The sequence below is a fragment of the Streptomyces sp. NPDC051578 genome, from assembly GCF_044454045.1.
In the GTDB taxonomy this organism is placed as follows: domain Bacteria; phylum Actinomycetota; class Actinomycetes; order Streptomycetales; family Streptomycetaceae; genus Streptomyces.
In genome coordinates this window covers 1-186,443 of record NZ_JBITDH010000003.1, presented here as the reverse complement: position 1 = coordinate 186,443, position 186,443 = coordinate 1, and the positions used below count along the sequence as shown (strand labels likewise).

Here is a 186,443-nt window from a genome sequence, read left to right as displayed (position 1 = left end):
GGCAGCGCCCGAAGCGCTCGACCGCGCCGTTCCGGTCGGCGAAACAGGGACCGAGCCGTTCGACCGCGCCGTGCCTGCCGGCGGGACAGCCGTTGAGCCACCGGCCGCGCCGTACCTTCCGGCGGGGCAGGGAGTGAGCCGTTCGACTGCGCGGTGCCGGCCGCCTTCGGCCGAGTGCGTGCGCGGGACGACGCGGGACGCGGGCTCCCGGTCGCACCTGCGCGGTGGGTAACAGCGCTTTGGGCCGTTCGGGGGGCAACCCGGTCTTTGCTGGCCCGCCTTCGTCCCGAACGCCCCGGCCGATGGCAGGAAGGAGTGATGAGTCTCCACCGCCGTCTGGTCCTGATAAGCGCGGCCGCCGCCGCACTCTCCACCGTGGGGGCGGCCGCCCGGGCCTCCTCCCGCGGGCCTTCGGGCGGCCCCGGCTTCGGGGCGCTGGCCCGGGCGATCGACGGCCGGCTGATCGTCCCGGGCGACCGGGATTACCCACAGGCCCGGCAGCTGTTCCAGCCTCGCTACGACGCCGTCGCCCCAGGCGCCGTCGCCTACCCGGCCCACGCCGGTGACGTGGCCGTCTGCCTGGAATTCGCCCGGCGGTGCGCCGTACCCGTGGTGCCGCGCGGCGGCGGCCACAGCTATGCGGGCTGGTCCACCACCGCCGGACTCGTGGTCGACGTCGGCGCCATGGCCGCCCTGGCCGTCGAGGGCGGCGGGGTCCGGATCGGCGCCGGAGCCCGGCTCGGCGACCTGAACACCGCCCTCGCCGCCCGGGGCCTCGGCATCCCGACCGGCCTGTGCCCTTCCGTCGGGATCGCCGGGCTGGCGCTCGGCGGTGGCATGGGCCTCGCCTCGCGGGCCTACGGGACCACCTCCGACGCCCTGACCGGGGTACGCGTGGTCACCCCGGACGGGGTGATCCGCGACGCCGACGCCGACCGGGACCCCGACCTGTTCTGGGCGTTGCGCGGCGGCGGGGGAGGCAACTTCGGCGTCGTGACCGAGTTCCGCCTGCGCACCCACCCGGTCGGCGACGTCGCCTGCGCGGAACTGCGCTGGCCGGGCGCGGACTCGGCGGCGGTGCTCGACGGCTGGCAGCGCTGGCTGGGCGGGCTCCCGGACCCGTTCTGGAGCCACCTGGAGTTCACCATCGAAGCGGGCGGCGACGACGCCCCGGCCGTCAGGGTGCTGTGCTTCGACGGACGCCACGCGCTGGAGCGGGAGTTGAACCGGCTGTCCGACCTGGTGGGCAGCGAGCCGCGGGACGGCTCGGTCACCGTACGCGGCTACGGCGACACCGTCCGGGCCATGTCGGGATGCGCCGACGGCGACCGGGCCCAGTGCCACCTGCCGGGCACGCTGCCCGGCCGGGACCCGCGGGGCCGGGTCGGCCGGCACTCCTACGCGGCCCGCTCCGACTTCTGGGCGGAGCCGGGGCTTCCGGAGGCGGCCGTCCGGGCGGTGCTGGCCGCCGTACGCCGCTACCGGGACGCGGTCCCCCGGGGCGGCCGCGGGGTGGTGCAGTTCCTCGGTGAGTGCGGCGGCGCGCTGAACCGGCCGGCGGCCACGGACACCGCCTTCGCCCACCGCGACCACGCGTTCCTCGCCCAGTACCTCGCCTACTGGCCCGACTCCGCGCGGCCCGCGGAGGTGGCCCGCCACCAGGAGTGGCTGGACGGGCTCTGGCGGGACCTGCGGCCCTGGGCGAGCGGCAGCGCGTACCAGAACTACGTCGATCCGAAGCTCACCGGCTGGCGCGAGGCCTACTACGGCCCGAACCTCGCCCGGCTGGAAGAAGTCCGGCGCGCCTACGACCCCGCCAGGCTGTTCCGCTTTCCCCAAGCCATCTAGGGAGCCCTTGCATGCGACGTACGTTGACGATGGCGGCGGCCACGGCCGCGCTGGCGCTGGTGGGCGGCCCGCTGGCGGTCACCGAAGCGCGCAGCGCCCCCGTCCTCGGGCGCTGGTCGGCGGTGGAGGCGCAGGCCTTCTGGACGCCCGAGCGGATGGCGTCGGCCGTTCCCGCTCCGCCGCTTCCCGGGGCGGCCTCCGAACCGGAGCCGTCCGCGGATCCCGCCGCGAACCCCGCCGTCCCTGATCCGTCCTCCTCCCCCTCCTCCGCCCCGTACTCCTCCGTCCCGTCCTCCTCCGCCACAACGGCCCCGACGCCGACGCCGACCACCAAGCCGACGCCGACCCCCGCCCCGGCATCGACCGTCACCGTCGTCAAGCCCGTCCGGGCCCCGGACCCCGCCTACGCCGCCGCGGCCGCCCACCCCGGCGTGGGACGCGACTTCGACGGCATGCCCGTCGTCGGACGGATGTTCGTCATGACGGGCGGCGGCGCGTACTTCTGCACCGCGAGCGTGGTCTCCTCCCCCGGCCGCGACCTGGTGGTCAGCGCTGCGCACTGCCTGCTCGGCTCGGACGCCCGCCAAGTGGCCTTCGTACCGCACTACAGGGCCGACAAGCCCCAGCCGCACGGGATGTTCCCGGTGCTGCGCGACTCCGCCGGGCGCGCGAAGGTGTGGATCCACCCGCGCTACCGGCGTGAGGGCGCCGACCGCGCGGCCACGCTCGACGTGGCCTTCGCCCAGGTCGGACCCAACTCCTCGGGCGCCCTGGTGGAGGACGTCGTCGGCGGGAACCGGCTGGTGACCGGGGCCTCCTACGCACAGCCCTCGGTCACGCTCGTCGGCTACCCGGCCTCCGCGGCCCGGCCGCGCCTGTGCGTGAACCGGACGACGAAGTTCACCAGTTCCGATCCGAAGATCCCGGGGTCCTTCCAGCGGATCGACTGCACCGGCTACCCCGGCGGGACCAGCGGCGGGCCCTTCCTGACCCACTTCGACACGCGGAGCCTGACCGGGGACGTGATCGGGGTGATCGGCGGCTGGAAGACCGGCGGCGACACCGACGACACCTCGTACAGCTCCTACTTCGGGGCCGAGATCAGGGCGTTGTACGAGACGGCAGTCGCCTCGGCCCGGATGACGCGGGCGACGCGGGTGACCCGGTCCGGGTGAGCGGCCCCGGCTGCGCGTGGACCCGTACCCAGCGGGTCCGGCGCGGATTGCCGACGGTGGGCGGGGTCGCCGGGACCTCCTCGGCGCCCAGCCCGTCCGCTGGGGCCAGGGTGAGCTGGCGGCGCAGCTCGGCGAGGGCCGCGTGCACGGGGGCGAGGATGATCTCGGCGCGCGGGTGGATGCGGGCCAGCGCGTGCGCGGTGGTCTCGATGGTCTCGGCGGCGTCCTCGGCGGCGGTCCGGCTCCAGCCGCCGGGCCCGCCGGCGTCCCAGGGGGCGACGGCGTCGTAGAGGTGGCAGGCGGCATCGGCCGCGGCGTCGGCCCGTTCACCGACACCCGGCGCCGCGTTCATCGGCAGCAGCTCCATGCCGGGTCAACGACCGGGGGCCGCCCGGGGAACGAACGCACGGCCATCGGATCAGCGGGCCACGGCAGTACGGGGCCCCGGGCCGGTCAGGAGACCACCGCCTGCAACCAGAGGGGCAGCAGCAGGATGGAGACGACGGAACTCTTGATCACGACGGCGGCCGAGAGGCCGACCCCCACGTCGTAGCGCTGCGCGAAGATGAACAGGTTCTGCGGGGTCGGCATGGCGGCGATCAGCACGAGATAGGCGAGCCAGTCGCCGCGGACGCCGAACAGGGCCCCGCAGACCAGCCACGCCAGCAGCGGGAAGCCCAGGCACTTGACGGCGATCAGCGCCAACTCCTCACGCGTGGTGTCCCGCAGGCCGAGGCCGGTACCGCCCAGGTGCAGCCCGAGGGCGAACAGGGCGACGGGGGACGCGCTGTCGCCGACGAAGGCGGCTCCGTCGAGCACCACCTTGGGCAGGTGCACCGACAGCAGGTTGAACGCGATGCCCGCGTTGCAGGCCAGTACGAGCGGGGTGACCAGGGAGGCGCGGACCGCCCGGGCGAGGCGGGTCCCGGGGCCCGCGGCGCCCGCCCCCGCACGGCCGAGTTCCATGATGGCGATGACGACGAGGGACAGGACGCAGACCTGGAACAGCAGCACCGGGAAGATGGGCGCCGCCGTCCCGAACACGGTGATGAAGACGGGGACGGCGAAGTAGGCGGTGTTCACCTGGACCCCGGCCATGACGCGCAGCGCGATGGCGCGGGGCTCGCGTATGCCGTAGGCGACCGCGCCGAGGGCCACGCACAGCACCGCCACGGCCGCGCTCGCCGCGTAGCCGCCGATCGCGCGCCAGTCGAACAGGGCGGCGAGGTCGCTGGCGTAGATGTTGCCGAACAGGTAGCAGGGAACCGCGAAGAGGAACGCGTAGTCGGCGAACGCCTTGGACGCCTCGGACGGGACGGTCTTGCGGCGCGCGAGAAGCACCCCTCCGCCGAAGGCCAGCAGTACCGGCACCAGCTTTTCGAGTGCGGCTGCCCCGCCCATGGATACGGTCCTCCTTGATCGCCCGGACGCAGCCTACTCCGTACCCCCGCGGCGCGGCGCGGCCGCTTAGCCTGGTGTGATCATGAGCGACGCATCAGGGCCGACGGCCCCTCCCACCGCCCCCGTCCGGGGGCCGCGCAAGGCCACCCGGTTCGCCGTGGTGCTGCGGACGCCGGCCCGGCCCGGAGAGCCTCTTTTCGCGCGGGCGCCCCGGCGTTGGCAGCGGTGGACGCCGCTGGTCGTCACCGGTGTCTTCGTCGTGTCGCTGCTGCCGATCACCATCGCGGTGCTGACCAACGACTACAAGGCGGGCGGCGGCTGGGCGGGGGCGCTGGGCGTGGCGCAGACCGTGCCGCTGCTGCTCGCGGTCACCCGGCCGCTGCCGGCCTGGGGCATGGTGCTGCTCGCGGACACCCTCGGGGCGATGCTGCTGATCCACGCCGACGAGGTGGCGGGGCACGCCTGGCCGTGGACGCCGATGGCCATCATCGGCTACCTGCTGCTGATGGTCTGCCTGGGGCTGCGCGAGTCCGTCCGGACCCTGGTCGGTGTGTGGCTGGCGACCGGCGCCGTAGGGGTGGTGCTCGGCTTCTTCGCGCCGGCCGGGGTGATGAATTCGGTCGCACTCCTCTTCGTGCTCGCCGGCACGTTCCTCGCGCTGACGGGCGCTCTGCGCCTGCTGGGCGACGCGCAGCAGCGGATCACCGAGCAGGAGCACATCAGCGAGGCGGAGCGGTCGCGGCGCACCCTGCTGGAGGAACGCGCGCGCATCGCCCGGGAGTTGCACGACGTGGTGGCGCACCACATGTCGGTGATCACGGTGCAGGCCGATTCCGCGCCCTACCGGCTGCCGGGCATGGCGGAGCCGGTGCAGGAGGAGTTCGCGGCGATCGCTGCCAGTGCCCGCGAGTCGCTGGGCGAGATGCGGCGGCTGCTGACGGTGCTGCGCGGCGACGGCGGCGACGGACCGGCCGGGGAACGGGCGCCGCAGCCGGGGATCGAACGGATCCAGCAGCTGGTGGAGGCGACCGTGCGGGCGGGTCAGCCGGTGGAGCTGTCCCTCGCGGCGGGGGCGGCGCGGGACGTGCCCCCGGCGGTGGACCTGTCGGCGTACCGGATCGTCCAGGAGGCGCTGGCCAATGTGGTGCGGCACGCGCCGGGGGCGACGACCCGCGTCTCGGTGAGCCGGTCCCCCGGCGAGCCGGACGAGGTGCTCGTGCTGGTCGTCAACGGCCCGGCGCGCGACGCCCTGGTGGCGGTGGAGACCTCGGGCACGGGCCACGGTCTGGTGGGGATGCGCGAGCGCGTACGGTTGACGGGCGGGACGCTCGACACCGGCCCGCTGTCGGGGGGCGGCTTCCGTGTCGCCGCCCGACTGCCCGTGAACCCCCCGGCCGAGGAGTCCAGTTGACCATCCGTGTGATCATCGTCGACGACCAGGCGATGGTACGCGCCGGATTCGCCGCCCTGCTTTCCGCGCAGGCCGACATCGACGTGGTGGGTGAGGCACCGGACGGCCGGGAAGGCGTGCGGGTCTCGCGCACCGTGCACCCGGACGTGGTGCTGATGGACGTACGGATGCCGGAGATGGACGGACTCGCCGCGGCGCGGGAGATCCTCACCCCGCCGGCGGGCGTCGTCCACCGGCCGAAGGTGCTGATGCTGACCACCTTCGACATCGACGACTACGTGTACGAGGCACTGCGCGCGGGCGCGTCCGGCTTCCTCCTCAAGGACGCCCCGCCGGCCGATCTGATCGCGGCCGTCCGGATCGTCGCCTCGGGCGAGGCGCTGCTGGCACCGTCGGTGACGCGCCGGCTGATCGCGGACTTCGTGGAGCGGCGGCCGGCGCCCCGCAAGGACCCGGCGCTGCGGCTGAACGGGCTGACTCCCCGTGAGACCGAGGTACTGGAACTCATCGCGCGCGGACTGTCGAACCAGGAGATCGCCGGACACCTGGTGGTGGCGGAGCAGACGGTCAAGACGCACATCGGGCGGGTGCTGGCCAAACTGGACCTGCGGGACCGGGCCCAGGCGGTGATCTTCGCGTACGAGGCGGGTCTGGTCCGGCCCGGCGACGGCGCCTGAACGGCCCGCCCCGCCCCCTCCCCCACCCCCTACCCAGGTAGGGGGTCCGGCTTGGCTCCACGGTCTGACGCAGCGGCCGGTACCGCCTTCCTACCTTCTGCCTCACCACGAGGAGAGGGGAGGAGCGGATGCGCCGCTTCGGAAGGACGCTGGCCGCCGCCGCACTGACGGCGACGCTCGTCGCAGGGACCGCCGGATGGGCGGGCGCGGACGGCGTCACACCGGTCACCGGTCCGCCGCCGGGCACCGCCGCCTGGCTGGCCGACCCGCTGCCGGGGCGGCCGCTGCCCGACCCGGCGACCGCGTCGGCCTCCGAGGTCGCGCGGTTCTTCGCGGGCCTCGACGACACCGCGCGGGGGGAACTCCTGCGCCGTCACCCGCTGGTGGTGGGCAATCTGGACGGGGCGCCGCTCACCCTGCGGTACGAGGCCAACCGGCTGGCGATCACCGCCACGGGCGAGGCCCGGTACGCCTCCCTGGCCCGCCCCGCCCGGCAGATCCTGGCCTTCGACCCGCGCGGGCGGGGCCAGGTCGCCGAGGTGTTCGGGGACCTGGAGCACGCGGCGCACGTGGCGGTGGTCGTCCCCGGCTCCGACAGCGACGCCACCGGCCACGACACCGCGCGCCGGCCCGCCACCGGTCCGGCCGGGATGGCCCGGGCGCTGCGCACCGCGACGGACGGCTCCGGCACCGCCGTGGTGGCGTGGACGGGCTACACCACTCCCGTCGGCGTCGGCCTGGACGCGGCCGGCGGGCGGCTGGCTCAGGCGGGCGCCGTGCGCCTGGCCCGGTTCACGGCAGGGCTCGACGCGGTCGGCGCCCCCGACCCGGCGCTGTTCTGCCACAGCTACGGCTCGGTGGTGTGCGGGCTCGCGGCCCGGCACACGGACGCCGCCGACATCGTCGTGTTCGGCTCGCCCGGCATGCGGGCCGACAACGCCGCGGCGCTGGGCACCGGCGCCCGCGTCTGGGCGGCCCGGGGGCCCTCCGACTGGATCGCGGACATCCCGAACGTCGAACTGGCCGGCCTCGGTCACGGCGCCGACCCCACGTCCGCCGCGTTCGGCGCCCGCCGGGTGCCCGCCGCCGATGTGGAGGGCCACACCGGCTACTTCGCTCCCGGCACCCGGTCCCTGGCGGCCTTCGCCGCGATCGCGACGGGGGACGTGCGATGAGCGCCCTGGCCGCACTGCGGGCCACGGCCGCCGGGATCGAGCGGCGGACCCCCGCCCACCGGGACCGCGCGGTCGACGGGCTGCGCGCCCTCGCGCTGCTGGCGGTGCCGACCGGGCACTGGCTGCTCGGGGGCTTCACCCTCGACTCCGAGGGCGCCCTGCACAACGCGAGCCCGCTCCCGGCCTTCGGCGCTCTGGCCCCGGCGAGCTGGGTGTTCCAGATGCTGGGCATCTTCTTCCTGGTCGGCGGCTACGCCTCCGTGCTGTCCTTCCACCGCCGCACGGGTTCGACCGGGCAGTGGTTGCGGGGCCGGATCGCCCGCCTCGGACGGCCGGTGCTCGGAGTGACGGCGGTGTGGGCCCTGGCGGCGCCGGTGCTGTACGCGCTGGGCGTGCCGGAGGCCACGCTGCGGACCGGGGCGACCCTGGTCATCCAGCCGCTGTGGTTCGTCGGGGTGTACGTGGTGGTCACCGCGCTGACCCCGTACTGCGTGCGCGCGTCGCGCCGGCTCGGCGGCTGGGCGGCGGTCCCGTTGGTGGCCTCCGTCGCCGTGGTGGACGTCCTGCGCTACGGGCCGCTCGCCGGCTCGGTGCCGGGGTGGCTGTCGCTGCTGAACATCCTGCCGGGCTGGCTGTTCGCGTACCAGCTGGGCGTGGACTGGGGCGAGGGCCGGATCGGACGCCGCGGGGCGTGGGCGCTGCTGGTGGGCGGGGCCGCGCTGTTCGCGACGCTGCTCGCGGTGTTCCACTACCCGGCGTCGATGGTCGGGGTGCCGGGCGCGGCGCGGACCAACTCGCATCCGCCGTCGCTGCTGGTGCCGGCGCTGGCCGCGGCCCAGTCGGGTGCGGCGATGCTGGTGCGCGACCGGCTCGCGAAGCTGCTGTCGCGGCCGGCGCTGTGGGCGCCCGTCGTGGTCGTCAACCTGTGCGCGATGACGATCCTGTGCTGGCACCAGAGCGCCATGCTGGCCGCCGCCGTCCCCGGCTCGTTCGTCGGGGAACTCGCGGGGCTGACCACCGCCCCCGACAGCCTCGGCTGGATCGCGGCCCGGCTGGCCTGGATGCCGGTGTTCGCGGCGCTGCTGGTGGGCATCGCCCGCTACGCGCGCCGCTTCGAGGAGCCGTGGACCCGGGCGACGGCGGTCCGCAGGGCCCTGGCGGGCGTACTGGCGGCGGGGTTCGCGGTGTTCGCCCTGGGCCTGGCGTGAAGGTGGACGTTTCCGGACCTGCCGGACGGTCAGGCGATGGAGGCGGCGACGATGGCGGCGACCGCCAGGTTGCAGGAGGCCGTGACCCAGACCGCGGGGTGCGGCTCCGGGTCGACCACGATCGCGCCGAGCTTGCCCGGGGTCACCAGGTCCAGCACGAGGAAGGCCGCCGCCATCAGTACCAGGCCGAGCACGCCGAACGCCGCGGTGGACACCAGGCCCTTGCCGAAGTCCTCGTACGTCGTCCAGATCGAGGTGAAGACGATGCCGCCTACCCCGAGCAGCGCGGAGCTGAGCATCACCGCGGCGTTGCGGTTGCGCTCCTCCCAGATCTGCCGCGGGAGCTTCCCCGGCGTCAGTACGTCCACCAGGACGATGCCGAGGACCAGCAGCACCAGGCCGAGGGCGCCGAAGGCGCTGGTCCGGCCGAGTCCGTCGAGGATGTCGCTCATGGGAAGCCTGTCTGCGCGTGGGGAGGAAGGCGTGGGCAGGAAGGGGTTGCACCCCGCCGTGGGCCGGGCGAATCTATCGCACGTCCGGGCGGCGGACCATGGGGAGGCCGGTACGTGGAACAGCTCAGGGCCGCACGGGCCGATGAGGCGGGGGCGCTGACCGCTCTCGTCCTGCGGTCCAAGGCCCACTGGGGGTACGACGCACGGTTCCTTAAGGCCTGTGCACCGGAGTTGACCCTGGAGCCGCACGAGGTGACGGCCCGGCGGGTGGTGGTCGCCGAGGACGGGCGCGGCGCCGTGGTGGGCCTTGCCTCCCTGGAACCGGAGGGCGAGGGGGTACGGGCACGGCTGGGGCTGCTGTTCGTGGAACCGGCGGCCATCGGCCGGGGCGTGGGGCGGCTGTTGTACCGGGACGTGCTGCGCCGGGCGGTCGGGCTGGGCGTGCGCAGACTGCTCATCGACGCGGATCCTCATGCGGCCGGCTTCTACCGGGCGATGGGCGCCGTCGCCGCGTCGGGCGCCCCGCAGGGGCTGGTGCGGTTCGAGGTGGCTCCGGTCCCCCTCGCCGGGTGGGCACGGGCGTGGACGGGCGGGGGCCGCGCGGTGCACGTGGGCAACGTGGCGGAGTTCAACGCGCAGTTCGCCGACGCCTCCCTGGACCGGGAGCAGTCGGCCGCACACCACTACGCCGCTCTGGCCGCCTTCTACAGTCCCGAACCGGCGGCCCTGGTACTGCCGCGCCCGGTGCCGGCGGGCTGGCCCGCGCTGGTGGGGCGGCAGTTGGGCTGGGGCGAGGTGGAGGTGTTCGACGGCCTGGTGGGGGCCGGGCCGGGCCTGTCGCAGGCGGTACGGGGCCGGCCGGCACTGGCCGAACGGCTGGCGGGGGCCGGGCTGCCCCTCGTACCGTGGGGGCTGACGGAGCCCTTCGGGCGGCTGGCGGGCCGACCGTGGCAGCCGCGGGAGCTGCGTTACGAGTCGAAGGCGGCCTCGCACGCCCTGTTCGCCCGGATCCTGGCGGGCGGCGGGCACCCCGCGATCAGGCTGCCCGCTCAGTGGCGGGCCCCGAGCCGGCGTGCGGCGCAGCGGATGGTGGCGCGGCGGGCCGCCGCCGGAGCGGCATCGGTACTCAAGTCGGAGTACGGCGTGGGTGGTTCGGGGGTCACGGTCGTCACCCCGGAGCGGTTGCGCAAGGCCGGCGGGGCGCGGGCGCTGGTGCGGCGGCTGCCGCGCGGCCCGCTGCTCGTGGAGGAGTACGTGCCCGGTCCCGCGGCGGGGGAACCGGGCGGCGGCCCGCGGGACCTCACCTACGACGGGTTCGTGGACGGCGCGGGCCAGGTCCACGAGGTCGGGGCGGCGGTCATGGACGTGGCCGAGGGCGGCTACCGGGGGGCGACGGCCGGGCCCGGGGTGGTGCCCGCCGAGGCGGAGGGGCCACTGCTGGCCTTCGGCGCGGCCGTGGGTCGGGAGCTGGCGCGGGCGGGCTACCGCGGCTGGTTCGACGTGGACTTCGTCGCGGACGGGACGGGCCGCCTGGCACCGACCGAGACGAACCTGCGCCTGACCGGGCCGGCCGTCGCCTTCATGGTGGCGGCCCGGTTGGACGCGCTGCGGGGGGCGGGGCACCTCGTACGGATCGCGGACCGGGTGGACCTGGGGGCGCGGCTGCCGGACGGGCAGCTCGACGAGCTGTGCGGGGAGCTGGCGCGGGCCTGCTCGCGGCTCGGGGCGGTGTTCGTCCCGGCGATCCCGACCGCGGCGTTCGAGCCGGCGCCCTGGCTGGGCGTCCTGGTGGCCGCGCACAGCAGGAAGGTGCTGGACGCGGCCGGGGCACTGGTGCGGGCGCGGGCGCTCGCGGTCGGGCGGCCGTTCACCGAAGGGCGGTCGCCTCAGTAATCCCCGAAGGGCGAGGCCGGCTTGCGGGCGAGGTAGAAGGCCACGACGGCGCCCGCGATCATCAGCGGGATGTTGAAGGTGTAGACGAGGGCGGCCTGGCGCGGCCAGTCGTGCTTGGCGGCGAGCCGGTAGAGGTTGTCCTGCGGCCACCAGGCGACGAGCAGGTAGACGACGGCCAGGTGGGCCGCCCTGGTCAGGGCGCGGCCCCGGCCCCGCATCCGGGAGCGTCCGCCGAACAGGAAGACGATCCCCACGGCGAAGGCCAGCGCCTCACATACGTAGAGGACGAAGAAGAGCCCCGCCCAGGGGCCCGGTACCCCGTTGAGGTCGGTCGAGCCGGGCCAGAACACGCCGGTGAGGGCGAGCGCGAGGAGGGCCAGCACGAGCACCGCGCAGCCGGAGGCGAACGCGGGCGAAAGTTGCGCCCCGCCCGCGCCCGCGTACTTGCCCGCGCCGCGGGCGGTCCGCGCGGGGCCGTCCGGCAGGGGCGGCAGGGGGAGGCCGGAGCGGTCCTCGCGGCCCGCCCGGTCCCGGGGCAGGGTGCGCAGCGGGACCACGGTGTACGGGAGGTGCTCCGGGGGCACCTCGTCCGCCAGGTGGGCCCTGAGCGCGGCGGCGTCGGGCAGGTCCGCGCGCGGGCCGGTTCCGGGCGGTGGCGGGGCGAGGTAGGCGACCAGCCCGCGGTACCCCGCCCGGGGGCGCTTGCCGGGGCCGCCGTCCGCGTCGCCGTCGCCCCGGACGTCGGCGACGAGCGCCGACCCGACGCCGTCGTGGGACCGGATCAGGGATTCCAGGTGGTGCGGGTCCAGGTGGGGGCCGTGGCCGGTGATCCGGTCCCGGATCCGGCCGCGGAACTCCAGCAGCCCGTCGGGGCCCGGCAGGCCGAGGTCCCCGGTGGGTATCGCGTCCCCGCCGTCGGGCGGGGTGAGCAGGATCTGCCCGTCGCGCAGTTCGGCGCGGCAGCCGGGGAAGGGGCCGCCGATCAGCGCGAGCCGTGCGGGGTCGGCGGGCGGGGCGGGCAGCCGGGGCAGCTCGAACCAGGTGCCGATCCCGGCGCTCTCGGCGGTTCCGTAGAGGCAGAGCACGCGGGCGCCGGGCCTCAGGCGGGCTTGCAGGGCGGCGTGTTGGTCGAGGTGGAGGCGGTCTCCGGTGACGGTGACCATGCGCAGCGACCGGGCGGCGGAGTCCTGTGACACGCGGTCCCCGAGGAGCAGCCGCAGGGCCCCGCCCGGGTCGGTGTGCAGGACGGTGACCTCGTCGGCCTCGACCGCCGCGCGGATGCCCTCCGGCCACCAGGGCGTGTGCTCGGCGAGGACCAGGGCGCCGCCCGTGCACAGGGCGCGGGGCCACCCTGCGGCGAAGGCGGTCACATCGGGCCCGGCGGTGATCAGGTGCCGGTCGGCGGGGCCCGGGGCCGCGACCTCGGCCCAGCTGTCGCAGGCGGCGAGCAGCAGGGTATGGCCGACGGGAACGGGGCGCGGGTCGGCGGCCCCGGTGAACAGCAGCGCGGCGGTGCCCCGGTCGCGCGTCGCGGGGGCGGGCCGGCCGGTGGGCCGTCCCGCGATGGCGGACGCCTCGGCGCCCAGGCGGACGAACCGCAGGCCCCGGCCGTCGTCGAGCAGGGGGTGGTGCGCGGCGTGGGTGAGGACGGCGTCGGGACGGATCGCCGCGAGCTGGCGCCGCCCGGTGTGCGGGTCGGCGACGTCGATCAGTGCGTAGGCCGCGCCCGCTTTGAGGACGGCGAGGAGGGCGACGACGAGTTCCGGCTGCCGGGCGGTACCCACGGCCAGCAGAGCCCGGTCGGGCAGTCCGGCGGCGAGGAGGTGGTGGGCGAGCTGGTTGGAGCGGGCATCGAGCTGCCCGTAGGTGAGGCTGTCGGGCCCGGCGACGAGCGCGCGGGCCCCGGGGGCGTCTTGCGCCCACTGTTCGAAACGCCGGAGGACACTGCCGAGGGCCTGCCGTCCTGAACGGGTGGTCTCTGATCCCTGCGTCATGGACCGATGATGCCACCTGGCACCGACAACCAGGCGGCCCGAACATCCTTGCTGTGCAATGGAGTTGATGCCTACCGAAGGAAAACATTGACCTCAGGTTTGGTTGAGGTCGTAGCGTTCGGCCCATGGATATGGAAGTCACCGCCTGGACATCGCTGCACAGCGCCATGAACGCCCAGCAGGACCGCCGCCCCCTGTCGCGGGCGAGCCTGCGCCGGATCGCCGCCTTCGCCCGCCCGCACCGCCGGGGCCTCACCGCCTTCCTGTTCCTCAGCGTGGTGACCGCGCTGCTCGCCGTGGCGACCCCGCTGCTCGCCAGCCGGGTCGTCGACACGATCGTCGGGGGCGGAAGCAGCGACACCGTCACCCGCCTCGCCCTGCTGATCGCGCTGATCGCGGTGGCGGAGGCCGGGCTCGGCCTGCTGACCCGCAAACTGTCGGCCACCCTCGGCGAGGGGCTGATCCTGGACCTGCGGACCGCGGTCTTCGACCACGTGCAGCGGATGCCGGTCGCCTTCTTCACCCGCACCCGTACCGGCGCCCTCGTGAGCCGCCTCAACAACGACGTGATCGGCGCCCAGAGGGCCTTCAGCAACACCCTGTCCGGGGTGGCGTCCAACATCGTCACCCTGCTGCTGACGCTTGCCGTGATGCTGGGCATCTCCTGGCAGATCACCCTGCTGGCGCTGGTGCTGCTGCCGGTGTTCGTGCTGCCGGCGCGGCGGATGGGGGCGCGGATGGCCTCCATGCAGCGCGAGGCCTCGGCGCTCAACGCCGCCATGGGCACCCAGATGACGGAACGGTTCTCCGCGCCCGGCGCCACGCTGGTCAAGCTGTTCGGACGGCCGTCGGAGGAGTCCGCCGAGTTCGCGGCGCGGGCGGCCCGGGTGCGGGACATCGGCATCCGCACGGCCATGGCCCAGTCGGCGTTCATCACCGCCCTCACCCTGGTCTCGGCCCTCGCCCTCGCGCTGGTCTACGGCCTCGGCGGCTACTACGCCGTGCACGGGACCCTCGAAGCGGGTTCGGTCGTCGCCCTCGCCCTGCTGCTCACCCGGCTCTACTCGCCCCTGACCGCCCTCGCCGGGGCCCGCGTGGAGGTGATGAGCGCGATGGTGAGCTTCGAGCGGGTCTTCGAGATCCTCGACCTCCAGCCGCTCATCGCGGAGAAGCCCGACGCCCGCCGGGTGCCGGACGGGCCGGTGACCGTGGAGTTCGACCGGGTCTCCTTCGGCTACCCCTCCCCCGACAAGGTCTCGCTGGCCTCCCTGGAGGAGGTCGCCACTCTCGACGCCCGGGGCGGCACCCAGGTGCTGCACGACGTCTCGTTCCGCGCGGAGCCCGGCCAGATGATCGCGCTCGTCGGCTCCTCCGGCGCGGGCAAGTCGACCATCGCCCAGCTGCTGCCGCGCCTGTACGACGCCGACGAGGGCGCGGTCCGGCTCGGCGGGATCGACGTACGGGACCTCACCGCCGACTCGGTCCGCGAGACCCTCGGCATGGTCACCCAGGACGGCCACCTGTTCCACGAGTCGGTGCGGGCCAACCTGCTGCTGGCCCGGCCCGGGGCGAGCGAGGAGGAACTCTGGGAGGCCCTGCGCCGCTCCCGCCTGGACGGGCTCGTCGCCTCGCTGCCGGACGGCCTGGACACCGTCGTCGGCGAGCGCGGCTACCGGCTGTCGGGCGGGGAGCGCCAGCGGCTGACGATCGCACGGCTGCTGCTGGCCCGCCAGCGGGTGGTGATCCTCGACGAGGCCACCGCCCACCTCGACTCCACCTCGGAGGCGGCCGTCCAGGAGGCCCTCGCGGAGGCCCTCGCGGGCCGGACGGCGGTGGTGATCGCGCACCGTCTGTCGACCGTCCAGGCGGCCGACCTGATCCTGGTGGTCGAGGACGGCCGGATCGTGGAACGGGGCACGCACACCGAGCTGCTGGCGGCGGGCGGACGCTACGAGGAGCTGCACCGCACCCAGTTCGCCCCGGCGGAGCCCGCCGGCCCCACCCCGGACGCCACCCTGCCGGTCTCGGGCGGATGAGCGAGCGCCCCCGGTAGCCCGGCACCGCGCTGCCGCCGCTGCCGGGCATCGCCGCGGACGAAGGCCACGACGGACGGGCCCCGCCGGCGGACGACCCCGGCGCCAATCTGCCGCAGGCGCCGGGCGGGGCGCTGCCGCGGGACGGCGGGGCCGTGCCCGACGAGGCCGGTGAGCGGACGAGGCGCTGTTGCCGGACGGCGGGAACACCGCGCCCGGCGAGGCCGATGAGCGCAGGGAGCCTGACCGCCGGACCGGGGCCACCCAGGGCGCCGCCCGGCGGGCGGCCCGGGCGGGCGGGCGATCCCGCGCGGCGTGGCCCCCGGGCAGTCCGAGCCGGAGTTGCGCTTCGCGGCCCGCGACCCGGGCCCGCCCGGTGGCCGGGGCGGCTGAGCGAAGGCGCCACCCTGCCGCAGGCGCCGGGCCGACTCCCCCGGCCGGTCCGCTGAAGCCCCGGCGGAGCCGCCGTCGTGGCGCCGGAGGGGCCGGCCCTGGACCTCGTACCGCCGCAGGACGGACACGGATCGCGCCATTCGCGGCTCCCGCACCGGCAGTTCATCCGGCGGCCATTCCCGTGGCGGGGCGGACGGGGTGTACTGGGGCGCTCGCCCAGGCCACCCACCGCCGACGCCAAGGAGTCCACGTGCCCAGCGCCCCGCCGCCGATGACGAACGAACAGCCCGCGCCCCGGTACCGGCTCCGCCGGATCCTGACCGCCGCGGGCCTCGGAGCCGCATCCCTCGTTCTGACGCTCCCCACCGCCGCCGTCGCCGCCGTCATCCCGCAACTCCCGCAGAACGCCGACGGCTTGGAGCAGACCTTCTCCCCGGCCTACGACTACGACAAGGACGGCTGCTACGCCACCGCCGCCATCAGCCCCGACGGCGTCCTGAACCCCGGGCTGAAACCGGGCGGGGACGTCAACGGCCACTGCCGGGACCTCGCGCAGCTGCAGAACTCCAACACGTACTCCCGCGAGAAGTGCAACAACGGCTGGTGCGCGGTCATGTACGCGAGCTACTTCGAGAAGGACCAGGCCACCCTCGGTCCGGCGGCCATCGGACACCGCCACGACTTCGAGCACGTGGTCGTCTGGATCAAGGACAACCAGGTCGAGTACGTGTCGACGTCCCAGCACAGCGGCTGGAAGTGGTACCCCCGCTCCCAGGTCCGGTTCGACGGCACGCACGTCAAGGTCGTCTACCACAAGGACGGTGTCTCGACGCACTTCTTCCGGCTGGCCAACGGCAACGACGAGCCCGCGGAGAACCACACGGGCAACTGGTTCTACCCCCGCCTCGTCGGCTGGGACGGCTACCCGGCCGGCTTGCGCGACAAGCTCATGAACGCCGATTTCGGCTCCGCCACCATCAAGATCTCCGACTCCCGCTTCAACGACGCCCTCAACGCCGCGAAGCCGCCTGTCCCCTTCAACCCCTACGGCTGACGGCACTCCAGCGCGCTGTGCAGGTGGAGCCCTGAGCGTCAGGACGCCGATCCCGGCGACCCCGCCCTAACTCCGCGTGCCTCCCGCCTTCGCGGACGTCCATCCCTGCCCGTGGAGCTTCTCGAAGCCGTCCAGGAGCAGGTCCAGGGCGAATTCGAACTCGAACTGGTCGTCACAGCCTTGGCCCACCACCGACTCGCGGTCGTGCGCCACGGACCGGGCCAGCTCGGTGACGTGGGGATACCGCGCCGCGACCGCGGCCGACTCCTCGGCTGACGGACCGGGTTCCGGCGGGCCGGCCTGCGGCGGCGGAGCGTCGTACAGCTCCTGGGTGAAGCCGAGGACCCGGCTCCCCAGGGCGTGCATCGCGTGGTGGGTGAGGTCGAGGGACAGGCCGCCGGCGCGGAACGTCCCGATCACCGAGTCCAGGTAGGCGAGCACGGCGGGGGTCGGCCGGGTCCGGGAGCGCAGCGCCTGCAAGGCCCAGGCGTGCCCGCGCAGCGCGCTCCGCGCCGAGAGGATCCGGTTGCGGACCGCGTCCTTCCAGCCGGCTCCGTCGGGCGGGTCGCCGATTCCCCCGACGACGGCGTCCACCATGCCGTCCAGCAGTTCTTCCTTGTTGGCGACGTGCTTGTAGAGCGCCATCGGCACGACGCCCAGTTCCTGGGCCAGCTTGCGCATGCTCAGGCCTTCGATCCCGCTCTCATCGGCGAGCGCGACGGCCACGCGCAGCACCCGGTCCCGGTTCAGGGGGGACCGGCGCGCGGTCCCGGTCCGTTCCGCCATTGCGGTCAGCTCCCTTCGAAGTCGGTGCCGGAGGCCCGGCTTGACGAGTGTACGGCGTACACCTACGGTGCACCTAAGGTGTACGCCGTACACCTCGGAGGAGGTCCAGATGAGTGCAACCAGGAGAACGGCCGTCCTCGCGGGCGTCTTGTTCCTCGTCACCGAGGGGGCGGCGATCGGCGGGCTCACGCTCTACGGCCCCGTGCTGCACGGCGCGGCCTATGTCACCGGCTCCGGCGCGGACGTCCGGGTCTTCCTGGGCGCCGTGTCGGAGTTCGTCCTCGCCCTGGCCGTGATCGGTACGGGCGTCGTCCTGTTCCCGGTCGTCAAGCGGCACGGCGAAGGGGCCGCGCTGGGCTACGTCTGCGGTCGTCTGCTGGAGGCGGCCGTGATCGTCGTCGGCATCATCAGCGTGCTGTCGGTCGTGACGCTGCGCAGGGAGTCGGCAGGAGGGGGCGCCGGTGACTCCGCCTCCCTCGCCACGGTCGGTGACGCCCTGATCGCGGTCCACGACTGGACGTTCCTCTTCGGCCCCAACTTCGTCCTGGGGGCGAACACCCTGGTGCTGGCGTCCCTGATGTACCGCTCGCGGCTCGTGCCACGGCCCGTCGCCGTGCTCGGCCTGACCGGCGGGGCCGTGATCTGCGCTTCGGCGACCGCCGTGCTGTTCGGCCTCTATCCACAGGTGTCGGCGGCGGGCTCGCTCGCGGCGCTCCCGGTCTTCGCGTGGGAGGTGACGCTGGCCGTGAGGCTCATCGCCAGGGGCTTCGACCCGGCGCCGGAAGCGCGGGCGGAAGCACGGGCGGCGGCAACGGCGGGGGCAGCGGTGAGGGCCGGGTCCGTCGGATGAGGGACCCGGCCCGTGGCCCGGCGGTCGGTCAGACCCGGTCGGCCGCGATCAGGACGTACTGGAAGGAGCCGTCCTTGTAGGAGTTGATGAAGGCCTCTTCGATCCCGGTGACCAGCGAAGACGTGGCCCGCAGCTCCCAGTACGGCAGGGTCTGCGGCGTCAGGTCGATCACGGCCTGCGGTACGAGACGGTTGTCGGCCATGGCACGCAGGTACTCACGGCGGGAGTGGATGTTGCACTCGAAGTGCGCGTTGATCTGGGAGACCCACTTCGAGGGCTGGCCGTAACGCGGGTTCCAGCAGCCGGTGATGGTGACGTAGCGGCCGCCGACCGCGAGGACCCGGGAGTGCTCGGCGAAGAGGTCGTGCAGGTCGACGTACATGCTCGACTCGTTGTTCCACGAAGCCGTGGCCTGCCCGGTCTCGAAGGGCGTACCGAGCATGTTGCAGACACGGGCCCGGACGTGGTCCTCGATGCCGAGTTCGCGGGCGCGCTGGTTGGCGAACTCGGCCTGCTTGGCCGACAGGGTGACGCCTTCGACCTTGCAGCCGAAGCGCTGGTGGGCCATCACCATGGAACCGCCGCGGCCGCAGCCGGCGTCCACGAGCGTGTCGTCCCGGCCGATCGGGCCGAGGTGGTCGAGCAGGACCTCGGCCTGCGCCGACTCCAGGCGGTGGAGTTCGGCGATCAGCTTCTTCTCGTACGCGCTGTCGGCGGGGTCGCCGAGGGCGGCGTGGTCGACGTCGCCGATGCCGTAGTGGTGGTGGTACAGGCCGTCGACATCGCCGAGACGCAGGTTCACGGGCCTGGCCTCGACGTCCCAGTAGCGTGCGATGTCGCCCTGATAGGGAGTCGCCGGGCCGGGGATGAACACCGAGGGGGTGGTGGCCGCGGTGAGATCGGTGCTAGTCACAGATGGATCCAATCCTTACCAGAAGTCGGGCAGGCTGTAGCGATAGGTGTTGGTCTGGTGCCAGTAGTGGTTGCCGTCGACCCATACGGCGACTCCCCGCAGGAAGCGCTGCACGCTGGGGACGGGGCAGGCGGCGGCCAGGGCGGCGGCTTCGGCTTCGAAGTCGCGCATCAGGTCGTTGTGGACCTCGACCGCCTTCAAGTAGCCCTCGCGGTCGGATACGCCCTCGCGTTCGGCGATCACCACCGGCAGGTTCAAATGCCGGCCCGGAGTCGCGAGTTCCTTGGTGTACGAGTACAAGTCGTTGACGATCGTGGTGGCGTTGCCCGCGAGCGCGATGACCCGCTGCATCGCGGGCTGCGCGTGCAGGTCGGCCGGCAGTTCGTAGCCGCCGACGGTGTCGGTGATGGTGGGGCAGGGGCGGAAGTTGTTGAACTGCCGCATCGCCAGGTATTCCCACACCTCGGGGACGTGGTCGGTCTGCGCCCAGGCCGCCTCGGCGAGGTAGCCCATGTGCAACCGGGCCATGTCGTGCCGGAACCGGTCGGCCTGGGAGGCCGTGGACTGCTGGACGAAGTACTCCATCGCGGAGCGGTAGGCGCGCCGCGGGGCGTCCGCGCCCAGTGACTCCACCCACTGCGGCTGGTACTCCCCCGTCGTGTGGAGGGGGTCCAGGGCGGTGTGCGCCAGCAGGAGGCGCCCCCCGAGACCGATGGGCGAACCGCCGTGGTCCTCGCAGTAGCAGTCGTCGACCGCGTTCTCGGCGACCATCAGCCGGGTGGCGATCATCAGGTGGTCGATGGTCGGGGCGTCCGGATGGCAGGCGACCATGTAGCGCCCGACGGAGAATCCGTCGAACTGGTCCTCCCAGTCCTCGGGGTACAGCTGGACCTCGTCCAGGGCCCAGGCCTTGATCCTCCGGCTGACCTCCTCCACCCGCGCCGCATCGGGCTCCGGCACCGGGTGGTGGTAGAGACCGGGGACGGGACGGCCCTGCGGCGCCGGCCCGGGTGCCTCGGGAGCCGCGGGCGCGGGCGCCTGCGGGGCCGCCGGCTCCACCTGCTGGAGGGGGTAGAGGCTCGCCGTGCCCAGACCGCTGGGGCCGCGCAGGATCCGGTCCAGGGCGGGGCTCCGCCGCTCCGCCACGGCAGCGCCCTCATGCACCCGCACCGGCACGGCCACGTCCACCGCCGCATCTGCGTGTGCGGGTACGGACACGGCCCGTGCCGAGGGGGCGGGGACGGCGGGCGGGGAGGGGAGCGTGGGCCCGGAGCCGGCGGCGGCCGCCACATCCGTGGCCTTGGCCAGGACGTCGGCGAGGACATGGGCTCCGAAGCGGGCGGCGGCCGCAGGCAGGCTCGATTGCAGAGGGGAAAGCCCGGGCTCGGGCATCCGTGGCTCCTTGGTGGTGTGGGCGGGCGTCCCGGTCTCCGGGCACGCCCGGTCGGCCCGGGACGGTCCGGGCCGTCGTGGCCGGCGTGACGGCGGTCGCCGTCGGGCGGATCCCGTTACTCGGGCTTGCGGGCGATCTGTACGTTCTCCAGCACGCCCAGCGCGTCGGGCACCAGGATGGCGGCGGAGTAGTAGGTGGTGACCAGGTAGGAGATGATCGACCTTTCGTCGATGCCCATGAAGCGCACCGACAGGCCCGGCTCGTACTCCTCCGCCAGTCCCGTCTGGCGCAGGCCGATGACGCCCTGGTTGTCCTCCCCGGTGCGCATCGCGAGGATCGAGCTGGTGTTCTCCTTGCTGATCGGGATCTTGTTGCAGGGCAGGATCGGGACTCCGCGCCAGGCGGGGACCTGCTGCCCGCCGACGTCGACGTGGTCCGGGTAGAGCCCGCGGGCGTTGAGCTCGCGCCCGATCGCCGCGATCGTCCGGGGGTGCGCGAGGAACAGCTTCGTGCCACGGCGGCGGCAGAGCAGGTCGTCGAGGTCGTCCGGGGTGGGCGGGCCGGAGTGCGTCTGGATCCGCTGCTTGAAGGCGGCGTTGTGGAGCAGACCGAACTCCCGGTTGTTGATCAGCTCGTGCTCCTGGCGCTCGCGCAGCGCCTCGATGGTGAGCCTGAGCTGCTCCTCGGTCTGGTTCATCGGTTCGTTGTAGAGGTCGGCGACCCTCGTGTGGACCCGCAGCACGGTCTGGGCGATGGAGAGTTCGTACTCGCGGGGCCTCAGCTCGTAGTCGACGAAGGTGCCGGGCAGCTCGGGCTCGCCGGTGTGGCCCGACGACATCGCGATCTCTGCTTCGCCGTGCTTGTTCTGCCGCTGGCGCGGCAGCGCGCTGAACTGCCTGACGTGTTCCTGTAGATGGGGCGCAGTGGCCAGTACGGCGGAGAAGTCTGCGCGGGACAGGGTGAGCAGGGTGCCGCCCGTCTCGGCGGTGGCGGTGTGGTCCCAACTCGCGCCGCCGTCCAGCAGGGCGCTCTCCCCGAACCGGTCGCCGTCGGCGAGCACGGCCACGGTCACCTCGTCGCCGTACTTGCCGACGGAGGTCTGCCTGATCCGGCCGTGGGCGATCAGGTGGATCTGCTCGGCGGGGGCACCGCGCTCGACCAGCACCTCACCCGCGGAGAAGTCGCGCTGCACGCACCGGCCCGCGATGGCGGTCAGGACCTCCAGGTCGTCGAAGCCGCGCAGCAGGGCCAGTTCGCCGAGTTCGCGGGGGATCACCTGGACGTGCGCGCCGTCCTGGACGAACTCGATGCGTCCGTCCCCGACGGTGTAACTCAGCCTGCGGTTCACCCGGTAGGCGCCGCCCTTGGTCTCCACCCAGGGCAGCATCCGCAGCAGCCAGCGGGAGGTGATCTCCTGCATCTGCGGGGCGGACTTGGTCGTGGTGGCAAGGTTGCGTGCGGCCGCCGTGCCCAGGCTGGACCGCCGAGGGGGCTCCAGGTGCGCTTCCGGGCTGGTGTCAACGGTCATCGGGCGGGCTCTCCTTAGCAAGGGAGGTGATCGGCGTACGTGCACGTCAACCGATGAAAAGAGAAACAAGAGGGTGAACGTCACGGAATCCGGCCAGATCCATGGGGAACGCTAACGGCCGGTACCCCCACTCGGCCCTGGGAAGCCGTTGGTTTACCTCGAAGCGGTGATCTTGCCGCGCGGGGTGTTTGCGGGGGCCGTCGACGGTATTCGGCCCTTTGGCCGAGAGCACCCGCTGGGGACACGGTCTCCGCGCGCGGTACCGGTCTCCGCTTGAATACCCCGTACCCGACCAGCTTCAGTGGGAAGGACCGGCGGCGAGGGAGACGGGGAGGCACGCGACATGGGGCAGGGGGCCGGAGCCGGGCGCGTCGTCGTGGTGATGGGCGTGGCCGGGTCGGGGAAGACGTCCGTGGGCCGGCTGCTCGCGGACGCGCTGGGCCTTCCGTTCGCGGAGGGCGACGCGTTCCACCCGGCGGCGAACGTCGCCAAGATGTCCGGGGGCACGCCTTTGGACGACACCGACCGCCGCCCGTGGCTGGACGCCATCGGCGAGTGGATCGCCCGCGCGGCGGAGCAGGACGGCTGTGTGGTCTCCGCGTCCGCCCTCAAGCGGGCTTACCGGGACCGTTTGCGCGCGGCGGCGCCCGGGGTGGTCTTCGTACACCTCACCGGGGAGCGCTCGCTGATCGAGAAGCGGTTGGCGGAGCGCACGGGCCACTTCATGCCGGCCGCGCTGCTGGACTCCCAGCTCGCCGCGCTGGAACCGCTCCAGGAGGACGAGGCCGGTGCGGTCGTCGATGCGGCGGGGCCGGCAGCGCGGACCGCGGAGCGGGCCGTGGCCGCGCTGCGGGCTCTGGGCGCCGACCGCTGAGGACCCTTGCCGCTGCTACGGATCCTTGCGGCGCAGCGCCGGTCCCGCCGGGCGCCCCGATCCCCGCGGGGCGTCGAGTCGGGCGGCGGCGAGGGCGAGGCCGCCGGCCGCGACGGCGCACCGCTCGGCGAGGGCGGCGACCTCGGCGTGGAGGGGGTCGGCGTGCGGGCCCCGGCGTCCGAGGCGGGCGGCGACGGAGCGCAGCCGTTCGGCGTGTGAACGCAGTATGGCGGAGTGCGCGCGCAGGCCCTCGGCGGGACCGGGCGGGCGCGGCCGGCCCCCGGGGGCGGCGGGAAGGTGGTTCATCCGGTTCCTCCGGGGTGCATCGGGTGGATCACCTGCTGACACCGGTGCGGCGGGGGCCTCGTCCGAGGAAGGCGCGGAAGGCCGCGCCGAGCCCGAGCAGCCGTGGGACGGGCCTGCCCCGGCCGGTGGCGATCTGCCAGCCCGCGTGGTCGTTGAAGGGGTTGTCGTCGGTCAGCGCGTCCCAGGCGAGGACGTCGGCGAAGGACGGCGCCAGCAGGCCGAACGCCCGCCCGGCGCCCCGCTCCCGCAGGATCGCCCGGAACAGCCGGACGGCCTCGCCCTGACGGCCCGCCTCGGCCGCCCGGAACACCGCAGCGCAGTCGGGATCCGCCATCAGCTCGGGGTGCGCCTCGCGCGCGGCCCGGAGCCTGGTCCTGAGACCGCACACCGCGAGGCTCACGGCGAGGCTCTCGCGGCCGGCCAGGACCCCGGCGAGCCACCCGGCCCGGGCCGCGCCCCGGCCGCGCGGGGCCCAGCCGAAGCCGGCCGGGTCGGTGAGGGTGCGCAGGAGGGTGCGCCATGCGGGCCCGGGCCGCCCGCCGCGGCCGATCGCGGTGGCCGGGAGGCGGACCCCGAGGGCCAGTTGGGAGGCGTACCGGGCGGCTTCGTCCACGGCGTCGGCGGCCTCGGCCAGCTCCCGGCACAGGGCGCGCAGCAGTTCGGCGTCCTCGGTGGGGGACGCGGAGGTCGGGGTGTCGGACATGGGCACCTCGGTGGCTCGGATCCGGCGGCGGGCTCGGGCGAAGGCGTTCCCCGGCTGACTCAACGGCGGCTGGTCGGCGGGCTCTTGGGCCACCTCGTCGGCAGGCTCGACGGTGGCCGCATCCACTCGCTCATCGGCGTAGTCATCGGCCGGCGCATCCGCCCCCTCATCGGCGGACCAGTCCCAGCCGGATCCCGCGCGGGTCGAGCGCCACGGGCAGTGGCCCCATCGGGTCCAGCGCCGGCCGCCCGTCCCGTACCCGGTGCCCGCGCAGCACCTCCGCGCAGAAGGCGGACACGACGAGCAGGCCCAGCTGGTCTCCGGGACAGCGTCCCGCGCCGTGGCTGAACGGCGCCATCCGGACGTCCTGGCGCGCCCCGTGGGACGACCACCGTCCGGGTACGAAGACGTGCGCGGCCGGCATGTGTTCGGGGTCGCGCTGGTGGAACAGGACGGGCAGCAGCACGGCGGTCCCGGCGGGGTGGCGCACCCCGCGCCACTCGGTCTCGGCCCGGGTGACCCGGATCAGGTCCGGCACCACCGGGTACAGCCGCAGCGATTCCCGGACGCAGGCCCGCAGCCTGGGCAGTTCGCCCGAGGCCGCGTCGGACGCCCGGGCCTCGGCGGCGGCCACGTCCTGCTCGGCGGGGTGGGCGGCGAGGAGCAGTAGCGTGCGCAGCAGGGTCGCGGGGACCGAGTCCATGGCCTGGAGCCAGTGGCGGGCCTGGCCGGTGGAGTCGGCGTGCCGGCGCGCCCGCCCGATCAGGGTGTGCGGCTCGGCGTCGGCGGCGTACTGCCCGATGCGGGCGGCGGCCTCGTCGGCGAGCTCCCGCACGGCGCGGGTGCGGCCATCGTGCAACCGGCGCAGCCACCCGGTGAGTTCCTCGTCGTCGGCCGCCGCGTCACCGAGCACCATCCGCCGGCCGGCCCGGGCCACGGCGTGCCGGGCGCGGGCGAGCCGGAGGGTGCCGTGGGCGGTGAGCTGCCGGGCCTCCTCGGCGATGACGGAGAGGAACGGCGCACAGGAGGGGTGTACGGCGGTGCCGGAAGCGAGGACGGCGTCGTCGATCTCGCGCCGGCCCTCGCGGCTGCCGGGCGGCGCCGAGTAGAACTGGTGCAGGTCTTGCGGGTCGAGGATGATCAGCAGCGTTCCGGACAGGCCGCGCACGAGGACGGGTGCTCCGCCGTGCCGGGCGCGCATGGCCCGCAGGGTCGCGGCGGACCAGTGCGGGCGGGCGAGCGCGGGCCAGGGGCGTGTCATGTGCGGGCGGCGGGTCACGAAGCCGCGTACGAGCTCGGGCAGAGCGTGGGTCGCCGCGAAGCGGACCGTCTCGGCCCGCCCGGCCCTGGCGGGCTGTCCCGCTCCCGCTCCGGCCTCGGCCGGACCTCGGCCGGCCGTCGTGGTCGACTGGGTCATTGCCGGGACCACCTCGCCTGTTCGGTCGGTGACATCGGGATCACCGTACGTCGGGGGTGGTGGGTACGCGCCCCGGGTGCGCTACGGGGGTGGAACGGCGAACGCCGCCTCGCGGAACGCGGTGGGCGGCGGCCCTCCCGGGGAGGCGGGGACGAGCACCGCCCAACGGCGCCGGGTGGGTGAGACCCACAGCGCGGAGCCGTCGCCGTGGGCCCAGACCCCGTGGGGCGCCGGGCGCCAGAGGAGGCCGCGGGCCGGAGTCAGCTCGCCGGTCCGGATGCGCAGCGACTCGGCGGTCCAGGTGCGGGGGATCGGGTGGTCGGCGGTGGAGAGCAGGTGCCTCAGGAACCGGGCGAGGTCGGCCGCGGTGGCGTGCAGGGTGGCACCGGTGAGGCGGGTACGGGTCATGCCCAGGGGCCGCCAGATGCGGGCGGTGGCGTGCTCGGCGAGCGGTCCGCCGCAGAGGTGCTCCGCGAGCCGGGTCAGCGCCTGCACCCCACCGGGGCGGGTGAGCAGGTGGTGGGCGGTGCTCCCGTCGGGCGCCTTCGCCCCGTAGGCGGCGAGCGGGGTGTGCAGCGCCAGCTCGCCCCGGGCGACGAGGCTGCCGATGACGGGCCAGAGCGCCAGCACGGCGGCGAGCGCGCTGACATCGAGCCCGGCGTCCTGGTCCCCGCCCGCGGCTTCCACCCCGTCGGGTCCCCCGACGGCCCACACGGCCCCGCCCCCGGCGGCCTCCGCCAGTTCCCCCGCGCCCGCCTGCCCATTCCGCAGCGTCATGGTCCCCCACGCTATCGGCCTGCCACCCTGCTCCGAACCGGCCCTTCCGGCGCGCCACCACCCTCCACCCGTATGCCGGTACGACAATCCCTCCGCCGGTCATCTCCTGATCCGCCCGTGCGGCCGTGCCGATACCGTCACCGGATGGCCGAATCTCCCGAGAAGTTCAACAGCGCGATGACTGCCTGGCAGGAATGGCAGGACGCCCCCTGGGGCCGTCTGCGCTACGCGATCGCCGAGGCGAACCTGGTCCGGCATCTCGAAGGGCCGGGTGAGGGGTCGTCGCGCGTCCTGGATCTCGCCGGCGGCGACGGCGGCGATGCGATCCGCCTCGCGGCCCGTGGGCACCACGTCACCGTTGTCGACCACGCCACCGCCATGCTGGCCGCAGCGGCCGAGCGGGCTTCGGCGGCCGGTCTGACGGAGCTGATCACCTGTGTGCGGGCCGACGTCGCCGCTCTGCCCGCCGGCCTGGCCGCGGCGGATTTCGACGTGGTGCTGTGCCACAACCTCCTGCAATACGTGGACGACGTGCCGGGCACCCTCGCCACCGCCCTCGCGCCGCTGCGGCCCGGCGGCCTGCTGTCGGTGATGGCCGTCAACCGCCACTCGGCGGCCTTGAGACTCGCCGTTCGCGAGATGGACCCGGCCGCCGCGCTGGCCTCCTTCGAGACGGACCAAGCGCGGGCCGGGATGTTCGACTCGACTCTGACGCTGCACGTGGCTGACGAGATCATCGCCGTCCTGCGCGGCCTCGGCTGCCAGGACGTGCAGCACTACGGCATCCGCAGCTTCTGCGACTACATCGCCGACGACGCGCGCAAGGACGACCCGGCGTTCTACGCCGAACTCGAACGCCTGGAGCTCGCCGTCACCGCACGGCCGCCGTACATGCACACCGCCAGGCTCTTCCAGCTGACGGCGCGGAAAGGACCACGGCCGTGACCGCACCCCACGCTTCGAAACCGTCCCTCCTCGGGGTCTTCGCGCACCCCGACGACGAGTCGCTGCTCGCCGGGGGCCTGTTCGCCCGGCACGCCGCCGCCGGCGCGCGCACCGCCGTCGTCACCGCCACCTGGGCCCCGGACAGCCATCGGGCCGCCGAGCTCGCCGACGCCCTGGCCGCCCTCGGAGCCGGCCGCCCCCGGATGCTCGGGTTCGCCGACGCACGTGTCCCCGAGTCGGCGCCCAGCCGGCCGCGGTTGTGTGACGCGCCGTTCGACGAGGCGGTCGGCCTGCTCGTCGGGCACGTGCGCGAGTTCCGCCCGGACATCGTCGTCACCCATGACGCCTACGGCCAATTGACGGGTCACCCGGACCACGTCCGCACCCATCGGCTGGCAACCGTCGCAGTACAGGCCTCCGGGCTCGAACACCTGTATCCCGACGCCGGAGCGCCCTGGCAGCCGGCCGCCCTCCACCTGGCCACCCACCCGCACTCCGGGGTCGGCGAGCTGGGCCCGCTCCTGGCCCGGGTCGGCAAGAAGCTGCTGAGCGTGCCGGACGGGCACGTCACCACGACGGTCGACGTAAGCGCCTGGGTGGGGCAGAAGTGGGCCGCCATCGCCGCCCACCGCAGTGAGGCAACGCGGGAGCACTCGCTCCCCGGCATTCTTCTGCGCCTGCCGGCCGAAGCCCGGGAACGGATCCTCTCCACCGAGTACTACACCCGCCTCGACACCGCCCCCTCGGCCCCGGGCCTCGCGCCCTGTCCCGGCCGGGTGGTGTTTCCGGGGTGAGGGGGTGAGCCTGGGGGCATGACCGGAGCTGTGGAGCCGCCGCGTGAGCCGTCCGTCGGGCGGGGGGTGCCGCCGGCCGTCCGGGCAGGGGTTCCCGATGTGCCGCTGGGGTCCGCGCGGGGACGGTGGATCCTGTTCACCACCGTGCTCGGGTCGAGCATGGCGCTGCTGGACTCGACGGTGGTCAACGTCGCGCTCCCGCGCATCGGGCGGGACCTCGGCGCCGACCTCGCGGTGCTCCAGTGGACGGTGAACGCCTACCTGCTGACCCTGGCCGGGCTGATCCTGGTCGGTGGGGCGCTCGGGGACCGCTTCGGGCGGCGGCGGGTCTTCGTGGTGGGTGTGGTGTGGTTCGCAGCCGGGTCCCTGCTGTGCGGGATCGCACCGAACGCCGGTGTGCTGATCGGCGCTCGCGCTCTCCAGGGCATCGGCGGGGCGCTGCTGACACCGGGTTCCCTCGCCCTGATCCAGGGTTCGATCCGGGCCGACGACCGGGCCCGGGCGGTGGGTCTGTGGTCCGGACTGGGCGGTGTCGGCGCGGCCGTGGGGCCGTTCCTCGGCGGGTGGCTGGTCGACGGGCCCGGCTGGCGCTGGGTGTTCCTGCTGAACGTGCCGCTGGCCGCGCTGTGTGTGCCGGTGGCGCTGAGGCACGTACCGGAATCAAGCGATCCGGCCGCGCACGGGCGGTTCGACGTGGCGGGCGCCGTGATCGGGGCCGCCGCGCTCGGCCTGCTCACCTACGCGCTGATCGAGGCACGTTCCGGTACCGCGCTGGTGGTCGCCACGGCGGTGGGCGGGCTGCTGCTGGGGGTCTTGTTCGTCTGCGTCGAGCGGCGGAGGAAGTACCCGATGGTGCCGCCGTCGATCTTCGCCTCCCGCCAGTTCACGGCCGTCAACCTCGTCACCCTGTGCGTGTACGCGGCCTTCGGCGGCTTCTTCTTCCTCGTGGTGCTCCAGCTCCAGGTGGTCTCCGGGTACTCGGCGATGGCCGCCGGGGCCGCGCTGCTGCCGACCACGGCGCTGATGCTGCTGCTGTCGGCCCGCGCGGGGGCGCTCGGGGAGCGGATCGGGCCGCGGCTGCCACTGACCGTGGGGCCGCTGCTGTGCGCGGGCGGGATGCTGCTGATGCTGCGCGTCGGACCGGGCGCCTCGTACCCGTTGGACGTGCTGCCCGCGCTGGTCGTGATGGGGATGGGGATGGTGACCCTGGTGGCTCCGCTGACGGCGACGGTGCTCGCTTCGGTCGATCCCGGCCGGGCCGGCCTGGCCAGCGGCATCAACAACGCCGCCGCTCGGGCGGCCGGGCTGCTCGCGGTGGCCGCACTGCCGCTGCTGGCGGGGATGGGTCCCGACTCCTACCTCTCCGCGCCGCGTTTCGACGCGGCTTTCGGGCGGGCCATGGCCTGGTGCGCCGGGGTGCTCGTGGTGGGGGCGGTGCTGGCGTGGACGACCGTGCGCAATCCCGCGCCGGCCGTGTGCCACCCGCTGTGCCGTACGTCCTGCGGGGTGACCTCGCCGCCGCTGGAGCCACCGCGGCAACCGCCGCGGGCGACGGGGGCGCCCCTCGAACCGCCGCGCCCGGCGGAGGGGTGAGGCCTTCGTCCCGCGATGTGCTGGAGCGCGACGGCCGACCTGACGGCCGGCACCGTCATCACCGCCGTGGGGGCGGTCTGCGTGTTGCGCGTACGGCGGGCGCGCGATCTGCCCGTCGCCGCGGTGCCGCTGCTGCTCGGCGTCCACCAGCTGCTGGAGGCGGCCGTCTGGGCATCCGGCGGCCGCTGCGGCACGGCCGCCACCGCGTGGGCCGTGATCGCCTTGCCGTTGCTGCCGGTGTGGGTGCCCGTGGGGGTGCTGCTGGCCGCCGGGCCGGGGGCGGCGCGGCGGCTGTGGTGGCCGGTGGCCGCCGGTCTCGCCACGGCCGGGGTCCTCGCGTACTGCCTCGCCACCGGTCCGGTGTCGGCGGGCATCCGGGGCCACACCATCGGCTACGGCGTCGACGTCCCGTACCCCGCACCGGTCCTCGCCGGGTACCTGTTCGCCACCCTGGGCGCCCTGCTGCTCGGCGGTGACCGCCGGCTTCGGGTGCTCGGGGTGGTCCTGGCCGTCGGCGCGGCGGTCTGTGCGGGGCTGTGGCAGCTGGAGTTCGCCTCCACCTGGTGCGCGTTCGCGGCGGTGGCGTCGGTGCTGGTGCTCGGCTGGGTGCGGCGCCGGCCGGCGAGCCGTCACTGGTTGCGGGCGCCGAGGACGAACAGCATGTAGACGAAGCCGGCGAAGAGGTGGCCCACGAAGAGGTAGGCCACGAGCCGGATGACCAGCCCGCGCGGGAACTTGGACTCGATGCGCTTGAGGACGCCCAGGGGCTGGTCGGGCGGCGGGGTGTGGGACATGGGTGCGGCTCCTCGGTCAGCGGGGGCTTGCGGGGGTGGCGGGAGGGGTGCCCGCCCCGCCGAGGCACAGCCCGGCGAGGCTGCTCTGCAGCAGGGTGTGGACGAACAGGAGCTCCGTCCCGGTGGCGGTCGCCGCACCGATCCGGTGCGGGGTGAGCGAGTCGAAGTGCGCGCTGTCGCCCGGCTCCAGCCGGTACTCGGTCTCCCCCAGGTGCAGCCGCAGCGTGCCGGTGAGCACGTACAGCCATTCCTCGCCGGGGTGGACGCGGACCAGCTCGCCCTGGCCGCGGCCGGCCGGGACGTGCACGCGCAGCGCCTGCATGCCGCGGCCGGAGCCGCCTGCCTGCCAGTACGTCCAGCCGTCCGCCTCGCGGGCCCCGGGTCCGCCCGCCCGTACGATGGGATCGGCGACGGCCTGGGTCTCGCCGAGCAGCTCGGAGACGGTCGTGCCGTAGGTGCGGGCGAGTCCGAGGAGCAGCGGCAGCGACGGCTGGCGCCGGCCGGTCTCCAGGCGGGACAGGTGGGCGGGCGAGAGCCGGGCGCGGGCGGCGGCCGCTTCCAGCGTGAGCCCGGCGCGGCGGCGCAGCTCCCGCAGCTGCGGGGCGACGGCGGGCAGCCCTTCGCCTTCGGAGGGTTCGTCAGCGTCGGTGTGGGGCGCGACGCCGGGGGCGGGACCGGTAGTCATGCCCCGATTGAGCCAGAGATTTGCCTGGCTGACAATTTCTCTTGCCTCTGAGGCAAAAAATCTCCATGTGGTTACCTCAGTCCGCGCGGAGGCCTCAGGCCGGTGCGGAGGCGTCAGTCCGTGCGGTCCGCGAGCACCGTCTCCACCGTGTCCGCCTCCTGCGCGTTCTTGTCCGGGCGGTACCTCAGTACCCTGGCGAAGCGCAGCGCGACCCCGGCCGGGTAGCGCGGGGAGCGCTGCAAGCCGTCGTAGGCGATCTCCACCACCAGCTCCGGCCGCACCCACACCGTGTAACCCTCTTCGCGCACCGCGAGTTCCCGCAGCCGTGCGGTCTGCCAGCGCAGCATCTCGTCGGTGAGGCCCTTGAAGGTCTTGCCGAGCATCGCGAAGCTCCCGTCCGCGGCCCGCGCGCCCAGGTGCAGGTTGGACAGCAGGCCGGTGCGCCGCCCGTGGCCCCATTCGGCGGCCAGCACCACGAGGTCCAGGGTGTGCACCGGTTTCACCTTGAGCCACTGCTTGCCGCGCCGGCCGGCCGCGTACGGGGAGTCGAGACCCTTGACCACCACGCCCTCGTGCCCGCGGCGCAGCGCTTCGGCCGCGAACGCCTCGGCGTCGGCCGACTGACGGGCCGGGTCCTCGACGGCCAGCCGGCGCACCCGGGAGGTCTCGGGCACCAGCTCCGCGAGCCGCGCGTACCGCTCGCGGACCGGCAGGTCGAGCAGGACGTCGTCGCCGGCGGCCAGGACGTCGAAGAAGTAGGCGCTGACGGGCAGGGTCTGCCGGGCGGCCGCGACGTCCAGCCGGGACCCGACCCGGCTCGCGATCTCCTGGAAGGGCACCGGGCGGCCGTCGGCGCCCTCCCCGATGACTTCGCCGTCGAGGATGAAGCGGTCGCCGGGCAGGGTGAGGGCGAGCGCGGCCACCTCGGGGAGCCGGCTGGTGATCTCGTCGAGGGAGCGGGTGTAGACGCGTACGGCGTCGCCCTCCCGGTGGACCTGTACGCGGATGCCGTCCAGCTTCTCCTCCACGGCGCAGGGCCCGAGCGCGGCCACCGCTTCGGCGACCGACGGGGCGGTGCCCGCGAGCATCGGCTGGACGGGCTGCCCGACGCGCAGCGTGACCGCCTCCAGGGCTTCGGCGCCATCGGCGAGGACGGCGGCCCCGACCCGGGGCAGTGATCCGTCCAGCATCACGGCCCGGCGCAACGCGGCGGCGGGCACCCCTGCGGCAGCGGCCACCCCTTCCAGCGCGACGGCGTCCAGGGCGCCCTGGCGCACCTCGCCGGACAGCAGGCTCCGCAGGAACCTCTGTTCGGGCTCGGTGGCGGCGCCGAGCAGGCCGTCCAGGAGGCGGCGCCGCTCGGCCTGCGAGCCGGTACCGGAGACGGCGGCGAGGCGGGTGACGGCCTCGTCGACGGCGTCGACGGTGAGGGTGGGCCGGTCGGCGGGTGCCACCTCCCGGCTGAGGGCGCTCCAGCCGATGCCGGGGCGGCCCTGCGGGAGCCGTCCGGCGAGGTAGGCGATGACCAGCGCGGCCTCCTCCGGCGGCGCGGCGGCGAACAGCTCCGCGAGCAGGGCGGTCTTGCGGGAGCGGGCGGAGGTCCCGGCGACCTCCCGGGACACGCGAGCGACCTCGGCCAGCAGCATGCGGACCATAGTGCCGCCGCCGGGCGCCCCGCGCAGGTCGGGAGCGGGGGCGGCGCCGGCGGGGGCTCCCGCGGGCGCGCGTACCGCGAGCGCGGTATCCAGGTCCGCCGGTGTAGTCCTTGAGGACGTCCCGGGCTCAGCCTGAGGGCGCCTGGGCATCCCGGGCCGGGCCCGTAGGGTTCCGGTATGAAGCTCCGACTCCCCCGGCGCCGCCGGGACCGTCTCCTCGCCGGCGCCGCCGCGGTCGCGGTCCTGGCGGCGACCGGCACGGTCACGGCCGTGGCCTCCGCCGACGGCCCGGCGGTGCACCGCCTGGACCAGGTGGTGCAGATGCCCGGCGCCGGGATCGACGTCTCGTACTTCACCGCCGGCGAGGGAGAGCGGGGTACGGGGAAACGGCCCGCCGTCCTGCTCGGCCACGGCTTCGGCGGCAGCAAGGACGACGTCCGCGCGCAGGCGGAGCGGCTGGCCCGGGACGGGTACGCCGTCCTCACCTGGTCGGCGCGCGGTTTCGGGCGCTCGGGCGGCCGGATCGGGCTGAACGACCCCGACTACGAGGTCAAGGACGTCTCCCGGCTGATCGACTGGCTCGCCCGGCGCCCCGAGGTGCGCCTCGACGCGGCCGGCGATCCGCGCGTGGGGGTCGCCGGGGCCTCCTACGGCGGTGCGGCGGCGCTCCTTGCCGCCGGGTACGACCGCCGCGTGGACGCCATCGCCCCCCAGATCACCTACTGGAACCTCGCCGACTCCCTCTTCCCGAACGGCGTGTTCAAGAAGCTGTGGGCCGGTGTCTTCTTCACCACCGGTTCGGCGCAGGGTCTGACGCCGGGCCGGCCGCCCGCCGGGTCCCCCTCCGCCGCGCCTCTCGCCGGGGCCGCGGCCCCCTCCGCCGCCGGAGCCGCTTCCGGTTGCGGGCGGTTCCAGCCGGACCTGTGCGCGATGTACGAACGGGTCGCGGTGTCCGGGAAGCCGGACGCCGAGGCCCGCGCGCTGCTGGAGCGGCGCAGCCCCTCCGCCGTGGGCGGCGCGATCAAAGTGCCGGCCCTGATCGTGCAGGGTCAGGACGACTCCCTCTTCCCGCTGGACCAGGCCGATGCCATGGCGAGGGCCATCTCCGCGAACGGGGCTCCGGTGGCGGTGGACTGGGCGGCCGGCGGCCACGACGGCGGGATGCGCGAGGCGGGCCGGGTCGAGGCGCGGGTGACCGCCTGGTTCGACCGGTACCTCAAGGGCGACGAGGGCGCAGCCACCGGTCCCGCCTTCCGGGTCTCGCGCTCCGGCGGACTGGACTCGACCGACGGCGCCGTACGGCTGCGGGGTGCGAGCGGCGACGAGTACCCCGGCCTGTCCTCGGCCCCGCGCGGGCTCGCCCTCGCCGGCCGGGAGCAGAGCTTCCTCAACCCGGCCGGCGGGAGCCCGCCGTCGCTGTCCTCGCTGCCCGGCGTCGGCGGACAGCTCGCCGCCTTCGGAGCCGGGCTGTCGCTCGACTTCCCCGGGCAGAACGCCCGGTTCGAGTCGGAGCCGCTGGGCGAGGGCGTACGGATCACCGGCGCCCCGACCGTCAAAGTGAGGGTGAGGTCGACGGCTCCGGACGGTTCGGCGGTGCTGTTCGGCAAGGTGTACGACGTCGGGCCCGACGGGCGGCAGGCGGTGCTGCCGAGTCAGCTGGTGGCGCCGGTGCGGGTGACGGACGCCGGGCAGGGCCGGAGCGTGGAACTGCGGCTTCCAGCCGTCGATCACGCCGTCGAGGCCGGCCACCGGCTGCGACTGGTGGTCGCGGCCACGGACCTGGGCTACGCGTCCCCCGCCGAGCCGGCCACGTACACCGTGGCGGTGGAGGGGCCGTTGGCGGTGCCCGTCGCCGACGGGGTCCGGACCGCGTCCGGCGGGCTGCCCGCCTGGACTTGGGGGCTGCCGCTCGCGGCGGTGGCGCTGGCCGCGGGGCTCTTGGGGATCCGCAGGACCGGCGGGGGCCGCGGCGGGACCCGGCCGGGCGCACCGCAGCCCGAACCCGGGCAGGCCGACGTACCACTGGAAATCACCGGGCTGACGAAGCGCTACGCGAAGGCTCGCGACCGCTACGCCGTGCAGGACCTGTCGTTCCGGGTGGAGAAGGGTCAGGTGCTCGGTCTGCTCGGACCCAACGGCGCCGGGAAGACCACCACCTTGCGGATGCTGATGGGGCTGATCACCCCTGACGCCGGGGAGATCCGGGTGTTCGGGCACGCGGTGCGGGCCGGAGCCCCGGTGCTGTCGCGGGTCGGGGCGTTCGTGGAGGGCGCCGGTTTCCTCCCGCACCTGACGGGCCGGGCCAACCTGGAGCTGTACTGGCGGGCCACCGGCCGGCCCGCCGAAAACGCGCACATGGCGGAGGCGCTGGAGATCGCGGGGCTCGGTGACGCCCTGGAGCGCGCGGTGCGCACGTACTCGCAGGGCATGCGGCAGCGGCTCGCGATCGCGCAGGCGATGCTGGGCATGCCGGACCTGCTGATCCTGGACGAGCCGACGAACGGTCTGGACCCGCCGCAGATCCGGGAGATGCGGGACGTGATGATCCGGTACGCGGCCGGCGGGCGGACCGTCATCGTCTCCAGCCACCTGCTGGCGGAGGTCGAGCAGTCGTGCACGCACCTGGTGGTCATGGACCGCGGGCGGCTCGTGCGGGCCGGCGAGGTCGCGGAGATCACCGGTGGCGGGGACACGCTGCTGGTGACCCTGGCCGGGCCGGTGGACGAGGGCGCGGTCGAGAAGGTGGCGGCGCTGGAGGGAGTGGGTTCCGTGGTGGCCGCCGATGCGGGGCTGCTCGTACGGCTCGACGGTGCGAGCGCCGCCGGGCTGATCGCCGAACTCGTACGGCTGGAGGTGCCGGTGTCCGCGGTGGGCCCGCACCGGCGGCTCGAGGACGCGTTCTTGACCCTGATCGGAGGTGCGGCGTGACGGCTGCTGTGGACACGGCCCCGGGGTACCGGCCCGGGCGGACGCTCCCGCTGCGCGTGGAGGCGCTGCGGCAGTGGCGCCGGCGGCGGACGCTGGTGATGGGCGGGGTGCTGGCGGCGCTGCCCTTCGTCATGATCATCGCGTTCGCGGTGGGCGGGGGCCGGGGAGACGGCCGGGGCGGCGGGGAGGGGCGGGTCACGCTCATCGACACCGCCACCGCCTCGGGCGCGAACTTCGCCGCGACCTGCCTGTTCGTGTCGGCGGGCTTCCTGCTGGTGGTGCCGGTGGCCCTGTTCTGCGGGGACACGGTGGCGTCGGAGGCGAGCTGGTCCTCGCTGCGCTACCTGCTGGCCTCGCCGGTGCCGAGGGCGCGGCTGCTGTGGAGCAAGCTCGTGGTCGCGCTGGGGTTCAGTCTGGCGGCGATGCTGCTCCTGCCGGTGGTGGCGCTGGCGGCGGGCACGGCCGCGTACGGGTGGGGCCCGCTCAGGCTGCCCACGGGCGGCGCGCTGGCCGCCGGGGACGCGGTGCCGCGGCTGGCCCTGGTCGTCGCGTTCGTCTTCGTGTCGCAGCTGGTCACGGCGGGGCTGGCGTTCTGGCTGTCGACGCGCACCGACGCGCCGCTGGGCGCGGTGGGCGGCGCGGTCGGGCTGACGATCGTCGGGAACGTGCTGGACGCGGTGACGGCGCTCGGCTCCTGGCGGGAGTTCCTGCCCGCGCACTGGCAGTTCGCGTGGGCGGACGCGCTCCAGCCGCAGCTGGAGTGGGGCGGGATGACCAAGGGTGCGGCGGTGTCGGTGTCGTACGCGGTGGTGCTGTTCGCGCTGGCGTTCCGGGGGTTCGCCCGGAAGGACATCGTGTCCTGAGGGCGGCGGCGGCCGTACGCGCGTGCAGGAGGCCGTCGAGGACCGCAGGGGTCTTCGACGGCCTCGTACGGGGCGGCCGGGCCGCTCAGGCGACGGCGTCGATCTCCGCGAGCAGCTCCGCTTCCAGCGGGCGGTCGGCGACGGCCGCGTTCGCGCGGACCTGCTCGGGGGAGGTGGCGCCGGCGATGACGGAGGAGCAGCCGGGCTGGGCGGAGAGCCAGCCGATGGCGAGTTCGAGGACGGTGCGGTCGTACTTCTCGGCGATGGCGGCGAGGGCCTCCACGGTGTCGAGCCGCTCCTCGGTGAGGTACGCGTCGCGCCCTTCGAGGCGGGAGCCGGCCGGGACGGGCGCGCCCCGGCGGATCTTGCCGGTGAGCAGGCCGTTGGCGAGGGGGAAGTAGGGCAGGACGCCGACTCCGTAGTGGAGGGCGGCCGGGACGAGTTCCCGTTCTGCCGAGCGCTGGAGCAGCGACCATTCGTTCTGTGCCGACACGAAGGGCGTCGCGCCGGTCTCGCGGGCGACGTGGGCGGCTTCGGCGAGTTGCCAGCCGCTGAGGTTGGAGTGGCCGATGTAGCGGACCTTGCCCTCGGTGACGAGTTCGCCGAGGGCGGCGAGGGTCTCCGCGACGGGGACGGCCGGGTCCGGGCTGTGCAGCTGGTACAGGTCGATGTGGTCGGTCTCCAGGCGGCGCAGGGACGCCTCGACGGCGCGCCGGATGTAGGCGCGGCCGCCACGGGCCCCGGCGGCGGCCCCGTACCCCATGTCGACGCCGTCGTAGCCGAACTTGGTGGCGAGGACGACCTGGTCGCGCCGGCCCTTGAGGGCCTGTCCGAGGTGGCTTTCGGAGCCGCCGGCCCCGCCGTAGATGTCGGCGGTGTCGAACAGGGTGACGCCCGCGTCGAGTGCGGCGTCCACGACGGCTCGGGTGGCCTGCGCGTCGAGCCGGCCGCCGAAGTTGTTGCAGCCGAGGCCGACGGCGGACACCAGGAGCCCTGAACTGCCCAGGGGGAGATAGCGCATGCGGGTTCTTCCTCCACACTCGTCGGTCAGCTTCCGGATCAAGTCGGCAGTCTACGCAGCCGTCTTCGCCGCAGGGCCGGCAACGCCGGGGTGCGCCACACTGGTGACATGTCGAACCTCTTCCACGGCGCGCAGGGCCGCTGCCTGGACCTGAACAACAACGCGACGGCCGTCTTCGTCGACGTCCTGGTCCTGGCGGTCTCCACGCTCGCCCGGGAGCCGTGGCACTTCCGCTTCGCCGCCCTGCTGACGCTGCAGGACCAGAACGTGATGGGCCGGGGCGTGGTCGGCTTCGGCCTCGGCGACCTCGACTGGGGCGGGACGCCCGAGGAGCGGTCGGCGGCCAAGGGGTTCGTGCTCGACGTCGTCGACCTCGCGCTCGGCCGCCACCGGTGGGAGGAGCTGCCGTACGAGCCCGCGCGGGCGCGGGGGTACCTGCGGGAGTTCCGCTCGATGGTCGGGGACTTCGACCCCGATACCGCCGGATCCCCGGCGCGCAAGGTGCTGCCCGACGCGCACGAGGCGGCGTGCGCCTCGTGCGTGCGCCACCGCGTGCTGGACGCGCTGCCGTGGTGGGAGGGGTGCGTGTTCTGCACCGAGGGGTGGTGAGGCCGGTCCCTACGCGACGCGGGTCGCACCCGCCGACGGGGTGGCCGCGGTGATGCGGGGCGGGGCGTGGCCGGCGCGGGCGAACGCGTCCGTCACGGCCCGGGTCACCACCGGTTCGGCCTCCGCGTCGATCAGGGCGACGGCGGAGCCGCCGAAGCCGCCTCCCGTCATCCGGGCCCCGTGCGCGCCCGCCGCGTTGGCGGTGGCCACGGCGAGGTCGAGTTCCGGGCAGGACACCTCGTAGTCGTCGCGCAGGGAGGCGTGGCCCTCGGTGAGCAGGGGTCCCGTCTCGCGCAGCCGTCCGGCGTCGAGCAGCGCGCCGACCCGCAGGACGCGTTCGTTCTCGGTGACGACGTGCCGGACCCGCCGGCGTGCGACCGGGTCGTCGAGCCGGGCCAGTTCCCGGTCCAGGTCCTCATGCGGGAGGTCGCGCAGCGCCGGCAGGCCCAGGCGGGCGGCCGCCCGGTGGCAGGAGGCGCGGCGTTCCGCGTAGGCGCCGTCGGCCAGGTCGTGCTTGACGCGGGTGTCGATGACCAGGAGGCGCAGGCCCGCCGCCGCGCAGTCGAACGGTACGGGGTGGTGTTCGGGGCCCCGGGTGTCCAGGCGCAGGACGTGGCCCTCGGTGGCGCAGGCGGAGGCCGTCTGGTCCATGATCCCGCAGGGCACTCCTACATAGGCGTTCTCGGCGCGGCGGGCCAGGGCGGCCAGTTCGGGCCGGGTGGGGGTGAGCCCGTACAGCTCGGTGAGGGCCAGGGCGGTCGCGACCTCCAGGGCGGCGGAGGAGGACAGTCCGGCTCCGGCGGGCACGTCGGAGCGTACGTGGAGGTCCGCGCCCCCCACCGGTAGCCCAGCCTCGCGCAGGGCCCACGCCACGCCGGCCGGGTACGCGGCCCAGCGGTCGGCGCCCTGCGGGGGGTGGGCCGGGTCGAGGGCGGCGAGGTCGAGGGTGACCACGGCGGAGCCGGTCGCGGCGGAGTGGAGCCTCAGCAGGCCGTCGGAGCGCGGCGCGGCGGCCACTTCGGTGCGTTGCGGGAGGGCGAACGGCAGGGCGAAGCCGTCGTTGTAGTCGGTGTGTTCGCCGATGAGGTTGACCCGGCCGGGGGCCGCCCAGACCCCCTTCGGCTGGTGTCCGTACAGGTCACGGAACGTGAGCGCGGTCTCGTTCACGGGCTGGCCACCTCGCGCAGGCGCGCCGCCGCGTCCTCGGGCCGGATGTCGTTCATGAAGGCCTCCATGCCGGATTCGGTTCCGGCGAGGTACTTGAGCTTGTCGGCCGCGCGCCGGACGGTGAACAGCTCCAGGTGCAGTGCGAAGTCGTCCCGGTCGCGGCCCTCGCCCGTGGGCGCCTGGTGCCAGGCGGAGATGTACGGGGTCGGCTCCGGGCGCTCGAAGAGACGGTCGAAGCGGCGCAGCAGTTCCAGGTAGAGGCGGGGGAACTCGGTGCGTGCCCCGTCGCCCAGGGCGGGCAGGTCGGGGACGCGAAGGCGGGGGTAGAGGTGCACTTCGTAGGGCCAGCGGGCCGCGTAGGGGACGAAGGCGGTCCAGTGCTCGCCTTCGAGGACGACGCGGCCGGCGTCGGCCCGCTCGCGGGCGAGTACGTCCTCGAAGAGGTTGCCTCCGGTGCGCTCGCGGTGGGCGGCGACGGTGGCGAGCATGCGGGTGGTGCGGGGGGTCACGTAGGAGAAGGCGTAGATCTGGCCGTGGGGGTGGGCCAGGGTCACGCCCGTCTCCGCGCCCCGGTTCTCGAAGCAGTAGACCTGCCGGATGCCTTCGCGGGCGGAGAGTTCGGCGGTGCGGTCGGTCCAGGCGGCCAGGACCAGTGCGGCGCGCTCCTCGTCCAGTTCGGCGAAGGAGGTCCCGTGGTCGGGGGTGAAGCAGATGACCTCGCAGCGTCCGGTGTCCCCGGCGAGGGAGGGGTAGCGGTTCTCGAAGACGGCCACTTCGTAGTCGGGGGCGGGGATCTCGCTCGTACGGCCGGCTGCGGAGGGGCAGAGCGGGCAGGCGTCGGCGGGCGGCAGGTGGGTGCGGCCCTGGCGGTGGGAGGCGATGACGACGTGGTCGCCGAGGAGCGGGTCGCGGCGTACCTCGGAGGTGGTGGCGCGCGAGGAGGCGTCGAGGGCGCGGGTGTCGGGGTAGGCGCGGGCGGCGCCGTCGGGGTCGGTTCCGGTGCGGGTTTCCGTGTCGTAGTAGAGGATCTCGCGGCCGTCGGCGAGCCGGGCGCGGGTGCGCTTCACGTACGGGCCTTCGCTTTCAACTGGAGGGTGGCGGCCGTGGGGGCGTTCACTGGAGGGTGACGACCGTGGGGCGGCCGAGGTCGGGCTGGTCGCGCAGCGGCAGTCGGGCGCCGGGGCGTTCCAGTTCGAGGACGACGAGTTCGTTCCTGCCGGTCCGCCACAGGGGCGCGGGGGCGTACAGGGTGCGCTGCGGACCGCGCGGGGTGTCGTAGTGGCCGAGGAGGAAGCCGTTCAGCCACAGGAGGCCGGTGCCCCAGTCGCTGACGTCGACGAAGCCGTCCGCGGGGGCGGCGGGGAGGGTGTGGGTGAAACGGTGGAACGCGGGATGGCCCTGCTCGGGGATTTCGGACGACCACCGCAGGCCGGTGAGGTCGGTGAGCGGCAAGGGCCGTATCTCCCACTCGAACAGGTGCTGATGGCCGTGGCGGACGCCGCGCCAAATGCCCTTGCGGTCGTCCAGGAGGGGCCCGTAGTTGACGCGGCCCTGGGCGCGGACGAGGACGTCGAGGACGACGCCGCCCTCACCGACGGGGAGGTCGATGCCGTCGTCGGGCGCGTTGCGGTCGAGGGCGCCGAGGAGGCGGCCGTCCGCGAAGAGGTAGGCGCGGTCGCCCAGGCCGTCGATCCGTACGGGCACGGCGGGGCGGGGGCCGGTGACGGTGGTGCGGTAGTGGATCAGGCCGTGGTCCTGTCCGAGCTTCTCCATGGGCTCGGGCGCGGGGCGTGCGACGGGGGCGCCGCCGAGGAGGGGGAGGTGGGCGAGGAGCGGCGCGGCGCCGGCGGGGGTGGCGAGGGCGGGTGCGATGCGCGGCGGGGGTCCGGGCAGGGGGCCGTCGGGCAGCGGTACGTACTTGCCGATCACCTCGCGGAAGGCGTGGAACTTGGGGGTGAGTTCGCCCGCCTCACCGATCGGCGCGTCGTAGTCGTAGCTGGTGGTGGTGGGCTGGTAGCCGGGGTCGCCGGGGCGTGAGCCGGTGTGGTTGGCGCCGGCCCAGAAGCCGAAGTTGGTGCCGCCGTGGGCCATGTAGAGGTTGACGGAGGCGCCGGTCGCGAGCAGTTCGTCGAGCGATCGCGCGGCTTCGTCGGCGGAGCGGACGTGGTGCGGCTCGCCCCAGTGGTCGAACCAGCCGATCCAGAACTCCATGGCGGCGAGCGGGCCGCTGCGCTGGTAGCGGCGCAGGTGGGCGAGGCGCTCGGCCGGCTTGGCGCCGAAGGTGGCGGTGGCGAGGCGGCCGGGGAGCATGCCGCCTTGGAGCATGGCGTCCTCGGGGCCGTCCGCGGTGAACAGCAGGCAGTCGACGCCGCGTTCGGTCAGGGCCCGTTCGACGTGCGCGCGGTAGCGGGCGTCGTTGCCGTACGAGCCGTACTCGTTCTCGATCTGCACGGCGACGACCGGGCCGCCGCGGCTCGCGAGCAGCGGCAGCAGTTCGGGGACGACGGAGTCGAACCAGCCGTCCACCTCGGCCTGGAAGCGGGGGTCGGAGCAGCGCAGGTGCAGGCCGTCGAGGGCGAGGAGGCGGGCGGGCAGGCCGCCGAAGTCCCATTCGGCGCAGATGTAGGGGCCGGGGCGGACGATGGCGTCGAGGCCGAGGGCGGCGGCGAGGGTGAGGAAGCGGGCGAGGTCGCGGGGGCCGGTGAAGTCGGCTTTGCCGGGGGCGGTCTCGTGGAAGTTCCAGGGGACGTAGGTGTCCACGGTGTTGACGCCGAGGGCGCGCAGGCGCGAGAGCCGGTCCTCCCACAGGTCCGGGTGGACCCGGAAGTAGTGCAGGGCTCCCGAGACGATGCGGTGGGGGCGGCCGCCGCGCCGGAATCCGTCCTCGTCCCAGGTGAGGGTGTGCGGGGATCCGTCCTGGTCGTGGGCCGGCGTGCGCGAGGATCCGTCCTGGTCGTGCGTGAGCATGCGCGGGGCTCCCGGGAGGGGTTCGAGATGCTGGCGTGAGGGGCGGGTCGCCGTCGAATATATGAACGCACCGCCCGCGCCGTCAATGACCGGTTGAACGCATTCGATCGAATCGATCGTTTCCGTTCTCTATGATGGGCGGGGACCGGCCGCGGGAGCACCGCGGACGGCCGCGACCGCAGGGGGCAGCCTTGAGACCACATGTCGACCAGCGCCAGGCGCGGGTTCTCGCGCTCGTCCGGGAGCGGGGCAGCGTGCGCGTCGCGGACCTGGCCCGGGAACTCGGCATCTCGCCGGTGACGCTGCGGCGGGACATCGAGGCAATGGCGGCCAGGGGCGAGATCCACCGGATGCACGGGGTGATCAGCCGGGTGGAGCGGCGGCCGCCCGAAGCGCCGGCCGCCAAGTCCCCCGGGCGGCCCGGCGGGCGGGCGGCGCTGGTGATCGGGATGGTGGTGCCGACCACCGAGTACTACTACGCCGATGTGGTGCGGGGCGCCAGGGAAGTGGTCGAGGCGCGGGGTGCACGGCTGACGGTCGGGCTGACCCGGTACCTGCCGGGCGAGGACCGCACGCAGGCGGACCGGCTCCTGTCGACCGGCGCCGACGGGCTGCTGCTGACGCCGAACTGGGAGGCGGGTTCGCCCGACCCCGGGGAGGGCGCCTGGACGGCCGGGCTCCCGGTGCCGACGGTGCTGGTGGAGAGGTGGGCTCCGACCGGGCATCCGGCGGCCGCGCTGGACCGGGTGGGGTCGGACCACGCGCACGGGGCGGCGCTCGCGGTGCAGCACCTGGTGGAGCGGGGGCACCGGCGGATCGCGCTGGCCAGTCAGGAGACGCCGACGACCGGGCGGCTGCGGTCCGGGTACGAGGCGGCGGTGGCAGCGCTCGGCCTGGAGCCGGCTCCGCCGTGGCCGGCGGGCGGTTCCGCCGAGCAGCCGCTGACGGTGGCGCAACGGTTCGCCCGGACGCTGGACTACCTGTGCGAGGCGGTGACGCAGGGCGGGGTGAGCGCCGCCCTGGTCCACAGCGACACGGACGCCATCATGCTGATCCCGCGGCTCCAGGCGCGCGGCGTGCGGGTGCCGGAGGACCTGGAGGTGATCACGTACGACGACGAGGTGGCCGGGCTGGCCGACGTACCGCTCACGGCGGTGGCGCCGGCGAAGCGGGAGGTCGGCGCACGGGCTGCGGGGCTGCTGCTGGACCGGCTGGGGGGCGCGGGGCGGGACGGGGCTGGCCAGCACCTCGAACTGCTGCCGCGGCTGACGGTCCGTGCGTGAAGTGATTGTTTCGATCGAGTTGCGCATTCGCTCTTGACGGTGTGCGGGTTCGCGCAAAAGATGGGCGCGTTCTCGCATCCGCCGCGCCTTCTCCGCCGCAGCGGTCTCCCATCCGCCGCGTCCAGCGGTCGTCAGTAGGAGCCGAACCATGCCGCGCTGCTTCCGTTTCCGTTCCCCGTCCCGTGCGTCGGCAAGGCGCCGTCCGCCCCGCCGCCCGGGCCGTGCCGTCCTCACCTCCTCGGCCGTCGCGGTGGTCCTGCTCGCCACGGCATGCGGCGGTGGTGGGCAGGCCGCGCCGGACTCGGGTGCGGCGGGTGCGGCGCAGGGGCCGGTGACGATCACGTACTGGTCGTCTTCCGCGGGTGCACAGCAGACCGCCGACGCCTTCAACAAGACGCATCCGGGCATCCAGGTCAGGTTCTCGGCGGTTCCGGGCGGCCCTGACGGGGCGACGAAACTGGCGAACGCGGTGAAGGGCGGGAACGCGCCCGACGTTGCGACGATGGACTACTGCGCGCTCCCGGAGTTCGCGAGTGGCGGCAACCTGGAGGATCTGAGCGCGACTTCGGGCACGCTCGTCACCGAGAAGTTCCCGGCGGCCGTCCAGTCCCTGGTGAAGCTGGGCGGCAGGACGTGGGCGGTGCCGTTCGACGTGACGCCGCTCGAACTCTTCTACCGCAAGGACATCTTCGAGAAGTACGGGGTGGCCGTGCCGAAGACCTGGGACGAGTACGAGGCGGCAGCGGAGAGGATCCACCAGGCCGACCCCTCGGTGAGGATCACGAACATGGGCGGCGGTGATCCGGCGGTGCTGACCGGGTTGTCGTGGCAGGCGGGCGCCAAGTGGTACGGGACGCAGGGCGACAAGTGGAAGGTCGCCATCGATGACCCGGCGTCCAGGAAGGTGGCCGAGTACTGGAACCGGCTCATGGCGTCAGGGGTCGTTTCGAAGACCCCGCTGTGGGGCGAGGGTGAGGCGAAGGAACGTTCCTCTGGGCAGGTCGCGACGGTCATTGGCGCCGCCTGGACGGCCGGTACGTTCCTGGTGAACTACCCGGACCTCAAGGGCAAGTGGGGGATCGCCCCACTGCCGAGCTGGGACGGCGGAGCGGCGACCGGGATGTACGGCGGCACCTCGTACATCGTGCCCAAGGGCAGCAAGCAGACGAAGGCGGCCGCCGAGTTCATCCGCTGGGTGACCACCGAACCGGAGGCGATCCGGGCCCGGCTCAGCTCGCTCACGTCCCCGAGCAGCGCGTTGCCGGCCAACCCGGAGATGCGGGCGGAGGCTGCGAAGCTGTTCGACGCCTCGTACTTCGAGGGGCAGGACCCGTACGCCGTGGCGGGGGAGGCCGCGGCCGCCATCGTGCCCGGCTGGAGCTGGGGGCCGGCGCAACTGCAGGTGAACGCGGCTCAGGGTGCGGCCGGGCCGGACATGGTCAAGGCTCTGTCCGAGGGCCAGTCGGCCGCCGAGAAGGCCATCCGGGACCGCGGCCTGGGCCTGGCCGGCTGATGCCCGCCGCCACCCACCCCGAGCCCCCGGCGGACCGCCGGAAGGCCACCACCGAACGCCCGGCCCTCCCACCACCCCGGCCGGACGACCCCACCGTGCGCATAGACGTTCCGGCGTCCCGGACGGCACATCCCACCGATCGCCCAGAGGCTCCGGCGACCCGGACTGAGCCTCCCGCACACCGGGCAGAGGTTGCGGTTGTTGCGGTTGGCCAGACGGAGGATGCCGCCGGCGATGTGAGAAGTCACGCGGCCCGGGCGGAGACCCCAACGGCCCGCATCGAAGACTCCGCCAGCCCGGCGGAAACCCCGGCCGCCCGAGCAAAGGGCCCCGCCAACACCGGGAGGGATCACGCCGTTCGGGCCGAGACCCCAACGCCCCGCATGCCGGCCCCCGCCAGCCCGGCGGAAACCCCGGCCGCCCGAGCAAAGGGCCCCGCCAGCGCCCAGAGGGATCACGCGGGTCGGGCGGAAGGTCCCGCCGGCCAGGCGCGAACTGCGGCCGGCCGGGCGGACGAGACCGCCCACCGGGCGGAAACTCCGGCGGGCCAGGCGGAGGATTCTGTCGGCCGCATGGAGGTTCCGGCCGGCCGGGCAGAGGGGGCGGTTGGCCGGGCGGCGCGTGTGCGCGGGGCGTTGGCGTGCTTCGCGCGGGCCGGGACCGGGCGGCCCGGGCGCGCGGTGGGCGCCCCTCGGGGCAGCGGCCCCGGCCGACGCCGGGGCTCGGCGACCGAGCCGTCCGTCCTACCCGGCAGCGGCAACGGCAACGGCAACGGCAACGGCAACGGTGCCGTACCGGGAGCGGCCGGAGTGACCGCGCGGAGCGCCCGCCGCCGCGGGTCCGGGGCCGCCGGCCTGTTCATGGCGCCGTTCTTCCTGCTCTTCGCGCTCGTCACCGTCGCCCCCATCGGCTACGCCATCTGGCTGAGCCTCTTCCACGACCGGCAGTCCGGACTCGGTTTCGGCGGCACCGAACGCGTTTTCAACGGCGTCGGGAACTACACCAAGGCGTTCGCCGATCCGCTCTTCCTGGCCTCGTTCCGCCACATCGCCCTCTACTGCCTCATCTACATCCCCGTGATGGTCGGCGGCGCACTCGTCCTCGCCCTGCTGCTCGACTCCGCCCTCGCCCGGGCGAGGCGCTTCTTCCAGATCGCCTTCTATCTGCCGCACGCCGTGCCCGGTATCGTTTCGGCGCTCATCTGGCTCTACCTCTACACACCCGGCCTCAGCCCCGTCCTTGACGTCCTCGACCGGACCGGGCTGTCGTGGGATTTCTTCGGCCGCGACGAGGCCCTGCTGTCGGTGGTCAACGTCTCGGCCTGGCAGTGGATGGGCTACAACATGATCATCTTCTTCGCCGGTTTGCAGGCCCTCCCCCGCGAAACCCTGGAAGCCGCCACGGTGGACGGCGCCGGCGCCTTCCGCACCGCCTTCCAGGTCAAGGTGCCCAGCATCAAACCCACCGTCGTCCTGACGGTCCTGTTCACCTGCGTGGGCGCCGTCCAGCTCTTCGACGCCCCCCAGCTCCTCCAGCTCCGTGCCACCGGGATGGGAGAGTCCTGGTCCCCGACCATGTACGTGTTCAGCGCCGCTTTCAAACGCCACGACTACGGACTGGCGGCCGCGAGCGCACTGCTCCTCGCCCTGGTCGCCGGCGCCGCCTCCTACGTCGTGACCAGGCTCGGCAACCGCTGGAGGTCCGCATGACCACCCTCCTGACCCGCGGCCGCCCGCACTCCCGCCTCCGCCGCCACCCCCGTATCCTCTCCAGGACGGCCGTCAACGCCGCGCTCCTGCTCGTCGGTGCCTACACCCTGATGCCCCTGGCCTGGCTCGTGCTGGCCGCGACCAAGAACCGGCGGGACCTCTTCGCCACCGGCCCCTACGCCCCCGGCCGGTTCGACTTCCTCACCAACCTCGGCGACGTCTTCACCTACGACCACGGCATCTTCGGGCGCTGGCTCGGCAACAGCCTCCTGTACACCGTGGCCGGCTCGACCCTCTCCGCCCTGATCAGCGTGGCCTGCGGCTACGCCTTCCACGCCTACGAGTTCCGTCACAAGGAACGGCTCTTCGGTGTGGTCCTCGCGGGGGTGCTCGTACCGGCGACCGTCCTCCAGCTGCCCCTGTACCTGATGGCCTCGGCGGCCGGGGCCGTGAACACCTACTGGGCCTACCTCGTACCGGCCCTCGTCAACCCCTTCGGGGTCTATCTGGCCCGCGTCTTCGCCGAGGGCTACCTCCCGCACGAGGTGCTCGCCGCCGCCCGCGTCGACGGGGCGGGTGAACTGCGGCTCTTCGCCCACGTGTCGCTGCCGATGCTGTGGCCGGGCTTTGTGACGATCTTCCTGTTCACCTTCACGGCCATCTGGAACAACTTCTACGGGGCCCTGACCATGCTGAACGACGAGCGGCTCTACCCCGTCAGTCTGGGCCTGTTCATGTGGAACCGCAGCGTCTACCAGCAGCCCGAGCTGTACCCGCTCGTCATCACCGGATCCCTCGTCTCCGTCCTCCCGCTCGTGCTCGCCTTCCTCGGCCTCCAGCGCTTCTGGCGCTCGGGTCTCACCGCAGGAGCCGTCAAGTGACCCCTTCCTCCCCCTCCTATACCGCGCGTCGCCCGGCCACCCTCCTCGCCATGAGCCCCGGCACCCGGGCAGCCGTTCTCAGCGGCCGGGTGCTGCCCAAGCTGGTACGGGTCGCCGACCTGGATCCCGACCTGCTGCTCAGCGACTTCGGCGACGACACACCGGGGCTGAGGCACCGTCTCACCGAAGCGGAGGTGCTGTTCACCAGCTGGGGCTGCCCTTCCCTCGACGCCGACGCGCTGGAGCGGATGCCGCGGCTGCGTGCCGTCGTCCACGCCGCGGGCAGCGTCAAGCACCATGTGACCGCCGCCTGCTGGGAGCGCGGTCTGCTGGTCTCCAGCGCTGCCGCCGCCAACGCGGTGCCGGTCGCCGAGTACACGCTCGCCGCGATCCTGTTCGCCAACAAGCGGGTGTTGGAATCCGCGCACGCCTACCGGTCGGCCCGTGGGCCCATGGATCTGCTGAGCCGCTATCCGGCCGTCGGAAACTACCGCCGCACCGTCGGACTCGTCGGCGCCTCCCTCATCGGGCGACGGGTCCTTGAGCTGCTGCGCCCGTTCGACCTGCGGGTGCTGGTGCACGACCCGTACGCCGACCCCGCCGAGATCGCGACGCTCGGTGGCGAGGCCTGCGCACTCGACCAACTCCTCGGCTCCAGCGACGTGGTGAGCCTGCACGCGCCCGAGCTGCCCGCGACCCGCCACCTCCTGGACGCCGCACGGCTGGCGCTGATGCCGGACGGCGCCACGCTGATCAACACCGCCCGGGGCTCCCTCGTGGACACCGCGGCGCTGACGGAGGAACTGGTCCGGGGACGGCTGCACGCGGTGCTCGACCACACCGAGCCCGAGTTGCTGCCCGCGGGTTCGCCGCTCTTCGACCTGCCGAACGTGCTCCTCACCCCTCACGTGGCCGGCTCGCTGGGCGGTGAGCTGGACCGCCTGGCCGCGACGGCGGTAGCAGAACTGGAGCGCTACGCCCACGGCCTGGCCTTCCGCCACCCGGTCGACCCGACCCGGCTGGCCTACTCCGCCTGAGCGCTCCCGCTCCGCGAACGACCTACGGGCCCCACGGGGGCGTCGCCGGGTCGTGCGGCGGCCGCCTCCTCCAGCAGGAGCCAGCCGTCGATCTCCACCGCCCGCCGCTCCCCCGGCTGCCATCCCCGGGCCGAGGCCGCATCGAGCAGGGCCCGGACGGCACCCGGTTCGTGCAGGTTCAGCGAGCCGCCCCGGACGTAGCCCACGTCCCCGGAGCCCATGGGCGCCCCGCCCGGGACGTAGCGGTCCGGCCCGCCGGCGAAGACGATCCGCAGCGGGCTTCCGGTGCCGGAGGGCTGCGGGTACAGCGTGAGGGTCTCGCGGCAGCCGGCGGACCGGCCGCCGTCCGGCACATGGTGGTGGTGGCGGAGCGTCCATAGGTACAGGCGGCCGCCGACGACCAGCCGGCGGGGCTTCCTCGGTTTACGGGGCACTGAGCCGAGGGTACGCGGCCTGCTCTACGCCCCACCCCCCGGCAGCAGGGTGCGCACCGGGCTCCCGGCGCGGGCCCGTGCCCCGGACCCGGGACGGGACCGGGCTGAACCGGGCGCCGGCGTCCCGCCCGGCCGGGGGACGGCCGTCTGGTCATGGCGGCCCTCCGATCGGGTTCTGTGGCCCCCCGGCCGGCTCGGTGTCCGGCGCGCCCTGCTCCCGGTGCTCCCGTAGTAGCCGCGCCAGGTGCTCCCGACCTCGCGCCAGCCGGCGCGGGAGGTCCGCTGCTCGGGGGTACCAGCGTTTCTCGTACTCCCAGCACAGCCAGCCGCTCGACGGCATGCCGGCCGTCACTTCGGCGAGGGGCAGCACTCCCTCGCCGAGGCCGAGGGGTGTCAGGTCCCGGGCCGAGGCCACGTCCTTGACCTGTACGTAGCCCAGGTGGGGCGCGAGGCTCCGCCACGACTCGGCGGGCGGCTCGCCCCCCAGCCAGGTGTGGAGTACGTCCCACAGCGCGCCGGCGCCCGGATGCCCGACCCGCTCCAGCACCCGGGCGGCCGCGGCCCCGGTCGGGTGTGAGTCGTGGGTCTCCAGCAGGATCCGCACGCCGTGCCGTTCGGCGTACGGCGCCGCGGCGCGCAGTCTGCGGACGGCCCGGGTGTCCGCGTCCGCCTCGGGCAGGCTCCCGCCACCGGGGAAGACCCGGACGTTCGGGGCTTCGAGATCGGCGGCGAGCCGGACCAGGGAGCGCAGTTCGGCCAGCACCGGCCCGTCTTCCCCGGCGGCGGCCACCTTGGCGTATCCCGCCACCCCCAGGACGGTGACCCCGGCGGCGGCGAAGGTACGCCTGGCCACGGCCCGATCGCCGCTGGGGCTGCCGGGGTGCAGGGGTTCCTCCGGGTGGGCCCGCAGTTCGAGGCCGTCGTATCCGTGCTCGGCGGCGAGGGCGGCGCCGCGCGCGAGCGAGGTCCCGGGCAGGCCGAGCGTGGAGAAGGCGTACCTCACGGTCGGCTCCTCACCCGGGGCGGGGGCGCCGTCGACGCGCGCACCATCAGCTCGGTCGGCAGGGTGGTGATGCGGCCCGGGGGCGCCGGTCTGCGGCCGGTGACGAGTTGGGCCGCGAGCACGCCCGCCTCCCGCAGCGGGACTCTGACGGTGGTCAGGGCGGGCGCGGTGTCCACGCTGAACGGCAGGTCGTCGAAGCCGGCGACCGAGACGTCCTCGGGGATGCGCTTGCCTGCTTCCCCCAGGGCCGCCGCCACACCGGCGGCGACGGTGTCGTTGGCCGCCGCGACGGCAGTGAACGGCTCCCCGCGCCGCAGCAGTTCACGGGTGGCGTCATACCCGGCGGAACGTTCGAAGCCGGCGTAGACGGTGAGCGGGGCGCAGGTGTCGGGCAGGGCCGGGTCGTGCCGTCGCAACGCGGCGGTGTGCCCGGCGAGCCTTTCCCGGGTGGTGCTCAGGCCCTGGGGGCCGGCGACGTATGCGATGCGCCGATGGCCGAGGGTCAGCAGGTGCTCCGCGAGGCGGAAGGCTCCGCCGTGGTCGTCGAACATGACGGTGGCGACCGGCAGTGCGGCCGGTACGGACAGCGGCGGTCTCCCGCACAGCACCACCGGCGTGCCGGCGAGCGCCATGCGGCTGATCCGGGCGGTGAGTGCGGTGCTGTGGTGCGGTTCCTCCACGCCCCCGCCCGTCAGGACGACTCCGCCCGCCCGCTGCCCCTCCAGCAGGGCGAGGTAATCGAGTTCGGCTGAGGGAACGCCCTCGGTGTTGCAGACGACGGCGAGCCTGCGTCCGTCTCCGTGGCCGGTCGGGGCGAGGGCCTTTTGGAAGGATCCCGCGAGGATGCCGAAGAAGCTGTCCGCGACGTCGTGGACGAGTACGCCCACGAGGTCGGAGGTGGCGGCCGCGAGGGCCCGGGCCGGGCCGTTGGCGATGTATCCCAGTTCTTCGATGGCTTGTTCCACCCGGGTCCGGGTGCCTCCGGCCACCGGGTGCCCCCCGTTCAGTACACGCGAGACCGTGGCGGGCGAAACGCCCGCGTGCGCCGCGACCTCGGCGAGAGTCACCGCCATTTCGCACCCCTCCTCCTGCCCCGCACTCGATGGCCGGGCCGTCTTCATCATGTGTCCCTCGTGATGCCAGTCTGCCCCATCCGGAAAGCGCTTTCCATCACTCGTACGGGTGTTGTGCGCGAGCTGCGCCCAGATCTAGCCTGGTGCGAGTGAAAGCGCTTTCCGTGATCCGCAAGTGAAGGAGGGGAACCCCATGGCAGGAGACAGGGCAGCCGATGCGGCACGCCGCTCGGTGCGCACCATCAAGATCGCCATGAACGGCGTGACCGGACGGATGGGATACCGCCAGCACCTGGTGCGATCCGTCCTCGCGCTGCGGGAGCAGGGAGGCCTCGATCTCGGGGACGGGACCGTGCTCTGGCCCGAACCGGTCCTGATCGGACGGCGGGAGGGTGCACTGCGGGCCATCGCCGACCGGCACGGGCTCGAACACGTCAGCACCGATCTGGCGCAGGTACTGGCCGATCCCGAGGTGGAGGTCTACTTCGACGCGCAGGTGACCGGCGCCCGGGAGGCTGCCGTCCGTCAGGCCGTCGCGGCGGGCAAGCACGTCTACTGCGAGAAACCGACCGCCCTCTCCTTCTCGTCCTCCCTGGAACTGGCGCGGCTGGCGCAGGCGGCCGGAGTCAGACACGGCGTGGTCCAGGACAAGCTGTTCCTGCCGGGTCTGCTGAAACTGAGGCGGCTGATCGAAGGCGGCTTCTTCGGTGAGGTCCTCTCCGTGCGCGGGGAGTTCGGCTACTGGGTGTTCGAGGGGGACTGGCAGCCGGCCCAGCGGCCCTCCTGGAACTACCGCGCGCAGGACGGCGGCGGCATCACCGCCGACATGTTCCCGCACTGGGAGTACCTGCTGCACGAGCTGTTCGGCCGGGTCTGCTCGGTGCAGGCCCTCACCCGTACGCACATCGGCCGCCGCTGGGACGAGGAGGGCAAGCCGTACGAGGCCACCGCGGACGATGCGGCCTACGGCCTCTTCGAACTGGAGGGCGGTGCTGTCGCCCAGATCAATTCCTCCTGGGCCGTGCGGGTCCACCGCGACGAGCTGTTGGAGCTCCAAGTGGACGGGACGCACGGTTCGGCGGTGGCCGGGCTGCGCGAGTGCCGGATCCAGCACCGGGCCGGGACACCCAAACCGGTCTGGAACCCCGACCTTCCCCAGAGCGAGTCCTTCCGCTCCCAGTGGCAGGAGGTACCCGACAACACTCCGGCGGACAACGGATTCAAGGCCCAGTGGGAGCTGTTCCTGCGCCACGTGGTCCGGGACGAGCCCTGGCGGTGGGACCTGCTCGCCGGGGCGCGCGGGGTGCAGCTCGCCGAACTCGGGCTGCGGTCCTCGGCGGAGGGCCGCCGGCTCCGGGTGCCGGAGGTGGTCCTGTGAACACCATCCTCCTGCCCGACGCGCAGGGCGGGTACCGCGAGTACCGTCCGAACAGCGACCCGCTGCCGCCGCTGACCTGCGGCCCGGCGCGCAGCCGGACGTTCTACGCGGCGGCGCATGTCGTCGCCGACCCCCTCTCCGCTTCCGCCGAAGCAGGTCCCGCGGTCGACTGGGAGGCCACGCTGGCCTTCCGGCACCGGCTGTGGGACGAGGGGCTCGGGGTCGCGGAGGCCATGGACACCGCGCAGCGCGGTGCGGGCCTGGACTGGCCGACGGCGGCCGAGCTGATCCGCCGCTCGGCGGCGGATGCCCGAGCGGTCGGGGGCCGGATCGTCTGCGGCGTCGGGACCGACCAGCTCCCGGCTTCCGGGCCGCACCCGATCGCCCGGATCACCGCCGCGTACGAGGAGCAGCTCGCGCACAGCGAGGCGTGTGGGTCGGCGGCCGTACTGATGGCGTCCCGGGCGCTCGCCAAGGCGGCCCGGGGCCCGGAGGACTACCTGGAGGTCTACGGGCGGTTGCTCCGCCAGAGCTCCACACCCGTGGTCCTGCACTGGCTGGGCCCGATGTTCGATCCGGAGCTCACCGGCTACTGGGGGCACGAGGACCCGGAGGAGGCCACCGAGGTCTTCTTGAAGATCATCGCCGAGTACCCGCGGAAGGTGGCCGGCATCAAGGTCTCATTGCTGGACGCCGACCGGGAGGTGGAGATCCGGCGCCGGCTGTCGGCCGGTGTGCGCTGCTACACGGGTGACGACCTCCACTACCCGGAACTGATCGGCGGTGACGGCGAGCTGGCGAGCGACGCCCTGCTGGGCGTATTCGATCCGATCGCCCCGATCGCGGCACGGGCGGCGGACGCGCTCGACCGGGGAGACGCGGTGGCCTTCCGCGAACTGCTGGACCCCACGGTGGCGTTGGCGCGGCATCTGTTCGCCCCGCCGACCCGCTACTACAAGACGGGGGTGGTGCTGCTGGCCTGGCTGGCCGGATTCCAGGAGCACTTCACCCTGCTGGGCGGGCTCCAGTCGGCGCGCTCGCTCCCCCATCTGGCCACGGCCTACGAACTGGCCGACCGCCTCGGCCTCTTCCCGGATCCGGGGCTCGCCGCGTCCCGGATGCGGCAGCTGTTCGCGGTCTACGGGGTGGCGTCGTGAAATGGGCGCCGGCTCCGGCCCGGTTCAGTCTGAACCAGGAGACGGTCCGGCAGTGGTCGCTCCCCGACCTGGTGAGCGGCTGCACGGCGGCCGGGGTACGAGCGGTGGGCCTCTGGCGGGAGCCGGTACGGCGGTTCGGGGTACGGCAGACGGCGAAGCTGATCGCCGGGGCGGGACTGGGCGTCAGCTCGCTGTGCCGGGGCGGGTTCTTCACGGCCGCCGACCCGATAGGACGGGCAGCCGCCCTCGAGGACAACCGGCGGGCGGTCGAGGAGGCCGCCGAACTGGGAGCGGACACCCTGGTCCTGGTCTCCGGCGGACTGCCCGACGGGGAGCGCGACCTGGTCGGTGCGCGCGAGCGGATCGCCGACGTCCTCGGCGAGTTGACGCCGTGGGCCGCCGCGCACGGGGTGCGGCTGGGGATCGAAGCCCTGCATCCGATGTACGCCGCGGACCGCTGCGTGGTCTCGACGCTCGGTCAGGCACTGGACCTGGCCGAGAGGTTCCCCGCGGAGCGTGTGGGGGTGGTGGTGGACGCCTACCACCTGTGGTGGGACGAACGGCTCCCGGAGGACCTGCGCCGGGCCGGCGCGGGCGGCCGGATCGTATCCGTCCAGGTCGCCGACTGGGTGACGCCGCTCCCCGAAGGGGTGCTGCTCGGGCGGGGGCAGCTCGGTGACGGGTGTATCGATCTCCGGGGGTTCCGGGAGCTGGCCGACGGGGCGGGCTACCGCGGGCCGGTCGAGGTGGAGATCTTCCACCCCGGGCTGTGGGCCCGGGAGGGATCGAAGGTACTGCGGGAGGTGATCGAACGCTATCGCCGGCACGTGGAGTGAGGTCGGGACTCCGAATGCGGCCTGGGATCGGGGCTCCCGACGCGGCGGGGCCGGCGCGTCCAGTGGCAAATCGGCAGTGGCAGGGCCGGACGGTTGGGGCCGAGGTGGCGGCCCGGTGCCGGGCAGGACAGACGGTGAGGGTGGGAAAAGGAGAAAGCGATGACAGACCCATGGAGCCGGCGCGCCTTCCTCTCCACGGCGGGCGGAGGTGCGCTGTGGCTGGGCGTCCCGCGGGCGCGTGCCGAGGGCGGGCCGGCCACGGACACGGACGTGTACGAGACGATGCGCGCGGTCTGGCGCGGGCTCTGTCTCGGTGCCGGTTTCCCGGCGACGAGTGAGCCGTTCCGGTCGCGGCTCGCCGAACTCGGCGAACAGGCCGAGGGCTGGAGGGCCGCCATGGCTCCCGCGCCGGGAGCGCTCTGGCCCGATCTGGGATTCGCGACGGATCCCGAGAAGATGATGCAGAGCTACTACCGGCTGCGCACCATGGCGGAGGCCTACGTCCGCCCGGGCACCGGGCACACTGGTGAGACCGCGCTGCGCACGGCGCTGCTGACCGGGCTCGACCACCTGCACACGGAGGTCTACCACGCGGGCCGGGCGCCGTACGGCAACTGGTACTGCTGGCAGATCGGGGCCCCGCAGGCGTTGCTCGACCTCTGCGTCCTGCTCCAGGCGGACCTGACACCGGCCAGCATCGCCGATCACTGCGCGGCGGTCGACCATTTCGTGCCCGACTCCGTCGTCGCCTCCTACGGCGGGACGAGCACGGGAGCGAACCGGGTGGACCTCTGCCGGGTACTGGCCCTGCGCGGGGTGGTCGGCGCCGATGCGGGGAAGATCGCTCTGGCCCGGGACGCGCTCGCGCCGGTCTTCCCGTACGTCTCCTCGGGGGACGGTCTCTACCGGGACGGCTCCTTCGTCCAGCACACCTGGGTGCCGTACACCGGGACGTACGGCGCGGTGCTGCTCGGCGGACTTGGCATGCTGTTCGCGCTGTTGCGGCAGACCCCGTGGGAGGTGACGGATCCCGGCGCGCAGATCGTGTTCGACGCGGTCGAGCGGGCTTGGGCGCCGTTCCTGTTCAACGGGCTGGTCATGGACGCGGTGTCCGGGCGGGCGGCAAGCCGGGGCGTGTCCGCGCTGGACGCCCGGCGGATCCAGCAGGACGACCACGCGCGGGGGCACGCGGTGCTGGCCGGGATCCTGCTGCTGGCCCAGAGCGCGAGCAGCACCGAACGGGCCCGATGGCGGGGGCTGGTCAAAGGGTGGGCGGACCGGGCCTACTACAGCCCGCCCATGGCCGATCAGACCCTCGGGCTGGCCGCTCTCGCCCGGCTGGCGGAGGTGGCGGCGGATCCGGGTGTGGCGGGACTTCCCGAGCCGGTCGGCCACCGGCTGTTCGCTTCGATGGACCGGGCCACGCACCGGCGGCCCGGCTGGGCCGCCTCGCTGTCCATGGCTTCGCAGTGGATCGCGCACTACGAGACCGGCAACGGGGAGAACCTGCGCGGCTGGCACACCGGTAGCGGGATGCTCACCTGGTGGGGTTCCACCTACGGAAACGGCCAGTACTCGGATGCCTTCTGGCCCACGGTGGACCCCTACCGACTGCCCGGGACCACCGTTTCCCGGCTGGCACTGGCCGACGGGGCGGGAGGCGACTGGGGCGCCTCGCGGCCGGACGCGGTGTGGGTGGGCGGGACGACCGACGGGGAGTTCGCGTCGGTCGGTCAGCACCTGAGGGGCCTGGGCAGCACGCTGACGGCACGGAAATCCTGGTTCTTCCTCTCGGACACCATCGTGTGCCTGGGCGCTGGGATCCGTTCGACGGACGGAGTGCCGGTCGAGTCGGTCATCGACAACCGCAACCTGGGCGCGGCCGGCACGCACGCGCTCACCGTCGGCGGCACGGTACAGCCGGCCGCCTTGGGCTGGTCGGCGTCCTTCCCCTCCCCCGGCTGGGCGCACCTCGCCGGCTTCGGCGGGTACGTGATGTCCGGAGCGGGGACGTTCAAGGCCCTGCGGGAAGCGCGCACCGGCCGGTGGAGCGACATCAACCGGGGCAGCGCGACGACGCCGCTGACCCGGCGCTACCTCACCCTCTGGTACGACCACGGCACGGATCCGGTCGCCGCCGGGTACGTCCACCAGGTGCTGCCGGGGGCCACGGCGGCGCAGACGGCCGCCCGGGCCCGCTCCACGGACTGGCTGCGGGTGCTCGCCAACACCGGAGCGGCGCAGGGGGTGTCGGTGGGTTCGCTCGGCTTCACCGGCGTCAACTTCTGGCAGGCCGGGACGGTCGGCCCGCTGGAGGCGAGCGCCGCCTGCTCGGTCACGGTGCGGGAGAGACCCGACGGCACGGCCGTCGTGTCCGTGGCGGACCCGGCGAGGGCACTGGCCGCGCTTACCGTGGTGTGGGACCGGCCCGTGGCGGCGGTGGTGTCCCGGCCGCCGAGCGTGGTGACGGCCGAACCGGGCTCGCGCCTCCGGCTCGCGTTCGGCGACCTCACGGGGGCAGCGGGAGCCGGACAGCAGGTGGTGGTGCGGCTGGGATGACGCACCGTGCGCCTAGCTGGGCGCGGTACCCGCCGGGTGGCGGGTGCCAGAGGGGGGTGCGGTCGCGGACGGGTGGAGGGTGGCATAGCGTGCCACCCATGGAACAGGAGAAGACGGCCGGGGTGGGCGAAGGCGCGGGGAGGCGGCGGTTCCTGGCTGTCGCCGCGACCGGGGCGGCGGCCGCCGGGCTCGGAGCGCTGGCCGGGTGCGCGAACGTGGGCGCGAAGGGGAACGGGCAAGGGAGCGAGCAAGGGACCGGACCTGAGGGGACGACGGGCGGCAGGCCTGCGGCCGCGGCGCGGGGGTTCGACGTCAAGGCCGAGAACGCCCGCCCCGGCAACTCCGACTGGCACGTGACCAAGGCCGGGCCCGCCCGCGCCATCGAGGGCTTCGCGGACAAGGTCAGCGTCCTGCCCGGGGAGTCTTTCGGCCTCCACGTGTCCACCACCGCGCCCCGCTTCACCGTCTCCGCGTACCGCATGGGCTGGTACGGCGGCGCACGCGCCCGGCTGGTGTGGCGTTCGCAGGCCCTGACCGGCATCCGGCAGCCCGAGCACACCGTCGACCCCGAGAGCAGGATGGTCCGCACTCACTGGGCCCGCACCGCCACGGTCGACACCAAGGACTGGCCCGAGGGCTGCTACCTCCTGCGCCTCGACGCACAGGGCGGTGAGGGCCAGCGCTTCGTACCGCTCACCGTCCGTTCGGCGGCCACGGCCGGCCGCACCGTCGTCGTGAACGCGGTGGCGACCTGGCAGGCCTACAACCGCTGGGGCGGCTACGGCAGCTACGACGGCCCGAACGGCGGGTACGCCACCCGTTCGCTGGCCGTGACCTTCGACCGGCCGTACGAGTACGACGACGGCGCGGGCCTGTTCCTCGTGTACGAGGCACCGCTGATAGCCCTGGCCGAGCGGCTCGGCATACCCCTCGCCTACGCGACGACCACGGACGTCGCGCGGGACAAACGGCTGCTGGAGGGGGCGGCGGCCGTACTGTCGCTCGGGCACGACGAATACTGGTCGCCGGAACAGCGGGCACACTTCACCGCCGCCCGCGACGCGGGGACGAACATAGCCGTCCTCGGCGCGAACTGCTGCTTCCGGAGGATCCGGCTTGAGGCCTCCGACCTGGGTCCGGACCGCACGGTGGTCTGCTACAAGTCCTCCTACGAACAGGACCCGGGGTTCCGACGCGGCCATCCGGCCACCGTGGACTTCCGCTCTCCCCCCGCCGCCGACCCGGAGAGCTCCCTGCTCGGCGTGATCTACGACGGTTACCCCGTGGACGCCCCTTACGTCGTGACCAACCCCGGCCACTGGCTGTTCGAGGGCACCGGCGTGAAGGCGGGCGACGGCTTCGCGCACCTGGTCGGCGTCGAGTACGACAAGGTCAACACCGGTTTTCCGACGCCCCGGCCGATCGAGATCCTCGCCCACTCCCCCGTCGTGTGCGAGGGGCGGCCCAGCCACCAGGACACGGCCTACTACACCGTCGCGAGCGGCGCCGCCGTGTTCGCGACGGGGACGATGCGCTGGGTGGAGGCGCTCGACGCGACCGGCGACGGGCGCAGCGGCGCCAACCACGGGCTGGACGCCCGTGCGGGCGCGCTGACGACGCGGGTGACGGAAAACCTGCTGCGCGTCTTCGCGGCGGGGCCGGCTGGTCGCACGCATCCAGCCCAGGACAACGTCAAGGCGGTCTACGGGCGTTCCTGAACCAGCCCGCCGACGCAGGACGCCCTCAACGCCGGACGCCCGGCCGGGAGAAGGTCCCGGCCGGGCGTCCGGCGCATGCGTACTGGCAGGGGCGGCAGGAGTCGAACCTGCGACCTACGGTTTTGGAGACCGTTGCTCTGGCCGGCTGAGCTACACCCCTTCGGCGAGACCCACCATGGCACGGGCCGGCCCGAAGATCCAACGAAATCCGCGGGGAGTCCGCTGCCTGAGACGGCGAGCCGGTGGGCCACAGGAGCGGCGGGCGGCCCGCACCTCGGGAACCAGCCAGAAATTACCCCGCCGTATGTAGTGACTTACCACGCCGCCGACAGTAGAACTTGTTCTCACTCCATCGAGAGTGAGGAACGTCACATGAGTGACAAATCCCTGAACAGCAAAGTATCCCAGGGTCTATCCCGTCGCGGTTTCATCGCTGGAACCGGTTCCATTCTTGGAGCCGTGGCCCTGGCAGTCAACCCCACCCCCGCCCAGGCGAAATCCGCCAACACCTCGTCAGCACCCATCGACACCGGGGCCCATGTCAGCGCCCTCGTCATCGGCACCGGATACGGCGGCTCCGTCGCCGCACTGCGCCTCGCCCAGGCGGGTGTCGACGTCCACATGATCGAAATGGGCATGGCCTGGGACACCCCCGGCCCGGACGGCAAGATCTTCTGCAACACCCTCAGCCCCGACCAGCGTTCGTACTGGCTGCGCACCCGCACGAAGGCCCCGCTGAACTACTTCCTCGGCTTCCCCATCGACCGGGACATCCCCAAGTACACGGGGATCCTGGACGCCGAGGAGATGGGCGGCATCATCGTCTACCAGGGCCGCGGGGTCGGCGGCGGCTCCCTCGTCAACGGCGGCATGGCCGTCACCCCCAAGCGGGAGAACTTCGGTGCCGTGCTCCCGTCCGTGGACGCGGACGAGATGTACGGCGTCTACTACCCGCGCGCCAACGCCGCCCTCGGCGTCGGCCTCATCGACCCGGACTGGTTCAACACGGTGGACTGCTACCAGTTCGCCCGCGTCGGCCGCAAGCACGCCCAGCGCTCCAACTTCCCCTTCGTGTTCGTGCCCGATGTCTACGACTGGGACTACATGAAGCAGGAGGCGGCCGGCACCGCCACGAAGTCGGCGCTGGACGGGGAGATCCTGTACGGCAACAACCACGGCAAGAAGTCGCTCCAGAAGACCTACCTCGCGGCCGCCAAGGCGACCGGCAAGGTCTCCATCTCGCCCCTGCACAAGGTCACCACGGTCACCCCCACGACCGGAGGCGGCTACACCGTCGTCATCGAACAGCTCAACACCACCGGCGACACGATCGCCACCAAGACCGTCACCGCCGACCGGGTGTTCTTCGCCGCCGGCAGTGTCGGCACGAGCAAGCTGCTGGTCAAGTTGAAGGCCACCGGCGCCCTCCCTAACCTCAACAACGAGATCGGCAAGGGCTGGGGAGACAACGGCAACGTCATGTGCGGCCGCGCGAACCACCTCTGGGACCCGACTGGCAAGCTCCAGGCGACGATCCCGTGCGGCGGCATCGACAACTGGGCGGCGGGCGGGGCGTTCGCCGAGGTGGCGCCGCTGCCGACGGGCATCGAGACGTACGCCTCCTTCTACCTGTCGATCACCAAGAACCCCAACCGGGCCGAATTCAGCTGGAACGCCGCGACGGGCAAGGCCGAACTGAACTGGCAGACGGCCTGGAAGCAGCCGGCCATCGACATGGCCAAGACCATCTTCGACAAGATCAACTCCAAGGAAGGGACGATCTACCGGAGCGACCTGTTCGGCACCAACAAGATCTGGGGCGACCACCTCACCTACCACCCGCTCGGCGGCGCCGTCCTGAACAGGGCCACCGACAACTACGGGCGGTTGCACGGTCATCCCGGCCTGTACGTGATCGACGGGGCGCTGATCCCCGGAAACACCAGCGTCAATCCGTTCGTCACCATCACGGCGCTCGCCGAACGCAACATCGAGAAGATCATCGCCACTGACCTGTAGCGGCGCAGTGCCGGTGCCGGAGCCGGCCCGAAGCCCGCGAAGGGCGACCGGCCGGCCCCGGGCCGTGTCAGCTCCCCGGCAGTACGCAGACGCTGTCGAGGCCCAGCACATGGTTCAGGCGTCCGAAGGCGAGCCAGGAGCCGATGCTCATGCTCAGTTCCACGATCTCCACCTGGCTGTAGTGGGCCGTCATCCGCTCCCAGAACTCCTCGTCCAGACCGTGGTGGTCCAGCGCGTAGCGCTCCGCGTATTCGGCGGCCAGCCGCGTGCGGTCGTCGAAGGCCTTCGTGGTGCGCCACTCGGTCACCGCATCGGCGAACTCCTCCTCGACCTTCTCGCCGTCCCGGTCGGTGCGCCAGTCGAGGCAGAAGACACACCCGTTGATCTGCGCGATCCGCAGCCGGGCCGCCTCGAACTCGCGCAGGCCCAAGGTGGTGTGGGCGTAGACAGACAGGGAGAAGTTGGCCGCGGCCATCCCGATGCCGGGGACCAGGTCGCCCCATACGTACTCGATGGGGTGCTGACCTTCCGGAACGTCGATCCTCATGGCTGTTTCCTTCCGAGTTTGCCGACTGCGGGCCGCAGCGGGACGTCGAGCGCGTCGTAGATGCCCGGTGGCGCGTCCACGAGCCAGTCGATCGCCCCCACCAGCCGCCCGACGGCGGTGGCGTTGCCGCCGGCGGAGCGGTTCTCCCCCTCGTCGGTGGCCTCGATCGTCACCTCGATGCGCGGCCGGCCCTCGATGATCACTCGGTGTGCGCCGGCCCCGTCGGGCGGCTGAGGCCAGTCGGGCGCGCACGAGGGGTGGATGCGGGTGACGTGTTCGATGACGAGGCGGGCTTCGCCCTCCACGATGCCCTGCACCTCGAACCGGATCGCGCCCTGGGTGCCGGCCTGGAACTCGCCCATCGTGGGGGTGGTCACCGTCGTGTCGAGCGCGCGCCGGGCCGACGTCTCGCGGATCTCGTCGAGTTCGACGCCGAGGGCCCGGGCCATCATGCGTATCTGGCCGCCCCACACCATGGTCGGGACGGACGGCATGAGCATCATCGGCTCGAAGTCCATGGGCTGCCCCATGCCGACCAGGTAGCGGACGGAGTCCGGCTGGTCGTACGTGGAGTAGTCGAAGATCTCCTGGCAGCGGATCACGTTTACGGTGGTGCCGAGTCCGCTGATCAGCAGCGGCAGGACGTCGTTGCCCCAGCCGGGGTCGACGCCGGAGGCGAACAGCGAGCCACCGCCGGCCGCGACGGCCGCCAGCACCGGATCGCGGAACTCCGGCGGTGCGCTGCGGTGATCGTAGAGGGGGTACAGGGCGGGGCTGACGACGACGGCCCCGGCGGCGACGGCCCGGGTGATGTCGGCGAGGGCGTCGTCGGGGCGCGTGTCGCCGGAGGCCGCGTACACGACGGCGGCGGGCCGCGCGGCGAGCACCGCCTCGATGTCGTCGCTCGCCGCGACGCCCAGCGCGTGTCCCAGTCCGGCGAGTTCACCCGCGTCGCGGCCGGTCTTGGCGGGGTCGTGGACGAGGACTGCCGTGAGTTCGAGCGCCGGATGGGCCTCGACGGCGCGGATCGCCGCGCGGCCGACGTTGCCGGTGCCCCAGACCACCGTGGGAATCATGCGCGGAGAGTAGCGAGGGGGCGTGGAGGTGCCCAGTGCCGTGAAGGAGGTTTTTCGACGGCCGCCGGCCCGGGCTCGCGACGGGGCGGCTCAGAGTCCCGCCAGGGCCGCCGTCTCGCTGAACGCGGGGACGCGTCCGGTGCCGCCGCGGCCGGACACGGAGAGCGAGGCGGCGGCCGTGCCGTACGCCACCGCCCGCGCGAGGGGGTCGCCCAGGGCCAGCCGCGCGGTGGTGGTGCCGGTGAAGCAGTCGCCGGCGCCCGTGGCGTCGACCGGGTCGGGGTTGGCGGGGACCGGCCGGTACGTCGTGCGTACCCCGTCGTCCAGCAGGAGCCGGCCGGGTCCCGCGGTGACGGCGACGGCGCGGGCCCCGAGTGCGCGGTAGCGGGCGGCGGCGAGCAGCGGATCGTCGGTGTCCACGAGGGCCAGGGCGTCGGCCGGGCAGGAGCTCTTGAGCAGCCCCGTCAGCGGGGCGACGCGCGCCAGCAGCTCCCGGGCCTCCTTGCGGCCGGTGAGCCGGGGGCGGAAGTTGGGGTCGTACGTGAGGTGCCCTCCGGCGGCGTGGACGGTTTCGGCGGCGGCCAGTACGGCGTCACGGGCTCCGGGTGAGAGGGCGCCGGTGATACCGCTGGTGACCAGGGCCGTGGAGGTGGTGAGCAGCTCCCGCCAGGACTCGACGTGGCGCGGGGAGAGGGTGGAGCCCGCGCTTGCGGTGCGCCAGTAGACGAAGGCGCGGTCGCCGTCCGTGTCGGCGCCGAGCAGGTAGGCGCCGTTGGGGCGCGGGGAGCGGCGGACGTGGGAGACGTCGATGCCGAGCCCGGCGGCCCGCTCCAGCAGGGGCACGCTCAGCTCGTCGTCACCGACGACGGTGAGGAGGGCGGTGCGGGCCCCGGCGGCCGCCGCCGCGGCCGCGGCGTTGAGGGCGTCGCCGGAATAGGAGATCCGGGCGGTGGTGCCGTCGGCAGCGGCGTGCGGGGCGGTGTCGGCGTGGATCTCCACCAGGACCTCGCCGAGGACGAGGACGTCGTAGGCCGCGCCGGGACGGCCTCGGAGGGCGGGCGCGGCGATGTCAGCGGCCCTGTCGGCGGCCCTGCCCGGCGGCCTCACAGCAGCACGGCGCCGCCAGTGCGGCGAAGACGGCGGCGAGTTCGCCGGGGTCGGCGGGCAGGCCGTTGCCGATCCCGACGGCCGTCGCCCCGGCGGCGAGCCAGTCCCGGGTCTCGGCCGGCCGGATGCCGCCGGTCGGGACGATGAGGGCCTGCGGGAGGACGGTTTTGAGGGAGCGGATGAACCCGGGGCCGACCACGTGGGCCGGGAAGACCTTCGCCGCGCCCCCGGACCGTACGGCGGAGGCGACCTCACCGGGGGTGAAGGCGCCCTCGATGAACACCGCCCCGCGCCGCGCCGCGACCGCCCGGACCTCGGGGGCCGGGTACGGGGAGACGAGGAAGCCGGCGCCGGCGTCGAGGGCGCGCTCGGCCTGAGCGGCGCCGGTGACGGTGCCGACGCCGATCACGGCGGGCCTGCCGAGCGCGTCGGCGAGCGGGGCGGTACGCGCGACGGCCGCGTCCCAGCCGGGGGTGGAGGTGGTGAGTTCCACGGCGCGGCAGCCGGCGGCGAGGAAGGCGGCGGTCCGGCGGACGGCCTCATCGGCACCGGGGTCCCGCAGGACCGGCAGCAGCCGTTGGGCGGCCAGGACCGCGAAGGGATGACAGGACAAGGAACCCCCACCCGTGATGCGGGCCTGAACCCGGCCCCGTACAACGGCACTTCATTGGTCCAGACCTTACCCGCGCGAGGAGCGGCGCTGTCAACGGGAGGCCGGCGCCGGCGCCCCGATCGGGGCCGCTAAGGTCGCGGTTGATCCGACTTCCGGATAAGAGTTTCCGGATAAGTGTTATCGGGGCCCCTCTCGGCGGTCTCCCAGTCGTTGGGCATCATCGACCGCCGGTACGGACAGGGAAACTTCACATGAGTACACAGCACACGGCAGCGCTGGTGGCAGCGGCCCGGGCGGGCGACCCCCGCGCGCAGGACGAGCTCGTCGGTGCCTGTCTGCCGCTCGTCTACAACATCGTCGGGCGCGCCCTGAACGGGTCCTGCGACGTGGACGACGTCGTGCAGGACACCATGCTGCGGGCGCTCGACGGGCTGGCCGGTCTCCGTGCGGACGACAGCTTCCGGTCCTGGCTGGTGGCGATCACGATGAACCGGATACGGGCGCACTGGCAGGACCGCAGCACCGGTGCGACCGGCCTGGAGGCGGCCGCGGACGTGGCCGACCCGGGCGCCGACTTCGCGGACCTGACGGTCGTCCGCCTCAACCTGGCCGGTCAGCGCCGCGAGACGGCCCGCGCGACGCGCTGGCTGGAGCCCGACGACCGGGCGCTGCTGTCGTTGTGGTGGCTGGAGTGCGCCGGTGAGCTGACCCGCGCCGAGGTCGCGGCGGCCCTGGAGCTCTCCCCGCAGCACACGGCCGTACGGGTGCAGCGGATGAAGGCGCAGCTGGAGGCCGCGCGGGTGGTGGAGCGGGCGCTGGAGGCGCAGCCGCCGTGCGAGGCGCTGCGGACGGTGGCGGCGAGCTGGGACGGGCAGCCGTCCGCGCTGTGGCGCAAGCGGATGGCCCGGCACGCCCGCGAGTGCGTGCGGTGCTCGGGGCTGTGGAGCGGGCTGGTCCCGGCGGAGGGGCTGCTGGCAGGGCTGGCGCTGGTTCCGGTCGGCGCGGCGCTGCTGGCGGCCGTACGGTCGGCCGCCGCGGGCGCCGGTCTCGCCCCGGCGGGCGCGGCGTTCGCGGCGCCGGGCGCGGGTGCCCTGCCCGGCGCGGGTCCGATACCCGGCGCGGGTCCGATACCCGGCGCGGGTCCGATACCCGGCGCGGGTGCGATAACCGGCGCGGGTGCGATAACCGGCGCTGTACCGGGCGCCGGAGCCGGCGCGGGCAAGGGCGTCGGCACGGCTGCCGGAGCCGGTACGGGAGCCGAAGCCGGTTCCGGCGGGGTCTTCGCGGACGCCGCGACGCAGCTCGCGCCCGTGGTTGCGGGTCCCGGCCGGGCGGCCCGCCGCCGCTCGGGCGAAGCGGGTGATGCGGGCGCCGACCCGGCGGGCGGCCGCGGGGCGCAGCGCAGACGGCGCCGGCACCGCCGCCGGGTCGTCGCCGGAGCGGTGGTCGCCGCCTGCGTGGCGGGCGGCGGTCTGGCCTACCTCGGCACGCTGCCCGGTTCGGGCTCCGACCGGGCCGACGGCGCAGCGCCCGCCTCCCCGCTGGCCGCGCTGTCGGCGACCGGTGCGGGGGCCGCGTCCCCCTCGGCCCCGGGCTCTCCCTCGCCCTCGGGTTCCCCGTCCGCCCCGGCCTCCCCCTCGGCCTCCGCTTCGCCGTCCCCGTCGGCGAGTTCGAGCGCCGCCCCGACGCCCTCGCGGACCCGGAGCACCCCGCCCCCGACGCGAGCGGCGGCCCCCGCGCCGGCGCCCGCGGCGCCGAGCGGGACCGCCGCCCAGGTGGTCGCCCTCGTCAACAAGGAGCGGGCGGCGGCCGGATGCGGCCCCCTCAAGGAGGACGCGCAGCTGCGCAACGCCGCCCAGGGGCACTCGGACGACATGGCACGGCGCAACTACTTCTCGCACACCGACCCCGACGGCGGCGACCCGGGCGCGCGGACGACCGCCGCCGGGTACCGCTGGTCGACGTACGGGGAGAACATCGCCATGGGTCAGCAGACTCCGGAGTCGGTGATGGATTCGTGGATGAACAGCCCGGGCCACCGCGCGAACATCCTCAACTGCTCCTTCAAGGACATCGGCGTAGGGGTCCACCAGGGCCCCGGCGGCCCCTGGTGGACGCAGAACTTCGGCGCCCGCATGTGACACGGGAGCTTTGCCCCCTATCCCCCCAGCTGACTCAATATCCGGGCAAGATAGGGGCTGGAGCCGAAGCAGGAGATCACAGCGGGCGGGGTGAGGTACGTGGCAAGGCAGGAACTCCGCCCGCACCAGCGGGAGGCCGTGGACGCCGTCGTGCGCGCCCTGGACCTCCCCTCGACGGGCCGGGTGCCCCAGCGCGGCCTGCGCACCCAGGTGATCATGGCCACGGGTTCCGGCAAGTCCCTCGTCGCGGTGCGCGCCGCGGAGGAGCTGCGGGCGGGCCGGGTCCTCGTGCTGGTGCCCTCGCTCGACCTGCTCGCGCAGACGACGGCGGTCTGGCGGGAGGGCGGCCGGACCGGGCGGGCGCTGGCCGTGTGCTCGATGCGGCCCGAGGACGCCGGGGTGCCCACCACCACCGATGCCGGGGTACTGGCGCGCTGGGGCACGGCTGCGGCGCAGCGGCTGACGGTGTACGCCACGTACGCCTCCCTGGGCCTGGGCACCATCGAGGGCGCGCACCGGGCCGGGCTGCCGGGCTGGGACCTGATCGTGGTCGACGAGGCGCACCGCACGTCCGGGCGGATCGGCAAACCGTGGGCGGTGGTGCACGACAACGCCCGGATCCCGTCGGTCCGGCGGCTGTACATGACGGCGACGCCTCGGGTGTGGCGCGACGGGGAGCCGCCCGGGGAGCCCCTGTCCGCCGAACGCACCGGGTCCCCGGCCGACCGGGCAGAGGGCAGCCGCGCGGAGCGCAACCGCGAAGAGCGCGGCCGTGGCGACCTCGTCGCCTCGATGGAGGACGACGCGGACGGCCCGTTCGGGGCACGGTGCTACACCCTCACGCTGTCCGAGGCCATCGACCGCGGCATCTGCGCCCCGTACCGGGTGGTGTGCGTGGACGTGTCCGACCCCGAATTCCAGTCGGCGGTCCTGATCGGCCCCGAAGGCCGTTCGGACGCGGTGCGCGGGGCCCGGCTCGCGGCCCTCCAGGCGGCGCTGGTGAAGGCGGCCGCGGACCAGGGGTTCCGGCGGACGCTGGTCTTCCACCACCTGACCAAGGAGGCGGAGGCCTTCGCGGCCGGGCTCCCGGCGGTCGCGGCCCGGCTGCGGCAGGCGAGCCGTGCGCCCCGGCCGCCGTATCCGCGTACCGTCTGGGCGGACTGGCTGTGCGGGCAGCACACGGCCCCGCACCGACGGCGGGTCCTGGAGGCGTTCGCCGACGGCGGGGCCGCCGACAAGGCGTTCCTCGGCAGTGTCCGGGTCCTGGGTGAGGGCGTCGACACCAAGGAGTGCGATTCCGTCTTCTGGGCCGACGTACGTGGTTCCATGCCCGACCTGGTCCAGGCGGTGGGCCGGGCGCTGCGGATCCGGCCCGGGGAGGGAAAGGTGGCCTCGCTGGTGGTTCCGGTACTGCTGGGCCTGGGCGAGACACCGGAGACGATGCTGACGTCCAGGGCGTACGGGGACCTCGCGCGGCTCCTGGAAGCGCTGAGGGCACACGACACCCGCCTGGTCGAGGCCCTGGCCCAGCCGCAGGCGCCGGGTGGCAGGACCGGCTCGCAGGCGCACCGGCCGGGCGCGGAAGCCCTGTTGAGCTTCTCCACCCCCCGGGACCCGGCCCTGCTGGCGGCGTTCATCCGGCTGCGGGTGCTGAACCCGGAGCACGAGCAGTGGCGTCGCGGGGTGGAGGCCGCGCGGACGTACGCGGCCGTGCACGGGGACTTGAAGGTGCCGTTCGCGTACAAGGTGCCGGCGGGCGAGGCGGGGTGGCCCGCCGGGCTGGCCCGGTTCCCGCTCGGGCAGTGGATCGCGGACGTGCGGCGCACCTACCGGCGCGGCGCCCTGGGCCGGGAGCGGACGGCGCAGCTGGACGGGCTCGGCATGGTGTGGAGCCATTTCGACGTGGCCTTCGAGGAGGGCCTCGCGGCGGCCCGCGCCTGGGCGGCGGAGCACGGGCACCTGCTGCCGCCCGTCGACGCCACCTGGAGGGGTGTACCGGTGGGCGTGTGGGTCAAGAACAACCGGGCGGCGGCCCGCAGGGAGGGGCCGGGGGCGTTGTCCCAGGAGCGGCGGGAGGCCCTGGAGGAGATCGACGCGTCCTGGTGCCCTGCCTGGGACATCTCCTGGCAGCGGGCCTTCCACCTGACGCGCGTCCACCTCGACGCGGGCGGCCGGTTGCCGCTCGGTCCGGGCGAGGTGGTGGCGCAGGGCGAGGACCTGGGCCTGTGGGTGCGGGGTCAGCGGTTGTCGTGGGACCGGCTGTCCTGGGCCCAGCGCTGGCTGCTGGAACACACCCTCGGGGTGACTCCGGCGAGCGAGGCGGAGCGGCCCCGGCAGCGGCTGAGCCACGCCGCCGCCTGGGCGGCGCACCTCGCGGCCGCCCGGCAGTTCCGCTCCCGCGAGCGGCACCTACGGGTGCCGCGCACGCATGTGGAGCGGGTGGAGGGGCGCGAGGTCCGCCTCGGCTCATGGATCGCCAACCAGCGCGCCCGGGCCGCCTCCCTCAGCCCGGAGCGGGTGGCGGAGCTGACGGCCCTGGACATGGTCTGGTCGGCGCCCGCGTCCTGAACGGCCTGTCCGGGGAGAGCGGCTCAGTGGTGGAACCCGGACCGGGACTCCCCCGCCGGGACCGCCTGCGGGGCGGCCCGCAGCTGCTCCACCGACCGGCCGATGTCCGTGACCAGCAGGGCGATCTGGTCGCGGGTCACCCCGTGGCGGATCAGGACGCGCTGGATGACCGTGTCGCCGCGGTCGGCCGGCAGCGGGTACGAGGGAACCTGCCAGCCGCGTGCGCGCAGCTTGTCGGAGAGGTCGTAGAGGCTGAAACCGGCGCCTTCGGGGTCGGTCAGCGTGTAGGAGACGGCGGGCAGCGCGCCCTGGCCGTCGTAGAGCAGGGTGAAGGGCCCCAGCGCGTCGATCTCCCGGGCCAGGTACCGGGCGGTGTCGGCACAGGCCTGGTGGACGCGGCGGTAGCCGCCGCGGCCCAGGCGCAGGAAGAGGTAGTACTGGGCGATGACCTCGCCGCCGGGGCGCGAGAAGTTGAGGGCGAAGGTGGGCATGTCACCGCCCAGGTAGTCGACGTCGAAGACGAGTTCGTCGGGGAGGAGGTCGGCGGTGCGCCACACGATCCAGCCGACGCCGAGGGGCGCGAGCCCGTACTTGTGCCCGGAGGCGTTGACGGATGCCACGCGCGGCAGCGTGAAGTCCCATAAGACGTCGGGGTGGAGGAAGGGCGCGACGAAGCCCCCGCTGGCCGCGTCGACGTGGACCGGTACGTCCCAGCCGTGCTCTGCCTGGATGCGGTCGAGTTCGGCGGCGATCTCGGCGACGGGCTCGTAGACGCAGGTGTAGGTGACGCCGAGGATGGCGACGACGCCGATGGTGTTCTCGTCGACGTACGCGCCGAGCTGGTGGGGGCGCAGGCCGGTCGCGCCGGGCTCCAGGGGCACCTGGCGCAGTTCCACGTCGAAGTAGCGGGCGAACTTCTCCCAGCAGACCTGTACCGGTCCGCAGACGAGGTTCGGCCGGTCGGCGGGCAGTCCCTGCGCGCGCCGGCGGCTGCGCCAGCGCCATTTCAGGGCGAGGCCGCCGAGCATGGCGGCCTCGCTGGAGCCGGTGGTGGAGCAGCCGGTGGCGGCGCCGCCGGCCGGTGCGTTCCACAGGTCGGCCAGGATGCTGACGCAGCGGGCCTCGATCTCGGCGGTCTGCGGGTATTCGTCCTTGTCGATCATGTTCTTGTCGAGGCACTGGTTCATCAGGCGGTGCACGCCGTCGTCGGACCAGGTGGTGCAGAACGTGGCCAGGTTCTGGGCGGCGTTCCCGTCGAGGAGGAGTTCGTTGCGCAGCAGTTCGTAGACCACCTCGGTGGGCGAGTGGTCTTCCGGCATCCGGTGCTTGGGGAGGACCTGGCCGCTGAGGGCGGACGCGAACACGTCCGTTTCGGCGTCGTCGGCGTGTGCGTCCTTCATCTCATGAAGAGCCATATCGGGACTATAGGTGACGAAATGGCTCGATCCGGTCTGGGTGGATGTCATATCTTCCGGCCGAGTCGCCGATGTGACCCCGTTCATGCCGGAGCAACACGACCTCAATAATTACCGGCTAGTAGGCTTTCCGCGGCAGATCTTCCCGTGACGGACCCTCCTGCCCGCCGGGACGAAAAGATCACCCAATTCGTTCTATGCACAACTTGTCGGCCGATGTCCGGATAGCGGTCAACTGGCCCGCCCGTGCTGGTACTTCTTCGTCCATGAACAAGATCACCCGCCGGCAGGCCCTTGGCACCACCGCCGGCGCCCTCACCGTCCTCGGCCTGGCCGGTGCCACCGCGTACGCCGCAGATACCGACTCCCGCGCCGCGATATCCGCCCGCGACGCCGCAAACGCCGGACCGGCAGGAACCGCCGGAACCGCCGGGACCCTCGACGAGGTCTACCAGGGCCGCCGCATACAGATCACCCCCGCGACCGGGGGCGCCCACCACGGCGGCCACCACTCGGCCGGCCTGCCCGCCGTCCGGATAGACGGCCGCGAACTGCACGTGATGCAGAACGCCGACGGCACCTGGATCAGCGTCGTCAACCACTACGAGACGTTCTCCGACCCGCTGTCGCTCGCCCGCGCCGCCGTGCGCGAACTCCAGGGCGCCGCCCTCGTCCCGATGGGTGGCATGTGATGACCGTCCGCAAGAACCAGGCCTCGCTCACCGCCGAGGAGAGGCGCGCCTTCACCAACGCGCTGCTCGAACTCAAGCGCACCGGCCGCTACGACCGCTTCGTCACCACCCACAACGGCTTCATCATGGGTGACACCGATTCGGGCGACCGGGTCGGCCACCGCTCCCCCTCGTTCCTCCCGTGGCACCGCCGCTTCCTGCTCGAATTCGAGGCGGCCCTGCAAGCGGTCGACAAAAGCGTTTCGCTCCCTTACTGGGACTGGACCACGGACCGCACGCCCCGTTCCTCCCTCTGGGCGGCCGACTTCCTCGGCGGCACCGGACGGGCCCGCGACGGGCAGGTCCTGGACGGACCGTTCGCCTACGCGGCGGGCAAGTGGGAGGTGAACGTACGGGTCGACGGACGCGCGTACCTGCGGCGGGCCCTCGGTGAGGGCGTCGCCCAGCTGCCCACAAAGGCCGAGGTGGAGGCCGTCCTCGCCATGCCGGTCTACGACGCGGCCCCCTGGAACAGCTCCTCGAACGGTTTCCGCAACAACCTGGAGGGCTGGCGCGGCGCCAACCTGCACAACCGGGTGCACGTGTGGGTCGGCGGCCAGATGGCCACCGGGGTCTCCCCCAACGACCCGGTGTTCTGGCTGCACCACGCCTACATCGACAAGCTGTGGGCCGAATGGCAGGCCCGCCACCCGCAGTCCCCGTACCTGCCGGCCGCCGGCACGCCGAACGTCGTGGACCTGAACGACACCATGCGGCCCTGGAACAACGTCACCCCGGCCGACATGCTCGACCACCGGAAGTTCTACACCTTCGACACCGAACCGGTCGCCGCCAGCCAGCGGTAGTGCAGTTCGGGCCGGCCCACCTGACCGTAGCGGGGGGTGCGGTCCGCGCGGCCGGTGTCCACCAGGTGTTCCAGGTAGCGGCGGGCGGTGATCCGTGAGATCCCGGCCGCCCCGGCCGCCCCCGCCGCGGTCAGCCCGTCCGGGGCCGACCGCAGCAGCGCCGCGACCCGGTCCAGGGTCGGGGCGCTCAGGCCTTTGGGGAGTTCGGCGGGGGCGGGGGCGCGCAGCGCGGCGAGCGCGCGGTCGACGTCCCCCTGGCCGGCCGCCTCCCCCGCCGTCGCGCGGAAGGCCGCGTAGCGCAGCAGCCGTTCGCGCAGGGTGGGGAACGCGAAGGGTTTCAGTACGTACTGGACCACGCCCAGCGAGACGCTCTCGCGGACGACGGCCAGGTCCCGCGCGGAGGTCACCACGATCACGTCTACGGGATGTCCGGCGGCCCGCAGTCCGCGCGCGAAGCGCAGCCCGTTGCCGTCGGGCAGGGTGAGGTCGAGCAGCAGCAGGTCGACGGGGGTGCGGTCCAGGACGCGGGTGGCCTCGGCGAGGGAGTGGGCCACGCCGACGGCGGTGAAACCGGGTACCCGGCCGACGTACAGCGCGTGCGCGTCCGCCACCACCGGGTCATCCTCGACGACGAGCACCCGCACCTTCCCGGCCGCGCTCACGGCCGGGCCCCGTCCACGCCGAGCGGCGGCATCCCGGCGGCGCCCGGCGGCGCCTCACCGGCACTCGGCGGCGGCGCCTCGGCGGCACTCGGCGGCGGCGCCTCACCGGCACTCGGCGGCGGCATCTCGGCGGGGCCCAGCGGCAGCGTCACGGTGAACACCGCTCCGCCCTGCGGCCCCTGCACCGCCTCCGCGGTGCCCCCGTGGCGGTGCGCGACCTGGCGGACGAGGGCGAGACCGAGCCCGCGCCCGTCGCCCTTTCCGGACCAGCCGCGCCTGAAGACGTCCGCGGCAGCCCCCTCGGGGAGCCCCGGCCCGTTGTCGGCGACGCGGATCAGCAGCGTCCGGCCGTCGGAGCGGACGGTGACCTGGACGCGCCCGCCCGGGACCCCGGTGAGGGCGTCGACGGCGTTGTCGAGGAGGTTGCCGAGCACCGTCACGAGGTCCCGCGCGGGCGGGCTCCCGGGGCCGCCGTCCGCGCCGCTGCTGTCGGGGGTGACGACCAGCTCGACTCCGCGCTCGTGCGCCTGCGCGGCCTTGCCGAGCAGCAGCGCCACCAGGACCGGCTCCCCGACCGCGGTGACCACCTCGTCGGTGAGTGCCTGGGCCAGTTCCAGTTCGGCGGTGGCGAACTCCACCGCCTCCTCCACGCGGCCGAGCCCGATCAGGGAGACGACCGTGTGCAGGCGGTTGGCCGCCTCGTGCGCCTGGGAGCGCAGCGCCTGGGTGAATCCCCGCTCGTGGTCCAACTCCCCCGTGAGCACCTGGAGTTCGGTGTGGTCGCGCAGGGTGACCACCGTGCCACGGCGGCCGCCGCCCGCCACGGGAGAACTGTTGACCACGAGCACCCGGTCGGCGGTCAGGTGGAGCTCGTCGACCCGGGGCCGGTCGGCCAGCAGGGCCCCGGTCAGCGGCGCGGGCAGACCGAGGTCGGCCGCGCCGGTGCCCCGCACCTCCCCCGCGAGCCCCAGCAGCTCCCGCCCCGCGTCGTTGATCAGGGTGATCCTGCGCCGGCCGTCCAGCATCAGCAGGCCCTCGCGGACGCCGTGGAGGGCCGCCTGGTGGTAGTCGTACATCCGGCTGAGCTCGCCGGCGTTCATGCCGTGGGTGTGCCGGCGCAGCCGGGCGTTGACGACGTACGTACCGGCGCCGCCGAGCGCGAGGGCGGCGGCCGCGACCCAGGCGAGCGCCGTGAGCTGCTCGGCGAGGCGGGCGCTGATCGCGCGGACGGTGATGCCCGCGCTGACCATGCCGACGACCCGGCCGTCGTCCAGCAGCGGCGTGACCACCCGGATGGACGGGCCGAGGGTGCCGGTGTAGGTCTCGCTGAAGGTCTCACCACGCAGCGCGGGGGCGGTGTTGCCCATGAAGGGTTCGCCGATGCGCCGCGGGTCGGGGTGGGTCCAGCGCCGTCCGTCCGGCGCCATGATCGTCACGAAGGCCACGCCCGAGTCGGCGCGGACCCGCTGCGCGTACGGCTGGAGCGCCGCCGAGGGGTCGCTCCCGCGCCCGGCGCCCCGTACCGCCTCCCGGACGGAGGGCGAGTCCGCGACGGCCCTGGCCACGGCCCCGGCCTGGCGCCGGGCGGCGTCCTCGGCCTGCCCGCGCGCGCTCGCGTAGGCGAAGACCGCGCAGCCCACGACGACGACGGCGACCAGCAGCACCTGCATGGCGAAGAGCTGCCCGGCGAGGCTGCGGGGCGGTCGGGGGAGGCGGAACATGCCGTTCAGTGTGCACCGGGCCGTGAACTCAATGAACGCAAGGGTGACCGGGGTCACAGGGTGGGCGATGGTCTCCCGGAACGCATTCACCACCAGGAGGCATCGTGGCCGCCAGGCGCGACAGGACCCACTATCTCTACATCGCGGTGATCGCCGCGGTGCTCCTCGGCATCGCCGTCGGCTTCGCCGCACCCGGCGTGGCCGTGGAACTCAAGCCGCTGGGCACCGGCTTCGTGAACCTCATCAAGATGATGATCTCGCCCGTGATCTTCTGCACGATCGTGCTGGGCATCGGCTCGGTGCGCAAGGCCGCGAAGGTGGGCGCGGTCGGCGGTCTGGCCCTCGGCTACTTCATGGTGATGTCCACGGTGGCGCTGGCCATCGGACTGCTGGTGGGCAACCTGCTGGAGCCGGGCAGCGGTCTGCACCTGACGGAGGCGGCACGGCACGCCGGTGAGGCGCAGGCCAAGGCGGGCGGCGCGCAGAGCACGCCGGAGTTCCTGCTGGGGATCATCCCGACGACACTGGTCTCCGCCTTCACCGGCGGCCAGGTGCTCCAGACCCTGCTGGTGGCGCTGCTCTGCGGCTTCGCGCTCCAGGCGATGGGGGCGGCGGGCGAACCGCTGCTGCGCGGGGTCGGGCACCTGCAGAAGCTGGTGTTCCGGGTACTCGCGATGATCATGTGGGCGGCGCCCGTGGGTGCCTTCGGCGCGATCGCCGCGGTGGTCGGCGCGACGGGGATCGACGCGCTGAAATCGCTGGCCGTCATCATGATCGGCTTCTACGTCACCTGCGTGCTGTTCGTGTTCGTGGTGCTCGGGACACTGCTGCGGCTGTGTACGGGGATCAGCGTGTTCGCCCTGCTGCGCTACCTGGGGCGGGAGTTCCTGCTGATCCTTTCCACCTCCTCCTCGGAGTCGGCGCTGCCGCGGCTGATCGCGAAGATGGAACACGTCGGCGTCTCGCGCCCGGTGGTCGGCATCACCGTGCCGACGGGCTACTCCTTCAACCTGGACGGCACCGCGATCTATCTGACGATGTCCTCCCTGTACGTCGCCGAGGCGATGGACAAACCCCTCGCGCTGGGTGAGCAGATCTCGCTGCTGCTCTTCATGATCGTGGCCTCGAAGGGCGCGGCCGGCGTGACCGGCGCGGGCCTGGCCACACTGGCCGGCGGCCTCCAGTCCCACCGGCCGGAACTGGTCGACGGGGTAGGCCTGATCGTGGGCATCGACCGCTTCATGAGCGAGGCGCGGGCGATGACGAACTTCGCGGGCAACGCGATCGCGACGGTCCTCATCGGGACCTGGACCAAGGAGTTCGACCGCGCCCGCGCCGCCGAAGTCCTTTCCGGACGGCTGCCGTTCGATGAGAACGCGCCGACCGAGGACGGGCACGCGCCCCTGCCGGGCGAACCGCCCGCGCCCGTCCCCGTCCAGACGGGAGCCGGCAAGGAGGGGGCGGCGGCCGCCTGAGACCGGGACCGGCCGGGCGGGGTTCGCCCCCACGGTGCCCGGCCCGGCCGGCTTCCCTCACCCTCACCCGATTCCTCCCCAACCGTCGATTTTCAGCCATGCCCCTCGGAACGTCCCTGAACTGAAAGGTACTTCCGCACCGGGCCACGTGTCTGACATCTTGCGTCCACCACTCGTTTCGCACGGCCCGGCGGTGCCATCAGCACCGCCGGGCCGTCTTCGGAGGACGCATTGATACCCCACATATCCAGCCGACCTCGACGGACGCTGGTGCTCGCGGCCGCCCTCGGCGCCGCCCTCGCGTTCGGTGCCCCCGGCGCCCTCGCGGGCACGCTCCCCGTCGCCCCCTCCACCGCGCCGGCCGCCAAGGCCCACGCCCCGGCCGCCGCGCCGGCTTCCCAGAGTGCGACCTGGGTTGCCGGCACGCGCGCCTACCTCGTCATCACCGCTCCCGGTGACAGCACGGCGGTCCGCTCGGCCATCACGGCCAACGGCGGCACCGTCTTCTCCAGCTTCGACGCCATCGGCGTGATCGTCGCCCACTCGGCGTCCAGCGGTTTCGCCGCCACCATGCGCGGCGTCGCCGGTGTCCAGCAGGTGGGCGCCACCCGTACCTCGGACGTCCCGGCCGACGCCTACAACCCGGCGCTGCCCGCCAACCCGGCGCAGGCGTCCACCCCGGCCGGCGAGCCGGTCCGCGCCGACATGAGCCAGATCAAGGCGGACCAGGCCTGGGCCGTCAACCCCGGCTCCCCCTCCGTCAAGGTCGGCATCCTGGACACCGGTGTGGACGACCAGCACCAGGACCTCGCGCCCAACTTCAACGCGGCCGACTCCGTCTCCTGCGCCTACGGCAAGCCCGACACCCGTACGGGTGCCTGGCGGGACGTGGACACCCACGGCACCCACGTGGCGGGCACCATCGCCGCGGCCAAGAACGGCAAGGGCGTCGTCGGCGTGGCCCCGGGTGTGAAGATCTCCTCGGTCCGCGTCGCCGAGCCGGGCAACTCGTTCTTCTTCGCCGAGAACACCATCTGCGGTTTCGTCTGGGCCGGTGACCACGGCTTCAAGGTCACCAACAACAGCTATTACACGGACCCGTGGCAGTTCAACTGCCCGGACAACATCGATCAGGCCGCCATCATCGAGGGTGTCAAGCGGGCCCAGGAGTACGCCGAGGGCAAGGGCTCGCTCCAGATCGCCGCGGCGGGCAACGAGGACTACGACCTCGCCCACAAGACGACCGACTCCGCGAGCCCGAACGACTCGACGCCGGTCACCCGCACCATCACCAACGCCTGCCTCGACATCCCGACCGAGCTCCCGGGCGTGGTCACCGTCGCGGCCAACGGCACCGGCGTCACCAAGGCCTCGTTCTCCAACTACGGCCAGGGCGTCATCGACGTGGCCGCGCCGGGCAGCAACGTGTACTCCACGGCCCCCGGCGGCGGGTACAGCACCAAGAGCGGCACCTCGATGGCCACCCCGCACGTGGTCGGCGTGGCGGCGCTCATCGCCAGTGCCAACCCGGGCATCACCCCGGCGCAGATCCGGGCGCAGCTGGCCGCCCAGGCCAACGACACCGCCTGCCCGTCGGACAACCGCTGCACGGGCACCACGGCCAACAACTCGTTCTTCGGCGAGGGCCAGGTCGACGCCCTCAAGGCGGTCGGGTCCACCCCGCCGCCCGGCAAGTACTTCGAGAACCTCGGGGACTTCGCCATCGCCGACAACGCGACCGTGGAGAGTCCTATCACCGTCTCCGGAGTGACCGGCAACGCGCCGGCCACCCTCAAGGTGGGCGTGGACATCAAGCACACCTACATCGGTGACCTGAAGGTCGACCTGGTGGCCCCGGACGGCTCGGTCTACACCCTGCACAACCGGGCCGGCGGCAGCACCGACAACATCGCCCAGACCTACACCGTGAACGCCTCCTCGGAGGTCGCGAACGGCACTTGGAAGCTGCGCGTCAACGACAACGCCGCCTCCGACACGGGCAAGATCGACGCCTGGAACCTGACCTTCTAGGTCTCCCGGCCCCGCGGGCTCCGGAGTGCGGCCCCACCGCACCCCGGAGCCCGCCGCGTCATCTCGTCCGCAGGACGCAGTCGCCGCAGAGGCCTCCGCCGGGCACCCGGTAGTAGAGGCAGCAGCTGCGGCGGACGAAGGCCACGCCGAGGCCCTCCTCGTGGATGAAGGTGCCCGTCCCGCCGAGCGGGCCGCCGTCGGCGAGCAGGCCCTCGGCGAGCCGTACCGCCGTGCCTCCCGGTATCCGGTCCATCAGGACGCGCAGCGCTCCGACCAGGGCGGAGGCGCTGTTGCCGTGCAGCACCCGGGGCGATACGCCGAACCGTTCGCGCAGTCGGGCGTCCAGGACGGCGAGGTGGCCCGGCACGGTCTCCCCGAGGGACCCGGCGGGACCTGCGCCGCGGCCCGGATCGGGCAGCCACAGCTCCAGCGAGCCCGCCCCGGGCAGTCGCCACCACACCCGGTCCGGCCCAAGGTCGGGCACGCGACCGGAGAGCGCCGCGCATCCCAGCCCGAGCGACCACAGCCGCGAGGCGAGGCCGAACTGCGCGGTGGAGGCGGCCACCCTGCCGGGGCCGCTGCCCATCCTCCGCCCGATCTCGGCGACGTAGGGCCCGAGCCCGTCCCCGTACAGCTCCGCGAGCGGCCGGAAACCCGACCCGGGCGGCGTGTCCCCGTACGGCACGCGGAAGAACGGCCCGACGGCGGCAAGGCGCCGCAGCACGTCCTCCATACCGGTCTCCTCCATCCGGTGATGATCTCAGGCGGCCGCCCCTCGCAGGACTTCACCCCTGGACGACGGCACCCGAGGGCTCGCTTCCCCGGTGAACAGCCCCGGCCCGGCGCACCGCCGGGCCCATGGCGTACGACGCGGCCGCGAGCACGGCGCCCAGCAGCAGCCACCCCTGGGCACCCCACAGCAGGAGCAGCGAGGTCAGCAGCAGCGGCCCCACGGTCCGGGCGACCGGCACACCCGTTCCGAAGAAGCCCTGGTACTGGCCCACCCGTCCGGCGGGGGCCAGCGCGAAGCCGATCTGCCAGGACCCGGCGGACTGGCGCATCTCGGCGTCGACCTGGAGGAGGGCTCCCGCCAGGAGCAACAGGGCCGCGGCCCACCCGGCCCCGGGCAGCGCCGAGACGGCGAACACCACGCAGGAGGCGGCCATCACCAGCCCGGAGCGGCGCACGGCCCGGCCCGCACTCTCCAGGCCGGTCACCTGCCGGGCCACCCGCACCTGGAACAGCATCACGGCGGCGGTGTTGAGCACGAACAGCGCCGACACCAGCCAGCCGGGGGCGTGGGTGCGCTCCACGACCCACAGCGGGATCGCCAGGCTGAGAAGCGGCATCCGCAGCAGCAGGACCGCGTTGAGCAGCGTGACCAGGGCGTACGGCCGGTCGCGGAGCACCGCCAGCCGCGGTTCCCCGGCGGATCGCCGCCGTACGGGTGCCACCGCGGGCAACCGCAGCAGCAGCGCGGCGCAGAGCAGGAAGCCGGCCGCGTCCAGCGCGAACACGGTGAGGTAGGCCCGCTCGGTGCCGGCGCTCAGGGCGAGCCCGCCGAGGGCGGCGCCCACCGCGAGCCCGGCGTTGAGGACGGCCTGGAGGTGGGCCAGCACCCCCGTCCGGTCGGCGGGCTCGACCACTGCGGCGAGCAGTGCCTGACGGGCGGCTGCGAGCCCGCATTGGGCGGTGGCGTAGCAGACCACCGCCGGCAGGAACGCCCAGAACGAGCGGATGAAGAGGAACGACGCCACCGAGGCGGCGGTGGCGACGGCCAGGAGCACCGAGGTGCCCCGGGGCCCGCGCCGGTCGGCGAGGGCCCCGAGCGGGACGCCCGCGAGGGAGCCGACGGCCCAGGCCACGGTCAGACCGAGGCCGATCCGGGCGGGCGGCAGGCCCACCACCTGGTTGAAGTAGAGCGCCGAACAGACGTAGTAGACGCCGTCGCCGACGGAATTGCCCAACTGGGCGGCAGCCAGGCGGCGCGGGGCTCCGGACGGGGGCAGGAAGCGTATCGTCACCTGATCATTGGAGCAGCCCACTGGCCCGGTCTCATGGGCCAGTGGGAAGGCATTTCAGCGGGCCACTTGGGCAGATCAGCGGGCCGCTTGCCACCCGGACCGGTTGTCCGCGAGGAACTCCAGCAGCGCCTTGTTGAAGGCCTCGGGCTGCTCCACGCCGGGCAGGTGCCCGGCCCGGTCGATCACGGCGAGCCGGGAGTGGGCGATGAGCGCGTGCAGGGCCTCGGCCTCCGCGACGGGGGTGTAGACGTCGTCCGCGCCGACCAGCACCAGGCAGGGCACGGACGCGGGCAGCGCGGCCAGGACGGGACGGTAGTCGGGTCGCTCAGCACGGCCGCGCAGGGCAGCGGCCGCCCCCTCGGGGTCGGTAGCACACATCATGCTCATGACGGCGGCCGCGGCCTGTGGCAGCGCGGCCACGTTGTAGGGCGCCAGCATCTTGTCGATGACCTCTCCGGCGTAGGGCTCCATGCCCTCGGCGAGGAGCCGATCGGCGAGCTCGCGACGCAGCGTCCTGCCCTCCTCGGTCTCCGGAACCGGGGACGTGTCCGACAGTACGAGGCCCCCTACCCGACCCGGGTGGCGCAACCAGAGTTCCATCGCGATCTGACCGCCCATGCTCACCCCGCCGACGACCGCTTGTTCGATGTCCAGGTGGTCGAGGAGGGCGACGAGGTCGTCGGCGAACGCGGCGAAGGGCGTGACGCCCGGGCGCGCCGGATTTTCCCCGTATCCCCGCAGGTCAGGGGCGATCACGCGGTATCCGGCGGCGGCCAGCGCGGTGGCCTGGGGCGCCCACATCGTGCGGTTGAACGGGTGTCCGTGGACCAGGAGCACGGGCTCCGCGCCCCGGAGACCGAGATCGTCGAAAAACATCGTCGCGGCGTTGCCATTTTGGGGGTTCATGGGAGCACTTTAAGGAGCTACATTGAGCCACTCGCGTTCACCTGACAGCCCGTTGCCTTTCACCCGCGTTTTGCGCGGGGGGTGACGTCAGGAGCGCAGACTGTGCAACCACCCCACCGCCCAGAAGGACCGAAGGCTCCGTGCCCGTACCCGTACTCCTCGCCGGCCGCTCCGTGCGGCTGGAGCCCCTCGCCCCCCACCACGCCGAGGCCCTGGCCGTGGCCGGTGCCGAGGATCGTACGACTTACGCCTTCACTCCCGTGCCGCACGGGCTGCAGGCGTCCCACGAGTACATCGACCGCGCGCTCGCCGATCAGGCGGCCGGTCGATCTCTGCCGTTCGCGGTGGTCAGAGCCACCGACGGGCGGGTCGTCGGTTCGACCCGGTTCCTGGAACTCGACTACTGGCAGGGGCCGCTCGTGTGGCCGGCCGTGCCGGGGGTCCCGTTCGGCGATCCGGCGACGGCGGTCCCCGACGCCGCCGAGATCGGCAACACCTGGCTGTCCCCCCAGGCCCAAGGCACCGGCATCAACACCGAGGCCAAGCTGCTCATGCTCCGCCACGCCTTCGAGACCTGGGGCGTGCGCCGCGTCTCGCTGCGCGCGGACGCCCGCAACGGCCGCTCGCGGGCCGCGATGGAACGTCTCGGCTTCACCTGCGAAGGGGTGCGCCGGGCCCATTCGCGGGGGCTGGACGGCGCGGTGCGCAGCACGGCCTTCTACTCCGTCCTCGACGAGGAGTGGCCGACGGTCCGCTCGATCATCGAGCTCCGGCTGGCGCCCGCCGCGCCGCGCAGGCGGCGCCGCAAGACGCTGGTCCCGGCGTAACGGTCCTTCGCCGCCGGCCCTCGCCCCCGTCTTCCGGCTAACCGCCGAGGAAGGCGGGGGCGAGGGCCGACGTCATGAGGGGGGCCGGTGCGCCCGTGCCGTCGGCGGGCAGCGCGTACAGGTCGGCGCCGAAGTCGCCGGGGAGCGCGTAGACGACGGTCCGGTCGTCCTTCCACACCACCTGGTCGTCCACGCTGCGCTGCTCCGCGAGCGGGGTCTCCTCCATCGTGGCCAGGTCCAGGGCGTAGAGCCGCCACGGAGCGTCGGCGGACAGGCCCGGCACCCGCTTCTTGAACACCAGCCTGGTGCCGTCCGGCGACAGGGAGGGGCACTCCAGGTTTTCGCGGAGCGTGGTCACCGTACGTGCCGTGAGGTCCCCGCGGACCAGATAGGTCTGGCCACCGGTGGCGAGCGTCGCGTAGAAGGTCTGCTCGTCGGCGGCGAACGTGACGCCCCAGAAGTTGACGTCGGCGTTCCGGTACGTCCTGCCGTCCTTGACGATGGTGAAGTCCTCCAGCGACGCGTCGTACCGGCCCGTGCGCAGGTCGAGCAGCGAGGTCCGGGTGGAGAAGTTCGTACCGGCGTACGAGTCCCCGCCGACGAAGACCGTCCAGGCGGCGAGGTGCCCGCCGGGCGAGACACGGGCCCGGGTGGGGATACCGGCGAGCGGGTGCGAGGAGACCGCCTTGAGGCGGGCGTCCAGCACGACCGCGCGGTACTGCTCCTGGACGCCGCCCTTCTCGGCCTGGAGGCAGATCCCGGTGCCCGCCGCGGAGTGGAAGCGCAGGCAGCTCACCCCGGAGGCGGTACGGGCTCCGCCGGGCGAGGCGGCCGGGACCGTGACGAGTTCGTCGCGGTGCGGGCCCCACGCCATGTTCCGGAAGACGATCCGCGGGCCGCCGTCCGCCGGGGCCAAGGAGACCTCGCCGCGGGCGATTTCGGGGCCTCCCGCCTGGGCCCGGTTCTTCTCGTCGGCCCGCGACGAGGCCCGTACGACGGCGAGCACCCCCACGGCGGCGAGCAGCACGACGGCGGTGACGAGGATCAGGATCCGGCGTTGGAGGGTCATGGGGGCCTTTCGGTCGTGCGGGGGATGTGGGGGCGGGTTCAGACGGCGTCGGCGACCGCTTCGGCGTCCGCGGCCGTGTCCACGTCCGCGCCCGCGCCCGTGTCCGCGGAGTACAGCCGCGCGCAGCCGGCCAGGGCGACGGTCAGCATCACGGCGGCCGCCACCAGCGCGGGGCGGGCGCCCCAGACCGTCCAGGCGGCGCCGAAGCCGAGGGAGGCGGCGAACCGGGCGAGGGCCTGCCCGGTCTGTACGAGGGCGAGCCCGCCCCCGCGGTGCTCCCCCGGCACGACGGCGGCCGCGGCCGCCATGAGTACCCCGTCGGTGGCCGCGTAGAACGCACCGTGCAGCAGGAGCACCGCGTACGGCAGAGCGGGGTGTGCTCCGCCGGTCAGCAGCAGCCCGTAGGCGGCGAGCAGCGCGAGATGGCCGCCGAGGAAGACCCGGCGGCGGCCCACGCGGTCGGCGAGCCGGCCGAGCGGCAGCGCGAGGAGGAAGAACGCGGCGGCGGTGCCCAGTGGCAGCAGGGCGAACCAGCGGTCGGGGAGGTGGCCGGCCCGCTGGAGCAGCAGGAAGACGAACGCGTCGCTCACGGTGCACAGGCCCAGCAGCAGCGCGCACAGGGTGATGCGGCGCAGGCCCTTCCCCCGCAGCAGCCCGACGGAGGCTTTCAGCGAGACGGGGGCCGCGTCGGCGGCCGGCCGGGTCCGGCGGCCGGGCACGAAGAGCACCAGGACGAGCACGCCGAGGGCGGCCACACAGGCGCTGACGGTGAAGACGGCGTCGTAGCCGTCGGCGGCGCCGCGCAGGATCAGGAAGGCCAGCATCGGGCCGATGAGCGCGCCGGCCGTGTCCATGGCCCGGTGGACGCCGAAGGCCCGCCCGCGTTCGGCGGGGGCGGCGGCCAGCGAGATCAGGGCGTCGCGCGGCGCGGTGCGCAGGCCCTTGCCGGTGCGGTCGAGGGCGAGCACCGCCCCGATGGCGGGCAGGGTGTGCACGAGCAGCAGCAGCGGTTTGCACAGGGCGGAGAGCCCGTAGCCGATGCCCGCGAGGGCCTTGTGCCGGCCGAGGCGGTCGCCGAAATGGCCTCCGGCGAGCCGGACCAGGGCGCTGACGCCGTTGTAGAGGCCGTCGAGGAGTCCGAAGCCGAGGGGGGTGAGGCCCAGTCCGGCGACGAGGTAGAGCGGGAGCACGGCCGTGACCATCTCGGAGGAGACGTCGGTGATCAGGCTGACCGTGCCGAGGGCGAGGACCGTGGGCGCGAGCGCGGCGCGCCGCCCCGGGCGGGGGGTCCCCCCAGCGGTGGCTGGGGGGGTGCCCGGGACGACGGCCTGCGGCTCGGGGGTCACGGCGGGCGCGGGAGTACCGCGACTGTCCGCAACGTACATGGTCAGGAGGTCCAGATCCCCGTGATGTCCTTGGCGCCGGCGGCGTTCCCGGCGTGGGTGCTCAGGCCGGCCAGGCCTTCGAGGGTGCGCAGCACGTCGTAGTGGTTGTAGGTGGTGGAGGAGGTGCTGCCCGGGGTGACGGGCTGGCCGTAGAGCACCGTCGGGATCTTGTTGCCGGCGAGCCGGTTGTCCTCGTCGAAGGTGACGACGAGCAGGCTGTTGTGGGTCTTGGCCCAGTCCGCGTAGGCCTTGAGGTTGTTCTTGAGCCAGGTGTCGCCGGTGCCGACGGAGCAGTCGTGCATGTCACTGCAGAGGTTGGGGACGACGAAGGACACCTTGGGCAGGGTGGTGAAGTCCGTCGGGAACTGCGTCATGGTCTTGGCCGTGCTGGTGGGCACGTTGGAGAAGGCGAACCAGGGGTTGTGCTTGCGGGCGTACTTGCCGCTGCTGCACGTGGTGGAGCCCTGGCTGGGGAGGGTCTCGTTGTAGCTGGCCCAGCTCTTGCCGGCGGCTATCAGCTCGGAGGCCAGGTTCGGCGCGGAGCTGAACGCGGGGGTGTAGCAGCTGTCGTCGGTGACGCCCTGGTTGGAGCCCGAGAAGAGCTGGAGGTAGTTGGGCTGGCTGGGGTGGGTGACGCCGAAGGAGTTGGTGAGGTCGGCGCCACCGCTCTTGAGGGAGTTGATGTAGGGGGCGCTGGAGCTGCCGATGACCTGGTCGTAGGCGTGGTTCTCGAAGACCGCGACGACGATGTGGTCGGGGGCCGGCAGGCCCGCGGCGTGGGCGGGCTGGGCGGCGGCTCCGATGCCGGCCCACAGGGCGGCGCCGGCGACGGTGACGCCGAAGGCGGTGGCGAGGGCGGTCTTGCGGCGAGAGCGTGAAAGGGGCATGCCAAACACGGGGTCTACCTCCGGAGCGGGGGGTCTGGGCGGCGGCGCGGAGGCAACATACCCAGGGGCATGTGCATGGGCCAGGGATACTTGGCGAACAGAACGGTAACTCCGGCCTCCATCTTGGCCACGGGCAATGCCGCGGCCCGGGGAACGTCAAGAGAAGGCAAAATGAGGAACCACCAGGTAATTTCGTTCATCATTCGAACGGAAGCAGTCCACCCCGCCCCGACGGGGCAGTACCAAGCCGGAGAAGCCACCGCACATGTCGTACTCACCCGACGGGCAGCAGTACCAGCCGCCGTACCGGCCGGAAGGACAGCAACCGCAGCCACCACAACCGCCGTACGGGCAGCAGCAGGGCCGGCCCTACGGCGGCCGCCCCGCCGGGCAGCAGGGCCAGGGCGGTCAGCAGCGTCCGCCGCAGCAGTACGGCAACCCGCAGGGGTACGGCCGGCCGGACGGCCAGGGCTACGACCAGCAGGGCTATGACCAGCAGGGGTACGACCAGCAGGGGTACGACCAGCGCGGCTACGGCCAGCAGCCGCCCCCGCAGCGCGGGCCGTCCCCGTACGAGCAGCAGCCCCAGTACCGCCGGCCGGGACAGTACGAGCAGCCGTACGAGGAGCAGCACGACCAGACCCGGGCGTACGAGACGTACGGCGAGCCTCCGTACGAGGAGGAGCCCCCGCGCCGCAAGTCCAAGGTCAAGCGCTGGCTGATCGCCGGTACCACCGTCCTCGCCCTCGCGGGTGTCGCGGCCCTGGTGATGAGCCACTTCGACATACCTCCTTTCAGCGACAAGGGGCAGGCGGTCAGCTTCGGCGGGGCCAAGCCCGGCGCCGCCGGCGAGGCCCCCAAGCCGGCGGCGAACTCGAAGATGTCGATGCCGACGAACCCGACGGCCGTCTTCAAGAACGAGTCGACCCTCTCCGACGGCACCCACGTGGCCGTCACCACGCTCGACGGCAAGAAGTCGGGCTTCAAGGGGAAGGTCTGGGTCTGGGCTCCGAAGGAGTACAACGACCCCAAGTTCGCCAAGAGCGGCTTCCCGGTCATGATCGCGCTGCCCGGCGGCTCCGGCTTCCCGGTGAACTACTGGATGGGCGCCGACCTCAAGCTCCAGGCCAGCATCAGCAAGTGGTACAGCGAGGGCAAGAGCAAGCCCTTCATCCTGGCCATGCCGGTGCTCAACCCTGAGGGCGAGCAGTCGAACAAGTACTGGGACGCCTCGGACATCCCCGGCCAGCCCAAGATGGGCACCTGGCTGACCGACGACGTCCCGGACCTGATGCGGGAGAACTTCCGCACGATCAAGTCGCGCGACGGCTGGGCCTTCATGGGCTCCTCCACGGGCGGCTTCGCGAGCCTCAAGGCGGTGCTCAAGTACCCGGAGAAGTTCAAGGCCGCCATCTGCTCGGGACCGGACATCGTGCCCGACTCCTTGATGTGGAAGGGCCACGAGAAGGAGAAGGCGGAGAACAACCCGGAGCTGCTGGCGAAGCAGCTCATCGACAAGAAGGGCAGCCCGGACGTCTACCTCGCCTTCCAGGTCGGCGACAACGAGAACAACAAGAGAACCCTCCCCGACGTGCAGAAGTTCATCGCCACTTACGGCAAGGGACCGATCCACACCAGCCTGAGGGTGATTCCGGGCGGCGAGCACAACGCCAAGACCTACGTGCCGAACATGGGCGAAGGCCCCATCGAGTTCATCAGCAAGGTCATGGAGGGCCCCGTCGAATGACGGGGCCGGATCGCCGGCGGACTACGGGGTGACCCCGACGGCCCGCTGAGCGTCCCGCTCCTCCCACGACGGCCCGCCGAACACCTTCGGCGGGCCGTCGCCGTCCCACGGGGCCCACCCGGGGTCCCCGGCGGCGGCGAAGCCGACCCAGGCCGCGTGCATCTCGTCGGCCAGCGCCTGCGGCGCGTCCGGCCCCGCGAGCCAGGCGGACTCCGGCTTGTGGAGGGTGTCGAAGACGAAGCCCAGCTCCAAGGCGTGGCAGGCGCCGAGACCCGGAACACCGCTGGGCCAGCGGAACTCGTACAGGTGGGTCGGGGCGGGCCTGCGGGCTGCGGCGAGCCGGCGCAGCGGATCGCGCAGCAGCCGGTCGGTGAGCAGGTGCCCGGCGAGGTCGGCGGGGCCGGCCCCGGGCAGGTCGGCGCGCAGCGCCCGTACGGCGGCGCGGTCCTTGCCGCTGCGCACGCGGGCCAGTTCCACCGCGAGCGGGCCCATCCGGTCCAGCACCCGCATCGCCCCGGTGGGCGCGAGCCAGAGCCGGTACTCCTCGGCGGTCCAGCCGGCCAGCAGCGGTACGGCGCAGGCCACCGCCGCCGCCGGATCCTCGGGCAGCGAGTCGGGGTCGGCGACCAGGCCGAAGGCGGGCCCGCCGGTCACCGGGCCGGAGCGGCGCAGCACGGCTGCCTGCGCGGCCAGCAGGTCCGGCAGGGCGGCGGCGGTGAAGGCCTTCGCGGTGGCGGGCACCTTGAGCAGCGAGGCCATCCTGCGGACCATCGGGCGGGTCCGCTCGCGGGGCAGCACCTCGGGCGGGCCGCTCTGCATGACGGCGCGCGCGAACAGACCGGCGGCGCCGGGCGCGGCCATCAGGGCTCCGACGCTGATGGCGCCGGCGGACTCCCCGAAGACGGTGACGCGGCCCGGATCGCCGCCGAAGGCCCCGATGTTGTCGCGGACCCAGGTGAGGGCGGCGATCTGGTCCAGCAGGCCCCGGTTGGCGGGCGCGTCGGGGAAGACGCCGTAGCCGAGCACGCCGAGCCGGTAGTTGAACGAGACCAGGACGACCCCGTCGCGGGCGAAGGCCGATCCGTCGTACACCGGGACGGCGGAGGACCCCCGGGTGAGGGCGCCTCCGTGGATCCACACCATGACCGGCAGCCCGGCACCGGGCGAGGGGTCCGGGGTCCACACGTTGAGGTTCAGGCAGTCGTCGCCGGGGATCTGCGGGTCCGGGAGCAGCGACGCGTACCGGTCCGGGTAGGGCGCCTTGGGTGCGGTGGGCCCGAAGGCTCCCGCGTCGCGCACGCCGTCCCAGGCGGCCGGCGGCCGGGGGGCGGCGAACCGGAGGGTTCCGACGGGCGGGGCGGCGTAGGGGATGCCGCGGAAGACGTGGATGCCGCCCTCCTCCAGCCGTCCCTCGACCACGCCGTACCGGGTGCGGGCCCGGGGCCGGGTGCCGCCCGCTGGACTCATCGTGACCTCCTGGAGGCGTCCTCCCTCGTGGAGGGCGCCGAATCCGCTGTTCCGGGCACGGTCGCGCACCCGCCCGAAGGGTGACAAGGCGTGACCCGGCCCGGTGCGCGGCTGGTTGGACCGGTCATGCGAGCCATGTCGATCGACCGTACCCTTCGGAGCGTCGTGCGGGCGGGCGCGGTGCCCCTCCTGCTGATGGCGGCCGCCGCCCCGCTTCCCGCGGCGGCGGCCTCGGGACCCGACTTCCAGTACGTGGGCCAGGACGACAGGGTCCACGGCCTGAGCGCGCCGCACGGCTGCGTGGCGGCGGAGGGCGGCGGCGGCCGGGCGGTCACCAACCACGGCCGGGCGACCGCGGCCTTGTACCGGGAGCCGCGGTGCGCGGGCGCCCCGGTGGCCGTGCTGCGGCCCGGAACGGTGACCCCGGTCCGGCCCTACTTCGCGTCCGTGCGGTTTTCCGTCACCGGGTAGGAGCAGCGGCCGTGACCCCGCGGCGGCCACGGCGTTGTATGCCATGTCAAATGCCGCAGCCCTGCGGCGATCCAATCTCACGAGGAGATCTTGATGTCGCGTATCGCGAAGGCATTCGCCATCACCGCTGTCGCCGGTACCGCCGTGGCGGCTGGTGCGGGTCTGGCCGTCGCCGATGCCGGAGCGCACGGTGCGGCGATCGGTTCCCCCGGTGTCCTGTCGGGCAACCTGGTCCAGGTCCCCGTGCACGTCCCGGTCAACGTCTGCGGCAACACCGTGAACGTGATCGCCCTGCTCAACCCGGCGTTCGGCAACACCTGCGTCAACGCGTCGAACGGCGACGAGCACCACACCGAGGGCTACGGCGAGTGATCGTCCGCCGGACGGTATGACCGAGTGAGCGAGGGCCCCCGCCGGACGGCGGGGGCCCTTTCGTACGGGTGCGGCCGGTGTGCGCCGACCCGGTACGGGTGCCGGTGCGTCACTCGTAGCGGTACTGGCCCTGGTGTCGGAGCATCTCGCGCGGGGTGACGTTCCACGGCGGCATCGGCTCGTCCAGGGCGATGACCCGGCCGTGCTGGGGGTCGCCCAGCGGAGGGGGCTGGGCGGGCAGGTAACCGGAATCCGGGTGCTTCTGCTGCCAGCGGTCCCAGATCAGGTCCACGAAGGCGTGGTGCAGCCAGAAGACCGGGTCGTTGGGGGCGGTGCCGCCCGTCATGTGGCCGCCGATCCACTGGTGGACCTTGTTGTGGTTGCGCCAGCGCTCGCTCTTCGGCGCGGCCCAGCCCTCCAGCTTGTTGCGGAAGCCGCCGCCCCGCGCGGTGGAGTCCCAGGGCGCGGTGTCGTAGGCGGGGTCGTCGAGCGCCCACTGGAGCTCGGCCTTGGTGGGGAGTGCGATCGGCGTCTGCGGGCGGCCCAGGTTGCGGGTGAGGTAGCGGGCTTCGGAGACCCCGACGGTCACCGTCCAGTTGCCCTTGCCGTAGGCGAACGGGCCGGTCATCACCTGGTGGTCCCCCTCGCGTCCGGTACCGCCGAGGAAGTCCTCGGCCCACAGGGAGGAGGCGGGGCTGTTGTCGGTGGTCCAGTCCCAGTAGGGGATGGTGATGCCGGCGTCCAGGGAGCGCAGCTGCCTCTCGAACTCCAGCAGGAAGCGCCGGTGCCAGGGGAAGAAGGACGGCGACATGTGTCCGACGCGCAGCTTGCGGTCCCGGTCGGGGACGAAGTACTTGCCGTGGGTGCGGACGAACTGGTCGTAGGTGCCGTTGCGCTTGAGTTCCAGCACGGCCGCCGTGAAGCGCTGCTTCTGGGCGCGGGTCAGGTCCTTCTGGTTCTGCCGGGTGTACAAGGCGGGACTCCTGCCGTCAGCCGTGGTGGGGGGCGGCCATGGCCAGTTGCGTGGTGCCCAGCTCGTCCACGGCCGCGCGGGCCAGCTCCATCGGGGTGGCGAAGGACTGGAAGTGGTTGATCCCGCTCAGGTAGCTGCCGTCGGCCCGGCGCATCACGTGCAGGGGCCGCCCGTCGATGCGCACCGCGGCCAGGACGGGGTCCACGCTGATGTGGCGGCCGCGGTACGACTCCTCCACCAGCGGGGCCGGGGTGAGCGTCTGGCGGGGGCGCCGGGCGCGCAGGACGGGTGCCAGGGCCGCTGCCGTTCCGGCGAGCACCGCCGCGGTGAAGGCGCAACGGAGGACCGCGCGACGGGTGAGTGGTGCGGCGGATGCTGCGTGCATGCGTTCTCCTCGCTCGATGGCCCGTGCTACGCGGTCTAACGCGGTCCGGCGGACGAGGTCACCCCTGGGGAACGAGTACCCCAGGGGTGCGGGGAACGGGCTACGGCGCGGGGAGTTCGGCGAAGTCGGCGACGAGGCTGCGGTGGTGGCCCGCCGTTCCCAGGGCGGCCGAGTCGGCCTTGGCCCGCTTGAGGTACAGGTGCGCCGGGTGCTCCCAGGTCATCCCGGTCCCGCCGTGCAGTTGGACGCACTCCTCGGCGGCCCGCACCGCGACGTGGGAGCAGTAGGCCTGGGCGACCGCGATCGTCAGCGGTGCGTCGGCGGTGCCCGTCGCGAGGGCGTCGGCGGCCGCGCGGGCGGCGGCCCTGGCGGAGGCGACGTCGAGCCAGAGCCGGGCCAGGCGGTGCTTGAGCGCCTGGAAGGAGCCGATGGGCCGGTTGAACTGGTGGCGGGTGCGGACGTGGGCCACCGTCTCGGTCAGGCACCACTCGGCGATGCCCACCTGCTCGGAGGCGAGCAGCCCGGCACCGGCGAGCAGTGCCCCGGCGACGGCAGCCCGCGCGGTGGCGTGGTCGGCGAGCCGGGTCCCGGCGGCGCCGTCGAGGACGACGGTGGCGAGCGGGCGGGTGAGGTCCAGCGGGACGAGCGGGGTGAGCGAGACCTCCGCCACCGGCACGGCGTACAGGCCGGTGGCGGCGAGGACGAGCAGCACGTCGGCGGCCACCGCGTCGGCGACGAAGCCCACGGAGCCGTTCAGCACCCCGTCGCCCGCGTCGTGTACGGGCGCCGGCAGCGCGGCGCCGGGGGCCAGGGTCAGCGGCACCGCCGGTACGCACACCTGTCGGCCGGAGGCCACCTCCCGCAGCAGCGCGGCCACTTCGGCGGAGGAAGGGTCGCAGCCGAGCAGGATCTCCGTCGCCAGGACACCGCTGGTCAGGTACGGGACGGGCGCCACGGCCCGGCCCAGCTCCTCCAGCACCACCGCCGCCTCGCGGTGACCGGCGCCCTGGCCACCGAGCTTCTCCGGGACGAGGAGCCCGGCGGCCCCGATCCCGGCGGCGAGGGTCTTCCAGAGCCCCGGGTCGTGGGGCCGGCCGCTCTCGGCCCGGCCGAGGATCGCCGCGGGCGGGCACCGGTCGGAGAGCAGCGCCCGTACGGCGGAGCGCAGTTCCTCCTCCGCCTCGGAGTAGAGCAGGTCGAATGGTGCGCTCATCGGGCCAGGTCCTTCCAGGCGAGGTCCTTGTCGTCGCGCGGCTCGGGCGGCAGGCCCAGGACGCGTTCGGCGACGATGTTGAGGAGGATTTCGCTGGTGCCGCCCTCGATGCTGTTGCCCTTGGCGCGCAGGTAGCGGTAGCCGGCGTCCCGGCCGGTGAAGTCGACGATCTCGGGGCGGCGCATCGTCCAGTCCTCGTAGAGGAGCCCCTCCTCCGCGAGGAGTTCCACCTCCAGGCCGCTGATCTCCTGGTTGAGGCGGGCGAAGGTGAGTTTCATGCCGCTGCCCTCGGGGCCGGGCTGTCCCGCGGCGAGCTGCTGGCGCAGCCGTTCGCCGGTGAGCCGGGCCACCTCGGCCTCGACCCACAGTTCCAGCAGCCGCTGGTGCAGGGCGTGGGTGCGCAGTTCGGGGCGTTCGCGCCAGGCCGCTGCGACGGGCGCGATCATGCCGCCTTCGCGGGGGATGCGCATGCCCCCGATGGAGACGCGTTCGTTCATGAGGGTGGTGCGGGCGACCGCCCAGCCCTGGCCGACGGCGCCGAGCCGGTGGCTGTCGGGGATGCGGACCCCGGTGAGGAACACCTCGTTGAACTCGGCCTCGCCGGTGATCTGGCGCAGGGGGCGGACCTCCACGCCGGGGGCGTGCATGTCGCACAGGAAGTACGTGATGCCCTGGTGTTTGGGCAGGGTCGGGTCGGTGCGGGCGATGAGGATGGCCCAGCGGGCGGTGTGGGCGCTGGAGGTCCACACCTTCTGGCCGTCGACGGTCCATTCGTCGCTCGCCGCGTCGTGGACGGCGCGGGTGCCGAGCGCGGCCAGGTCCGAGCCGGCGCCGGGCTCGCTGAAGAGCTGGCACCAGACTTCCTCGCCGAGCCACAAGGGCCGCAGGAAGCGCCGCTTCTGCTCCTCGGTGCCGTAGGCGAGGATCGTGGGCGCGGCCATGCCGAGGCCGATGCCGATCCGGCGGGGGTCGTTGTCGGGGGCTCCGGCGGCCTCCAGTTCGCCGTCCACGACGGCTTGCAGGGCGCGGGGTGCGCCGAGGCCGCCGAGGCCCTCCGGGTAGTGCACCCAGGCGAGTCCGGCGTCGAAGCGGGCGCGCAGGAAGTCGGCGGGGGCGGTGGTGGCGGGCGGGTGGGCGGCGAGCAGGTCGCGGACGCGGGTGAGCAGTTCCTCGGTGGTGATCACCGGGTACCTCCGTCGAGGGACGGTACGACGACCAGCCGTCCGGTGGTGGTGCCGTCGGCGACGCGCTGTACGGCGTCGGCAGCCGCTGCGAGCGGGACGCGTTCGCTGACGAGGGGCCTGACGGCGCCCTCGGCGGCCAGGCGGGTGAGTTCACCGTGGCAGGCGAGGACCGCGGCCGGGTCCTTGGCGGCGTACAGGCCCCAGTGCAGGCCGAGGATGGCGTAGTTCTTGACGAGGGCGTGGTTGAGGGCGGGGGCGGGGACGGTACCGCCGGCGAAGCCGACGATCACGATCCGGCCCTCGAAGGCCACGCATTTGGCGGAGGCAGTGTAGGCGTCACCGCCGACCGGGTCGTAGACCACGTCGGCTCCGCGGCCGCCGGTGAACTCCTTGACGCGGGCGACGATGTCCTCGCCCGTGCGGTCGATGACGAGGTCGCAGCCCAGCTCCTCGGCGGTGCGGGCCTTTGCCTTGCCGCCGACGACGCCGATGACGGTGGCCCCGGCGGCCTTGCCCAGCTGGACGGCGGCGCTGCCGACCCCGCCGGCCGCGGCGTGCACGAGCAGGGTCTCGCCGGCTCGTAGGCGGGCCCGGCGGTGCAGACCGAACCATCCGGTCTGGTAGCCGATGTGCAGGGCGGCCGCCTCGGCGTCGTCGAGGGTGTCGGGGGCCGGCAGCAGGGCGTGCGCGGGCGCGGTGACGTATTCGGCGAAACCGCCGTGCGGCAGGCTCGGGTTGGCGATGACGCGGCGGCCGTCCCCGGTCTCGCCACAGATCTCGACGCCGGGGGTGAAGGGCAGCGGCGGCCGGATCTGGTACTGGCCGCGCGCGAGCAGCGCGTCGGGGAAGTTGACGTTCGCCGCGAGTACCTTGAGCCGCACCTCGCCCTCGCCCGGCACCGGTTCGGGAACCTCTTCGAGGCGCATGGCCTCGCGGGGCTCGCCGGGGGTATGTACGCGCCATGCCTGCATCCGGGGCCTCCAGCCGCCGTCGAGGAACCACACTCCGAGCGCATACTAAGCGGTCGCTTGCCTGTTTGGGAACGGTTGCGCCCGCCGTATCGAGATGATCCGCACGCCTCTCCGGGCGCACTCCGCCGCTACCGGCGCACAACCGGCAGGTGTCAGGGGGACATGACACCGGAACGCGCACCTCAGGGGGGACCCCAGCGATGAGTGACGTTCGCGTCCGACGCGGCGCGGCACGGCCGCCGCCACCATGGTCACGGCAGGACTGCCACCCAGGCAGCCGACCCTGCCGGACCGGGCGCGGCTGGGGCCGGGCGCCGGTCCCGTCAGGGCGCCGGCCCGGCTCGCGGCGGGCGGGTGCCGCATGGCCGACGGGCGGGTGGGAGGGGCGGCGGTGAACTCGGGCGGCAGGCTCAAGCCGGTCGTGTGGACGTCCGCGACCGACCAGGCCCACAACCCCGGGAGTCAGCCGCGGCAGCAGGAACCCAGGCAGCGGGGATGGTGATCTGGACGCCCGCACGCTATCGATGGGCGCGTGAAGAACCTTCCGCGCGGGCTTCCCGCGCAGCCGCCCTCCGGTGCCTCCGCCCTGCCCGCCGGGACGTACGCGGGGCAGACGGTCCTCGTGACGGGCGGCGGGACGGGGCTGGGCAAGGCGATCGCCGCGGAGTTCGCGCGACTGGGCGCGGACGTGGTGGTCGCCGGGCGCCGCCCGGCGCCGCTGGAGGCGGCGTGCGCGGAGTTGGCCGCCGTCCCCGGGGCGGGCCGGGTGACGGCCGCCGTCTGTGACATCCGGGACCCCGAACGGGTCGCGGAGGTCTTCGACGCGGCCGCGGCGGCATCCGGTCGGACACCGGACGTCCTGGTCAACAACGCGGCCGCCAACTTCCCCTGTCCGGCGGAGGACCTGTCGCCGAACGCCTGGCGGGCGGTGGTGGACACCACCCTGACCGGCACCTGGTTCATGACCCGCGAGTTCGGCCGGCGCCACCTCGCGGCCGGCGCGCCCGGGTCGATCGTCAGCGTCGGGGCCTCCTACGCCTGGACCGGCGGCCCCGGCTTCGCGCACAGCGCCGCCGCGAAGGCGGGGGTGAAGAACCTGGTGGAGACCCTCGCCGTCGAGTGGGGCCCGTACGGCATCCGGATCAACGGCCTGGTGCCGGGGCTGTTCCCGCACGAGGACATGAGCGGGGACATCCGCGACGGCCTGGACCGGGCGGAGGCCGGGGGCGGCGGGGTCGGAGGCGGCGGCGGGTTGGCCGCCCGGCAGCCGGCCCTGCGCGTCGGGGAGCCGCGCGAACTGGGCTGGGCCGCCACCTTCCTGGCCTCCCCCTACGCCCGTTTCGTCACCGGGCACACCCTGGTGGTCGACGGCGCGAACTGGCAACGCCGGTCCCTGGTGAACCCGGACGTCGTGCCGGTGCGGGAGCAGATGGGGCGCGGCCCGTTCACCGGGTGAGCCGGTGAGGCGGTCGGCGGGCGGTGGGCGGCGGTGGCCGGCGGGTGGCGCCGGCGGTTCACGTTCCGGTGAAGTGCGGCGGCCGGCGGGCGGCCTTCGCTCCGTAGCCCTCGCTCGCGTCGCGCGAGGTGAGGGTGAGGGCCGCCGTCATCGCCGCCCGGTCCAGGGCCGCCGGGAGGGCCGCGTCCGCGTAGGCGTCGACGGCCCGTTTGATGCCCTGGACGGCCAGGGGTGCGTTGGCGGCGATCTCGGCGGCCACCGCGCGGGCGGTGGCGTCGAGCTCGGCCGCCGGTACGACCAGTTGGACCAGGCCCCGGCGTTCCGCGGTCGCGACGTCGATGCGGCGGCCCGTCAGGGCGAGGAACTTCGCCCAGCCCGCGCCCGCGTCGCGGGCGATGCGCAGGTCGCCGCCCGCGTCCACCGCGACCCCCAGGCCCGCCTCGGGCAGCGCGAAGACGGCGTCCTCGGCAGCCAACCGGATGTCGGCCATCAGGGCGAGCTCGAAGCCGAAGCCGAGGCAGTAGCCCTGCACCGCGGCGACCACCGGCTGGGGCAGCCCGGCGAGGACCGCGAAGCGCTCGTGCACCCAGCGGATGCCCTCGTAGTAGTTCCGGGTCCGTTCGGCGGGGCTCTCCCCCGTGATGTGGCCGCCCGGGGCCTTGACGTCGATCCCGGCGCAGAACGCCCTGCCCTCGGCCCGGAGCAGGACCACCCGTACGCGCGGGTCGAAGCGGATCCGGTCGGCCAGCAGGCCCAGCTGGCGGGTGGACTCCCAGCTCCACCCGTTGAGCCGGTCCGGGCGGCAGAGGGTGAGGACGGCGACCGCGTCCGCCACCTCCAGCCGGATCCGCTCCTCGCCGCGCGCGATGTCCGTACTGGTGGTGTCGATCACCGCTACCCCGATCACCCTAGGCCGACCTGCTGACGGTCCGTCAGCCTAGCCGGGCGCCGGTCAGCGCGGGAAGAGCTCGAACGCGACCGCCGGCCGGCCGCCGAACCGGGGCGCCACCTGCTCGGCGTTGCCGGTCAGGAAGGTGCGGACGTATTCCTCCGGATCCTGGTCGGTCAGCACCTCGATGTACGCCTTGTGCTTGAGCAGGGACTCGACGGAGCGTTCGAGGCCGGGGCCCGCATCGGCCGCGTGGGTCGGCGTGGTGGTGCCCGACACTGCGACCCAGCGCACGCCGTTCCAGGGCTCAAGGCCCTGCTCCGCAAGGAGTTCGGGGAAGATCCACCGGTTCCCGGCGTCCCCCGCGGCGTCCAGCGCGGCCCGGCCGACGGCCTTGTGGTCGGGGGTGTTCCAGACGCCGCCGCCGTCCGCGCCGCCCCAGGTGTCCCGGTGGTTGAGGGTGATGACGAGTTCGGGACGGTGGCGGCGGATGGCCGCGGCGATGTCCCTGCGCAGGCCGAGCCCGTACTCGACGACGCCGTCCCGGTAGTCGAGGAACTCGACGGTCGACACCCCGACGACCGCCGCGCTCGCCCGCTGCTCCGCCTCGCGCACCGAGGCGCATTCGGCCGGTGCGATGGTGTCGATGCCCGCCTCGCCCCGCGTGGCCAGGAGGTAGACGACCTCCCGTCCGCCGTCCGTCCAGTCGGCGATGGCGGCCGCGCAGCCGTACTCCAGGTCGTCGGGGTGGGCGACGACCGCCAGGGCGCGTTGCCAGTCGGTGGGCATGGGCTGCAAGGGGGCGGGCTGCGGGGCCTGTTGTTCGCTCATGTCCCGCACAATAAGCGAACCCCGGGCCCGGCCCCCGTCGGCTGTGTCAGATCAGGACCACCGAGCGGAGCACCTCTCCCCGCTGCATCCGCTCGAAGGCCGCCTCGACCGCGTCCAGCGCGATCGTCTCGGAGACGAAGGCGTCCAGGTCGAGCCGGCCCTGGAGGTAGAGGTCGATCAGCATCGGGAAGTCGCGTTCGGGCAGGCAGTCCCCGTACCAGGAGGACTTGAGCGCTCCGCCGCGCCCGAAGACGTCCAGGAGCGGGAGTTCGAGCTGCATCTGCGGTGTGGGGACGCCGACGAGCACCACGGTTCCGGCGAGGTCGCGGGCGTAGAAGGCCTGCCGGTACGTCTCGGGGCGGCCCACGGCCTCGATGACCACGTCCGCGCCGTTCCCGCCGGTCAGCTCCTGCACGGCCTTGACCACGTCCTCGGTGCGGCCGTTGACGGTGTGGGTGGCGCCCAGGCCCCGCGCCCACTCCAGCTTCCGGTCGTCGAGGTCGACGGCGATGATGCGGGAGGCGCCGGCCAGCCGGGCGCCCGCCACGGCCGCGCTGCCCACTCCCCCGCAGCCGATGACGGCGACCGAGTCCCCCCGGCCGACGTTGCCGGTGTTCAGGGCGGCGCCCAGGCCCGCCATCACCCCGCAGCCCAGCAGCCCGGCCGCGGCGGGCGAGGCGGCCGGGTCGACCTTGGTGCACTGCCCGGCCGCCACCAGGGTCTTCTCGGCGAAGGCGCCGATGCCCAGGGCCGGGGAGAGCGGGGTGCCGTCCTCCAGGGTCATGGGCTGCGCCGCGTTGTGCGTGGCGAAGCAGTACCACGGGCGGCCGCGCCGGCAGGCACGGCAGTCGCCGCACACCGCCCGCCAGTTGAGGACGACGAAGTCACCGGGGGCGACGGAGGTCACGTCGGGGCCGACCGATTCCACGATCCCGGCCGCCTCGTGGCCGAGGAGGAAGGGGAACTCGTCGTTGATCCCGCCCTCGCGGTAGTGCAGGTCGGTGTGGCAGACCCCGCAGGCCTGCACCTTGACCAGCGCCTCGCCGGGGCCCGGGTCCGGCACGAGGATCGTGGTCGTCTCCACCGGCGCGCCCTTGGTCCGCGCGATGACCCCTCGTACGCGATGCGTCACTTCGTACCCCGCTCTGGTCGGCTCTGTCCGGATGATCGAACGTACACGGACGGCGCCTCGTACGGGAGTTGCGTCACCCGGTGGCGCGGGATCCGGCCGGCACGGGGGCAGGGCGTTCCGGGTACGGCGGTGGTCCAGGGCGCTTGGGCGTCGCGGCGCAGTACCTCCTCCCGGCCGGCCCGGGGGTCCCCCGGGGATCCCCGGGCCCGGCGGAGGCCGGGGCGGGGACGAAGAGGGTGATCGGTTCTCAGCGGTCGGCGCTGATGACGCGCGATCGGGGGCTCGGCATGCCGGAATAGGTCCCTGATGGGCGATTCGCGCATAACGGCCGTGTCGTCCGAATCCGGCACCCGGAGGGGGGAGTTGCCCCGGTTTGACGAAGGTCCCGTCCGCTCGTGATGTGAGTCACTCGGGGCGCGCCAACATCAATTTCGAGAAAGGCCCGATTCCCTTTCCCCGGAAAGAAAGTTGGCTTTCCGGGGAACGCATTCCCAAGGTCATTTACCCGGCATCGCGCGACAAGTCGATCACCCGGCGGAATTCACGCCTTGTTCCGGTCGCCCGGATTCGCCTACGGTCACCCTCGTTCCCAGTGGCCACCCCCCGAAACCGGTCGCCACCAGGGCTCTCCCGTACCCCCACGTGAGGAATTGCGCCATGCGCCCAAAGGGTAAGCACCGACGGCCGAAGCAGCACCCGATCGCCCGCAAGCTGGCCGTGGCCGGCACGGGCGGAGCGGCCCTCGCCCTCCCGCTGGTCAGTGCGACCACGGCCGGCGCGACGGAGACCACCGCCGCTCCCACCACGTACTCCGTGGTCGCCGGTGACACCCTTTCGCAGATCGCGGCCTCGCACTCCGTCGCAGGCGGCTGGCAGCAGCTCTACGAGGCGAACAAGAGCGTCGTCGGCGCCAATCCCTCGATCATCCGGCCCGGCATCAAGCTGACCCTCCGCACGGCGCCCAAGACGGCCGCCAAGACGGCGACGGCGGTCCAGGCCGTGGCGCGGCCCGCCACCTCCTACGCCAACAATCTCGACGGCTGGATACGCCAGTCGCTGGACATCATGGCCCAGCACGGCATTCCCGGCAGCTACAACGGAATTCTGCGCAATGTGATGCGCGAATCCTCCGGCAATCCCCTCGCGATCAACAACTGGGACTCCAACGCCGCGGCCGGCATCCCGTCCAAGGGGCTGCTCCAGGTCATCGACCCGACCTTCCGCACCTATCACGTGCCGGGAACCTCGCTGGACTCCTACGACCCGGTCGCAAACATCACCGCCGCCTGCAATTACGCGGCAGCCCGCTACGGTTCGATCGACAACGTCAACGGCCCGTACTGACGAGGCCCTTCCCCGCCCGGGTACCCGATGTACGGGTACCCGGGCGGTCTGCGTCAGCAGCGGCGGCGGTCCTGCGTGAGCACGCCCTGCGCGGTGGCGACCGTACGGTCGTAGCAGCCGGCTCCGGACCCGGACAGCCGGTAGTGCACCATCGTGGTGCCCACGGCGTGCCGCTGCTCGCGCGGGACGTTGGCGGTGTAACTCGCGTCTCCGGCGTACGTGTCCTCCAGGTGCGACCATCCGACCTGGCGGCCGCCGCGCAGGGTGGCGGTGTCGGCGCGGTCGCCGAGGGAGAGGACGGTGCGCAGCCGGTCCCCCGCGCCCAGGGTGGTCTCGCCGTCCATCGTGTACGTGCGCCGGGTCGTCGTGGCGGACTCCCCGTGGGACACGGTCTCCTCGTCGGTCCACTGCGCGGACAGCGCGTCGAGGTTCTCGCCCTCGGTCCAGCGGTGCACCGAGGTGTTGCGCACCGTCCGGGCGACCGTGGTCGTGACCCGGCCGTGGGAGGTGTCGAGGCGCCCGGCGACGGTCAGCGAGTGGCCCGCCTCGGTGTCGAGCCGGTGCTCGGTCCCGGGCGTCCAGTGGACGGAGTTGGCCGGATCGCTCTCCTCGTGCCGGGTGAGGGCGCCGGTGACCACCGCACGGCCCCGGTCCTGCCACAGCAGCAGGTTCGCCGGGGTGCTCCAGCCGCTCTGCCCGGCCGGGACACCGGCCACGGACACCTCGATGCGGTGCGGGCGGCCGTCGTTGAGGAGCGCCGCGTAGGGAGTGAGGTCGTAGCGCAGGGGCTGGACGTCGAAGGCGTGGGGGCCGGGGGTGACGTACCAGAGGAACGGGTTGGACCAGCCGCCGGTCCAGACGGTGGGGAACGGTGCGGCGAGGCCGGCCAGTTGGCCGTCGACCAGTACGCGGACCTCGCGGTAGGGGCCGTCGGCCGCCTTGCAGGAGTACGGGGCGGCGTCGGGCGTGGTGAGGTACCAGAACTCCTCGCACCCGCCGCCCGAACCGGTGGCGTACACCTCGGCGAGGAGCCGTTCGGTGTTGCGCGGGATGGTCACGGGCGGGGTGGTGAGCGGGATGACCCGGTCGGGGGTGGCGGCCGCCCGGGTGCGGCCTTCGGCGGCATAGAAGGTGAGGGTGGCCTTGACGTCGATGACACCGGTGTACGTGTCGTCGACGACGTTGCCGATCAGCATCTCCACGGGCTGCGGGCGACTGAGGGTGTCCCGGTAGTGGGTGACGTCCTTCTCGACGGACCAGGTGATGCCCTCGGGCGAGGGTTCCGGGGTGGAGGTGCTCAGGATCTCGACTCCGCCGACGCTGAGGTTGCCTAGGCGGTCGTATTGGCGGCCCTTGACCTTGCCGTCGAGGCGGAGCACCACTTCGGCCCAGTCGCCCCGACCGCAGCCGGTGGGGGGTGCGTAACTGCCCCGGTACGGGGTGAAGTCGCGGAACTGGGCCTCGGCCAGGGTCACTTGGCAGGACCTGGTCCCGGGCCGGGTCACGGGCGGGGCGGCGGTGAGGGGGTCGTGCCAGTCGGTGCCGAACTCGGCGGGCGGGTCTGCCCCGGGCCGGCCGTCGCCGGGGGCCGTGGTGGATGTGGTGGCGGCGCCCGCCGTGGCCGCGCTCGCGGGTCCCGCGGCGGCCAGGGTGCCCGCGGCGAGCGCGAGCGCGCCCAGCAGGCCCATGATCCTGTGTCGTCTCATGGGCCCGCAGTGAAACCCGGCCGGGCCCGCGGACGCCAGGGCGCGCGGTGCGGCACTGGCCGGATGTCGTCCCCCGGCTGGAGGGGCCGCGGGCGGACGCCCCGGGCGGATCAGGCGTGGGCGCCGCGGCGGGTCGGGCGGCGGGCGCGGGCGCCGCGGGCGGCGGGCGCGGGCGCCGCGGGCGGCGGGCGAACCGGTGGATCAGGCGGCGGGCGAACCGGCCGGGAGGACCGCCACCCCGTCGTCGTCGGCGTAGACGGTGTCTCCGGGACGGAAGGTGACCTCGCCGATGGTGACGGGCTCGTCGACGGCGCCCGCGCCCGTCTTGCCGCTCTTGCGCGGAATCGTACCCAGGGCCTTGATGCCGAGGTCGAGGCGGCCGAGGGCCTCGCTGTCCCGGACCGAGCCGTTGATGATCAGTCCGGCCCAGCCGTTGCGGTACGCCGCGCCGGCGATGAGGTCGCCCACGAGCGCGGTACGCGGGGAGCCGCCGCCGTCGACCACGAGCACGGCGCCTTCGCCCGGCGTGTTGACGAGCTCCCGCAGCAGGGCGTTGTCCTCGTGGCAGGAGAGGGTGCGCACCGGTCCGGCGAACACCGCGCGGCCGCCGATCCGGCGGAAGGCGGTGGTGCACAGTCCGAGGGCCTCTCCGTACTGGTCGTACAGGTCGGCGGTCGGTATCGGCATGACGGTCATCTGGCTCCGGCTCCTTCGCTGGGTACGTCGCGCGGTGACCAGCGTAGGCACCGGCCCGGCCGCGGTCAGCGGCGGGAGTTGCCGAACAGGAGGCGGTAGCCGATCAGCAGGACGAGCGAGCCGGCGATGGCGGAACCCCAGGTGGCGGCGTCGAAGAAGTGGTTCTCGATCGACTTGTCGAGGAACTTGGCGGAGAGCCATCCGCCGATGAAGGCACCGGCGATGCCGATCAGGGTGGTCCCGATGAGACCGCCCGGGTCCCGGCCGGGCAGCAGCAGCTTGGCTATGCCGCCGGCCAGCAGCCCCAGGATGATCCAGCCGATGATGCCCATGCCCGCTCACTCCGCTTCGTTCGTGCACGCTCTCTCGCGCGTTCAGGGAGGAGGACGCGAAGCGGGCGCGATCGGTTCTCTCGCGCCCCCATACCGCTCGTACCGCTCGTACCGCTCGTACCGCTCGTACCGCTCATGCCGCGACCCGGCCGGCCGGTGCGGCGGCGGCGGTCGCGGGCACCGGGTCGGCCACCCGGTCGCCGGAGCTCGTCCGGGTCAGCAGCAGCACCCCGCGCGCCGCGGCCAGCGCGCCCGCGGTGGCCAGCAGGACGCCCAGCGCGCCGCCCTGGAGCCGTTCGCCGAGCAGGACCATGCCGATGGCGGCGGCCGCGAGGGGGTTGGACAGGTTGACCACGGCGAGCGGGGCGCCGAGCCCGCCCCGGTAGGCCCGCTGTGACAGGAGCATGCCGCCGACGGCGAAGACCACGACGAGCAGCGCCACCGTGACCACCCGCAGGCTCAGCAGGGACCCTCCCCGGCCGCCCGCCACCGCCACGGTCTGGGTCAGTGCGGAGGCGGCGGCGGAGGCCAGCCCCGAGGCCGTGGCGTGCCGCAGCCCGGAACGGACGTCGCCCCGGGTCAGCAGGGTGATCACGGCGGCGGTCGCGCCGGACACGGCGAGGGCCTCGGCCAGGGTGAGGGTGTCGTCGGGGGCGGGTCCGGACGCCGGCAGGAGCAGCAGACCGAGCCCCGCGACGGTGGCCAGGGTGCCCCGCCACTCGGTGGCCGCGACCCTGCGGCCGGCCCCGCGCGCCCCGAGGGGGACGGCCGCGACGAGGGTGAGGGCGCCCAGCGGCTGGACCAGGGTGAGCGGCCCGTAGCGCAGGGCGGCCGCGTGCAGCAGCGCGGCCGCGGCGTTCAGCCCGGCCGACCACCACCAGGCGCCGTTGCCGAGCAGTGCGGCGGCGCTGCGGGCGACGGCGCGGCGGGCGAGGCGTTCCTGTGCGACGGCGGCGGCCGCGTAGGCCACGGCGGAGGCGAGGCAGAGCGCGACCGCGAGGGCGGTGGCGTTCATCGCCGGCTCCCGGCGCCCGCGGGTACGGACCCGGCCCGGCCCCGGCGCGGTCCGGGCACGGCCGCCCGGGCAGCGGACACCCCGTCGGGGACGGCGGCCCCGGAGACGGCCGCGGGCGACGCCGCCTCGGAGTACCCGGCCTCGGAGGAAACCACCTCTGAGACCTCCGAGGACACCGCCTCGGGCAGCACCGCGCCACGGGACGCACCGGCCGGGGACCCGGCGGCGATCCGGGAGCCACCCGCGACCGGCCGCGGGACGAGGAGCAGCGCGGCCCCGAGCAGGGCAGCGGCGACGATCGCGTCGAGCCAGTAGTGGTTGGCCGTCCCGACCACCACGAGCAGCGTCACCAGCGGGTGCAGCAGCCACAGGTACCGCCACCGGGACCGGGTGGCCGCGATCATGCCGAGGGCCAGCATCAGCGCCCACCCGAAGTGCAGGGAGGGCATGGCGGCGAACTGGTTGGCCAGGGTGTCGGTGGCCGGCGCGGCCCGGTAGACGGTGGGCCCGTAGACCTGCGCGGTGTCGACCAGTCCGGCGGCGTGGAGCATCCGCGGCGGGGCCAGCGGGAACGCCAGGTGGAGGGCGAGGGCGGCTCCGGTGAGGACCGCGAGCACCCGGCGGGTCCACAGGTAGTGGCCGGGGCGGCGGACGTAGAGCCAGATGAGGAACAGGGCGGTCGCGGGGAAGTGAACGCCCGCGTAGTAACTGTTCGCCGTTCGTATGAGGGTGTCGCCGTGCAGCAGCAGCCCCTGTATCGCGCCCTCGCCGGGCAGGTGCAGCGCGCGTTCGGCGTCCCAGATCCGCGCGGCGTTGCGGAAGGCCTCGTCGGTGCGGCCGGTCGAGAGCATCCGGCCGGCCTTGTAGACGGTGAAGAGTCCCGCGACGAGCAGCAGCTCGCGCAGGAGCCGGCGCCGCTCCCGCCCGCGTCCGGGTGGACCGGTGGGGGGCTCCGCGGGGGTGGTCTCGGTGGTCATCCCACGGTCTCGCTTCCTCTGCTCGGCGGGCGGCCGGGCGGAGCTCGTCCGGTCGGGCCGTCACACATCGACACGCCAGTGTATCGATACATTGGCGTATCGATACGCCGGTGTACCGATACGCTGGCGTAGCCGTACACTCGACCTACGGACCACGCCGCCGAGGAGGGCCGCACCCATGACGCAGACAGCGCCGGCCTCCGCGCGCCGCTCCAAGATCAGCCCGGAGCGGGTGCAGGAGTTCTACGACGCCGTCCTGGAGCAGCTGCGCGAGAACGGCTACGAGGCCCTGACGATGGAGGGCGTCGCCGCCCGGGCCTGTTGCGGCAAGTCCACGCTCTACCGGCAGTGGAAGACCAAGCCCCGGCTGGTGGCCGCCGCCCTGCGGGCCAACCGGCAGGGCACCCTCGCCGCCGTCGACACCGGCACCCTCGCGGGTGACCTGCGCGAGGCGGCCCGGATCGCGGCCGGCACCTCGGGCCGCGACACGCGGCTCACCCAGGCCCTCGGGCACGCGGTCCTCAGCGACGAGGAGCTCCAGGCGGCGCTGCGCGAGGCGCTGGTCGAGCCCGAGCTGGCCGCGTTCGACGCGATGGTGGCGCGGGCGGTGACGCGCGGCGAGATCACCGCGGACCATCCGGCGCTGGAGTTCCTGCCCGCCCAGCTGATGGGCGTCCTGCGGATCAGGCCGGTGCTGGAGGGCCGCTACGCCGACGCCGACTACCTCGTGCGCTTCGTGGACGCGGCCCTGCTCCCCTCGCTCGGCATCACCCCGGGCACCACCCCCTAGACCGGTGGGCCACCGTCCCCGATGACCGGACGGAGACCTGCCCGCGCTGCCTCGTGGGGACGGCGGCAGCGCGCCACCCGGACCGGGCGGCGGTCACTCGCACGGCGAGTGGCCGCCGCCCGATCTGTGCGGAGCGGCGCCCGCCTCACGGCCGGGGCGCCGCCATCAGCCGCGTGTACTGCTCGGGGTCCGCGTCGAAGCCGCGCGGGCGGGCGTCCAGGGACCAGCCGCCCGAGGGGTCCCGCAGGAACTCGGCGACGGTCGCGGCGCTGAACCCGCCGACGTCCGCGAAGTCGGAGCGGGCCAGTTCGGTGTAGCCCTCGCGGATGCGCAGTCCCGTACCGGCCACGGTGGCGAAGGTCTTCGTACGGGCGCCTTCGGGCCCGGGGTCCTGGATCACCACCCCCACGACCACCCGGCCGAGCCCCTCGGCCAGCCGGTTCAGTTCGAGGGTCATCACCTCGTCGAAGCCGAGCCCCTGCCCGGTTTCACTGTCCCGGTCGAGCGTGATCGTGCCGTCGGGTGCGCGGCTGCCGAAGTGCACGAGGTAGACGGGGTCCCCGTAGAGGGCCGCCGAGTCGTACACGGCGGCCAGTATGTCCAGGTCGTGCGCGGGCGTGCCGGCCGGGCTGGGATCCCAGCGCAGCGCTATCTCCACCTTGGCCAGGCTCTTGCGTACTCCGCTCACCGAACTCCCCCTCCGCTCACCGGTCATGGCCCGGCCATGCTGTCACGTACCGGTGATCACGGCGGAGCGAACGTCGTTACCGCCTCGATCCGCGCCGAACCCCTCGCGCCCGATTACAAGGCATTCACCCCGAACACATGCGACCCGTCATGGAATGACCGCAATGCCCATCTGACGTCACGTGCCGAGGAGTTGCGGGACGACAGGATCTGCGGCCGAGCCGGATCGTTATCCTCAAATTTCCCTCAGATGTAGTGACGGTGTGCCCGTCACCTTCCTAGCTTCCTCATACACGCGCCTTGCGGACCGTGTGGTTCCGCACGTGCTCCGCACTGCGTGCCGCCCCGTACTCCGTGCCGTACCCGGCACCGGTACGTCCCCGCTCCCGCGTGATCCGCGATCCCAGGAAAGAGTGCAGCATGAAGGTTCCCAAGGCCGGTGCGGTCGTCGCAGTGATCGCCCTCGCCGCCACCGCCACGGGCTGTGCCGGTGACAGCGCCAAGGAGCCGCTGGCGATCGGCATCAAGTTCGACCAGCCCGGGATCGGGATGCGCGAGGCCGACGGCACGTACACCGGGTTCGACGTCGACGTGGCCACCTACATCGCGAAGGAGCTCGGCTACAAGCCGAACGAGATCGAGTTCAAGCAGGTGTACAGCTCCGACCGGGAGCTGCTGATCCAGTACAACGAGGTCAAGTTCGTCGCCGCCAGCTACTCGATCAGCGACAAGCGCAAGGAGAAGGTCGACTTCGCCGGCCCCTACTTCGTCGCGCACCAGGACCTGCTCGTGCGCTCCACCGACACGTCGATCACCAAGGCCGAGGACCTCAACTCCAAGCGGCTGTGCTCGGTGACCGGTTCCACCTCGGCCGAGAACGTCCGCAAGACGCTGGCCCCCAAGGCCAGTGTCCTGGAGCTCGGCAGCTACTCGGACTGCCTGGTCGCCCTCCAGGACAACCAGGCCGACGCGATGACGACCGACAACTCGATCCTGGCCGGCTACGCGGCCCAGAAGGGCAACGAGGGCAAGTTCAGGCTGCTCGGCCTGAACCTGAGCAACGAGAACTACGGCATCGGCCTCAAGAAGGGCGACGCCGACCTCCAGCGGAAGATCAACGCCGCGCTGACGAAGATGGTCTCGGACGGTTCCTGGGACGCCGCGGTCAAGAAGAACTTCGGCCCGGCCAACTACAAGTACGAGCCCGCGCCGCAGGTGACCTCGGGCAGCTGACGCATGGTCCGGCCCCGGCGCCCACCAGGGCCGGACCCCCTCCCGACACCTGGCCTTCATCTGTTCGATACATGACAATGTGAGCCTCGATCTGCCACCTGACACCCCGCCAACCGCCCGGCGGGGACGGTGCGTGTGGAGAGGTACCCCCACGTCATGAGATTCTCCCGCCTCGCCCCCTGGGCCGCCGGTGTCACCGCCGCCGCCCTGGCACTCATACCGGCCACCGCCTCGGCCGGACAGCAGCGGACGGCGGCGATTCCCCACGCCGCAGCAGCCGCCACCACCGCCGACTACTACGCGGCGGCCCAGGGCAAGACCGGCGCGGCGCTGAAGAGCGCGCTGCACGGGATCATCAAGAACCAGTCCACGGTCACCTACGACGGCGTGTGGAACGCCCTCAAGGTCACCGACCAGGACCCGGCCAACCCGAACAACGTCATCCTGGTCTACTCGGGCCGCTCCCAGCCGAAGAACACCAACGGCGGCAACCCCAACGACTGGAACCGCGAACACGTCTGGGCGAAGAGCCACGGCGACTTCGGGACGGCGACCGGCCCCGGCACCGACCTGCACCACCTGCGGCCGGAGGACGTCACCGTCAACAGCACGCGCGGCAACAAGGACTTCGACATGGGCGGCAGCCCGGTCGCCGAGGCCCCCGGCAGCTACACCGACTCCGACTCCTTCGAGCCGCGCGACGCGGTCAAGGGCGACGTGGCGCGGATGCTGCTCTACATGGCCGTCCGCTACGACGGCGGGGACGGCTTCCCGGACCTGGAACCGAACGACAAGGTCGACAACGGTTCGGCGCCCGCGATCGGACGGATCAGCGTGCTCAAGCAGTGGAACCAGATGGATCCGCCGGACGCCTTCGAGCAGCGCCGCAACCAGGTCATCTTCGACACCTACCAGCACAACCGGAACCCGTTCATCGACCACCCGGAGTGGGTCAACTCCATCTGGTGACGCGCGGAGCCCACCATGACGTCCTCCACGGGATTGGCCCGCCCCAGACCGGGTATTCGCAGGTCAGAGGCTGCGGCCCGCGCCCGGCGGGCAGCCCGTGGAGGTACGTCGTCATGGACGGAGCCGGACTCTCCGACCGCGAGAGGCGAGCCCTCTCGGCGATCGAAGCCCAACTCAAGGGTGACCGCTCCCTGGACCGCCGCCTGCGGTCCGGACACCGCCGGCATCACGCCGTGGCGGCCTGTCTGCTCGGGGGGCTGACCGTCGCCCTGCTGGTCGCCGCCTCGGTGACCGTGTCGCAGCCGCTGATCTGGGCCTTCGCCGCCACGTGGATCGTGACCGTGGTCACGGCCCTGCCGCTCCTGGGCCAGTGGATCAGGCGGCGCTGGCAGCAACGGGACCGCACCCTCGGCCGCGAAGCCCGCGAGGCCCCCTGAACGAACGTGGACGCACGTGGATGCATGAGATCTACGTGCATCCACGAGACCCCGGCCACAAGGCCGCAACGGCCTTCCCTGCTACGGCAGCTCGGCTAAGACAGCCCGGCTACGGCAGCTCGGCTAAGGCAGCCCGGCTAAGACAGCCCGGCTACGACAACTTGCCCGCGAGGGTCTGGAAGGCGGTCCAGGACAGCTGCGGGGGCCGGGGGTCCCAGACCTTCTGGGACAGGGCCGCCAGCGGCATCCGTATCCCGTCGGCCACCTGCGCCTGGGTCTGGGCGCCGGACAGGTCGCACCAGACGGCGAGCCGGGCTCCGAGCACCTGCGGACCGTACCGCGCGGGCACCGCCGCGGTGCCGCGCAGTACGAGCGGGGTCCACTGCTCGTAGATGCGGCGGCCGGTCGGGTACGTGAACTGGTTCGGCTGGCCGAGCACGTAGTACAGGTACTCGTCGTTGAGGTTGACCACCTTGCGCCCGGCCTGCAGGTAGGCCAGCGGCGGCCGGGCGCCGTTCTCCTTGCCCGTCCAGTACTCGGCTTGGAGGTCCGGGGCGGCCGCGACCACTCCCCCGGCGAAGAAGCCGTCGTTCCACGCCTTGAGCGCCTTGCCCGAGGGACGGACGACGGCGGCCCGGTCGTTGAGCCAGCCCGTCGCCAGGTCCTGCACGCGGGCACCGGGGCCGTAGCGCTGCCGCGCCGCGGCGGCGAGCTGCGGGAAGGAGGCCTGCGGGTCGCGGACGACCAGTGCCTGGTACTCGTCGGCGCCCAGGTGCCAGGCACCGCCGGGGAACAGCGGCAGGTACTCGCGCAGCAGTTCGTCCACCAGCTTCGCCGACGCCGGGTTCGATATGTCGACGGCGCCCTTGACGGCCCGTCCCTGGACGTCGCGCAGCTGGAGTGAGGGGTGGGTGCGCAGCACCGCTCCGAGGTGGCCGGGCGAGTCGATCTCCGGGACCACGGTGATGTGCCGGCTCGCGGCCAGGGCCGTGATGCGGCGTACGTCGGCCTTGGTCAGGTGGGGGTCGGAGACGATCTCGGGGTGGGTGTCGGACTGGATCCGGAAGGCCTGGTCGTCGGAGAAGTGCAGGCCGAGCTGGTTGAGCTTGAGGTCCCCCATCTCGCGGAGCCTGGCCTCGATCCAGTCCGGGGTGAAGTTCTTGCGGGCTATGTCCAGGTTGAGGCCGCGCTGGGGCCGGTCGGGGGCGTCACGGACGGTGCCTTCGGGCGCCGAACCGGCGGTGCGTATCTCCTGCTTGAGGGTCCGCGTCCCGTAGAACACCCCCGCCTCGTCGGGGCCGCTGATCTTGACCCGGCCGCCCTGGACGGTGAGGGTGTACGACTCCGGCTTCCCGGACCGGCCGGCGTCCAGGGCGAGTTGCACGTCACCGGGGCGCGGGGCGGCGGACTCCGCGAAGCCGAGGCCGAGTTCACCGGCGAGGAGCCGGGCTTCGTCGGAGAGGGCCGAGCGGTCGGCGGGCGCGATGACCACGCGGGCACCGGAGGCGGGCTTCCAGCCGGGTCCGTGGGCCGGGACGTGCTCCCGTACGGCGGGGATGACGCGCGGGGCGGCGGACAGCGGGTAGGACGGGCTGGGCGTCGGAGGCGAGGAGGTGGGCGCCGCCGTGGCCGCCCCGGAACCGGTGGTGGCGGGTGGCGAAGGGGCGGCGCCGGCTTCGCCCCGGCCGCCGCCGGCGCATCCGGGAACGGCGAGGGTGACCAGCGCGGCGACCGTGGCCGTCGCGATGGCGTGGGCCCTCCTGTACTGCCTGTTCTCTCGCATCATGCACCGTTTTCCCCGTACCAACGTGGCACGGGGAACGGTGCGGCGCGACCGGGAGGGGCGCGCTCAGATCAGCGCGGCGAGTGCGGCGGCCGCGACGTCGTGGTCCTGGGCGGGGGCGCCGCCGCCGACGCCGATGGCCCCTACGAGGCGGCCCCCGCGGTGGACGGGCAGGCCGCCTGCGATGAACAGCAGCGGCCGGTCCAGGGCGGTGGGCAGGGTGTGGAAGGGGCCGCCGGGCAGGACGGCGTCGGTGAGGTCGGCGGTCGGCGCGTTCAGCTGGAGTGCGGTGAAGGCCTTGCGGGTGCTGGTCTCGCCGGAGATCAGGACGGCCCGGTCGTCGCGGCGGAAGGCCAGCGGGTGGCCGCCCGCGTCCAGGACGGTGACGCTGACCGCGATCCCGGCGGCTTCGGCGGCCTCGCGGGCGGCGCCGAGGAGGACCTCGGCGTCCCCGGTGGTCAGGGGGGCGACTGCGGTGGTGGCGGACATGGCGGGGCTCCTGGTGGATCGGGTGGGGGTGGGGCGGATGGGGATCGGGCGGATGGGGATCGGATCAGTGGTGAGCCGGGACGGCGGCGCTTTCGGGAGCGGCGCCCGTCACGACGCGGCTCGTGGCCGCGCGTGCGCCCGTACGCCGCTCCAGCGCGCCCGAGACGAGGGCGAGGACGAGCGCGGAGGCGGCCAGCGCGGCGCCGACCCAGTTCGGGGCGGTCCAGCCGAGTCCGGCGGCGATGACCAGCCCCCCGAGCCAGGCGGCGAGCGCGTTGCCGAGGTTGAAGGCGCCGATGTTGACGGCGGAGGCGAGCGTGGGGGCGCCCGCGGCCTGGTCGAGGACCCGCTTCTGGAGCGGCGGCACGGTCGCGAAGCCGAGGGCGCCGATGAGGACGACGGTGACGGCGGCGGCCGCCTTGTCGTGCGCGGTGAGGGTGAACAGCGACAGGGCGACGGCCAGCGCCCCGAGCGAGACGTACAGCATCGGCATCAGCGCGCGGTCGGCGAACCGGCCGCCGATGAGGTTGCCGGCGACCATTCCGAGGCCGAAGAGCACCAGCAGCCAGGTGACGGAGGTGTCGGCGAAGCCGGCGACCTCGGTCATCATCGGGGTGATGTAGGTGATGGCGGCGAACACCCCGCCGAACCCGAGCACGGTCATCGCCATGGCGAGCAGGACCTGGACGTTGCGGAACGCGGCGATCTCGTGACGGATGCGGACGCCTTCGGGCCGGGGCAGTTCGGGGACCAGCTTGGCGATGCCGAGCAGGCCGAGCACGCCGAGCGCGGCCACGATCATGAAGGTGACGCGCCAGCCGAGGGTCTGCCCGACGAGGGTGCCGAGGGGGACGCCGACCACGTTGGCCACGGTCAGGCCGGTGAACATCATGGCGATGGCGCCGGCCTTCTTCTCCGGGGCGACGAGTCCGGCCGCGACGACCGAGCCGATGCCGAAGAAGGCGCCGTGGGCGAGGGAGGCGACGACGCGTCCGGCGAGCATGACGCCGAAGGCGGGGGCGAGCGCCGAGAGGACGTTGCCCGCGATGAAGAGGCCCATGAGCAGCATCAGCATCCGCTTGCGGGGGACGCGGGTGCCGAGGACGGTCATGAGGGGGGCGCCGAGGACGACACCGAGGGCGTAGCCCGTGACGAGGAAGCCGGCCGTCGGGATGGTGACGCCGTAGTCGGTGGCGACCTCGGGGAGGAGGCCCATGATCACGAATTCGGTCGTGCCGATCCCGAAGGCGCCTATGGCGAGGGCGAGGAGTGCGAGAGGCATGAGGGGGTGCTGCCCTTCCGGGGAGGGGGTGGTGCGGTGGCGGCTGCGGCCGCGGCCGCCGGCGAGGTGCATAATTGCCCACGCCGCTTACATGCGTCCACATTAATTGCAGACGCTGGTTAATTGCAAGCGCGGGCTATTGCATGCGTCGCATATCCTGGTGGTGTACCCAGCGGAACGCACCCAAGGAGAGGCCCATGACGGCCACCGACAGCGCACTCACCGCCCTTTCCCAGGGCTGGTGCGCCCTCTCCCTCCTGCACGGCCGCATCGAGGCCCACATCGAGCGGGCCCTCCAGGCCGCCCACGGGCTGAGCGTGCGCGAGTACTCGCTGCTGGACGTGCTCAGCCGCCAGCACGACGGGCCGGGCGGCCACCTGCGGATGCACCAGGTCGCCGACTCGGTGGTGCTCAGCCAGAGCGCGACGACCCGGCTCGTCAGCAGGCTGGAGGAGCGCGGACTGCTGAACCGCTACATCTGCGACACCGACCGGCGGGGCATCTACACCGACGTCAGCGCGGCGGGCCTGAGCCTGCTCGCCGAGGCCCGGCCGACGAACGACGCCGCCCTGCGCGAGGCGCTCGACGCGGCGGCGGGGGTCCCCGAACTCGCCCCGCTGGTGGCGGCCGTGCAGAACACCCGCACGGCCACCGCCGGCTGAACCCCGAGGCTACGGCTTCCCGCTGCCGCCCCGCGAGGGCTCGCCGGAGCCCATGGGCGTCGGCGACACCGACGCCGGGCGGGTGGACGGCGGAGCGGGCCGCGACGGCGATGCCGAAGGCGCGCCCGTGCCGGGTGCGGTCGGTGTCGTGTGCGGGGGCGGGGGCGGCAGCCTGGTCGCGGACGGCGAGGGCACGGGCGATGGCTCCTCGCTCGGCCCGGGGGAAGACACCGTCGGGCTCGGCGTCGGCGAAGGGATCTCGGCGGGCGCCGCGGGCGGCACCGGCCTGACCGGCCCGTGCTCGGGCCCCAGTACCAGGTACCCGGTCACCGCGGCCGCTGCGCCGGCCAGCCCGGCGGCCGACCAGGTCAGGCGCCGCAGCCACACCGCGGCCACCGGCCGGCGCTCGGACGGGCCCGGCGGATCGGCGGGCCGCAGGTCCCGGACGGTGACCGTGTCCGCCCGCGCCCCCAGGGCCTCGCGCAGCCGGTGTTCGACCGGGCGTTCGCCGTCGTGCGTCATACCCGTCCCTCCAGAATCCGTTCCAGCGCGTCCAGGGCGCGGCTCGCGTTCGACTTCACCGCGCCGCGGCTGATCCCGAGGGTGTCGGCTATCTCCGCCTCGCTGAGCTCCGCCCAGTACCGCAGCACCAGCACCTGGCGGCGGCGCGGAGTCAGCCGGCCCAGGGCGGCCAGTACCTCGCGGTGCGCCTCGCCGAGCACGACGGATGCCTCGGCCGAGGGCACGTCCGCCGTGACGGGCGGGATCCAGGCGCGGGCCGTCCGCCTGCGGCGCAGCACCGAGCGCGAGGTGTTGACCACCGCGGTACGCAGGTAGCCCAGCGCGTTGTCCACGCCCTCGATCTGCTCGCCGTGCCGCCGGTACAGGGCGGTGAAGGCGTCCTGGACCACGTCCTCGGCCGTGGCCAGGTCGTCCACGAGCAGCACCGCCAGGCGGACCATGCCCAGCCGGTGCGCGTGGTAGAGGTCGGTGACGGTGGGCGGGGCCGGTGTGCCCGCGGGCCCCGTGCGCTCGTACGGGAACCGGTGCGCGGGGGCGGCCGGAGCGGGGACGTCGCGGCGCAGCAGGAACGACCACAGGCCCCTGCGCGCCCGGCCGGAGCCGGGCGCGAAGGGGCTCGTCGCCGGGGCGAGGTGCAGCACGGGGGTCCTCAGTTGCCGGCGCGGCGCCGCACCGTGTACAGGGCGCCGGCTCCGACGGCTATGAGCCCGGCGGCCCCGGCCCCGAGGGCCATGGTGGTCGAGGAGGAACCCGTGTGCGCGAGCTCGGAGCCGGCCGGCGCCCCGGAGGGCCCCGCCGACGGCGCGGCGCTCGGGGTGCCGCTGCCCGGCGCGACCGTCGGGGTGGCGGATCCGGCCGGGGCCGCGCTGGGGGTGGCGGTGCCGCCCGGCACCGTGGGAACCGCACTGGAGGGCGCGCTCGGGGACGCGCTGGGGGTGGCGGTGCCCATCGGCGGGTGGCTGGGCGCGGGCGTCGGCGCGGCGCTGGTGACGACGGGCGCCGGTGCGGCGGACGGCGTTCCCGCTGCGGCGAGGGCCGGGCCGCCGAGTGCGACGGCCACCCCGGCGGCGGCAGCGGTGACGAGCGCTGCCCGGCCGGCGGAGGTGGTGGCGCGCTTGAGGTTCATCACGGTGGTTCTCCCACGGTCGTGCGGTCGGGACGAGGACGCGGAACTACGCCCTACACCCCGCACGACGCGCGACTGTCCGCGAGGTTGCCGCCGTTCCGGAAAAAGTTTCACGCGACCGGAAGCGGGATCCGGCGGACCACTTCGAGGCTGAGGTTGCCATAGCCGGTGAAGAAGGGGGACGCCGCGAGTTCCGTGGCGCCGCCCGGGTCGGTGGCGAGGACCCGCGGCCGGCGGGCCGTGCGGTCCAGCTCCGGGGCGTGCCGGCGGCCGAGCCTGACGGTGCGCGTGACACCGTCGGCCCGTACGTTCAAGAAGCAGTCCCAGGTACCGGGCGCGATCGGGGCGCCCCCGGCGAGCGTGGCCAGGTCGAGCTCGGCGAGGAAACCCGCCATGGTCAGCTCGGGATCGCCCGCGGCGAGTTCCGGCGCGGGGCGGGCGAGCAGCGGGGCGGTGTGCTCGGCGCCCGTCTCCCGGGCGCGCAGCACGATCTCGCTCTCCAGCCGGTCGGTTGCGAGGGTGGGGATGTAGGCGTGCCCGGTGAGCCGCAGCACGGGCCCCTTCCAGCTCATCGAGTCCAGGTGGTGGCGTGCCTTGAGCCGGTCGGTCACGTCGTACAGGACGTCCGGGAGGCCCGCCGCCGGATCCCGGAAGAGCGGGTAGCAGCGGTACACCCGGCCGTTCTCGACCGTGTCGCGCGGCGCCGGCCCCTTCGCGGGGTCGTACTCGACCAGCTGCTCGAAGGCGGGCAGCGGGCCGCAGGCGAAGGCGTACAGCCGGATCCAGTCGATGGGGGCCAGCTCGCCGCCCATGTCGGGCGTCCAGTACGTCTCCACCAGCGCCCGCGCCCGCCGGTAGACCTCCGCGGTGAAGCCGGGGTCGCGGTGGCGCGCCACGACGGCCGGGCGCAGGGCGGTGCTCAGCAGGCTGCGGAAGTGCCGTCCCAGCATCCGGCGCCGGCCCACGGGGTCCTGCACCCGTGCCGAGACCAGGGCCATGACGCGCTCGATGTGCGTGACGGTCTCGTGTGCGGTCCGCTCGCGGGAGGTGAGGTTCTGCCCGTCGTCGCGGCGGCGCAGGTAGTAGCAGTCGTAGTCGCCGACCACCGAGATCCTGCCCGCGGCCAGGTAGAGCTCCGTCACGAAGAGCTGGTCCTCGCCGTACCAGAGGTCCTCCGGGTAGCGCAGCCGTCCCGCCTCGATGATCCGGCGGCGCACCAGCTTGGCCGAGTGCAGCGACCGGTAGACCTCCGAGGTGTACAGGTCCGCACGCTCGGTGTGCCGGTAGGGCTTCTCCGTCACGGGCCGGCCGAGACCGACCTGCTTGGCCAGGACGAGGTCGCTGTCATGGGCGTCCGCCATGGCCAGCAGCCGTTCCAGTGCCTCGGGACCCAGGTGGTCGTCGGCGTCGACGAAGAAGACGTAGCGGCCCCGCGCCAGGTCGAGCGCCCGGTTGCGCGGGGCGCCCGCGCCGCCGGAGTTCTCCTGGTGCAGCACGCGGAACCACGGGTGCCGGGCGGCGTGGCGGTCGAGTTCGGCGCCGCTGCCGTCCGTCGATCCGTCGTCGACCGCGATGACTTCCATCCGCTCCGCGCCCAGCGTCTGCCCCACGATCGATTCGAGGCATTCGCCCAGGTAGGGCATCGCGTTGTAGACGGCGATGATCACGGATATGTCGGGGTCGGACGTGCGGTGCATGCGATGAGCATAGGGTTCGCCCGCCCAGGCCCCCGGTCGAGGTCCGCTCGTGCGGGGTGGTTCAGGTGACCTGCCGCAACGCCTTCCCGAGCAGCGCGATCCCCTCCTCGACATCGCCCACCGGGCCCGCCGCGTATCCGAGGACCAGGCCCGGCGCGCCCGGCGCGACGCGGTGCCAGGACAGCGGGTGCGCTTTGACGCCGAGGGCGAGCGCGGCCGAGGCGAGCGCGGTGTCCTCGAAACCGGCGCTGTCGAAGGTGACCATCAGGTGCAGTCCGGCCGCCGCGCCGTGCACCCGGGCGCCGGGCAGCGCGGCCGCGATCGCCCGCAGCATCGCGTCCCTGCGGCGCCGGTGGCGGCGCCGGACGAAGCGCAGGTGGCGCTCCAGCTCGCCGGAGTCCATCAGCCGCGCCAGCACGAGCTGTGCGAGGACCGGGCTGCCGAGGTCGGCGTAGCGCTTCTGCGCCACCACCGCGTCCAGCAGTCGCGGCGGGACCAGCAGCCAGCCCAGCCGCAGGGCGGGGGCCAGCAGCTTGGAGACGCTCCCGGCGTAGCAGACCGCCTCGGGCAGCAGCGCGCGCAGGGCGGGTACGGGCGCGCGGTCGTAGCGGTGCTCGGCGTCGTAGTCGTCCTCGATGACCACGCCCCCGCCGGCGGCCCAGGCCAGCAGCTCCCGGCGGCGTTCGCCGTCGAGCACCACCCCGGTCGGGAACTGGTGGGCGGGGGTGAGCAGGGCCGCGGCCGCCCCGCTGCCGGCGAGGGCGGCGACATCGACGCCGGCCGCGTCCACCCGTACCGGCACGGTCTCCAGCCGCCCGTACTCCAGTTGCCGCCGGGCCCCCAGGGAGCCGGGGTCCTCCACCGCCACGCGTCGTACCCCGCTCCCGCGCAGCACGGGCGCCAGCAGGGCCAGTGCCTGGGCGACGCCGGACACGACGACCACCTCGCCCGGGTCGGCGCGGATCCCGCGGTTGCGGGCGAGCCAGCCGACGACCGCCTCCCGCAGCGCGGGCGTTCCCTGGGGGTCGCCGTAGCCGAAGTCGGCCGGGGTGAGCCCGGCGAGCACCCGGCGTTCTGCCTGGAGCCAGGCCGTACGCGGGAACGCGGTCAGGTCCGGTACCCCCGGCGAGAGGTCGATGCGGCAGGGCACCGAGCGCAGCGCGTCGACCAGAGCGGCGCCGGGCCGGGGCGCGAAGGGGTCGGCGGGCACGGCCGGGCCCTCGGGCGCGCGGGACGGCGCGGAGGCGGGTGCGGGGGCGGCGACGACGACCGTTCCGGCGCGGCCCCGGCCCGCGACCTGCCCGGCGTCCGCCAGACGCTGGTAGACCTCGGTGACCAGGCCCCGCGAGACCCGGAGTTCGGCGGCGAGGACACGGCCCGCGGGGAGCCGGCTACCCACGGGGAGGGTGCCGTCCGCGATGGCGGATCGGATGCGGGAGGTCAGCCACTCGGTCCGGCCGCGGGGCGGCGCCTGGCCGATGTCGAGCAGCAGGAAATCCGACCCGGCGGTTTTGGACCCCTTGGCCCGGTCTTCTTCGGCACTGCTCACGGGTCCAATACTGGCAGAGGCTGGGCGCATGGAAACCTCCGCACCCGATCCCGTACCCGCGCGCTCCTCCGCCTTCCGTGACCTGCTTCCGGGGGTCGTCGGCATGGTGCTGGTCGGCAGCAGCGTCACCGTCTCCCGTTCCCTCGCCGGCGCCCCGCTCTTCGCCCCGCAGGCCGTCCGTTACGCGGCCGCCGCCGTGATCCTCTTCGTCCTCGCCCGCGCCGCACGGGTGCCGTTGCCGCGTCCGCGCGGGCGCGAGTGGCTGTGGCTGGCCGGGATCGCGGCGAGCGGGCTGGTGCTGTTCAACGTGGCCGTGGTGCGGGGCGTCGCGCACGCCGAGCCGGCCGTCGTCGCGGTCGCGGTGGCCTGCGTACCGGTTCTGCTCGCCCTCGTCGGTCCGCTGCTCGAGCGGCAGCGGCCCAGCCGCCGGGTGCTGCTGGCCGCCCCCGTCGTCGTCGCCGGGGCCGTTCTGGTGGAGGGGGCCGGGCGCACCGATGCGGCCGGGGTGGGCTGGGCCGCGCTCGCGCTGGGCTGCGAGGCCGGGTTCACGCTGCTGGCGGTGCCGGTGCTGGGCCGCCACGGCGCGTGGGGGGTGTCCGTGCACGCGGTGTGGATGGGGGCGGTGATGCTGGCGGGGCTCTCGGTGCTCGTGGAGCGGCCCGGCTCCCTCGCGGTGCTCGGGCCCCGGCAGTGGGCGGCGGTCGGATACCTGGCCGTCATGGTGACGGCGGTGGCGTTCCTGCTCTGGTACCGGACGGTGGCCGCCGTGGGCGCCGGCCGGGCCGGGCTGCTGGCCGGGCTCGCCCCGCTCGCCGCGGCCGGGGCGGGGGCGGCGTCGGGCGGCGGGGTCCCCGGGCCGGCGGTGTGGCTGGGGCTCGCCGTGGTGGTCGCGGGGCTGGCGCTCGGGCTGCGGCCGAGCGGTGCGCCGGCAGCGGAGCCGGTGGCCGTCGAACGGGTGCCCGTGGCCCCTTGAGGGTGCCCGGAGCCGTGGATCACAATCCGCAGATGCCGACGCCCCCGTACGACAACGCCTCCTACAGCGCCGATCCGTACGGCGCCGAGCCGCGCGGCACCGAGCCATGCAGCCGTGCAGCGTACAGTGGCCGGCCGTGCGGTCCCGGCCCGTACCGTCCGGCCCCGTACAGCAGTTGGATGCGGTACTTCTCCCCCACCGCCAACCACCGCCGGCTCGGGCTGGTCTGCCTGGGCGTGGGGGTGCAGGAGGGGCCGCTGCCGGTGGTGGGCCCCCGGGCGCTCGACCACCACGTGGCGGTGGTGGTCACCCGCGGGCGGGGCTGGTTCAGCCACGCCGGGCGCCCGCCACAGCCCGTGACGGCGCCCGCGCTGCTGTGGCTCGTGCCCGGCGTCGAGCACCACTACGGACCGGATCCGCGGACCGGCTGGGAGGAGTGCTTCGTGGACTTCGCGGGGCACAGCGTGGAGGCCTACACCGATCTCGGCTACATCACCCCGGACCGGCCGCTCGCTCCGTTGAGCGGGACGGCCGGGGTGCGGCACGTGGTGGACGGGATCGTCCGGGCGGCCCGCACCGGCGGCCCGCTGCTGGAGGTGGAGGCGGCCGCAGCCGTGCACGCGCTGCTGGTGGCCCTGCGCTACGCCCGCGCCGAGGTGTCGCGGCACGGCGACGCCGTCATGGACGCCCTGGCCCGGGACGCCCTGCTGCCGATCTCCGTCGCCGAGCACGCCGCGCGGCTCGGGATACCGCTGCCGGAGCTGCGCGGGGCGGTGCGGCGCAGTACCGGCGAGGGCGTCAAGGAGTACCTCCTCGGCATCAGACTGAGCCGGGCCAAAGAACTGCTGGCCCGCACCGACCTGCCGGTCGCCGGGGTCGCCCGGCGGGTGGGGTACGACGACCCCGGGTACTTCAGCCGGCTGTTCAGCCGCCGGGTCGGCATGGCCCCGGGCCGCTTCCGCGCCCAGCAGTCCGTCCACGACACGGGCCGCCGGAGTTGAGGGCTGCGCCGTGGTCCCCGGCGGGCGCGCGGGGGGCCGGTCCGACCCACCGCGCCCTCAGCGGAGGCCGGGGCGCCGTGCGTAGCAGAACAGGTGCTCCTCCGGGTCGGCGAGGCCGCCCTCGGGGTGGAAGAGGCTCGTGCTGTGGTGCAGCAGCTCCAGGCCGGCCGTCTCGATCCGGGTCGCGTACTCCTGCGCGGACAGGCTGCTGACGGTGACCCGGTGGCCCATCCACTCGATGGCGAGGCCACTGATGTCCCCCGGCACCGTGGCGAGGACGAGGTACCCGCCGGGTGCCACCCACGAGGCCATCCGTTCCAGCGAGGCCGCCACGTCCCGCTGCTCCATCATCAGCAGCGGGAAGAAGGCGCACACCGCGTCGAAGCCGCCCCCGCCGGGCGTGTACGTGCGTACGTCCGCCTGCTCGAAGAGGGCGCCCGGGACCCGCTCGCGCGCGAGGGCGACCATCTCGGCCGAGACGTCGATGCCGGTCACCTCACAGCCCGCCGCGGCGAGCCGTTCGGCGGTGGGCCTGCCCGTGCCGCTGCCCACGTCGAGGACCCGCGCCCCCCTCGGCAGTCGGCCGGTGAGCCAGTCGAGGGCCTCCAGTTGTGCGGGGACGCGGCCGAACGCCTCCTCGTAGCGCTCCGCGAGCGCGTCGAACACCTCGGCCGCCGACTCGTCTGCACTCATCGCGATACCTCGTTCCCTCTCATGTCCCCGGCAGGTAGCCGACGTTGAGCTCGGCCATCGAGGTCCAGGGGTTGCCGTTCACCTCGCTCAGGGCCTTGAGTCTGACGTACCGGGCCGTCCGGGGCGAGAAGGAGACGTCCTGTTGTGCGGCGCCGTCCGCGAACCTTCCGGAGGCCACGGCCGCGCCCCAGGTCACCCCGTCGGTGGAGGTGAACACCTGGTAGTCCGCGATGCGCCCGTTGCTCTGGTTCTGCCGTGGCAGGCAGTGCAGGGCCGAGACGTTGTAGGAGGCGCCGAGGTCCACGGTGATCTCGTGCGGCATCGGCGCGGTCGCCGCGTACCACTGCGTGTGCCAGATGGTGGCGCCGTTGCCGTCCAGGACGTTGGCAGCGCTGCCGTCCTCGCCCGCCGTCTCCTGGCTGTCGACGGCTTTGACGGCCATCCGGTCCTGCGGCACGAGGAGTTCCCCGCCGCCGGTGCCGAGGTCGTCCACGGTGAGGTCGTCGAGGACGAGGTCCGCCTCGTCGTGGGAGTCCTCGCCGGTGACCTTGCGCAGGCCGATCCAGGCGTCCGCCCCCGCCGTGAACGTCTTGGTGAAGGTGGTGGCGGTACGGGCCCGGCCGAGGGCGGTGGCCGTTTCCCCGGCGCCCGAGCCGGTGACGAACCGGTAGTCGCCGTCGAAGCCGTTCTCATAGGCGAAGGACACCTTGTAGGTGTGCCCCTTCGTCAGGCGCAATGTCTGCGGCAGGGTGCGGTAGACCAGGCCCTGTCGCTCCTCGTGCGACTTGAGGGAGTTGGCTCCGCTGATCACGTCGTCCACCGCTTTCCCGTTCCAGCCGGCCTGGGTGTACGGGGCGTTCCGCTGGGCGATGTGGGTGCGCGGGTCGGTGGCGGAGCCGCCGGCGCCGCCGAAGACGAACGGGCCCCAGCCCGCGTCGACGTGCTCGAAGTCCTCGGCGAAGTAGTGGGCGCCGAGGGGGGTCCGGGCCGAGCGGACCACGCGGACGTCGTCGAGGGTGACGGTGCCCGGTCCGGCGGCGGCGGACAGGGTGAGGGTGGCGGTGGACTGGCCGGCCGGCACGTCGAAGAGCACCTTCATGCGCTGCTCGTCGGTGCCGTTCTTCTCGCTGCCGCCGAGGTTGTTCGTCAGCGGCGAGGAGTCGGCGTACACGGATGCGGGGGTGCCCGCCGCGGGGGCGACGGTGAGGGTGGCGGCCCGGCCGGTGGGGGTGGAGACCCAGACGGAGGCGGCGTAGGTGCCGGGGGTCAGGCCGGTGAGCCGCTGCGCCACGGCCGGGGCGCTTGCGGGGGCCATGGTCAGCTCGCTCTGGCCACGGGCGTTGCGGGTGACGGTGGCGCCGGTGCCGCTCACCGTCCAGGCGGCCAGGTCGCCGGAGTAGAAGGAGGGGTCCTTGACGGGGGTGCCCTCGCCCCACTCGGGGTCGGCCTGGGCGGGCGCGGTGCCGTTGGTGACCACGTAGGCGGTCTTCGCCGTGGCGTCGAGGGTGACCCGGCCCCCGGTGACGGTGAGGTCGCCGACCAGTCGGCGTCCCGTGTCGGTGAGCCGGTAGAGCTTCGGGAAGTTCCAGCCGGCCGGCAGGGTCCAGGTGGTGGAGCCGCCCGAGTCGTTCCAGTGGTAGAGCTTTCCGTCGCGCGGCAGGAGGTAGGCGCCGCCGCGCAGGACGGTGCGGCCGGCGGCGGTGATGGTGCGGGTGCCGCCGGCGGTGCTGACGGTGGTGCCGTTCGCGAGGGTGACCGTGTCGGCGGTCCACTTCACGATCGGGGACTCCTGGAGGAACTTCGTCGGCAGGTTGACGGCGAAGGTGGTGTTCAGGAAGGCCGGGTAGTCCGTCTTGCCCTGCCAGCCCTCGTAGGCGGCGAGTTCGGCGCCGCCGAGCAGCGGGTTCCGGGCGATCCAGTCGTCCTTGGTGTGGTTGGCGATGAACCGGACGATGGTGGAGTTGATGCCCTTGAGGTCGCTGCCGCCGTAGTCGACGTCGGCAGCCCAGTGGTGCCACAGCGACTGCTCGGTGAGGGTGTTGGGGAATTCGGTGGCGAGCTGGAGGCCCAGGGCGCCGATCTCCCGCTGGAGCTTGCGGGAGACGTATCCGTCGCCGTACCAGACGTCCACGTAGAGGAAGTCGAGGCCGGGGGCGGCCGCCTTGAGGTCCTGGAGGCGCTTGGCCCGCTGCCCGGACTGGCCGTCCTTGCGGGTGTCGACGTAGTACGACTGGTCGAGCCAGTCCCAGCCCGGCCCTCCGCTCTGGTGGGCCGGGTCGAAGGTGGCCGAGACCGGGTACTCCTCGGTCGCGTTGATGTGCACGCCGAAGTCGGCGTTGTAGGCGTGCCCGGCGGTGGTGAGGGTGTTCAGGTCGACCGCGCCGCCCTGTCTGGAGCCGATGTTCTTGTAGTCCATGTGCGCGGAGTCGTGGCCCTCGGAGGCGTAGCCCTTGAGCAGGACGAACTGGCCGAGGCCGTCCGTGGCGAGACCGACGCGTTTGGTTTCGTCCAGGGTCTGGGCGAAGGGGTGGGTGGCCTGGGAGGCGAAGTTGAAGGGGATGCGCTGCACGACCCGGTTCGCGGTGTCCTGCCAGCCGGTGGGCGGGGTCCAGATGTCCCGGTAGGCGACGGCGGCGTCCTGCCAGTCCACCACGGAGTCGGCGTTGCGGTCGGCGGTGATCGCGATCCGGGCGTACGGGAGGGGCTCGGTGTCGGTGTCCGCGGCGCCCGCGGCCCGGTACAGCCAGTCACCGCTCCACAGGGCGGCCCGGCGGTAGGAGCCCTTGTCGGTGACCTGCTCGGCGATGCGGCCGTTGTCCCGGGCGGTGGCGCCCGAGGGCTGGTCGTACAGGGAGTTGGAGTCGATGGCGGCGGCCAGCTGGCCGGTGTTGACCAGCCCGTACATGACGGTGTTCGCGGCCGCGTCGACGGGCGTGGCGGCGGTGACGGGGGTGAAAGTGTCGCCGGTGCCGGTGGTGGCGGTGTACATGCGGGCGGTGGAGAGGGCGGCGCCGGGCTGGTCGCTGCGGACGCTGACGAGGCTGTGGTCGGGGACGGCGAGGCTGTGCACGCGCAGCGCGGCGGTGTCCTCGATCGCGGTGACCTTGAACTCCACGACGGGACCGGCGACGGACAGACGTGACCTGATGGTCACTCCGGAGAAGCTGAGCGCGTAGTCGACGGCGGACGCCGAGGCCGTCGCGGTCACGGCGGGGGTGTAGGTGACGCCGTTGACGACGATCCTGGTGAGCGGGTCCTCGTTGCCGTTCAGCACGTCGCCGGTGGCGCGGCGGGTGTAGGCGATGACTCGGGGGAAGGCGCTGTCGACGCTCACGGAGAGCTCGGGCGAGCCGATGGTCAGGGGCCCGGCGCCGGGGGCCGCGGAGACGGGGGCGGGTGCGGACACGGTGAGGGTGGCGACGAGACCGGCGACCGCGGCTGCGGCCGGCCAGAGGGGGGTGCGCATCGGGCCTCCGGGAGTCGGTGCTTCCTTGTACGGAAGACCGCACGGCTCCGGAGCCCTGCGGTCCGCTCACTGACCTGACAGCTTGCGGACCGTGTGCGGGCCGGGCCCATGGACAAAGCGGAGCGCCGTCATGGACTTACGGGAACCCGGGATGTGGGGGCGCCGGCTCAGGTCGTCTCGGGCGCCAGTACGACGGCCGTGCCGTACGCGCACACCTCGGTGCCGATGTCGGCGGCCTCGGTCACATCGAAGCGCATGGCGAGGACCGCGTTGGCACCGCGCGCCCGAGCCTGCTCGATGAGCCGCTCCATGGCCTGGTTCCGGGTCTGTACGAGGGTCTTCGTCAGCCCCCTGAGCTCCCCGCCGATCATGGATTTCAGGCCGGCGCCGATCTGGCTGCCCAGGTGGCGCGAGCGGACGGTGAGGCCGAAGACCTCCCCGACGACCCGCTCGACCCGGTAGCCGGGAGCGTCGTTGGTCGTCACCACCAGGACCCCGGTCTGCTCGGCCCCGGGGCCTCCGCCGTAGTCGTCTATGCCCATGGCACCCACTGTGGCGCCGGGCGCCGGCGCCCGCATCCCGAGCCCGCGTCACCGCATCCCGAGCAAGCCTCACCGGGGGCGGGCGGGATGGGCGAACGCATGGCGCGGGCCCCCCGCGACTCTCTAGGATGGGCCGACCCCGACGCCGCGGGCCCCGGAGGGGCCGTCAAGGAGGGCACATGGAGTTAGGGCCGAACCCGTCCCAGCCGCCGTTCATCGACATGCACACCCCGAGCGTCGCCCGGATGTACGACTGGCTCCTGGGCGGTGTGGAGAACTACGCCAGCGACCGCGAGGCATGCGCCCGGCTGCTGGAGATCGCACCCAGCACCCAGCTGCTGGCCCGCAACAACCGGGCCTTCCTCAGCCGCGTGGTGCGGATCCTCGTGGAGGACTACGGGATCCGGCAGTTCCTCGACCACGGTTCGGGCCTTCCCACGCAGGACAACGTGCACGAGGTGGCGCAGCGCATCGACAAGGACTGCAAGGTCGCCTACATCGACAACGACCCCATGGTCCTCGCTCACGCCCAGACCACGCTGCACGACAACTCCGGCACCCTGGTGCTGCCGATGGACATGCGCGACACGGAGGGCATCCACGCGGCCACCCGGGACTTCCTCGACTGGAACCGGCCTGTCGCGGCGCTGTTCGTCTCGGTCCTGCACTGCATCCCGGACACGGACGACGACCGCTCCCCGGCCGCCGTCGTGCGCAAGACGGCGGACCTGCTGCCGCCGGGCAGCTTCATGGTGATCTGCCAGCTCGTCAGCGACGACCCGGTGGTGCGGGACGACGTGACCCGGATGATGGACGTCACCACCCACGGGCACTGGGGGCGCGTGCGCGAGACGCACGAGGTGCGGCGGTACTTCGACGGGCTGGACATCCTCGAACCGGACCTGGTCGACGTGGTCGACTGGCGCCCCGACACCGCGCCGCCGCCGCCGAAGCTCCGGCCGAAGGACTGGGTGGAGTGGGGCGGCGTGGGCCGCCTCCCCGGATGAAGTCCACGGGGTGGCACCGCGCGAAAGGAACGGCTCGATGACAATCGTGGTCACCACGCCGACCGGGCACGTGGGATCGCGCGTGGTGCGGTTGCTGCTCCAGGCCGGCGTCCGCCCGCGCGTCCTGGTCCGCGACCCGGGCCGCCTCGACGAGGGGACCCGCGCGCGGGTAGACGTATGCCGCGGGGACCTGACGGACGCCGGCTTCGTCCGTGAGGCGGTGGCGGGGGCGCGGACCGTCTTCTGGGTGGATCCCACCTCCCATGCGGCGCCGGACCCGATCGCGACCTCGCTGGAGACCGCGGCGCCGCTGGTGGCGGCCGCCCGGGCCGGCGACGTGGACCGGGTGGCGCTCCTCAGCAGCATCGGGGCGGAGAAGCGGCACGGGGTCGGGCACATCGACGCCCTGGCCGGGATCGAGACGGCACTCGACGCCACCGGAGCGGACGTGCTGCACCTGCGGTGCGCGTACTTCTTCACCAACCTGCTGCTCGACCTCGAAGGGCTCTCCCGAGGCGTCCTGACCACGGCGTTCGACCCCGGGCACGCGATGCCCTGGGTCGATCCGCGCGACGTCGCGGAGGTGGTCGCGGTCCGGCTGCTGAACGACGGCTGGCGGGGGCGGGTGGTGCAGGCCGTGCACGGGCCGGAGGACCTCACCTTCGGCCGGGTCGCGCGGATCCTCACCGAGGCGCTCGGGTACGAGGTCCGGCTCGAACCGGTCGCCGAGGACGCGCTCCGGGAGACCCTTCGCGCGGGCGGGCTGTCCGCGCCGGCGGTCGAGGGCATCGTCGGGATGAGCGCCGGATCGCGCGACCTGGTGCCCGAGCAGGCCCGCGACCTGCTCACCACCACCCCCACCCGGCTCGGCGGCTGGGCGCACGCCGAGCTGCGTCCCCTGCTCGCGGCACATCAGGGGCCGGGGGCCGCCTAGTCCGTCATGTACTGCTGCAACGCCTCTTCGATGAGTTGGCGGCTGCGGTCGCGGGAGGCCGCGGTCTTGCGGAGGTTGCTGAGGGCGTTGCGGTAGTCGTCCAGGGCGCGGGGGCGGGTGACGTAGTTGGCGCCGTTGATGTGCTCGACGTACGCCAGCTCGCCCGGTCCGCCGTCGGCGAACTTGAGGTGGGTGATGGGGTAGGGAGGGGCCGCGGAGTACCCCCAGGACATCTCCAGGATGCGGATGTTGACCTTGGCCACGTCCCCGGCGCGGAGCAGGTGGCGCAGTTGTTCGCGCATCACCTCGGCGTTGCCGCAGCGGCGTTGCAGGACCCCCTGGTCGAGCAGCACCGTCAGGCGCGGCACCTCGCCCTCCATCAGACGCAGTTGGCGCTGGGTGCGCAGCTGCACGACGCGCTCCATCTCGCCGTCGGAGGCGCTCGGCATCACGGCCCGGACCATGTGCCCGGCGTAGGCGGGGGTCTGGAGGATCCCGGGTACGACGAGGTTCTCGTAGACGCAGATCTCCTGCGCCTCGCCCTCCAGTTGGATCAGGCGCTTGAGGAAGGTGGGGGTCACGTCGCTGTACTGCTCGTACCACTCGCAGTCCTGGGCGTGCTCCAGGAGCCGTTCGACCGTCCGCATCTCCTCCTCGTCCAGCCCGTAGTGACGGGCCAGGTCGAGGACGTCCCGTGCCTTCGGCGGACTCTCGCCCCGCTCCAGCCGGCTGATCTTCGACACCGATCCCCGGATGACGGGTGCCACGTCCCGCAGGGTGAGGCCGCGGGCCTCGCGCCACCCTCTGAGTTCCTGTCCCAGCACCCGCGCGGCCGCCGCCCGTCCTTGTTCGATGCCGAGCGGGAGCACCGGGGCGAGCGGATCGGGCAGTGGGGCGGGCCGGGGTTCGGGCAGCGCGGGCATGCGGAACTCCAATGTGACCGGGGCGGATCCGAGGTGTCAGGATGGGACGTGGTCGCCCGCCCGTCCAACCTTTGGCCTAAGGCTTGGACGTCATCCGGTCAGTTGATCGAATTCGGCGCGCTTGACACCGTCGACGAACGCCTCGATCTCCCCGGCCGTGAAGATCAGGGCCGGGCCGTCGGGGAAGCGCGAATTGCGCATGGCCACGGTTCCGTCGGCCAGCGCCGCGACCTCCACGCAGTTGCCGTTGCCGACGCTGGCACTGCTCTTCACCCAGACCGCACCGGGAATCTCGCTCGCCACGACTCCATTGCGTAACCGCATGATGAGACCTCTCCTCGTACCGACGCGCATGATCGTGCAATCGCATATGGGATTGCACGACAAGCAGTTGTGAGAATGCTAGCCAGCACGGGCGGTCGCGGTAGTCCCCCGAAAGGGTGTCTCCCGGACGGCGGCCCCCCGACGATCACCTCACGAGGATACATCCAGAACAAAGCACCTAGATTGGGCAAATCGGGCTAAACGGCGGTGCGCCGCCGGGGTGTCCCGGCCTCTCCTCGCCATAGTCGTGCGTGGCAACCGCCTGGTTGCCGGCCCGAGCCGCATGGCGCGGTCGGGCGATTGTCTTCGTAGAGGAGTCGGCTCATGCTGAAGCCCACCAGGACCGTCCTCGCACTTACCGCCGGAAGCCTGGTGCTCGGCCTCGTCAGCGCGGGCGCCGCCATCGCCGACGAGGACCCGATGGCCGAGATCCCGGCACACCAGGAGCACGCCGTCGTCAAGAAGCAGATCTGGGGCAAGGTCGTCTCGTCCGGCCGGCTGACGATCCGCAGCCAGCCGAACACCCGCTCGTACTCCCTGGGCAAGGTCGAGTCGGGCCAGAGGATCGCGCTCGAATGCAAGCAGCGCGGGGAGAGGGTCGGCGGGAACGACCTCTGGTACCTCCTGGACAACCGCAAGGAGCAGGACGGCGGGAACGGCGGGAACAACGACGGCCGGGGCCCGTGGGGCGACGACCTCGGGGATGGAAACTCCGGCATGGACGGCGACTGGAACGACGGCCGGGGCGACGGCCGCGGCGACGGGCAGACCGATGGCCGGGGAGACGGCCGGGGTGACGGCCAGAGCGATGGCATGAGCGACGGCCGGGGCGACGGCCGGGGCGACGGCTTCGCGAACGACGGCAAGTCGGTGAAGAAGACCGCCAAGCCCTCGAAGGTCTCGAAGAGCTCGAAGGTCTCGAAGAAGGACGACGACTACGGCTGGGTGGCCGCCCGCTACGTCAAGAACCTGGACACGGTGCCGTGGTGCCGCTGACCCGGGCCCCGGGCAGCTGATCGCCGGACCGTCCACCGGGAGGCCGGCTCCTCGATGAGGAGCCGGCCTCCCGGGCGTCGTCATCCGGCCGGGTGGACGGTGCGCGGCCCCGCGCACCGCGCCCCGTACGCCCGCACCCGCGCGCGCAGCTCCCGGTCCGCCGTGACCACGACCAGGCCGGCGACCGCACCGCGCTCCGCATAGTGCGCCACCAGCTCCACGATCCGGTCGTCGCCGCTCCCGGTCGCTGCGTCCACCCGTACGCCGGGCACGGATTCGACACCCCGGGCGGCGCCTTCGACCACGAGGACGATCTCCTCGCCCGCCCCGCGCCGGGCGAGCCCGTCGCGCAGCCGCTCGGCCGCGCCGCGCCGGTCCCGCCACCAGCCGTCGGGGACGGCTCCCACGACGTTCGCGGCGTCCACGATCAGCACTTCCACCGGTTCTTCCGCAGGTTCTTCCGCAGGCACTCGCGCAGGTACTTCCACGGGTACGACTGTCCCAGACCCGCTCAGAAGTCGCCGTAGTTGACCTGCCAGGTCGGCAGGCCCATCCGGCGCCATACCGCCACGACGCGGTCCCGGTCGTCGAGCGAGACGCGCACGGCGTAGCGGTGGCGCAGGTGCGCGTCGAAGAGTTCCGCCTTCACCACGTCGTCGCGGCGCTGGTCGCCGGCCGCCCGCATCCACAGCTCGTCGTACGGGACCCGGTGCCGCTCCAGCCACTCCTCGGTCTGCGGCCGGTGTTCCTCGCCGCGCCCCGACAGCAGCACGATGACGTCCCCGTGGGCGCGCCGGAAGGCGTCCAGGGCGCGCCGCACCGGCTCGTTGAGCAGGTCCAGCCCGCAGCGGGTGAAGTCGTACGGGCCGCGGTCCCCGGTCAGTGCCAGCGTCCCGTCGATGTCGCACAGCACCGCGGAGGGCAGCGCGGGGTCGGCCGTATAGGGCTCGACCGGGGGCTCGTCGTTCAGCCACTGCGCGGTCAGCTTCCAGCCCCCCTTGCGCGACTTCGCGTGCTTGTCGGCCAGGATCCGGATGATCTCCTCGCCCACCGGCCGTTCGCGTGCGGCGTCGCGGCGCACGCACTCCTCGACGGGCACGTCGGTGAAGTCGTGGACGACGAAGGTGGCGAGGCCGGCGACGGCTGCCTTGAGGCGCTTGGGGATGTGCGGGGTGAGGTGGGTGTTGTCGACGACCACGTCGAACCCGCCCACGACGGCGGCCCGCAGCGCCGCGTCCTGGGCTTCGAGCGCGGTCCGTTCGTGCGCGTAGGACAGGCCGCGTCCGTGGTCGGGGCCGTCCAGCATGACCCTGAGGTCGTCCAGGTTCACCCGCCGCATCCGGCCGCCGGACTCGGCCTGGAGCGCCCGGGCGGCGGTGGTCTTGCCCGAGGCGGGCAGGCCCGTCATGACGTGGACCACGGGGCGGGCGGGGGGCGCGGCGGTTTCCGGGACGGGGGCGGTGCCGGGGGCGGTCTCGGGGGCCTCGGGGGTCGCGGGGGCCGCCGGTTCTGCGGACACGGGGCTCAGTTCTCCTCATCGGTGGTGAAGGGGTCGGCCGATTCGGGCCGTACGGCGCGCCAGGTGACGAGCTCGGTCTGCTTGTGGTCCAGACGCAGGAACAGCGCGGCACGGATCCCGCTGTCGGGCAGCGCCTTCACCGCCCGGGCGAAGGCACCTCGGTCGCCGGCCAGGTGGGCCAGCGCGTGGAAGGCCTGGTCGATGGCCCGTTCGCGCCGTGCGGCGGCTTCCTCCAGCCGCTCGATGACCTCTCGCACCCACGCGTCGAACTCGTCGGGCACCTGGCGCAGCAGCGCGTCCAGCGGCTTGCCGTCACAGGCCTCGATGTCCGCGACGGTGCAATTGAGGCCCTGCGCCAGCTGCTTGGCGGGCAGCCGGCGAAGCGCTGGATGCCGTGGCCGCGCCAGATGTCGCGCTCGGTGACGCCCGTGAGCACCTTGTGCAGGCGTACGTACTCGGCGATCTTGGCCTTGGCGCGGACGCCCGAGGCGAAGCGCAGTACGAAGCCCTCGGCGTCGGTGCCGGTGGCGGGCGCGCCGCCGGGCAGCGTGCTGGATTCGGTGAGTGCGAGGAGTTCGGCGAGCGGCATCGCCGGCCACACGGTGACCACCGAGCCGATCCCCCGCCAGTGCCCGGCGGCTTCGGCGAGGGGCACCTCGGTGCCGTCCCGGCCGAAGGCGGCGAGCAGGACCAGGTCGCGGCGGTCGCCGTAGTCCACGACGATCCGGTTCTGCGGGTAGAGGACCTCCGCGAGGTAGGTGACGCCGGGTACGAGCCGTGCGGTGTCGCGGCCGTCGAGACGTCGCTGGGCCCAGGTCGCCTGCTCGCTGATGAACGAGCCCTTGGAGGCCGCCCGCCAGGTGCCCGCGTAGTGGAAGACGACCGCGAGGCTGCCGTCGACCTTGTCGTAGACCTCGAAGGGTTCGTCGGGCAGGGAGGGCGCGTAGGGCTGACCCGATTCGTGCTCGCCCACGTTGAAGAACTTCGGCAGGGGCAGGGCGACGATCCGGCTGGTGGTGTCGTCGGCGACCAGGCCCCGGCAGCGCGTGGTGACCTGGTTCCAGACCCGCTCGTACTGGGCCGTCCGGGTGTAGGTGTAGATCGACAGCGGCAGCTCGGGGTGCGCCTTGCGGGTGACGTGGCCGGCGTCGATCGCCGCCTTGAGTTCCTGTGCGGGCAGCAGGTCATGCAGAGTCAGGAACGCCTGGCTCATCGGGTCCTCCCGGGTTGAGATGGCTCATTCTCACGTGCGGGAGGGTGGCCCGGTAATCAATTATGACCGGTCGGAGGGCGTGCCGGAGGCCCCCGGCGCAGCCGGGGGACCGTCGTGGGGAGACCGCCGGGGGCCGTCGCGGGGAGACCGCCGGGGAGGACTCGGTGGAAGACCGGCAGCGGGAGACCGTCAGTGGGAGATGCAGAGTTCGTTGCCCTGCGGGTCGGCGAGGGTGGTCCAGGTGAAGGGGCCCTGGTTGCCCTCGTGGAGGCGGGTGGCGCCCTTGGCGATGAGGCGCTCGACCACTTCGCGCGGGTCGTCGTCGCCGGTGCGGACGTCCAGGTGGACCCGGTTCTTGACCGTCTTGCCCTCCGGTACGAGCTGGAAGAGGACGCGGGGCGCCCGTTCGAGGCCTTCCGGGTGGCGGATGCCGGCCCCTGCCTTCCAGACGAGGGTGCCGTTGTGGAGGGCGGTGTCCTCCTCGCGGGCGTGGCCCTCCTCGACCATGCGGCGGATGAACGCCTCGTCGCTGGGCTCGACTTCCCAACCGAGGGCGTCGGCCCACCAGTCGGCGAGGGAATGGGGGCTGACGGAGTCGATGGTGACCTGGAACGTGTACGCCATGGCCGGACCGTATGCGGAAGTCGCCTCGGGCGCTAGGTGGATCGCGGGTCCCGGCCGAGGCGGGTGGTGAGGAACGCCGTGAAGGTGAGGATCCCGGCGCCCACGGCGACCCACAGGAGCACCCCGCCCACGGGGCGCAGCCAGCCCGCGCCGGTGGGCGCGGCGGCGGAGAGACAGGCGGTGGCCGTCATGCCGAGGGGGAACACGGTGGACCAGCGGCGGATGTCGTAACCGGGGCGCGGGCTGCGCAGCTCCGCCGCCAGGAGCACGACGAACCAGGCGAGGGAGGCGCAGAGCACCACCAGCGTGACCGACCGCAGGGCGGTGTGCCCGGCGCCCGTCCAGTCGGGTGACGCGGTGAGCTTCGAACCCGCGAGGGCGCTGATGGACAGCGCCCCGCCCGCCACCCAGTGGTCGCCCGCGCCCCCGGTCACCTCGCGGAGGTCGAAGCGGGCGAGGGCCGCCCCGTACAGCAGCAGCCCGAGACCGAAGCACGCCAGGGCCGCACGGCCGAGCCAGGCCTGGTGGCGGGCGTCGGACAGCTCGGCGGCGAGGACGGCCAGGCCCTGGGTGGCCACGCAGACGAGGAAGCCGGCGCCGGAGAGCCGGTGCCGGGGCCAGTGCCGCAGGACCGCGTAAAGCAGTCCGGGCCAGAGCGCCGCCGCCAGTGCCAGCAGGGCGGCGGCCGCGCCCTGCCAGCCGAGCTGGGAGAGGCGGGCGCCGAGCACGGTGGTGGCGGCCACGGCGGTGAGGGCGGGCGGGGTGTCCGCTTCGGCCCGGAAGCGGCCCCGGTCGGAGGCCAACCGGGTCGCGAAGCCGGCGGCGAGGACCAGCCACAGGGCCGCGGCGACGGCGAGCGCTGCCAGGGAGAGCAGGTCGTTGCCGGTCAGGCGCAGGCCGACGGAGATGATCCCGGAGGCCATCACGGCGGCGCCGGCGGCGGGCGGCAGGCCGGTCCACCACCGGCGCACGGGCAGAGCGCTCACCCCTCCAGCGGACACCAGCCGCCGGAGGGCCGCCAGCCGGCCCGGCACGGCCGGCGGAGCCGGGGGGTCAGGCGACGCCCTGGGTACGGAACTGGATGCTGATGCGGGGGCCGACGGCCCGCGTCGACTTCGGCACCGCGTGCTCCATGGTGCGCTGGCAGGAGCCGCCCATCACGACGAGGTCGCCGTGGCCCAGGGGCAGGCGCAGCAGCGTGGGGCCGCCGTCGCGGGGGCGGATCGCCAGGTCGCGCGGGTCGCCCACGGAGAGGATGGCGACCATCGTGTCCTCGGTGGCGGAGCGGCCGGTACGGTCCCCGTGCCAGGCGACGCTGTCCCGGCCGTCGCGGTAGAGGCACAGTCCGGCGGTGACGAAGGGCTCGCCGAGCTCCTCGGCGTAGTGCCGGCTGAGCGCCGTGCGGGCCTCGATGAGGACGGGGTGCGGGAGCGCTTCCCCGGCCCGGTAGGAGGACAGCAGCCGGGGCACGGCGACCTCGCGGTCGTACATCTGCCGCCGCTCGGCCTGCCAGGGTACGTCGGCGGCGAGCCGTTCGAACAACGCGTCGGCCCCGCTCAGCCAGCCGGGCAGGTGGTCGACCCAGGCGCCGGCTCCCAGGTCGGTCCGGCGCAACCCGCCGAGCGGGCCGAGCCGGATCTCGTCGGTCTGGTCGAAGAGGGACCCCTGGAGCGCGTGCATGGCTCCAGCCTACTCCCGGTCCCGAACACCTGCTCGATTTACTTGCGGCCCCGGCCGGGCTTGCCGCGGCCCGTGTTCCTGGCGCCGCGCGCGCCGCCCGAGCCGCCCGACCCGCCCCGCGGGCTCTTGCCCTGGGCGGGCTTGCGGGCCGCTCCGGCCGCCTTGTCGGTGCGCTTGCCCTTCGGCTGCGCGGGAGCGGCGCCCTGCTTGCGGCCGCGCGTGCTGTTGACCGTACGGCCGCGCACGATCCCGATGAACTCCTCCACCAGGTCGGTGGTCTCCTCCTCGGGCCACGACAGCGCGACGCGCGATTCGGGCGCGCCCGTCACCGGCCGGTACGTGAGGTCCCTGCGGTGGTGGAGACGGGCGAGCGACTGCGGTACGACGAGTACGCCGACCCCGGCGGCGACCAGCTCGATGGCGTCGGCGGTCGTCTCGGGGCGCTCGATCGCGGGGCGGCCCGGCAGGCTCTCCCAGTCCAGGGTGTCGTCCAGGGGGTGGAGCACGATCTCGTCGGCGAGGTCCCCGGTGGAGACTTCCTCGACCGCCGCCACGATGTGGTCCTTCGGGATCACCACGACCGTGGTCTCGGTGTACAGGGGGATCGCGCTGAGCTCCGTACGGTCGATCGGCAGCCGGACGAAGCCCGCGTCCGCACCGCCGGCCCGCAGTACGCCCGGCGCCTCGGCCGGGGACACGGGGACGAGGGTCAGCGGGACATCGGGCAGCCGCTCGTTCCAGATCCGCACCCATTTGGTGGGCGTCACCCCTGGAACGTAGGCGAGCCGGAACTGGGGAGGTACTTCCGAGCCTGTCACCCGGCCAGATTACCGGCCGTGGTCAGAGGTGGTGCACATGCTCGATACCCTGGGGACATGACGTCGCACAAGACCACCCAGACCATGAAGCCCGCGACCGCGGCGAAGAAGCTGGGTGTGTACCTAGAGGCCACACCCGCCGAGTTCCAGGAGGGTGTCGTCTCGCGCACCGAGCTGAACGCGCTCCAGGCCGATCCGCCGGCCTGGCTCCAGGAGCTGCGACGCAACGGCCCGCACCCCCGGCCCGTGGTCGCCGCGAAGCTGGGCGTCTCGATCGCCGGCCTCGCCCGCGGCGGGATCACGGAGGCGCTGACCACCGAGCAGATCGACGCGCTCAAGAACGAGGCGCCGGAGTGGCTCCAGAAGGAGCGCGCCACGCAGGCGGAGGTCCGCAAGGAAGCCGTGCGGATCAAGGAGAAGCAGGCGGAGCGAGCGGCTCGCGAGAGCTGACCGCCCCGTATGCGCGTAGGGCCCCGGACCGTCGTCCGGGGCCCTACGCGCTTGTACGGGCGATGCGCGGGCGGGCCGGCACCCGTGTACGAGCGATACGCGGGTGCGCTTGCGGCCGTGTACGAGCGATGCGGGCGGGCCGGCACCGGTGTACGAGCGATGCGCGGGCGCGCTGCCGGCGGGCCGCCTCCTCAGCGGGCCGGGCCCGAGGCCGTGATCAGGTCGGCGAGTGCCGCCATGCCGCCCTCGGCGAGCGCGCGCCGCTGGCGGTCGGCCGGAGTCCCCTCGCGCAGCAGCCGGTGCATCAGCGCGCTGACCTCCCGGTGGTCCCCGGACTCCTCCAGGGCGGGGGCGATGTACGCGGTCAGCTGGCACAGCACGTCCCCGGCGCTGTGCCGGCCGCCCCGAGGGTCCACGAGAGTGCTGTTCAGACCGTGCCGGGCCGCGTGCCAGTTCGCGGCCTGCAGCAGCTCGTGCGCGCACGCGGGGGGCGGGGCCCCGGCGTTCTCCTCGGCGATCGCGGTGGCGACGAGCGCCCGGATGATGCCGGTGAACAGCACGGCGTCGTCCGCCTCCAGCTGGACGTCGAGGCAGCGCACCTCGATCGTCGGGTAGCGGTCCGAGAGCCGCGCCTGCCAGTACAGCTGGCCGCGGTCGCCGATGACGCCCGATTCCAGGAGCGCCCCGATGCGCTTCTCGTAGTCCGCGAGGTCCGCGAAGCAGGGCGGCGGCCCGCTGACGGGCCAGCGCCCGAAGACGATGGTGCGCCAGCTGGCGAAGCCGGTGTCCCGTCCGTCCCACAGCGGCGAGTTCCCCGACATGGCCAGCAGGGTCGGGAGCCAGACGCGGATCCGGTTGAGTACGGCCACTCCCATCTCGCGGCCCGGTACCGCCACGTGGACGTGCATGCCGTTGATCAGCTGCTCGTCGACCAGCCGCCGGGCTTCTTCCCGCATCCGCAGGTAGCGCGGCTTCTGGGTGACCGCGGGGGGCGTGCCGTCCTTGAGGGGCGCGGTGGCGGACATCGCGACCCGGCACCCCTTGTCCTCCGCCGCGGACGCCACCGCGTGGCGCAGCCGCAGCAGGTGCCCGCCCACCTCGCCGAGGTCCGTGCAGATGGGTGTGGCGACCTCGATCTGTGCCTGGAGGAGCTCGTCCTGCACCTCACCCTCGTCCGCGAACGACCCGAGGCCGGCCGCGGCCCGCACCTCTTCCGCGAGGGGCATCGGCAGATGGGTGGAAGGGTCCAGCAGGACGTACTCTTCCTCGACCCCGACGGTGATCATGTCCGGCGGCTACCCATGAATTCCGGGATGAATTCCGGCTCCGCGGGTTTGTGGCGGCCAATCCCGGTCAGACGCTTCAAGGTCCGCATTTCCCTTTCCGATGGAGTGAATGCCATGTCCGGTGACGAGAAGGCTAAGTCCAAGGGCGAACAGGCCAAGGGCAAGGTCAAGGAAGCCGCAGGCCGTGCGGTCGGCAACGAACGGCTCACCGCGGAGGGCCGCGCCGAGCAGGCCAAGGGCGACGCCCGGCAGGCCAAGGAGAAGATCAAGGACACCCTCAAGGACTGACTCCTTTCCTCCGGCTTTTCCCGTGCCTCCCGAGCACCCTCGCGGTGCCGGGAGGCACCTTCCGTTCCGCAAGGAGATCCCATGCCGGCCGACGACGCCGAGAGAACGACCGACCGTGGCGCGCGGGACCACGGCGGGGCCCGCCGGGACGACGGACGCAACGAGAGTCCCGAGCAGCGGGCGGACCGCCAGTGGGGCGAACTGGTCCAGGAGATCCGCGTGGCCCAGACCGGCGTGCAGATCCTGTTCGGCTTCCTCCTCACCGTGGCCTTCACCCCCGTCTTCCGCGACCTCGAACAGACGGACCGGACGATCTACCTGATCACCGTCATCCTCGGCTCACTGGCCACGGGGGCCCTCATCGGTCCCGTCGCCTTCCACCGGATCGTCTTCCGCCGCCGCATCAAGCCGGAAGCGGTCACCTGGGCCTCGCGGCTGACGATGGCCGGCATCGTGCTGCTGCTGATGACCCTGTGCACGGCCCTGCTGCTCATCCTCCGTGTGGCGACGCACGACGCGCTGGTGCCGTGGCTGGTGGCGGGCGTCCTGGCCTGGTACCTGCTGTGCTGGTTCGCGCTCCCGCTGTGGGTGCGCCACCGGCACACCACGCAACGCGACTAGGTGCCGGACAGGACCTAGTCCGGGGGCTCCTGGGCGGGCGGCCGTTCGGCGGGCGACGGCGATTTCGGTTCGGGTGAGGGCGGTGGCTTCTCCCCGGGGCGGGCGGGACGAGGGTCGCGGGGTACGGCGCCCGGACCGGGCGTGGGGCCCGGGCCCTGGGGCTCGGGGGTCTTGGGGTCATGTCCGGGCGTGGCCGCCCCGCGATGGCCCGCCCCGTGCGCGCCGGCCGTCCGCGTCCCGACCCCGTGTGCGCCGGCGCCGCCAGGGCCGGCCCCGCGTGTGCCCGGCTCTCGGCCGGTCCGTTCTGGCTCCTTGGCCCGCTGCATGCGGTTCACCTCGGCCTTCCGTCTCGTGCGCGCCACCCGGTGTGGTCGACGCGTTCCCTCCGCTTGCCCGGTGACACGGGCGGCAACCGCACCGCCCGTGGTGGTCCCGACGTTCCGAGTAGACCCGGTCCGGACGGTTTCCGCATGGTTTCGTACGTGACGCGGCCCCCGGGGCCGCATCGCGGCTTCCGGGGGCCGGGGGCGCGTACGGGGTGCTCAGCCGCCCGCCGGACCGGCGGCCGCGGCGGGCTGGGCGGCCCGCGCCGACAGCGGGGTGGCGATCTGCTCCAGCGAGCGCCCCTCGGCGGCGACGGCGAAGAAGACCGCGACCACTCCGGCCGCCACCATCAAGGAGGCGCCGACGCAGAAGGCGATCACCGCGTCGCCCACGACCCCGCTGGAGGTCAGGTCGGCGAACAGGAGCGGGCCGGAGATGCCGCCGGCCGCCGTGCCGACCGCGTAGAAGAAGGCGATCGCCATGGCTCGCGTCTCCATCGGGAAGATCTCGCTGACCGTCAGGTAGGCGGAGCTGGCGCCCGCGGAGGCGAAGAAGAGCACCACGCACCAGCAGGCGGTCATGGTCACCGCGTTCAGCCGTCCCGCGTCGAAGAGCCACGCCGTCCCGAAGAGCAGCAGCCCCGAGAGGATGTACGTGCCCGCGATCATCGGGCGGCGTCCGACGGTGTCGAAGAGACGGCCCAGCAGCAGGGGTCCGAGGAAGTTGCCGAAGGCGATGACGGCGAAGTAGTAGCCGGTGTGGCCGGACGGGACGTCGAAGAACCGGACCAGGATACTGCCGAAGCCGAAGGTGATCGCGTTGTACAGGAAGGCCTGGCCGATGAAGAGCGACAGCCCGAGGGCCGCCCGGCGGGGGTAGGACCGGAAGACCGTTCTGGCGATCTCGCCGAAGCCGGTGCTGCGCCGCTGGGTGACGGTGATGGCCTCGCCCGGCTCCGGCAGCGGCTCGCCCTTCTCCTCCTCCACCCGGCGTTCGACGTCGGTGACGAGTTCCTCGGCCTCGGTGGCCTTGCCGTGGATGAACATCCACCTCGGGCTCTCGGGTACGTGGCGGCGCACCAGCAGGATCACCAGCCCGAGGACCACGCCCAGAGCGAAGGTCAGCCGCCAGCCCAGCCAGACCGGGAAGAGGCCGGTGTCGAGGGCGAGGACGGACAGCAGTGCCCCGGCGACCGCGCCGAGCCAGAAACTGCCGTTGATGACGAGGTCGACGCGGCCGCGGTACTTGCTGGGGATCAGCTCGTCGATCGCGGAGTTGATCGCCGCGTACTCGCCGCCGATGCCGAAACCGGTCAGGAACCGGAAGACGAAGAACCACCAGGAGGAGAACGAGATCGCGGTCAAGGCGGTGGCCGCCAGGTAGACGCCGAGGGTGATGAGGAAGAGCCTCTTGCGCCCGAAGAGGTCGGTCAGCCGCCCGAAGACCAGGGCGCCGGAACAGGCTCCGGCCACGTACAGGGCCGCCGCCATGCCGGTGACCTGGGCGTCCGTGATGTCGAGCCCGCTGCCCGGCTCGGAGAGCCGGCTCGCGATGTTGCCGACGATGGTGACTTCGAGCCCGTCCAGGATCCATACGGTTCCCAGCCCGATCACGATCATCCAGTGCCACCGGGACCAGGGGAGCCGGTCCAGCCGCGCGGGGACCTTGGTGGTCACGGTCCCCTGTTCCACAAGATCAGCCATGACCCGGCGTCTGCCCTGCGCGTCCGGCCGTAAACCCGCCGTAAAGGTGCCCGGCAGCCTGCTCGGGCGACACGGCGCGTCCTTCCGGCGCGCCGCCGGTCCTGGCGGCCCCCCGGCCTGTAGGGCAGACCTACGGCACGTGGGCCGCGGGTCCCCGCGCCGCTAGCTCCTGGAGGACGGATGACGTCGGTGGACCGCGCACCGGATGTGGCGCCCTCGGATGACCGGCCGCCGGCCGGCACCGAACGGCGCACGCGCCACGGCACGACCGTGCTGCGGTGGCTGTCGACCACCGACCACAAGGTGATCGGCAGCCTCTACCTCGTCACCGCGTTCGCGTTCTTCCTCTTCGCGGGCGTGCTGGCCATGACGATGCGCGCCGAACTGGCCCGCCCGGGCATGCAGTTCATGTCGAACCAGCAGTACAACGAGCTGTTCACCATCCACGGCACGATCATGATGCTGCTGTTCGCGACGCCGACCTTCACCGGATTCGCCAACGCGCTGATGCCGTTGCAGATCGGCGCGCCCGATGTGGCCTTCCCCCGGATGAACGCCTTCACCTACTGGGTCTACCTCTTCGGCGGCCTGATGGTGCTGGGCGGTTTCCTGACGCCGGACGGCCCGGCGGCCTTCGGCTGGTTCGCGTACGCGCCGCTGAACGGCCCGGCGCACTCCCCCGGTACCGGGCCCGACCTGTGGGTCATGGGGCTGGCGGTGGCGGGGCTGAGCACGATCCTCGGTTCGGTGAACTTCATCGCCACCATCGTGTGTCTGCGGGCGCCGGGGATGACGCTGTTCCGGATGCCGATCTTCACCTGGAACGTGCTGTTCACCTCGATCCTGGCGTTGCTGGCCTTCCCGGTGCTCACCGCGGCGCTGCTGGTCCTGGAGGCCGACCGGAAGTTCGGCGCGCACGTCTTCGAGGCCGCGAACGGGGGCGCCCTGCTGTGGCAGCACCTCTTCTGGTTCTTCGGGCATCCGGAGGTGTACATCGTGGCCCTGCCGTTCTTCGGGGTGATCAGTGAGATCGTCCCGGTGTTCAGCAGGAAGCCGATGTTCGGCTACCAGGCCCTGATCGGCGCGACCATCGCCATCACGGCGCTGTCCGCGACGGTGTGGGCGCACCACATGTTCGCGACCGGTGCGGTGCTGCTGCCGTTCTTCTCCCTGCTGTCCTTCCTGATCGCCGTCCCGACGGGGGTGAAGTTCTTCAACTGGATCGGGACGATGTGGCACGGCTCGCTGTCCTTCGAGACGCCGATGCTGTGGTCCGTCGGCTTCCTCGTCACGTTCCTGCTCGGCGGCCTCTCGGGGGTGCTGGTCGCCTCGCCCCCGCTGGACTTCCACCTGACGGACAGCTATTTCGTCGTCGCGCACCTGCACTACGTGCTCTTCGGGACGATCGTCTTCGCCACCTTCGCCGGCTTCTACTTCTGGTGGCCCAAGTTCACCGGCCTGATGCTGGACGAACGGCTCGGCAAGATCCATTTCTGGACCCTGTTCACCGGTTTCCAGACGACCTTCCTGGTGCAGCACTGGCTGGGCGAGGCGGGCATGCCGCGCCGTTACGCGGACTACCTCGCGGGCGACGGTTTCACCGTCCTCAACTCCGTCTCCAGCGTGGGGTCCTTCCTGCTGGGGCTGTCGACCCTGCCCTTCCTCTACAACGTGTGGAAGACGCGGCGCCACGGCACGCCGGTCGGGGTGGACGATCCGTGGGGCTGGGGGCGTTCCCTGGAGTGGGCGACCAGTTGCCCTCCCCCACGGCACAACTTCCACGCGCTGCCCCGGATCCGCTCGGAGTCCCCCGCCTTCGACCTGCACCACCCGGAGGTGCCCCGTGAAGGGTGAAGCCTGGCTGTTCACCGGTACGGCCGCGTTCTTCGCGGTGACGGCCGCCGTCTACGGATGGTTCTCCCCCGATCCGGCGGGACGCGCCGCGCTGTGCGTGTCCTTCGGGATGTCGGCCCTGGTCGCCGCCTTCCTGTGGCGGCAGCAGGTGCGGGGCGGTGAGCGCCCGGAGGACCGGAAGACGGCCGAGGTACGGGACACCGCCGGACGGCGGCTGTACTTCCCCGCCCGCAGCTTCGCCCCCGTCCTCACCGCGGCGGGCAGCGCGCTGGTCGGCCTCGGCGTGGTCCAGGGCCTGTGGCTGTGCCTCGTGGGGTTCGGTGTGCTGTTGCCGGGGATCCTGGGATTCGCCTTCCAGGACCTGGGTCACCCGCAGTAGCTGCGCTCAGCCCTCGCGCGGCGGCGTCGGTTCCTGGTCGGGGCCGGCGAGGACCGCCGCGATCTCGTGGCGCTGCTCGGGGGTCGCCGGGTAGCGGATCCGGTCGCGGTAGTACCAGGCGCTGAGCGCCGTACGGGCCCGCTCGGCGAGCCGCCGCGGTGCGGGCCCGGCCGGTTCCAGGGGCCGCGGCACGTCCCGTACGAGAACGGCGTGGCGGACGGCGCGGGGCAGCGCGGTGTGCTCCGGGTGGAAGCCGCCCTCGGGGCCCTGGGTCACCAGGCCGGTCTCCTCGCCCTCGCCGAGCAGTTCCCGTTCCCGCTCCTGGAGGGCCAGGCAGAGGCGTCTGGTCAGCCAGAACGCGCCCACGGGTACGAGGAAGAACCCGGCGCGCAGTACCCGGGTCACGCCCGCCACCGGGACGTCGAAGACGAAGGCGATGATGTCCTGGGCGCCCGCGAGGAGCAGCACGGCGTACCAGGACAGGGCCGCGACGCCCAGGCCGGTGCGGACGGGCCGGTTGCGGGGCCGGTCGCACAGGTGCCGTTCGCCGGTGGGGCCGGTGACCCAGCGCTCGAAGTAGGGGTAGGAGTACAGGACCGCGAAGAGCAGTCCGGGCAGGACCACGCCCGTCAGCAGCGGGTTCCAGGACACGGTGTGTCCCCACAGCCGGGTCTCCGCCCCGGGCATCAGGCGCAGCGCCCCCTCCAGGAACCCGACGTACCAGTCGGGCTGGGAGCCGGTGGAGACGACGTCGGAGCGATAGGGGCCGTACGCCCAGATGGGGTTGACCTGCGCCAGTGCGCCGAGCGCGGCGAGGAGGCCGAACACCATGAAGAACAGGCCGCCGGACTTGGCGAGGTACTGCGGGAAGAAGGGCAGTCCGACGACGTTGCGGCCGGTCCGGCCGGGGCCGGGCCACTGGGTGTGCTTGAGGGTGAACACCAGCAGGATGTGCAGCGTGATCAGGCCCAGGAGCAGGCCGGGCACCAGCAGGATGTGCACCGGGTAGAGCCTGGGCATGATGTCGTGGCCCGGGTACTGGCCGCCGAAGACGAACATGCCGAGGTAGCTGCCGGCCACGGGGACGGACAGGACGATGCCCTGGGCGATGCGCAGTCCGGTGCCGGAGAGCAGGTCGTCCGGGAGCGAGTAGCCGCAGAAGCCCTCCAGGAGCGAGAGCATGAACAGGGTGACCCCGAGCGTCCAGTTCGCCTCACGCGGGCGGCGGAAGGCGCCGGTCAGGAACACGCGCAGCATGTGGGCGCCGATCGCGGCGAGGAAGAGGACCGCCGCCCAGTGGTGGGTCTGCCGGATCAGCAGTCCGCCGCGCACGTCGAAGCTGATGCGGAGGGTGGAGAGGTAGGCCTGGGACATCCGTACGCCGCGCAGGGGCGCGTACGAACCCCGGTACGGGCTCTCGCTCATCGAGGGCTCGAAGAAGAAGGTCAGGTAGACCCCGGTCAGCAGCAGGACGAGGAAGCTGTACAGCGCGAGTTCCCCGAGCAGGAACGACCAGTGGTCGGGGAACACCTTGCGCACCACCCCGCGCGCCAGTTCCCCCAGCGGCAGCCTGGCGTCCGCCTTGTGGAAGTCCCGCACCGCCGCGCGGCGTGCCCGGTCGCGCAGCCGGGCCTTGCGCCGTGACCCCAGCACCCTGGTGCACCTCCTGTCCGCCTGACCGGCACCGGGAGCCACTGTGCCGGGCGGTTCGGGTGGGGAAGCGGTCGGCGCGCCCGTACGGGGGCCCGCAGTCACCTGGTCGCTCCCGTACGAGCGGCGCGCATGCGTGGCGGGGGCGGCCCGGGGTAGGCGCCGACGGTCACCACGTCCGGTCATGGAGGAGTCGTCCGATGGATCTCACCCGAGCCCTGAGCGGTGCCCGGCGCCGCGCGGACCGCGAGGAGCGCGCCTACGCGGGCGAGGAGGAGCGGCCCCTCAACGGGTACCTCGCGATGATGGGGGTGTACGGCGCGGGCGTCGCGGGGGTGGTGGCGGCCGCCCGGGCCGCGCGCAGGCCCGTGCCCCGGCTCTCCCCGTACGACGTGCTGCTGCTCGGCGGCGCCACGCACTGGCTGGCGCACACCCTCGCGAAGGACCCGGTGACCAGCCCGCTGCGGGCCCCGTTCACCCGCTACCGGGGTACGTCCGGACCGGCCGAGCTGGTGGAGGACGTACGGGGTTCGGGAGCGCGCCACGCGGTCGGCGAGCTTTTGACCTGCCCGTTCTGCCTGAGCATGTGGGTGGTCACGGGGCTCGGCGCCGGATATGTGTTCGCGCCCGCCTCCACCCGGTTCGCGGTCGGTTCGCTGGCGGCGCTCACGGCGGCGGACCTGCTCCAGCTGTGCCGCGCCCGACTCCAGGACGAGGGATAGACGAGGAGGGACCGGCGAAGAGGGAGAGACGAGGAGAGCGGGGCCGCTCAGAGCGGGAGATCTTCGGCGTCGGCGCCGCGGATGCGGGCGGACATGTTGACCTCCATCATCCGCAGGGCCGCCTCGGCGAGGTCCCGGTGCAGGTGCGCCACCGCGTCCCGCACGACGGTGACGTCGATGTGGCGGATGTGGGCGTCCAGCGCGGAGTAGAGCACGCACTGTTCGGTGGCCTGCCCGCACAGGACCAGGTGGTCGACGTCGAGTTGTCCCAGCAGGTAGGCCAGCGGTGTCTCGAAGAAGATCGAGTGGCGTGCCTTGAGCACGAAGAGGGCGTCCTCGTCCGGGATGAGCGGTTTGACGAGGTCGGCGTGCGGGCCGTCGAGGGCGGTCTCCAGGATCTCCCCGTGGTGGGAGCGCCACTGACCGAAGTTGTCGTTGACGTAGATGACCGGGGTGCCGCCGCGTCGGGCGCGCTCCAGGAGGAGCTGGATGCGGGGCACGGCCCGGCGGGCGGAGGGCAACAGCAGTTCCGCGTCGGCGTGCTCGTACCGGTTGATCATGTCGATGACGACGAGTGCGCTGCCTGTCATGTCCGACCTCCCGTCCCGGCGCCGGCCGTCCGGAGGCGTCCCTCCGGTTTTGGGCTGCTACCCGCCCCGCTGCCTGCGATGCCCGCCGCGACCACCCTCGCGCGCGGGTTTGTCCGGACTGTGACGGGTAGCCGCGAAGCAGGGCGTGCAGTGCGCCCCCGGCTCCCAGTGAAGCCGGTCCGGTTGCGAACGGAGTCCGCGCGATGAAGGTCTCGGATCATCTGCTGGAACGGCTGCGCGAGTGGGGGGTGGAGCACGTCTTCGCCTACCCGGGGGACGGCATCAACGGCCTGCTCGGCGCCTGGGGCCGGGCCGACGACAAGCCCCGGTTCATCCAGGCCCGGCACGAGGAGATGGCCGCCTTCCAAGCGGTGGGCTACGCCAAGTTCTCCGGACGCACCGGCGTCTGCGCCGCGACCTCTGGCCCGGGCGCCATCCACCTGCTCAACGGCCTCTACGACGCCAAACTCGACCACGTCCCGGTGGTCGCCATCGTCGGGCAGACCGCCCGGACCGCGATGGGCGGCGCCTACCAGCAGGAAGTGGACCTGCTCGCCCTGTACAAGGACGTGGCGTCGGAGTTCTGCGAGATGGTCACGGTCCCGCAGCAGCTGCCGGGCGTCCTGGACCGCGCGATGCGGGTGGCGACGGCCCGGCGCACCGTCACCGCGGTGATCATCCCGGCCGACGTGCAGGACCTGGAGTACGAGGCGCCCACGCACGACTTCAAGATGGTGCCGTCCAGCCAGGGCCTGGGCCACTACGCGCAGGTACCGGCCGATGAGGAGCTGCAGCGGTGCGCCGAGATCCTCAACGCGGGCGAGAAGGTCGCCATGCTCGTCGGCCAGGGCGCCCGCCACGCGCGGGCGGAGGTCGAGGAGGTCGCCGAAGTGCTGGGCGCGGGTGCCGCCAAGGCCCTGCTCGGCAAGGACGTACTGCCCGACACGCTGCCCTGGGTCACGGGCTCGATCGGGCTGCTGGGCACCAGGCCCTCGTACGAGATGATGCGCGACTGCGACACCTTGCTGGTGGTGGGCTCCAGCTTCCCGTACAGCCAGTTCCTGCCGGCCTTCGGGCAGGCTCGCGCGGTGCAGATCGATGTCGACCCCTCCATGGTCGGTATGCGGTACCCGTTCGAGGTGAACGTCGTCGGCGACGCGACGGAGACCCTCAAGCGGCTGCTGCCGCTGCTGGAGCGCAAGACGGACCGCAGCTGGCGCGACGGCATCGAGCAGTCCACCGAGCGGTGGTGGGAGGTGATGGAGCGCCGGGCCCAGGTGCCCGCCGACCCCGTCAACCCCGAGCTGGTGGTGCACGCGCTGGACCCGCTGCTGCCCGACGACGCGATCCTCGCGGCGGACTCCGGTTCGGCGGCGAACTGGTACGCCAGGCACCTGAGGATGCGCGGTGCGATGCGCGGCTCGCTCTCCGGGACGCTCGCCACGATGGGGCCGGGCGTGCCGTACGTCATCGGGGCGAAGTTCGCCTTCCCCGAGCGGCCCGCGATCGCGATCGTCGGCGACGGCGCGATGCAGATGAACGGCATGGCCGAGCTGATCACCATCGCCAAGTACTACCGGGAGTGGAGCGACCCCCGCCTGGTCGTGGCCGTCCTGAACAACCAGGACCTCAACCAGGTCACCTGGGAGATGCGGGCCATGGAGGGCATGCCGCAGTTCGAGCAGTCGCAGAAGCTGCCCGACGTGCGCTACGCCGACTTCGCCACCGGCATCGGGCTGGGCGGCGTCAGGGTGGAGAAGCCGGAGGACGTCACGTCGGCCTGGCAGCAGGCCCTGGCGGCCGACCGGCCGTTCGTGATCGACTTCCGCACCGACCCGGCGGTGCCGCCCATCCCGCCGCACGCCACATGGGACCAGTTCAAGGCCACCGCGACGTCGGTGCTCCAGGGCGACAGCGACCGCGCCTCCATGGTCAAGCAGGGGCTCAAGGCGAAGATCCAGGAGTTCCTGCCCGGCAGCGGGAAGGAGTGAGCGCCATGGCGCCGACCCTCCAGGACATCCGGCACGGCCGCTTCGAGCGGTCCCTGTCCCTGCTCACCTCCGGGGGCGCCCTGGTGACGGCGGCCGAGATCTACCTGGAGCACGACCGCGCCAGCTTCGGCAACCGCATGATGTGGTGGCCGGTCGTCCTCGGGCCGCTCGGCGCGGCCGCCGGGATCGCGGGGTTCTACAGCCCGCGCGCCGCCCACACCGTGCTGCCGGTGGTGTCCGCTGCGATCTTCGCCAACGGGGTGCAGGGCACGTACCTGCACGTGAGGGGCATCGCGCGCAAGCCCGGCGGCTGGTCCATGGCCCGCTTCAACATCGAGATGGGTCCGCCGCTGTTCGCGCCGCTGCTGGTCACCATGGTGGGCGGCATGGGGCTGCTGGCCTCCGTCCTGCGACGGGAGCCCTGACGATGTGTGCACGCAGGCTCCGCTCCGGTCCGCAGAGCGGATCGGAGCAGCCGCGCACGGTGCCGTCGGGCGAGTCGGGACGGCGCTTCCCGCACTACGACGTGCTCGACCAGGCCGGCACCTGGGACGGAGCCACCCGGGCGGTCGTGACGGGGCGCCTGGCGCTCCAGCCGGACCTGCGGTTCTTCTCCCTGGCCGAGGAGGCGGCGGCGTCGGCGCTCTTCGACCGGCTCCTCGCCCAGGACGGGCCGCCCGGCGTCCCCAAGGTGCCCGTCTTGCAGATGGTCGACTCCAGGCTGGCGGAGGGGCAGACCGACGGCTGGCACCACCGGGACATGTCCGAGGACGGCGACGCCTGGCGGGCGTCGCTGCGCGGGCTCGACGCCGACGCGGCCGACCGGTACCGGGCGCCCTCCTTCGCGGCGCTGACGCGGGAGCGGCAGGACGAGCTGGTGGAGAGCGTCCGGCTGACGGCCCACGAGAGCCCCGGCAAGGAGTGGCACGGCATGCCGGCGGGGCACCTGTGGGACCTGTGGATGCGCTACGCCTGTACGGCCTTCTACGCCCACCCCTGGTCGTGGAACGAGATCGGGTTCGCCGGCCCGGCATACCCCCGCGGGCACTCCCGGCTCGGCGTGGGCCTGCGCGAGCCCTGGGAGCACCCCGACGAGGCACCGCGGGACCCGGCGGCGGCGCCGCAGGAGCCGGCCGCGCCCGACGGTGAAGGGCGCCGGCGGTGACGGGGCGCGGCGGGCAGCCGAAAGGGGGCGCCGGCCGGGCCAGGGCGGCGCGGGAGACCCTGAGGCTGACGGCGGGCAGCCGGCGCCCGGTCCGGGAACGCAACGCGTCGGCCTGGCTGCTGCCCGACGGCGACACACGCTTCGATGCCCGCCTGGTACGGGACATGCGCCGGTTCGAGGACTCCGACGAGGTCGACCTCGTCATCGTCGGCTGCGGGGCCGGCGGTGCCACCCTGGCCCAGCGCATGGCGCGCGCCGGCTGGTCGGTGGTGTGCCTGGAGGCGGGCCCGTTCTGGGACCCGGACCGGCACTGGGTCAGTGACGAGGCCGGCTCCCACCACCTCTACTGGACCGAGCCGCGGGTCCTGTCCGGCAGCGACCCCGTGCCGCTGGGCTCCAACAACTCGGGGCGCGGCGTGGGCGGTTCCACCGTGCACTTCGCGGGGTTCGTCCCCCGGCTGCACCCGTCCGACTTCTCGATGCACACCGACGACGGGATCGGCGCCGACTGGCCCATGTCATACGGCGACCTGCGCCCGTTCTACGAGCGGATCGAGCAGGAACTGCCCGTCGCGGGCCAGTACTGGCCCTGGGGCGACCCGCACGCCTACCCGCACGCGCCGCACCCGGTCGGCGGCAACGGCGAGGTCTTCCTGCGCGGAGCGGCGGCGCTCGGCATCGAGGCCCGGGTCGGCCCGGTGGCGATCACCAACGGCCGCTTCGGCAACCGCCCGCACTGCATCTACCGCGGCTTTTGCCTGCAGGGATGCAAGGTCAACGCCAAGGCGTCCACCCTCATCACGCACGTCCCCGACGCGCTCGCCCACGGTGCGGAGATCCGTGCGCACTGCATGGCGACGGCCGTGGTGACCGACGACGACGGCCGCCTGGCCACCGGGGTGCGGTACCTGCACGAGGGCCGGGAACACTTCCAGCGGGCCCGTACGGTGGCCGTCGCGGGGTACGCGATCGAGACGCCCCGGCTGCTGCTCAACTCCGCCAACCGCCGCTTCCCCGACGGGCTGTGCAACGACCACGACCTGGTCGGCCGGTACGTGATGGTGCAGGGGGCGCCGCAGACCTCGGGCCGTTTCGCCGAGGAGATCCGCGCGTACAAGGCCCCGCCCCCCGAGGTGTCCACCGAGGAGTTCTACGAGAGCGACCGCGGCCGTCCCTACCGGCGCGGGTACTCGATCCAGACGGTCTCCCCCATGCCCATCACGTGGGCGGAGCACGTGGCCGCGCAGGGCCACTGGGGCCACGACCTGCGCCGCTACATGCAGGACTACATCCACTGGGCGACGCTGGGTGCGCTCTGCGAGTTCCTGCCGCAGGCCACGAACCGGGTGACGCTCAGCGGACAGCGGGACCGCTACGGGCTGCCCGTGGCCGAGTTCTCGCACAGCCTCTGCGACAACGACCGGGCACTGGTGCGCGCCGCCCGCACGAAGATGGAGGAGATCCTGCGCGCGGCCGGCGCGACGGAGGTGATGACGATCGAGCGGTTCGCCCATCTGGTCGGTGGCTGCCGGATGGGCCGCGACGCCCTGCACGGGGTCGTCGACGCGGACCTGCGTTCCTTCGCAGTCCCGAACCTGCTGATCACCGACGGCAGTGTGCTGCCCACGCAGGGCTCGGCGAATCCGGCACTGACCATCATGGCGCTGGTCGACCGCGCCGCCTCGCGGCTGGCCGCGGGCGCCCGCAGCGGGCTGCGCGCCCCCGCTCCCGGCGGGACCCGGGCGGAAGGAGGCGGACGGTGAACGTACGCGGTGACGCTCCCGTGGAGCGGCTGGAGGCGCGGGTGCTGACCGTCCCGACCGACGGTCCGGAAGCGGACGGAACGCTCCGCTGGGACTCGACCACCATGATCCTCGTCGAGGCGGTCGCGGCGGGGGTGACGGGCCTGGGCTGGACGTACGGGGCCGGCGCGAGCGCCGCCGTCGTCCACGACCTCCTGCGGGAGCCGGTGCTGGGCCGCAGCGCGCTGGACGTGCCCGGCGCGCACGAGGCGATGGGCCGGGCCGTGCGCAACGCCGGGCGGCCCGGCCTGGTCGTGGGCGCGCTCTCGGCGGTGGACATCGCCCTGTGGGACCTCAAGGCCCGCCTGCTGGGGCTGCCGCTGGTCTCGCTGCTGGGCCGGGCCCGCCGGGATGTGCCGGTGTACGGCAGCGGCGGGTTCACGACGTACGGCGGACGGCGTCTGGAGGAGGAACTGGGCGACTGGCGGGAGCAGGGCATCCCCCGCGTCAAGATCAAGATCGCCGAGTCCTGGGGCGACTGTGAGGACCGGGACCTCGCCCGGGTCGAGCAGGCGCGCCTCGCGATCGGCGAGGACGCCGAGCTGTACGTGGACGCCAACGGCGGCTACTCCCGCAAACAGGCGGTCCGGGTGGGTCGGGTCCTCGCCGGCCTGGGTGTGACCTGGTTCGAGGAGCCGGTCTCCTCCGACGACCTGGCGGGGCTGGCCGTGGTACGCGATGCCGTCACCGCCGACGTGGCGGCCGGCGAGTACGGCTACGACCTGCCGTACTTCGCCCGGATGGTGGGGGTGGTGGACTGCCTCCAGGCGGACGCCACCCGCTGTGGCGGCATCACGGGCTGGCTGCGGGCCGCGGCCCTCGCCGAGGCGCACTGCCTCCAGCTGTCCGGGCACTGCGCCCCGCACGTACACGCCCACGCCGCGGCCGCCGTGCCGAACCTGCGCCACCTGGAGTGGTTCCACGACCACGTGCGGGTCGAGGAGCTGCTCTTCGAGGGGACCCTCTCGCCGCGGGGCGGTGCGCTGCGGCCCGGCGCGGACGGGGCGCCCGGACTCGGCCTGACCCTGCGCGCCGACAGGGCGGCCGCGTACCGCACGGGCTGAGGCGGCCGCCGTGGTCCCGCTCTGCGAACCCCCGCCGCCCCGGCCGCTGCGCGACTACGCCCTCCTCGCGGACGGTGAGCGCGGCGCACTGGTCGGGCCTCAGGGGGACCTGGTGTGGCTGTGCGTGCCGCGCTGGGACAGCGACGCGGTGTTCGCGGCGCTGATCGGCGGCCCGGGCTGGTACCGGATCGCGCCGGAGGAGCCCGCCGTGGCCGGCGGCTGGTACGAGGAGGGCTCGCTGATCTGGCGGGGCCGCTGGACGGGCCGGTCCGGTGTCGCCGAGTGCCGCCAGGCGCTGGCGTACCCGGCCGACCCGCACCGCGCGGTGGTGCTGCGGCAGCTGCGGGCGGTGGACGGCCCGGCCCGCGCCGGAGCCTGCCTCCAGCTGTCGGCGGCGTTCGGCGACGCGCCCGTACGGGGCCTGCGGCGCGCGGAGGACGGCAGCTGGACGGCGCGGGCCGGCGGGCTCCACCTGCGCTGGTCCGGGGCTCCCGGGGCGCGGGTCCGGGAGGAGGGCGGCCGGCCGCTGCTGTCCGCGGAGCTGCGGCTGGAGGAGGGCGGCGTCCACGACTTCGTCCTGGAGTGCTCGGACCGGCCGCTCGGGCCGCCGGAGCCCGCCCACCGGCTGTGGCGGGCCACCGAGGCCCACTGGCGCGAGCGGGTCCCGGACGGCTTCGACGGCGCCCTCGGGGCACGGGACGCCCGCCTCGCCTACGCCGTGCTGCGCGGGATGACGGGCGCGGGCGGCGGCACGGTGGCCGCGGTCACCACCAGCCTGCCCGAAGGGGCCGAGCAGGGCCGCAACTACGACTACCGCTACGTGTGGATCCGGGACCTGTGCTACGTCGGCCAGGCCGTCGCCGCGGCGGGCCCCCATCAGCTGCTGCACGACACGGTACGGTTCCTGACCGCCCGGCTGCTGGAACACGGAGCCCGGCTGCGCCCGGCCTACACCGGCGCGGGAGGGCCCGTCCCCGGCATGCGACGGCTGGACCTGCCCGGCTACCCCGGCGGCTACGACGTGATCGGCAACCGGGTCAACCGGCAGTTCCAGCTCGACGTGTTCGGCGAGGCGCTGCTGCTCCTGGCGGCCGCCGCCCGGCACGACGCCCTGGACGACGACGGCAGGCGGGCGGTACGGATCGCGGCCGACGCCGTCGCCGAACGGCACATGCGGCCGGACGCGGGGATCTGGGAGCTCCACGAGGCGAACTGGACCCACAGCCGTCTCATCTGCGCCGCGGGCCTGCGCGCCGCCGCCGCCGACTGCGGGGCCGGCGCCTCCCGGGCGGCCCGGTGGGCGGCGCTCGCCGACCACATCGTGGCCCGGACCGCCGCGGACGGACTGCACCCCGGCGGCCGCTGGCAGCGCTCACCCGACGACCCGGGCTGTGACGCGGCGCTGCTGCTCCCGGCGCTGCGCGGCGCGCTGCCGGTCACCGACCCGCGCACCCGGGCCACGGTGCGGGCCGTGGCGGACGAACTCGGCCGGGACCACTACCTCTACCGGTACCGGCACGACGACCGGCCGCTCCAGGACGCGGAGGGCGCCTTCCTGCTGTGCGGGTTCGTGATGGCGCTGTCCGAGCACCGCCAGGGCCGGCCGGTGGAGGCCGCGCGGTGGTTCGAGCGCAACCGCGCCGCCTGCGGGCCGCCCGGCCTGTACGCGGAGGAGTTCGACGTCGTGCGGCAGGAGTTGCGCGGCAACCTCCCCCAGGCCTTCGTACACGCCCTGCTGCTGGAGTCCGCGGTACGGCTGGGCCGGGACCCGGGGAACGGCGGACTCAGGGAGGCTCGGGGATGAAGGGGAGGTACTCCTCCTCTTCATCCCCGGTGGGCAGGACGACGTAGCTCGCCTCGGGGAGTTCGTTCCACACTCCGGGCAGGTCACCCAGCGGTTCGGAGACCACCAGGCGGGTGTCGTCGGAGACCTTCCGCAGGTAGGGCAGCTCCGGGTACAGCTCGCGCACGGTGTCGGCCCTGCTGCTGTAGAACAGCGACCGGGCCCTGCCCTGGCTGGAGTAGCGGAACGCCCACACCTTCTGCCCGTCGCTGACGGCGACCGTCATCTGGAGCGGGGCGTCCACCCCGTGCTCCTTGCCGAGGCGTTCGACCAGCCCCGCCATCCGGGCCACCGCGCCCGGCACGTCCTGGTCGAGACCGAAGGTGACGGCCAGGTAGAACATGACCTCGGAGTCCGTGGAGCCCTCGATGGAGGAGAACAGGGCCGGGTCGACGGCCATGCACAGGTCCCGCTGGAGCCGGTGGAAGTCGGTGATCGCCCCGTTGTGCATCCACAGCCACCGGCCGTGCCGGAAAGGATGGCAGTTGGTCTGCTGAACGGCCGAGCCGGTCGAGGCGCGGACGTGGGCGAAGAAGAGCCGCGAGCTGACGTGGGCCGCCAGCTCGCGCAGGTTCCGGTTGTTCCAGGCCGGTCCGATGTCACGGAACACCGCCGGGGTGCCGTCGCCGTGTTCGCTGTACCAGCCGATGCCGAAACCGTCGCCGTTGGTCGTCTCGACGCCCATCCGGGCGTGCAGGCTCTGGTTGATCAGCGAGTGCTCGGGACGGTAGAGGACGGTGTCGAGCAGGACCGGCGATCCCGAGTACGCGAGCCAGCGGCACATCGGTGGCACCCCTTTCAGCACATGGTTCGAGCCTAACGCGGCGGGCGGTGGCGGGCCCGGCGGTCACAGGGGTGTCCGCAGCGCGCTGGCGCCCTGCCGCCACCGCTCCAGCAGCAGGGTCCCGAGGCGGTCGTCCAGCAGGACGGTGGCGTCGGCGCCGAAGGCGATGTCGCTCTCCAGGGCGGGCTCGTCCTCCAGCAGGCCGGCGATGACCTCACGGCGTACGAGCTGCTCGTGGACGGCGTCGGCCTCGACGTGCTCGGCGTAGAAGTGCTCGGCGGCGGGCCCGGCGCCCAGGCGGCGCATCGCCGCCGCCATCCGGCGCGAGCCCGGTGAGGAGGTGACCTCGACGCAGGCGAAGTGGCCCACGAGGGCTCCGCGCAGCGCCCGGTGCAGTCCGAACAGGGACATGAGGTTCACGGTCGCGAGGGCCTCGGCCGGGGCGGCGTCCAGGTAGTGGTTGTAGTCGGTGTTCAGGCCCAGGTCCGTCATGAGGCGGGCGAAGAGCTCGGCGTGCACACGGTCGGCGTGCCCGGCGCCGAACTCGTCGTACTCGATGGCGGCCATGGCGGCCTTCGCCCGCCCGCGCAGGCGCGGGATGACCCAGACGTGGGGGTCGGCCTCCTTGAGGTGGTACAGGGAGCGCATGGCGCAGTACTCGCGCACCTGCCCGATGTCCCCGTCGTGCTCCAGGTGGCCGCTGACGCTGCCGGAGTGGTCGACCGGCTCCAGAAGCAGTTCACCGAAGGCCTGGTCGACGGTGCGGCCCGAGGGGACGTCGGCGCGCAGCGCGGCCAGGAAGCGCTGCTCCAAGGCGCCGCGCAGGGTCAGGAGTCCCGGGTCCCACTCGCGGCTGTCGTCGACCCCCTCGAAGCCCCGGTAGTGGAGCTCGTAGAGCAGGTAGAGGGCCACGTGCAGGTCGTCCCCGTACGGGTCCGCGCCGTGGGCGGTGGCGGGGTCCGGGAGCGGGGCGGCCGGGTCGCGCAGGGCGGCGGCCACGGCGGCCGAGAGGGGGCCGCGCGGGGGCGGTAGGCGGCTCGCGGTGGACGGATGGGGGCGGGTGGTGCTCGCCGTCACGGGTGGATCCTCCTCAGGGGCCGGTAGGCGTCACGGGGTGCGGGGGCGTCACGGGGTTCCGGGGTGTCGCGGGGTGCGTGGGCGTCGCGGGGTTCCGGGGTGCTGCGCAGCGGGTGGGCGCCGGAAGGCGCGCCGGCGCGGATGACGACCAGTTCCTCCGTCGTCTCGTCCGGCCCCAGCAGGCCCTGTTCGCGCAGCCACGGGAGCCGGGAGCGCAGGACCGGTCCGAAGGGGATGCGGGCCCGGTCCACGACCTCGGCCCGCATCCCGGCGGCGGCCAGCCGTTGCAGCGTCCTGTCGGTGCCGCACAGGGCCGAGTGCACCATCAGCAGCGTGCCGTGCGGCTTGAGCAGGCGGGGGGCCGTCGAGCAGATGCGGTCCACGATCTCGCGCCCGTCGTTGCCCGCGTCCCAGGCCCGGGCCGGCCCGCGGGTGGGCAGCCCCGGGTCCGGGGCGGGTACGTAGGGCGGGTTGCTGACGACCAGGTCGAAGGGGCCCAGTTCCTCGGCGCTCGCCACGCTCCCCCGGCGGACGGTGACCGGCTGCCGCATCCGCAGGGCGTTCAGGCGGACGGTCAGCGCCGCCCGCCAGGAGATGTCGACCGCGGTCACCCGGGCTCCCCGGCGCGCCGCGTACAGGGCCAGTGCGCCGCTGCCGGTGCAGACGTCCAGGACGTCCATGCCCGGTGCGACCTCGCTCCGTACGGCTTCGGCCAGGAGACAGGTGTCCTCTTGGGGGGCGTAGACCCCGGGGAGGGTCCACAGGCGGGCGAATTCGTGGCGCGCCCGTGGGAATCCGAGGCTCAGCGTCATCCAGCACCTCCGTGGTCGGTCGGTCATCGGGCGGCTACCCCGTCCCGGGCACACCACACGTACCGGCAGGTGTGCGGCCGCGTGAGGTGGGGAGGCGCCGGGCAGAGCAGTCCGCTTCTGCGACGGAGGAGAGACCATGCGCGCATTGACCTGGCAGGGCAAGCGGGACGTGCGGGTGGAGACCGTTCCGGATCCCCGGATCGAGGACCCCACGGACATCGTCGTCAAGGTGACGTCCACCGGTATCTGCGGATCCGACCTGCACCTCTACGGGGTCCTCGGGCCGTTCCTGGAACCCGGGGACATCCTCGGCCACGAGGCGATGGGCCTGGTCGAGGAGGTGGGCGCGGACGTGAAGACGCTGCGGCACGGCGACCGGGTGGTCATCCCGTTCAACGTGTCCTGCGGCGACTGCTTCATGTGCGGCCAGGGCCTGCACTCGCAGTGCGAGACCACCCAGGTGCGGGAGTACGACAAGGGCGCCTCGCTGTTCGGTTACACCAAGCTCTACGGCCAGGTGCCGGGCGGCCAGGCACAGTACGTACGGGTGCCGTTCGGTGACAGGCTGCCGATGAAGGTGCCCGACGGGCCGCCGGACGAGCGGTTCGTGTACCTGTCGGACGTGCTGCCGACCGCCTGGCAGGCGGTGGAGTACGCGGCCGTGCCGCCGGGGGGCAGCGTCGCCGTCCTGGGTCTGGGGCCGATCGGGCAGATGGCCGCCCGCATCGCCCTGCACCGCGGAGCCCGGCTGGTCATCGGCGTGGACCTGGTGCCGGCCCGGCTGGAGCGGGCCAGGTCGTCCGGGGTGCACGCGCTGGACCTCAAGGAGCACGGAAAGCGGCTGGTGGAGGCCGTACGTGAGCTCACCGACGGCCGCGGGCCGGACTCCGTGATCGACGCGGTGGGCATGGAAGCCCACGGCGCCCCGCTGGCGTCCGCCGCGCAGCGCTTCACGGGCCTGCTGCCGGACGCCGTGGCGCGGCCGCTGATGGAACGGGCCGGGGTGGACCGGCTGACGGCGCTGTACACCGCGATCGACCTGGTGCGCCGGGGCGGCACCGTCTCCGTGTCGGGCGTCTACGGCGGGGCGGCCGACCCGATGCCGCTGCTGACCATGTTCGACAAGCAGATCCAGCTGCGGATGGGACAGGCCAACGTGCGGGCCTGGGTGGACGACATCATGCCGCTGCTGGAGGACTCCGACCCGCTGGGGGTCGAGGGCTTCGCCACGCACACCATGCCGCTCGACGAGGCCCCCCGGGCGTACGCCATGTTCCTGGCCAAGGAAGACGGCATGATCAAGACCCTGCTGCAGCCCTGAACGGGCCCACGACGCCGTAGGCCCGGACAGGGCCTACGGGGCGAGGGGCGCGGTGGCCAGGCCCGCGCCCTCGCGCAGGCCCGCGAGGAACTCCTGCACCGCCTCCAGCGCGGTGTACCGGGGCTTCCAGCCCAGTTCCGCACGGGCCCGGGAGCTGTCCAGCAGCGGGAGCCGCAGCACCGCGTCGAACAGGTCGGGGGACGCCGGTACGGCGCGCAGCCGCCAGGCGGCGGACAGCGCGGCCCGGACCGGCGCGGCCGGCAGCCGTAGGACCCGGGCCTCGAAGACCGCGGCGAGCCGCTCCGCGTCCAGCGGCGGTTCGGCGGCGAGGTTGAAAGCCCCCCGGACGGGCCGGGTGACCGCGGCGGCATAGGCGGCCGCTGCGTCATCGGTGTGCAGCGCCTGGAGGCGCAGGCCGGGCAGGTCGGGGACGACCGGGATCAGGCCGGGCCGGATCAGCCGGCCGGGCAGCAGCCGGCCCGCGAAGATCCGCCGCTGTTCGGAGGCGGCTTCCCGCTTGAAGAGGAACGCGGGGCGCATGCGTACGACGCGGATGTCGGGGTGGGCGCCCTCGTAGGCGTCCAGGACGCGTTCCAGGTAGGACTTCTCCCGGGTGTACGCGGCCTGAGGCCAGCCGTGGGTGGGCCAGGACTCGTCCACGGCGCGGTCCTTGGGGCCGGGCGAGTACGCGCCGACCGAGGAGGCGTGGACGAGGGCGGGCACACCGGCGGCGGCCGCGGCCTCGAACACGCGGATGCCGCCGAGGACGTTGGTGCGCCAGGTCTCGGCCGGGTCGTGCGTGGGCTGGAACTTCCAGGCCAGGTGGACCACGGCGGCCGCGCCCTCGAAGAGCGGGACGAGGTCGGCGCCGCCGGGTTCGATGTTCACGGCACGCCACTCGGTGCCGTCCGGCCGCCAGTCGGGGAGCCTGCGGGCGAGTCCGAGGACGGAGCCCACGGCGGGGTGGTCCACGAGGGCCCGCACCACGCTGGTGCCGACGTTGCCGGTGGCGCCGACCACGACGACGCGCAGGCCGGCCGCCGGTCCGGGTCCGGCCGGGGGTGTCGAGGTCATGACTGCCCCCTTCCCGCGGTGGGCTGTGTCTGCCGTACGCCGGCGAACGGACTGTCGTCGAGTCGGGCGAGCAGCTCGGCCGGGTCCTCGTAGACCGCGCGGGCCCCGGCCTCTTCCAGGTCGCGGCGGGGAATGCCGCCGCACAGCAGGCCCACGCAGGCGACCTCGGCCCGCGTCGCCGCCTTCATGTCCCACACGCTGTCGCCGACGAAGACGCTGGCGTGGGCGGGCGCGTCGGCGAGGTCGAGTGCGTGGTGCACGGGGTCGGGAGCGGGTTTGCCCTCGCTGACGTCGTCGGCGCTCGCGGTGGCGGTGATGGCGTCGTCCGCGCCGATCGCCCGCCTCAGCGCCTCCAGTTCGGTGCTTCCGGCGGAGGTGACCAGTACCACCCGCCACCCGCGGCCGTGGAGGGTGCGCAGCAGTTCGGCGGCGGAGCCGAAGCCGGGCAGCCGGTCGAAGTACGTCCCGTAGAGGGTGTCGTGGGCGGCTTTGAGCGCGTCGTCCTGACCGGTGTCACGGTCGTCGCCGAGCAGGTGGGCGATCAGGTCCTCACCCGGAAGGCCGATCGCGCGGTGGACGGCGTGCATCGGCACGTCGTGACCGGCTTGCCGCAGCGCTTCCCACCACGACGTCACATGAAGGTGATTGGTGTCGACCAGCGTCCCGTCGACATCGAACAGGGCGGCGCGGTTCATTCGTTTCCTCCCGTACGGCCGGTGTCCCGGGCGCGGTGCGGGGCCGGTCGGCGACCGGGACCCGCCGGTCGCTCACTTGCCCAGCTTGTCCTTGAGCTCGGCCTTGTTCATGGACGAGCGGCCGTGCAGGTTCTTGCGCTTGGCCTCCGCGTAGAGCTGGTCGTACGTCGGCCCCTGGGCGCCGGTGTGGGAGTGCCGGCCGCCGCGCTCGGACGAGGACATGTCCTCCAGGGAGGTCCTGCTCGCCGTCTTCGACTCCCCTGCCCGTGCGCGTTCCTTGTTGACGGTGCGGGCGGCGATCTCCTTGGCGCGCTCGGTGCTCTCGCCGCGCTCTTCCGCGCTCTCCTTGATGTGCTCGTACTGCCGCTCGCGCTTGGGACTGGATCCGCGGGGCATGGTCACTCCTTCGTCGGTGTCCGGTGTGTGTGGTGTGCGTTCTGGTGTTTCGGTTCACCCGTGCGGGGCCCGCAGGCCCCGGGACGGCACCCCGTCCGCGCGGATCGCCGCACGCGCGTGCGCGACGACGAAACCGCTGCGCGGCCGGGTCGGCATGCGGTGGAGCGGGATCGTCAGGTCCTGTTCCGGGACCTCGCAGTCCAGCTCGGCGAGTGCGCGGACGATGGCCGTCAGCAGGACGACTGCGATGTCCTCGCCCGGGCAGCGGTGTCCGGTGCGGGCATCGCCGCCGCCCTGCGGTACGAGGTCGTTCGACGGAGGTTCGCGGCCGACGAAACGGCAGGGGTCGAAGTCGCAGGGGTCGGGCCAGAGGTCCGGGTCGTGGTTGCGCCCGTACAGGTCCAGCAGGAGGAGGGTGCCCTCGGGGACCTCGGTGTCGCGCCACCGCAGGTCACGGGCGGCGAGACCGCCGACGAAGGGCGCGAAGGGGTAGAAGCGGCGCACCTCGTGGGCGAAGGCACGGGCGTACGTCCCGTCGTCCCCTCGGAGCCGGTCCCGGTGGACGGGGGCGCTGTGCAGGGCGTGCGCGGCGAAGACCGCGAACCAGGACAGGGCCACCGTGGGACGGATGACGTTGAGCAGTTCCACCGCCGCGGTGTGCGGGTCCAGCAGGTGGCCTTCGGCGTCGCGGTGCCAGGCGACGGTGGCCAGCGCGGAGCGGGGCCTGCTGTCGGAGGTGGCCGGGGCGGCCGCCCCGCGCAGCTCCGTCACGGCGCGGGACAGGGCCCGCTCCTGCCGGGCCCGGGCTCGGCGGGCCTTGAAGTGGCGGGGGCCGGCCGTGGCGAAGCCGTCGACCGTGGCCAGGCAGTCCTCGGCCAGGGAGCGCGCGGCGCCCTCCGAGAGGGGCAGGCCCGCCCAGTCGCACACGGCTCCGGCGAGCACGGTGGCCACCTCGTCGAACAGGACCACCTCGCGACCGTGCCAGCCGGCCACCGCGCGCGGCCAGCGGGCGGCGAAGCGTTCGGTGAGCGCGGCGATGCCGCCCTCGGCCATGAGCAGCGAGACGAACATGTCCTTGCGGACCCGGTGGCGGTCTCCGTCGAGGGTGTGCACCGCGCCCCGGCCGAACAGGGTGTCGAGGACGGGCCCGGGGAGGGCGCCCTCCCGCAGGACGTTCTTCTCGTCGTAGAAGAACTCCACCGATCCGGGCCCGTCGAGGACGACCGTCCGCCGGCCCATGAGCCGGGTGACGACCGGTCCCTCTCCGGCACGCTCCTGCAGGCCGGGCAGCCAGGCGTAGCCGCGGGCCAGCAACGAGGCGGTGCTGTCGATCACGGAAGTGAACATACGCGGCGCCTACCCGCTGCGCCGCCCGGCACTCGCGCCGGTCAGGGTGGGTAGGGGCGTGCGGAGGCGGCCGCGGGGGGTAGGCGAGGGGTCGGAGGGCCACGAGGGCCCCTGGGGACGCGAGGAGGAGGCCGACGATGAGCGGTAGCGGACGGACGGGCGCGACGGGAGCGGACGGCGGGATGCAGGACAAGGCCCAGCGGCCGGGGATCGGCCGTGAGGAGCAGGTGGCCGAGACCCCCGAGCAGGACGGGCGCACGCGCGGCCGGAGCAAGGAGGAGTCGACGCGCCGACGCCCGGGGGAGGCGCCCGCCCGGCAGGACGACGGCGTCGGCGAGGAGGCGTAGAAAGGCGTGGGCGAAACCTCCGGGCCACACGGCCGAACGGGTTTCGGCGGCCCGTGACCGGCAAGGCGGACCGTATGAACGCGAAGCGATCCGAGGCATCCGCGGCGCCCGGGGCGGCAGCGCCCGCAGCGGCCGCCCCGACGGCACGGCACATCACCGAGCCCGACGGCCCCGAGCTGGTGGAGGGGCCCGTGGAGCGGCCCCGGCGGGACGGTTCCACGGCCCGTTCCGAGCGCCCCGTGGTGGCCGTGTGCACCTGCCGGCGGAGCCGGATCTTCCCCTGGTGCGACACCAGCCACCGCGCGAGGGCCCACGGAGACGGTGCCCCGGATACGCCCGAGCGGGAAGGAGAGCGACCATGAGCACCTCGCCGACCCCCGGCAGGGTCGTCGTCGTCACCGGGGCCAGCGGCGGCGTCGGGCGCGCCGTCGCACGCGCCTTCGCCGCCCGCGGCGACCGGCTCGTGCTGGTCGCCCGGGGCGGGGCGGGTCTGGAAGGGGCCGTCCGGGACGTCGAGGCGCTGGGTGGGAAAGCCCTGGCGATCGAAGCGGACGTCGCCGACCCGCAGGCGGCCGAAGCCGCCGCACAGCGGGCCGAAGAAGAGTTCGGGCCCCTCGACATCTGGGTCAACGTCGCCTTTACGTCGGTGTTCGCGCCGTTCACCGAGATCAGCCCGGAGGAGTTCCGCCGGGTCACCGAGGTCTCCTACCTCGGATACGTGTACGGGACCCACGCGGCCCTGCGCCGGATGCTCCCGCGCGACCGCGGCACCCTCGTCCACGCCGGTTCCGCCCTCGCCTACCGGGGCATTCCGCTGCAGAGCGCGTACTGCGGGGCCAAGCACGCCCTCCAGGGCTGGCACGAGGCACTGCGCTGCGAACTGCTCGCCTCGGGCACGGGGGTCCGCACCACGATGGTGCAGCTGCCCGCGCTGAACACGCCGCAGTTCGACTGGGTGCTGTCGCGGCTGCCCAGGCGCGCGCAGCCCGTGCCGCCGATCTACCAGCCGGAGGTCGCCGCCCGGGCCATCCTGTACGCCGCGGAGCACCCGCGGCGGCGGGAGTACTGGGTCGGCGGCAGCACCGCGGCGACGCTCATGGCCAACGCGGTCGCGCCGGGACTGCTCGACCGTTACCTGGCCCGTACGGGCTTCGACTCCCAGCAGACCGACACCCCGTCGGGAGACGACGAGCCGGCGAACCTGTGGCGGCCCGCGGACACCCGGCGGGACTTCGGGGCGCACGGCCGCTTCGACGCGTCGGGGCGGACGCGGAGCTTCCAGTGGTGGGCCACCCGTCACCGGGGCGTCCTCGCCGCGGCGACGCTCGGCGGCGCCGGCGCGGCGGCCCTCGCCTGGGGCCGCCGCGGACGGAGCTGATCCGCCGGCACGCCGAGCCGATACGTGAGGTGAGGGGGCGGGGGCAACTGCCCCGGCCCCCTCACCGTGTTCAGCGGATCAGGTGTGGAGAAGGCGGTTGAAGAAAGAGCGGTAGCGCTGGAGCGCGATCCGCAGGTCTTCCGTGACGGGCTCCTCGCCCTTGCTCCACTGGCCCTCCAGCTCCTGCTTGTGGGAGGAGAAGGTACCGGCCAGGGTCTGCATCACCTCGGCGACGAGGGTGTCGGCGGACCTGACCGCTTCCTGCGGGTCGTCGACGAAGCGGCCCTGTATCTCGCCCCACCGCCTGCGGAACTCCTCCGCGTCGGGGCCCGCGAGCAGCGGCTCGTCCGACGTCTCGCCCGCCGCGCCCGTGCCCTCCCGTGTGCCGGCGGCCGTCGTGGCCGCCTCGTCCGCCCGCACGGGTCCGTCTTCCCTCAGGTCGTCCCCGGTCGCGCCCCGCACGCCGGTGTCCTCTTCCGCGCGCTCGTCGATGCCTGCGCCCTCGTCGATGCCTGCGCCCTCGTCGCGGTCGCCCGTCGCCTCACCGGGGTAGACGGCGGTGCTCCGCCCGTCGGATCCCGGATGGGCGAGGCTCTCCGTGGTCAGGCCGCCCTCGTCGTCGGGCCTGCCGAGCGTCTCGTCGCGATCCTGCATGTCATCGGCCTCCTTGGTCACCGAGCAGCTCCTGGAACAGGGCGCGGTAGTGCACCATCGCCCCGCGGAGCTCCTCCGTCGTCGCCTGTCCTTCGCTGCTGCGCGCGTTGACGGCGTGCGCGGCGCGGTAGTGCTCCAGCGTGCTTCCGTGCTCGACCGAGAGGTCGCGCACCTGCTCCCCGAACCCGTCGGTCGGGTAGCCGCGTTCCCTCATGAGCCGCGTCACCAGCTCGTCCGCCTGGGCCACCGCCCCCTCGGGGCGGTCCACGAAGCGTTCCTGGACGCCCTGCCACTCCTCGGCGTACTGGGTGCGGCGCGCGGGGGGCAGTTCCTTGATGTCCAGCTTCTCGTGGCGCTGCTCGCGGGCGCGCAGCTCACGCTCGGCGGCCAGCCGGCCCCCCTCGTCCTGGACGGTGCGGTCGTACTCGGGGCCGAACCGCTCCCGGAGGTGCCGTCGGCGCGAGACCAGCCAGAGCCCGGCCGCGATGGCGATCAGTACCACCACTACGGGAACGATGATCGCGATGAGCGTGCTTGTCGACATGGGGGCCTCCACTCGGGGCCGTGCTCTCACGGTGTCGTCGTTGGCGCGTGCCCGCGCACATGTCCCGTAAACCCGGCGTGCCGCCTCCCGTTACAGTCTGGCGCGTGAACGTCGCCCGCTCCATCGCCCTGTTCGTCGTGGCCGCCCTCCTTGAGATCGGCGGTGCCTGGCTGGTCTGGCAGGGCTTGCGGGAGCACCGGGGGCGGCTGTGGGTCGGGGCCGGTTTCCTGGCCCTCGGTCTGTACGGAGTCGTCGCCACCTTCCAGAGCGACGAGAACTTCGGCCGGATCCTCGCCGCGTACGGGGGCGTGTTCGTGGCGGGGTCCATCGCCTGGGGCATGGTCGTCGACGGCTACCGGCCCGACCGCTACGACATCACCGGCGCCCTCGTCTGCCTCGCCGGCATGGCTGTGATCATGTATGCGCCCCGCGGCCGATGACGGGTGCCGCCACGGCCACTTGGGCGGGGCGCAGCAGGCGTGAACCGACGCGGTAGCCGGGGCGGAGGATGCGGGCGCAGGTCGCGGTGGTGCGCAGCGGGTCCGGAGCCGAGGTGACCGCTTCGTGGACGAGGGGGTCGAAGGGGTCGCCTGGTTCGCCGACGGGCTCCAGTCCGAGGGCGGCGAGGCGGGATTCGAGCAGGCGCGCGACGGCTTCGAAGCCTTCGCCCGTCTCACCGAGTGCCCGGGCGGCGTCCACGGCGTCGAGCACGGGCAGCAGCCCGCTGAGCACGTTGGAGACGGCCGCCTCGCCGACGGCGAGGCGGTCGCGCCGGACGCGTTTGCGGTAGTTGTCGTACTCGGCTTTGACGCGTTGCAGGTCGGCCGTGCGTTCGGCGAGCAGCCCTCCTGGTTCCGGCGTGCCCGGGGGCTCGGTGCGGTCCGGCCGGCCGGGGGCGCGGGGTGTGAGGGCGGGCGGGCCCGTCCGTCGCCGGTCGCTCAGGACGACGACCGCCGGGGCGCCGGGGCGCTCCCGCCGCGGGGGCCTCGGGGGCTCGGCCGGGTGGTTCATGCCGTGTCTCCCTTCGGCTTCTCGTCGTCCACGATTTCGGCGTCGACCACGTCGTCGTCGGCCGCCTCGTGACCGGGACCGGCCTGGCCGGCGCCGGCCGCGCCGCCGGCGGCCTGGGCCGCCTGGGCGTCGGCGTAGATCGCCTGGCCGAGCTTCTGGCTGACTGCGGCGACCTTCTCCGTGGCCGTACGGATGGCGGTGGTGTCCTCGCCCTTGAGCGTCTCCTTGAGTTCGGTGACGGCGGCCTCGACCTCGGTCCTGACGTCGGCGGGGAGCTTGTCCTCGTTGTCCTTGACGAACTTCTCGGTCTGGTAGACGAGCTGTTCGGCCTGGTTGCGGGTCTCCGCGGCCTCCTTGCGGCGGCGGTCCTCCTCGGCGTGCTGTTCGGCCTCGTGCACCATGCGCTGGATGTCGTCCTTCGGCAGCGAGGAGCCGCCCGTGACGGTCATCTTCTGTTCCTTGCCCGTGCCGAGGTCCTTGGCCGTGACGTGCATGATGCCGTTGGCGTCGATGTCGAAGGTGACCTCGATCTGCGGGACGCCGCGCGGGGCCGGCGGCAGGCCGGTGAGCTCGAACATGCCGAGCTTCTTGTTGTACGCGGCGATCTCGCGCTCGCCCTGGTAGACCTGGATCTGCACCGACGGCTGGTTGTCCTCGGCCGTCGTGAACGTCTCGGACCGCTTGGTCGGGATGGTCGTGTTGCGCTCGATGAGCTTGGTCATGATGCCGCCCTTGGTCTCGATGCCGAGGGACAGCGGGGTCACGTCGAGGAGCAGGACGTCCTTGACCTCACCCTTGAGCACACCGGCCTGCAGGCTGGCGCCGATGGCGACGACCTCGTCCGGGTTGACGCCCTTGTGCGGGTCCTTTCCGGTGAGTTCCCTGACCAGGTCCGTGACGGCCGGCATCCGGGTGGAGCCGCCGACCAGGATGACCTCGTTGACGTCCCCCACCTTGATCTTCGCGTCCTTGACGGCCTGGTGGAAGGGGGTCTTGCAGCGCTCCAGCAGGTCGGCGGTCAGCTGCTGGAACCCGGTGCGGGTGAGTTTCTCCTCCAGGTGCAGCGGCCCGTCGGCGGAGGCGCTGATATAGGGCAGGTTGATGTTCGTCTCGGTGGCGGAGGACAGTTCGATCTTCGCCTTCTCGGCGGCCTCGCGCAGCCGCTGGAGCGCCATCTTGTCCTTGGTCAGGTCGATGCCGTAGCCGTTTTGGAACTGCTTGGCGAGGTGGTCGACGATCCGCTGGTCCCAGTCGTCCCCGCCCAGGTGCGTGTCGCCGTTGGTGGCCTTCACCTCCACGATCCCTTCGCCGATCTCCAGGAGGGACACGTCGAAGGTGCCGCCGCCGAGGTCGAAGACGAGGATCGTCTGGTCGTTCGCCTTGTCCAGCCCGTAGGCGAGGGCGGCTGCGGTCGGCTCGTTGACGATGCGCAGGACTTTGAGGCCCGCGATCTCGCCGGCCTCCTTGGTGGCGGTGCGCTGGGAGTCGTTGAAGTAGGCGGGGACGGTGACCACGGCGTCGGTGACCTCCTCGCCGAGGTAGGCCTCGGCGTCCCGCTTGAGTTTCTGCAGGACCCGCGCGGAGATCTCCTGTGCCGTGTAGCGCTTGCCGTCGATGTCCCCGCGTTCGGGGAAGTGCCACTGCGGGTCGCCCATGTGCCGTTTGACCGAGCGGGCCGTGCGGTCCACGTTGGTGACCGCCTGGCGTTTGGCGACCTCCCCCACGAGGACCTCGCCGCCCTTGGCGAAGGCCACGACCGAGGGGGTGGTCCTGGCCCCTTCGGCGTTGGGGATGACGGTGGGTTCGCCGCCTTCGAGGACGCTGACGACGGAGTTCGTCGTTCCGAGGTCGATGCCGACCGACCGTGCCATGGTCCGCTCCCTTCGCGTCTGCGGGCGGGCCACGGATCGCGCCGGCGCGGGAACTCCCCCCGTCCCGTCGGACGGTTGCGGACAGCCGGTGCGTACGGGCCGGCCCTCACCTCCTGGATACGTCGGCGCCGCGCGCCGTGTCAACGCGCCGGGGGCCCCGGCGCCGGGCGGTTTCGCCGCGGTGGCGCCGGGCAGGCGCCGCGGGAGAGGTCCGTCGCGTCCGCGGAGGTGGCCATGCCCGTGTTCGTCGGGACGTCCGGCTGGCAGTACCGGGACTGGGCGGGGACCTTCTATCCGCCGCAGGTGCCCCAGCGCCTGTGGCTCGAGGAGTACGGGCGGCATTTCGGCACGGTGGAGAACAACAACGCCTTCTACCGGCTGCCCGCCCCGGAGACCTTCGCGGCCTGGCGTGAGCGCACTCCGGACGGTTTCGTGATGGCCGTCAAGGCCAGCCGGTTCCTGACCCACATCAAACGCCTGCGCGACCCCGAGGAGCCGGTGCGCCGGCTGATGACGCACAGCGCCGCCCTCGGCCCACGCCTGGGTCCCGTGCTCCTGCAACTGCCGCCGACGCTGCGTGCGGACGCCCGCACCCTGGACGCCTGCCTTGCCTGCTTCCCGGCCGGGGTGCGGGTGGCCGTGGAGCCCCGGCACGAGTCGTGGTGGACGCCGGAGGTCCGGTCGGTGCTCGTCGAGCGGGGCGCCGCGCTGTGCTGGGCGGACCGGCATTCGCGGCCGGTGACGCCGCTGTGGCGGACCGCGGACTGGGGTTACCTGCGGTTCCACGAGGGCCGTGCGCAGCCGTGGCCCCGGTACGGGCCGGGCGCGTTGCGGTCGTGGGCCGGGCGGATCGCGGACGCCTGGCCGGCGCGGGCCGACGTCTTCGCGTACTTCAACAACGACCCTGGCGGGGCCGCCGTCAGGGACGCCGAGGCGTTCCGGCGGATGGTGGGGGCGGCGGCCGTTCCCGTCTGAGCCGGGCCGCGGGCACCGGTGGTGCTCCCGTCACCGGTCGTTCACCCGTCCGCTCCCGCCGGACGGGCGGACGCGCGGCCGCCCCGGTGGTGTCGGGCGGCGAGGCGTCCGCGGCCTGGGAGTCTGGCGGCATGGTGCTGACGACGTCCTCTCCCACCGCCGGCCAGGAGCAGCGTCAGCGGTCGGGGCGCAGGTCCGGCCCCCGGGGCGGGGCGGTGGCGGCTCCGGCGGCCTCGGCGGCCGTCTCGATGGGGGCGTACTGCCTGGCGATGGCCGTGCACGGGACGTACCCGTTCGGTGCCCGGTCCCGGGCGGTCAACGACCTGGGCAACCAGTTCGTTCCGTTCCACGCTCACCTGTGGGACCTGATGCGCGGGCAGACCGAGGGGGACCTCTTCTTCAACTGGGGCAGCGGCTACGGCGTGCCGTTCCTCGCGGACTTCTTCACGTACCTGATGAACCCGTTCTCGTGGCTCGTCGCGCTCTTCCCCCGCGACCGGGTGGAACTGCCGGTCTTCCTCGTCACCCTGCTGAGCATCGGGCTGGCGACCGCGCTGATGACCGTGTGGCTGGGCCGGCTGCGACCGGGGCCGCCGTGGCCCCGTGCGGCTCTCGCGGTGGGCTACGGCGTCAGCGCCTGGACGGTGTCGAACGGTTTCGCCGACCCCATGTGGATGTGGGGGCTGGTGGCCCTGCCCCTGACCGGTTTCGCGTACGACTGGTGCCTGGACGGGCGGCGGTGGGCGCTCGGCGCGCTGCTCGTCGCCGTGTCGTGGGCCGGCAACTTCTACACCGCCGCGATGGCCACCCTCGGGATGCTGCTGGTGCTCCTGGTCAGGCTGCTGCTCGACCGGCGGCCGTGGCCCCTGCGGCGGCGCGTGGTCTTGCGGGCCGCGTCGATGACGGCGGTCGGCGTGGCTCTGGTCGCCCCGGTGCTGACGGTCACCTTCCCGGCGTCGCGGGCTTCGCAGCCCGGTCCCGTGGCCGGCTACCCCGGGCCGCCCCCGCTGCGCGACTACCTCGCGCACCTGCTGCCGGGCGGCTTCCATTCGAGCGGCCCGCAGGTGTCGGTGGGCGTGCTGCCGCTGCTGCTGGTCCTCTCGTATCCCTTCATGCGCAGGGTGCCGGGCAGGCAGCGGGCCGCCTGGTGCCTGCTGCTCGTGCTGGTGGCGCTGTCCTACGTGTGGACGCCGACGATCCTGCTGTGGCACGGCCTGGCCCTGCCCAACGGGGGGCCGTACCGGGCGTCGTTCACCCTGGCCGGCATGCTGGTGGCCGTGGCCTGGCTGGCCCTGACCGCGCGGCCGCGTCCCCGGGAGCTGCTGGCGGGGGCCGCGGTGCTGGGCGTGGTGCTGGTCGTCGCCGGGCCCAGTGCGTACTTCACCGCCGCCACCTGGGTGCTGACCGTGGCGGGGGGCGCGGTGGTGGTGGCCCTGCTGGTGCTGCTGCGGCGCCGCGGCCGGGGCCTGCGCGTCGCCGTGACGGGGGCGCTGATCGGCACCGTGTTCGTCTCCACGGTGTTCACGGTGCTGTCGGTGACCGAGCAGCGGGACCGGGAGGAGTGGTGGCGGCCGAAGCGGACCCTGGACGCGCAGTCCCTGGCGGCGCGGCGGGCGGTGCGGTCCGAGGACCGCTGGCCAGCCCTGCGCAGTGAGCCCGGTCCGCACGAGTTCGCCGACAACGACCCGCTCCTGCTGGGCGGTCAGGGCGGTTCGTACTACAGCAGCTACCTGCCGGCCCGGACCGCGCTGACGCTGCGCGGGCTGGGGGCGGGCTGGTACATGGGGGGCCGTCACACGGTCGGCTTCGAGGACCCGGTCGGCCGCGCGGTCATGGGCGTCGGCAGCTACCTCGACCACGGCGGTCCGGACGGGTTCGTGCGGCGGACCGCGGACGCGGTCCCGTTGGTGACCCTGCGGCCGGGCGCGCCGGCTCCCGCGGCGGACACGGTGTTCGCCCGTCAGGAGCAGGTGCTGGGGGCGCGGGTCTACGCGGTGCCCGCCCTCCGGCCGGTGGGGGGCGCGGCGCCCGCCGAGCGGCCCGACGGGGCCTGGCGGCTGTCCCGGGGCGTCCGTCGGTCGTTCGCCTTCACCTGCGCCCCGGGGAGCTCGGCGTTCGCGTACCTGCCCTGGTTCTCCGGCACCCTGGACGCCTTCGGCTCGGTACGGCGGCTGTCGGCCTGGTTCCCGATGACGAACAACGGGCTGGTGCCGCTGGGCACGGTCCCGGCGGGCGGCGAGGCGGTGCTGACGCTCACCGGCGACCGCGCGCAGGACGTCCCGCGTTCCGCCGTGGGATGCCTGGACCGGGGCGCACTCGCCGCGGCGGTGGCCCGCTCGAAGGCGTCGGGCCCGCGCAGCGTCACCGCCGGCGGCCACTCCATCGAGGCCGTCTTCCCCCGGCGCTCCACCGGCACCGCGCTCGTGGCCGTGCCGGCCGTGCGGGGCTGGCGGTGTTCCGTGGACGGGGCGGCGGCGCAGGCGCCGGGCAGGATCGCCGGTCTGATCGCCGTGCCGCTGGGGCCGGGGGCGTCCCGGGTGGCCTGCGCGTACCGCACTCCCGGTCTGCGGGCCGGACTGCTGGTGAGCGGGGTGGCCGTCGTCGTCCTGCTCGTGGTGCCGGTGGTCTCCGCCGCGCCGCCGGACAGCCGGCGCCGCGCACTGCGGGAGTGCGCGGCGCGGCGGCTGCGGCGGTTGCGCCGGATCAGGACACGTTCACGGTGACGGTCGGTGAGGTGGCGCCGGCCACCATCACCCGCAGCTGCTCCTTGCCCTTGGTGCGGAACGTGGTGTCGAGCGAGTAGCTGGAGCCCTGCTTGACGGTCGTACTGGCGTGCAGGGTCGTCCACTTGGAGCCGTTCTTGTGCTGGAGGACCACCTTGCTGCCGATCGGTACGCCCTTCGTGCGTCCGGTGAAGGTGACCTTGGCGCCGGTCTTCACGTCGGTCGGGTTCGCCTTGACGCTCACTTCGCCCGCAGGCTGCGTCGCGGCCGGGCGGGGCGGGAACGCGGCGGCGGACGCGGTTCCCACGGCTCCCGCGGTCAGCAGGGCGATGGACAGGGCGCCGGCTGCGAGCAGCCGGGCGGGGCGGTTTCGCGGTATGGCCCTCACGTTGGTCTCCCGTCTTCGCGGATTCCCCCATGCGGCACGAACGGCACGCTTCCTGTCCGATTCGTGCCGATCCGATCGTAGGGTCGGCTCCTGCGCGGGGCGACTCGAACGCACGTCATACCAGGTCAAGCCGGGTGTTTCACCGTTTCGGGGGCGGACGCGTCCATCGCCCGCAGCCGCCGCAGAGCGGAGCCGCGCTGGACGACGGAGAGCGCCGTGACGGCCGCGCCGAGCACGATCCAGCCCGCCGGTCCGGCCGGCATGACCGCGCCGGTCAGCAGGAGCGGCCCCGCCGACTTCTGCACGGACTGGGACATCCCCGCCACGCCCAGGTAGGACGCCCTCGCGCGCTCCGGGGCGAGGGAGACCGCCAGTTCCCAGGAACTCACCGAACGCATCAACTCCGCCGCGGTGGCGAGCACCGCCGCGAGGAGCAGGCCGGCCGAGGCGGCCCAGGCGCCGGCCCCGGTGGACAGCGCGAGGAGCACGCAGCAGGCGGACAGCGTGAGCCCGTACACCGCCACCGTCCCCGCGGCCTGGCGGGGCTGCCCCACCCTCGCCGACACGCGGAGCTGGAGGGCGACCACGAGCACGGTGTTGATCACGAGGAAGGCGGGGACGAGCGCGTGCGGCGCGTCGGTGCGGGTGACCAGCCACAGTGGAAGGCCGACGGACAGGATCGAGTCGTCGAGGTTCATCGGGATGTCGAGCAGGACGAACCGGAGGTAGCCGCGGTCGCGCCACGGGCTGGACGGCGCCGGCGGCCGGTCCGTCGGGCCGCCGGTCCGGGCGGCGACGCGGCCGGGCTCCCGGAGCTCGCCGGTGCGCCGGACCAGGATCGCGGCCGCGAGGAAGGAGAGCGCGTTGGCCAGGATCAGGGCCTGATAGGCCTCCCGGGTCCCGACGGCGAGCCCGATCGCGGCGACGCCCGCGCCGAGCGCGTAGCCGGCGTTGGCGGAGCTGCGGGCGAGGGCCTGGTAGGTGGCGCGGCGTTCGCCCGCCACGCGGGTCGCGAAGAGCATCTCCAGCGTCTTGGCGGCCCGGTCACCCAAGTGGGTGAGGGCCACGACGGCCAGCAGCACCTCGTAGCGGGTGACGACGAGCAGCGCGCACAGCGTGCCCAGGCGCAGCAGGTGGGCGGCGATCAGCAGCCGGCGTACGGGGAATCGTCCGGCGAGGTGGCCGGCGAGGGGTGAGCCCGCGATGCCGGCGACTCCGGCGGCGCCCAGCAGGACCCCCAGCTGGCGGGCGTCCAGTCCGATCACGAAGGTGAAGTAGAGGACGCAGCCCGCGGCCCAGACGCCGGTTCCGGACCGGTCCAGGAACTGCGCGAGGAGCATGATCCGCGCGTCCCGGCCGCCGGGCGGCCGGCGCAGCTGTCCCCACAGGCCCCGCGGCCGGTCTTCCCCGGTCTTCGTACCGCCCCGCATCCTCGTTCTCCGTTCCCCCCGGCCCATGTATCTCGATGTCGAGATACATCGAGGAGCCTGCCCCAAAAGAATCTTGACGTCAAGATATTTCCGGGTGCGCGCAGACGCGCGATGCCCCGACCGGCACGCCGAGGGCCGCCGACAGTGCTACAACTGGGTGCGTGACCGATCCTTGCCACCCGTGCCGGGGACGTCGGTGCGGTCACTGAGCAGAAATCGCCCTCGAAGCGTCGCCCGCCAGGTATTCGTCCTCCAGGTGGCGATCGTGGTGCTGCTCGCCGCCGGTGCGGTCCTGGCGCTGGTGCTCCAGTCGCGCCACGACATCGACCGCGAGGCCCGCAACCGTTCCGTCGCGGTCGCCGAGAGCGTCGCGCACTCGCCCGGGCTCCAGGAGGCGCTGAACTCCCCCGATCCCACCAAGATCCTCCAGCCCATCACCGAGGCCACCCGCGCCGTGGCCGGGGTGGACTTCATCGTGGTGATGGACACCCACGGGATCCGCTACACCCACCCGCTGCCCGACCGGATCGGCAAACGGTTCGTCGGCACCATCGGCCCCTCCCTGGCAGGCCGCGTCTACACCGAGAGCGTCAACGGACCCCTGGGCAAGGAGATCCAGGCCGTGGTGCCGGTCTTCTCCCCGGACCACAAGGTGGTCGCCCTGGTCTCGGCCGGCCTCACCGTCAAGAACGTCACCGGCGTCGTGGACCGGCAGCTCCCCGTCATCCTCGGCGCCTGCGGGGTCGGCCTCGCCCTGGCCACCGTCGGCTCGGCACTGATCAGCCGGCGCCTGCGGCGCCAGACGCACGGCCTCGGCCCGCTCGAAATGACCCGGATGTACGAGCACCACGACGCGGTGCTGCACGCCGTGCGCGAGGGGGTGCTGATCACCGACGGGACGGGGCGGCTGCTGCTCGCCAACGACGAGGCCACCCGGCTGCTGCGCCTCCCGCCGGACGCCGAGGGCCGCCTCGTCGGCGAGCTGCCCGGGCTGGACGGGGAGCTGGTCGAGCTCCTGCGGTCCGGCCGGGAGGCCACCGACGAGATGCACGAGGCCGGGGACCGCCTCCTCGTGATCAACCAGCGGCCCACCCGGCTGCGCGGCCGGGCCGAGGGGACCTCGGTGACGATCAGGGACTCGACCGAGCTCCGCGTCCTCAGCACCCGGGCCGACGCGGCCCGCAGACGGCTCAAGCTGCTGTACGACGCCGGTGTCACCGTCGGCACCACCCTCGACGTGGAGCAGACGTCCCAGGAACTGGCGGACGTGGCCGTCCCGCGCTTCGCGGACTTCGTCACCATCGACCTGGCGGAACCCGTCCTGCACGGCGACGAACCCACTTCGACGGCGGACCTGCGCCGCACCGCCGTCAGCGGCATCCGCGACGACTCGCCGCTCTACCCGCGCGGCATCCTGATCGACTTCCTGCCCTCCACCCCGCAGGCCCGCGGCCTCGACAGCGGCCGCGCCGAGGTGGTGACCGACCTCTCCGACGCGCCCGGCTGGTACGCCCAGGACCCGCCCCGGGCGCAGGCCATCATCGACTACGGCATCCACTCCCTGATCACCGCTCCCCTCAAGGCCAGGGGCGTGGTGCTCGGCGTGGTCAACTTCTGGCGCTCGGGCAAGCCCGAGCCCTTCGACGAGGAGGACCTGTCCCTGGCGGAGGAACTCGTCGCCCGGGCCGGGATCACCATCGACAACGCGCGCCGGTACACGCGCGAGCACGCCCTCGCCGTCACCCTCCAGCACAGCCTGCTCCCCCGCGACCTGCCGGAGCAGAACGCGGTCGAGGTGGCGCACTACTACCTGCCCGCGCAGTCCGGGGTGGGCGGCGACTGGTTCGACGTGATCCCGCTCCCCGGCAGCCGGGTCGCGCTCGTCGTGGGCGACGTCGTGGGGCACGGCCTGCACGCCGCCGCCACCATGGGCCGGCTGCGCACCGCCGTGCTCAACTTCTCCTCCCTCGACCTGCCGCCCGACGAACTCCTCGCCCGGCTCGACGACCTGGTGCAGTACATCGACCAGAGCACGGACGGCGGAGGCCGCGGCCCCGACGGCGAGGGACTGCTCGGCGCCACCTGCCTGTACGCGGTGTACGACGCGGTCACCCAGCGCTGCACGATCGCCCGGGCCGGGCACGTGCCGCCGTTCGTCGTACGCCCCGACGGCCGCGTCGAGATGCCGGAGCTGCCGCCCGGCGCACCGCTGGGGCTCGGCGGGTTCCCGTTCGAGTCGGCGGAGCTGGACCTCGGCGAGGGCTCCCAGCTGGTGCTGTACACCGACGGGCTGATCGAGGACCGGGCCCGCGACATCGAGGCCGGTCTCGCCCTGGTCCGCGCGGCGCTCGGCCACGCCGACCGGGATCCGGAGGAGACCTGCCGCGCCCTGCTCAAGGCGATGCTGCCGGTACGGCCCCGCGACGACGTGGCCGTGCTGGTGGCGCGGACGTCGGCACTGGGCGCGGACCGCATCGCCGAGTGGGAGGTGCCGTTCGAGCCGAGCGCGGTCGGGGAGATGAGGGCGATGGCCGCCGCCAAGCTGGAGGAATGGGGCCTGTCGGAGCTGGCCTTCGGGACGGAACTGGTGCTGAGCGAGCTCGTCACGAACGCCATCCGGCACGGCGCCGCCCCCGTCCGGCTGCGGCTGTTGTACGACCGGGTGCTGACCTGCGAGGTCTTCGACAGCAGCAGCACCTCACCGCACCTGCGGTACGCCGCCACGACCGACGAGGGCGGCCGCGGGCTGTTCCTGGTGGCGCAGATCGGCCGGAGGTGGGGCGTCCGGTACACCCCCGAGGGCGGGAAGGTCATCTGGTCCGAGCAGCAGCTGCCGGACGGCGGGAGCTGGTGAGCGTCACGTGGGGCGCGGGTACACGCGGGACTGCTTGACACTCCCGTAGGCGAAGCTCGACTCGATGGACGCGATGCCGGGGATGGCGTGGATCCGGTCGCGCACGAGGGCTTCGTAGGCCTGGAGGCTCTCGATGACCACCCGCAGCAGGTAGTCGCTGCTCCCCGCCATCAGGTAGCAGTCCTGGATGTGCTCGATGACCGCGACGTGCTCCTCGAAGAGGCGCACCGCCTCCCCCGTGTGCCGCTCCAGCCTTATCCGTACGAAGACGGTGATCGGCAGTCCGAAGCCGACCTGGTCGACCATCGCGGTGTAACCGCGGATCAGACCGGCCTCCTCCAGCCGCCGCACCCGGCGCAGGCAGGGCGAGGGCGAGAGCCGTACGCGGTCGGCGAGGTCCTGGTTGGACAGCCGTCCGTCGGCCTGCAATGCGCGAATGATCTGGAGATCGACCGCGTCCATCGTCCCTCCTTGGCAGATTCTGCCCCCAAGGTAGGCGTGGAGGGCAGAACTGGCAATCGGCTGCCCCGCGAAAACACCTAGCGTTGCCTTGTGGCCGGATCCGGCCCTCTGAGGCTGGAGGAAGCTCCTTGGCAACGACGGAAAGCCGTCCCGCGATGACGCCCGCGCGGGACGCGGGCGCGAGCGCGAAGGACGCGGGTGCGCCCGCCCGGCGGGTCTCGCCCCAGGCGCGCGGCATGCTGGCGCTGGCGGCGACCGTGGCGATCTGGGCCGCCTTCGCGCTCAGCGCGCGGGCCCTGAGCGCCTCCTCCCTGCTGCCGGCCGACGCGGCGCTGCTGCGTTTCGGCGTACCGGTCCTGGTCCTCGCGCCCGCACTCTGGCGGCGGCGCCGGAGCATCGCCGCCGTCCCCCCGGCCACCGCGGCGAAGATCGTCTGCGGGGCCGGCGTGCCGTTCTTCCTCGCGGCGATGTACGGCGGGTCCCTGACGTCCGCGGCGTTCGTGGGCTCCCTGATACCGGGGATGGTCCCGCTGTTCGTCTCCGCGCTCATGATGGCCGGCGGCCGCGGTGCGCCGCGCGGCACGCAGGCGGCGGGACTCGCCCTGATCGCGGCGGGGGTCGTCGCCCTCGTGTGGCGGTACGTGGTTCCGGTGGACACGGACGTCCTGGCGGGAGCCGGCGTACTGCTGCTGGCCAGCGGGCTGTGGGCGCTGTACACGGTGGGGCTGAGGGAGGTCTCACTCGACCCGGTCGGCTCGATCGGGCTGCTGTGCGTGCCGTCCTTCGCCGTGATGGCGCTGCTGGTGCTGACCGGCGTGCTGCCCACCGGCCTGGCGTCGGCCGAGGGCGCCGACATCGCCTTGTTCCTGGTCGTGCAGGGGCTCGGGGTCGGGCTGTGCGCCGGACTGCTGTACGCGTTCGCGATCCGGCGGCTCGGGGCCGAGCGCAGCTCCGTGTTCGGCAGCCTCAGCCCGGTCGCCGTCGTGCTGCTCGCCGTTCCCCTGCTGCACGAGTCGCCGACGCCGAGCGTGCTCGTGGGCGTGCCCGTGATCACCGCGGGCGTGGTCCTCGCCAACCGGCGCCGGGGGGCCGACGCGGGGGCCCGCGCGACCGCCACCACCGCGGCCGGCACCGCCACCGCCGGCACCGCCGCCACGACCGACACCGACACCGCCGCTGACCCGAAAGGTGCCGTAGATGCTTGAGCTGCTCCTCCCGCCGCCCGTCGATCCCCTCTGGGACCTGACCGAGGCGTTCGGGGCCGACACCCGGCCCGAGCGGCTGAACCTCGTCCTCGGCGTGTACCGCGACGAGAGCGGCGGCACGCCGGTCATGGCAGCCGTCCGCGAGGCGGAGATACTCCTGGCGGAACGTTCCGCCTCGAAGGAGTACCGGGGACTCTCCGGCAACCTCGCCTTCAACCGCGCCATGCTGTCGATGGTTCTAGGCCCGGACGGCCCGGTCGAGCGGGCCGTGGCGGTCCAGACGGTGGCCGGCAGCGGCGCCCTGCGCCTGCTGGCCGACCTGATCTGCCGGACCCGTCCCGGTACGACGGTGTGGATCAGCGACCCCGCCTACGTCAACCACCGGCCCATCCTGGAGGCGGCGGGCCTGACGGTGCGTACCTACCGCTGGCTGGACCAGGAGGGCATGTTGGAGGACCTGGCCGGGGCGCGCCGCGACGACGTGGTGCTGCTCCAGGGGTGCTGCCACAACCCGACCGGGGTCGACCCGACGCCCGACGCCTGGGAGGCGCTGGCCGCGCTGGCCGTGCGCGACGGCTGGGTGCCGTTCGTCGACCTGGCCTACCACGGGCTCGGCGACGGCCTCGACGCGGACCTGGCGGCGACGCGGATGCTGGCGGATCGGGTGCCGGAGGTGCTCCTCGCCATCAGCTGCTCGAAGAACTTCGGCCTCTACAGCGACCGTACCGGCTGCGCCGTCGTCATCGGGGCGTCGCGGGCGACGCTGCGGCACGCGGAGACGGCCCTGCAGAACGCTGCCCGCACCCAGTACTCGATGCCGCCGGAACACGGCGCGGCGGTCGTGACGGCCATCTGGGAGGACGCCCGGCTCCAGGCTTCCTGGCGGTCCGAGCTGGACGCCATGCGCCGCCGGATCGCGGCCAACCGGACGGCCCTGGTGGAGCAGCTGGCCGCGCTCGGCCGCGGCGAGGAGGCGGATGCGCTGGCACGGCAGAAGGGGATGTTCTCGATGCTGCCGCTGTCCCCCGAGCAGATGCTCCGGCTGCGCGGGCGGTTCGCCATCTACGGCACGACCGCCGGCCGGGTGAACATCGCCGGGATCGGGCTCGACCGGGTCCCCTGCCTGGCGCGGGGCATCGCCGGGGTGCTGGAGGAGCGCGTCACGGCGCCGGCCGGCTGAGCCCCGTCGGGGCGCCGGGGCAGGTCTGACTCCTTCGGCCGTCATCCCACCGGGTGCGCAGCGGATGCCTCCCGGCGCGCGACGGGCCAGGCTGCGGTGACGGGCAAGCCATCACCGCACAGACGAGGACCGAGCCATGTCCCACCTCCGGCGCATCGGCGTCATCACCGGGGCGGCGCTGCTGCTCACGGCCACGGCAACCGCCTGCTCGGCCGGCAGGACCACCGTGGGCGGCCTCAGCTTCCGTGCCCAGGACGGCCCGGCCGAGGTCACCTACCTGAACACCCCCGTCCAGGGCTGCCACAAGATCGGCCTCCCGCGCGGCGCGGCGCACGTCGACAACAACACCCTGGTCGACGTCATCCTGTACCGGTCACCGGGCTGCCAGAAGGCCGACCGGGCGGACGGGGTCTACATCCCGACCTCCACCTCGAACGTGACCGCCCCCGGCAGCCTGCCCTGGCGCAGCTTCTCCGTCGTCCACTGACGGCTTGCGGTCGTCCACTGACGGCTTGCGGTGGCGGGTACGGGAAAGGGCCCGCCCTGACCGGGCGGGCCCTTCCTCGTGGCGGTCTACGGCCTGTCTACGGTCTACGGTCAGGCCGCGGGGGCCGGGTAGGTCGGGTACTCGACCCCGGAGACGTGCTGGACGACGCGGATGACCTGGCACGAGTAGCCGAACTCGTTGTCGTACCAGAGGTAGAGGATCGCGTTGTCGCCGTCGACCTTGGTCGCGCCCGCGTCGACGATCGAGGAGTGGCGCGAGCCGACGAAGTCCATGGAGACGGCGTCGGGCGCGGTGGTGAAGTCGATCTGGCGCTTCAGCGGCGAGTGCAGCGAGACGCCGCGGAGGTAGTCGAGGACCTCTTCGCGGGTCGTCTCACGGCCCAGGCGCAGGCTCAGGATGGCGATCGAGACGTCCGGGACGGGGACGCGGATCGAGCTGCCGGTGATCGGCGCCTTGAGGTCCGGCAGCGCCTTGGCGACGGCGGAGGCGGCACCGGTCTCGGTGATCACCATGTTCAGCGGCGCGGAACGGCCGCGGCGGTCGGCCTTGTGGTAGTTGTCCAGCAGGTTCTGGTCGTTCGTGAACGAGTGGACGGTCTCCACGTGACCGCGCAGCACGCCGTACTCGTCGTCCATCGCCTTGAGGGGCGGGACGATCGCGTTGGTGGTGCAGGAGGCGCAGGACAGGATCTGCTCGTCCGGCTTGATCGTGTCGTGGTTGACGCCGTGCACGATGTTCGGGACGTCGCCCTTGCCCGGGGCGGTCAGGACGACCTTGTCGATACCGGGGCGCAGGTGCTTGGACAGCCCCTCGCGGTCGCGCCACTTGCCGGTGTTGTCGATGAGGATGGCGTCCTTGATGCCGTACGCCGTGTAGTCGACCTCGGACGGGTCGTTGGCGTAGATCACCTTGATGGTGTTGCCGTTGGCGACGATCGCGCTGTTCGCCTCGTCCACGGTGATGGTGCCCTGGAACTGGCCGTGGATGGAGTCGCGGCGCAGCAGCGAGGCGCGCTTGACGAGGTCCTGCTCACCGCCGCCGCGCACGACGATGGCACGCAGCCGCAGGCCGTTGCCGGAGCCGGCCTTCTCGATGAGGAGGCGGGCGACGAGGCGGCCGATGCGGCCGAAGCCGTAGAGGACGACGTCGCGGCCCGCGCCGCGCTCGATCTTGTTGGCACCGGTGGCGCCGGCGACCGCCTCGGCGGTGAACGCGTCGACCGACAGGCCGCGGTCATCGGCCTTGTACGTGGCGGCGAGCATGCCGATGTCGATCTGGGAGGGACCGAGATCCAGCGCGGAAAGGGCCTGGAGGAAGGGCAGGGTCTCGGTGACCGAGAGCTCCTCGCCGTCGATCTGGCGGGCGAAGCGGTGGGTCTTGAGGATGCTGACCACCGACTTGTTCACCAAGGAGCGGCTGTGGAGGAGGACGGTGACGTCCCGCTCGCGGTGCAGCTTCCCGATGATCGGGATCATCGACTCCGCGATTTCCTCGCGGTTCTTCCAGTGGGTGAACGAGTCGTCGTTGACAGTCACAGGTTTATCTTTCGAGCTAGGCGGCGCTCAGATGCTAACCCACCGCCCGTTCGGGCCTTCGAACGGGCCCCCCTTTCCCTCAGCGCGGAGGGCCGGCGTAGTAGCGGCGGCAGGCGCGGAGCATGCCCTCCGCGGAGAGGGTGAAGACGTCCACGAACTCCCGCTGCTGGGGGGCGACGCGGCCCATCGCCACCACGCAGTCCCCGTCGGCGACGATCCGCGTGATGTGGTGGCGGGCCCCGAGCGCGGGCCGCTCCAGTTCGGCGACGCCGAGCAGGCCCTCGTGCAGGAGGGACCCGTAGCCGTCGAGGTCGCCCGAGTCGAGGTAGTGGTAGGCCAGGCGTACGTGGTCGACTCCGGAGTCGGTGACCACGGGGCTCGGCGGAACCCGCCCGGCGTGCCGACCGTTCATCTGGGAAGTCCTTTCGACCTGCCGCACCCCGTCCGGGGGCGGCAGGTACACCGTGCGCCGGGTCCGCAACCCGGGGCTATCGCCGCCCTATCACCGCGGCCGCCGGCCCGGCCCGCGCGCGCCGCGGGCCCGCGCGCGAACGGGCGGCGGTGCGTGAGCGGCACCTCACCCTCGGTTTACGATCACGCAATCTCCACACCATGGACAACCGTAGAGGTGTTCGGGGAGACTGACCCTCCCGCTCCACCGTTCCTCTGGTATTTCCCCAGCTGGGAGACTCATGTCCGTTTCGCCCGGCGGCGCTGCCGACACCTCGGATGCGGTGGTTTTCCGGATCCTCGGCCCTTTACAGGTGGCCGGTCGGCTCGGGCCGGTGCGTATTCCGCCGGGGCGGCAGGAGGTCATCCTCGCCGCACTGCTGCTGGAGACGAACCGGGTGGTCAGCACCGACTACCTCGTGGACCTGATCTGGGACGACGAGCCCCCGGACACGGCGCGCACCCAGGTGCAGATCTGCGTGTCGCGGCTGCGCAAACTCTTCTCCAAGGCCGCGATCGCCGCCGCGATCACCACGCGGCCGCCCGGGTACGTCCTCAAGACCGAGGGTGACCTGGTGGACTCCGCGGTGTTCGCGCGCCATGTCGCGGACGCCCGGACCCTGAGCCGCCAGGGGGCGACGGCCGAAGCAGCCGAACTCCTGCGTTCGGCCGGTGAGCTGTGGCAGGGCGACTGCCTGAGCGGGGTGTCGAGCGAGACGCTGCGCAGCAAGGCGCTGCAACTGGACGAGGAACGGCTGACGGCCGCCGAGACCCGGATCGACCTGGAGCTGGCGCTGGGCCGCCACCACCAGTTGGTCGGCGAGATCCAGCTGCTGGTACGGGTGCACCCGCTGCGGGAGCGCCTGCGCGGGCAGCTGATGCTGGCGCTGTACCGCTCGGGACGACAGGCGGAGGCCCTGGAGAGCTACCGGGTGGGGCGCGAGCTGCTGGTGGAGGAGCTCGGGCTGGAGCCGGGGGCGGAACTGCGCCGTCTGGAGTCCGCGATCCTGTCGGGCGAGGTCCCGCCGGTCCCCTCGGCGGGGGCGGGCGGCGGCGGGTACGGTTCCGCGCCCGCCGGTCGGGAGGCGGCCGGTGGCGGCGCGGACGCCGGCTCGGACGCGGACGCGGGCGCCGCCGTACCGGCGGCGGACCGCTCCGTACCGCACGACATCGGCTCCGGCTCCGGCTCCGGCACGGCGGGGGTCGCCTCCGCGCCGCCGGGCGGCGGCTCCGGGGCTCCGGCGGCCGGTGGGGAGAGACCCGACGGCCGCGCTTCCGCCCCCGCCGGCAATACACCTGCCGCCGGGTCCCCGTACCGCGAGGAAGTCCCCCGGCAACTGCCCGCCGACACCTCGGACTTCGTGGGTGACGAGGAACAGATCGTCCACATCGAGCAGACCCTGCTCGGCGGGGGCGGCCGCCGAGCGGTCGGCGTGGCCGTCATCGTCGGCAAGCCCGGCACCGGCAAGTCCACACTCGCCACCCACATCGCGCACCGCCTCGGCGAAACCGGTTTCCCCGACGGTCAGTTGTACTGCGACCTGCGCGGCACCGGCACCCCGGCCACCTCCACCGAGGTCCTCGGCCGGTTCCTGCGCGCGCTCGGCATCCCCGGGCCGGTGATCCCCGAATCGCAGGACGAACGGGCCGAGATGTACCGGACCCTCCTCGCCTCGCGCCGCGTGCTGGTCGTGCTCGACGACGCCGCCTCCGAGAGCCAGATCCGGCCCCTGCTGCCCGGGAGCAACCGGTGCGCCGTGCTCGTCACCAGCCGGGTCCGGCTCACCGGCCTGCCCGGCGCCCACCGCGTCGAGCTGGACGTCATGAGCACCGGGCACGCCCTGGAGCTGCTGGCCCGCGTCGTCGGCGCGGACCGCGTGCGGTGCGAAGAGGTGGCGGCCGAGGCACTGGTGCGGACCGTCGGCGGGCTGCCGCTCGCGCTGCGGATCGTGGCGGCGCGGCTGGCGGCGCGCCCGCACTGGACGCTGGCGTCGATGGTGCACCGCCTCGCCAACGAGCGGCACCGCCTGGACGAGCTCACCCACGGCGAGATGACGATGCGCGCCAGCCTCTGCCTGACCCATGACGGGCTGGCCCCGGAAGACCGGCGGCTGCTGCGGCTGCTGAGCCTGGCGAAGGGGCCGACGCTGCCCGGCTGGCTGGCCGGGGCCCTGCTGGACGACCGCCGGCCCTTCCCTTCGGACCTGCTGGAACCACTGGTCGACGTGCAGATGCTGGATGTCGTCGGCGTCGAGTCCACGGGCGGCTTCCGCTACCGGTTCCACGAGATCATCCGGGTGTTCGCGCGCGAGCAGCTCGCGGCGCACGACGAGCCGGCGGCGCAGACGCAGGCCCTCGCCAGGATGCTGGGCGGATGGATGTCCTTGGCCGAGCAGGCCCACCGGCGCATCTACGGCGGGGACTTCACCGTCCTGCACGGCAGCGCGCCCCGCTGGGAGCCGCCGGCGAGCTGTGTGGACGAGCTGCTGGTGGACCCGCTGGAGTGGCTCGACAGCGAGCAGGCGAACCTGGTCCAGGCCGTCGAGCACGCCGCCGAGCACCAGATGCACGAGCTGTGCTGGGACCTGGCGACGACCCTGACGACCCTGTTCGAGGGCCGCGGCTACTTCGACGAGTGGGAGCGTACGCACCAGCTCGCCCTGGCGGCGGTGCGGTCGGCCGGCAACACGCGCGGCACGGCGGCCCTGCTCGGCTCGCTCGGCGTCCTCTACCTCGGCCGCAGTCAGCTGGCGGAGTCCCATACCTCGCTGACCACGGCGCTCGGACTGTTCCGCGAGCTGGACGACCGCCAGGGACTGGCCCTGTGCCACCGGGACCTCGCGCTGCTGGAGCGGATGCGGGGCGACGAGGAGTCGGCGCTGACGTTGTACGACCGGGCGCTGCGGGATTTCGACCGAGTCGGCGACGTGGTGGGCCGGGCCATCGTGCTGACGCAGAGCGCGCACATCTGGATGCGGCGAGGACAGACGGCGACCGCCCAGGGCCGGCTGGACGAGGCCCTCGGGATCTACCGCTCGGTGGGCTACACGGGCGGTCAGGCCAGGACCCTTCGCCGGGCGGGACAGTTGCAGCAGGCCCAGGGTGAACACGAGGGCGCGGTGCGCACGTTCACCGAGGTGCTGGAGCTGTGCCGGGACAGCGGGGACGTGATCGGCGAGGGCCATCTGCTGCGGGACCTGGGAGCCGCGCACGCCGAGATGGGCCGGGGCGAGGCGGCGCGGGGCTTCTACGCCCAGGCGCTGTCGGTGCGGGAGCAGATCATGGACCAAGGAGGGGCCGCGGTGATCCGGCTGGACCTGGCCCGGCTGCTGGCGGCGAGCGGCGGGGCCGGCGAGCGATCGCGCTCGCGGGAGCTGCTGGAGAGTGCGGTACGTGCCTTCCGCGAGCGGCGGATGCAGCCGGAACTCGCCGAGGCGGAGCGGATGCTGGGCACCCGGGCGGTCGTGGTGCGCGCTCCGGCGGCGGAGACCGCCGCCGGGGTCTGACGACCGCTTCGTTGCGGGGTCAGTCCCACGGGTTGGTCTCGCCGGTCGCGGTCGGCGACGGCGTGGCCTGGGGGGCGGTGACTCCGGTCGTGGCGGCGGGGGCGGTTGAGGCGGCGTCGGCCTGGGCGACCTGGGTGCCGAGGGCGGCGGCCCCGGCGATGGCGGCGGTCACGAGGGCGGCGCGGAAAGCGTGGGTGAGGGTCATGTCGGGGTCCTTTCGTCGGTGCGTCCCGGCTGTCCGGGGCGCCTCGTTCTTTCTGGACACCAACGTAGGAACAGCGGGAATCCCCGGACCGGCCCCGCTCCTATCGCCGCGTTATCACGGCCCGCTCGCGCGCCGCTCGGATCGCGACGGAGGGACGGCGGGGCGATAGCGGGGGCGATAGCGGAGGCGGGGCGACGGGCGGGGGCCGTCGGCATCGCGATGCCTGGGTGATAGCGCGCTGCCGACGATGGGGAACAGGAACCGGGCCGCGTCAGCTCAGGCCCCGCCGTTCCCCCACCGTCTTCGCCGGGAGCGCACATGACCACCGCGCAGTTGCACGTATTGCCCCTGACCAGAGCCACCGAGCCCGGTCCGGCGGCAGCCGGGGCCATCCGGTTGGCAGCCGGAGCCACCCCGGTGCCGCCCGAGTCCTCACAGGTGGGCGCGCTGATTCGGGCGCACCGGCTGCGGATCGGGCTCACCCAGCGGGAACTGGCCGACCTGTCCACGATCAGCGTGCGCGCGATCCGCGACCTGGAGCAGGGCAAGGCGCGACGCCCGCGGCCCGACACGGTGCGGCTGATGGCCGACGCCCTGCGGCTGGGCCCGCGGGCCCGTACGGCGCTGGAGGCCGCGGCCCAGCAGGGCCGGGCCGGCGGGCACGGCCTGGCGGAACCTCCGGCCCCGCCGACCGCGCTGCACGCAGTGGTGGGCCGCGAGGCGGAAACAGCCGTGCTGGCGGCCGAGCTGGGATCCGGGTCGGAGCGGCTGGTGCACGTGGTGGGGCTGACCGGGATGGGCAAGACCCGGCTGGCGCTCGAAGTCGCCGACCGGCTGCACGCCACCGGGATGCCGGTCCTGTGGCACGCCTTCCAGGGCGCGAGCGCCGACCACCTCGGCCCGGACGAGGGCCCGTGGTCGGCGCGGGTGGCGGCGGCGGTCTCGGCGCTGTGCTCGCCGGCGCCCGAAGGGACGGCCGCCGGCGGCGCTGACGCCATCGCCGGACTTGCCGAACTGATCGGCGAACAGCCCGCCCTGCTGGTGCTGGACGGGGTACCGGCCGGGCCGCCGCGGTTCGAGCGGCTCACCGCGCTGCTGCGCTCCTGCCCGGGGTTGCGCCTGCTCGTCACCTCCGACCAGCCGTGGCGAATACCGGGTGAGCGGATCTTCCTGCTGTCCCCGTTGGAGGTACCGGCCGAGGAGGACGTCGACGGCGTCGCCGCGCCGGCTTCCGTTCAGGTCTTCCTGGGGCACCTGCGCCGGGTGCGGCCGGAGTTCGTGCCCGGGCCGGCCGACCTGCGGTTCGCGGCGCGGGTGTGCCTCGGCCTCGACGGGCATCCGGGTGCGCTCGCCGCCGCGGCGTCGTGGCTGGTGGTGTACGACCTGCCCGCCCTGTGCGGCAGCCTCGACGCGGACCCCACGGCGCTGCTCGACCACCTCGGCGGGGGCGAAGGGGCGGCGGACTTCCGCACGGCGCTGCACCTGCGGCTCGGCCGGCTGCCCGAGGACGCGTCCGCGCTCCTGGACGCCCTGTGCGGGCGGCCGGCGGCCGGGTTCGAACTCGGCGACATCACCGCGCTGACCGGGCGGAGCCTGCCCGAGTGCGGCCGGATGCTGCGCGAACTGCTGCTGGCCGGCGCGGTCCGCGCGACCCATGAGGGCGGCGGCTCCCGGTTCCGTGTCCTCGGTCTGGTGCGGGCCGTGTGCCGGGGGCGGGCCGTGACTGCCGCCCGGGCGTGAACTGCTTCCGGAGTGCCGGAGCAACTGCCGCCGGGGCCGGTGGCCCGCGGGTTGGATGACGTACAGCCGCAAGGACGGCCGGGGCCCGCGAACGCAGCCGCCGGCCCGCCCACCCCTCCCATCACGCCGCAGAAACCATTTCGAGGAGCCCTCGCATGTCCCCCAAAGCGTCCCCGCAGGGCACCGCGCACCGGCCGGCCGCTGTGCGGCTGCCCCTGTCGGCGGCGCAGCGCGACATCTGGATGGCCCACGGCCTCGACCCGTCGGGCTGCCGCTACAACATCGGGGAGTACCGGGAGATCCTGGGCGCCCTCGATCCGGCGCTCTTCGCCCGCTGCTGGTACCGACTGGCCTGCGAGGCCGACGTGTTGCGCATCCGGGGCACGGGGACGGACGAGGACGGGGGTCTGTGGCAGGAGTTGTGGACGCAGCCGGGCGAGCGGGAACTGCGGGTCGTCGACCTCAGCGGCGAGGAGGACCCGGCCGCCGCGGCGCGCGCCTGGATGCGGACCGAACTGGCGCGGCCGTTCGACCTGGCGGCCGGCTGGCTGACCCGGCACGTGCTGATCAGGGCGGGCAAGGGCTCGACCGGCGAGGAGCGGTGGTTCTACTTCCACGCCTTCCACCACCTGGCGATCGACGGCATGGGCGTGGCGCTGCTCGACCAGCGCCTGGTGGAGCTGTACGAACAGGCGTCGGCGGGGGAACCGTGGGGACCGGGCCCCTTCGGGACGCTGGCCGACGTCCTGGCGGAGGACGAGGCCTACCGGGCCTCCCCCGAGGGAGCGGAGGACCGCGCGCACTGGGCGGCCCACCTCGCCGACCTGCCGGCCACGCCCCGCCTCGCGGAGGGGCGGACCGGTCGTCCGTCCCCGGGTGAACTGCCCTTCGTCCGGCGGACGGTGGTACTGGATCCGGAACGGGCGGACCGGTTGAAGGAGGTCGCCCGTACGCACCGCGCGCCGTGGACGATGCTGATGATCACGCTGGTCGCGGCCTACGTGCACCGGGTCAGCGGAAGTCCCGAGCTGGCACTCGGCCTCCCGGTGACCGGCCGCCGCACCGAACTCGCGCGCCGCACCCCGGGCATGCTGTCGAACGTCGTACCACTGCGGCTGCGGGTCGACGCGGACGCGACGCCGGCCGGGCTGCTGGCCTCGGTGGTCGCCGAGACGCGGCAAGGCCTGCGACACCAGCGGACGCGGTACGAGGACGTCTGCCGCGACCTCGGGCTGGCGGAGACCGAGCGGCGGATCACGGCGCCGCTGGTCAACATCATGGCGTTCACGCCAGGGATGCGGTTCTGCGGATTTCCCACGACCCAGCACAACTTGAGCAACGGTCCGGTGGAGGACCTGGCGGTCGGGGTCTACGACCTCGGGCCCGAGGGCGGGCTGCGCGTCGACTTCGACGCGGCGCCGGAGGTGTGCGACATCGCGGCGGTCGCGAGCCACCAGGACCGGTTCGTACGGTTCGCGGAGCAGGTGCTCGATCACTTCGAACTCCCGCTGTCGGAAATCGAGTTGTTGGGAGAGGCTGAGCGGCGGCAGGTGCTGGAGGAGTGGACGGGCACCCGCCGCGACATCGGGGAACACACGCTCGCGGACCGCTTCGAGGAACAGGCAATGCTGCGCCCAGAGGCGCGGGCGGTGGTCTTCGAGGGCCGGGAGGTGTCCTACGGAGAGCTGAACGAACGCGCCAACCGGCTCGCCCGGCACCTCGCCGAAGCAGGGCTGCGCCGCGGTGACCTCGCCGGGATCCTCCTCGACCGCGGCATCGACTTCACCATCGCCCTGCTCGCCGTCGTCAAGACCGGCGCCGGCTACGCACTACTGGACCCCGAATTCCCCGACGGACGCCTCACCGCCACGGCCCGGGACGCCTCACTCGCCCTCCTGGTCACCGAGAGCGCCCACCAGGGCCGGATCACCGGGCCCTGGCCGACCGTACTGCTCGACGCGGAACACGAACCGATCGCGGGCCACGACCCGGCCGACCTCGGCATCGAACTGTCCGCGGACGACGTGGCCTGCGTGATGTTCACCTCCGGCTCCACCGGCAAACCCAAGGGCATCCTGTCCACACACCGCAACCTGGTCTCCACCCTCACCGCCCAGACCTACGCCACCTTCGGCCCCCACGAAACCTTCCTCCAATGCTCACCCGTCTCCTGGGACGCATTCAGCCTCGAATTCTGGGGAGCCCTCCTCCACGGCGGAACCACCGTCCTCCAACCAGGACAACGCCCCGAACCCGCCCTCATCGC

General features: G+C 73.4%; 168 protein-coding genes, 1 tRNA gene and 1 pseudogene. 77 read left to right on the top strand and 93 right to left on the bottom strand.

Annotated elements, in window-relative coordinates; all coding sequences use genetic code 11:
• Nucleotides 1–318: 318 nt before the first annotated feature.
• Together ACIA6C_RS16905 and ACIA6C_RS16900 are read left to right on the top strand one after the other, a co-directional pair.
• Complete coding sequence (locus ACIA6C_RS16905; protein WP_399276535.1) at nt 319–1,848, top strand: FAD-binding oxidoreductase; 1,530 nt, start codon at nt 319–321, stop codon at nt 1,846–1,848.
• Between the two features lie 11 nt (nt 1,849–1,859).
• Nucleotides 1,860–3,023, top strand: a complete 1,164-nt coding sequence (locus ACIA6C_RS16900) for a hypothetical protein (RefSeq protein ID WP_399276533.1) — start codon at nt 1,860–1,862, stop codon at nt 3,021–3,023.
• Here the strand turns inward: ACIA6C_RS16900 and ACIA6C_RS16895 are convergent.
• Nucleotides 2,950–3,375, bottom strand: a complete 426-nt coding sequence (locus ACIA6C_RS16895) for a hypothetical protein (protein WP_399276531.1) — start codon at nt 3,373–3,375, stop codon at nt 2,950–2,952. The two genes, ACIA6C_RS16900 and ACIA6C_RS16895, sit on opposite strands and share 74 nt — an antisense overlap.
• Nucleotides 3,376–3,476: 101 nt before the next feature.
• Nucleotides 3,477–4,424 carry an AEC family transporter gene (locus ACIA6C_RS16890; protein ID WP_399276529.1) on the bottom strand — a complete coding sequence of 316 codons (948 nt, stop codon included), beginning with the start codon at nt 4,422–4,424 and terminating at the stop codon, nt 3,477–3,479.
• An 82-nt stretch (nt 4,425–4,506) separates the two neighbouring features.
• Between ACIA6C_RS16890 and ACIA6C_RS16885 the strand changes: the two genes are divergently transcribed.
• From ACIA6C_RS16885 to ACIA6C_RS16870, 4 genes are all read left to right on the top strand, one after another.
• The gene (locus tag ACIA6C_RS16885; protein ID WP_399276527.1) at nt 4,507–5,835 is read left to right on the top strand and encodes a sensor histidine kinase; all 1,329 of its coding nucleotides are present in this window, start codon (nt 4,507–4,509) and stop codon (nt 5,833–5,835) included.
• On the top strand, nt 5,832–6,512 hold the full coding sequence (locus ACIA6C_RS16880) for a response regulator transcription factor (protein WP_366079387.1): 681 nt from the start codon (nt 5,832–5,834) through the stop codon (nt 6,510–6,512). Before ACIA6C_RS16885 ends, ACIA6C_RS16880 begins: the two co-directional genes overlap by 4 nt.
• Nucleotides 6,513–6,640: 128 nt before the next feature.
• A complete protein-coding gene (locus ACIA6C_RS16875; protein ID WP_399276525.1) occupies nt 6,641–7,687 on the top strand; it encodes an alpha/beta hydrolase in 1,047 nt (348 codons plus the stop codon).
• On the top strand, nt 7,684–8,895 hold the full coding sequence (locus tag ACIA6C_RS16870; RefSeq protein WP_399276523.1) for an acyltransferase: 1,212 nt from the start codon (nt 7,684–7,686) through the stop codon (nt 8,893–8,895). The genes ACIA6C_RS16875 and ACIA6C_RS16870 overlap by 4 nt, the downstream gene beginning before the upstream one ends.
• A gap of 29 nt (nt 8,896–8,924) precedes the next feature.
• On the opposite strand, the gene ACIA6C_RS16865 is transcribed toward ACIA6C_RS16870, so the two are convergent.
• Nucleotides 8,925–9,347, bottom strand: a complete 423-nt coding sequence (locus tag ACIA6C_RS16865; protein WP_399276521.1) for a DUF350 domain-containing protein — start codon at nt 9,345–9,347, stop codon at nt 8,925–8,927.
• A gap of 114 nt (nt 9,348–9,461) precedes the next feature.
• On the opposite strand from ACIA6C_RS16865, the gene ACIA6C_RS16860 reads away from it, so the two are divergent.
• Nucleotides 9,462–11,240: a GNAT family N-acetyltransferase gene (locus ACIA6C_RS16860; RefSeq protein ID WP_399276519.1), complete on the top strand. Its 1,779-nt coding sequence runs from the start codon at nt 9,462–9,464 to the stop codon at nt 11,238–11,240.
• Here ACIA6C_RS16860 and ACIA6C_RS16855 read toward each other — a convergent pair.
• Nucleotides 11,234–13,234 (bottom strand): AMP-binding protein, encoded by a 2,001-nt coding sequence (locus tag ACIA6C_RS16855; RefSeq protein ID WP_399276516.1) that lies wholly within the window; start codon nt 13,232–13,234, stop codon nt 11,234–11,236. The genes ACIA6C_RS16860 and ACIA6C_RS16855 overlap by 7 nt on opposite strands.
• Before the next feature lie 125 nt (nt 13,235–13,359).
• Between ACIA6C_RS16855 and ACIA6C_RS16850 the strand changes: the two genes are divergently transcribed.
• Entirely contained in the window at nt 13,360–15,270 is a 1,911-nt protein-coding gene (locus ACIA6C_RS16850) for an ABC transporter ATP-binding protein (RefSeq protein WP_399276514.1), read from the top strand.
• Nucleotides 15,271–15,931: 661 nt separating this feature from the next.
• On the top strand, nt 15,932–16,714 hold the full coding sequence (locus tag ACIA6C_RS16845) for an NPP1 family protein (protein ID WP_399277283.1): 783 nt from the start codon (nt 15,932–15,934) through the stop codon (nt 16,712–16,714).
• A 66-nt stretch (nt 16,715–16,780) separates the two neighbouring features.
• Here the strand turns inward: ACIA6C_RS16845 and ACIA6C_RS16840 are convergent, their stop codons facing one another.
• Nucleotides 16,781–17,500, bottom strand: a complete 720-nt coding sequence (locus ACIA6C_RS16840) for a TetR/AcrR family transcriptional regulator C-terminal domain-containing protein (protein WP_399276512.1) — start codon at nt 17,498–17,500, stop codon at nt 16,781–16,783.
• Nucleotides 17,501–17,609: 109 nt separating this feature from the next.
• Here ACIA6C_RS16840 and ACIA6C_RS16835 point away from each other — a divergent pair, with 109 nt between their 5' ends.
• Nucleotides 17,610–18,350: a DUF4386 domain-containing protein gene (locus tag ACIA6C_RS16835; RefSeq protein WP_399276510.1), complete on the top strand. Its 741-nt coding sequence runs from the start codon at nt 17,610–17,612 to the stop codon at nt 18,348–18,350.
• Nucleotides 18,351–18,378: 28 nt separating this feature from the next.
• On the opposite strand, the gene ACIA6C_RS16830 is transcribed toward ACIA6C_RS16835, so the two are convergent.
• The 3 genes from ACIA6C_RS16830 to ACIA6C_RS16820 form a co-directional block, all read right to left on the bottom strand.
• Nucleotides 18,379–19,263, bottom strand: coding sequence for a geranyl diphosphate 2-C-methyltransferase (locus tag ACIA6C_RS16830; RefSeq protein ID WP_361125892.1), 885 nt, complete (start codon nt 19,261–19,263; stop codon nt 18,379–18,381).
• Nucleotides 19,264–19,278: 15 nt separating this feature from the next.
• A complete protein-coding gene (locus ACIA6C_RS16825) occupies nt 19,279–20,655 on the bottom strand; it encodes a family 2 encapsulin nanocompartment cargo protein terpene cyclase (protein WP_399276508.1) in 1,377 nt (458 codons plus the stop codon).
• 116 nt (nt 20,656–20,771) lie between these two features.
• Nucleotides 20,772–22,184: a family 2B encapsulin nanocompartment shell protein gene (locus tag ACIA6C_RS16820; protein ID WP_399276506.1), complete on the bottom strand. Its 1,413-nt coding sequence runs from the start codon at nt 22,182–22,184 to the stop codon at nt 20,772–20,774.
• 343 nt (nt 22,185–22,527) lie between these two features.
• Here ACIA6C_RS16820 and ACIA6C_RS16815 point away from each other — a divergent pair, with 343 nt between their 5' ends.
• Nucleotides 22,528–23,058: a gluconokinase gene (locus tag ACIA6C_RS16815; RefSeq protein ID WP_399276504.1), complete on the top strand. Its 531-nt coding sequence runs from the start codon at nt 22,528–22,530 to the stop codon at nt 23,056–23,058.
• Nucleotides 23,059–23,073: 15 nt separating this feature from the next.
• On the opposite strand, the gene ACIA6C_RS16810 is transcribed toward ACIA6C_RS16815, so the two are convergent.
• The 4 genes from ACIA6C_RS16810 to ACIA6C_RS16795 all read right to left on the bottom strand — a co-directional run bounded on the left by ACIA6C_RS16810 (nt 23,074) and on the right by ACIA6C_RS16795 (nt 26,261).
• On the bottom strand, nt 23,074–23,364 hold the full coding sequence (locus tag ACIA6C_RS16810; protein ID WP_399276502.1) for a hypothetical protein: 291 nt from the start codon (nt 23,362–23,364) through the stop codon (nt 23,074–23,076).
• A gap of 28 nt (nt 23,365–23,392) precedes the next feature.
• Nucleotides 23,393–24,193: a hypothetical protein gene (locus ACIA6C_RS16805; protein ID WP_399276500.1), complete on the bottom strand. Its 801-nt coding sequence runs from the start codon at nt 24,191–24,193 to the stop codon at nt 23,393–23,395.
• Between the two features lie 40 nt (nt 24,194–24,233).
• Nucleotides 24,234–25,484 (bottom strand): cytochrome P450, encoded by a 1,251-nt coding sequence (locus ACIA6C_RS16800; RefSeq protein WP_399276498.1) that lies wholly within the window; start codon nt 25,482–25,484, stop codon nt 24,234–24,236.
• A gap of 81 nt (nt 25,485–25,565) precedes the next feature.
• On the bottom strand, nt 25,566–26,261 hold the full coding sequence (locus ACIA6C_RS16795; RefSeq protein ID WP_399276496.1) for a hypothetical protein: 696 nt from the start codon (nt 26,259–26,261) through the stop codon (nt 25,566–25,568).
• Nucleotides 26,262–26,405: 144 nt separating this feature from the next.
• Here ACIA6C_RS16795 and ACIA6C_RS16790 point away from each other — a divergent pair, with 144 nt between their 5' ends.
• The 4 genes from ACIA6C_RS16790 to ACIA6C_RS16775 are packed head-to-tail and all read left to right on the top strand — an operon-like array spanning nt 26,406 to nt 30,259.
• Complete coding sequence (locus tag ACIA6C_RS16790; RefSeq protein WP_399276494.1) at nt 26,406–27,206, top strand: methyltransferase domain-containing protein; 801 nt, start codon at nt 26,406–26,408, stop codon at nt 27,204–27,206.
• Nucleotides 27,203–28,000 (top strand): PIG-L family deacetylase, encoded by a 798-nt coding sequence (locus ACIA6C_RS16785; protein WP_399276492.1) that lies wholly within the window; start codon nt 27,203–27,205, stop codon nt 27,998–28,000. The genes ACIA6C_RS16790 and ACIA6C_RS16785 overlap by 4 nt, the downstream gene beginning before the upstream one ends.
• Before the next feature lie 18 nt (nt 28,001–28,018).
• The gene (locus ACIA6C_RS16780) at nt 28,019–29,593 is read left to right on the top strand and encodes an MFS transporter (RefSeq protein ID WP_399276490.1); all 1,575 of its coding nucleotides are present in this window, start codon (nt 28,019–28,021) and stop codon (nt 29,591–29,593) included.
• Nucleotides 29,594–29,608: 15 nt separating this feature from the next.
• Nucleotides 29,609–30,259 (top strand): DUF6629 family protein, encoded by a 651-nt coding sequence (locus ACIA6C_RS16775; protein WP_399276488.1) that lies wholly within the window; start codon nt 29,609–29,611, stop codon nt 30,257–30,259.
• Here the strand turns inward: ACIA6C_RS16775 and ACIA6C_RS16770 are convergent.
• From ACIA6C_RS16770 to ACIA6C_RS16760, 3 genes are all read right to left on the bottom strand, one after another.
• A complete protein-coding gene (locus tag ACIA6C_RS16770) occupies nt 30,223–30,387 on the bottom strand; it encodes a DUF6126 family protein (protein WP_361125856.1) in 165 nt (54 codons plus the stop codon). The genes ACIA6C_RS16775 and ACIA6C_RS16770 overlap by 37 nt on opposite strands.
• A gap of 16 nt (nt 30,388–30,403) precedes the next feature.
• Entirely contained in the window at nt 30,404–31,072 is a 669-nt protein-coding gene (locus tag ACIA6C_RS16765; RefSeq protein WP_399276485.1) for a helix-turn-helix domain-containing protein, read from the bottom strand.
• Between the two features lie 113 nt (nt 31,073–31,185).
• Nucleotides 31,186–32,718: an ATP-dependent DNA ligase gene (locus ACIA6C_RS16760; RefSeq protein ID WP_399276483.1), complete on the bottom strand. Its 1,533-nt coding sequence runs from the start codon at nt 32,716–32,718 to the stop codon at nt 31,186–31,188.
• 186 nt (nt 32,719–32,904) lie between these two features.
• On the opposite strand from ACIA6C_RS16760, the gene ACIA6C_RS16755 reads away from it, so the two are divergent.
• Entirely contained in the window at nt 32,905–35,655 is a 2,751-nt protein-coding gene (locus ACIA6C_RS16755) for an alpha/beta fold hydrolase (protein ID WP_399276481.1), read from the top strand.
• Nucleotides 35,652–36,518 carry an ABC transporter permease gene (locus ACIA6C_RS16750; RefSeq protein WP_399276479.1) on the top strand — a complete coding sequence of 289 codons (867 nt, stop codon included), beginning with the start codon at nt 35,652–35,654 and terminating at the stop codon, nt 36,516–36,518. Before ACIA6C_RS16755 ends, ACIA6C_RS16750 begins: the two co-directional genes overlap by 4 nt.
• A gap of 85 nt (nt 36,519–36,603) precedes the next feature.
• Here ACIA6C_RS16750 and ACIA6C_RS16745 read toward each other — a convergent pair whose 3' ends face one another.
• A complete protein-coding gene (locus ACIA6C_RS16745; protein ID WP_399276477.1) occupies nt 36,604–37,539 on the bottom strand; it encodes an aldo/keto reductase in 936 nt (311 codons plus the stop codon).
• Between the two features lie 108 nt (nt 37,540–37,647).
• Between ACIA6C_RS16745 and ACIA6C_RS16740 the strand changes: the two genes are divergently transcribed.
• Nucleotides 37,648–38,148 (top strand): hypothetical protein, encoded by a 501-nt coding sequence (locus ACIA6C_RS16740; RefSeq protein ID WP_366079413.1) that lies wholly within the window; start codon nt 37,648–37,650, stop codon nt 38,146–38,148.
• 9 nt (nt 38,149–38,157) lie between these two features.
• Here the strand turns inward: ACIA6C_RS16740 and galK are convergent, their stop codons facing one another.
• Genes galK through ACIA6C_RS16725 form a run of 3 tightly spaced genes read right to left on the bottom strand, consistent with a single transcriptional unit; the run spans nt 38,158 to nt 42,282 of the window.
• Entirely contained in the window at nt 38,158–39,315 is a 1,158-nt protein-coding gene (gene galK, locus ACIA6C_RS16735; protein ID WP_399276475.1) for a galactokinase, read from the bottom strand.
• Nucleotides 39,312–40,382 carry a galactose-1-phosphate uridylyltransferase gene (galT, locus tag ACIA6C_RS16730; protein WP_399276473.1) on the bottom strand — a complete coding sequence of 357 codons (1,071 nt, stop codon included), beginning with the start codon at nt 40,380–40,382 and terminating at the stop codon, nt 39,312–39,314. Before galT ends, galK begins: the two co-directional genes overlap by 4 nt.
• A 46-nt stretch (nt 40,383–40,428) precedes the next feature.
• Nucleotides 40,429–42,282 (bottom strand): beta-galactosidase family protein, encoded by a 1,854-nt coding sequence (locus ACIA6C_RS16725; RefSeq protein ID WP_399276471.1) that lies wholly within the window; start codon nt 42,280–42,282, stop codon nt 40,429–40,431.
• A gap of 191 nt (nt 42,283–42,473) precedes the next feature.
• Between ACIA6C_RS16725 and ACIA6C_RS16720 the strand changes: the two genes are divergently transcribed.
• The 5 genes from ACIA6C_RS16720 to ACIA6C_RS16700 all read left to right on the top strand — a co-directional run bounded on the left by ACIA6C_RS16720 (nt 42,474) and on the right by ACIA6C_RS16700 (nt 48,705).
• Complete coding sequence (locus ACIA6C_RS16720) at nt 42,474–43,565, top strand: substrate-binding domain-containing protein (RefSeq protein WP_399276469.1); 1,092 nt, start codon at nt 42,474–42,476, stop codon at nt 43,563–43,565.
• Between the two features lie 148 nt (nt 43,566–43,713).
• A complete protein-coding gene (locus ACIA6C_RS16715; RefSeq protein WP_399276467.1) occupies nt 43,714–45,078 on the top strand; it encodes an ABC transporter substrate-binding protein in 1,365 nt (454 codons plus the stop codon).
• A gap of 860 nt (nt 45,079–45,938) precedes the next feature.
• A complete protein-coding gene (locus ACIA6C_RS16710; RefSeq protein ID WP_399277281.1) occupies nt 45,939–46,787 on the top strand; it encodes a carbohydrate ABC transporter permease in 849 nt (282 codons plus the stop codon).
• A complete protein-coding gene (locus tag ACIA6C_RS16705; protein ID WP_399276465.1) occupies nt 46,784–47,668 on the top strand; it encodes a carbohydrate ABC transporter permease in 885 nt (294 codons plus the stop codon). The genes ACIA6C_RS16710 and ACIA6C_RS16705 overlap by 4 nt, the downstream gene beginning before the upstream one ends.
• Nucleotides 47,669–47,718: 50 nt before the next feature.
• Nucleotides 47,719–48,705 (top strand): hydroxyacid dehydrogenase, encoded by a 987-nt coding sequence (locus tag ACIA6C_RS16700; protein ID WP_399277279.1) that lies wholly within the window; start codon nt 47,719–47,721, stop codon nt 48,703–48,705.
• Here ACIA6C_RS16700 and ACIA6C_RS16695 read toward each other — a convergent pair.
• The 3 genes from ACIA6C_RS16695 to ACIA6C_RS16685 form a co-directional block, all read right to left on the bottom strand.
• The gene (locus tag ACIA6C_RS16695) at nt 48,693–49,139 is read right to left on the bottom strand and encodes a hypothetical protein (protein ID WP_399276463.1); all 447 of its coding nucleotides are present in this window, start codon (nt 49,137–49,139) and stop codon (nt 48,693–48,695) included. The two genes, ACIA6C_RS16700 and ACIA6C_RS16695, sit on opposite strands and share 13 nt — an antisense overlap.
• Before the next feature lie 151 nt (nt 49,140–49,290).
• Nucleotides 49,291–50,142 carry a sugar phosphate isomerase/epimerase family protein gene (locus ACIA6C_RS16690; protein WP_399276461.1) on the bottom strand — a complete coding sequence of 284 codons (852 nt, stop codon included), beginning with the start codon at nt 50,140–50,142 and terminating at the stop codon, nt 49,291–49,293.
• Nucleotides 50,139–51,215 carry a LacI family DNA-binding transcriptional regulator gene (locus tag ACIA6C_RS16685; RefSeq protein ID WP_399276459.1) on the bottom strand — a complete coding sequence of 359 codons (1,077 nt, stop codon included), beginning with the start codon at nt 51,213–51,215 and terminating at the stop codon, nt 50,139–50,141. Before ACIA6C_RS16685 ends, ACIA6C_RS16690 begins: the two co-directional genes overlap by 4 nt.
• A 193-nt stretch (nt 51,216–51,408) precedes the next feature.
• Here ACIA6C_RS16685 and ACIA6C_RS16680 point away from each other — a divergent pair, with 193 nt between their 5' ends.
• The 5 genes from ACIA6C_RS16680 (at nt 51,409) to ACIA6C_RS16660 (ending at nt 58,863) form a co-directional block, all read left to right on the top strand.
• Entirely contained in the window at nt 51,409–52,593 is a 1,185-nt protein-coding gene (locus tag ACIA6C_RS16680; RefSeq protein ID WP_399276457.1) for a Gfo/Idh/MocA family protein, read from the top strand.
• Complete coding sequence (locus ACIA6C_RS16675; RefSeq protein ID WP_399276455.1) at nt 52,590–53,750, top strand: dihydrodipicolinate synthase family protein; 1,161 nt, start codon at nt 52,590–52,592, stop codon at nt 53,748–53,750. The genes ACIA6C_RS16680 and ACIA6C_RS16675 overlap by 4 nt, the downstream gene beginning before the upstream one ends.
• Nucleotides 53,747–54,586: a sugar phosphate isomerase/epimerase family protein gene (locus ACIA6C_RS16670; RefSeq protein ID WP_399276453.1), complete on the top strand. Its 840-nt coding sequence runs from the start codon at nt 53,747–53,749 to the stop codon at nt 54,584–54,586. The genes ACIA6C_RS16675 and ACIA6C_RS16670 overlap by 4 nt, the downstream gene beginning before the upstream one ends.
• Before the next feature lie 159 nt (nt 54,587–54,745).
• Nucleotides 54,746–57,145, top strand: coding sequence for a polysaccharide lyase 8 family protein (locus tag ACIA6C_RS16665; protein WP_399276451.1), 2,400 nt, complete (start codon nt 54,746–54,748; stop codon nt 57,143–57,145).
• A 98-nt stretch (nt 57,146–57,243) separates the two neighbouring features.
• Nucleotides 57,244–58,863, top strand: a complete 1,620-nt coding sequence (locus ACIA6C_RS16660) for a N,N-dimethylformamidase beta subunit family domain-containing protein (RefSeq protein WP_399276449.1) — start codon at nt 57,244–57,246, stop codon at nt 58,861–58,863.
• An 83-nt stretch (nt 58,864–58,946) separates the two neighbouring features.
• Here the strand turns inward: ACIA6C_RS16660 and ACIA6C_RS16655 are convergent.
• Nucleotides 58,947–59,023, bottom strand: a tRNA-Trp gene (locus ACIA6C_RS16655).
• Between the two features lie 299 nt (nt 59,024–59,322).
• Here ACIA6C_RS16655 and ACIA6C_RS16650 point away from each other — a divergent pair.
• Nucleotides 59,323–60,882, top strand: a complete 1,560-nt coding sequence (locus tag ACIA6C_RS16650) for a GMC oxidoreductase (protein WP_399276447.1) — start codon at nt 59,323–59,325, stop codon at nt 60,880–60,882.
• 67 nt (nt 60,883–60,949) lie between these two features.
• On the opposite strand, the gene ACIA6C_RS16645 is transcribed toward ACIA6C_RS16650, so the two are convergent.
• The 4 genes from ACIA6C_RS16645 to ACIA6C_RS16630 form a co-directional block, all read right to left on the bottom strand.
• Complete coding sequence (locus ACIA6C_RS16645) at nt 60,950–61,429, bottom strand: carboxymuconolactone decarboxylase family protein (RefSeq protein WP_361125790.1); 480 nt, start codon at nt 61,427–61,429, stop codon at nt 60,950–60,952.
• Nucleotides 61,426–62,505 carry a dihydrodipicolinate reductase gene (locus tag ACIA6C_RS16640; RefSeq protein ID WP_399276445.1) on the bottom strand — a complete coding sequence of 360 codons (1,080 nt, stop codon included), beginning with the start codon at nt 62,503–62,505 and terminating at the stop codon, nt 61,426–61,428. Before ACIA6C_RS16640 ends, ACIA6C_RS16645 begins: the two co-directional genes overlap by 4 nt.
• 90 nt (nt 62,506–62,595) lie before the next feature.
• The gene (locus ACIA6C_RS16635; protein ID WP_399276443.1) at nt 62,596–63,612 is read right to left on the bottom strand and encodes a PfkB family carbohydrate kinase; all 1,017 of its coding nucleotides are present in this window, start codon (nt 63,610–63,612) and stop codon (nt 62,596–62,598) included.
• A complete protein-coding gene (locus ACIA6C_RS16630; protein ID WP_399276441.1) occupies nt 63,575–64,225 on the bottom strand; it encodes a bifunctional 4-hydroxy-2-oxoglutarate aldolase/2-dehydro-3-deoxy-phosphogluconate aldolase in 651 nt (216 codons plus the stop codon). Before ACIA6C_RS16630 ends, ACIA6C_RS16635 begins: the two co-directional genes overlap by 38 nt.
• A gap of 251 nt (nt 64,226–64,476) precedes the next feature.
• On the opposite strand from ACIA6C_RS16630, the gene ACIA6C_RS16625 reads away from it, so the two are divergent.
• Both ACIA6C_RS16625 and ACIA6C_RS16620 read left to right on the top strand, forming a co-directional pair.
• The gene (locus ACIA6C_RS16625; protein ID WP_399276439.1) at nt 64,477–66,366 is read left to right on the top strand and encodes a sigma-70 family RNA polymerase sigma factor; all 1,890 of its coding nucleotides are present in this window, start codon (nt 64,477–64,479) and stop codon (nt 66,364–66,366) included.
• Between the two features lie 99 nt (nt 66,367–66,465).
• Nucleotides 66,466–68,934, top strand: coding sequence for a Helicase associated domain protein (locus ACIA6C_RS16620; RefSeq protein ID WP_399276437.1), 2,469 nt, complete (start codon nt 66,466–66,468; stop codon nt 68,932–68,934).
• Nucleotides 68,935–68,957: 23 nt separating this feature from the next.
• On the opposite strand, the gene ACIA6C_RS16615 is transcribed toward ACIA6C_RS16620, so the two are convergent.
• Nucleotides 68,958–70,349: a glutamate decarboxylase gene (locus tag ACIA6C_RS16615; protein WP_399276435.1), complete on the bottom strand. Its 1,392-nt coding sequence runs from the start codon at nt 70,347–70,349 to the stop codon at nt 68,958–68,960.
• A 266-nt stretch (nt 70,350–70,615) separates the two neighbouring features.
• On the opposite strand from ACIA6C_RS16615, the gene ACIA6C_RS16610 reads away from it, so the two are divergent.
• On the top strand, nt 70,616–71,041 hold the full coding sequence (locus tag ACIA6C_RS16610; protein ID WP_399276433.1) for a tyrosinase cofactor: 426 nt from the start codon (nt 70,616–70,618) through the stop codon (nt 71,039–71,041).
• Nucleotides 71,041–71,886, top strand: a complete 846-nt coding sequence (locus tag ACIA6C_RS16605; protein ID WP_399276431.1) for a tyrosinase family protein — start codon at nt 71,041–71,043, stop codon at nt 71,884–71,886. The genes ACIA6C_RS16610 and ACIA6C_RS16605 overlap by 1 nt, the downstream gene beginning before the upstream one ends.
• Here ACIA6C_RS16605 and ACIA6C_RS16600 read toward each other — a convergent pair.
• Both ACIA6C_RS16600 and ACIA6C_RS16595 read right to left on the bottom strand, forming a co-directional pair.
• Complete coding sequence (locus ACIA6C_RS16600) at nt 71,844–72,548, bottom strand: response regulator (RefSeq protein WP_399276429.1); 705 nt, start codon at nt 72,546–72,548, stop codon at nt 71,844–71,846. The genes ACIA6C_RS16605 and ACIA6C_RS16600 overlap by 43 nt on opposite strands.
• A complete protein-coding gene (locus ACIA6C_RS16595; RefSeq protein ID WP_399276427.1) occupies nt 72,545–74,269 on the bottom strand; it encodes an ATP-binding protein in 1,725 nt (574 codons plus the stop codon). Before ACIA6C_RS16595 ends, ACIA6C_RS16600 begins: the two co-directional genes overlap by 4 nt.
• 104 nt (nt 74,270–74,373) lie before the next feature.
• Between ACIA6C_RS16595 and ACIA6C_RS16590 the strand changes: the two genes are divergently transcribed.
• Together ACIA6C_RS16590 and ACIA6C_RS16585 are read left to right on the top strand one after the other, a co-directional pair.
• On the top strand, nt 74,374–75,744 hold the full coding sequence (locus tag ACIA6C_RS16590) for a cation:dicarboxylate symporter family transporter (RefSeq protein WP_399276425.1): 1,371 nt from the start codon (nt 74,374–74,376) through the stop codon (nt 75,742–75,744).
• A 270-nt stretch (nt 75,745–76,014) separates the two neighbouring features.
• Nucleotides 76,015–77,775 carry a S8 family peptidase gene (locus ACIA6C_RS16585; protein WP_399277276.1) on the top strand — a complete coding sequence of 587 codons (1,761 nt, stop codon included), beginning with the start codon at nt 76,015–76,017 and terminating at the stop codon, nt 77,773–77,775.
• 58 nt (nt 77,776–77,833) lie between these two features.
• Here ACIA6C_RS16585 and ACIA6C_RS16580 read toward each other — a convergent pair whose 3' ends face one another.
• The 3 genes from ACIA6C_RS16580 to ACIA6C_RS16570 all read right to left on the bottom strand — a co-directional run bounded on the left by ACIA6C_RS16580 (nt 77,834) and on the right by ACIA6C_RS16570 (nt 80,705).
• Nucleotides 77,834–78,523: a (2Fe-2S)-binding protein gene (locus tag ACIA6C_RS16580; protein ID WP_399276423.1), complete on the bottom strand. Its 690-nt coding sequence runs from the start codon at nt 78,521–78,523 to the stop codon at nt 77,834–77,836.
• Between the two features lie 37 nt (nt 78,524–78,560).
• Nucleotides 78,561–79,799, bottom strand: a complete 1,239-nt coding sequence (locus ACIA6C_RS16575; RefSeq protein ID WP_399276421.1) for an MFS transporter — start codon at nt 79,797–79,799, stop codon at nt 78,561–78,563.
• Between the two features lie 75 nt (nt 79,800–79,874).
• On the bottom strand, nt 79,875–80,705 hold the full coding sequence (locus tag ACIA6C_RS16570; RefSeq protein WP_399276419.1) for an alpha/beta fold hydrolase: 831 nt from the start codon (nt 80,703–80,705) through the stop codon (nt 79,875–79,877).
• A gap of 140 nt (nt 80,706–80,845) precedes the next feature.
• Between ACIA6C_RS16570 and ACIA6C_RS16565 the strand changes: the two genes are divergently transcribed.
• On the top strand, nt 80,846–81,532 hold the full coding sequence (locus ACIA6C_RS16565; protein WP_399276417.1) for a GNAT family N-acetyltransferase: 687 nt from the start codon (nt 80,846–80,848) through the stop codon (nt 81,530–81,532).
• Nucleotides 81,533–81,569: 37 nt separating this feature from the next.
• Here ACIA6C_RS16565 and ACIA6C_RS16560 read toward each other — a convergent pair whose 3' ends face one another.
• Genes ACIA6C_RS16560 through ACIA6C_RS16550 form a run of 3 tightly spaced genes read right to left on the bottom strand, consistent with a single transcriptional unit; the run spans nt 81,570 to nt 84,873 of the window.
• Nucleotides 81,570–82,601: a TolB family protein gene (locus ACIA6C_RS16560; RefSeq protein ID WP_399276415.1), complete on the bottom strand. Its 1,032-nt coding sequence runs from the start codon at nt 82,599–82,601 to the stop codon at nt 81,570–81,572.
• Nucleotides 82,602–82,639: 38 nt separating this feature from the next.
• The gene (locus tag ACIA6C_RS16555; RefSeq protein WP_399276413.1) at nt 82,640–83,986 is read right to left on the bottom strand and encodes an MFS transporter; all 1,347 of its coding nucleotides are present in this window, start codon (nt 83,984–83,986) and stop codon (nt 82,640–82,642) included.
• Between the two features lie 2 nt (nt 83,987–83,988).
• Entirely contained in the window at nt 83,989–84,873 is an 885-nt protein-coding gene (locus tag ACIA6C_RS16550) for an alkaline phosphatase family protein (protein WP_399276411.1), read from the bottom strand.
• A 265-nt stretch (nt 84,874–85,138) separates the two neighbouring features.
• Between ACIA6C_RS16550 and ACIA6C_RS16545 the strand changes: the two genes are divergently transcribed.
• Nucleotides 85,139–86,620, top strand: coding sequence for an alpha/beta hydrolase (locus tag ACIA6C_RS16545; protein ID WP_399276409.1), 1,482 nt, complete (start codon nt 85,139–85,141; stop codon nt 86,618–86,620).
• A gap of 21 nt (nt 86,621–86,641) precedes the next feature.
• Here ACIA6C_RS16545 and ACIA6C_RS16540 read toward each other — a convergent pair whose 3' ends face one another.
• Nucleotides 86,642–88,087 (bottom strand): carboxylesterase/lipase family protein, encoded by a 1,446-nt coding sequence (locus ACIA6C_RS16540; RefSeq protein ID WP_399276407.1) that lies wholly within the window; start codon nt 88,085–88,087, stop codon nt 86,642–86,644.
• A 135-nt stretch (nt 88,088–88,222) separates the two neighbouring features.
• Between ACIA6C_RS16540 and ACIA6C_RS16535 the strand changes: the two genes are divergently transcribed.
• Entirely contained in the window at nt 88,223–88,558 is a 336-nt protein-coding gene (locus ACIA6C_RS16535; RefSeq protein WP_399276405.1) for a hypothetical protein, read from the top strand.
• 93 nt (nt 88,559–88,651) lie between these two features.
• Complete coding sequence (locus ACIA6C_RS16530; protein ID WP_361125728.1) at nt 88,652–88,930, top strand: chaplin; 279 nt, start codon at nt 88,652–88,654, stop codon at nt 88,928–88,930.
• Nucleotides 88,931–89,039: 109 nt separating this feature from the next.
• Here the strand turns inward: ACIA6C_RS16530 and ACIA6C_RS16525 are convergent, their stop codons facing one another.
• The 5 genes from ACIA6C_RS16525 to ACIA6C_RS16505 form a co-directional block, all read right to left on the bottom strand.
• Nucleotides 89,040–89,903: a tyrosinase family protein gene (locus tag ACIA6C_RS16525; protein ID WP_366079119.1), complete on the bottom strand. Its 864-nt coding sequence runs from the start codon at nt 89,901–89,903 to the stop codon at nt 89,040–89,042.
• A 16-nt stretch (nt 89,904–89,919) separates the two neighbouring features.
• Complete coding sequence (locus tag ACIA6C_RS16520; protein ID WP_399276402.1) at nt 89,920–90,288, bottom strand: tyrosinase family oxidase copper chaperone; 369 nt, start codon at nt 90,286–90,288, stop codon at nt 89,920–89,922.
• Between the two features lie 100 nt (nt 90,289–90,388).
• On the bottom strand, nt 90,389–91,501 hold the full coding sequence (locus tag ACIA6C_RS16515; protein ID WP_399276400.1) for an acyl-CoA dehydrogenase family protein: 1,113 nt from the start codon (nt 91,499–91,501) through the stop codon (nt 90,389–90,391).
• Nucleotides 91,498–92,685 carry an acyl-CoA dehydrogenase family protein gene (locus ACIA6C_RS16510; protein ID WP_399276398.1) on the bottom strand — a complete coding sequence of 396 codons (1,188 nt, stop codon included), beginning with the start codon at nt 92,683–92,685 and terminating at the stop codon, nt 91,498–91,500. The genes ACIA6C_RS16515 and ACIA6C_RS16510 overlap by 4 nt, the downstream gene beginning before the upstream one ends.
• A complete protein-coding gene (locus ACIA6C_RS16505; RefSeq protein ID WP_399276396.1) occupies nt 92,682–93,656 on the bottom strand; it encodes an NADPH:quinone oxidoreductase family protein in 975 nt (324 codons plus the stop codon). Before ACIA6C_RS16505 ends, ACIA6C_RS16510 begins: the two co-directional genes overlap by 4 nt.
• 532 nt (nt 93,657–94,188) lie before the next feature.
• On the opposite strand from ACIA6C_RS16505, the gene ACIA6C_RS16500 reads away from it, so the two are divergent.
• Nucleotides 94,189–95,112 carry an SDR family oxidoreductase gene (locus ACIA6C_RS16500; protein WP_399276394.1) on the top strand — a complete coding sequence of 308 codons (924 nt, stop codon included), beginning with the start codon at nt 94,189–94,191 and terminating at the stop codon, nt 95,110–95,112.
• A 58-nt stretch (nt 95,113–95,170) separates the two neighbouring features.
• Here the strand turns inward: ACIA6C_RS16500 and ACIA6C_RS16495 are convergent, their stop codons facing one another.
• The 3 genes from ACIA6C_RS16495 to ACIA6C_RS16485 are packed head-to-tail and all read right to left on the bottom strand — an operon-like array spanning nt 95,171 to nt 97,964.
• On the bottom strand, nt 95,171–96,004 hold the full coding sequence (locus ACIA6C_RS16495) for an enoyl-CoA hydratase/isomerase family protein (protein ID WP_399276392.1): 834 nt from the start codon (nt 96,002–96,004) through the stop codon (nt 95,171–95,173).
• A 60-nt stretch (nt 96,005–96,064) separates the two neighbouring features.
• Nucleotides 96,065–96,832 carry a PIG-L family deacetylase gene (locus tag ACIA6C_RS16490; RefSeq protein ID WP_361125705.1) on the bottom strand — a complete coding sequence of 256 codons (768 nt, stop codon included), beginning with the start codon at nt 96,830–96,832 and terminating at the stop codon, nt 96,065–96,067.
• Nucleotides 96,833–96,878: 46 nt separating this feature from the next.
• Entirely contained in the window at nt 96,879–97,964 is a 1,086-nt protein-coding gene (locus ACIA6C_RS16485) for an S-(hydroxymethyl)mycothiol dehydrogenase (RefSeq protein ID WP_361125703.1), read from the bottom strand.
• A 657-nt stretch (nt 97,965–98,621) separates the two neighbouring features.
• Between ACIA6C_RS16485 and ACIA6C_RS16480 the strand changes: the two genes are divergently transcribed.
• Nucleotides 98,622–99,308, top strand: a complete 687-nt coding sequence (locus ACIA6C_RS16480) for a LysM peptidoglycan-binding domain-containing protein (RefSeq protein ID WP_361125700.1) — start codon at nt 98,622–98,624, stop codon at nt 99,306–99,308.
• Between the two features lie 53 nt (nt 99,309–99,361).
• Here the strand turns inward: ACIA6C_RS16480 and ACIA6C_RS16475 are convergent, their stop codons facing one another.
• From ACIA6C_RS16475 to ACIA6C_RS16455, 5 genes are all read right to left on the bottom strand, one after another.
• Nucleotides 99,362–101,014, bottom strand: coding sequence for a peptide-N4-asparagine amidase (locus ACIA6C_RS16475; protein WP_399276388.1), 1,653 nt, complete (start codon nt 101,012–101,014; stop codon nt 99,362–99,364).
• Nucleotides 101,015–101,215: 201 nt separating this feature from the next.
• Nucleotides 101,216–101,710 (bottom strand): ribonuclease E activity regulator RraA, encoded by a 495-nt coding sequence (gene rraA, locus ACIA6C_RS16470; RefSeq protein WP_399276386.1) that lies wholly within the window; start codon nt 101,708–101,710, stop codon nt 101,216–101,218.
• A 65-nt stretch (nt 101,711–101,775) separates the two neighbouring features.
• Nucleotides 101,776–102,042, bottom strand: a complete 267-nt coding sequence (locus tag ACIA6C_RS16465) for a GlsB/YeaQ/YmgE family stress response membrane protein (RefSeq protein ID WP_361125694.1) — start codon at nt 102,040–102,042, stop codon at nt 101,776–101,778.
• A 133-nt stretch (nt 102,043–102,175) separates the two neighbouring features.
• Nucleotides 102,176–103,057 (bottom strand): hypothetical protein, encoded by an 882-nt coding sequence (locus tag ACIA6C_RS16460; protein ID WP_399276384.1) that lies wholly within the window; start codon nt 103,055–103,057, stop codon nt 102,176–102,178.
• Entirely contained in the window at nt 103,054–104,034 is a 981-nt protein-coding gene (locus ACIA6C_RS16455) for a phosphatase PAP2 family protein (protein ID WP_399276382.1), read from the bottom strand. Before ACIA6C_RS16455 ends, ACIA6C_RS16460 begins: the two co-directional genes overlap by 4 nt.
• 178 nt (nt 104,035–104,212) lie before the next feature.
• On the opposite strand from ACIA6C_RS16455, the gene ACIA6C_RS16450 reads away from it, so the two are divergent.
• The gene (locus tag ACIA6C_RS16450; RefSeq protein WP_399276381.1) at nt 104,213–104,824 is read left to right on the top strand and encodes a TetR/AcrR family transcriptional regulator; all 612 of its coding nucleotides are present in this window, start codon (nt 104,213–104,215) and stop codon (nt 104,822–104,824) included.
• 145 nt (nt 104,825–104,969) lie between these two features.
• Here the strand turns inward: ACIA6C_RS16450 and ACIA6C_RS16445 are convergent, their stop codons facing one another.
• Nucleotides 104,970–105,512 (bottom strand): TerD family protein, encoded by a 543-nt coding sequence (locus ACIA6C_RS16445; protein WP_366079107.1) that lies wholly within the window; start codon nt 105,510–105,512, stop codon nt 104,970–104,972.
• Between the two features lie 419 nt (nt 105,513–105,931).
• On the opposite strand from ACIA6C_RS16445, the gene ACIA6C_RS16440 reads away from it, so the two are divergent.
• The 3 genes from ACIA6C_RS16440 to ACIA6C_RS16430 all read left to right on the top strand — a co-directional run bounded on the left by ACIA6C_RS16440 (nt 105,932) and on the right by ACIA6C_RS16430 (nt 108,150).
• Complete coding sequence (locus ACIA6C_RS16440; protein ID WP_366079106.1) at nt 105,932–106,744, top strand: glutamate ABC transporter substrate-binding protein; 813 nt, start codon at nt 105,932–105,934, stop codon at nt 106,742–106,744.
• Between the two features lie 156 nt (nt 106,745–106,900).
• The gene (locus ACIA6C_RS16435) at nt 106,901–107,713 is read left to right on the top strand and encodes an endonuclease (protein ID WP_361125676.1); all 813 of its coding nucleotides are present in this window, start codon (nt 106,901–106,903) and stop codon (nt 107,711–107,713) included.
• A gap of 113 nt (nt 107,714–107,826) precedes the next feature.
• Nucleotides 107,827–108,150 carry a DUF3040 domain-containing protein gene (locus ACIA6C_RS16430; protein ID WP_399276379.1) on the top strand — a complete coding sequence of 108 codons (324 nt, stop codon included), beginning with the start codon at nt 107,827–107,829 and terminating at the stop codon, nt 108,148–108,150.
• 151 nt (nt 108,151–108,301) lie between these two features.
• Here the strand turns inward: ACIA6C_RS16430 and ACIA6C_RS16425 are convergent, their stop codons facing one another.
• From ACIA6C_RS16425 to ACIA6C_RS16415, 3 genes are all read right to left on the bottom strand, one after another.
• On the bottom strand, nt 108,302–109,936 hold the full coding sequence (locus ACIA6C_RS16425; protein WP_399276377.1) for a glycoside hydrolase family 20 protein: 1,635 nt from the start codon (nt 109,934–109,936) through the stop codon (nt 108,302–108,304).
• Between the two features lie 63 nt (nt 109,937–109,999).
• Entirely contained in the window at nt 110,000–110,422 is a 423-nt protein-coding gene (locus ACIA6C_RS16420; RefSeq protein WP_366079104.1) for a heme-binding protein, read from the bottom strand.
• A 64-nt stretch (nt 110,423–110,486) separates the two neighbouring features.
• Nucleotides 110,487–111,704, bottom strand: coding sequence for an MFS transporter (locus ACIA6C_RS16415; protein WP_399276374.1), 1,218 nt, complete (start codon nt 111,702–111,704; stop codon nt 110,487–110,489).
• Between the two features lie 197 nt (nt 111,705–111,901).
• On the opposite strand from ACIA6C_RS16415, the gene ACIA6C_RS16410 reads away from it, so the two are divergent.
• Nucleotides 111,902–112,366: a MarR family transcriptional regulator gene (locus ACIA6C_RS16410; RefSeq protein WP_361125664.1), complete on the top strand. Its 465-nt coding sequence runs from the start codon at nt 111,902–111,904 to the stop codon at nt 112,364–112,366.
• Nucleotides 112,367–112,375: 9 nt separating this feature from the next.
• On the opposite strand, the gene ACIA6C_RS16405 is transcribed toward ACIA6C_RS16410, so the two are convergent.
• From ACIA6C_RS16405 to ACIA6C_RS16385, 5 genes are all read right to left on the bottom strand, one after another.
• A complete protein-coding gene (locus ACIA6C_RS16405; protein WP_399276372.1) occupies nt 112,376–112,888 on the bottom strand; it encodes a hypothetical protein in 513 nt (170 codons plus the stop codon).
• Nucleotides 112,885–113,529 carry an RNA polymerase sigma factor gene (locus ACIA6C_RS16400; protein ID WP_399276370.1) on the bottom strand — a complete coding sequence of 215 codons (645 nt, stop codon included), beginning with the start codon at nt 113,527–113,529 and terminating at the stop codon, nt 112,885–112,887. The genes ACIA6C_RS16405 and ACIA6C_RS16400 overlap by 4 nt, the downstream gene beginning before the upstream one ends.
• An 8-nt stretch (nt 113,530–113,537) precedes the next feature.
• Nucleotides 113,538–114,014: an LAETG motif-containing sortase-dependent surface protein gene (locus ACIA6C_RS16395; RefSeq protein WP_399276368.1), complete on the bottom strand. Its 477-nt coding sequence runs from the start codon at nt 114,012–114,014 to the stop codon at nt 113,538–113,540.
• A gap of 110 nt (nt 114,015–114,124) precedes the next feature.
• Nucleotides 114,125–115,711, bottom strand: coding sequence for a glycosyltransferase family 2 protein (locus tag ACIA6C_RS16390; RefSeq protein ID WP_399276366.1), 1,587 nt, complete (start codon nt 115,709–115,711; stop codon nt 114,125–114,127).
• 61 nt (nt 115,712–115,772) lie between these two features.
• Nucleotides 115,773–117,290 (bottom strand): PLP-dependent aminotransferase family protein, encoded by a 1,518-nt coding sequence (locus ACIA6C_RS16385; RefSeq protein ID WP_399276364.1) that lies wholly within the window; start codon nt 117,288–117,290, stop codon nt 115,773–115,775.
• Here ACIA6C_RS16385 and ACIA6C_RS16380 point away from each other — a divergent pair.
• Entirely contained in the window at nt 117,289–118,233 is a 945-nt protein-coding gene (locus tag ACIA6C_RS16380; RefSeq protein WP_399276362.1) for a DMT family transporter, read from the top strand. The two genes, ACIA6C_RS16385 and ACIA6C_RS16380, sit on opposite strands and share 2 nt — an antisense overlap.
• Nucleotides 118,234–118,412: 179 nt before the next feature.
• Entirely contained in the window at nt 118,413–119,234 is an 822-nt protein-coding gene (locus ACIA6C_RS16375) for a helix-turn-helix domain-containing protein (RefSeq protein WP_399277274.1), read from the top strand.
• Between the two features lie 57 nt (nt 119,235–119,291).
• On the opposite strand, the gene ACIA6C_RS16370 is transcribed toward ACIA6C_RS16375, so the two are convergent.
• The 3 genes from ACIA6C_RS16370 to ACIA6C_RS16360 all read right to left on the bottom strand — a co-directional run bounded on the left by ACIA6C_RS16370 (nt 119,292) and on the right by ACIA6C_RS16360 (nt 123,935).
• A complete protein-coding gene (locus ACIA6C_RS16370) occupies nt 119,292–119,927 on the bottom strand; it encodes a class I SAM-dependent methyltransferase (protein WP_399276360.1) in 636 nt (211 codons plus the stop codon).
• 19 nt (nt 119,928–119,946) lie between these two features.
• Nucleotides 119,947–123,393: an endo-alpha-N-acetylgalactosaminidase family protein gene (locus ACIA6C_RS16365; RefSeq protein ID WP_399276358.1), complete on the bottom strand. Its 3,447-nt coding sequence runs from the start codon at nt 123,391–123,393 to the stop codon at nt 119,947–119,949.
• Between the two features lie 167 nt (nt 123,394–123,560).
• On the bottom strand, nt 123,561–123,935 hold the full coding sequence (locus tag ACIA6C_RS16360; protein ID WP_399276356.1) for a YbjQ family protein: 375 nt from the start codon (nt 123,933–123,935) through the stop codon (nt 123,561–123,563).
• Nucleotides 123,936–124,114: 179 nt separating this feature from the next.
• On the opposite strand from ACIA6C_RS16360, the gene ACIA6C_RS16355 reads away from it, so the two are divergent.
• The gene (locus ACIA6C_RS16355) at nt 124,115–124,942 is read left to right on the top strand and encodes an SAM-dependent methyltransferase (protein ID WP_399276354.1); all 828 of its coding nucleotides are present in this window, start codon (nt 124,115–124,117) and stop codon (nt 124,940–124,942) included.
• Between the two features lie 37 nt (nt 124,943–124,979).
• Nucleotides 124,980–125,876: an NAD(P)H-binding protein gene (locus ACIA6C_RS16350; protein WP_399276352.1), complete on the top strand. Its 897-nt coding sequence runs from the start codon at nt 124,980–124,982 to the stop codon at nt 125,874–125,876.
• On the opposite strand, the gene ACIA6C_RS16345 is transcribed toward ACIA6C_RS16350, so the two are convergent.
• Together ACIA6C_RS16345 and ACIA6C_RS16340 are read right to left on the bottom strand one after the other, a co-directional pair.
• On the bottom strand, nt 125,873–126,799 hold the full coding sequence (locus ACIA6C_RS16345) for a helix-turn-helix domain-containing protein (protein ID WP_399276350.1): 927 nt from the start codon (nt 126,797–126,799) through the stop codon (nt 125,873–125,875). The genes ACIA6C_RS16350 and ACIA6C_RS16345 overlap by 4 nt on opposite strands.
• Nucleotides 126,800–126,889: 90 nt before the next feature.
• Entirely contained in the window at nt 126,890–127,126 is a 237-nt protein-coding gene (locus tag ACIA6C_RS16340) for a DUF397 domain-containing protein (protein WP_399277272.1), read from the bottom strand.
• Nucleotides 127,127–127,447: 321 nt separating this feature from the next.
• Between ACIA6C_RS16340 and ACIA6C_RS16335 the strand changes: the two genes are divergently transcribed.
• Complete coding sequence (locus ACIA6C_RS16335; RefSeq protein ID WP_399276348.1) at nt 127,448–128,119, top strand: hypothetical protein; 672 nt, start codon at nt 127,448–127,450, stop codon at nt 128,117–128,119.
• Nucleotides 128,120–128,199: 80 nt separating this feature from the next.
• Here the strand turns inward: ACIA6C_RS16335 and ACIA6C_RS16330 are convergent, their stop codons facing one another.
• From ACIA6C_RS16330 to ACIA6C_RS16295, 8 genes are all read right to left on the bottom strand, one after another.
• The gene (locus ACIA6C_RS16330) at nt 128,200–128,559 is read right to left on the bottom strand and encodes an NTP pyrophosphohydrolase (protein WP_399276346.1); all 360 of its coding nucleotides are present in this window, start codon (nt 128,557–128,559) and stop codon (nt 128,200–128,202) included.
• A gap of 71 nt (nt 128,560–128,630) precedes the next feature.
• The gene (locus ACIA6C_RS16325) at nt 128,631–129,638 is read right to left on the bottom strand and encodes an AAA family ATPase (protein ID WP_399276343.1); all 1,008 of its coding nucleotides are present in this window, start codon (nt 129,636–129,638) and stop codon (nt 128,631–128,633) included.
• A gap of 5 nt (nt 129,639–129,643) precedes the next feature.
• Nucleotides 129,644–129,778 carry a hypothetical protein gene (locus ACIA6C_RS16320; RefSeq protein ID WP_399276341.1) on the bottom strand — a complete coding sequence of 45 codons (135 nt, stop codon included), beginning with the start codon at nt 129,776–129,778 and terminating at the stop codon, nt 129,644–129,646.
• On the bottom strand, nt 129,775–130,851 hold the full coding sequence (locus ACIA6C_RS16315; protein ID WP_399276340.1) for an RNA ligase: 1,077 nt from the start codon (nt 130,849–130,851) through the stop codon (nt 129,775–129,777). Before ACIA6C_RS16315 ends, ACIA6C_RS16320 begins: the two co-directional genes overlap by 4 nt.
• A gap of 189 nt (nt 130,852–131,040) precedes the next feature.
• Complete coding sequence (locus tag ACIA6C_RS16310) at nt 131,041–131,475, bottom strand: VOC family protein (protein WP_399276338.1); 435 nt, start codon at nt 131,473–131,475, stop codon at nt 131,041–131,043.
• 32 nt (nt 131,476–131,507) lie between these two features.
• Nucleotides 131,508–132,461 carry a tellurite resistance/C4-dicarboxylate transporter family protein gene (locus ACIA6C_RS16305; protein ID WP_399276336.1) on the bottom strand — a complete coding sequence of 318 codons (954 nt, stop codon included), beginning with the start codon at nt 132,459–132,461 and terminating at the stop codon, nt 131,508–131,510.
• Nucleotides 132,462–132,528: 67 nt separating this feature from the next.
• Nucleotides 132,529–133,155 carry an alpha-ketoglutarate-dependent dioxygenase AlkB gene (locus ACIA6C_RS16300; protein ID WP_399276334.1) on the bottom strand — a complete coding sequence of 209 codons (627 nt, stop codon included), beginning with the start codon at nt 133,153–133,155 and terminating at the stop codon, nt 132,529–132,531.
• Between the two features lie 38 nt (nt 133,156–133,193).
• Nucleotides 133,194–133,973 (bottom strand): LysR substrate-binding domain-containing protein, encoded by a 780-nt coding sequence (locus ACIA6C_RS16295; RefSeq protein ID WP_399276332.1) that lies wholly within the window; start codon nt 133,971–133,973, stop codon nt 133,194–133,196.
• A 57-nt stretch (nt 133,974–134,030) separates the two neighbouring features.
• Between ACIA6C_RS16295 and ACIA6C_RS16290 the strand changes: the two genes are divergently transcribed.
• Nucleotides 134,031–134,423 (top strand): DUF5997 family protein, encoded by a 393-nt coding sequence (locus ACIA6C_RS16290; RefSeq protein ID WP_366079081.1) that lies wholly within the window; start codon nt 134,031–134,033, stop codon nt 134,421–134,423.
• Between the two features lie 191 nt (nt 134,424–134,614).
• Here the strand turns inward: ACIA6C_RS16290 and ACIA6C_RS16285 are convergent, their stop codons facing one another.
• Nucleotides 134,615–135,709: a glutamate--cysteine ligase gene (locus tag ACIA6C_RS16285; protein WP_361125595.1), complete on the bottom strand. Its 1,095-nt coding sequence runs from the start codon at nt 135,707–135,709 to the stop codon at nt 134,615–134,617.
• A gap of 114 nt (nt 135,710–135,823) precedes the next feature.
• On the opposite strand from ACIA6C_RS16285, the gene ACIA6C_RS16280 reads away from it, so the two are divergent.
• Together ACIA6C_RS16280 and ACIA6C_RS16275 are read left to right on the top strand one after the other, a co-directional pair.
• Nucleotides 135,824–135,997, top strand: a complete 174-nt coding sequence (locus ACIA6C_RS16280) for a CsbD family protein (protein WP_136212348.1) — start codon at nt 135,824–135,826, stop codon at nt 135,995–135,997.
• An 81-nt stretch (nt 135,998–136,078) separates the two neighbouring features.
• Entirely contained in the window at nt 136,079–136,618 is a 540-nt protein-coding gene (locus ACIA6C_RS16275; RefSeq protein ID WP_399276331.1) for a DUF6328 family protein, read from the top strand.
• 542 nt (nt 136,619–137,160) lie between these two features.
• Here ACIA6C_RS16275 and ACIA6C_RS16270 read toward each other — a convergent pair.
• Entirely contained in the window at nt 137,161–138,645 is a 1,485-nt protein-coding gene (locus ACIA6C_RS16270; RefSeq protein ID WP_399276330.1) for an MFS transporter, read from the bottom strand.
• Nucleotides 138,646–138,825: 180 nt separating this feature from the next.
• Between ACIA6C_RS16270 and ctaD the strand changes: the two genes are divergently transcribed.
• A complete protein-coding gene (ctaD, locus tag ACIA6C_RS16265; protein ID WP_399276329.1) occupies nt 138,826–140,499 on the top strand; it encodes a cytochrome c oxidase subunit I in 1,674 nt (557 codons plus the stop codon).
• Nucleotides 140,489–140,878, top strand: coding sequence for a cytochrome c oxidase subunit 4 (locus ACIA6C_RS16260; RefSeq protein ID WP_366081404.1), 390 nt, complete (start codon nt 140,489–140,491; stop codon nt 140,876–140,878). The genes ctaD and ACIA6C_RS16260 overlap by 11 nt, the downstream gene beginning before the upstream one ends.
• A gap of 6 nt (nt 140,879–140,884) precedes the next feature.
• Here the strand turns inward: ACIA6C_RS16260 and ACIA6C_RS16255 are convergent, their stop codons facing one another.
• Nucleotides 140,885–142,531, bottom strand: a complete 1,647-nt coding sequence (locus ACIA6C_RS16255; RefSeq protein ID WP_399276327.1) for a cytochrome bc complex cytochrome b subunit — start codon at nt 142,529–142,531, stop codon at nt 140,885–140,887.
• A 197-nt stretch (nt 142,532–142,728) separates the two neighbouring features.
• Between ACIA6C_RS16255 and ACIA6C_RS16250 the strand changes: the two genes are divergently transcribed.
• Nucleotides 142,729–143,250, top strand: a complete 522-nt coding sequence (locus tag ACIA6C_RS16250; RefSeq protein ID WP_399276325.1) for a DUF1360 domain-containing protein — start codon at nt 142,729–142,731, stop codon at nt 143,248–143,250.
• Between the two features lie 47 nt (nt 143,251–143,297).
• Here ACIA6C_RS16250 and ACIA6C_RS16245 read toward each other — a convergent pair whose 3' ends face one another.
• The gene (locus tag ACIA6C_RS16245) at nt 143,298–143,840 is read right to left on the bottom strand and encodes an isochorismatase family cysteine hydrolase (protein WP_399276323.1); all 543 of its coding nucleotides are present in this window, start codon (nt 143,838–143,840) and stop codon (nt 143,298–143,300) included.
• Between the two features lie 203 nt (nt 143,841–144,043).
• Here ACIA6C_RS16245 and ACIA6C_RS16240 point away from each other — a divergent pair, with 203 nt between their 5' ends.
• The 6 genes from ACIA6C_RS16240 to ACIA6C_RS16215 are packed head-to-tail and all read left to right on the top strand — an operon-like array spanning nt 144,044 to nt 151,666.
• A complete protein-coding gene (locus ACIA6C_RS16240; protein ID WP_399276321.1) occupies nt 144,044–145,831 on the top strand; it encodes a thiamine pyrophosphate-requiring protein in 1,788 nt (595 codons plus the stop codon).
• Between the two features lie 5 nt (nt 145,832–145,836).
• A complete protein-coding gene (locus ACIA6C_RS16235) occupies nt 145,837–146,256 on the top strand; it encodes a hypothetical protein (RefSeq protein ID WP_361125567.1) in 420 nt (139 codons plus the stop codon).
• 2 nt (nt 146,257–146,258) lie between these two features.
• Nucleotides 146,259–146,996 (top strand): gluconate 2-dehydrogenase subunit 3 family protein, encoded by a 738-nt coding sequence (locus tag ACIA6C_RS16230; protein ID WP_399276319.1) that lies wholly within the window; start codon nt 146,259–146,261, stop codon nt 146,994–146,996.
• Nucleotides 146,993–148,759, top strand: a complete 1,767-nt coding sequence (locus ACIA6C_RS16225) for a GMC family oxidoreductase (protein ID WP_399276317.1) — start codon at nt 146,993–146,995, stop codon at nt 148,757–148,759. The genes ACIA6C_RS16230 and ACIA6C_RS16225 overlap by 4 nt, the downstream gene beginning before the upstream one ends.
• Nucleotides 148,756–149,862 (top strand): enolase C-terminal domain-like protein, encoded by a 1,107-nt coding sequence (locus ACIA6C_RS16220; protein WP_399276315.1) that lies wholly within the window; start codon nt 148,756–148,758, stop codon nt 149,860–149,862. The genes ACIA6C_RS16225 and ACIA6C_RS16220 overlap by 4 nt, the downstream gene beginning before the upstream one ends.
• Before the next feature lie 10 nt (nt 149,863–149,872).
• Entirely contained in the window at nt 149,873–151,666 is a 1,794-nt protein-coding gene (locus tag ACIA6C_RS16215) for a glycoside hydrolase family 15 protein (RefSeq protein WP_399276313.1), read from the top strand.
• On the opposite strand, the gene ACIA6C_RS16210 is transcribed toward ACIA6C_RS16215, so the two are convergent.
• From ACIA6C_RS16210 to ACIA6C_RS16200, 3 genes and pseudogenes are all read right to left on the bottom strand, one after another.
• A complete protein-coding gene (locus tag ACIA6C_RS16210) occupies nt 151,647–152,489 on the bottom strand; it encodes a class II glutamine amidotransferase (protein WP_366081413.1) in 843 nt (280 codons plus the stop codon). The genes ACIA6C_RS16215 and ACIA6C_RS16210 overlap by 20 nt on opposite strands.
• Before the next feature lie 63 nt (nt 152,490–152,552).
• Nucleotides 152,553–153,566 (bottom strand): iron-containing redox enzyme family protein, encoded by a 1,014-nt coding sequence (locus ACIA6C_RS16205; protein ID WP_399276311.1) that lies wholly within the window; start codon nt 153,564–153,566, stop codon nt 152,553–152,555.
• 134 nt (nt 153,567–153,700) lie between these two features.
• Nucleotides 153,701–154,378: pseudogene (locus ACIA6C_RS16200) on the bottom strand (HemK2/MTQ2 family protein methyltransferase); the annotation flags it as partial.
• A gap of 136 nt (nt 154,379–154,514) precedes the next feature.
• Here ACIA6C_RS16200 and ACIA6C_RS16195 point away from each other — a divergent pair.
• Nucleotides 154,515–155,699 (top strand): zinc-dependent alcohol dehydrogenase, encoded by a 1,185-nt coding sequence (locus tag ACIA6C_RS16195; protein WP_399276309.1) that lies wholly within the window; start codon nt 154,515–154,517, stop codon nt 155,697–155,699.
• 33 nt (nt 155,700–155,732) lie between these two features.
• On the opposite strand, the gene ACIA6C_RS16190 is transcribed toward ACIA6C_RS16195, so the two are convergent.
• The 4 genes from ACIA6C_RS16190 to ACIA6C_RS16175 all read right to left on the bottom strand — a co-directional run bounded on the left by ACIA6C_RS16190 (nt 155,733) and on the right by ACIA6C_RS16175 (nt 159,199).
• Entirely contained in the window at nt 155,733–156,773 is a 1,041-nt protein-coding gene (locus ACIA6C_RS16190; RefSeq protein ID WP_399276307.1) for an NAD-dependent epimerase/dehydratase family protein, read from the bottom strand.
• Complete coding sequence (locus ACIA6C_RS16185) at nt 156,770–157,468, bottom strand: HAD family hydrolase (protein WP_399276305.1); 699 nt, start codon at nt 157,466–157,468, stop codon at nt 156,770–156,772. Before ACIA6C_RS16185 ends, ACIA6C_RS16190 begins: the two co-directional genes overlap by 4 nt.
• Before the next feature lie 72 nt (nt 157,469–157,540).
• Complete coding sequence (locus ACIA6C_RS16180) at nt 157,541–157,864, bottom strand: plasmid stabilization protein (protein WP_366081419.1); 324 nt, start codon at nt 157,862–157,864, stop codon at nt 157,541–157,543.
• Between the two features lie 54 nt (nt 157,865–157,918).
• Entirely contained in the window at nt 157,919–159,199 is a 1,281-nt protein-coding gene (locus ACIA6C_RS16175) for a cytochrome P450 (protein WP_399276303.1), read from the bottom strand.
• 149 nt (nt 159,200–159,348) lie between these two features.
• On the opposite strand from ACIA6C_RS16175, the gene ACIA6C_RS16170 reads away from it, so the two are divergent.
• The 3 genes from ACIA6C_RS16170 to ACIA6C_RS16160 all read left to right on the top strand — a co-directional run bounded on the left by ACIA6C_RS16170 (nt 159,349) and on the right by ACIA6C_RS16160 (nt 160,936).
• Nucleotides 159,349–159,558, top strand: a complete 210-nt coding sequence (locus ACIA6C_RS16170) for a hypothetical protein (RefSeq protein ID WP_399276301.1) — start codon at nt 159,349–159,351, stop codon at nt 159,556–159,558.
• 74 nt (nt 159,559–159,632) lie between these two features.
• The gene (locus ACIA6C_RS16165; RefSeq protein ID WP_399276299.1) at nt 159,633–159,920 is read left to right on the top strand and encodes a CDGSH iron-sulfur domain-containing protein; all 288 of its coding nucleotides are present in this window, start codon (nt 159,633–159,635) and stop codon (nt 159,918–159,920) included.
• The gene (locus ACIA6C_RS16160; RefSeq protein ID WP_399276297.1) at nt 159,917–160,936 is read left to right on the top strand and encodes an SDR family oxidoreductase; all 1,020 of its coding nucleotides are present in this window, start codon (nt 159,917–159,919) and stop codon (nt 160,934–160,936) included. The genes ACIA6C_RS16165 and ACIA6C_RS16160 overlap by 4 nt, the downstream gene beginning before the upstream one ends.
• Nucleotides 160,937–161,014: 78 nt before the next feature.
• On the opposite strand, the gene ACIA6C_RS16155 is transcribed toward ACIA6C_RS16160, so the two are convergent.
• Together ACIA6C_RS16155 and ACIA6C_RS16150 are read right to left on the bottom strand one after the other, a co-directional pair.
• Nucleotides 161,015–161,590: a hypothetical protein gene (locus ACIA6C_RS16155; protein WP_399276295.1), complete on the bottom strand. Its 576-nt coding sequence runs from the start codon at nt 161,588–161,590 to the stop codon at nt 161,015–161,017.
• 1 nt (nt 161,591) lies between these two features.
• Nucleotides 161,592–162,134 carry a hypothetical protein gene (locus tag ACIA6C_RS16150; protein ID WP_399276293.1) on the bottom strand — a complete coding sequence of 181 codons (543 nt, stop codon included), beginning with the start codon at nt 162,132–162,134 and terminating at the stop codon, nt 161,592–161,594.
• 104 nt (nt 162,135–162,238) lie between these two features.
• Here ACIA6C_RS16150 and ACIA6C_RS16145 point away from each other — a divergent pair, with 104 nt between their 5' ends.
• Nucleotides 162,239–162,574: a YnfA family protein gene (locus ACIA6C_RS16145; protein ID WP_399276291.1), complete on the top strand. Its 336-nt coding sequence runs from the start codon at nt 162,239–162,241 to the stop codon at nt 162,572–162,574.
• Here the strand turns inward: ACIA6C_RS16145 and grpE are convergent.
• Both grpE and dnaK read right to left on the bottom strand, forming a co-directional pair.
• On the bottom strand, nt 162,549–163,145 hold the full coding sequence (gene grpE, locus ACIA6C_RS16140) for a nucleotide exchange factor GrpE (protein WP_399276289.1): 597 nt from the start codon (nt 163,143–163,145) through the stop codon (nt 162,549–162,551). The genes ACIA6C_RS16145 and grpE overlap by 26 nt on opposite strands.
• Nucleotides 163,142–165,016, bottom strand: coding sequence for a molecular chaperone DnaK (dnaK, locus tag ACIA6C_RS16135; protein WP_399276287.1), 1,875 nt, complete (start codon nt 165,014–165,016; stop codon nt 163,142–163,144). The genes grpE and dnaK overlap by 4 nt, the downstream gene beginning before the upstream one ends.
• A 234-nt stretch (nt 165,017–165,250) precedes the next feature.
• Between dnaK and ACIA6C_RS16130 the strand changes: the two genes are divergently transcribed.
• Together ACIA6C_RS16130 and ACIA6C_RS16125 are read left to right on the top strand one after the other, a co-directional pair.
• Nucleotides 165,251–165,991: a DUF72 domain-containing protein gene (locus ACIA6C_RS16130; RefSeq protein WP_399276285.1), complete on the top strand. Its 741-nt coding sequence runs from the start codon at nt 165,251–165,253 to the stop codon at nt 165,989–165,991.
• Nucleotides 165,992–166,122: 131 nt separating this feature from the next.
• On the top strand, nt 166,123–168,714 hold the full coding sequence (locus ACIA6C_RS16125; RefSeq protein WP_399276283.1) for a YfhO family protein: 2,592 nt from the start codon (nt 166,123–166,125) through the stop codon (nt 168,712–168,714).
• On the opposite strand, the gene ACIA6C_RS16120 is transcribed toward ACIA6C_RS16125, so the two are convergent.
• Nucleotides 168,695–169,102 carry a hypothetical protein gene (locus tag ACIA6C_RS16120; RefSeq protein ID WP_366083258.1) on the bottom strand — a complete coding sequence of 136 codons (408 nt, stop codon included), beginning with the start codon at nt 169,100–169,102 and terminating at the stop codon, nt 168,695–168,697. The two genes, ACIA6C_RS16125 and ACIA6C_RS16120, sit on opposite strands and share 20 nt — an antisense overlap.
• Before the next feature lie 125 nt (nt 169,103–169,227).
• Nucleotides 169,228–170,532 carry an MFS transporter gene (locus tag ACIA6C_RS16115; RefSeq protein WP_399276280.1) on the bottom strand — a complete coding sequence of 435 codons (1,305 nt, stop codon included), beginning with the start codon at nt 170,530–170,532 and terminating at the stop codon, nt 169,228–169,230.
• A gap of 196 nt (nt 170,533–170,728) precedes the next feature.
• On the opposite strand from ACIA6C_RS16115, the gene ACIA6C_RS16110 reads away from it, so the two are divergent.
• On the top strand, nt 170,729–173,386 hold the full coding sequence (locus ACIA6C_RS16110; RefSeq protein ID WP_399277270.1) for a SpoIIE family protein phosphatase: 2,658 nt from the start codon (nt 170,729–170,731) through the stop codon (nt 173,384–173,386).
• Between the two features lie 3 nt (nt 173,387–173,389).
• Here the strand turns inward: ACIA6C_RS16110 and ACIA6C_RS16105 are convergent, their stop codons facing one another.
• Nucleotides 173,390–173,848, bottom strand: a complete 459-nt coding sequence (locus tag ACIA6C_RS16105; protein ID WP_366082458.1) for an Lrp/AsnC family transcriptional regulator — start codon at nt 173,846–173,848, stop codon at nt 173,390–173,392.
• A gap of 128 nt (nt 173,849–173,976) precedes the next feature.
• On the opposite strand from ACIA6C_RS16105, the gene ACIA6C_RS16100 reads away from it, so the two are divergent.
• From ACIA6C_RS16100 to ACIA6C_RS16090, 3 genes are all read left to right on the top strand, one after another.
• Nucleotides 173,977–175,053, top strand: coding sequence for a DMT family transporter (locus tag ACIA6C_RS16100; protein ID WP_399276278.1), 1,077 nt, complete (start codon nt 173,977–173,979; stop codon nt 175,051–175,053).
• Nucleotides 175,046–176,233 (top strand): aromatic amino acid transaminase, encoded by a 1,188-nt coding sequence (locus ACIA6C_RS16095; RefSeq protein ID WP_399276276.1) that lies wholly within the window; start codon nt 175,046–175,048, stop codon nt 176,231–176,233. Before ACIA6C_RS16100 ends, ACIA6C_RS16095 begins: the two co-directional genes overlap by 8 nt.
• A gap of 136 nt (nt 176,234–176,369) precedes the next feature.
• On the top strand, nt 176,370–176,720 hold the full coding sequence (locus tag ACIA6C_RS16090) for a hypothetical protein (RefSeq protein ID WP_399276274.1): 351 nt from the start codon (nt 176,370–176,372) through the stop codon (nt 176,718–176,720).
• A gap of 110 nt (nt 176,721–176,830) precedes the next feature.
• On the opposite strand, the gene ACIA6C_RS16085 is transcribed toward ACIA6C_RS16090, so the two are convergent.
• Nucleotides 176,831–178,276, bottom strand: coding sequence for a glyceraldehyde-3-phosphate dehydrogenase (locus tag ACIA6C_RS16085; RefSeq protein ID WP_361125480.1), 1,446 nt, complete (start codon nt 178,274–178,276; stop codon nt 176,831–176,833).
• A gap of 79 nt (nt 178,277–178,355) precedes the next feature.
• Nucleotides 178,356–178,688: a nuclear transport factor 2 family protein gene (locus tag ACIA6C_RS16080; RefSeq protein ID WP_361125477.1), complete on the bottom strand. Its 333-nt coding sequence runs from the start codon at nt 178,686–178,688 to the stop codon at nt 178,356–178,358.
• A 373-nt stretch (nt 178,689–179,061) separates the two neighbouring features.
• Here ACIA6C_RS16080 and ACIA6C_RS16075 point away from each other — a divergent pair, with 373 nt between their 5' ends.
• Nucleotides 179,062–182,232 carry an AfsR/SARP family transcriptional regulator gene (locus ACIA6C_RS16075; RefSeq protein ID WP_399276271.1) on the top strand — a complete coding sequence of 1,057 codons (3,171 nt, stop codon included), beginning with the start codon at nt 179,062–179,064 and terminating at the stop codon, nt 182,230–182,232.
• Nucleotides 182,233–182,251: 19 nt separating this feature from the next.
• Here ACIA6C_RS16075 and ACIA6C_RS16070 read toward each other — a convergent pair whose 3' ends face one another.
• Nucleotides 182,252–182,437 carry a hypothetical protein gene (locus ACIA6C_RS16070; protein WP_361125471.1) on the bottom strand — a complete coding sequence of 62 codons (186 nt, stop codon included), beginning with the start codon at nt 182,435–182,437 and terminating at the stop codon, nt 182,252–182,254.
• A gap of 318 nt (nt 182,438–182,755) precedes the next feature.
• Between ACIA6C_RS16070 and ACIA6C_RS16065 the strand changes: the two genes are divergently transcribed.
• Both ACIA6C_RS16065 and ACIA6C_RS16060 read left to right on the top strand, forming a co-directional pair.
• Nucleotides 182,756–184,177 carry a helix-turn-helix domain-containing protein gene (locus tag ACIA6C_RS16065; RefSeq protein WP_399276269.1) on the top strand — a complete coding sequence of 474 codons (1,422 nt, stop codon included), beginning with the start codon at nt 182,756–182,758 and terminating at the stop codon, nt 184,175–184,177.
• A gap of 155 nt (nt 184,178–184,332) precedes the next feature.
• The coding region (locus tag ACIA6C_RS16060; RefSeq protein ID WP_399276267.1) for a condensation domain-containing protein at nt 184,333–186,443 on the top strand (2,111 nt) is incomplete at its 3' end.

Excerpts from the sequence above, each read along its gene's own strand:
- ACIA6C_RS16095 (WP_399276276.1), top strand. The coding sequence starts at position 175,046 with ATGCTTGAGCTGCTCCTCCCGCCGCCCGTCGATCCCCTCTGGGACCTG.
- ACIA6C_RS16615 (WP_399276435.1), bottom strand. The coding sequence starts at position 70,349 with ATGGCTCTTCATGAGATGAAGGACGCACACGCCGACGACGCCGAAACG.
- ACIA6C_RS16555 (WP_399276413.1), bottom strand. The coding sequence starts at position 83,986 with ATGTACGTTGCGGACAGTCGCGGTACTCCCGCGCCCGCCGTGACCCCC.
- ACIA6C_RS16190 (WP_399276307.1), bottom strand. The coding sequence starts at position 156,773 with ATGACCTCGACACCCCCGGCCGGACCCGGACCGGCGGCCGGCCTGCGC.
- ACIA6C_RS16165 (WP_399276299.1), top strand. The coding sequence starts at position 159,633 with ATGAACGCGAAGCGATCCGAGGCATCCGCGGCGCCCGGGGCGGCAGCG.
- ACIA6C_RS16680 (WP_399276457.1), top strand. The coding sequence starts at position 51,409 with ATGGCAGGAGACAGGGCAGCCGATGCGGCACGCCGCTCGGTGCGCACC.
- ACIA6C_RS16105 (WP_366082458.1), bottom strand. The coding sequence starts at position 173,848 with ATGGACGCGGTCGATCTCCAGATCATTCGCGCATTGCAGGCCGACGGA.
- ACIA6C_RS16595 (WP_399276427.1), bottom strand. The coding sequence starts at position 74,269 with ATGTTCCGCCTCCCCCGACCGCCCCGCAGCCTCGCCGGGCAGCTCTTC.
- ACIA6C_RS16440 (WP_366079106.1), top strand. The coding sequence starts at position 105,932 with ATGAAGGTTCCCAAGGCCGGTGCGGTCGTCGCAGTGATCGCCCTCGCC.
- ACIA6C_RS16775 (WP_399276488.1), top strand. The coding sequence starts at position 29,609 with ATGTGCTGGAGCGCGACGGCCGACCTGACGGCCGGCACCGTCATCACC.
- ACIA6C_RS16460 (WP_399276384.1), bottom strand. The coding sequence starts at position 103,057 with ATGAACGCCACCGCCCTCGCGGTCGCGCTCTGCCTCGCCTCCGCCGTG.
- ACIA6C_RS16705 (WP_399276465.1), top strand. The coding sequence starts at position 46,784 with ATGACCACCCTCCTGACCCGCGGCCGCCCGCACTCCCGCCTCCGCCGC.
- ACIA6C_RS16370 (WP_399276360.1), bottom strand. The coding sequence starts at position 119,927 with ATGAGTGCAGACGAGTCGGCGGCCGAGGTGTTCGACGCGCTCGCGGAG.
- ACIA6C_RS16900 (WP_399276533.1), top strand. The coding sequence starts at position 1,860 with ATGCGACGTACGTTGACGATGGCGGCGGCCACGGCCGCGCTGGCGCTG.
- ACIA6C_RS16425 (WP_399276377.1), bottom strand. The coding sequence starts at position 109,936 with ATGATGCGAGAGAACAGGCAGTACAGGAGGGCCCACGCCATCGCGACG.
- ctaD (WP_399276329.1), top strand. The coding sequence starts at position 138,826 with ATGACGTCGGTGGACCGCGCACCGGATGTGGCGCCCTCGGATGACCGG.
- ACIA6C_RS16545 (WP_399276409.1), top strand. The coding sequence starts at position 85,139 with ATGTCGTACTCACCCGACGGGCAGCAGTACCAGCCGCCGTACCGGCCG.
- ACIA6C_RS16345 (WP_399276350.1), bottom strand. The coding sequence starts at position 126,799 with ATGCCCGCGCTGCCCGAACCCCGGCCCGCCCCACTGCCCGATCCGCTC.
- ACIA6C_RS16430 (WP_399276379.1), top strand. The coding sequence starts at position 107,827 with ATGGACGGAGCCGGACTCTCCGACCGCGAGAGGCGAGCCCTCTCGGCG.
- rraA (WP_399276386.1), bottom strand. The coding sequence starts at position 101,710 with ATGACCGTCATGCCGATACCGACCGCCGACCTGTACGACCAGTACGGA.
- ACIA6C_RS16115 (WP_399276280.1), bottom strand. The coding sequence starts at position 170,532 with ATGCGGGGCGGTACGAAGACCGGGGAAGACCGGCCGCGGGGCCTGTGG.
- ACIA6C_RS16395 (WP_399276368.1), bottom strand. The coding sequence starts at position 114,014 with ATGAACCTCAAGCGCGCCACCACCTCCGCCGGCCGGGCAGCGCTCGTC.
- ACIA6C_RS16195 (WP_399276309.1), top strand. The coding sequence starts at position 154,515 with ATGCGCGCATTGACCTGGCAGGGCAAGCGGGACGTGCGGGTGGAGACC.
- ACIA6C_RS16550 (WP_399276411.1), bottom strand. The coding sequence starts at position 84,873 with ATGCCCCTTTCACGCTCTCGCCGCAAGACCGCCCTCGCCACCGCCTTC.
- ACIA6C_RS16290 (WP_366079081.1), top strand. The coding sequence starts at position 134,031 with ATGACGTCGCACAAGACCACCCAGACCATGAAGCCCGCGACCGCGGCG.
- ACIA6C_RS16605 (WP_399276431.1), top strand. The coding sequence starts at position 71,041 with ATGACCGTCCGCAAGAACCAGGCCTCGCTCACCGCCGAGGAGAGGCGC.
- ACIA6C_RS16535 (WP_399276405.1), top strand. The coding sequence starts at position 88,223 with ATGTCGATCGACCGTACCCTTCGGAGCGTCGTGCGGGCGGGCGCGGTG.
- ACIA6C_RS16725 (WP_399276471.1), bottom strand. The coding sequence starts at position 42,282 with ATGCTCACGCACGACCAGGACGGATCCTCGCGCACGCCGGCCCACGAC.
- ACIA6C_RS16760 (WP_399276483.1), bottom strand. The coding sequence starts at position 32,718 with ATGCTGCTGGCCGAGGTCGCTCGCGTGTCCCGGGAGGTCGCCGGGACC.
- ACIA6C_RS16355 (WP_399276354.1), top strand. The coding sequence starts at position 124,115 with ATGGAGTTAGGGCCGAACCCGTCCCAGCCGCCGTTCATCGACATGCAC.
- ACIA6C_RS16825 (WP_399276508.1), bottom strand. The coding sequence starts at position 20,655 with ATGCCCGAGCCCGGGCTTTCCCCTCTGCAATCGAGCCTGCCTGCGGCC.
- ACIA6C_RS16455 (WP_399276382.1), bottom strand. The coding sequence starts at position 104,034 with ATGACCACCGAGACCACCCCCGCGGAGCCCCCCACCGGTCCACCCGGA.
- ACIA6C_RS16755 (WP_399276481.1), top strand. The coding sequence starts at position 32,905 with ATGAAGCTCCGACTCCCCCGGCGCCGCCGGGACCGTCTCCTCGCCGGC.
- ACIA6C_RS16360 (WP_399276356.1), bottom strand. The coding sequence starts at position 123,935 with ATGGGCATAGACGACTACGGCGGAGGCCCCGGGGCCGAGCAGACCGGG.
- ACIA6C_RS16270 (WP_399276330.1), bottom strand. The coding sequence starts at position 138,645 with ATGGCTGATCTTGTGGAACAGGGGACCGTGACCACCAAGGTCCCCGCG.
- ACIA6C_RS16850 (WP_399276514.1), top strand. The coding sequence starts at position 13,360 with ATGGATATGGAAGTCACCGCCTGGACATCGCTGCACAGCGCCATGAAC.
- ACIA6C_RS16610 (WP_399276433.1), top strand. The coding sequence starts at position 70,616 with ATGAACAAGATCACCCGCCGGCAGGCCCTTGGCACCACCGCCGGCGCC.
- ACIA6C_RS16315 (WP_399276340.1), bottom strand. The coding sequence starts at position 130,851 with ATGAGCCAGGCGTTCCTGACTCTGCATGACCTGCTGCCCGCACAGGAA.
- ACIA6C_RS16185 (WP_399276305.1), bottom strand. The coding sequence starts at position 157,468 with ATGAACCGCGCCGCCCTGTTCGATGTCGACGGGACGCTGGTCGACACC.
- ACIA6C_RS16160 (WP_399276297.1), top strand. The coding sequence starts at position 159,917 with ATGAGCACCTCGCCGACCCCCGGCAGGGTCGTCGTCGTCACCGGGGCC.
- ACIA6C_RS16625 (WP_399276439.1), top strand. The coding sequence starts at position 64,477 with ATGAGTACACAGCACACGGCAGCGCTGGTGGCAGCGGCCCGGGCGGGC.
- grpE (WP_399276289.1), bottom strand. The coding sequence starts at position 163,145 with ATGAACCACCCGGCCGAGCCCCCGAGGCCCCCGCGGCGGGAGCGCCCC.
- ACIA6C_RS16790 (WP_399276494.1), top strand. The coding sequence starts at position 26,406 with ATGGCCGAATCTCCCGAGAAGTTCAACAGCGCGATGACTGCCTGGCAG.
- ACIA6C_RS16155 (WP_399276295.1), bottom strand. The coding sequence starts at position 161,590 with ATGCAGGATCGCGACGAGACGCTCGGCAGGCCCGACGACGAGGGCGGC.
- ACIA6C_RS16885 (WP_399276527.1), top strand. The coding sequence starts at position 4,507 with ATGAGCGACGCATCAGGGCCGACGGCCCCTCCCACCGCCCCCGTCCGG.
- ACIA6C_RS16435 (WP_361125676.1), top strand. The coding sequence starts at position 106,901 with ATGAGATTCTCCCGCCTCGCCCCCTGGGCCGCCGGTGTCACCGCCGCC.
- ACIA6C_RS16280 (WP_136212348.1), top strand. The coding sequence starts at position 135,824 with ATGTCCGGTGACGAGAAGGCTAAGTCCAAGGGCGAACAGGCCAAGGGC.
- ACIA6C_RS16475 (WP_399276388.1), bottom strand. The coding sequence starts at position 101,014 with ATGAGACGACACAGGATCATGGGCCTGCTGGGCGCGCTCGCGCTCGCC.
- ACIA6C_RS16380 (WP_399276362.1), top strand. The coding sequence starts at position 117,289 with ATGGAAACCTCCGCACCCGATCCCGTACCCGCGCGCTCCTCCGCCTTC.
- ACIA6C_RS16800 (WP_399276498.1), bottom strand. The coding sequence starts at position 25,484 with ATGACCCAGTCGACCACGACGGCCGGCCGAGGTCCGGCCGAGGCCGGA.
- ACIA6C_RS16875 (WP_399276525.1), top strand. The coding sequence starts at position 6,641 with ATGCGCCGCTTCGGAAGGACGCTGGCCGCCGCCGCACTGACGGCGACG.
- ACIA6C_RS16895 (WP_399276531.1), bottom strand. The coding sequence starts at position 3,375 with ATGAACGCGGCGCCGGGTGTCGGTGAACGGGCCGACGCCGCGGCCGAT.
- ACIA6C_RS16770 (WP_361125856.1), bottom strand. The coding sequence starts at position 30,387 with ATGTCCCACACCCCGCCGCCCGACCAGCCCCTGGGCGTCCTCAAGCGC.
- ACIA6C_RS16210 (WP_366081413.1), bottom strand. The coding sequence starts at position 152,489 with ATGTGCCGCTGGCTCGCGTACTCGGGATCGCCGGTCCTGCTCGACACC.
- ACIA6C_RS16090 (WP_399276274.1), top strand. The coding sequence starts at position 176,370 with ATGTCCCACCTCCGGCGCATCGGCGTCATCACCGGGGCGGCGCTGCTG.
- ACIA6C_RS16740 (WP_366079413.1), top strand. The coding sequence starts at position 37,648 with ATGTCGAACCTCTTCCACGGCGCGCAGGGCCGCTGCCTGGACCTGAAC.
- ACIA6C_RS16385 (WP_399276364.1), bottom strand. The coding sequence starts at position 117,290 with ATGCGCCCAGCCTCTGCCAGTATTGGACCCGTGAGCAGTGCCGAAGAA.
- ACIA6C_RS16285 (WP_361125595.1), bottom strand. The coding sequence starts at position 135,709 with ATGATCACCGTCGGGGTCGAGGAAGAGTACGTCCTGCTGGACCCTTCC.
- ACIA6C_RS16815 (WP_399276504.1), top strand. The coding sequence starts at position 22,528 with ATGGGGCAGGGGGCCGGAGCCGGGCGCGTCGTCGTGGTGATGGGCGTG.
- ACIA6C_RS16845 (WP_399277283.1), top strand. The coding sequence starts at position 15,932 with ATGACGAACGAACAGCCCGCGCCCCGGTACCGGCTCCGCCGGATCCTG.
- ACIA6C_RS16490 (WP_361125705.1), bottom strand. The coding sequence starts at position 96,832 with ATGAGCGAACAACAGGCCCCGCAGCCCGCCCCCTTGCAGCCCATGCCC.
- ACIA6C_RS16230 (WP_399276319.1), top strand. The coding sequence starts at position 146,259 with ATGTGTGCACGCAGGCTCCGCTCCGGTCCGCAGAGCGGATCGGAGCAG.
- ACIA6C_RS16905 (WP_399276535.1), top strand. The coding sequence starts at position 319 with ATGAGTCTCCACCGCCGTCTGGTCCTGATAAGCGCGGCCGCCGCCGCA.
- ACIA6C_RS16480 (WP_361125700.1), top strand. The coding sequence starts at position 98,622 with ATGCGCCCAAAGGGTAAGCACCGACGGCCGAAGCAGCACCCGATCGCC.
- ACIA6C_RS16765 (WP_399276485.1), bottom strand. The coding sequence starts at position 31,072 with ATGACTACCGGTCCCGCCCCCGGCGTCGCGCCCCACACCGACGCTGAC.
- ACIA6C_RS16245 (WP_399276323.1), bottom strand. The coding sequence starts at position 143,840 with ATGACAGGCAGCGCACTCGTCGTCATCGACATGATCAACCGGTACGAG.
- ACIA6C_RS16685 (WP_399276459.1), bottom strand. The coding sequence starts at position 51,215 with ATGGCGGTGACTCTCGCCGAGGTCGCGGCGCACGCGGGCGTTTCGCCC.
- ACIA6C_RS16300 (WP_399276334.1), bottom strand. The coding sequence starts at position 133,155 with ATGCACGCGCTCCAGGGGTCCCTCTTCGACCAGACCGACGAGATCCGG.
- ACIA6C_RS16840 (WP_399276512.1), bottom strand. The coding sequence starts at position 17,500 with ATGGCGGAACGGACCGGGACCGCGCGCCGGTCCCCCCTGAACCGGGAC.
- ACIA6C_RS16240 (WP_399276321.1), top strand. The coding sequence starts at position 144,044 with ATGAAGGTCTCGGATCATCTGCTGGAACGGCTGCGCGAGTGGGGGGTG.
- ACIA6C_RS16125 (WP_399276283.1), top strand. The coding sequence starts at position 166,123 with ATGGTGCTGACGACGTCCTCTCCCACCGCCGGCCAGGAGCAGCGTCAG.
- ACIA6C_RS16530 (WP_361125728.1), top strand. The coding sequence starts at position 88,652 with ATGTCGCGTATCGCGAAGGCATTCGCCATCACCGCTGTCGCCGGTACC.
- ACIA6C_RS16745 (WP_399276477.1), bottom strand. The coding sequence starts at position 37,539 with ATGCGCTATCTCCCCCTGGGCAGTTCAGGGCTCCTGGTGTCCGCCGTC.
- ACIA6C_RS16250 (WP_399276325.1), top strand. The coding sequence starts at position 142,729 with ATGGATCTCACCCGAGCCCTGAGCGGTGCCCGGCGCCGCGCGGACCGC.
- ACIA6C_RS16660 (WP_399276449.1), top strand. The coding sequence starts at position 57,244 with ATGGAACAGGAGAAGACGGCCGGGGTGGGCGAAGGCGCGGGGAGGCGG.
- ACIA6C_RS16520 (WP_399276402.1), bottom strand. The coding sequence starts at position 90,288 with ATGCACGCAGCATCCGCCGCACCACTCACCCGTCGCGCGGTCCTCCGT.
- ACIA6C_RS16080 (WP_361125477.1), bottom strand. The coding sequence starts at position 178,688 with ATGAACGGTCGGCACGCCGGGCGGGTTCCGCCGAGCCCCGTGGTCACC.
- ACIA6C_RS16820 (WP_399276506.1), bottom strand. The coding sequence starts at position 22,184 with ATGACCGTTGACACCAGCCCGGAAGCGCACCTGGAGCCCCCTCGGCGG.
- ACIA6C_RS16865 (WP_399276521.1), bottom strand. The coding sequence starts at position 9,347 with ATGAGCGACATCCTCGACGGACTCGGCCGGACCAGCGCCTTCGGCGCC.
- ACIA6C_RS16375 (WP_399277274.1), top strand. The coding sequence starts at position 118,413 with ATGCGGTACTTCTCCCCCACCGCCAACCACCGCCGGCTCGGGCTGGTC.
- ACIA6C_RS16700 (WP_399277279.1), top strand. The coding sequence starts at position 47,719 with ATGAGCCCCGGCACCCGGGCAGCCGTTCTCAGCGGCCGGGTGCTGCCC.
- ACIA6C_RS16665 (WP_399276451.1), top strand. The coding sequence starts at position 54,746 with ATGACAGACCCATGGAGCCGGCGCGCCTTCCTCTCCACGGCGGGCGGA.
- dnaK (WP_399276287.1), bottom strand. The coding sequence starts at position 165,016 with ATGGCACGGTCGGTCGGCATCGACCTCGGAACGACGAACTCCGTCGTC.
- ACIA6C_RS16710 (WP_399277281.1), top strand. The coding sequence starts at position 45,939 with ATGGCGCCGTTCTTCCTGCTCTTCGCGCTCGTCACCGTCGCCCCCATC.
- ACIA6C_RS16810 (WP_399276502.1), bottom strand. The coding sequence starts at position 23,364 with ATGAACCACCTTCCCGCCGCCCCCGGGGGCCGGCCGCGCCCGCCCGGT.
- ACIA6C_RS16505 (WP_399276396.1), bottom strand. The coding sequence starts at position 93,656 with ATGCAGGCATGGCGCGTACATACCCCCGGCGAGCCCCGCGAGGCCATG.
- ACIA6C_RS16645 (WP_361125790.1), bottom strand. The coding sequence starts at position 61,429 with ATGAGGATCGACGTTCCGGAAGGTCAGCACCCCATCGAGTACGTATGG.
- ACIA6C_RS16560 (WP_399276415.1), bottom strand. The coding sequence starts at position 82,601 with ATGACCCTCCAACGCCGGATCCTGATCCTCGTCACCGCCGTCGTGCTG.
- ACIA6C_RS16540 (WP_399276407.1), bottom strand. The coding sequence starts at position 88,087 with ATGAGTCCAGCGGGCGGCACCCGGCCCCGGGCCCGCACCCGGTACGGC.
- ACIA6C_RS16180 (WP_366081419.1), bottom strand. The coding sequence starts at position 157,864 with ATGCCCCGCGGATCCAGTCCCAAGCGCGAGCGGCAGTACGAGCACATC.
- ACIA6C_RS16420 (WP_366079104.1), bottom strand. The coding sequence starts at position 110,422 with ATGTCCGCCACCACCGCAGTCGCCCCCCTGACCACCGGGGACGCCGAG.
- ACIA6C_RS16835 (WP_399276510.1), top strand. The coding sequence starts at position 17,610 with ATGAGTGCAACCAGGAGAACGGCCGTCCTCGCGGGCGTCTTGTTCCTC.
- ACIA6C_RS16170 (WP_399276301.1), top strand. The coding sequence starts at position 159,349 with ATGAGCGGTAGCGGACGGACGGGCGCGACGGGAGCGGACGGCGGGATG.
- ACIA6C_RS16640 (WP_399276445.1), bottom strand. The coding sequence starts at position 62,505 with ATGATTCCCACGGTGGTCTGGGGCACCGGCAACGTCGGCCGCGCGGCG.
- ACIA6C_RS16335 (WP_399276348.1), top strand. The coding sequence starts at position 127,448 with ATGCTGAAGCCCACCAGGACCGTCCTCGCACTTACCGCCGGAAGCCTG.
- ACIA6C_RS16070 (WP_361125471.1), bottom strand. The coding sequence starts at position 182,437 with ATGACCCTCACCCACGCTTTCCGCGCCGCCCTCGTGACCGCCGCCATC.
- ACIA6C_RS16855 (WP_399276516.1), bottom strand. The coding sequence starts at position 13,234 with ATGACGCAGGGATCAGAGACCACCCGTTCAGGACGGCAGGCCCTCGGC.
- ACIA6C_RS16515 (WP_399276400.1), bottom strand. The coding sequence starts at position 91,501 with ATGAGCGCACCATTCGACCTGCTCTACTCCGAGGCGGAGGAGGAACTG.
- ACIA6C_RS16780 (WP_399276490.1), top strand. The coding sequence starts at position 28,019 with ATGACCGGAGCTGTGGAGCCGCCGCGTGAGCCGTCCGTCGGGCGGGGG.
- ACIA6C_RS16580 (WP_399276423.1), bottom strand. The coding sequence starts at position 78,523 with ATGGAGGAGACCGGTATGGAGGACGTGCTGCGGCGCCTTGCCGCCGTC.
- ACIA6C_RS16235 (WP_361125567.1), top strand. The coding sequence starts at position 145,837 with ATGGCGCCGACCCTCCAGGACATCCGGCACGGCCGCTTCGAGCGGTCC.
- ACIA6C_RS16795 (WP_399276496.1), bottom strand. The coding sequence starts at position 26,261 with ATGACGCTGCGGAATGGGCAGGCGGGCGCGGGGGAACTGGCGGAGGCC.
- ACIA6C_RS16410 (WP_361125664.1), top strand. The coding sequence starts at position 111,902 with ATGACGGCCACCGACAGCGCACTCACCGCCCTTTCCCAGGGCTGGTGC.
- ACIA6C_RS16870 (WP_399276523.1), top strand. The coding sequence starts at position 7,684 with ATGAGCGCCCTGGCCGCACTGCGGGCCACGGCCGCCGGGATCGAGCGG.
- ACIA6C_RS16405 (WP_399276372.1), bottom strand. The coding sequence starts at position 112,888 with ATGACGCACGACGGCGAACGCCCGGTCGAACACCGGCTGCGCGAGGCC.
- ACIA6C_RS16890 (WP_399276529.1), bottom strand. The coding sequence starts at position 4,424 with ATGGGCGGGGCAGCCGCACTCGAAAAGCTGGTGCCGGTACTGCTGGCC.
- ACIA6C_RS16390 (WP_399276366.1), bottom strand. The coding sequence starts at position 115,711 with ATGCACCGCACGTCCGACCCCGACATATCCGTGATCATCGCCGTCTAC.
- ACIA6C_RS16310 (WP_399276338.1), bottom strand. The coding sequence starts at position 131,475 with ATGGCGTACACGTTCCAGGTCACCATCGACTCCGTCAGCCCCCATTCC.
- ACIA6C_RS16150 (WP_399276293.1), bottom strand. The coding sequence starts at position 162,134 with ATGTCGACAAGCACGCTCATCGCGATCATCGTTCCCGTAGTGGTGGTA.
- ACIA6C_RS16415 (WP_399276374.1), bottom strand. The coding sequence starts at position 111,704 with ATGCCTCTCGCACTCCTCGCCCTCGCCATAGGCGCCTTCGGGATCGGC.
- ACIA6C_RS16465 (WP_361125694.1), bottom strand. The coding sequence starts at position 102,042 with ATGGGCATCATCGGCTGGATCATCCTGGGGCTGCTGGCCGGCGGCATA.
- ACIA6C_RS16450 (WP_399276381.1), top strand. The coding sequence starts at position 104,213 with ATGACGCAGACAGCGCCGGCCTCCGCGCGCCGCTCCAAGATCAGCCCG.
- ACIA6C_RS16365 (WP_399276358.1), bottom strand. The coding sequence starts at position 123,393 with ATGCGCACCCCCCTCTGGCCGGCCGCAGCCGCGGTCGCCGGTCTCGTC.
- ACIA6C_RS16715 (WP_399276467.1), top strand. The coding sequence starts at position 43,714 with ATGCCGCGCTGCTTCCGTTTCCGTTCCCCGTCCCGTGCGTCGGCAAGG.
- ACIA6C_RS16350 (WP_399276352.1), top strand. The coding sequence starts at position 124,980 with ATGACAATCGTGGTCACCACGCCGACCGGGCACGTGGGATCGCGCGTG.
- ACIA6C_RS16570 (WP_399276419.1), bottom strand. The coding sequence starts at position 80,705 with ATGAACCCCCAAAATGGCAACGCCGCGACGATGTTTTTCGACGATCTC.
- ACIA6C_RS16130 (WP_399276285.1), top strand. The coding sequence starts at position 165,251 with ATGCCCGTGTTCGTCGGGACGTCCGGCTGGCAGTACCGGGACTGGGCG.
- ACIA6C_RS16275 (WP_399276331.1), top strand. The coding sequence starts at position 136,079 with ATGCCGGCCGACGACGCCGAGAGAACGACCGACCGTGGCGCGCGGGAC.
- ACIA6C_RS16065 (WP_399276269.1), top strand. The coding sequence starts at position 182,756 with ATGACCACCGCGCAGTTGCACGTATTGCCCCTGACCAGAGCCACCGAG.